Annotated in this window: 220 protein-coding genes, 1 tRNA gene, 1 other RNA gene and 1 riboswitch (2 of these 223 running past the window's edge); of the genes, 128 read left to right on the top strand and 94 right to left on the bottom strand. The window is 54.3% G+C overall.

The window, feature by feature from the left end:
• From aaeB to A6U95_RS12890, 3 genes are all read left to right on the top strand, one after another.
• Positions 1-1438: the 3' portion of a p-hydroxybenzoic acid efflux pump subunit AaeB gene (aaeB, locus tag A6U95_RS12900; protein WP_065684757.1), read on the top strand. It extends 530 nt beyond the left edge of the window; the window shows 1438 of its 1968 coding nt (coding positions 531-1968); the start codon falls outside the window, past its left edge; the stop codon is at positions 1436-1438.
• Positions 1439-1645: 207 nt separating this feature from the next.
• Entirely contained in the window at positions 1646-2095 is a 450-nt protein-coding gene (locus A6U95_RS12895) for a ribonuclease (RefSeq protein WP_021806977.1), read from the top strand.
• Between the two features lie 4 nt (positions 2096-2099).
• Positions 2100-2399, top strand: coding sequence for a barstar family protein (locus A6U95_RS12890; protein WP_065684756.1), 300 nt, complete (start codon positions 2100-2102; stop codon positions 2397-2399).
• A gap of 33 nt (positions 2400-2432) precedes the next feature.
• Here the strand turns inward: A6U95_RS12890 and yjgA are convergent, their stop codons facing one another.
• A complete protein-coding gene (gene yjgA / locus A6U95_RS12885; protein ID WP_021180727.1) occupies positions 2433-2981 on the bottom strand; it encodes a ribosome biogenesis factor YjgA in 549 nt (182 codons plus the stop codon).
• A gap of 201 nt (positions 2982-3182) precedes the next feature.
• On the opposite strand from yjgA, the gene pmbA reads away from it, so the two are divergent.
• Both pmbA and cybC read left to right on the top strand, forming a co-directional pair.
• Positions 3183-4523, top strand: a complete 1341-nt coding sequence (gene pmbA, locus A6U95_RS12880; protein ID WP_065684755.1) for a metalloprotease PmbA — start codon at positions 3183-3185, stop codon at positions 4521-4523.
• Positions 4524-4807: 284 nt separating this feature from the next.
• On the top strand, positions 4808-5194 hold the full coding sequence (cybC, locus tag A6U95_RS12875; RefSeq protein WP_065684754.1) for a cytochrome b562: 387 nt from the start codon (positions 4808-4810) through the stop codon (positions 5192-5194).
• A gap of 42 nt (positions 5195-5236) precedes the next feature.
• Here the strand turns inward: cybC and A6U95_RS12870 are convergent, their stop codons facing one another.
• Complete coding sequence (locus tag A6U95_RS12870; RefSeq protein WP_065684753.1) at positions 5237-6001, bottom strand: helix-turn-helix transcriptional regulator; 765 nt, start codon at positions 5999-6001, stop codon at positions 5237-5239.
• Positions 6002-6118: 117 nt separating this feature from the next.
• Here A6U95_RS12870 and A6U95_RS12865 point away from each other — a divergent pair, with 117 nt between their 5' ends.
• The gene (locus tag A6U95_RS12865) at positions 6119-6907 is read left to right on the top strand and encodes a sulfite exporter TauE/SafE family protein (protein WP_065684752.1); all 789 of its coding nucleotides are present in this window, start codon (positions 6119-6121) and stop codon (positions 6905-6907) included.
• A gap of 42 nt (positions 6908-6949) precedes the next feature.
• Here the strand turns inward: A6U95_RS12865 and rnk are convergent, their stop codons facing one another.
• Entirely contained in the window at positions 6950-7360 is a 411-nt protein-coding gene (gene rnk / locus A6U95_RS12860; RefSeq protein ID WP_021180723.1) for a nucleoside diphosphate kinase regulator, read from the bottom strand.
• 421 nt (positions 7361-7781) lie between these two features.
• On the opposite strand from rnk, the gene A6U95_RS12855 reads away from it, so the two are divergent.
• The 10 genes from A6U95_RS12855 (at position 7782) to A6U95_RS12810 (ending at position 16796) form a co-directional block, all read left to right on the top strand.
• The gene (locus A6U95_RS12855) at positions 7782-8129 is read left to right on the top strand and encodes a hypothetical protein (RefSeq protein ID WP_021806973.1); all 348 of its coding nucleotides are present in this window, start codon (positions 7782-7784) and stop codon (positions 8127-8129) included.
• Positions 8130-8166: 37 nt separating this feature from the next.
• A complete protein-coding gene (locus A6U95_RS12850) occupies positions 8167-8532 on the top strand; it encodes a glycine-rich SFCGS family protein (protein ID WP_021180720.1) in 366 nt (121 codons plus the stop codon).
• Positions 8532-8828 carry a DUF4312 family protein gene (locus A6U95_RS12845; RefSeq protein ID WP_024483731.1) on the top strand — a complete coding sequence of 99 codons (297 nt, stop codon included), beginning with the start codon at positions 8532-8534 and terminating at the stop codon, positions 8826-8828. Before A6U95_RS12850 ends, A6U95_RS12845 begins: the two co-directional genes overlap by 1 nt.
• Before the next feature lie 86 nt (positions 8829-8914).
• Positions 8915-9691 carry a DUF4311 domain-containing protein gene (locus A6U95_RS12840; RefSeq protein WP_021180718.1) on the top strand — a complete coding sequence of 259 codons (777 nt, stop codon included), beginning with the start codon at positions 8915-8917 and terminating at the stop codon, positions 9689-9691.
• Between the two features lie 11 nt (positions 9692-9702).
• Positions 9703-10353, top strand: coding sequence for a DUF4310 family protein (locus A6U95_RS12835; protein ID WP_024483730.1), 651 nt, complete (start codon positions 9703-9705; stop codon positions 10351-10353).
• A gap of 54 nt (positions 10354-10407) precedes the next feature.
• On the top strand, positions 10408-11547 hold the full coding sequence (locus tag A6U95_RS12830; RefSeq protein WP_065684751.1) for an amidohydrolase/deacetylase family metallohydrolase: 1140 nt from the start codon (positions 10408-10410) through the stop codon (positions 11545-11547).
• Positions 11531-12649, top strand: a complete 1119-nt coding sequence (locus A6U95_RS12825) for a DgaE family pyridoxal phosphate-dependent ammonia lyase (protein WP_065684750.1) — start codon at positions 11531-11533, stop codon at positions 12647-12649. Before A6U95_RS12830 ends, A6U95_RS12825 begins: the two co-directional genes overlap by 17 nt.
• Positions 12646-13386, top strand: coding sequence for a KDGP aldolase family protein (locus A6U95_RS12820; RefSeq protein WP_024527928.1), 741 nt, complete (start codon positions 12646-12648; stop codon positions 13384-13386). Before A6U95_RS12825 ends, A6U95_RS12820 begins: the two co-directional genes overlap by 4 nt.
• Positions 13387-13599: 213 nt before the next feature.
• Positions 13600-14829 carry a lactonase family protein gene (locus tag A6U95_RS12815; protein WP_065684749.1) on the top strand — a complete coding sequence of 410 codons (1230 nt, stop codon included), beginning with the start codon at positions 13600-13602 and terminating at the stop codon, positions 14827-14829.
• 50 nt (positions 14830-14879) lie between these two features.
• Positions 14880-16796: a PRD domain-containing protein gene (locus A6U95_RS12810; RefSeq protein WP_065684748.1), complete on the top strand. Its 1917-nt coding sequence runs from the start codon at positions 14880-14882 to the stop codon at positions 16794-16796.
• Between the two features lie 168 nt (positions 16797-16964).
• On the opposite strand, the gene A6U95_RS12805 is transcribed toward A6U95_RS12810, so the two are convergent.
• Positions 16965-18092, bottom strand: coding sequence for an iron-containing alcohol dehydrogenase (locus tag A6U95_RS12805; protein ID WP_065684747.1), 1128 nt, complete (start codon positions 18090-18092; stop codon positions 16965-16967).
• 286 nt (positions 18093-18378) lie between these two features.
• Here A6U95_RS12805 and A6U95_RS12800 point away from each other — a divergent pair, with 286 nt between their 5' ends.
• The 4 genes from A6U95_RS12800 to A6U95_RS12785 all read left to right on the top strand — a co-directional run bounded on the left by A6U95_RS12800 (position 18379) and on the right by A6U95_RS12785 (position 22465).
• Positions 18379-19146 carry a LuxR family transcriptional regulator gene (locus A6U95_RS12800; protein ID WP_065684746.1) on the top strand — a complete coding sequence of 256 codons (768 nt, stop codon included), beginning with the start codon at positions 18379-18381 and terminating at the stop codon, positions 19144-19146.
• Positions 19147-19245: 99 nt separating this feature from the next.
• A complete protein-coding gene (locus A6U95_RS12795) occupies positions 19246-20547 on the top strand; it encodes an FAD-binding oxidoreductase (protein WP_065684745.1) in 1302 nt (433 codons plus the stop codon).
• A 38-nt stretch (positions 20548-20585) separates the two neighbouring features.
• Complete coding sequence (locus A6U95_RS12790; protein WP_021180707.1) at positions 20586-20951, top strand: cupin domain-containing protein; 366 nt, start codon at positions 20586-20588, stop codon at positions 20949-20951.
• A 20-nt stretch (positions 20952-20971) separates the two neighbouring features.
• Positions 20972-22465 carry an aldehyde dehydrogenase family protein gene (locus A6U95_RS12785; RefSeq protein ID WP_065684744.1) on the top strand — a complete coding sequence of 498 codons (1494 nt, stop codon included), beginning with the start codon at positions 20972-20974 and terminating at the stop codon, positions 22463-22465.
• Between the two features lie 57 nt (positions 22466-22522).
• Here A6U95_RS12785 and npr read toward each other — a convergent pair whose 3' ends face one another.
• From npr to A6U95_RS12730, 11 genes are all read right to left on the bottom strand, one after another.
• Positions 22523-22795, bottom strand: a complete 273-nt coding sequence (npr, locus tag A6U95_RS12780) for a PTS phosphocarrier protein NPr (RefSeq protein ID WP_021180705.1) — start codon at positions 22793-22795, stop codon at positions 22523-22525.
• Positions 22792-23649: an RNase adapter RapZ gene (rapZ, locus tag A6U95_RS12775; RefSeq protein ID WP_021180704.1), complete on the bottom strand. Its 858-nt coding sequence runs from the start codon at positions 23647-23649 to the stop codon at positions 22792-22794. The genes npr and rapZ overlap by 4 nt, the downstream gene beginning before the upstream one ends.
• Before the next feature lie 129 nt (positions 23650-23778).
• On the bottom strand, positions 23779-24240 hold the full coding sequence (ptsN, locus tag A6U95_RS12770; RefSeq protein WP_024483720.1) for a PTS IIA-like nitrogen regulatory protein PtsN: 462 nt from the start codon (positions 24238-24240) through the stop codon (positions 23779-23781).
• Positions 24241-24458: 218 nt separating this feature from the next.
• Positions 24459-24746, bottom strand: a complete 288-nt coding sequence (hpf, locus tag A6U95_RS12765) for a ribosome hibernation promoting factor (protein ID WP_024483719.1) — start codon at positions 24744-24746, stop codon at positions 24459-24461.
• Between the two features lie 23 nt (positions 24747-24769).
• Positions 24770-26206, bottom strand: a complete 1437-nt coding sequence (gene rpoN / locus A6U95_RS12760; protein ID WP_021180701.1) for an RNA polymerase factor sigma-54 — start codon at positions 26204-26206, stop codon at positions 24770-24772.
• Between the two features lie 50 nt (positions 26207-26256).
• Positions 26257-26982: an LPS export ABC transporter ATP-binding protein gene (gene lptB / locus A6U95_RS12755; RefSeq protein ID WP_021806959.1), complete on the bottom strand. Its 726-nt coding sequence runs from the start codon at positions 26980-26982 to the stop codon at positions 26257-26259.
• 6 nt (positions 26983-26988) lie between these two features.
• A complete protein-coding gene (gene lptA / locus A6U95_RS12750; protein ID WP_024483715.1) occupies positions 26989-27528 on the bottom strand; it encodes a lipopolysaccharide ABC transporter substrate-binding protein LptA in 540 nt (179 codons plus the stop codon).
• Positions 27497-28075 (bottom strand): LPS export ABC transporter periplasmic protein LptC, encoded by a 579-nt coding sequence (gene lptC, locus A6U95_RS12745; RefSeq protein WP_021806958.1) that lies wholly within the window; start codon positions 28073-28075, stop codon positions 27497-27499. The genes lptA and lptC overlap by 32 nt, the downstream gene beginning before the upstream one ends.
• Positions 28072-28626 (bottom strand): 3-deoxy-manno-octulosonate-8-phosphatase KdsC, encoded by a 555-nt coding sequence (kdsC, locus tag A6U95_RS12740; protein ID WP_024483713.1) that lies wholly within the window; start codon positions 28624-28626, stop codon positions 28072-28074. The genes lptC and kdsC overlap by 4 nt, the downstream gene beginning before the upstream one ends.
• A 17-nt stretch (positions 28627-28643) precedes the next feature.
• The gene (gene kdsD / locus A6U95_RS12735; protein WP_065684743.1) at positions 28644-29630 is read right to left on the bottom strand and encodes an arabinose-5-phosphate isomerase KdsD; all 987 of its coding nucleotides are present in this window, start codon (positions 29628-29630) and stop codon (positions 28644-28646) included.
• Between the two features lie 15 nt (positions 29631-29645).
• Positions 29646-30623 carry a calcium/sodium antiporter gene (locus A6U95_RS12730; RefSeq protein ID WP_065684742.1) on the bottom strand — a complete coding sequence of 326 codons (978 nt, stop codon included), beginning with the start codon at positions 30621-30623 and terminating at the stop codon, positions 29646-29648.
• Between the two features lie 377 nt (positions 30624-31000).
• Here A6U95_RS12730 and mlaF point away from each other — a divergent pair, with 377 nt between their 5' ends.
• The 7 genes from mlaF to murA all read left to right on the top strand — a co-directional run bounded on the left by mlaF (position 31001) and on the right by murA (position 35825).
• The gene (mlaF, locus tag A6U95_RS12725; protein ID WP_024530621.1) at positions 31001-31816 is read left to right on the top strand and encodes a phospholipid ABC transporter ATP-binding protein MlaF; all 816 of its coding nucleotides are present in this window, start codon (positions 31001-31003) and stop codon (positions 31814-31816) included.
• A 4-nt stretch (positions 31817-31820) separates the two neighbouring features.
• The gene (gene mlaE, locus A6U95_RS12720) at positions 31821-32603 is read left to right on the top strand and encodes a lipid asymmetry maintenance ABC transporter permease subunit MlaE (protein ID WP_021806955.1); all 783 of its coding nucleotides are present in this window, start codon (positions 31821-31823) and stop codon (positions 32601-32603) included.
• A gap of 4 nt (positions 32604-32607) precedes the next feature.
• Positions 32608-33156 carry an outer membrane lipid asymmetry maintenance protein MlaD gene (gene mlaD / locus A6U95_RS12715; protein ID WP_024483710.1) on the top strand — a complete coding sequence of 183 codons (549 nt, stop codon included), beginning with the start codon at positions 32608-32610 and terminating at the stop codon, positions 33154-33156.
• A gap of 14 nt (positions 33157-33170) precedes the next feature.
• Positions 33171-33800 (top strand): phospholipid-binding protein MlaC, encoded by a 630-nt coding sequence (gene mlaC / locus A6U95_RS12710; RefSeq protein WP_065684741.1) that lies wholly within the window; start codon positions 33171-33173, stop codon positions 33798-33800.
• Positions 33800-34102 (top strand): lipid asymmetry maintenance protein MlaB, encoded by a 303-nt coding sequence (gene mlaB / locus A6U95_RS12705; protein ID WP_024530624.1) that lies wholly within the window; start codon positions 33800-33802, stop codon positions 34100-34102. Before mlaC ends, mlaB begins: the two co-directional genes overlap by 1 nt.
• A gap of 155 nt (positions 34103-34257) precedes the next feature.
• Positions 34258-34512, top strand: coding sequence for a BolA family iron metabolism protein IbaG (gene ibaG / locus A6U95_RS12700; protein WP_021180689.1), 255 nt, complete (start codon positions 34258-34260; stop codon positions 34510-34512).
• Between the two features lie 53 nt (positions 34513-34565).
• Positions 34566-35825 (top strand): UDP-N-acetylglucosamine 1-carboxyvinyltransferase, encoded by a 1260-nt coding sequence (murA, locus tag A6U95_RS12695; protein ID WP_021180688.1) that lies wholly within the window; start codon positions 34566-34568, stop codon positions 35823-35825.
• Positions 35826-35881: 56 nt separating this feature from the next.
• On the opposite strand, the gene degS is transcribed toward murA, so the two are convergent.
• The 3 genes from degS to zapG all read right to left on the bottom strand — a co-directional run bounded on the left by degS (position 35882) and on the right by zapG (position 39001).
• The gene (degS, locus tag A6U95_RS12690; protein WP_065684740.1) at positions 35882-36940 is read right to left on the bottom strand and encodes an outer membrane-stress sensor serine endopeptidase DegS; all 1059 of its coding nucleotides are present in this window, start codon (positions 36938-36940) and stop codon (positions 35882-35884) included.
• Between the two features lie 89 nt (positions 36941-37029).
• Positions 37030-38403: a serine endoprotease DegQ gene (degQ, locus tag A6U95_RS12685; RefSeq protein ID WP_065684739.1), complete on the bottom strand. Its 1374-nt coding sequence runs from the start codon at positions 38401-38403 to the stop codon at positions 37030-37032.
• 199 nt (positions 38404-38602) lie between these two features.
• The gene (gene zapG / locus A6U95_RS12680; protein WP_021180680.1) at positions 38603-39001 is read right to left on the bottom strand and encodes a Z-ring associated protein ZapG; all 399 of its coding nucleotides are present in this window, start codon (positions 38999-39001) and stop codon (positions 38603-38605) included.
• A gap of 231 nt (positions 39002-39232) precedes the next feature.
• Here zapG and zapE point away from each other — a divergent pair, with 231 nt between their 5' ends.
• From zapE to sspB, 5 genes are all read left to right on the top strand, one after another.
• A complete protein-coding gene (zapE, locus tag A6U95_RS12675; protein ID WP_065684738.1) occupies positions 39233-40363 on the top strand; it encodes a cell division protein ZapE in 1131 nt (376 codons plus the stop codon).
• Positions 40364-40658: 295 nt separating this feature from the next.
• Positions 40659-41087 (top strand): 50S ribosomal protein L13, encoded by a 429-nt coding sequence (rplM, locus tag A6U95_RS12670; RefSeq protein ID WP_021180678.1) that lies wholly within the window; start codon positions 40659-40661, stop codon positions 41085-41087.
• Between the two features lie 15 nt (positions 41088-41102).
• Positions 41103-41495 carry a 30S ribosomal protein S9 gene (rpsI, locus tag A6U95_RS12665; RefSeq protein WP_024483695.1) on the top strand — a complete coding sequence of 131 codons (393 nt, stop codon included), beginning with the start codon at positions 41103-41105 and terminating at the stop codon, positions 41493-41495.
• 388 nt (positions 41496-41883) lie between these two features.
• A complete protein-coding gene (sspA, locus tag A6U95_RS12660) occupies positions 41884-42525 on the top strand; it encodes a stringent starvation protein SspA (protein WP_024483694.1) in 642 nt (213 codons plus the stop codon).
• A gap of 5 nt (positions 42526-42530) precedes the next feature.
• A complete protein-coding gene (gene sspB, locus A6U95_RS12655) occupies positions 42531-43034 on the top strand; it encodes a ClpXP protease specificity-enhancing factor (protein WP_065684737.1) in 504 nt (167 codons plus the stop codon).
• A gap of 135 nt (positions 43035-43169) precedes the next feature.
• Here sspB and A6U95_RS12650 read toward each other — a convergent pair whose 3' ends face one another.
• Together A6U95_RS12650 and gltB are read right to left on the bottom strand one after the other, a co-directional pair.
• The gene (locus tag A6U95_RS12650; protein WP_065684736.1) at positions 43170-44588 is read right to left on the bottom strand and encodes a glutamate synthase small subunit; all 1419 of its coding nucleotides are present in this window, start codon (positions 44586-44588) and stop codon (positions 43170-43172) included.
• An 11-nt stretch (positions 44589-44599) separates the two neighbouring features.
• Entirely contained in the window at positions 44600-49060 is a 4461-nt protein-coding gene (gene gltB / locus A6U95_RS12645; protein ID WP_024530632.1) for a glutamate synthase large subunit, read from the bottom strand.
• A gap of 695 nt (positions 49061-49755) precedes the next feature.
• Here gltB and A6U95_RS12640 point away from each other — a divergent pair.
• The 4 genes from A6U95_RS12640 (at position 49756) to mtgA (ending at position 54755) form a co-directional block, all read left to right on the top strand.
• The gene (locus A6U95_RS12640; RefSeq protein ID WP_024530633.1) at positions 49756-50682 is read left to right on the top strand and encodes a TIGR01212 family radical SAM protein; all 927 of its coding nucleotides are present in this window, start codon (positions 49756-49758) and stop codon (positions 50680-50682) included.
• Positions 50683-50796: 114 nt separating this feature from the next.
• The gene (gene arcB, locus A6U95_RS12635; protein WP_065684735.1) at positions 50797-53136 is read left to right on the top strand and encodes an aerobic respiration two-component sensor histidine kinase ArcB; all 2340 of its coding nucleotides are present in this window, start codon (positions 50797-50799) and stop codon (positions 53134-53136) included.
• 237 nt (positions 53137-53373) lie between these two features.
• Positions 53374-54027 carry an isoprenoid biosynthesis glyoxalase ElbB gene (gene elbB, locus A6U95_RS12630; protein ID WP_065684734.1) on the top strand — a complete coding sequence of 218 codons (654 nt, stop codon included), beginning with the start codon at positions 53374-53376 and terminating at the stop codon, positions 54025-54027.
• Positions 54024-54755 carry a monofunctional biosynthetic peptidoglycan transglycosylase gene (gene mtgA / locus A6U95_RS12625; RefSeq protein WP_065684733.1) on the top strand — a complete coding sequence of 244 codons (732 nt, stop codon included), beginning with the start codon at positions 54024-54026 and terminating at the stop codon, positions 54753-54755. The genes elbB and mtgA overlap by 4 nt, the downstream gene beginning before the upstream one ends.
• A 206-nt stretch (positions 54756-54961) precedes the next feature.
• On the opposite strand, the gene dolP is transcribed toward mtgA, so the two are convergent.
• Genes dolP through A6U95_RS12605 form a run of 4 tightly spaced genes read right to left on the bottom strand, consistent with a single transcriptional unit; the run spans position 54962 to position 58552 of the window.
• Positions 54962-55537 carry a division/outer membrane stress-associated lipid-binding lipoprotein gene (gene dolP / locus A6U95_RS12620; protein WP_021180667.1) on the bottom strand — a complete coding sequence of 192 codons (576 nt, stop codon included), beginning with the start codon at positions 55535-55537 and terminating at the stop codon, positions 54962-54964.
• A gap of 10 nt (positions 55538-55547) precedes the next feature.
• Positions 55548-56138, bottom strand: a complete 591-nt coding sequence (gene diaA / locus A6U95_RS12615) for a DnaA initiator-associating protein DiaA (protein ID WP_025120033.1) — start codon at positions 56136-56138, stop codon at positions 55548-55550.
• A gap of 51 nt (positions 56139-56189) precedes the next feature.
• A complete protein-coding gene (locus A6U95_RS12610) occupies positions 56190-56543 on the bottom strand; it encodes a YraN family protein (protein WP_024528160.1) in 354 nt (117 codons plus the stop codon).
• The gene (locus A6U95_RS12605; RefSeq protein ID WP_065684732.1) at positions 56540-58552 is read right to left on the bottom strand and encodes a penicillin-binding protein activator; all 2013 of its coding nucleotides are present in this window, start codon (positions 58550-58552) and stop codon (positions 56540-56542) included. Before A6U95_RS12605 ends, A6U95_RS12610 begins: the two co-directional genes overlap by 4 nt.
• Positions 58553-58614: 62 nt before the next feature.
• Between A6U95_RS12605 and rsmI the strand changes: the two genes are divergently transcribed.
• Both rsmI and rnpB read left to right on the top strand, forming a co-directional pair.
• Positions 58615-59478: a 16S rRNA (cytidine(1402)-2'-O)-methyltransferase gene (rsmI, locus tag A6U95_RS12600; protein WP_021180663.1), complete on the top strand. Its 864-nt coding sequence runs from the start codon at positions 58615-58617 to the stop codon at positions 59476-59478.
• Positions 59479-59519: 41 nt separating this feature from the next.
• Positions 59520-59898, top strand: an RNA gene (gene rnpB / locus A6U95_RS12595) — RNase P RNA component class A.
• Positions 59899-60005: 107 nt separating this feature from the next.
• Here the strand turns inward: rnpB and A6U95_RS12590 are convergent.
• The 11 genes from A6U95_RS12590 to A6U95_RS12545 all read right to left on the bottom strand — a co-directional run bounded on the left by A6U95_RS12590 (position 60006) and on the right by A6U95_RS12545 (position 71100).
• On the bottom strand, positions 60006-61160 hold the full coding sequence (locus A6U95_RS12590) for a hypothetical protein (RefSeq protein WP_065684731.1): 1155 nt from the start codon (positions 61158-61160) through the stop codon (positions 60006-60008).
• A 1-nt stretch (position 61161) separates the two neighbouring features.
• Complete coding sequence (locus A6U95_RS12585; protein WP_065684819.1) at positions 61162-63747, bottom strand: fimbria/pilus outer membrane usher protein; 2586 nt, start codon at positions 63745-63747, stop codon at positions 61162-61164.
• Between the two features lie 104 nt (positions 63748-63851).
• On the bottom strand, positions 63852-64580 hold the full coding sequence (locus A6U95_RS12580; protein WP_241810652.1) for a molecular chaperone: 729 nt from the start codon (positions 64578-64580) through the stop codon (positions 63852-63854).
• Between the two features lie 65 nt (positions 64581-64645).
• Positions 64646-65362: a molecular chaperone gene (locus A6U95_RS12575; protein ID WP_065684729.1), complete on the bottom strand. Its 717-nt coding sequence runs from the start codon at positions 65360-65362 to the stop codon at positions 64646-64648.
• Between the two features lie 9 nt (positions 65363-65371).
• Entirely contained in the window at positions 65372-65899 is a 528-nt protein-coding gene (locus tag A6U95_RS12570; protein WP_065684728.1) for a fimbrial protein, read from the bottom strand.
• Positions 65874-66590, bottom strand: a complete 717-nt coding sequence (locus A6U95_RS12565; protein ID WP_065684727.1) for a molecular chaperone — start codon at positions 66588-66590, stop codon at positions 65874-65876. Before A6U95_RS12565 ends, A6U95_RS12570 begins: the two co-directional genes overlap by 26 nt.
• A gap of 58 nt (positions 66591-66648) precedes the next feature.
• Positions 66649-67200 (bottom strand): hypothetical protein, encoded by a 552-nt coding sequence (locus A6U95_RS12560; RefSeq protein ID WP_065684726.1) that lies wholly within the window; start codon positions 67198-67200, stop codon positions 66649-66651.
• A gap of 410 nt (positions 67201-67610) precedes the next feature.
• Positions 67611-68126: a hypothetical protein gene (locus tag A6U95_RS12555; protein ID WP_065684725.1), complete on the bottom strand. Its 516-nt coding sequence runs from the start codon at positions 68124-68126 to the stop codon at positions 67611-67613.
• A gap of 435 nt (positions 68127-68561) precedes the next feature.
• Positions 68562-69038, bottom strand: a complete 477-nt coding sequence (locus tag A6U95_RS12550) for a hypothetical protein (RefSeq protein ID WP_241810651.1) — start codon at positions 69036-69038, stop codon at positions 68562-68564.
• Positions 69022-69831, bottom strand: coding sequence for a winged helix-turn-helix domain-containing protein (locus A6U95_RS29745; RefSeq protein WP_074423344.1), 810 nt, complete (start codon positions 69829-69831; stop codon positions 69022-69024). The genes A6U95_RS12550 and A6U95_RS29745 overlap by 17 nt, the downstream gene beginning before the upstream one ends.
• A 567-nt stretch (positions 69832-70398) precedes the next feature.
• Positions 70399-71100 (bottom strand): pirin family protein, encoded by a 702-nt coding sequence (locus tag A6U95_RS12545; RefSeq protein WP_065684724.1) that lies wholly within the window; start codon positions 71098-71100, stop codon positions 70399-70401.
• A gap of 107 nt (positions 71101-71207) precedes the next feature.
• On the opposite strand from A6U95_RS12545, the gene A6U95_RS12540 reads away from it, so the two are divergent.
• A complete protein-coding gene (locus tag A6U95_RS12540) occupies positions 71208-72113 on the top strand; it encodes a LysR family transcriptional regulator (protein ID WP_021180661.1) in 906 nt (301 codons plus the stop codon).
• 215 nt (positions 72114-72328) lie between these two features.
• On the opposite strand, the gene A6U95_RS12535 is transcribed toward A6U95_RS12540, so the two are convergent.
• The 11 genes from A6U95_RS12535 to A6U95_RS12485 form a co-directional block, all read right to left on the bottom strand.
• Positions 72329-73315 (bottom strand): glutathione S-transferase family protein, encoded by a 987-nt coding sequence (locus A6U95_RS12535; protein ID WP_065684723.1) that lies wholly within the window; start codon positions 73313-73315, stop codon positions 72329-72331.
• Positions 73316-73432: 117 nt separating this feature from the next.
• The gene (locus tag A6U95_RS12530; protein ID WP_024528174.1) at positions 73433-73828 is read right to left on the bottom strand and encodes a DoxX family protein; all 396 of its coding nucleotides are present in this window, start codon (positions 73826-73828) and stop codon (positions 73433-73435) included.
• A 278-nt stretch (positions 73829-74106) separates the two neighbouring features.
• A complete protein-coding gene (locus tag A6U95_RS12525) occupies positions 74107-74394 on the bottom strand; it encodes a YqjK-like family protein (RefSeq protein ID WP_065684722.1) in 288 nt (95 codons plus the stop codon).
• Entirely contained in the window at positions 74372-74791 is a 420-nt protein-coding gene (locus A6U95_RS12520) for a phage holin family protein (RefSeq protein ID WP_024528176.1), read from the bottom strand. The genes A6U95_RS12525 and A6U95_RS12520 overlap by 23 nt, the downstream gene beginning before the upstream one ends.
• 2 nt (positions 74792-74793) lie before the next feature.
• Positions 74794-75099 (bottom strand): YqjD family protein, encoded by a 306-nt coding sequence (locus A6U95_RS12515; protein WP_021180656.1) that lies wholly within the window; start codon positions 75097-75099, stop codon positions 74794-74796.
• A 164-nt stretch (positions 75100-75263) separates the two neighbouring features.
• Positions 75264-75635: a DUF1090 domain-containing protein gene (locus tag A6U95_RS12510; protein ID WP_024483094.1), complete on the bottom strand. Its 372-nt coding sequence runs from the start codon at positions 75633-75635 to the stop codon at positions 75264-75266.
• Between the two features lie 213 nt (positions 75636-75848).
• The gene (gene mzrA / locus A6U95_RS12505; RefSeq protein ID WP_074423343.1) at positions 75849-76223 is read right to left on the bottom strand and encodes an EnvZ/OmpR regulon moderator MzrA; all 375 of its coding nucleotides are present in this window, start codon (positions 76221-76223) and stop codon (positions 75849-75851) included.
• The gene (locus A6U95_RS12500) at positions 76220-76894 is read right to left on the bottom strand and encodes a DedA family protein (RefSeq protein ID WP_021180653.1); all 675 of its coding nucleotides are present in this window, start codon (positions 76892-76894) and stop codon (positions 76220-76222) included. Before A6U95_RS12500 ends, mzrA begins: the two co-directional genes overlap by 4 nt.
• A 199-nt stretch (positions 76895-77093) precedes the next feature.
• Positions 77094-77558: a hypothetical protein gene (locus A6U95_RS12495; RefSeq protein WP_241810650.1), complete on the bottom strand. Its 465-nt coding sequence runs from the start codon at positions 77556-77558 to the stop codon at positions 77094-77096.
• A 172-nt stretch (positions 77559-77730) separates the two neighbouring features.
• Positions 77731-78507: a transcriptional regulator ExuR gene (gene exuR / locus A6U95_RS12490; RefSeq protein WP_024528180.1), complete on the bottom strand. Its 777-nt coding sequence runs from the start codon at positions 78505-78507 to the stop codon at positions 77731-77733.
• A gap of 117 nt (positions 78508-78624) precedes the next feature.
• Entirely contained in the window at positions 78625-79923 is a 1299-nt protein-coding gene (locus A6U95_RS12485; RefSeq protein ID WP_024528181.1) for an MFS transporter, read from the bottom strand.
• Positions 79924-80319: 396 nt separating this feature from the next.
• On the opposite strand from A6U95_RS12485, the gene uxaC reads away from it, so the two are divergent.
• The 3 genes from uxaC to A6U95_RS12470 all read left to right on the top strand — a co-directional run bounded on the left by uxaC (position 80320) and on the right by A6U95_RS12470 (position 83883).
• The gene (gene uxaC / locus A6U95_RS12480; RefSeq protein ID WP_065684721.1) at positions 80320-81732 is read left to right on the top strand and encodes a glucuronate isomerase; all 1413 of its coding nucleotides are present in this window, start codon (positions 80320-80322) and stop codon (positions 81730-81732) included.
• Between the two features lie 20 nt (positions 81733-81752).
• A complete protein-coding gene (locus A6U95_RS12475) occupies positions 81753-83243 on the top strand; it encodes an altronate dehydratase family protein (protein WP_059198971.1) in 1491 nt (496 codons plus the stop codon).
• A gap of 76 nt (positions 83244-83319) precedes the next feature.
• Positions 83320-83883, top strand: coding sequence for a YgjV family protein (locus A6U95_RS12470; protein ID WP_065684720.1), 564 nt, complete (start codon positions 83320-83322; stop codon positions 83881-83883).
• Positions 83884-83974: 91 nt separating this feature from the next.
• Here the strand turns inward: A6U95_RS12470 and sstT are convergent, their stop codons facing one another.
• The 4 genes from sstT to A6U95_RS12450 all read right to left on the bottom strand — a co-directional run bounded on the left by sstT (position 83975) and on the right by A6U95_RS12450 (position 87819).
• The gene (gene sstT, locus A6U95_RS12465; protein ID WP_065684719.1) at positions 83975-85210 is read right to left on the bottom strand and encodes a serine/threonine transporter SstT; all 1236 of its coding nucleotides are present in this window, start codon (positions 85208-85210) and stop codon (positions 83975-83977) included.
• A 293-nt stretch (positions 85211-85503) separates the two neighbouring features.
• On the bottom strand, positions 85504-86241 hold the full coding sequence (locus tag A6U95_RS12460) for a glutamine amidotransferase (RefSeq protein WP_065684718.1): 738 nt from the start codon (positions 86239-86241) through the stop codon (positions 85504-85506).
• A gap of 1 nt (position 86242) precedes the next feature.
• Positions 86243-87223 (bottom strand): Gfo/Idh/MocA family oxidoreductase, encoded by a 981-nt coding sequence (locus tag A6U95_RS12455; protein WP_065684717.1) that lies wholly within the window; start codon positions 87221-87223, stop codon positions 86243-86245.
• Positions 87224-87312: 89 nt separating this feature from the next.
• The gene (locus A6U95_RS12450; protein WP_024528187.1) at positions 87313-87819 is read right to left on the bottom strand and encodes a M48 family metallopeptidase; all 507 of its coding nucleotides are present in this window, start codon (positions 87817-87819) and stop codon (positions 87313-87315) included.
• A gap of 149 nt (positions 87820-87968) precedes the next feature.
• On the opposite strand from A6U95_RS12450, the gene rlmG reads away from it, so the two are divergent.
• Positions 87969-89108: a 23S rRNA (guanine(1835)-N(2))-methyltransferase RlmG gene (gene rlmG / locus A6U95_RS12445; protein WP_024483083.1), complete on the top strand. Its 1140-nt coding sequence runs from the start codon at positions 87969-87971 to the stop codon at positions 89106-89108.
• Between the two features lie 39 nt (positions 89109-89147).
• Here rlmG and A6U95_RS12440 read toward each other — a convergent pair whose 3' ends face one another.
• Positions 89148-91169 carry an NADPH-dependent 2,4-dienoyl-CoA reductase gene (locus A6U95_RS12440; RefSeq protein WP_065684716.1) on the bottom strand — a complete coding sequence of 674 codons (2022 nt, stop codon included), beginning with the start codon at positions 91167-91169 and terminating at the stop codon, positions 89148-89150.
• A gap of 286 nt (positions 91170-91455) precedes the next feature.
• On the opposite strand from A6U95_RS12440, the gene A6U95_RS12435 reads away from it, so the two are divergent.
• The 3 genes from A6U95_RS12435 (at position 91456) to A6U95_RS12425 (ending at position 96500) form a co-directional block, all read left to right on the top strand.
• Positions 91456-93075: an ABC-F family ATP-binding cassette domain-containing protein gene (locus A6U95_RS12435; RefSeq protein WP_065684715.1), complete on the top strand. Its 1620-nt coding sequence runs from the start codon at positions 91456-91458 to the stop codon at positions 93073-93075.
• A gap of 74 nt (positions 93076-93149) precedes the next feature.
• Complete coding sequence (locus A6U95_RS12430) at positions 93150-94856, top strand: amidohydrolase (protein WP_065684816.1); 1707 nt, start codon at positions 93150-93152, stop codon at positions 94854-94856.
• A 303-nt stretch (positions 94857-95159) separates the two neighbouring features.
• Entirely contained in the window at positions 95160-96500 is a 1341-nt protein-coding gene (locus A6U95_RS12425) for an APC family permease (RefSeq protein WP_024483079.1), read from the top strand.
• Positions 96501-96511: 11 nt separating this feature from the next.
• Here the strand turns inward: A6U95_RS12425 and A6U95_RS12420 are convergent, their stop codons facing one another.
• Entirely contained in the window at positions 96512-98002 is a 1491-nt protein-coding gene (locus A6U95_RS12420; RefSeq protein WP_065684714.1) for a PLP-dependent aminotransferase family protein, read from the bottom strand.
• Positions 98003-98122: 120 nt separating this feature from the next.
• Between A6U95_RS12420 and A6U95_RS12415 the strand changes: the two genes are divergently transcribed.
• Positions 98123-99388: a 4-aminobutyrate--2-oxoglutarate transaminase gene (locus A6U95_RS12415; protein ID WP_024528194.1), complete on the top strand. Its 1266-nt coding sequence runs from the start codon at positions 98123-98125 to the stop codon at positions 99386-99388.
• Between the two features lie 12 nt (positions 99389-99400).
• A complete protein-coding gene (locus A6U95_RS12410; RefSeq protein ID WP_021180637.1) occupies positions 99401-100855 on the top strand; it encodes an NAD-dependent succinate-semialdehyde dehydrogenase in 1455 nt (484 codons plus the stop codon).
• A gap of 110 nt (positions 100856-100965) precedes the next feature.
• On the opposite strand, the gene yfcF is transcribed toward A6U95_RS12410, so the two are convergent.
• Entirely contained in the window at positions 100966-101601 is a 636-nt protein-coding gene (yfcF, locus tag A6U95_RS12405; RefSeq protein WP_065684713.1) for a glutathione transferase, read from the bottom strand.
• A 119-nt stretch (positions 101602-101720) separates the two neighbouring features.
• Positions 101721-102374 carry a Qnr family pentapeptide repeat protein gene (locus A6U95_RS12400; protein ID WP_065684712.1) on the bottom strand — a complete coding sequence of 218 codons (654 nt, stop codon included), beginning with the start codon at positions 102372-102374 and terminating at the stop codon, positions 101721-101723.
• 197 nt (positions 102375-102571) lie between these two features.
• Here A6U95_RS12400 and A6U95_RS12395 point away from each other — a divergent pair, with 197 nt between their 5' ends.
• From A6U95_RS12395 to A6U95_RS12295, 21 genes are all read left to right on the top strand, one after another.
• The gene (locus A6U95_RS12395; protein WP_275505123.1) at positions 102572-103210 is read left to right on the top strand and encodes a thermostable hemolysin; all 639 of its coding nucleotides are present in this window, start codon (positions 102572-102574) and stop codon (positions 103208-103210) included.
• Entirely contained in the window at positions 103207-104646 is a 1440-nt protein-coding gene (locus A6U95_RS12390; RefSeq protein ID WP_065684710.1) for an AMP-dependent synthetase/ligase, read from the top strand. The genes A6U95_RS12395 and A6U95_RS12390 overlap by 4 nt, the downstream gene beginning before the upstream one ends.
• Positions 104643-105299 (top strand): iron-containing redox enzyme family protein, encoded by a 657-nt coding sequence (locus A6U95_RS12385; RefSeq protein ID WP_021180630.1) that lies wholly within the window; start codon positions 104643-104645, stop codon positions 105297-105299. The genes A6U95_RS12390 and A6U95_RS12385 overlap by 4 nt, the downstream gene beginning before the upstream one ends.
• A complete protein-coding gene (locus tag A6U95_RS12380) occupies positions 105296-106105 on the top strand; it encodes an SDR family oxidoreductase (protein WP_065684709.1) in 810 nt (269 codons plus the stop codon). Before A6U95_RS12385 ends, A6U95_RS12380 begins: the two co-directional genes overlap by 4 nt.
• Positions 106102-106713 (top strand): hypothetical protein, encoded by a 612-nt coding sequence (locus A6U95_RS12375; RefSeq protein WP_241810649.1) that lies wholly within the window; start codon positions 106102-106104, stop codon positions 106711-106713. The genes A6U95_RS12380 and A6U95_RS12375 overlap by 4 nt, the downstream gene beginning before the upstream one ends.
• A 27-nt stretch (positions 106714-106740) precedes the next feature.
• Entirely contained in the window at positions 106741-107430 is a 690-nt protein-coding gene (locus tag A6U95_RS12370) for a VIT family protein (RefSeq protein ID WP_065684708.1), read from the top strand.
• A gap of 427 nt (positions 107431-107857) precedes the next feature.
• Complete coding sequence (locus A6U95_RS12365) at positions 107858-108940, top strand: type I restriction endonuclease (protein ID WP_065684707.1); 1083 nt, start codon at positions 107858-107860, stop codon at positions 108938-108940.
• A gap of 238 nt (positions 108941-109178) precedes the next feature.
• Entirely contained in the window at positions 109179-110636 is a 1458-nt protein-coding gene (locus A6U95_RS12360) for an EmmdR/YeeO family multidrug/toxin efflux MATE transporter (RefSeq protein ID WP_065684706.1), read from the top strand.
• Positions 110637-110739: 103 nt separating this feature from the next.
• Positions 110740-113511, top strand: coding sequence for a DUF2339 domain-containing protein (locus A6U95_RS12355; protein WP_065684705.1), 2772 nt, complete (start codon positions 110740-110742; stop codon positions 113509-113511).
• Positions 113508-114881, top strand: coding sequence for a DUF3999 family protein (locus tag A6U95_RS12350; RefSeq protein WP_065684704.1), 1374 nt, complete (start codon positions 113508-113510; stop codon positions 114879-114881). Before A6U95_RS12355 ends, A6U95_RS12350 begins: the two co-directional genes overlap by 4 nt.
• A gap of 362 nt (positions 114882-115243) precedes the next feature.
• Positions 115244-116071: a helix-turn-helix domain-containing protein gene (locus A6U95_RS12345; protein ID WP_065684703.1), complete on the top strand. Its 828-nt coding sequence runs from the start codon at positions 115244-115246 to the stop codon at positions 116069-116071.
• Positions 116055-116507, top strand: coding sequence for a hypothetical protein (locus A6U95_RS12340; RefSeq protein ID WP_065684702.1), 453 nt, complete (start codon positions 116055-116057; stop codon positions 116505-116507). Before A6U95_RS12345 ends, A6U95_RS12340 begins: the two co-directional genes overlap by 17 nt.
• Before the next feature lie 550 nt (positions 116508-117057).
• Positions 117058-117447 carry a hypothetical protein gene (locus A6U95_RS12335; protein ID WP_065684701.1) on the top strand — a complete coding sequence of 130 codons (390 nt, stop codon included), beginning with the start codon at positions 117058-117060 and terminating at the stop codon, positions 117445-117447.
• Between the two features lie 685 nt (positions 117448-118132).
• Entirely contained in the window at positions 118133-118684 is a 552-nt protein-coding gene (locus tag A6U95_RS12330; protein WP_065684700.1) for a fimbrial protein, read from the top strand.
• A gap of 63 nt (positions 118685-118747) precedes the next feature.
• A complete protein-coding gene (locus tag A6U95_RS12325) occupies positions 118748-119461 on the top strand; it encodes a molecular chaperone (protein WP_024528218.1) in 714 nt (237 codons plus the stop codon).
• Positions 119436-120005, top strand: coding sequence for a type 1 fimbrial protein (locus A6U95_RS12320; protein WP_065684699.1), 570 nt, complete (start codon positions 119436-119438; stop codon positions 120003-120005). Before A6U95_RS12325 ends, A6U95_RS12320 begins: the two co-directional genes overlap by 26 nt.
• Positions 120006-120012: 7 nt before the next feature.
• Positions 120013-120720: a molecular chaperone gene (locus tag A6U95_RS12315; protein WP_065684698.1), complete on the top strand. Its 708-nt coding sequence runs from the start codon at positions 120013-120015 to the stop codon at positions 120718-120720.
• 8 nt (positions 120721-120728) lie between these two features.
• Entirely contained in the window at positions 120729-121478 is a 750-nt protein-coding gene (locus A6U95_RS12310; protein WP_065684697.1) for a molecular chaperone, read from the top strand.
• Between the two features lie 49 nt (positions 121479-121527).
• Positions 121528-124119 carry a fimbria/pilus outer membrane usher protein gene (locus tag A6U95_RS12305; protein ID WP_065684696.1) on the top strand — a complete coding sequence of 864 codons (2592 nt, stop codon included), beginning with the start codon at positions 121528-121530 and terminating at the stop codon, positions 124117-124119.
• A gap of 46 nt (positions 124120-124165) precedes the next feature.
• Complete coding sequence (locus tag A6U95_RS12300; RefSeq protein ID WP_241810648.1) at positions 124166-125269, top strand: hypothetical protein; 1104 nt, start codon at positions 124166-124168, stop codon at positions 125267-125269.
• A gap of 55 nt (positions 125270-125324) precedes the next feature.
• On the top strand, positions 125325-126428 hold the full coding sequence (locus A6U95_RS12295) for a hypothetical protein (RefSeq protein ID WP_241810647.1): 1104 nt from the start codon (positions 125325-125327) through the stop codon (positions 126426-126428).
• Between the two features lie 109 nt (positions 126429-126537).
• Here A6U95_RS12295 and A6U95_RS12290 read toward each other — a convergent pair.
• Positions 126538-126614: transfer RNA gene (locus tag A6U95_RS12290), tRNA-Ile, on the bottom strand.
• Between the two features lie 148 nt (positions 126615-126762).
• Between A6U95_RS12290 and mug the strand changes: the two genes are divergently transcribed.
• A complete protein-coding gene (mug, locus tag A6U95_RS12285; RefSeq protein ID WP_024528265.1) occupies positions 126763-127251 on the top strand; it encodes a G/U mismatch-specific DNA glycosylase in 489 nt (162 codons plus the stop codon).
• Positions 127252-127300: 49 nt separating this feature from the next.
• On the opposite strand, the gene rpoD is transcribed toward mug, so the two are convergent.
• The 3 genes from rpoD to rpsU all read right to left on the bottom strand — a co-directional run bounded on the left by rpoD (position 127301) and on the right by rpsU (position 131398).
• Positions 127301-129139, bottom strand: a complete 1839-nt coding sequence (gene rpoD / locus A6U95_RS12280; protein ID WP_024528266.1) for an RNA polymerase sigma factor RpoD — start codon at positions 129137-129139, stop codon at positions 127301-127303.
• A gap of 157 nt (positions 129140-129296) precedes the next feature.
• Entirely contained in the window at positions 129297-131045 is a 1749-nt protein-coding gene (dnaG, locus tag A6U95_RS12275) for a DNA primase (protein ID WP_065684695.1), read from the bottom strand.
• Positions 131046-131182: 137 nt separating this feature from the next.
• Complete coding sequence (rpsU, locus tag A6U95_RS12270; protein ID WP_001144069.1) at positions 131183-131398, bottom strand: 30S ribosomal protein S21; 216 nt, start codon at positions 131396-131398, stop codon at positions 131183-131185.
• A 324-nt stretch (positions 131399-131722) separates the two neighbouring features.
• On the opposite strand from rpsU, the gene tsaD reads away from it, so the two are divergent.
• Positions 131723-132736, top strand: a complete 1014-nt coding sequence (gene tsaD / locus A6U95_RS12265) for a tRNA (adenosine(37)-N6)-threonylcarbamoyltransferase complex transferase subunit TsaD (RefSeq protein ID WP_065684694.1) — start codon at positions 131723-131725, stop codon at positions 132734-132736.
• Positions 132737-132767: 31 nt separating this feature from the next.
• On the opposite strand, the gene plsY is transcribed toward tsaD, so the two are convergent.
• The gene (gene plsY / locus A6U95_RS12260; protein ID WP_021179487.1) at positions 132768-133406 is read right to left on the bottom strand and encodes a glycerol-3-phosphate 1-O-acyltransferase PlsY; all 639 of its coding nucleotides are present in this window, start codon (positions 133404-133406) and stop codon (positions 132768-132770) included.
• Positions 133407-133513: 107 nt separating this feature from the next.
• Here plsY and folB point away from each other — a divergent pair, with 107 nt between their 5' ends.
• Positions 133514-133873 carry a bifunctional dihydroneopterin aldolase/7,8-dihydroneopterin epimerase gene (gene folB / locus A6U95_RS12255; protein ID WP_024483059.1) on the top strand — a complete coding sequence of 120 codons (360 nt, stop codon included), beginning with the start codon at positions 133514-133516 and terminating at the stop codon, positions 133871-133873.
• A 140-nt stretch (positions 133874-134013) separates the two neighbouring features.
• Positions 134014-134841, top strand: a complete 828-nt coding sequence (gene bacA / locus A6U95_RS12250) for an undecaprenyl-diphosphate phosphatase (RefSeq protein ID WP_065684693.1) — start codon at positions 134014-134016, stop codon at positions 134839-134841.
• A gap of 105 nt (positions 134842-134946) precedes the next feature.
• On the opposite strand, the gene A6U95_RS12245 is transcribed toward bacA, so the two are convergent.
• Entirely contained in the window at positions 134947-135261 is a 315-nt protein-coding gene (locus tag A6U95_RS12245; RefSeq protein ID WP_021179490.1) for a CcdB family protein, read from the bottom strand.
• Between the two features lie 2 nt (positions 135262-135263).
• The gene (locus A6U95_RS12240) at positions 135264-135500 is read right to left on the bottom strand and encodes a type II toxin-antitoxin system CcdA family antitoxin (protein ID WP_065684692.1); all 237 of its coding nucleotides are present in this window, start codon (positions 135498-135500) and stop codon (positions 135264-135266) included.
• A 314-nt stretch (positions 135501-135814) separates the two neighbouring features.
• Here A6U95_RS12240 and lldP point away from each other — a divergent pair, with 314 nt between their 5' ends.
• Genes lldP through lldD form a run of 3 tightly spaced genes read left to right on the top strand, consistent with a single transcriptional unit; the run spans position 135815 to position 139405 of the window.
• On the top strand, positions 135815-137470 hold the full coding sequence (gene lldP / locus A6U95_RS12235) for an L-lactate permease (RefSeq protein ID WP_065684691.1): 1656 nt from the start codon (positions 135815-135817) through the stop codon (positions 137468-137470).
• On the top strand, positions 137467-138249 hold the full coding sequence (lldR, locus tag A6U95_RS12230; RefSeq protein ID WP_065684690.1) for a transcriptional regulator LldR: 783 nt from the start codon (positions 137467-137469) through the stop codon (positions 138247-138249). The genes lldP and lldR overlap by 4 nt, the downstream gene beginning before the upstream one ends.
• A 16-nt stretch (positions 138250-138265) precedes the next feature.
• Positions 138266-139405 (top strand): FMN-dependent L-lactate dehydrogenase LldD, encoded by a 1140-nt coding sequence (lldD, locus tag A6U95_RS12225; RefSeq protein ID WP_065684689.1) that lies wholly within the window; start codon positions 138266-138268, stop codon positions 139403-139405.
• Positions 139406-139433: 28 nt separating this feature from the next.
• Here the strand turns inward: lldD and A6U95_RS12220 are convergent, their stop codons facing one another.
• Positions 139434-140669 (bottom strand): multifunctional CCA addition/repair protein, encoded by a 1236-nt coding sequence (locus tag A6U95_RS12220; RefSeq protein WP_065684688.1) that lies wholly within the window; start codon positions 140667-140669, stop codon positions 139434-139436.
• Between the two features lie 108 nt (positions 140670-140777).
• On the bottom strand, positions 140778-141395 hold the full coding sequence (locus A6U95_RS12215) for a TIGR04211 family SH3 domain-containing protein (RefSeq protein WP_021179496.1): 618 nt from the start codon (positions 141393-141395) through the stop codon (positions 140778-140780).
• Positions 141396-141673: 278 nt separating this feature from the next.
• Between A6U95_RS12215 and A6U95_RS12210 the strand changes: the two genes are divergently transcribed.
• From A6U95_RS12210 to yjeH, 4 genes are all read left to right on the top strand, one after another.
• On the top strand, positions 141674-142981 hold the full coding sequence (locus A6U95_RS12210; protein ID WP_024528274.1) for an inorganic triphosphatase: 1308 nt from the start codon (positions 141674-141676) through the stop codon (positions 142979-142981).
• Between the two features lie 47 nt (positions 142982-143028).
• The gene (gene glnE, locus A6U95_RS12205) at positions 143029-145866 is read left to right on the top strand and encodes a bifunctional [glutamate--ammonia ligase]-adenylyl-L-tyrosine phosphorylase/[glutamate--ammonia-ligase] adenylyltransferase (RefSeq protein WP_065684687.1); all 2838 of its coding nucleotides are present in this window, start codon (positions 143029-143031) and stop codon (positions 145864-145866) included.
• 81 nt (positions 145867-145947) lie between these two features.
• Positions 145948-147378, top strand: coding sequence for a bifunctional D-glycero-beta-D-manno-heptose-7-phosphate kinase/D-glycero-beta-D-manno-heptose 1-phosphate adenylyltransferase HldE (gene hldE / locus A6U95_RS12200; protein WP_024528276.1), 1431 nt, complete (start codon positions 145948-145950; stop codon positions 147376-147378).
• Positions 147379-147478: 100 nt separating this feature from the next.
• Entirely contained in the window at positions 147479-148732 is a 1254-nt protein-coding gene (gene yjeH, locus A6U95_RS12195; RefSeq protein WP_065684686.1) for an L-methionine/branched-chain amino acid transporter, read from the top strand.
• A 28-nt stretch (positions 148733-148760) separates the two neighbouring features.
• Here the strand turns inward: yjeH and A6U95_RS12190 are convergent, their stop codons facing one another.
• The gene (locus tag A6U95_RS12190; RefSeq protein ID WP_065684685.1) at positions 148761-149036 is read right to left on the bottom strand and encodes an accessory factor UbiK family protein; all 276 of its coding nucleotides are present in this window, start codon (positions 149034-149036) and stop codon (positions 148761-148763) included.
• 147 nt (positions 149037-149183) lie between these two features.
• A riboswitch (FMN riboswitch) is annotated at positions 149184-149345 on the top strand.
• A 111-nt stretch (positions 149346-149456) separates the two neighbouring features.
• Between A6U95_RS12190 and ribB the strand changes: the two genes are divergently transcribed.
• Positions 149457-150110 (top strand): 3,4-dihydroxy-2-butanone-4-phosphate synthase, encoded by a 654-nt coding sequence (gene ribB / locus A6U95_RS12185; RefSeq protein WP_021179502.1) that lies wholly within the window; start codon positions 149457-149459, stop codon positions 150108-150110.
• A gap of 58 nt (positions 150111-150168) precedes the next feature.
• Here ribB and zupT read toward each other — a convergent pair whose 3' ends face one another.
• Positions 150169-150936 (bottom strand): zinc transporter ZupT, encoded by a 768-nt coding sequence (zupT, locus tag A6U95_RS12180; protein ID WP_065684684.1) that lies wholly within the window; start codon positions 150934-150936, stop codon positions 150169-150171.
• A 207-nt stretch (positions 150937-151143) separates the two neighbouring features.
• On the opposite strand from zupT, the gene ygiD reads away from it, so the two are divergent.
• Positions 151144-151926: a 4,5-DOPA dioxygenase extradiol gene (ygiD, locus tag A6U95_RS12175; RefSeq protein WP_024528280.1), complete on the top strand. Its 783-nt coding sequence runs from the start codon at positions 151144-151146 to the stop codon at positions 151924-151926.
• 28 nt (positions 151927-151954) lie between these two features.
• On the opposite strand, the gene A6U95_RS12170 is transcribed toward ygiD, so the two are convergent.
• Positions 151955-152965: a LacI family DNA-binding transcriptional regulator gene (locus tag A6U95_RS12170; protein WP_065684683.1), complete on the bottom strand. Its 1011-nt coding sequence runs from the start codon at positions 152963-152965 to the stop codon at positions 151955-151957.
• 216 nt (positions 152966-153181) lie between these two features.
• Between A6U95_RS12170 and A6U95_RS12165 the strand changes: the two genes are divergently transcribed.
• The 5 genes from A6U95_RS12165 to A6U95_RS12145 are packed head-to-tail and all read left to right on the top strand — an operon-like array spanning position 153182 to position 157529.
• The gene (locus A6U95_RS12165) at positions 153182-154948 is read left to right on the top strand and encodes a class I mannose-6-phosphate isomerase (protein WP_065684682.1); all 1767 of its coding nucleotides are present in this window, start codon (positions 153182-153184) and stop codon (positions 154946-154948) included.
• Between the two features lie 4 nt (positions 154949-154952).
• Complete coding sequence (locus tag A6U95_RS12160) at positions 154953-155381, top strand: PTS fructose transporter subunit IIA (protein ID WP_065684681.1); 429 nt, start codon at positions 154953-154955, stop codon at positions 155379-155381.
• 9 nt (positions 155382-155390) lie between these two features.
• Positions 155391-155891 (top strand): PTS sugar transporter subunit IIB, encoded by a 501-nt coding sequence (locus A6U95_RS12155; RefSeq protein ID WP_065684680.1) that lies wholly within the window; start codon positions 155391-155393, stop codon positions 155889-155891.
• A gap of 16 nt (positions 155892-155907) precedes the next feature.
• A complete protein-coding gene (locus A6U95_RS12150) occupies positions 155908-156708 on the top strand; it encodes a PTS sugar transporter subunit IIC (RefSeq protein ID WP_024483041.1) in 801 nt (266 codons plus the stop codon).
• Entirely contained in the window at positions 156708-157529 is an 822-nt protein-coding gene (locus A6U95_RS12145; protein ID WP_024483040.1) for a PTS system mannose/fructose/sorbose family transporter subunit IID, read from the top strand. The genes A6U95_RS12150 and A6U95_RS12145 overlap by 1 nt, the downstream gene beginning before the upstream one ends.
• Before the next feature lie 44 nt (positions 157530-157573).
• On the opposite strand, the gene A6U95_RS12140 is transcribed toward A6U95_RS12145, so the two are convergent.
• From A6U95_RS12140 to A6U95_RS12125, 4 genes are all read right to left on the bottom strand, one after another.
• Positions 157574-158356: a glucose-6-phosphate isomerase family protein gene (locus A6U95_RS12140; protein ID WP_065684679.1), complete on the bottom strand. Its 783-nt coding sequence runs from the start codon at positions 158354-158356 to the stop codon at positions 157574-157576.
• Positions 158349-158912 (bottom strand): glucose-6-phosphate isomerase family protein, encoded by a 564-nt coding sequence (locus A6U95_RS12135; RefSeq protein WP_065684678.1) that lies wholly within the window; start codon positions 158910-158912, stop codon positions 158349-158351. Before A6U95_RS12135 ends, A6U95_RS12140 begins: the two co-directional genes overlap by 8 nt.
• Positions 158913-159069: 157 nt before the next feature.
• Complete coding sequence (locus A6U95_RS12130) at positions 159070-160230, bottom strand: glutathionylspermidine synthase family protein (protein ID WP_024483037.1); 1161 nt, start codon at positions 160228-160230, stop codon at positions 159070-159072.
• Positions 160231-160233: 3 nt separating this feature from the next.
• Positions 160234-160893, bottom strand: coding sequence for a DUF1190 family protein (locus tag A6U95_RS12125; protein WP_024483036.1), 660 nt, complete (start codon positions 160891-160893; stop codon positions 160234-160236).
• A gap of 339 nt (positions 160894-161232) precedes the next feature.
• Here A6U95_RS12125 and A6U95_RS12120 point away from each other — a divergent pair, with 339 nt between their 5' ends.
• The 4 genes from A6U95_RS12120 to dhaM are packed head-to-tail and all read left to right on the top strand — an operon-like array spanning position 161233 to position 165526.
• Positions 161233-162333 (top strand): glycerol dehydrogenase, encoded by a 1101-nt coding sequence (locus A6U95_RS12120; RefSeq protein WP_065684677.1) that lies wholly within the window; start codon positions 161233-161235, stop codon positions 162331-162333.
• A gap of 50 nt (positions 162334-162383) precedes the next feature.
• Positions 162384-163451 (top strand): dihydroxyacetone kinase subunit DhaK, encoded by a 1068-nt coding sequence (gene dhaK / locus A6U95_RS12115; protein ID WP_065684676.1) that lies wholly within the window; start codon positions 162384-162386, stop codon positions 163449-163451.
• A 9-nt stretch (positions 163452-163460) separates the two neighbouring features.
• A complete protein-coding gene (dhaL, locus tag A6U95_RS12110; protein ID WP_065684675.1) occupies positions 163461-164099 on the top strand; it encodes a dihydroxyacetone kinase subunit DhaL in 639 nt (212 codons plus the stop codon).
• On the top strand, positions 164096-165526 hold the full coding sequence (dhaM, locus tag A6U95_RS12105) for a dihydroxyacetone kinase phosphoryl donor subunit DhaM (RefSeq protein ID WP_065684674.1): 1431 nt from the start codon (positions 164096-164098) through the stop codon (positions 165524-165526). The genes dhaL and dhaM overlap by 4 nt, the downstream gene beginning before the upstream one ends.
• Here dhaM and dhaR read toward each other — a convergent pair.
• Together dhaR and tolC are read right to left on the bottom strand one after the other, a co-directional pair.
• On the bottom strand, positions 165523-167472 hold the full coding sequence (gene dhaR / locus A6U95_RS12100; RefSeq protein ID WP_065684673.1) for a dihydroxyacetone kinase operon transcriptional regulator DhaR: 1950 nt from the start codon (positions 167470-167472) through the stop codon (positions 165523-165525). The genes dhaM and dhaR overlap by 4 nt on opposite strands.
• Positions 167473-167633: 161 nt before the next feature.
• Entirely contained in the window at positions 167634-169052 is a 1419-nt protein-coding gene (gene tolC / locus A6U95_RS12095; protein ID WP_065684672.1) for an outer membrane channel protein TolC, read from the bottom strand.
• Positions 169053-169335: 283 nt separating this feature from the next.
• Here tolC and nudF point away from each other — a divergent pair, with 283 nt between their 5' ends.
• The 6 genes from nudF (at position 169336) to A6U95_RS12065 (ending at position 174798) form a co-directional block, all read left to right on the top strand.
• Complete coding sequence (gene nudF / locus A6U95_RS12090) at positions 169336-169968, top strand: ADP-ribose diphosphatase (RefSeq protein ID WP_065684671.1); 633 nt, start codon at positions 169336-169338, stop codon at positions 169966-169968.
• The gene (locus A6U95_RS12085; protein ID WP_021179514.1) at positions 169969-170394 is read left to right on the top strand and encodes a DUF1249 family protein; all 426 of its coding nucleotides are present in this window, start codon (positions 169969-169971) and stop codon (positions 170392-170394) included.
• 27 nt (positions 170395-170421) lie between these two features.
• Positions 170422-171249 carry a 3',5'-cyclic-AMP phosphodiesterase gene (gene cpdA, locus A6U95_RS12080; RefSeq protein ID WP_065684670.1) on the top strand — a complete coding sequence of 276 codons (828 nt, stop codon included), beginning with the start codon at positions 170422-170424 and terminating at the stop codon, positions 171247-171249.
• Entirely contained in the window at positions 171249-171824 is a 576-nt protein-coding gene (gene yqiA / locus A6U95_RS12075; RefSeq protein WP_065684669.1) for an esterase YqiA, read from the top strand. The genes cpdA and yqiA overlap by 1 nt, the downstream gene beginning before the upstream one ends.
• Before the next feature lie 89 nt (positions 171825-171913).
• Entirely contained in the window at positions 171914-173809 is a 1896-nt protein-coding gene (gene parE, locus A6U95_RS12070; RefSeq protein ID WP_021179517.1) for a DNA topoisomerase IV subunit B, read from the top strand.
• Positions 173810-173901: 92 nt separating this feature from the next.
• Positions 173902-174798: a LysR family transcriptional regulator gene (locus tag A6U95_RS12065; protein WP_065684668.1), complete on the top strand. Its 897-nt coding sequence runs from the start codon at positions 173902-173904 to the stop codon at positions 174796-174798.
• A 1-nt stretch (position 174799) separates the two neighbouring features.
• Here A6U95_RS12065 and A6U95_RS12060 read toward each other — a convergent pair whose 3' ends face one another.
• Both A6U95_RS12060 and A6U95_RS12055 read right to left on the bottom strand, forming a co-directional pair.
• Positions 174800-175105 carry a putative quinol monooxygenase gene (locus A6U95_RS12060; RefSeq protein ID WP_065684667.1) on the bottom strand — a complete coding sequence of 102 codons (306 nt, stop codon included), beginning with the start codon at positions 175103-175105 and terminating at the stop codon, positions 174800-174802.
• A gap of 45 nt (positions 175106-175150) precedes the next feature.
• A complete protein-coding gene (locus tag A6U95_RS12055; RefSeq protein WP_065684666.1) occupies positions 175151-175732 on the bottom strand; it encodes an NAD(P)H-dependent oxidoreductase in 582 nt (193 codons plus the stop codon).
• 142 nt (positions 175733-175874) lie between these two features.
• On the opposite strand from A6U95_RS12055, the gene A6U95_RS31700 reads away from it, so the two are divergent.
• From A6U95_RS31700 to ftsP, 4 genes are all read left to right on the top strand, one after another.
• Positions 175875-175997 (top strand): hypothetical protein, encoded by a 123-nt coding sequence (locus A6U95_RS31700; RefSeq protein WP_255518681.1) that lies wholly within the window; start codon positions 175875-175877, stop codon positions 175995-175997.
• A gap of 13 nt (positions 175998-176010) precedes the next feature.
• Positions 176011-178284 carry a DNA topoisomerase IV subunit A gene (gene parC / locus A6U95_RS12050; protein ID WP_065684665.1) on the top strand — a complete coding sequence of 758 codons (2274 nt, stop codon included), beginning with the start codon at positions 176011-176013 and terminating at the stop codon, positions 178282-178284.
• Positions 178285-178585: 301 nt separating this feature from the next.
• Positions 178586-179317, top strand: coding sequence for a 1-acylglycerol-3-phosphate O-acyltransferase (locus tag A6U95_RS12045; RefSeq protein ID WP_065684664.1), 732 nt, complete (start codon positions 178586-178588; stop codon positions 179315-179317).
• A gap of 98 nt (positions 179318-179415) precedes the next feature.
• Positions 179416-180831, top strand: a complete 1416-nt coding sequence (gene ftsP, locus A6U95_RS12040) for a cell division protein FtsP (protein ID WP_065684663.1) — start codon at positions 179416-179418, stop codon at positions 180829-180831.
• Here ftsP and A6U95_RS12035 read toward each other — a convergent pair.
• Positions 180828-181742 (bottom strand): LysR family transcriptional regulator, encoded by a 915-nt coding sequence (locus A6U95_RS12035; RefSeq protein WP_024529144.1) that lies wholly within the window; start codon positions 181740-181742, stop codon positions 180828-180830. The two genes, ftsP and A6U95_RS12035, sit on opposite strands and share 4 nt — an antisense overlap.
• A gap of 133 nt (positions 181743-181875) precedes the next feature.
• Between A6U95_RS12035 and xapA the strand changes: the two genes are divergently transcribed.
• Both xapA and A6U95_RS12025 read left to right on the top strand, forming a co-directional pair.
• Positions 181876-182697 (top strand): xanthosine phosphorylase, encoded by an 822-nt coding sequence (gene xapA, locus A6U95_RS12030; protein WP_065684662.1) that lies wholly within the window; start codon positions 181876-181878, stop codon positions 182695-182697.
• A gap of 74 nt (positions 182698-182771) precedes the next feature.
• Positions 182772-184031, top strand: a complete 1260-nt coding sequence (locus A6U95_RS12025; RefSeq protein ID WP_065684661.1) for a nucleoside permease — start codon at positions 182772-182774, stop codon at positions 184029-184031.
• Between the two features lie 36 nt (positions 184032-184067).
• Here A6U95_RS12025 and A6U95_RS12020 read toward each other — a convergent pair whose 3' ends face one another.
• Genes A6U95_RS12020 through A6U95_RS12010 form a run of 3 tightly spaced genes read right to left on the bottom strand, consistent with a single transcriptional unit; the run spans position 184068 to position 187416 of the window.
• Positions 184068-184997, bottom strand: a complete 930-nt coding sequence (locus A6U95_RS12020; RefSeq protein WP_065684660.1) for a PfkB family carbohydrate kinase — start codon at positions 184995-184997, stop codon at positions 184068-184070.
• Positions 184994-186391: a cytosine permease gene (locus tag A6U95_RS12015; protein WP_065684659.1), complete on the bottom strand. Its 1398-nt coding sequence runs from the start codon at positions 186389-186391 to the stop codon at positions 184994-184996. The genes A6U95_RS12020 and A6U95_RS12015 overlap by 4 nt, the downstream gene beginning before the upstream one ends.
• 8 nt (positions 186392-186399) lie before the next feature.
• A complete protein-coding gene (locus A6U95_RS12010) occupies positions 186400-187416 on the bottom strand; it encodes an ADP-ribosylglycohydrolase family protein (RefSeq protein WP_065684658.1) in 1017 nt (338 codons plus the stop codon).
• 216 nt (positions 187417-187632) lie between these two features.
• On the opposite strand from A6U95_RS12010, the gene A6U95_RS12005 reads away from it, so the two are divergent.
• Together A6U95_RS12005 and A6U95_RS12000 are read left to right on the top strand one after the other, a co-directional pair.
• Positions 187633-188367 (top strand): GntR family transcriptional regulator, encoded by a 735-nt coding sequence (locus tag A6U95_RS12005; RefSeq protein WP_065684657.1) that lies wholly within the window; start codon positions 187633-187635, stop codon positions 188365-188367.
• Between the two features lie 87 nt (positions 188368-188454).
• Positions 188455-190620: a YgiQ family radical SAM protein gene (locus tag A6U95_RS12000; protein WP_065684656.1), complete on the top strand. Its 2166-nt coding sequence runs from the start codon at positions 188455-188457 to the stop codon at positions 190618-190620.
• A gap of 104 nt (positions 190621-190724) precedes the next feature.
• Here the strand turns inward: A6U95_RS12000 and A6U95_RS11995 are convergent, their stop codons facing one another.
• The 4 genes from A6U95_RS11995 to yqhD form a co-directional block, all read right to left on the bottom strand.
• Positions 190725-191330 carry a transglycosylase SLT domain-containing protein gene (locus A6U95_RS11995; protein WP_021806846.1) on the bottom strand — a complete coding sequence of 202 codons (606 nt, stop codon included), beginning with the start codon at positions 191328-191330 and terminating at the stop codon, positions 190725-190727.
• A gap of 139 nt (positions 191331-191469) precedes the next feature.
• Positions 191470-192285 carry a 2,5-didehydrogluconate reductase DkgA gene (gene dkgA, locus A6U95_RS11990; protein WP_024529134.1) on the bottom strand — a complete coding sequence of 272 codons (816 nt, stop codon included), beginning with the start codon at positions 192283-192285 and terminating at the stop codon, positions 191470-191472.
• An 87-nt stretch (positions 192286-192372) separates the two neighbouring features.
• On the bottom strand, positions 192373-193419 hold the full coding sequence (locus A6U95_RS11985) for an NAD(P)-dependent alcohol dehydrogenase (RefSeq protein ID WP_065684655.1): 1047 nt from the start codon (positions 193417-193419) through the stop codon (positions 192373-192375).
• Positions 193420-193575: 156 nt separating this feature from the next.
• A complete protein-coding gene (gene yqhD, locus A6U95_RS11980) occupies positions 193576-194739 on the bottom strand; it encodes an alcohol dehydrogenase (protein WP_065684654.1) in 1164 nt (387 codons plus the stop codon).
• Between the two features lie 191 nt (positions 194740-194930).
• Between yqhD and A6U95_RS11975 the strand changes: the two genes are divergently transcribed.
• Positions 194931-195845, top strand: a complete 915-nt coding sequence (locus tag A6U95_RS11975; RefSeq protein WP_065684812.1) for an AraC family transcriptional regulator — start codon at positions 194931-194933, stop codon at positions 195843-195845.
• Here the strand turns inward: A6U95_RS11975 and A6U95_RS11970 are convergent.
• A complete protein-coding gene (locus A6U95_RS11970) occupies positions 195842-196864 on the bottom strand; it encodes an NAD(P)-dependent alcohol dehydrogenase (RefSeq protein ID WP_065684653.1) in 1023 nt (340 codons plus the stop codon). The genes A6U95_RS11975 and A6U95_RS11970 overlap by 4 nt on opposite strands.
• 105 nt (positions 196865-196969) lie before the next feature.
• Between A6U95_RS11970 and A6U95_RS11965 the strand changes: the two genes are divergently transcribed.
• Positions 196970-197875: a LysR family transcriptional regulator gene (locus A6U95_RS11965; RefSeq protein ID WP_065684652.1), complete on the top strand. Its 906-nt coding sequence runs from the start codon at positions 196970-196972 to the stop codon at positions 197873-197875.
• Positions 197876-197889: 14 nt separating this feature from the next.
• Here the strand turns inward: A6U95_RS11965 and A6U95_RS11960 are convergent, their stop codons facing one another.
• Positions 197890-198546 (bottom strand): DedA family protein, encoded by a 657-nt coding sequence (locus A6U95_RS11960; protein ID WP_021806837.1) that lies wholly within the window; start codon positions 198544-198546, stop codon positions 197890-197892.
• A 590-nt stretch (positions 198547-199136) separates the two neighbouring features.
• Between A6U95_RS11960 and exbB the strand changes: the two genes are divergently transcribed.
• Together exbB and exbD are read left to right on the top strand one after the other, a co-directional pair.
• Positions 199137-200129 carry a tol-pal system-associated acyl-CoA thioesterase gene (exbB, locus tag A6U95_RS11955; protein ID WP_074423341.1) on the top strand — a complete coding sequence of 331 codons (993 nt, stop codon included), beginning with the start codon at positions 199137-199139 and terminating at the stop codon, positions 200127-200129.
• Positions 200130-200132: 3 nt separating this feature from the next.
• Positions 200133-200555, top strand: coding sequence for a TonB system transport protein ExbD (gene exbD / locus A6U95_RS11950; RefSeq protein WP_021179543.1), 423 nt, complete (start codon positions 200133-200135; stop codon positions 200553-200555).
• 207 nt (positions 200556-200762) lie between these two features.
• Here exbD and A6U95_RS11945 read toward each other — a convergent pair whose 3' ends face one another.
• The 4 genes from A6U95_RS11945 to A6U95_RS11930 all read right to left on the bottom strand — a co-directional run bounded on the left by A6U95_RS11945 (position 200763) and on the right by A6U95_RS11930 (position 206083).
• The gene (locus A6U95_RS11945; RefSeq protein WP_065684651.1) at positions 200763-201581 is read right to left on the bottom strand and encodes a shikimate 5-dehydrogenase; all 819 of its coding nucleotides are present in this window, start codon (positions 201579-201581) and stop codon (positions 200763-200765) included.
• Between the two features lie 119 nt (positions 201582-201700).
• On the bottom strand, positions 201701-203227 hold the full coding sequence (gene abgT / locus A6U95_RS11940) for a p-aminobenzoyl-glutamate transporter (protein ID WP_065684650.1): 1527 nt from the start codon (positions 203225-203227) through the stop codon (positions 201701-201703).
• A 91-nt stretch (positions 203228-203318) separates the two neighbouring features.
• Positions 203319-204770 (bottom strand): M20 family metallopeptidase, encoded by a 1452-nt coding sequence (locus A6U95_RS11935; RefSeq protein WP_065684649.1) that lies wholly within the window; start codon positions 204768-204770, stop codon positions 203319-203321.
• A complete protein-coding gene (locus tag A6U95_RS11930; RefSeq protein ID WP_065684648.1) occupies positions 204767-206083 on the bottom strand; it encodes a M20 family metallo-hydrolase in 1317 nt (438 codons plus the stop codon). The genes A6U95_RS11935 and A6U95_RS11930 overlap by 4 nt, the downstream gene beginning before the upstream one ends.
• Before the next feature lie 260 nt (positions 206084-206343).
• Here A6U95_RS11930 and A6U95_RS11925 point away from each other — a divergent pair, with 260 nt between their 5' ends.
• Positions 206344-207240, top strand: a complete 897-nt coding sequence (locus tag A6U95_RS11925) for a LysR family transcriptional regulator (protein ID WP_024482999.1) — start codon at positions 206344-206346, stop codon at positions 207238-207240.
• A gap of 19 nt (positions 207241-207259) precedes the next feature.
• Here A6U95_RS11925 and A6U95_RS11920 read toward each other — a convergent pair whose 3' ends face one another.
• The 3 genes from A6U95_RS11920 to A6U95_RS30665 form a co-directional block, all read right to left on the bottom strand.
• Positions 207260-207736 carry a hypothetical protein gene (locus A6U95_RS11920; protein WP_065684647.1) on the bottom strand — a complete coding sequence of 159 codons (477 nt, stop codon included), beginning with the start codon at positions 207734-207736 and terminating at the stop codon, positions 207260-207262.
• Between the two features lie 4 nt (positions 207737-207740).
• Positions 207741-208556 carry a winged helix-turn-helix domain-containing protein gene (locus A6U95_RS11915; RefSeq protein ID WP_065684646.1) on the bottom strand — a complete coding sequence of 272 codons (816 nt, stop codon included), beginning with the start codon at positions 208554-208556 and terminating at the stop codon, positions 207741-207743.
• A gap of 216 nt (positions 208557-208772) precedes the next feature.
• Positions 208773-209051 carry a hypothetical protein gene (locus tag A6U95_RS30665; RefSeq protein WP_139102366.1) on the bottom strand — a complete coding sequence of 93 codons (279 nt, stop codon included), beginning with the start codon at positions 209049-209051 and terminating at the stop codon, positions 208773-208775.
• Between the two features lie 262 nt (positions 209052-209313).
• Here A6U95_RS30665 and A6U95_RS11910 point away from each other — a divergent pair, with 262 nt between their 5' ends.
• The 10 genes from A6U95_RS11910 to A6U95_RS11865 all read left to right on the top strand — a co-directional run bounded on the left by A6U95_RS11910 (position 209314) and on the right by A6U95_RS11865 (position 218497).
• Entirely contained in the window at positions 209314-209895 is a 582-nt protein-coding gene (locus A6U95_RS11910; protein WP_065684645.1) for a LuxR C-terminal-related transcriptional regulator, read from the top strand.
• Positions 209896-210017: 122 nt separating this feature from the next.
• On the top strand, positions 210018-212195 hold the full coding sequence (locus A6U95_RS11905) for a hypothetical protein (RefSeq protein ID WP_065684644.1): 2178 nt from the start codon (positions 210018-210020) through the stop codon (positions 212193-212195).
• On the top strand, positions 212165-212911 hold the full coding sequence (locus A6U95_RS11900; protein ID WP_065684643.1) for a DUF3142 domain-containing protein: 747 nt from the start codon (positions 212165-212167) through the stop codon (positions 212909-212911). The genes A6U95_RS11905 and A6U95_RS11900 overlap by 31 nt, the downstream gene beginning before the upstream one ends.
• Positions 212912-213044: 133 nt before the next feature.
• Complete coding sequence (locus tag A6U95_RS11895; protein ID WP_065684642.1) at positions 213045-213299, top strand: type II toxin-antitoxin system Phd/YefM family antitoxin; 255 nt, start codon at positions 213045-213047, stop codon at positions 213297-213299.
• Entirely contained in the window at positions 213299-213604 is a 306-nt protein-coding gene (locus A6U95_RS11890; protein ID WP_065684641.1) for a type II toxin-antitoxin system RelE/ParE family toxin, read from the top strand. The genes A6U95_RS11895 and A6U95_RS11890 overlap by 1 nt, the downstream gene beginning before the upstream one ends.
• A 397-nt stretch (positions 213605-214001) precedes the next feature.
• Positions 214002-215048, top strand: coding sequence for a LacI family DNA-binding transcriptional regulator (locus tag A6U95_RS11885; protein WP_065684640.1), 1047 nt, complete (start codon positions 214002-214004; stop codon positions 215046-215048).
• A 123-nt stretch (positions 215049-215171) separates the two neighbouring features.
• A complete protein-coding gene (locus A6U95_RS11880) occupies positions 215172-216479 on the top strand; it encodes an MFS transporter (RefSeq protein WP_065684639.1) in 1308 nt (435 codons plus the stop codon).
• Positions 216480-216514: 35 nt separating this feature from the next.
• Positions 216515-217279 carry an SDR family NAD(P)-dependent oxidoreductase gene (locus A6U95_RS11875; protein WP_065684638.1) on the top strand — a complete coding sequence of 255 codons (765 nt, stop codon included), beginning with the start codon at positions 216515-216517 and terminating at the stop codon, positions 217277-217279.
• A gap of 89 nt (positions 217280-217368) precedes the next feature.
• Positions 217369-217794 carry an RbsD/FucU domain-containing protein gene (locus A6U95_RS11870; protein ID WP_065684637.1) on the top strand — a complete coding sequence of 142 codons (426 nt, stop codon included), beginning with the start codon at positions 217369-217371 and terminating at the stop codon, positions 217792-217794.
• 130 nt (positions 217795-217924) lie between these two features.
• Positions 217925-218497: a type 1 glutamine amidotransferase family protein gene (locus tag A6U95_RS11865; RefSeq protein ID WP_065684636.1), complete on the top strand. Its 573-nt coding sequence runs from the start codon at positions 217925-217927 to the stop codon at positions 218495-218497.
• 32 nt (positions 218498-218529) lie between these two features.
• On the opposite strand, the gene A6U95_RS11860 is transcribed toward A6U95_RS11865, so the two are convergent.
• Both A6U95_RS11860 and A6U95_RS11855 read right to left on the bottom strand, forming a co-directional pair.
• Positions 218530-219309 (bottom strand): helix-turn-helix transcriptional regulator, encoded by a 780-nt coding sequence (locus tag A6U95_RS11860; RefSeq protein ID WP_065684635.1) that lies wholly within the window; start codon positions 219307-219309, stop codon positions 218530-218532.
• Positions 219310-219425: 116 nt separating this feature from the next.
• A complete protein-coding gene (locus A6U95_RS11855; protein WP_083196365.1) occupies positions 219426-219746 on the bottom strand; it encodes a FaeA/PapI family transcriptional regulator in 321 nt (106 codons plus the stop codon).
• A 762-nt stretch (positions 219747-220508) separates the two neighbouring features.
• On the opposite strand from A6U95_RS11855, the gene A6U95_RS11850 reads away from it, so the two are divergent.
• From A6U95_RS11850 to A6U95_RS11815, 8 genes are all read left to right on the top strand, one after another.
• Positions 220509-221045: a fimbrial protein gene (locus A6U95_RS11850; RefSeq protein ID WP_024482986.1), complete on the top strand. Its 537-nt coding sequence runs from the start codon at positions 220509-220511 to the stop codon at positions 221043-221045.
• A 69-nt stretch (positions 221046-221114) separates the two neighbouring features.
• Positions 221115-221651, top strand: a complete 537-nt coding sequence (locus A6U95_RS11845; RefSeq protein ID WP_065684634.1) for a fimbrial protein — start codon at positions 221115-221117, stop codon at positions 221649-221651.
• A 125-nt stretch (positions 221652-221776) separates the two neighbouring features.
• Complete coding sequence (locus tag A6U95_RS11840) at positions 221777-224350, top strand: outer membrane usher protein (RefSeq protein ID WP_065684633.1); 2574 nt, start codon at positions 221777-221779, stop codon at positions 224348-224350.
• 8 nt (positions 224351-224358) lie between these two features.
• Positions 224359-225108, top strand: coding sequence for a fimbria/pilus periplasmic chaperone (locus A6U95_RS11835; RefSeq protein WP_024482983.1), 750 nt, complete (start codon positions 224359-224361; stop codon positions 225106-225108).
• 64 nt (positions 225109-225172) lie between these two features.
• Positions 225173-225709 (top strand): fimbrial protein, encoded by a 537-nt coding sequence (locus A6U95_RS11830; RefSeq protein WP_230326799.1) that lies wholly within the window; start codon positions 225173-225175, stop codon positions 225707-225709.
• 13 nt (positions 225710-225722) lie between these two features.
• The gene (locus tag A6U95_RS11825; RefSeq protein ID WP_024529106.1) at positions 225723-226211 is read left to right on the top strand and encodes a fimbrial protein; all 489 of its coding nucleotides are present in this window, start codon (positions 225723-225725) and stop codon (positions 226209-226211) included.
• A 15-nt stretch (positions 226212-226226) separates the two neighbouring features.
• Positions 226227-226757: a fimbrial protein gene (locus A6U95_RS11820; protein WP_024529105.1), complete on the top strand. Its 531-nt coding sequence runs from the start codon at positions 226227-226229 to the stop codon at positions 226755-226757.
• A 79-nt stretch (positions 226758-226836) separates the two neighbouring features.
• Positions 226837-227664, top strand: a complete 828-nt coding sequence (locus tag A6U95_RS11815; RefSeq protein ID WP_065684632.1) for a hypothetical protein — start codon at positions 226837-226839, stop codon at positions 227662-227664.
• Between the two features lie 64 nt (positions 227665-227728).
• On the opposite strand, the gene A6U95_RS11810 is transcribed toward A6U95_RS11815, so the two are convergent.
• Positions 227729-227887 carry the 3' portion of a dTDP-glucose pyrophosphorylase gene (locus tag A6U95_RS11810; RefSeq protein ID WP_065684809.1) on the bottom strand. It continues 246 nt past the right edge of the window, so only the last 159 of its 405 coding nucleotides appear in the window; its start codon lies off the right edge, out of view; the stop codon is at positions 227729-227731.

Below are 227887 nucleotides of genomic sequence, written 5' to 3'. Positions count from 1 at the left end.
CGATCGCGCGGTAGATCAACTTATAGTGGGGCAGTACAAGCTGATGCAGATGTGTATCAGCGATGCAGAGAAAGAGGAGATCGACCGCGCCTGGAGCGATCTGGTTAAAAGCACCACCGCCATTAATGGGATGCGCAGTCACTTGATGTTGGAGTCGTCACGCTGGCAGCGGGTCAACAGCCGCTTGCATGCGCTGCATACGCTTTCGCTGACGTTGATCACCCAGGCCTGTGAAACCTACCTGATTTTGCTCAATCATCCGGATGTGGTGAAGGAAAATATCCGCGAGCTGCTGATGGTCCCGGCGGAAACCGCGCAGGAAGTTCGCAAGCGCCTGAAGCTGGTGCGTCAGGTGCTGTCAACCAACCGTAGTGATGAACATCTGCCAACGGTCACCGGCTGGGTGGGGGCGGCAACGCGCTATCTGCTGGTGGCAAAAGGCGTGCATACCAACAGCGGCATCAACGCGGTAGAAAACGAGATACTGGCCGGGGAAGTGGTGGTGAAGAGGCCGTCGGCGGAAGGCCACCATGCGATGATCAACGGGCTGCGAGCCTGGGCGGCGACCTCAATAGGCTGCCTGTTCTGGCTGTGGACCGGCTGGACATCCGGCAGCGGCTGTATGGTGATGATCGCCGTCGTGACCGCATTGGCGATGCGTACGCCAAATCCAAAAATGATGGCGCTCGACTTCCTGCTGGGCGTGCTGGTGGCGTTGCCGCTCGGTGCGCTGTTTTATATGTTTATTCTGCCAGAGACCCAGCAAAGCATGTTCTTGTTGTGTCTGAGCCTGGGCATCATGTCCTTTGTCATCGGTATCGAAGTGCAGAAACGCCGTTTGGGCTCGTTGGGCACCTTGGCGAGTACCATTAACATCATCGTGTTGAGCAACCCGATGAGTTTCCATGTCTCCTCGTTTATCGACAGCGCCATCGGCCAGATTATCGGCTGCTTTGTGGCGATGATCGTGTTGTTCCTGATCCGTGATACCTCACGTGAACGTACCGGCCGCACGTTGATGAATCAGTTGGTCAGCAGCGCCGTTTCGGCGTTGACCACCAAGGCGGCGCGCCGTAAGGAAAACCACCTGCCCGCGCTCTATCAGCGCCTGAACCAGCTGCTGATGATGTTCCCGAACGACATTGCCAAATACCGGCTGGCGCTCAACCTGATTATTGCCCACCAGCGGATGCAGATGACCGAGATCCCGGAGCGGGAAGAGCTTTCGGTGTTCCACAAGCAGATCCGCAGCACCGCCGACCACGTGGTCACCGCCAAGAACGATGTGAAGCGGGCTTACTACTACGATCGGTTACTCAAAGAGATGAATGAATATCAACAAAAGCTGGTGGATAACCTCGCTCCGCTTAGCGTCACCGGGCCGGTAAAACGCCTGGCCGATATGCTACATCTCTACCGTCACGCGCTGATTGATTGATATCTTCGGCTTCCCGTCAAGGTCTATACTGAGCATGTTTACGTTCCCCGGTACGGGGGGCTAAAATGCACGCAGGAAGGCCTCACTAACCATAATAATTCCGTATCAATTGCGGTTTTTGCTCGGGCGTCAGGCCTTTTGGATGCGAAATGGTTACATCTTGGTCATCTTTGATTCATTAATTTTTGCTATATATGCAGGGACGGTATGAATAAACGTACGCTTATTGCAATGTTGATTGCTTTGCTGGTGGCGGGGTTCAGTGCGCTGCAGGGGGATGGCGATCGGGCTCTGACCAACGATTCGACCCCGGCGGCAGAGAGCATTGAACAACTGACGCAGCAGCAGCGGGTAGTCAGCTATGTGCAACAGCACCAGCGCCTGCCTGATTACTACATCACCAAAAAACAGGCTCGTGAGCAGGGTTGGGATGCGCGTGACGGTAATCTGTGCAAGGTATTGCCGGGCAAAGCTATCGGCGGCGATCGTTTTTCCAACCGTGAAGGGCAGTTACCGACCGCCAACAACCGGGTATGGCGCGAAGCGGATATCAACTACCAATGCGGCCGACGCGGTGCCGATCGGCTGTTGTATTCCAGTGACGGTCTGATTTATGTCACGCGCGATCATTATAAGAACTTCATGCGGATGGAGTGAGCCGATGGGAAAAATAGAGTTCGATTTTAACCAGATCGCGGACTTGCCAGCGTTCTATCGCCACTTTGCCGAGCGGTTTGCATTGGGTGAAGGATTTGGCGCCAACCTGGACGCGCTGTGGGACGTGGTGACCGGCGACATCAGCCTGCCGGTCGAGATTGAATTTCTCAATCTCAACGCCCGCAGCAAACGCCGCTTTGGTGCCATTATTCTGTTGTTTGAAGAAGCGGAGGAGGAGCTGGAGGGCAACCTGCGGTTCAATATCCGTGAAACGAGCAGCACAGCGATGCATCAGCGGGGATGAACGGGGTCCATCCCGCAGCGATGCCGCTGACGATCACTGTTGTGCCTCGGCCAGCTCTCGCAAGTACTGGAAGATTTGGCGGAATGATTTTGGCGGCTTGTTAGCGGCCTGCTCTTTCTGCGCGTTACGTATCAGGGCGCGCAACTGTTGGCGATCGGCCTGAGGATACAGATCCAGCACGGACGGGATCGCGTCATCACCTTCTGCTACCAGGCGATCGCGCAGCGCTTCCAGCTTGTGGAACAGCGAAACCTGTTGGTTATGGCGGTTCTTCAGCTTGTCGAGCGCGGTCTGGATTGGTTCGACATCGCGAGCACGCAGCATTTTGCCGATCAGTTGGATCTGGCGGCGGCGGCCTTCTTTCTTGATCTTCTGCGCCAGTTCGATGGCGGCACGCAGATCTTCATCCAGCGGGATGCGTTCCAAGGCGTTTTTACCCAGTTCAACCAGTTCGGTTCCCAGATCTTTCAGCGCTTCGGCATCACGTTTAATTTCACTTTTACTGACCCAGATAATCTCGTCATCGTCCTCGTTTTCGTTCTCCGGGACTTCGTCGAGCCAGTCTTCAGGCTGTTTGTTCATGGTAGGCTCCGTTAAAAAGAGGCTAATCCTAACAGGTTGCCGGCTTTATGCGAAATTCCACGCGGTTCCTGTTAGACTCAAAAGTACATCGGGCTGTGGCCAGCGGGCGCAGCCTGAAATTATTTTGGCGCGTTATTGCGCGCAAAACCATGCCGACACGGCACTTTTCTCAACGATTTTCTGATTAAGTATGGCCGATTGATGAAAGTAGTCACCCAAGTTGCAGAGCAGCGCAAAGCGCTGGAACAAGCCGTTTCACAGGCACTGGAGCTGGCACGCGCCGGTTCCGATGCGGCAGAAGTTGCCGTGAGCAAAACCACCGGTATCAGCGTCAGCACCCGCTTCGGCGAAGTGGAGAACGTCGAATTCAACAGCGACGGCGCATTAGGCATTACCGTCTATTACCAAAACCGTAAAGGCAGTGCCTCTTCCACCGATCTTAATCCGGATGCCATTGCTCGCACCGTGCAGGCGGCGCTGGATATCGCTCGTTACACTTCACCAGATCCCCATGCTGGCCCGGCGGAAAAAGATCTGCTGGCGTTTGACGCGCCGGATCTGGACCTGTTCCACCCCACCGAGCTGGATGCCGAGCGCGGTATCGAGCTGGCAGCTCGTGCCGAGCAGGCTTCGCTGGCGGCCGATAAGCGGATTACCAATACCGAAGGCGGCAGCTTCAACAGCCATTACGGTATCAAGGTCTTCGGCAACAGCCACGGTATGCTGCAAAGTTATTGCTCCAGCCGCCACTCGCTCTCCAGCTGTGTGATCGCCGAACATGATGGCGATATGGAGCGGGATTACGCCTACACCATTGGCCGGGCGATGGATGATATGGCCAGCCCTGAGTGGGTCGGCCAGGAATGTGCCCGCCGCACGCTGGCACGTCTTTCCCCACGCAAGCTGTCAACCATGAAAGCGCCGGTGCTGTTTGCCTCAGAAGTGGCAACCGGTCTGTTTGGCCACCTGGTCGGGGCTATCAGCGGCAGCAGCGTCTATCGCAAATCTACCTTCCTACTGGATTCGTTGGGTAAACAGATCCTGCCGGAGTGGATGACCATTGAAGAACATCCGCACTTGCTGAAAGGGCTGGCGTCCACGCCATTCGACAGTGAAGGCGTACGTACCCAACGCCGCGACATCGTCAAAGACGGCGTGCTGGAAACCTGGCTGCTGACCAGCTACGCGGCGCGTAAACTGGGGCTGCATAGCACCGGCCACGCGGGCGGGATCCATAACTGGCGCATTGCCGGTCAGGGCGATGACTTTGCCGGCATGCTCAAACAGTTGGGCACCGGTCTGGTGGTCACCGAACTGATGGGGCAGGGCGTCAGCGGTATTACCGGCGATTACTCACGCGGGGCTTCTGGCTTCTGGGTAGAAAACGGTGAGATCCAGTATCCAGTCAGCGAGATCACCATTGCTGGCAATCTGAAGGATATGCTGCGCAATATCGTCAGCATCGGCAGCGATATCGAACTGCGCAGCAATATCCAGTGCGGTTCCGTGCTGCTGCCGGAAATGAAGATCGCAGGGCAGTAATACCCCTCACCCCAACCCTCTCCCACAGGGAGAGGGAGCTGTCCAGAGTTCGTGGTTGGTCCGTACTGCTTCGGAAAGTCGGGAGTAAGAACAAAGAAAGCAAGGTATTACGCAGAGCAATCAATGAACTCGATTGGTTCCCTCTCCCTTTGGTAGAGGGTGAGGGCTGATATGCTCCTCACAACTCCCCGCTTCAACCTTCCTTACAAATATCAGGTATCGGTTTTACCGTTCCATGCCTATGTTTATAACGGGTTAACTAAAACAATAACTGGAAGGTGAGCATGAAGAAGACATTGAAAGTGTTGGCAGCACTGACGCTGCTAGGAGCCAGTTCATGGGTGATGGCAGCCGAACTGGCCGATGACATGGATACCTTGGCCGCCAATTACAAAATTGTATTGAAAACCGACTCCACCGATACCTTCAAGCAGAGCCTGCAGAATATGCGTGCTGCGGCTATGGATGCCCAGAAGGGCACACCGCCGAAGCTGGAAAGTAAAGCGCCAGACAGCCCGGAGATGAAAGAGTTTCGTCAAGGGCTGGCGACGCTGATCGGGCAGATCGATCAGTCAATGGCGCTGGCGAATCAGGGCAAGCTGGAGGACGCGCGTAAAGTGGCTGAGGGCTTCAAGCAAACCCGCGATGCCAATCATAAGAAATTCCGCTAAACGTCAGTAATGCTTGGTGACCGCCGATGGCGGTCATTGCTATCACCCCAGATAAAAAGACGGCGCCAGCCCTAATACCCGACGGAACATCGCCGAAAAGGCCGCACTACTCTCATAACCCAACTCGATTGCCACCTGGGTAACGCTGTTGCCCGCCGCCAGGCGTGCCAGCGCCAATACCACACAGGCTCGTTGACGCCACTGCGAAAACGACATCCCGGTCTGCTTGCGGAAAAAACGGCTAAAGGTGCGTAGGCTCATATACAGGCTGGCTGCCCAAAGCCCTGGTGGCGCGTGGGCGTCTGGCTGGCGTAAAAAGGCCTCGCACAGAGTGCTGAGCCGGGGATCTTCCGGCAGGGGAATATGCAGCGGTAATGCCTGCATCTGGGCAATCTCATGCAGCAGCAGCGCCACCAAAGCCCCATCCCGTCCTTCCTGCTGATACACCAGCGGCATATCAACGGCAGCCATCAGCAACTGACGCATCAGCGGGGTTACGCTCACCACTTGGCACACCTCGGCGATGGGCGCGATCAGCGCGTCCGGCTCGATATACAGGCTGCGAGTGCTCACTCCCATCATCCTGACTTCATGTGCGACCTGCGGCGGGATCCAGACGGCGCGCTGCGGTGGCACCACCCAATTTCCCTGCCGGGTAAATACCTGCATCACGCCGGTGGCACCATACAGTAGCTGCGCGCGCCGGTGGCTATGCAAGGGCAGCAGATAGTCCGGTGGATAGTCGGTGCCAATGGCAATTACCGATCTTGGCGTGTGGTCGAGGGAATCAATGGCGATATTGCGCATAGCCTGCCTTATCATTTTGGCCGAAACGCTATGATAGTTGACCGATGATAGTGTGCAAGCCATAAGGAGGCCGCCTATCCTGCTAGCTGACCAACGACATTGAGGAGTTGCAGGGTGATGGCTGATATTTTACTGGTGCTGTTTACCGGCTTTTTGACCGGCATGACCACCATTCTGTTTGGTTTTGGCGGTGGTTTTGTGGTGGTGCCCTTCGTCTATCATGTGGTTTCCGCCTCCGGTAATCATGCCGATCAGGCGATGCATGTTGCCGTGGCCACCTCGGCGGCGGTCATGATTTTAAACGCCAGCTATGCCAGCGTTACCCAGTGGCGCAGTGGCAATATCCTGCGTGAAACCATCACTCCGCTGATCTTTTATATCGGCATGGGGGCGGTCATCGGTGCCTTTGCCGCGATGCAGCTTGCAGACTCCGCCATTCGCGGGCTGTTTATTCTCTATATGATGGCGACCATTGCCGATTGTCTGCTGCGCAAAGGGTTCCTGACCAAACCCGCCAAGACGGCGTTATCCAAGACGACGGTGTGGGTCGGTGGGCCATTAATTGGCGTGATTGCCGCTATGCTGGGGGTTGGGGGCAGCGTGATGACTGTTCCACTGTTACGCCGTCAGGGTTATGACATGAAGCACTGCGTTAGTGCGGCCAATCCGCTATCGATCCCGGTCGCGGTGGTGGCGACGGTTTTGTATAGCTATCTCGGCATGGGGAAGGTGAGCGGACCGCATTATTTCGGCTATGTGAATCTGTTGATTTTGGGGTTACTGCTGGTGGCGGGTATCGCGGGGATCGTGTTTGCCAAACGGGTGTTGCCCTTCGTAGATGACAGGCTACACGCCAGAATTTACGTGTTGCTACTGGTGGTGGTGCTGATCGCGATTTGCCTGTAAAGAGGCAAACAGGGCGGCTGAATGGCCGCCCGGAAACCTGACTTAGCGGTGATACTCGCCCGCAGCCTCAGGTTGATACAGCAATTCCAGCACTTCAATGCGGGCTTCTTCGCCGTTTGGCAATTGCCAATTGATCTGTTTACCCACGTGCATTCCCAGCAGTGCTGCACCCAGGGGTGCCATCACCGACAGCTGTTCAGCGCTGTCTTTGAGAGAGGCAGGGTAAACCAGCGTGCGCACATGTTCTTCTGAAGTATGCAGATCGCGAAAACGTACGCGGCTGTTCATGGTGACGACGTGTGCAGGGATCTGCGATGCCGGCACAATGTCAGCGCGATCCAGTTCAGCGTTCAGCGCGGCGGCGACGTCAGTATTGGCAAAGGCTGGCTGTGCCAGTAGCGCATCCAGGCGTTCCGCATCCAGCTCATTAATGGTAATGGTTGGTTTGGTCATTCCACTCTCCAGTCCAATCAAAGGGCGCCCTTTCTGCGCCATAAATTCGGAAAACAACACAAAAGCAACACCCCCGCACCTTTGGGAGCGGGGGTGTGAAAAATGTCGGTTTGTCCTACTGATAGTAGGCTGTTAGGGCCGGAAAAGAAAGAGATCTCGATCACGAAGTTTTTTGCGCCGCGATGCTAACTGGCAACTCTGCGTTGCAAACTCTTTTTGCAATCTCATTTACTTAGCGTAAAAACCCTCGATTTTGCGAAATGGATCCCCTGGCGTCACTTAATTTCCAGTTCGAACTGGAAAAAAACGCGCTACACAAGCAATGCCCCAAGGGTTAGGGTAAAGACATCAAAGAAAGCGGGTAAAGGTAAAGCGCTTTACCGTTAACGGATAAATAGCTGGATCCAGAGGTGACTGCAAAGTGAATGACGGAACTGCTTCGGTAAGTAACAGGGAACAGACTGACATCAGTGAGGCCGCAGCGATTACCACTCAACTGCTGGCCGATATTACCGCCATGTTGGGTGAAGAGAATATTTACACCAATGCGGTGCAACAACAAATGTTGGAATCCCATATCCGCGCGATGGTGTTGCGCTCAATAACGGGTGAACCCTTGCCGGAAGTTGATAAATCACTGTTTGATGAAATTTCTGCCGGCTCAATGCAACTGGCAGAGCGAGTGGTAAATAAGTTTGCCACGCTACCGATTGAAGAGGCGTATCTGCTTTCGGTTCATTTTGAAGTGGCTAAAGATAACGACCAATAACGTTTAATTATTTAACATTATTCAGGAGAAAAACCCCATGGGACAAATTACCGTAGTGATCGGCGATCGGCTGGGTAAAGGCCAGAAAGTAGGCCAAGGCGTTGAAAATGCAGGTGCCAAGGTGATTGTGATCCCTGGCATGGCGGCGGATATGAAGTTGGGTGACGTGATGAAAGCAGAAAATGCGCAACTGGGCATTTCTTTCTGCGGCAGCGGCGGCGCTGGGGCGATCACCGCACAAACCAAATATGGTTATAAATCCAGATATGGTATGCGTTCTATCGAAGAAGGCGTGACGGCAATTAACGAAGGCTGCAATGTATTAGGCTTTGGCTTTATGGATAAAGAAGAATTAGGCCAGCGGCTAGTGGAAGCGTATGTCAAAAAATACGGCAATCCGTAATGAAAGAGACTTATACCACCTCGGTTAACGTGGAGGGCAAAGGCGATAGTAAAGCTAAAGCCTTTGCCGGTGCATTAGCGAATGTACAGGGCGTGATTTTAAAATCCACCAATAATGTTCTGCTGCGTATCGAACCGCAGGATGTCAAAATATTAAAGGCGGAAGAGAGAACCACCAAAGAAAAATTTCTTTTCTTCTTCCTGGCGCGTGAAAGAAAAAGCTATGCCGTTTCATTAGAAATAACCGTGAACGTGACGATCATCAATACCGAAAAGGTGGTCTTCACCCAGAAATAAAAACGTTATATCCGTCGTGTTTCAAGCTATAGCCGCTAGGGCTGCGTCTTGGGATCCACTGGGCATGACATAAGAAGGATATTCTGATGTTTTTAATCATCTTATTTAAGTCGATTATTATCGGCGGGCTGGTTGGCGTCGGTGTAGGGGCCGGTGCCGCACGTATGTTCCACGCACCGACGACGCAGGGTATGGGAGCGTTCCGTACCTTGGGTGAGCTGAACTCCTGCGAAGGCGATCCGGCTTCTCATTTCTCATTTGGTCTGGGCTTCTTCTTCAACGCCTGGGCGTCTTCTGTGGCGGCGGGGGCCTTCACGCAGGACGTTGACCATCGCATCATTCCTAACTGGGGCGCAGCAGCCCTGATGATCAAAAACCGCAACGTTGCGGAAACCATGCACGATCCAAAAAAGATGGCCATCGCGTGCGGGATCATCGGCATTTTGGTCGTGGCCTTCCTTAACACCACCGCTTCGGCAGTGCCTGCGGCCTTGCAGGTTACGGCCATCAAAGTCTTGGTTCCAGCGGCCAACCTGCTGGTGAACACCGTCATGCCGGTGATCTTCTGGCTGGCGGCGATTGAAGCGGGCAAACGTTCTGGCTTCTGGGGCACCATCTTCGGTGGTCTGGCACAGCTGATTATGGGTAACGCCGTACCGGGTCTGGTGCTGGGTATCCTGATTGGCAAGGGCGTTGAGGAAAGCGGCTGGAACAAAGTCACCAAAATCATGATGGTGGCGATTGTGCTGCTGTTCGTGCTGAGCGGCTTCTTCCGCGGCTTTGATATGAAAGTTCTCGAATCCTTCAGCCTGGGCGTGCCTGGCTGGCTGGATGCCATTCATAACACCCTGAGCGGAAAATAAGGAGCTGAATGATGGAAGCACAAGCAGACAAAGGCTTCTGGTATGCCGACTGGTCGTTCCCGATTTTTGTTGGCCTGCTCTCGTCCGGCGTGTTCGCCGGGACACACATGTATTACCTGTATGGCATAGGCGCGTTTAACGAAGTGGCTTTCGTTTCCATGCTGCGTGCCGGGATGGACACCGGGGTTTACGGTGCGGTGGCGGCGTTCGGTGCCAGCTTCCTGTTTGCCCGTATTATCGAAGGTTCTCTGGTAGGGATCCTGGATATTGGCGGGGCGATCCAGACCGGGGTTGGCCTTGGTGTTCCTGCGCTGTTGCTGGGGGCGGGGATTGTTTTCCCGGTAGCCAACTTTGCCGCCTCGCTGGTGACTGGCCTGGTCATTGGCCTGGCGATTGGTTACCTGATTATCCTGGCGCGTAAATTTACCATCAATCAGAGCAACTCCACCTACGGGGCGGACGTGATGATGGGGGCCGGTAACTCTTCCGGGCGTTTCCTTGGGCCGTTGATCATCCTGTCTGCCATGGCCGCTTCGATCCCGATCGGCCTGGGTTCCCTGCTGGGTGCGCTGCTGTTCTATATCTGGGGCAAGCCGATCACCGGCGGCGCGATCCTGGGGGCCATGATCTTGGGGGCATTCTTCCCGGTAGCCATTTCTTAATCAAGTCCCAAGCCCTGGGTCAACTGCCCAGGGTTTGGCAAGGAGTAGCGAAGCATGTATGACCTAATCATCCGGCGCGCCAGGCTGGTGGACGACACCCTGGCCGATGTGGCTATTGAGGCGGGAAAGATTGCCGTCGTCGGGCAGTTGGCGGCCGATGCCAGCGCCCACAAACAACTGGATCTGGCGGGAAACTACCGCCTGAGCGCTGGCTGGATCGACTCTCACGTACACTGTTATCCCTCTTCACCGATTTATCATGATGACCCGGACCTGGTGGGTGTGAGCAGCGGCGTCACCTCGGTGGTGGATGCTGGCAGCACCGGCACTGACGATATCGATGAATTCTATGCCCTGACGCGCAGCGCCAAAACCAACGTCTTTGCCTTCCTCAATATCTCGCGTATCGGTCTGCTAAGGCAGAATGAACTGGCTGATATGGCGGATATCAATAAGCAGCAGGTCAAGCAGGCCATCGACGGCAAGCCGGGATTTGTCATTGGTATCAAGGCGCGTATGAGCAGCAGCGTCGTGGGCCAGAACGGCACCAAACCGTTGGTGTTGGCCAAAGAGATCCAGCAGGAAAACCAGCAACTGCCGCTGATGGTGCATATTGGCAACAACCCGCCGGATTTGGACGAGATCGCCGATCTGCTGACCCAGGGCGACATCATCACTCACTGCTACAACGGTAAACCGAACCGCATTCTGACCCCGGCAGGTACGCTGCGCGAGTCGATCCAACGCGCGTTAAAACGTGGCGTGTTACTTGATGTAGGCCACGGCTCGGCCAGCTTCAGCTTTGAGGTTGCCCGCCAGGCCATTGCGCTGGGGATCTTCCCGCACACCATCAGTTCCGATATCTACTGCCGTAACCGTCTGGCTGGCCCCGTGCACAGCCTGGCGACGGTAATGTCCAAATTCTTTACCGTTGGGCTTTCTCTGGCGCAGGTCATTGGCTGCGTGACGGAAAATGCCGCTGCGGCGTTGCGCCTGACCACCAAGGGGCAGCTGAAACCCGGCTTTGATGCCGACCTGACCATTTTTGATCTCCGCCAGGGGCCGCAGGTGTTTGCCGACTCCGAAGGGGAGTCCGTGAATGGCGAACAACTGTTGGTGCCACTGGCTGCTGTGGTGGCCGGGGAAGTCCTATTAACCGATCAAGGAAAAGCCGCTCATGTCTTCAGTCTATGAAAAATATAACTTAAAGCAGGTGATCAATACTTCCGGCCGCATGACCATTCTCGGCGTTTCTACGCCACGCCAGGAGGTGATTGACGCTGTGGATTACGGCCTGAATCATTACTTTGAAATCAAGGATCTGGTCAACAAGACCGGCGCCTATATTGCTGGCCTGCTGAATGTGGAAGACGCGGTGATTGTTTCCTGCGCTTCTGCCGGTATTGCCCAGTCGGTGGCGGCGGTGATCGTCAAAGATAACGCCAACCTGTTGGTCAACCTGCATTCCGCTACGGTGAACGAGCCGCGCGAGATCGTGTTGCCGCGTGGCCATAACGTCAACTTTGGTGCGCCGGTGGATACCATGGTCGCCCTCGGCGGCGGTAAGGTGGTGGAAGCAGGTTATGCCAACGAATGTTCCCCTGAACAGATTGAAGCCTGCATCACCCCGCAGACCGCTGCCATCCTGTACGTCAAGTCTCACCACTGCGTGCAGAAAAGCATTCTCTCCGTCGAACAGGCGGCCGTGGTGGCGCGTAAGCATAACCTGCCGCTGATCGTCGATGCCGCTGCCGAAGAAGATCTGATGTGTTACTACCAGATGGGGGCCGATCTGGTGATCTACAGCGGTGCCAAGGCTATTGAAGGGCCAACCAGCGGGCTGGTGATCGGCAAGAAGCAATACGTAGAGTGGGTGAAGCAGCAGTCAGGCGGTATTGGCCGGGCGATGAAAGTGGGCAAAGAGGGCATCCTCGGCCTGACGCAGGCTATCGAAAGCTACCTGACGTCGGAGAAAACCACCGGTGCGCAAATGGTAGAGCGCATGACGCCGTTTATCAGCCAACTGAATACCCTGAATGGCATCAGCGCCAAAACCGTCTGGGACAGCGCAGGGCGCGATATTGCCCGCGTTGAAATCACTTTTGATGAAGCGGCGTTGGGGATGTCGACTGTGGAAATCGTCCAGCGGCTGAAAACCGGTGATATCGCCATCTATTTCCGTGGCTACAAGGCCAACGAAGGCAAGATTGAGGTGGATGTCCGCAGCGTGAACGAGCAGCAGCTGATGACCGTCTTTACCTGTATTAAAAATCTGTTTACGGAGAACCAAGCATGAAGCTGAAGCCTAATTACTATAAAGACCGCGTTTGCCTCAACGTGCTGGCTGGCTCAAAAGCCAACGCGCAGGACATCTATAATGCGGCGCAGGGGCACGTGCTGGTGGGCGTTCTATCCAAAAACTATCCAGACGTTGAGAGTGCCGTGGCGGATATGTCGCGTTATGCACGCCTGATCGAGAACGCGCTTTCCGTAGGCCTGGGGGCTGGCGATCCCAAGCAGTCGAATATGGTCAGCCTGATCTCCGAGCAAGTCCAACCGCAGCATGTGAACCAGGTGTTTACCGGCGTCGGTGCCAGCCGTGCATTGCTGAAGCAAAACCAAACCGTGGTGAACGGCCTGGTTTCTCCGACCGGCCGTGTGGGCTGGGTGAAGATTTCCACCGGGCCGCTGAGCGCTCATGCAGCGGATGGCATCGTGCCAGTAGAGACTGCCATTGCGTTGTTGAAAGATATGGGCGGCAGTTCGATTAAGTATTTCCCGATGGGCGGCCTGAAGCATCAGGACGAATATGAATACGTGGCAAAAGCCTGTGCCGAGCATGACTTTATGCTGGAACCGACCGGGGGCATCGATCTGGAAAACTTCGAGCCGATCCTGGAGATTGCGTTGAAAGCCGGTGTGAAGCAGGTGATCCCGCATATCTACAGCTCCATCATTGATTCCACCAGTGGCGATACTCGCCCGCAAGATGTCAAAACTCTGCTGGAAATCACCAAGCGGCTGGTGGGGTAAACCCGCGGCCCCTCACCCCAACCCTCTCCCACAGGGAGAGGGAGCTGGTACGGAGTTGGGGTTAGGTGTGGTGTAAAGCAGTGGCATGTTCGATTTGATGTGGCGGTTGGATACTGGAGTTAAGTTGTGGCACGTTCGGTCCCCTCTCCCTTCGGGAGAGGGTTAGGGTGAGGGGCATCTTTTTGTCCCTATCTATCGGTCAAAAGGATAACTATGCGAAACTGGCAGGCTTCGAAATTACGAATCGCTCCGCTGTGGAGCGCGCTGTCCCTGGCGTTGTTGGCTATCGCCAGCCCGGCGTTACATGCTGAGGATGCAATGAAACCCACGTCGTCTCATTTTGCCTATATTGGTACCTATAACCCGAACGGTGAGGGAGTTTATCGCATGCAGGTGGATGCGAAAACCGGGGCGCTGAGTGCCAAGACGCTGGTCAGCAGCCTGCCTAATCCGGCCCAGTTGGTCACCGATGCCAAAGGAAAGACGCTATACGTTGCCAGCGAGGTGGCAGATTTTAATGGCACCCAGCACGGGGGCATTGTCGCCTATCGCATCAACCCACAGGACGGCAGCCTGACGCCGCTTAATCAGGTGGATTCACAAGGTGCGGGGCCGGTTTACCTTTCTCTGACGCCGGATGGCCGTCATTTGCTGGTGGCTAACTATGTCAGCGGCAGCGTTGCGGCGTTCCCGATCGACAACGAAGGCAAGTTGGGTCCAGCCAGTTCTGTGCAACAAGATATTGGCCCTGCGGGCGCTGCCAAACCCGCCGCCGCGGTGGAAGGCAGCTTTGCCATCAGCGATCACAATGGCCCGCATGCGCATATGATCGCCAGCGATCCGAGCGGCAAGTTTGTGTTCTCTACCGATCTGGGGCTGGATCGTATCTACCAGTGGCGTTTCGATGCCGCCAGCGGCAAGCTGACGCCGAACGATCCGCCGTGGATCGCCGCCTCTTCCGCCGGAGCCGGCCCGCGCCACTTCATATTTCATCCAAATGGTAAAATTGTCCTACTAATCAATGAGGAAGCATCTACACTAACCAGCTACCGCTTTGATAGCCAAAAGGGGACGCTGAAACAGTTACATGCAGTTTCAACGCTGCCTGCCGATTATAAGGGGACCAGCTTTGCCGCTGGCATTGCCTTGGCTGCGGATGGTAAAAATCTGTATGTCGCCAATCGCCTGCACAACAGCATTGCGCAGTTCAGCGTAAGCGGTGAGGGTGAGCTGAAACCGGTGGCAGAGACTTGGACGCGAGGTGATTATCCGCGCACCATCACCCTGGATCCGAGTGGCCGTTATCTGTATGCCATGAATCAGCGTAGCGATAACGTAACCCGCTTTAGCGTAGACCAGCTCAGCGGTAAGCTCAGTTTTGTTGAAGGCTACACCCCGGTGGGCAGCCCTTCACAAATAGTGTTCTTGCCAGCTGCGAAGTAACCAGTTGCCCGCCTGACCCCTTAGGCGGGCACGTTCATAACGGAAAGAGAATGGTGAGATTTCCCTACCCACGTTTGGCATCGCTGTTCGATGCCTTGCAGTCCGAAACGTTGCCGCAGGACGAGCTGGCAAAGCGTTTTGCCGTGTCTACCCGCACGGTACGCGCCGATATCACCGCGCTGAACGATATTCTGGAAAGTTATGGTGCGCAGTTTGTCCACAGCCGCGGGGCAGGATATCGCCTGCAGGTTGATGATGAGGCCCGGTTTAGCGCACTCCAGCATCGGGAACGTAAACAGCACGCCACGCCGCGCAGCGCGCAGGAGCGGGTGCATTATCTGTTGATTCGCTTTTTGACCTCAGCCTTCTCGATGAAGCTGGAAGATCTGGCCGATGAATGGTTTGTCAGCCGGGGTACGCTGCAAAACGACATGGCTGAGGTGAGGGAGCGTCTGGCGCATTACCAGTTAACCATCGAGACCAAGCCGCGCTACGGTATGAAGCTGTTTGGTGCGGAAATGGCGATCCGCTCCTGCCTGACCGATCTGTTGTTTCAACTGCATCTGGCGGATGCGGAAAACCCATTGCTGAACAATGACATCCTCCATCAGCCGCAGGTACTGACCTTTGCCGGACTGCTGCACCCATTGCTGTCGCAATATGCCATTCGTCTGACCGATGAGGGCGAGCAATACCTGATCTTCTACTGTGCCGTGGCGCTGCGGCGCATCATGGACGGCTATCCGCTACAGGATTTTGACGTGGAAGACGGTGATGATGCAGTGCGCAAAGCGTCAACCTGGCTGGCGAGTGAATTGAGCAAGGCCACGGGCAAAGAGATTGCGGCGGCGGAAGAGGCCTATTTGCGGGTCAACATCGCTGCCAGAAGAGTGCAGGAAGTACAGCCGACCAAAATCAACGCCGATGACGAAGAGGCGCTGGTGGATTACATCCTGTCCTACATCAACTCGCACTATAACTACAACCTGCAGAACGACAAGCAGCTGCGGGCCGATCTGCTCACCCATATCAAAACCATGATCACTCGGGTGAAATACCAGATCAATATCCCGAACCCGCTGTTGGCCAATATCAAGCAGCATTATCCGATGGCCTATGATGTGACGCTGGCGGCGGTATCGAGCTGGGGTAAACACACGCCTTATACCCTGAGCGAGAACGAAATCGGCTACCTGGTGCTGCATATTGGCGTCGGCCTGGAGCGGCACTACAACATTGGCTATGAGCGCCATCCGCAGGTGATGCTGGTGTGCGATACCGGTAACTCTACGGTGCGGATGATCCAGGCCCAGATTGCGCGCAAATATCCGCAACTGGTGGTGACGCGCATCGTTTCGCTGCGTGATTACGAAATTCTCGCCAGTATCGACGAAGATTTCATCATTTCCAATGCGCGCATCAGCGAGAAGAACAAGCCGATTGTGGTGATGTCGCCGTTCCCAACGGAGTATCAGCTAGAGCAGTTGGGCAAGCTGGTGCTGGTCGATCGTACCAAGCCGTATATGTTGGAAAAATTCTTTGATGCCAGCCACTTTATGATCGTCAACGAGCCGTTAACGCAGGAGCAGCTGTTTAGCAAAGTTTGCGCTCAGTTGGAGCAGGAAGGCTATGTGGGCAGTGATTTCTACCCTTCGGTCGTTGAGCGGGAGGACATCGTTTCTACCCTGCTGGGGGAGGGGATTGCTCTGCCGCACTCTCTGGGGCTGTTGGCGAAAAAGACCGTTGTGGTCACTCTGCTGGCACCACAGGGCATTCCGTGGGGAGAAGGTGGGGTGGCACACGTCATTTTCTTGCTGGCAATCAGCAAAAACGATTATGAGGAAGCGATGGCGATCTACGATCTGTTCGTCACCTTTGTGCGCGAACGTTCGATGACCCGCCTGCTGGGCAGTGACAATTTCGACAGTTTCAAAGCGGTAGCGTTGGACTGCCTGAGCCGCATTTAACGGCTTCCCCCTCTGAAGGCAGAGGGGGAGCACCGCATTAATCGTCTTTCTTCTTGCCGAATATCTTCATCAGCGCGCCGACGATCAGCCCCAGGGCGATGCCGCCTAAAATCCAGTCAACCAAACTCATTGTTGTGCTCCTGCGATCCTATAGTTCTGATTATATTATCATTCAATCAAGAACGCCCCATCGATCATTACTCTCCGTTGCTCGGTAGTGTAGCTGAGCCAGGAATTCTTGCTGTTGGACTTCTCCAGTACGATGGCCAGTTCCGCCTTGCTAAGGGATAGCTCGTCCTGCCAGAACGGGGCGATGGCGTGGCGGGTGATAAAGTCGATCAAAAAGCGCGCCGGGCTGTCCTGCTCTTCAGGGAATAGCCGCAGGGCCAGTTCGGTCATTAATGCACGTTGTTGCGGCTGCTCGCTTTCCCCCAGCAATTCAAGAAACGGCAGCAGCAGGCGGCCGCACACCTGGCCGTGGTGGTAATCACGCAATGCCCCTATCTCACCCGCGATGCCGTGGATCACACCTAAGCCAGCCATACTCAACGTCAGGCCACCCAGATAGGAAGCCTGCATAATCGCTTCGCGGGCTTCATCGCTCTGTTTCAGCACCGGCCAGGCGCAAAGGAAGTGATGGATACCGCTCAACGACATCTCGCGCGACAGGCTGCTGGCGGTCTTGGAAAGGTAGGCTTCAAACAGATGGGTGAAGGCATCGATAGCGCAATAGGCCAGTACGTGGTCTGGCGCTCCCTTCAGCAGGTCAGGATCGAGGATCGCCACCTGCGGCACAAAGTTATTATGCCGCAATGAGGCTTTCACCTTGGTGACCTGAGTATCGGTGATCACTGCGTTTTGCGTTACCTCGCTGCCGGTGCCTGCGGTGGTAGGAATGGCGATCAACGGCAGCGTTGCGCCACTGATTTTGCTGTCACCCACTTTTTCCATGTAACGCAGGGTTGGCAGCGGGTGTTCGATCAGGGCAGCGAACGCCTTGGCGGCATCCAGCACGCTACCTCCACCGATGGCGACCACTCTTTGCACTTGGCCTCGCCAGCGTGCCACCCATTGGTCGATTTCTTGCGGGGAGGCCTCATGGGCGACAATTTCTCTGCCCACCAGCAACGGCGTCAGCGCCGGGGCCAGTTCAGCATAGAGGGGACCGTTAAGAAACGATCGGCAGGTGAACAGCAGCGTAGTGTGCGACTCGGCCTGGAGCAGTGGGATCAGTTGTTGGATGCTGCCCTTGCCAAACCAGGCCTGCCGGTTGGCGATCATCAGACTAGTGGTCATGCTCTCTCCTTGGCGCATTTGGGCATCGAAACCACAGCATAATTCAGCCTGGCTAGGCGAACCAACGCTTTTCCGTCGCTTAACGCGAAATTGTTAAGATATTAATCAACTCGAATTGTGTGGTTAATCGTTGCAGGGGCCTAACTTGTGATTTGATTAACATGTAAACAGTAATACCCTTGCATTCTGGCCAATTGAATGCTTTTTATAGCTTATTGGCCCAATGTCGGTCGCTGATACGTTGCGGAAAGTTGATTGTTAATTTGTTAATGATTTCGGGGGCGAAATGAATATTCAGGTCGAAAGATTATCGGCGGTGATCGACGCAGTAGCGAGCCGCCAATTCTATGCCAGCCTCCTGGTTTATCTGGAGGGCTTCTTCGCCTTTGATAATGCCATCGTCTACGCCTTCGAATATGGTCAGGCACCGCGCTGTCTGATGAAAACCGAGAAAGAAAACAGCGATGCGGTAAACCAGATTTACCAGCAGGGTGCTTACCTTGAAGATCCCTTTTACCAGGCGCTGAACGGCGGCGGCCATGGCGATGTGTTTACGCTGCGGCAACTGGCTCCCTGTGGTTTTTACCAAACGGATTACTACCGTAACTTTTACCGTAAAACCGGCTGGCACGACGAGGCAGGCGTATTGCTGCAACTGACGCCGGAACGCGGACTAGGCATCTTTTTCGGCTCGGCCCGGCAAACGGTCGGCGTGCGTTATCCCCAACTGGCTGACCTGCGTGGCGCGTTGACGCTGGTAAAAAGCGTGGCGCGGCTGCATGGGGAAGTGGTGGTTGCAGCTAATGTGCCCACTCCCTCCGCCCCACTGGTAGATAGCGCAGCCCAGGCGCGCTATGCGTTAAGCCCGCGTGAGCGTGAGATCGTCGATCTGATCCTGAGCGGCAACGGATCGCAGCAGATCGCCGAACGGCTGTTTATCAGCCTGGGCACGGTAAAAAATCATCGTAAGAATATTTACGGCAAGCTGAATATTGGTTCTCAGGCCGAGTTGTTCAGTCTGTTCTTGAGTACCCCCCTGCGCCGTACGGCATAATGTTAAAAAAGTGTTGCGAATATCCCTAAAGGGACATAGCCGCCTGCCCACGCTCTGCTGATAATCCAGGCTAAGGCAATGGGTAAAGGGAGTGCAGCAATGAATAATCAAATCGAATCGTTAACCTACTACGCGGCGACCAAGAAATACGATCTGCGCTTCCCCACGCTGGAAGAGGATCTGGATGTTGACGTGGTGATCATCGGCGGTGGCTTTTCCGGCATTAATACGGCGCTGGAACTGGCGGAAAAAGGCATCACCAATATTGCTATTCTGGAGGGCCGCCACCTGGGCTACGGCGGGACGGGCCGCAACGGTGGCCAGGTGATGGCCGGGATCGGCCACGATCTGGAGAAGATCAAACGTCACGTTGGTCCGGCAGGGTTAGAAACCATCTTCAAGATCAGCAACCTTGGTGCCGGGATTATCCGCGAGCGGATTAAAAAGTACGCCATCGACGCCGATTTCTGCTTTGGTTATGGCTACCTCGGCAGCAACGCCAGGCAAGAAAAGACCCTGCGTACCTGGCTCAAAGAGTTCAAAGCAGTCTCACCGGATGAAGAGATCGAACTCTATACCGGCTCCGAAGTGAAGCAGGTGGTGGGATCTGATGCTTATACCTGTGCGTTGAAACACATGGGGGGTGGCCACGTTCATTCGCTCAACCTGCTGTTAGGGGAGGCCCAGGCGCTAAGTGGTTACGGGGTGAAAATCTTCGAAAACAGCAACGTGCTGAATGTGGAATATGGCCCGCGCATTACCGTGCGTACCGCCATGGGATCGGTACGCGCCAACAAGATGCTGTGGGCATGCAACGGCTTCCTCAACGGCATGGATCCCTTTATCTACAAAAAGACCATCAATACCTACGCCTTCCAGTTAGCGACAGAACCACTGTCTGACGAGCTGATCCACCAGATCAGCCCAATCCGTGGGGCTTACAGCGATATCCGGCCGGTGATCGACTATTACCGCGTCACCAACGAGAACCGCCTGCTGTTCGGCAGCGCTACCCGGCTGGTCGAATATATTCCTTCAGACCTGAAGGCCTGGAACCGCAACCTGATGCTGAAGGTTTTCCCGTATCTGAAGGACGTGAAGATCGACCTGGCCTGGGGAGGGCCGCTGTGTTGCAGCGCCAATCTGTTCCCGCAGATCGGCACCCTGCCGCAGCACGATAACGTGTTTTACGTGCAAGGCTATTCCGGCTTTGGGGTGACGCCGAGCCATATCGTTTGCAAGGTGTTGGCGGAAGGAATGAGTGAGGGATCCGATCGTTATGACCTGATGAGTTCGATCCCGCACGTGGATATTTTTGGCAAAGACAAGCTGCGCCGTGTGATGACCACCGCGGGCAAGGTTTGGCACCAGACTTCCGGCTACTGGAAGGGGCGTCGTTAGTTCTGACCCCCTTATTACTGATCTAAAAGGAAAAAACCATGAAACCATTACTGCTTAAGCAAGCGCTCCCAGAACTACAACAGATTGGCAGCGTCAGCAACCTGGGGGCCACAGTGGTCGCCGGTGAACCTAACGTCGGCGTGGCGATGATTTTTGGCGCCCCAACGGACAACCTGAATTGCGGTGTCTTCAGCTGCACCCGTGGCACCTTCGTGATGGAATACCCGTTTGCGGAACATGCCACGGTATGGGAAGGCACGGCAACGCTGACCAATGAGAACACCGGCGAGTCGGTACAGTATCAGGCCGGGGATTCCTGGTTTGTTGAGAAGGGCACCCCAGTACGCTGGGAAATCACCTCCGATCGTTTTGTGAAGCATTATCTGGCGATTGTCGAAGGCTAACCCGCAAGGAGGGCGATACGATGACGGATATTACACTGTTGCCACAGGTCACGGCATTTCTGGACCGCCAGCAGGGCCATTACATTCATGGGCAATCCGTAGCCGGGGTAGGCGTAGAAAGGTTTGCGGTGGTTAACCCGGCAACCGGGCTGGCTATCGCGCAGGTGAATGAAGGCAGCCAGGCTGAAGTCGATGCGGCGATGCAGGCGGCCTTTGACGCTTTCCACGGTAGCTGGGCACAGGTTTCGCCCTTAGAGCGTGGTAACTGCCTGACGCGCCTGGCCGATCTGTTGCAAACCCATCGAGAGGAACTGGCGCAGCTGGAAAGCCTGTGTTCCGGCAAAACCATTCAGCTGTCTCGCGGGCTGGAAATCGATATGGCCTCGCAGTTCCTGCGTTATTTTGCCGGCTGGTCGAGCAAAATCAGCGGGGAAACGCTGAACGTTTCATTGCCTTCCTTCCAGGGTGAGCAATACAGCGCATTTACCCGGCGTGAGCCGTTGGGCGTGGTGGTCGGCATCATTCCGTGGAACTTCTCGATCATGATCGCCATCTGGAAGCTGGCTGCGGCGCTCACCTGCGGCTGTACGGTGGTGCTCAAGCCGAGTGAATACACGCCGCTAACCATGCTGCGGGTGGCTGAGCTGGCAACGCAAGCGGGCATCCCGGCTGGCGCACTCAACGTGATCAACGGTTCGGGCGCTCGTCTTGGCCCTATGCTTATCGCCCATCCACGCTGTGCCAAAGTGACCTTCACCGGCTCGGTGCCTACCGGGATCGCGGTGGGGAAAGCGGCGATGGAGCAAGGGGTTGTGCGTACCACGCTGGAACTGGGGGGTAAGAATGCCGCCGCGTTTCTGGCGGACGTCTCGGTCGACAAGATGGTCGACGGCATTATCGAGGCGGGTTACCTGAATCAGGGCCAGATCTGTGCCGCAGCGGAACGTTTCTACCTGCCTGCCAGCCATATCGACGAGGTATTGGCAAAGCTGACGCAGCGTTTGGCGGCCATGAAGGTAGGCTCACCGCTGGATGAGAGCACGGAAGTGGGGCCATTGGCCAACGAGGCACATTACCGCAAGGTACTGGCGCTGTTTGACAAGGCACGGGCTGATGGCAGCCAGATCGTCTGCGGCGGTCAGGCGTTGGCAGGTCCAGGCTTCTTTGTTGCACCGACGGCGATCCGCGCTAACGGGCCACATGATGCCTTAATGCGCGAGGAGACCTTTGGCCCGGTGGGCACTTTCCTGGCCTATGAGGACGAAGAGCAGATGCTCGCCATGATCAACGATTCGCCTTATGGCCTGGCCGCCAGCCTGTGGACTAACGATCTCAGCAAGGCGATGCGCATGATCCCGCGGATTGAAGTGGGCACCTTGTGGATCAACATGCACACCTTCCTCGATCCGGCGTTGCCGTTCGGTGGGGTGAAATCGTCGGGGATGGGTAGAGAGTTCGGCAGTGCGTTTATCGAACATTATACCGAGTTGAAATCGGTGATGATGAGATATTGACAGCTGGACGGGCGCAGCTTGCAGCGCCCTACAATAGTGAGGTTATTTGTCGGGGGATCAGTCTTCGTCGAAGCCTGAGTTGAACAGCTCAATCACTGCTGCCAGTGCCTGCTCTTCCTGCGGCCCGGTGGCTTCAATTTCGATCTGGCGGCCCTGGGCGGAATCCAGCATCAGCAGCGCAATTACGCTGCTGGCTTCCGCTTCGGTGCCGCTGTCATTACGCAGCAGCACTTCGGCGTCAAAACTCTGCACCAGTTCAAACAGTTTCATCGCCGGGCGTGCATGCATGCCCAGCTTGTTCTTGATCTCAACCGTCTGCTTGACCGTCATTGTTGTTTACGCTTTTCCAGTGTGCGGTGACGTGATTGCACGTTCTTGCCGCGTGAACGGAAATAATCTGCCAACTGTTCAGCCACGTACACCGAACGGTGCTTACCGCCGGTACAGCCTATGGCGACGGTCAGATAGCTGCGGTTGTTGGTCTCCAGCATCGGCAGCCACTGTTCCAGATAGCTACGAGTCTGGTAGATGAAGTTGTGCACTTCGGTGTGGCGATCGAGGAACGAGGCCACGGGCTTATCCAGGCCGGTCATCGGGCGCAGTTTAGGGTCCCAGTGCGGGTTGGGCAGGAAACGGACGTCGAACACGTAATCGGCATCAATAGGAATGCCGTGCTTGAAACCGAAGGATTCGAACACCATTGTCAGTTCGCGTTCGCGCTTGCCCAGCAGACGGGTACGCAGCATTTCTGCCAGTTCGTGCACCGACATTTCCGAGGTATCGATGATCAGATCGGCACGGGAACGCAGCGGTTCCAGCAGATCGCTTTCTTCATCGATCGCACTTTCCAGCGACAGGTTCTTGGCAGACAGAGGATGCAGGCGACGGGTGTCGCTGTAGCGGCGGATCAGAGTGTTGCGATCGGCATCAAGGAACAGCAGCTGCGGCGTGAAGCTCTCCGGCAGTTGGGTCATTGCATATTCAAACACTTCCGGCGATTCCGGCATGTTACGGACGTCGATGCTTACCGCAGCGGAGCTATTACGTTCGGCCAGCGTCTGGGCCAGCTGTGGCAACAACACCACGGGCAGGTTATCAACGCAGTAAAAACCCATGTCTTCCAACGCCCGCAAGGCGACGGATTTCCCCGAACCGGAACGGCCGCTGACAATCATCAGCACCATGTGGTAACTCCCCTGGCATCTCAATGGCGCTCATCGCCACCGTTAGGATCTATTATCCGGGCCACGGCCCGGATATATCGTAAGTAAAACAGTAGCGTTTTCATGGCGGAAAGTCACGCCAGCCGCTGGTTACTCGGTGATGATCTGATACAGCTCTTCGTCGCTCAGCGCTGCGCGCAGGCGGCGGCACACGGTTTTGTCGGCCAGCCGTTTAGCGACCAGCGACAGCGTATGCAAGTGAGTTTTACATTGATCGGCCGGTACCAGCAAGGCGAACAGCAGATCGACCGGTTGATTATCAATGGCATCAAAAGCGATAGGTTGCTCAAGGCGGATAAACACGCCAACGGCCCGCAAAGTGTCCTCTTCCAGTTTGCCGTGTGGGATCGCGATACCGTTGCCGATACCGGTACTGCCCATACGTTCCCGGGTGAGTACTGCGTCAAACACCACCTGCGAAGGTAGGTTAAGCTGCTTGGCCGCCAGCTCGCTGATAATTTCCAAAGCCCGTTTCTTGCTGGTGCAGTGTACCGAGCTTCTGGTGCACTCGATGTTTAACACCGAGCTTAATTGCATTATTTCGTTGTTCATCTCATCTTCACTTAAAACCGCGTCCTGTCGCTTTATTGCAAGCCTGCTTTACCATTGGAAAGTAGGCTTGCGCTGATAACCTTCATGAAACGGTTTTTCGCCTGTTTAACCCTGATGGCTTATCGGCGCATACCCATACAGGTGCTGCGCCGAGGGTTGCCGTGTAGCCAATGCGACTACGATATGGGCCATTACGCATTGCATAACGGCTCAGAATGTCAGTGTTGCTTTAGTTTGTCTTTATGTTTGTTCAATTGACGCGCCAGTTTGTCGATCAGGCAGTCAATTGCGGCATACATATCTTCTTTTTCCGAGGTGGCGTGCAACTCGCCCCCATTCACATGCACCGTTGCTTCCGCAATCTGCTGCACTTTTTCCACACTGAGTACGACATATACCTGGTTAATGCGGTCAAAATACTGCTCGAGTTTGGCAAACTTGGTGTTGACGAACTCACGCATTGGTTCGGTGATTTCGACGTGGTGTCCGGTAATGTTGAGCTGCATAATGTCTTCCTTCTCTATAGAGGTCAAACCAACTGTTTACGCTGGTTGGACGGCGGGATGGACAAAGACTCTCGGTACTTGGCAACGGTGCGCCGCGCCACCATGATCCCCTGATCGGAAAGCATCGTGGTCAGCTTGCTGTCGCTAAGCGGTTTGGCAGGGTTTTCCGCCGCGATCAATTTCTTCACTAATGCCCGGATCGCCGTAGAGGAGGCTTCGCCACCGCTGTCGGTATTCACATGGCTTGAGAAGAAATACTTCAATTCGAAAATACCACGCGGGCTGTGCAGGAACTTCTGCGTCGTCACGCGTGAGATTGTCGATTCATGCATTTCCACGGCCTGGGCGATATCCGCCAGCACCATGGGCTTCATAAATTCTGCACCCTGTTCAAAGAACGCCTCCTGCTGTTCGACAATACAGCGGGTCACCTTGAGCAGCGTGTCGTTCCGGCTTTCCAGGCTCTTGATCAGCCACTTCGCTTCTTGCAAATTGCTGCGGATATACTGGCCGTCGGCATCGTTGCGCACCGTGTTGCCCAGTGCCGCATATTGCTGATTGATTTTCAGCCGTGGGATGCTGTCTGCATTAAGCTCCACCACCCACTTATCTTGCACCTTGCGTACCAACACGTCCGGGATCACATACTCGGATTCACCGGTATTGATCGACTGCCCAGGGCGCGGATCGAGTGAGTGGATCAACACCATCGCTTCTTTCAGTGTATCTTCTTTTAAGCGAGTTGTTCGCATCAGGCTGCGAAAGTCGTGGTTAGCCAGCAAATCCAGATGCTCGCTGACGATCAGGCGGGCTTCCGCCAGATAGGGCGTGTCTTTGGCGTACTGGGAAAGTTGGATCAACAGGCAGTCACGCAGATCGCGAGCAGCGACGCCGACTGGATCAAAACGCTGTACGCGCTTCAATACCGCTTCGACCTCGTCCATCGTCACATTATCGTCACCCATACTCTCCAGAATGTCTTCCAGCGGTACGGTGAGATAGCCGGTGTCATCGACGGCGTCGACGATCGAGGTGGCGATGGCGGCATCGGTGTCAGAGAACGGCGTCAGATCCACTTGCCACATCAGATAGTCCTGCAGCGTTTGCGTGGTTTCGCCCTGATAGACAGGAAGTTCGTCATCGCCATAGTCGGTACCGGTGCCAGAAGGGGTACCGGCGGTATAGATCTCATCCCAGGTGGCATCCAGAGGCAGCTCTTCGGGCATGTCCTTCTGTTCCAACGCTTCGCGGGTGTCTAGCCCTTCGGTCTCGACGCTTTCTTTGGTGTCGATCTCTTCGTGCTGGTCTTCTGTCTGTTCAAGCAGCGGGTTGCTCTCTAGTGCCAGTTGGATCTCCTGCTGGAGCTCAAGCGTGGACAGCTGCAACAGGCGGATTGCCTGCTGAAGTTGGGGGGTCATGGCCAGTTGCTGGCTGAGCCTGAGTTGCAAACCTTGCTTCATAATCTTCTGCTACTTCCGTTAACGGCGGCCTGTTGGCCTGCCGCTGGAACCTACAGGCGGAACTCTTCGCCCAGATAAACGCGTTTGACCTGCTCATCGGCCAGGATGGCGTCCGGCGTGCCGTGGGCAATCAGCTTACCCTGGCTGACGATATAGGCACGTTCGCACACGTCCAGCGTCTCGCGCACGTTATGATCGGTGATCAGCACGCCAAGGCCGCTGTCACGCAGGTGTTCGATGATTTTCTTGATATCGATAACGGAAATCGGGTCAACCCCGGCGAAAGGTTCATCCAGCAGGATAAATTTCGGGTTGGCGGCCAACGCACGGGCAATCTCCACGCGGCGGCGTTCACCACCGGAAAGCGATTGGCCCAGGTTGTCACGCAGGTGGGAGATATGAAACTCTTCCAGCAGCTCGATAGCCCGATCGTTGCGCTGCTCACTGGTGAGATCGTTGCGGATCTCCAGCACCGCCATCAGGTTGTCGTAAACACTCAGGCGGCGGAAGATAGAGGCTTCCTGCGGCAGGTAACCGATACCGCGGCGTGCGCGGGCGTGCAGCGGCAGGATACTGATATCTTCGTCATCGATCACGATGCGCCCGGCGTCGCGCTGAACGATGCCGACCACCATGTAGAAAGTGGTGGTCTTACCGGCACCGTTTGGCCCCAGCAGGCCGACGATCTCGCCAGATTTCACTTTCAGGCTCACGTCTTCAACGACTTTGCGGCCTTTGTAGGCTTTCGCCAGGTTTTCTGCGATGAGTGTTGCCATAAGTAATTAGTTACTCTTCTTTTGACCGTTTTTGTCTTGCAACTGTGATGGCACCAGAACCGTGGTCACGCGTTTGCCTTTATCGCTGAACGCCTGCATCTGCTGCTGTGGCACCAGATAGGTAATACGGTCACCTTTCACGTTGCTATCGAGCTGTTCCAAATAGGCGTTGCCGGTGAGGGTGATCAGCTGCGTCGCGACGTCGTAACGCACTTTCTGCGCATGGCCTTTCACCGGCTTGCCGTTGTCCTGCATCTGGTAGAAGGTTACCGGATTGCCGAACGCTTCAATATAGGTTTTGTTCTGATCGCCACCCGGGCGCGTGACCACGACCTTGTCGGCCTTGATCTCGATGGTGCCCTGCTTGATCACCACGTTGTCGGTAAAGGTGCTGACGTTGCTCTGCATATCCAGCGACTGTTTCAGCGAGTCGATACTTACCGGTTGGTCAGAGTCGGATTTCAACGCCAATGCGGGGGAGCTGGCGGTCAAAACGAGGCTGACGATCAACAGATTACGGAGTTGGCTTTTGGTTCTGAATTTCATAGTTGGTCTTGACCTTATCAATCAGCTCAGCGGTTTTGTTCCGCAGATTACCACGCATTTTCATGCCGTTAGAGGTGAAATTCGTGCCGAACAGGGTCACTTCATCATCAGAAGAAACGTCCTGGGTGACCAGATTAATCTGGGCATTATCGGTTTTAATTTTTTCCAGCTGTGAGGTGGTTGTCAAACTGTTCACCTCCACGTGGCCGTACAGATACAGCATGCGGTTTTTGGTCAGCTTGGCGCGATCGGCGCGTATTGACCAGGTGGCCACGGCATGCTCATCAAACAGCGTCATCACCGGCTGGGTGAACCAGCTTAACTCATCGGCGGTGTAATATTTAACCTCTTCTGCCACCAGCTTGTAGCTTAGCTGCCCGGCCGGATTGTATACCACTGTTACGGTATGCTGGCTCTGATAGGTCGGGTCTTGGTTGTTGACCGGTACCGAATTGTCGTCATCGCTGAAATCGGCCATGTTCCAGCCAATCAGCGCCAGCGCGATCACGGTCAGCAAGAGGGTGATCCAAAGTTTGGTTTTACTCATATTGACAGCCCTTTGGCGTCCTCCAGCTTGTTTTGTGCCAGCAGGATCAGGTCGCACAGCTCGCGTACCGCACCACGGCCACCGTTGATACGGGTGACATAATGGGCGCGAGGTAACAATAATGGATGCGCATCGGCCACCGCGACGGCCAGACCGACTTCGGCCATGACCGGCCAGTCGATCAGATCGTCGCCGATGTAGGCAATTTCATCTGGCATCAGGGACAGTTTATCCAACAGTTCACGGAAGGCCAAAAGCTTATCGGACTGCCCTTGATACAGATGGGTGATATCCAACGTTTTTGCCCGGTCTTCCAGCAGTTTGGCCGAACGCCCGGTGATGATGGCCACCTCGATACCCGAGGTTTTCAGGCAGCGGATGCCGTAGCCGTCACGGACGTTGAAGGCTTTCAGCTCTTCACCGTTATTGCCCATGTAGATCAGGCCGTCTGACAGCACGCCGTCGACATCACAAATCAACAGACGGATTTTCCCGGCGCGGGCCATGACTTCTTCAGCTACCGGCCCGTAACAGGTTTCAACCAGACTCATGCAGTTGGTTCCTTTCATTAAACGACGCCAGCGCGCAGCATGTCATGCATATGTACCACACCCAGCAATTGGTCGCCATCGGCAACCAGCACGGCGGTGATATGGCGTTGCTGCATCAGATTGAGCGCATCGACCGCCAGCAGGTTCGGGCGCACCCGGATACCGCCCAGCGTCATGACGTCGGTGATGTTGGCATTATTCAGATCGATGCCCATATCGAACACCCGGCGTAAGTCACCGTCGGTAAAAATACCGGCGATTTTCATCAGATCGTCGCAGATTACCGTCATGCCCAGGTTTTTACGGGTGATCTCCAGTAGCGCGTCGCGCAGCGAGGCTTCGGGGCTGACGTGCGGAATTTCGTCGCCGCTGTGCATGATATCACTCACGCGCAGCAGCAGGCGGCGGCCCAGTGCACCACCAGGGTGAGACAGGGCGAAATCTTCCGGGGTAAAGCCGCGGGCCTTCAGCAGCGCTACGGCTAACGCATCGCCCATGACCAAGGTGGCGGTGGTGCTGGTGGTAGGGGCCAGGCCCAGTGGGCAAGCTTCCTGCGGTACCTTGATGCACAGATGCACTTCTGCCGCCTTGCCCATCGAACTTTCCGGGTTGTTGGTCATGCAAATCAGTGGGATCTGCTGGCGTTTCAACACCGGGATCAGCGCCAGAATTTCGTTCGACTCACCGGAGTTGGAAATCGCCAGCACGATGTCCTGTGCCGACACCATGCCCAGATCGCCGTGGCTGGCCTCCGCCGGATGCACGAAGAACGCTGGGGTTCCGGTACTGGCCAGCGTAGCGGCAATTTTGCAGCCGATATGGCCGGACTTACCCATACCCATGACCACGACTTTACCGCAGCATCCGGCTATCGCTTCACATGCCCGGGTAAAATCTGCATTGATGTACTGATCGAGCTGGGCCAGGCCATCACGCTCAATCTGAAGCACTTCTTTGCCGGCCTGCTGAAAGTCAAAGCCCGGTTGCAACTGGTTAGATGACATACTCATTCTCAACGGTTAGCCGAACGTACTGAAAGGGTTAAAGAACAGCACTGCAAGATACGCAATAAAGCCACATAATAACAGAGCTCCTGCCAGATGACCGATACGATGTTTGCGGCCAATACACAGCGCGGCAAGCAGGATACCGGCCGCCAGCATCACCCAGTAATCGCGCTGGAAGGCTGCGGGATCGATACTGCCCGGTGATAGCAGGGCAGGGACGCCCAGCACGATCACCGTGTTAAAAATCGTCGAGCCGATGATATTCCCTACCGCCATATCATCTTCGCCTTTTAGTGCTCCGGCGATCGAGGTGGCCAATTCGGGCAGGCTGGTACCGATGGCGATAATCGTCAGGCCAACCACCAGTTCACTCAGGCCAAAGTAGTGAGCAATCACCGAAGCATTATCGATGATCATCCTTGATGACAGCGGCAGAATAATGAAGGCCAGCACCAGCCAGAGAATGGCTACGGTGTTGCTGCTGTCCTGTGGCAGTTCGGCGAGTTGCTCCACCGTCAGGCTGTCGTTGCCTTCACGTTGCGCCAGCCTGGCGATTTTCAGCATCAGCAGAATAAAACCGGTGGCGGCCAACAGCAGCAGTACGCCATCGAACCGGCTCAGGGTGTTATCCATCAGCACGTAGCCGCACAACAGGATAACCCCCAGCATCAGTGGCAGTTCACGCCGTAACACTTCGGAGCGAACCGACAGCGGATGGATCAGGGCCGCCATCCCCAGGATCAGTAAAATATTGGTGATGTTGGAGCCAATCACGTTACCCACCGCCAGGTTGGTCTGCCCATTGAGGGCGGCGGTGACCGACACGATCAATTCTGGCAACGAAGTGCCTATACCGACTATCGTCATGCCGATAATCAACGGGGGAACCCCCAGCGAGCGGCTAATCACCGCCGCACCATAAACTAATCTATCTGCCCCATACACCAGTAAAAATAAACCAACGATCAACAGTACTATTGCGAGAAACATTCAGGGTCCTATATTGGGTATACCCGTCGTCTTTCAAGCTGCGGCTTGAAATCCATAGGGTATGATAATCCCGTTTCGTTGGTTAAAGACCATCATCGGCCAGCTTGCACACCCCTCGTTGCACATAACAACGAATTTTCCCGGCTATACCCGTCGTCTTTCAAGCTGCAACTTGAAATCCAAGGGTATAAAAATCGAACAATTTTGTTTTTTTGCGTTATTTCCTAATTTTGACCGTCTGGAGCCTAAAAGTAAAACCTATGGCATCATTGGTAGCGCATTGAGGGTAAGTTTCGGTAAAAATAGGACGTATCGCCCCTATTGCTTTACCATCACGGATGATTTGGCAAAAAATAGCCTGTACAGGATCAATAAACATGCACCAGAAGGCAGATAATCTGGTCGAAGTGCGCGGCATGAGCTTCTCTCGCGGCGATCGGCTGATATTCGAAGACATCAACCTGACGGTTCCCCGTGGCAAAGTGACGGCCATCATGGGGCCGTCCGGCATTGGTAAAACCACGCTGTTACGCCTGATTGGTGGCCAGTTGACCCCGGACTGCGGTGAGATCTGGTTTGATGGGGACAACATCCCGGCGCTGTCGCGCCATCAGTTGTATGAGTCACGCAAGAAGATGAGCATGCTGTTTCAGTCGGGAGCGCTGTTCACCGATCTGACGGTATTTGAGAACGTGGCCTACCCGTTGCGTGAGCACAGCCGCCTGCCAGAGCCAATCCTGCGTAGCACGGTGCTGATGAAGCTGGAAGCCGTAGGGCTACGCGGCGCGGCAGATCTAATGCCGAACGAGCTTTCCGGCGGGATGGCCCGGCGAGCTGCCCTGGCGCGTGCCATCGCGCTGGATCCGACATTGATCATGTTCGACGAACCCTTCGTTGGCCAGGATCCGATCACCATGGGCGTGCTGGTCAAGCTGATCGATGAGCTGAATAACGCGCTCGGGATCACCTGCATCGTGGTATCCCATGATGTGCCAGAAGTCTTGAGTATCGCGGATTACGCCTATATTGTGGCGGATCACCATGTGATTGCCGAAGGCTCGGCAGCGCAATTACAGAACAATCCTGATGCGCGAGTGCGTCAGTTTCTGGATGGTATTGCCGATGGGCCGGTACCATTCCGTTACCCGGCCGGTGATTATCAGACAGAGCTTTTAGGGGAAGGGAGTAAATAACCTCATGTTTTTAAAGGCGTTAGCGTCGTTAGGACGCCGTGGCATCAACACCAGTGCAGCCTTTGGACGCGCCGGGCTGATGCTGTTCCACGCGCTGATCGGGCGCCCGGAGCCGCGTAAACAATGGCCGCTGCTGCTCAAACAGCTCCACAGCGTGGGCGTTCAGTCTCTGCTGATCATCATGGTTTCCGGCTTGTTTATCGGCATGGTGTTGGGGCTGCAAGGTTACATTGTTCTCACCACCTACAGTGCCGAGGCGAGCCTGGGTATGATGGTGGCGTTATCATTGCTGCGTGAGCTGGGGCCGGTAGTGACCGCTCTGCTGTTCGCTGGCCGTGCCGGGTCGGCGCTGACGGCCGAAATCGGTCTGATGAAGGCCACCGAGCAGTTGTCCAGCCTGGAAATGATGGCGATCGATCCGCTGCGGCGTATTGTTGCCCCACGTTTCTGGGCAGGTCTTATCAGCATGCCGTTGCTGACGATTATTTTTGTGGCCATCGGCATCTGGGGCGGTGCGATTGTCGGCGTGGACTGGAAAGGTATCGACAGCGGTTTCTTCTGGTCAGCGATGCAAGGGGCCGTTGAATGGCGTCAGGATTTACTTAACTGCCTGATCAAGAGCGTGGTGTTTGCCATAACCGTTAGCTGGATTGCGATCTTCAATGGTTACGATGCCGTACCGACCTCTGAAGGGATTAGTCAGGCAACGACAAGGACCGTGGTACATTCGTCACTGGCGGTGTTGGGATTGGATTTCGTGCTGACTGCACTGATGTTTGGGAATTGATTTGATGCAAACGAAGAAGAGTGAAATCTGGGTTGGGGCGTTTATGCTGATTGCGCTGTGCGCCATCATCTTCCTCTGCCTCCAGGTGGCCAATATTAAATCGATCGGTAATGAACCGACTTACCGTATCTACGCCACCTTCGATAATATCGGTGGTTTGAAAGCGCGTTCACCCGTGAAGATTGGTGGGGTGATGATTGGCCGGGTTGCGGCTATCTCGCTCGACCCGAAGACCTACACGCCACGAGTGGCGCTGGATATCCAGCAACAATACAACCAGATCCCGGACACCAGCTCGCTGGCGATCCGCACCTCTGGCCTGCTGGGTGAACAGTATTTGGCGCTGAACGTCGGTTTTGAAGATCCCGAGATGGGCACGACTATCCTTAAGGATGGAGGGACCATTCAGGACACCAAATCAGCCATGGTGCTGGAAGACTTGATCGGCCAGTTCTTGTACAAGAGCGGTGGCCAGGATAGCCCGAATTCACCGGATGGCACCGCTGCTGCTCCGGCACCGGATGCCGCTGCGCATTCCGCTACAACTCATTAATCGAGGAAACCTGCATGTTTAAACGTTTTTTAATGGTTGCCCTGCTGGTAGTTGCTCCGCTAGCTAATGCGGTCGATCAGACTAACCCATACAGCCTGATGCAAGACGCTGCGCAGAAAACCTTCACCCGCCTGAAAAGCGAGCAGCCAAAAATCAAGCAGGATCCCAACTACCTGCGCACCATCGTGCATGAAGAGCTGATGCCGTTCGTGCAGGTGAAATATGCCGGTGCGTTGGTACTGGGCCGTTACTACAAAGACGCTACGCCAGCCCAGCGTGAAGCTTATTTCAACGCCTTCCAGGCCTATCTGGAGCAGGCGTATGGTCAGGCGTTAGCCATGTACCAGGGCCAGACCTATCAGATCGAACCGGAACAGCCCCTGGGCAATGCCGATATCATCGCGATCCGCGTGACCATCATCGATAAAGGTGGCCGTCCGCCGGTGCGTCTGGATTTCCAATGGCGCAAGAATAGCAAAACCGGTTACTGGCAGGCATATGACATGATTGCCGAAGGCGTCAGCATGATCACCACCAAGCAGAATGAGTGGGCATCGACTCTGCGCCTCAAAGGCGTAGACGGCTTGACCCAGCAGCTGCAAGCGGCCGCCAAACAGCCGATCACCCTGGATCAGAAAAACTGATGGCCGCAGCGCTGAGCTGGGTATCACAACAGCAAACGCTGGTACTGAGCGGCGAGCTGGATCGTGAGACGTTATTGCCGCTGTGGCAGCAACGTGAGACGCTGTTGGCAGATAAAACCGTGATTGATGTGGCTCAACTGCAGCGCGTGGACTCTTCCGGTCTGGCCCTGCTGCTGCATTTACGTGAGCAACGGAGCCAGCAGGGAATTGAGATAAAAATTTCCGGCATCACCGATCGGCTGCAAACGCTGATCACGCTCTACAATTTGTCAGCAATAATGCCTGTCGAAACCGCTAGTTAGCCACATTTATGGCTGTTCGACCGGGAAAAATCAGTTAAAGGCCCCTGTTGCTCAGGGGCTTTTTCTTTGGTTTAAGAAAGCGGCGGATTCCACTAAGATAGACGCCAAGAAGTCGCCCCGGGTGACTATGATCCTTCGATGCAGAATTGGATACTATGGAAAATAGCGAAATTAAAGACGTGCTGATGAAGGCGTTGGCACTGGAAGAAGCGCATGTGACCGGCGATGGCAGCCATTTTCAGGTGATCGCCGTGGGTGAACTGTTCGCCACCATGAGCCGCGTCAAGAAACAGCAAGCCGTTTATGCGCCGCTGATGGAATACATCGCGGACAACCGCATTCATGCTTTGTCGATCAAGGCATATACCCCAGAAGAGTGGCAGCGGGATCGCAAACTCAACGGATTTTAAGGCTGTTTGCCCAGCGGGCAGGCAGCTCAGAACAGATAACAGAGAGTAGTTAAATGGATAAATTTCGTGTGCATGGCCGGACCCGTCTTAGCGGTGAAGTGACCATTTCCGGGGCGAAAAACGCCGCCCTGCCGATCCTGTTTGCCGCCTTGCTGGCGGAAGAGCCTGTCGAACTGCAAAACGTCCCGAAGCTGAAGGACATTGACACCACCATCAAACTGCTCAGCCAGTTGGGTACCAAGATCGAGCGCAATGGCTCGGTCTATGTTGATGCCAGCGGCGTGAACGAGTTTTGTGCTCCCTACGATCTGGTGAAAACCATGCGTGCCTCCATTTGGGCATTGGGGCCACTGGTAGCGCGCTTTGGCCGTGGCCAGGTATCGCTGCCAGGTGGTTGTGCCATCGGCGCACGTCCGGTTGATCTGCACATTACTGGCTTGGAGCAGCTGGGTGCTGAAATCAAACTGGAAGAGGGCTACGTCAAGGCCTCTGTGGAAGGGCGCCTGAAGGGGGCACATATCGTGATGGATAAGGTCAGCGTAGGTGCGACCGTCACCATCATGAGTGCTGCAACCCTGGCGACCGGTACCACCATCATCGAGAACGCGGCACGTGAGCCGGAAATCGTCGATACCGCCAACTTCCTCAACACGCTGGGTGCCAAAATCAGCGGCGCGGGCACGGACAGGATCACCATCGAAGGCGTTGAGCGCCTGGGTGGCGGGGTTTACCGTGTGCTGCCAGACCGTATCGAAACCGGTACCTTCCTGGTTGCCGCTGCCGTTTCCGGTGGTAAGGTGCTGTGCCGCAATACCCGTCCAGATACTCTGGATGCGGTGTTGGCCAAACTGCGTGAAGCCGGGGCCGATATCGAAGTGGGTGAAGACTGGATCAGCCTGGACATGCATGGCAAACGCCCGAAAGCGGTAACCCTGCGCACGGCTCCACACCCTGGTTTCCCAACCGATATGCAGGCGCAGTTCAGCCTGTTGAACCTGGTAGCGGAAGGGACCGGTGTGATCACCGAGACGATCTTCGAAAACCGCTTTATGCACGTGCCTGAGCTGATCCGTATGGGCGCACACGCTGAAATCGAGAGCAACACCGTGATTTGCCACGGCGTAGAGCAGCTTTCTGGTGCACAGGTGATGGCGACCGATCTGCGGGCCTCTGCCAGCCTGGTATTGGCGGGTTGTATTGCCGAAGGCGTAACGGTGGTGGATCGTATTTATCACATCGACCGTGGCTACGAGCGCATTGAAGACAAACTGCGTGCGCTGGGTGCCAATATCGAACGTGTGAAAGGCGAGTAATCGACAGTTTTATCCTTTTTGTGCGAATAAAGCCCGGCTTGCCGGGCTTTTTGCTGTCAGTTATTATCTTCCGGGAACTCACCCACCGCCATATGCAGCGTAATACGTTGCCCATCGCGCAACACCACCACCGGGATCTCCGTCCCAGGGCGGATCTCCGCCACCTGGTCCATCGTCTCCAATACCGACACCGCCGGTTTGTTATCGACGTTAATGATGATGTCATTAATACGGAACCCGGCATTGGCGGCTGGGCCGTTAGGGGTAATTTCTGTCACGATGATCCCCTGCAGGCGATCAATGCCGGTCGCCGAGGTGCGCACCGGGATAATCTCTTTGCCCTGAATACCAAAGTAGCCGCGGATCACCCGGCCATCACGGATCAGCTTATCCATGATCTTGGTCGCCAACTCTACCGGGATAGCAAAGCCTAGCCCCTCTGGCGTTTCGCCATCGGTGATCTTGTCATAGGTCAGCGTGTTGATGCCCATCAGCTCACCCAGGGAGTTAACCAGCGCACCGCCGGAGTTACCCCGGTTGATTGAAGCATCGGTTTGCAGGAAGGTTTGTCGCCCGGTAGTGCTCAGGCTGATACGCCCGGTGGCGCTGATAATGCCCTGGGTAACGGTTTGCCCAAGGTTGTAAGGGTTACCGATCGCCAGCGCCACATCACCGATGCGAGCGGGGCGTGCGGTATTGATTGGGATCACTGGCAAGTTGCCCGGATCGATTTTAAGTACGGCCAGGTCGGTCAGGCTATCGGAGCCGACCAATAACGCCTCATAGCGGCGACCATCTTGCAGTACGGCGGTGATCTGCTGGGCGTCTTTGATTACGTGGCGGTTGGTAATGATGTAGCCGCGATCGTTCATGATCACACCGGAACCCAGGGAGAGCACGTTGGTCGCGCCGCTGATGTTGCGGTTGTAGATGTTGACGACGGCAGGGGCAGCCCGGCGCACGCCGGTGTTATAGCTGGCCGGCGTTTGATCGCTGGTATTCTCAGATTTGCTGGCGAATATGTTATTGGCGGAACGCAATACGGGCAGGGCGGCCAGCAGTATACCGGCAACGACCAAACCAATAACAATAGAACGCAAGAGCTTAGCAAACATAGAGTTTTAGTTAGTGTTGGGGAAGATGAACGGAGGATAGCACGACTTAACCGGGCGCAGTATGCTGGCGCGCCCGGTTTCGCAACAAATTAACGCAGCAACAGATAAATGTTTTCGTCGCCACGTACGATGTTCAACGCCATCACCGCCGGTTTAGCCTCAAGCAGTTTACGCAGTGCGTTGATGTTTTCAACGCGCTGACGGTTGACGCCGATGATCACATCCCCTTTCTGCAGGCCAAACTGCGCCGCCGGAGTGCCTTTATCCACCTTGTCGATCTTCACGCCTTTATCACCGTTTGGCAGCGCACCGTTGGTGAGAGAGGCACCTTGCAGCGCAGGCGACAGCGTTTCGGCATTGGTTGATACGCTTTCGCTGTTATCCAGGGTGACGGCAACCTCCATGGGTTTGCCTTCACGCAGCAGGCCTATTTTAACGGTAGTGCCCGGTGCGGTGGTGCCCACTTTGGCACGCAGCTCGGCAAAGCTGCTGATCGGCTTGCCATCCAGGGAGACCAGAATGTCACCGGCTTTGATCCCGGCTTTGGCTGCGGCGGATTTTGGCATTACTTCACTGATAAAGGCCCCGCGTTGGGCATCCGTATTGAATGCTTTCGCCATATCGGCGGTCATTTCACTGCCTTTGATGCCCAGCAGGCCGCGCTTCACTTCGCCAAACTCAATCAGCTGCTTGCTCAGGTTCTGTGCCATGTTACTTGGAATGGCGAAGCCGATACCGATGTTGCCGCCGCCCGGTGCCAGGATCGCGGTGTTGATACCGATCAGCTCACCATTCAGGTTCACCAGCGCGCCGCCGGAGTTACCACGGTTGATGGAGGCATCGGTCTGGATGAAGTTTTCCAGCCCTTCCAGGCTCAGGCCGCTTCTGCCCAGTGCGGAGATGATGCCGGAGGTCGCCGTCTGACCAAGGCCGAACGGGTTACCGACGGCTACGGCGAAGTCGCCGACGCGCAGCTTGTCGGAGTCAGCGATTTTTACCGCCGTCAGGTTTTTGACATCGCTGACCTGCAGCAGGGCAATGTCAGACTGTTCGTCGCGGCCAATCAGCTTGGCGTCATATTCGCGGCCATCATTGAGCTGCACGCTGATCTTGTCGGCGTTGTTGATGACGTGGTTGTTGGTGAGGATGTAACCCTTCGCCGCGTCGATAATCACACCGGAACCCAGCCCTTCAAACGGGCGAGTGCTTTCTTTCGGTGTAGGCATGTTAGGGCCAAAGAAGAATTTAAACTGTTCTGGCAGCTGTGGCTGGCGCTGTACCTGAGTGCCTTCTACACGCACGCTAACGACGGCGGGCAGCACTTTTTCCAGCATCGGCGCCAGGCTTGGCAGCGACTCACCAGCAACGGCGGCAGGCATGGCTGCGTTAGCTGCAGGGACGGAGGCAAATGTCAGGCTAATGCTCATTGCTAATGCACTAAGAATTAAAGATCTTTTCTTCATTGGTTATAGCTCTCTCAAAATCTGCCGGTGAAATTTTTGACGATACTGCCATAGCAATACCATTTGTGTAGTGTAGGACAATGAATTTACGCGAAAAGTTCACTTAATCGTCAAGAGTAAGCATAGTCAGGGCGGGGAATTAGGGACGAACAAAGTGAACAACCCGTGGGGTCACCCCACGGGTCAGTATAACGGGGAATCAATTACCGCGTGGTGCGCCGCGCAGCAGGCCGGAGGCCCCTTCAGAATAGTCACGTGGCATTTCCACTGGCGCCTGATCGTTATCCGCTTCCGCTTCGGTCAGACGATAGCGGAACGGGTTGTCCTGCATCGGCAGATCCGGCAGCAGGTTATTGGAGCTTTTCGCCATATGTTGATACAGCTGGCGATAGTCGCGCGCCATGTTATCCAGCAGTTCGGCACTGCGGGCAAAATGGCCAACCAGCTCCTGACGGTACTCTTCAAGCTCGGTTTTGCTTTTATCCAGTTCGTTTTGCAGCACCTGTTGCTGACGTAATTTACTGTTACCAAAACGCATCGCTACCGCACCGATCACGATACCGACCACCAAACCAATCAGCGCATACTCCCAGGTCATGATGACTCCTATTTTGACTTCGTTGTTCCGCAGGGATTTTTTCACTTAATAATATCCACTATAACCGTTAACCTTGTCCGAGTGGAATCCTGATAAGCCAATACCTGCAGTTTGCAGGGGTTTTCTTGGGGTACAACGCCGATAAATGTGGCGATCAGGGTGCGAAGCGGCTGCCATCCGCCGCGAAAATCGGATAAATAAATTCTCAGCGTTGTTAGGGATTGCGAATACATGCAGGCACAGTCACCGTTATCACGCTACCAGCAGGCGCTGGATGCGGGGGAATATCAGGCCGATGCGGTTCAGCGCCAGGCCGTCACGCAGTTGGATCAGATCTATCAGGCGTTGCAGCAGCTCCCGGCTCCTGCCGCCGCTAATGCTGGCAAGCGCCGTAACCTGCTTAGCCGTTGGTTAGGTAAGAGTGAGGAAACCACCGCGCAGCGGCCGGTACAGGGGCTGTATATGTGGGGCGGCGTTGGCCGGGGTAAAACCTGGCTGATGGACCTGTTTTTCCACAGCCTGCCCGGCGATCGCAAACTGCGGCTGCACTTTCACCGCTTTATGCTGCGGGTGCACGAAGAGCTGACGGAGTTGCAAGGGCAGGAAAACCCGCTGGAGATCGTCGCGGACGGCTTCAAGGCGCAAACGGACGTGCTGTGTTTTGACGAGTTCTTTGTCTCCGACATCACCGACGCCATGCTGCTGGCAACGCTGTTGCAGGCGCTGTTCGCTCGCGGCATTACGCTGGTGGCTACCTCTAACATTATTCCAGACAACCTGTACCGTAACGGGCTGCAACGCGCACGCTTCCTACCGGCGATCGATTTGATCAACGAGTATTGCGACGTGATGAACGTGGATGCGGGCATCGATTACCGGTTACGTACTCTGACGCAGGCCCATCTGTATCTGACCCCGCTCAATCAGCAAACGCAGGACACGATGGATCACATTTTCCTCAAGCTGGCGGGCCACGCCGGGGAAGAAGCTCCGGTGCTGCAAATCAATCACCGGCCAATGCCTACCTTGCGTGCTGTGGAAGGGGTATTGGCGATCGATTTTCATACCTTGTGTGAAGAGCCGCGTAGCCAACTGGATTACATCGCATTGTCACGCCTCTATCACAGCGTAATGCTGTATAATGTGCGCATTATGGGGCCGCTGAAGGAAAACACTGCCCGCCGCTTCCTGGCGCTGGTGGACGAATTCTACGAGCGCCACGTCAAACTGGTGATCGCTGCCGAAGCTTCGATGTTCGAGATCTACCAGGGTGAACAGCTGAAGTTCGAGTTTCAGCGTTGCCTGTCCCGCCTGCAAGAGATGCAGAGCGAGGAGTATCTGAAGCTGCCTCATCTGCCGTAAACGGCGCCGGGCCTGGCTTTCAGGCCCAGTTTCATCCCCGGTTATCGTCGCCAAATCGGTCCCCTGCGTTAAATCCGTTTTCCCGGTAAAAACAGGTCGACCTTTGTGAGCGACTTCTCTATAATCTTGCGACCCCACGTTACAACAAAGTTTTTTTCCCAAAACTTTGTATAGTGCCGGCAATGGCTATTCGAAGGGGTAGGTTTGCTGGACTTGTATGGTCGTGTGAGCCTCAACTGTTTTCGAGCGTTGGGTGAACACCTACGTGTAACTAAATTATTGGGTAAGCTTTCTAATGAAAACTTTTACAGCTAAACCAGAAACCGTAAAACGTGACTGGTATGTTGTTGATGCAGACGGTAAAACTTTAGGCCGTCTCGCTACTGAACTGGCTCGTCGTCTGCGCGGCAAGCATAAAGCGGAATACACCCCGCACGTTGATACCGGTGACTACATCATCGTTCTGAACGCAGAAAAAGTTGCTGTAACCGGCAACAAGCGTACAGACAAGGTGTATTACCACCACACCGGCCACATCGGTGGTATCAAGCAAGCGACCTTTGAAGAGATGATTGCCCGCCGTCCTGAGCGCGTGATTGAAATCGCGGTTAAAGGCATGCTGCCAAAGGGTCCGTTGGGTCGTGCAATGTTCCGTAAACTGAAAGTTTACGCGGGCACCGAGCACACTCACGCGGCACAGCAACCGCAAGTTCTTGACATCTAATCGGGATTATAGGCAATGGCTGAAAATCAATACTACGGCACTGGTCGCCGCAAAAGCTCCGCCGCTCGCGTTTTTATCAAGCCGGGCAGTGGTAACATCGTTATTAACCAGCGCAGCCTGGAACAGTACTTCGGTCGCGAAACTGCCCGCATGGTAGTTCGTCAACCGCTGGAACTGATCGACATGGTTGGCAAATTCGATTTGTACATCACCGTTAAAGGTGGTGGCATCTCTGGTCAAGCTGGCGCTATCCGTCACGGTATCACCCGTGCACTGATGGAGTACGACGAGACTCTGCGTGGTGAATTGCGTAAAGCTGGCTTCGTCACTCGTGACGCGCGTAAAGTTGAGCGTAAGAAAGTCGGTCTGCGTAAAGCACGTCGCCGTCCGCAGTTCTCCAAGCGTTAATTTTTTCTGCTTCGGCAGGACGATTTACGCGAAAAACCCGCCTCTTTGGCGGGTTTTTTTATGCCTGCAATTAGATTAAAATTCATTAAAATCAGTGAGCTAGGTGATAAATCAACGCATAGCCACCACAAAACAGTCAAAATCTGGTAAACTATCATCCACTTTTGCGCCTGTTCGCCGTGCAGTGCTGTCAGTCTACCTCCGGGGCCGTTTTCCAGACCTAAGGTTTATCTGTGAGCTGCTGGCTTGCGGTCACGATTATTCAGGATAGCAGCCTGAGATACCCAATCAATTTCACGTCGCAGCCAGGCGGCAACAACGCAATGGCTCGTGGAGTGATGGGTATTTTGGCTATTCGCCGCATTTTCTAGATAACTTGGAGGTTTTCATGGCTGTCGCTGCCAACAAACGTTCGGTAATGACGCTGTTCTCTGGCCCGACCGACATCTTTAGCCATCAAGTACGTATCGTACTGGCGGAAAAAGGCGTCAGCGTCGAGATCGAGCAGGTAGAACCCGATAATCTGCCGCAGGATCTGATCGACCTCAACCCATACCAAACGGTACCGACGTTGGTCGATCGCGAGCTGACGCTGTATGAATCCCGTATCATCATGGAATACCTTGATGAGCGTTTCCCTCACCCGCCGTTGATGCCGGTGTATCCGGTGGCACGTGGTGAAAGCCGTCTGATGATGCTGCGTATCGAGAGAAACTGGTACACGCTGATGTACAAAATCGAGCAGAGCAACGGCCAGGAAGCTGAATCAGCACGCCGTCAACTGCGCGAAGAGCTGCTGGCGATTGCGCCAATCTTCGGCCAGACCCCGTATTTCATGAGCGAAGAGTTCAGCCTGGTAGACTGCTACCTGGCCCCGCTGCTGTGGCGTTTGCCGCAACTGGGTATCGAACTGAGCGGTGCCGGCTCCAAAGAGCTGAAAGGCTACATGACCCGCGTCTTCGAGCGTGATGCATTCCTGGCCTCTCTGACCGAAGCCGAGCGCGAAATGCGCCTGCAGACTCGGGGCTAAGCATCATGGATATGTCTCAGATGACCCCGCGCCGTCCTTATCTTTTGCGGGCATTCTATGACTGGCTGTTGGATAACCAACTGACTCCGCATCTGGTCGTAGACGTAATGCGCCCAGACGTGCAGGTTCCGATGGAATTTGCACGCGATGGTCAGATTGTGCTGAACATTGCTCCGCGTGCCGTAGGCAACCTGCAACTGGGTGACGACGAAGTGACCTTCAACGCGCGCTTTGGTGGCGTACCTCGTCAGGTGCTGGTGCCAATGGCGGCCGTGCTGGCGATTTATGCGCGGGAGAACGGGGCTGGTACCCTGTTTGAACCGGAAGCCAAGTATGAAGATGAAGGGGCTTTCGAAGGGCTGGAAGAGGTGTCTAGCCCAACGGGTAGCCTGATGTCAGTGGTTGATAGCGATCCTCAGGATAGCTTGGAAGACGATAACGGCCCTGATGATGAACCGCCTCAGCCGCCACGCGGTGGTGGCCGTCCGGCGTTGCGTGTCGTGAAGTAAGCTACGGCAGGCAGGGAAAAAGGTGCAACTCAGGTTGCGCCTTTTTTATTGCCTGTAGATCGGCAAGTTGGGTATCCGGAAGGTAAAAGCAAAGGGCCGGCATGCCGACCCTTTGGGAGAACGTAGAGGTGTAAATCACACTTCCAGATAACACATGATGCCTTCGGCAGCTTTGCGCCCCTCGGCAATCGCGGTAACCACCAGATCGGAACCGCGAACCGCATCACCACCGGCGAAGATCTTCGGGTTGCTGGTCTGGAAAGCATTATCGACCGATTCCGGTGCCACGATGCGGCCCTGCTTGTCCAACTGCACGTCGTGCGCAGCCAACCAGTCCATCTGGTGCGGGCGGAAGCCAAAGGCCATCACCACCGCATCGGCGTCGATCACGTGCTCAGAACCTGGCACCTGTTCGGCAACCTGGCGGCCATTGGCATCCGGGGCACCCAACTGAGTACGCACCATCTTGACGCCAGCGACGCGTCCCGCGCTGTTAAGCTCAATGCTCAACGGCTGCAGGTTGAACTGGAACTCGACCCCTTCCTCACGCGCATTCTTCACTTCGCGTTTGGAACCCGGCATGTTCGCTTCATCCCGGCGATAGGCACAGATGACCTGAGTCGCGCCCTGACGAATAGAGGTGCGAACGCAGTCCATGGCGGTGTCACCACCACCCAGCACCACCACACGCTTGCCTTCCATGCTGACATACGGCTCGTGCTGTTCTGGCTGGTAACCCATCAGCTGCTTGGTGTTGGCGATCAGGAACGGCAGCGCATCGTACACGCCCGGTGCCTCTTCGTTTTCCAATCCACCACGCATCGATTGGTAGGTACCTACGCCGAGGAACACCGCATCGTATTCGCTCAGCAGCGCATCCATGGTGATATCTTTACCGACTTCGGTATTGAGCTGGAACTCGATACCCATCTCGCTGAAGATGCCGCGGCGTTTTACCATCACCTCTTTTTCCAGCTTAAAGGCCGGAATGCCGAAGGTCAGCAGGCCGCCGATTTCCGGATGACGATCGTAAACCACCGCTTTGACGCCGTTACGGGTCAACACGTCGGCACAGGCCAGGCCCGCCGGGCCAGCGCCAATAACGGCCACCCGCTTACCGGTTGGGTGCACGTGGGACATATCCGGCTTCCAGCCCATCTCGATGGCTTTATCGCTGATGTAACGCTCGATATTGCCAATGGTCACCGCGCCAAACTCATCGTTCAGGGTACAGGAACCTTCGCACAGGCGATCTTGCGGGCAAACGCGACCACATACTTCCGGCAGGCTGTTGGTCTGGTGTGCCAGATCCGCCGCCTCCATGATGCGGCCTTCATTCGCCAGCTTCAGCCAGTTCGGAATATAGTTGTGAACCGGGCATTTCCATTCGCAATAGGGGTTGCCGCAGGACAGGCAACGGTCGGCCTGTGATTTCGCCTGGGTTTCCGAAAAGGGTTCATAGATCTCTACAAACTCAATTTTGCGGATCTTCAGCGGTTTCTTTGGCGGATCAACGCGCTGCAGGTCGATAAATTGATAAACGTTCTGACTCATTCAATGACCCCTTACTGCGCCTGAACCCGCAGCTCGGCTGCGGAACGACTACGGTGACCCAACAATGCTTTGACATCACTGGACTTCGGTTTGACCAGCGCAAACTTCGGCGCCCATACCGGCCAGTTAGCCAAGATCTCTTCTGCCCGTGATGAACCGGTCAACTGCACGTGTTCGGTGATCAAACCGCGCAGGTGCTCTTCATGGATCGCCAGTTGATCGACGTCCAGCACTTCCACCAGTTCCGGGTTGACGCGTTTGCGGAACTCGCCGTCTTCGTCCAGTACATAGGCGAAGCCGCCGGTCATGCCCGCACCAAAGTTGATGCCGGTCTTGCCCAATACGCAGACGATGCCACCGGTCATGTATTCACAGCCGTTATCGCCAATGCCTTCGACCACGGTAATTGCCCCGGAGTTACGCACGGCGAAACGCTCACCGGCACGGCCTGCGGCGAACAGCTTGCCGCCGGTTGCGCCGTACAGGCAGGTGTTGCCGATGATGCTGGCCTCGTGGCTGCGGAAGGCAGAGCCCACCGGAGGGCGCACGGCGATACGGCCACCGGCCATGCCTTTACCGACGTAGTCGTTGGCATCGCCGGTCAGGGTCAGCTCAACGCCGCCGGCATTCCACACGCCGAAGCTCTGGCCTGCGGTACCGGAGAAATGTGCCTTGATCGGATCGGCAGCCATCCCTTGGTCGCCATGCAGCGTGGCAATAGCCCCTGACAAGGTCGCGCCGACGGAACGATCGGTGTTACGGATATCGAAATAGAAGGTCTTGCTGTGCTTGGCCTCGATATGCGGTTGTGCCTGTGCCATCAGCTCCTTGTTCAGCACGCCCTGATCGAACGGCGGGTTGCTGCTTTCGGTGCAGTGCAGGGCTTTGCCCGCGTGTGGCGTGGCGGTTTTCAGCAACGGCGACAGATCCAGCTTGTTCTGCTTGGCGGAGATCCCGTCGAGCTCGGTCAGGAACTCGGTGCGACCAATCAGATCGACCAGTTGGCTGACGCCCAGCGTAGCCATGATCTCGCGGGTTTCCCGCGCGATGAACTGGAAGTAGTTGGTCACGCGTTCTGGCAGGCCGTGATAGTGATCGCGGCGCAGTTTTTCATCTTGAGTTGCCACGCCGGTCGCGCAGTTGTTCAAGTGGCAGATACGCAGGTATTTACAGCCCAGTGCGACCATCGGGCCGGTGCCGAAGCCAAAGCTCTCTGCACCCAGAATGGCAGCCTTAACAATGTCGACGCCGGTTTTCAGGCCACCATCCACCTGTAGGCGGATTTTGTGGCGCAGGCCGTTGGCTACCAGCGCCTGCTGGGTTTCCACCAGGCCAAGCTCCCACGGACAGCCAGCGTACTTAACCGATGACAGCGGGCTTGCGCCGGTACCACCGTCGTAACCGGCAATGGTGATCAGATCGGCATAGGCTTTCGCTACGCCGGTGGCAATGGTGCCCACGCCCGGCTCGGAAACCAGCTTCACCGAAATCATCGCCTTCGGGTTCACCTGTTTCAGATCGAAAATCAGCTGTGCCAAATCTTCAATCGAATAGATATCGTGATGCGGCGGAGGCGAGATCAGGGTAACACCCGGCACCGAATAACGCAGTTTGGCGATATACGGCGTGACCTTATCACCAGGCAACTGACCACCTTCACCCGGCTTGGCACCTTGGGCGACCTTTATCTGGATCACGTCGGCGTTTACCAGATAGGCTGGTGTCACACCGAAGCGGCCAGAGGCCACCTGCTTGATACGGGAAACCTTGTTGGTGCCGTAGCGCGCCGGATCTTCACCGCCTTCACCGGAGTTGGAGAAACCGCCCAGGCTGTTCATGGCAATCGCCAGCGACTCATGGGCTTCCGGGCTGAGTGCCCCGATGGACATGGCGGCGGTATCGAAACGTTTGAACAGCGATTCGGCCGGTTCAACCTGATCGACCGGGATCGGCGCGCCTTTCGGGGTGATCGCCAGCAGATCGCGCAGTGTGGCAATCGGGCGCTCGTTCACCAGCTTGGCATAAGCCTGGTAATCGCTGTATTCACCGCTGTGCACCGCTTTTTGCAGCGAGTTCACCACGTCTGGGTTATACGCATGGTATTCGCCATTGTGGACGAACTTCAGCAGGCCACCTTGATCCAGCGGCTTGCGTTTCAGCCAGGCGCGTTTGGACAGGTTTTGCAGATCTTGCTGGAAGTCGCTGAAGCTGGCACCGCCGATGCGGCTGACCACGCCCTGGAAACAGAGATCGGACAGGTCACGGTGCAGGCCGACGGCTTCAAACAGTTTGGAACAGCGGTAAGAGGCGATAGTCGAGATGCCCATTTTGGACATGATCTTGTACAGCCCTTTATTGATGCCGTTGCGGTAGTTGAGCATCACGTCGCGGTATTTCTTGTCGATCGCCTGGCTATCGACCAGCTTGGCCAGCGTTTCGTAGGCCAGATACGGGTAGACAGCGGTGGCACCGAAGCCCAGCAACACGGCGAAGTGGTGCGGGTCGCGGGCGCTGGCGGTTTCAACGATGATGTTGGCATCGCAGCGCAGGTTCTTGTCCACCAGACGGGTCTGGATCGCCCCCACCGCCATTGGCGCGGGTACCGGCAGACGCTGGTTGCTGATGGCACGGTCGGACAGTACCAGCAACACTGCGCCGTCACGGACTTTACGTTCCGCTTCATCGCACAGGGCATGGATGGTCTGCTCCAGATCCTGCTCCGCCGGATCGAAGGTCAGATCGAGGGTGTCGGCACGATAATATTCGCCTTCCAGCGTAGTGAGCTGCTTGAAGTCTGAATACAGCAGGATTGGCGATTTGAAGCTCAGGCGGTGGGCCTGGCCTTCGGCTTCGCAGAATACGTTCATCTCGCGGCCGATGCTGGTAGCCAGAGACATCACGTGGGCTTCACGCAGCGGATCGATCGGCGGGTTGGTGACCTGAGCGAACTGCTGGCGGAAATAGTCATAAATGATGCGCGGACGGCTGGAAAGCACGGCGAACGGGGTGTCATCACCCATCGAACCGGTAGCTTCCTGGCCGATCTCGCCCAGTACCCGGATCACCTGGTCCAGCTCTTCGCTGCTGTAGCCGAACTGCTTTTGGTAGGTTTCCAGCGTGGCGTCATCCAGCTCGCGGCTGCCCACCTGATCTTCCGGCAGGTCTTCGAACGGCACCAGACGTTTGACGTTCTTCTCCATCCACTCTTTATACGGGTGACGGCTTTTCAGATCGTTGTCGGTTTCGGCGGAGTGCAGGATCTTGCCGCTGCGGGTGTCGATCACCATCAGCTCGCCTGGCCCGACGCGGCCTTTTTCAATGACCTCATCCGGCTGGTAATCCCAGATTCCAACTTCCGAGGCACAGGTGATCAGCTTGTCTTTGGTGATGACGTAGCGCGCCGGACGCAGACCGTTACGGTCAAGGTTACAGGCGGCGTAGCGGCCGTCAGACATCACGATGCCCGCCGGGCCGTCCCACGGCTCCATGTGCATCGAGTTGAAGTCAAAGAAGGCGCGCAGATCGGTGTCCATATCCGGGTTGTTCTGCCAGGCCGGTGGCACCAGCAAACGCATGGCACGGATCAGATCCATACCGCCTGCCAGTAACAGCTCCAGCATGTTATCCAGCGAACTGGAGTCGGAGCCGGTTTCGTTAACGAAAGGCGCGGCGGCTTGCAAATCCGGGATCAGTGGGGTCTGGAACTTGTAGGTACGGGCACGTGCCCACTGGCGGTTACCGGTGATGGTGTTGATCTCACCGTTGTGCGCCAGATAGCGGAACGGCTGTGCCAAAGGCCAGCGCGGCACGGTATTGGTTGAGAAGCGCTGGTGGAACAGGCAGATGGCCGATTCCAGCCGCAGATCGGCCAGATCCAGATAGAAGCGTGGCAGATCGGCTGGCATGCACAGACCTTTGTAGATCGTCACCAGGTTGGAGAAACTGCACACATAGAAGCTGTCGTCCTGGACGCGCTTCTCGATACGGCGACGGGCCACAAACAGGCGGCGTTCCATATCGCGTGGACGCCAGCCCGCAGGGGCGTTCACGAAAATCTGTTCAATACGCGGCAGGGAAGAGAGGGCGATTTCACCCAGAACGTCCGGGTTGGTAGGAACTTCGCGCCAGCCGACGATCGACAGCGTTTCGTTCTGCAGCTCTTCTTCAACAATGCGGCGGCTGGCACGGGCTTCCTCTTCGTTCTGGCTGAGGAACATCATGCCAACGGCGTAGTTCTTGGCTAAACGCCAGCCGCGCTCTTCCGCCACCATGCGGAAAAAGCGATCGGGCTTTTGCAATAACAGGCCGCAACCGTCGCCAGTCTTGCCGTCAGCAAGAATTGCACCACGGTGTTGCATACGGGCCAGTGCGTGAATAGCGGTCCTCACCACTTTGTGGCTAGGTTCGCCTTCTATGTGGGCGATCAGGCCGAAACCACAGTTGTCCCTCTCATGGGATTTATCGTACAGCATATCAGTGAACCTCCCCAGGCTCTGTGTGACTCTTACAACCCACTGCGAAGGGCCTGCTCAATTTCAGGCAGAAGTCCAATCAGCAAGGTTAATATCGCCAATCTGCTTTTCCGCCCTCCATCAATGGCCTCTCGTGACGGTTCTCACAAGTGGTAAATGACTTGTTTTAAGAGGGAGTCTTAAATTACTGCATAATTATGACGAGACGTTTGCCCGTCCAGAAAGCTTCCAGCGGACCTCCAACTTAGCGAGAAAGAATACGCAGGTCAAATATGGGCTTAACAAGGTTTTTGATGGCTTGCATGAGGTTTATGATGATGAAAAATAAGTTTTTTCAGACCTTTTTGGCGCGATGGAAAGGCAGGGGAAGTGCCGCAAAAATGTGAGCTGTCTCACTATAGTGCAATGCCTGAATCTCTGCACCATGCTAGTGCTGGCGGCAATGCCAGAATTTTATTCTGGTAAATTTACATTTATTGTTGTTTATAACTATTTTTCATCGCTTTGTCATAAAGCTGTTAACAGTGCGCTGAGGATTAGAAACTTTCATCGAGATAAAAATGATTTTATTTGCACTAATAATGAATAGTTATGCCTACGGCGGCCTTTGGGGAAAAGCGTTGATCCCTGTCATCGCGGGAAAAGCCGTTTCTTATTAGCATAACGGCCTTCAAACACAGAGAGACACCAAGATTATGCAGTTGCCGCAATTAGTCAATATGTTTGGTAGCGATCTTCAGCGCCGTTATGGGGAGAAGATCCACAAACTCACGCTGCACGGTGGGTTTAGCTGCCCAAACCGCGACGGCACGCTGGGGCGCGGCGGCTGTACTTTCTGCAACGTGGCCTCTTTTGCCGATGAGCAGATGCAGCAGCAAAGCATTGCGGAGCAACTGGCCATTCAGGCGCAGAAAGTTAACCGGGCCAAGCGCTATCTGGCCTATTTCCAGGCCTATACCAGCACCTATGCCGAAGTCGAACTGTTGGCCAACATGTACCGACAGGCGCTGACGCAGGCTGAGATGGTGGGTATCTGTGTCGGCACCCGGCCAGACTGCGTGCCAGAGGCGGCGCTCGATCTGCTGGCAGGCTACCGTGAGCAGGGCTTCGAGGTGTGGCTGGAACTGGGGCTGCAAACGGCGCACGATAAAACGCTAAAGCGCATCAACCGTGGCCACAATTTCTCCTGTTACCAGCAGACCAGCCGCCTGGCGCGGGAACGCGGCCTGAAGGTATGCAGCCACCTGATCGTTGGCTTGCCCGGAGAGACTCATCAACACCATTTGGCCACGCTGCAAGCGGTGGCTGAGAGTGGGGTAGACGGCATCAAGCTGCACCCGCTGCATATCGTCACCGGTAGCACCATGGCACGAGCCTGGCAGGCGGGGCGTTTGCCTGAGCTGTCGCTGGAGGATTACGCATTCAGCGCCGGGGAAATGATCCGCCATACGCCGAAGGAGATTATCTACCACCGCATCTCGGCCAGCGCCCGTCGGCCCACCCTGTTGGCACCATTATGGTGCGAAAACCGTTGGAACGGCATGCAGGCCGTCGGCGGCTATCTTCAGCGGCATGGTGGCCAGGGTTCGGCTTTGGCCGCAGACCAGCAATACCTGCCTTAAAACCCCGTTCTCAGGTTACGAATTGCAACCATTCCCACAGTTCACAGTAAGGTTTCTTATCTTAACCGCATTTTACGGTATGATTTGAGAGATTATGTCTGTTGGGAATGGCTCATGAAGCAAATCCGGGTGTTAGCCCAGTACTATGTTGATTTGATGGTAAAACTGGGGCTGGTGCGCTTTTCACTGTTGCTGGCTTCAGCGCTGGTGATACTGGCGATGGTGGTGCAAATGGCGGTCACCATGCTGCTGCGTGGTGAAGTGGAAAGCATCGACGTGGTGCGCTCCATTTTCTTCGGCCTGCTGATCACGCCGTGGGCGGTTTACTTCCTTTCGGTGGTGGTGGAGCAACTGGAGGAGTCGCGTCAGCGCCTGGCTCGGCTGGTGGATAAGCTTGAGGAGATGCGCAATCGCGATCTCGCGCTGAACCAGCAGATGCAAGAGAACATCAGCCAGCTCAATCAGGAAATTGCCGACCGTATCAAGGCGGAGCAAGATCGCCAACAGGTGATGGATAAGCTGACCGAAGAGATGGAGCAGCGCGAACAGGCACAGGTAGAATTGGGCCAACAGTCGGCATTGCTACGCTCTTTCCTCGATGCTTCCCCCGATCTGGTTTACTACCGCAACGAAGAAAAAGAGTTTTCCGGCTGCAACCGGGCGATGGAGCTGCTGACCGGCAAGAGCGAAAAACAGCTGATCGGCCTGACCCCCTTTGATGTCTACAGCAAAGAGATCGCCGAAAAAGTCATCGAAACCGATGAGAAAGTTTTCCGCCACAACGTCTCCCTGACCTATGAACAATGGCTGGTGTACCCAGACGGTCGCAAGGCCTGTTTTGAACTGCGCAAGGTGCCGTTTTACGACCGCGTGGGCAAACGTCATGGGCTGATGGGCTTTGGCCGCGATATAACCGAGCGTAAGCGCTACCAGGACGCGCTGGAGAATGCCAGCAGGGAGAAGACCACCTTTATCTCAACGATCAGCCATGAGCTTCGTACGCCGCTTAATGGCATCGTCGGCCTGAGCCGTATTCTGCTCGATACCGAGCTGAACGATGAGCAATTGAAGTATTTGAAAACCATCCACGTCAGCGCCATCACCCTGGGTAATATTTTCAACGACATCATTGAGATGGATAAACTCGAGCGGCGTAAGGTCCAGTTGGACAATCAGCCGGTCGACTTTACCGGCTTCCTGGCGGATCTGGAGAACCTCTCCGGCCTGCTGGTGCAGCCGAAAGGGCTGCAGTTCGTGATGGAACCCGAGTTACCGCTACCGGAGAAAATCATTACGGACGGCACGCGCCTGCGGCAGATCCTGTGGAACCTGATCGGCAACGCGGTGAAATTCACCCAGCAAGGCCAGATCGTGGTGCGCGTCAGGCGCGAAGAGCAGGAACAGATCGTGTTTGAAGTTGAAGACTCAGGCATGGGGATCCCGCAGGATGAGCAAGACAAGATTTTCGCCATGTATTATCAGGTCAAAGACCAGAACGGCGGGCGTCCGGCGACCGGCACCGGGATCGGTCTGGCGGTCTCCAAACGGCTGGCGCAGAGTATGGGCGGGGATATCACGGTAAACAGCGTGCAAGGGCACGGTTCTTGCTTCACCTTGACCATCAAGGCGCCTGCGGTAGAGGAAGTGGTCAATGAGGTCCAGACGGTGGAAGAAATGCCGCTACCTGCGTTGCATATCCTGCTGGTGGAAGATATCGAACTGAACGTGATCGTGGCCCGTTCGGTGTTGGAAAAGCTGGGCAACAGCGTTGCGGTGGCCATGAACGGCCGCGATGCGTTAGCCATGTTCGACCCGGACGAGTTCGATCTGGCCCTGTTGGATATCCAACTGCCGGACATGAGCGGGCTGGATATCGCCCGTGAGCTGCGCGAGCGTTATGCGGGCCGCTCGCTGCCGCCGTTGATTGCGTTGACAGCTAATGTCCTGAAAGACAAGAAAGAGTATCTTGAAGCGGGCATGGACGATGTGCTGAGCAAGCCGTTGTCGGTACCGGCCTTGACCAAGATGATCAAACATTACTGGGATCATCAACCCCAACATACCACAAAGAAAACGGAGCAAAAGTCGATGCAGATTAATGAATCGTTATTGGATACTGCAATGCTGGAACAGTACATGGATTTGGTGGGGCCGCAGCTGATCCATCAGAGCCTGGCGATGTTTGAACAGGTGATGCCGGGGTATCTGGCGGTGCTGGATTCCAACATGACCGCGAAGGATGAGAAAGGGATCACCGAAGAAGGGCACAAAATCAAGGGTGCCGCTGGCTCCGTCGGGCTAAAACATCTGCAACAGCTGGCCCAGCAGATCCAGACGCCAACGTTACCAGCCTGGCAAGACAACGTACAGGAGTGGGTCGATGAGCTTAAGCAGGAATGGCGCAATGATGTGGCGGTGCTGCGAGCTTGGGTAGAGAACGCTGAAAAAAAATGACCCCAGCCGAGGCCGGGGTGCGCGAATATTGCGCCAACACCAGGGAAATCATTAACCTGCGTATTGGTTTTTAGCGTTCTGGTAGAGCAGGTGGTACAAAATTCGTATACATCATACAGCGAACAACATAGCAAATGTAAGCGCTCTTGTTAGAAGAATCATTAAAATATGTGATGTAGTTAGTATTTGTCGCCTCTGGGCCTGCCTTTGCCGGCGGTCCTGGCTGGGAGAATGTCGATGAAACAGGTCGCTGTAGTGCTGAGTGGTTGTGGTGTTTATGACGGGGTAGAAATCCATGAGGCGGTGCTCACCTTGCTGGCTCTGGATCGTGCCGGTGCGCAGGCGGTCTGCTTTGCACCCGATAAGGCACAACTGCATGTTATTAATCATTTATCCGGCGAAGAAATGCCAGAGAGCCGCAACGTTTTGCTGGAGTCGGCACGCATCGCTCGTGGCAAAATTCAGGCGCTTTCGCTGGCCGATGCCGAGCAGTTGGATGCCCTGATTGTGCCCGGTGGATTTGGTGCGGCGAAGAATTTGAGCAGCTTTGCCACGCAAGGGGCGGAATGTTCAGTAGATCCCGATCTGTCTAAGCTTATTCTGGAAATGCATAAGAGAAACAAACCAATGGGTCTTATGTGCATTGCTCCAACGCTGTTGCCGAAAGTTCTCGATCAACCGTTACGATTGACCATTGGTAACGATCCCGATCTGGGGGAAGTGATTGATGCCATGGGCGGTGAGCCGGTGATCTGCCCGGTAGATGACATCGTGGTTGATATTGAAAACAAGGTTGTCACGACCCCGGCCTACATGTTGGCCCAGTCGATCGGCGAGGCGGCGCAGGGGATTGATAAGCTGGTGTCACGAGTGCTGGATCTGGTGGAATGATAAGGTTTTCTCGTAAATCGTGGATTGTTCGCCTGTGGTTTTGGTTTAAGCGAGGCGTTCTTGCGGTTATTGGCCTGTGGCTGGCGGGGATCATTCTGTTCGCTTTTCTGCCGGTGCCGTTTTCTGCGGTGATGGTGGAGCGGCAGCTCGGTGCCTGGCTGAGCGGGGATTTCGGCTATGTGGCGCATTCCGACTGGGTAGCGATGGACGATATTGCCCCCTCGATGGCGCTGGCAGTGATGGCGGCAGAAGATCAGAAATTCCCCGACCACTGGGGGTTTGATGTTGCGGCCATTGAAAAGGCCATCAGCCACAACGAAAAGCGGCCAACGCGCATCCGCGGTGCTTCTACCCTTTCTCAGCAAACGGCAAAGAACCTGTTTTTGTGGGACGGGCGTAGCTGGGTGCGCAAAGGGTTGGAAGTTGGGTTAACGGCGGGTATTGAGCTGGTTTGGACCAAGCGGCGAATTTTGACGGTGTACCTGAATATCGTCGAGTTTGGTGACGGCATCTTCGGCGTGGAAGCGGCGGCTCAGCACTTTTTCCACAAGCCGGCAAGCCGCCTGACGGCGTCTGAAGCTGCCCTGCTGGCGGCAGTGCTGCCTAATCCGCATCGTTTCAAGGCCGGTGCCCCTTCGGGGTACGTGGTTCAACGCCAACAGTGGATTATGCGCCAGATGCGCCAGTTGGGTGGGGAAGGATTTCTTAAGGCCAACGATCTGAAATAATGCCCCCTCACCCCAACCCTCTCCCACAGGGAGAGGGAGCTGAACGGAGCGCGTACTTGCCCCGTGCGGCTTCGGAAAGTCGGGCGTAAGAAGAAAGATAGGTCATTACTCAGAAGAGGCAACGAACTCGATCGGTCCCCTCTCCCTGTGGGAGAGGGTTAGGGTGAGGGCAGCGGACAACGCCGATCTCACCCCGACTCACGAGATTATTTAACGTAGGTAAACGCTGTTGTCACGTGCTTCACGCCGCTAACCTGGCTGGCAATCTGCGCCGCAGACTGGCCTTCCTGCTGTGTCACCAAACCTAACAAGAACACTTCGCCGTTTTCGGTCGTGACCTTCACGTTCGAGGATTTGACGGTATCGCTGGTCAGGATTTGTGAACGCACCTTGGTGGTGATCCAGGTATCGGAAGAGGCGGTGCCCAGGCTGACCGGTGTGCCCTGGCGGATCTCGTTATACACTTCAGCGGCACCATCGACGCCAAGTGCGATCTGCTTCGCCCGGCTGGCGAGCTCGGTGGTAGGAGCCTGGCCGGTCAGCAGCACTTTGCCCTGATAGGCGGTAGCTACGACACGGGCTTCTTTCTTCAGTTGCTGATCTTTGCTGATGGCATTTTCGACCCGGGCTTCCAATGTGCCGTCATCGACCTGTGTGCCTACGGTGCGTGGATCGGTCGCCGTTTTGGTGGCAACCGCGGCGCTGCCAACGACAACGCCCGCGACGCAACCCTGCAGCAGTAGGGCGCTGAACAGCACTGCAAATGTGGCTCTTAGCTTCATCTCGGTTCCTCTAATCGTCCTGGTGGGGGAACAATGTGTTATCAATCAGGTCGCATAGGCAATTGACGGTAAGCATATGCATCTCCTGAATGCGTGCACTGCGGTGAGAGGGGATACGTATCTCCACGTCCTGCTGGCCAAGTAAACCCGCCAGCTCTCCGCCATCGTAGCCGGTAAGCGCAACAATGGTCATATCACGCGTTACCGCAGCTTCGACCGCTTTTACAATATCACGGCTATTGCCGCGGGTGGAAATCGCCAGCAGCACGTCACCGGCGTGGCCGAGTGCCCGCACCTGTTTGGCATACATTTCATCATGCAGACGATCGTTGCCGATGGCGGTCAGCACCACGTTATCGGCGTTTAGCGCGATCGCGGGCAGGCTAGGGCGTTCGGTTTCAAAGCGGTTGATCATGCAGGCGGCAAAATGCTGAGCGTTAGCCGCCGAGGTGCCGTTGCCACAGCACAGGATCTTGTTGCCGTTCAATAACGATTGAACCAGGGTCATCGCGGCACGGGATATCGCGTCAGGTAGGGCTTCCGCCGCCGCAATCTGGGTTTGGATACTCTCGGTAAAACAGACTTTGATTCTATCCAGCACGTTGTTTTAATCCACTAGGTCAAAGGGCCGGCATACACCGGTCAACAGGGTTTAATCCGCATTGAAGGCATTGGGTATCCATTCTAACTGGCTACCGGTAATGGCTAAAACATCAAAACGGCAAGATGATGTGTCAAAACTGGCTCCTCGCCCTGCCAGCCAAACGGCGGCGGCATGCAGCAATCGCCGTTGCTTGCGGTAAGTCACGCTGGCCGCTGCGTCACCAAAGGCGGCGTTGCGGCGGTAGCGGACTTCGACGAACACCCAGGTTTGACCATCACGCATGATGAGATCGAGCTCACCCCCACGTACCGCCACGTTGGCAGCGGTGAAGGTAAGCCCGGCGCGCTCCAGGTATTGGCGGGCCTGGATCTCATAGCCCGCTCCCTTGGCGCGTTGACTCAGGAGACCGGAACGACCGAGCCCTGGCGGTATTGCAGCCAAGTCAGTTTCCTGGTGATCACACAGTTAGGTGAAGATGTCAGCACACCCGTGGTGCCTGAAACCTGGAATCCTGGCAACTGGCGCATTTGAGCAAAGTGGTTGGCCAATGTCCAGGCATCCATCCCCATGGCGTAGAGACGCACCAGGGAGTAGTCGTTACGGAATTTGGCGGTGGCTTGCTGCTGCAACTGTGGATTGGCCCCTGCCAGCAGAGGAATATCACTGAATTGCAGGCCTTCCATTTCCAGGCGGAAGTCCGGGCCAGCGCCGGCCTGATAGCTGCGCGAGCTGGCAAACATGGCTGGTTTGCTACGAGAGCTGGTGGTCATGTCGATCATCGGCTTGATCAGCGTCAACTGGTCTTGCGTGGCGACGATATACACCGAGTCTACGCCGCCGCCTGTGGAGGCCGGGATATCGCTTGGTGGCGCTGGAATAGTCAGGCCAGCGATAGTCACCGACTGCTGCGCTGGAGCCTGTGAGGCCACCGGGGTGCCGCTCATGCGGATCCCACCGCTGTTGACCATCTGACGTAGCTCACCGGCAGAACCAATCCCTTGCTGCAGCACGGTCTGGCCACCGAGTTTCTGCCACTCTTCGGTGAAGGCTTTGGCAATGCGATCGCCAAACGCGCCGCGTGGCAGCAGCAGTAACGGCTGGCGTTTTTGCTGTTCCCAGATATGGCGGGCGGCGTCGCGGGCTTCATCCTCCGGTGACAGGGCGAAGTAACAGATATTCGGGCTGTCCTTTGGCTGCTCAGGCTGGTTGAGTGCCAGCACGTTCAACGTCGTTGAGGTGCTGGCGAGTTGATCAACTTCGGCCTTCAACAGCGGGCCCACGATCAGGGTTGCGCCATCCTGCTGGGCTTGAGCCAACAGCGCTGGCAGAGGCTGGCTGGTGGTGTCGTAGACCTTCACCTGCCCGCCGGTTGCCGGGGCTGGAGTGACGGGTACCGGAGCAGGGGTAGCAGGTTGTACTGCGGCTACCTGAGTTGCATCCGCCGCCGGGGCTGAAGTACTTACGGCACCGTTGGCATTGTCTGGCGTAGCTGCCACAGTCTGGTCTGGATTAACGGTTGGTTGCGGTGCCTGAACCGGCGCGGCGAGCGTTATGCCACTTTGCGCTGCGTTAAAGCCCTGTTGGATCGCATCGGCAAACACCTTGGCCTGGCCGTTCAGCGGCAGCAGCAGGGCGATATGCGAAGTTGAAGCCTGGGTGAAATTCAGCACCTGATTCAACTGCGTTGGCAGGCTTTTCGCCGCCGGATTCTGCGGATAGCGGTTCTGCCAGTCTTTGATCCCGGCCTTCAGCAGATCGGGATCCTGACGGTTGTCCTGATAGACTCGTAACAGATCCAGCCAACCTTGCAGCACGTTTTCGTTGGCGTTAATCACCAGGCTGTTCATGTCGGCCGGTTTCAGGCCAAGCAGCGTTTGCCAGGTTTTATCCAGGTTATCCTGATGAGCCTGGCCGCTTAGTAACGGCTCCTGGGCAATATAGGCGCGGATCAGCGGCAGTGAGGCTTGGCCCTGATTTGCCGCGATCTGCGCCTGATACAGGCGAACCAGCTGATTTGGTGACAGCGCGCTGCTGTCGATGTTATTCAGCGCATCGCGTGCTGCGCTCAAATTCTTGTTGGCCACCTGCAGTTCTGCGCTCAATAGCTGGTGCTCAAGCTGTTGTGTAGCCGTCAGGTTTTGCGGCAAGGTGCTCAGTTGCTCGTTGGCCTGCGGCAGCTTGCCTTCGCGAGTTAATGCGCGAATCGCAAGTAATTGCCAGTCAGCCTTGTTATCATCGCTGCTTTGCTGCAACTGCTGCAGATAGTAATCAGAGTTGGCACTGGCTTCGTCCTGGATATTTGAGGGCGGAGTTTGTGGAACCTGACTTGGACAACCAGCTAACAGCAAGGCTGCCAGTACAACAGGTACTAATCGCCCTGCTTTGGTACGAAGGAATGTTGAGGAAAGCATACTGTATCCAGTGATGTTTTTTTCAAGATGCTCAATATTAAATCGGCAATCCGGATGAAACAATGAATCAACACCAACAATCAGCTATTTCTGCCTCGACACTGTACGTGGTGCCCACCCCCATCGGCAACCTGGGGGATATGACTCATCGGGCCATAGAGGTACTGAAAAGCGTCGATCTGATTGCGGCGGAAGATACGCGCCATACCGGGTTGCTGCTGCAACACTTTGCTATTAGCGCGCGGTTGTTTGCGCTGCACGACCATAACGAACAGCAGAAGGCGGACCAACTGCTGGCAAAATTGCAGGAAGGCCAAAGCATAGCACTGGTGAGTGACGCAGGCACGCCACTGATTAACGATCCGGGTTACCACTTGGTGCGCCGTTGCCGTGAAGCGGGGATCCGCGTCGTGCCGCTGCCGGGCGCCTGTGCTGCCACCACCGCGTTGTGTGCCGCCGGTGTGGCTTCCGATCGTTTCTGCTATGAAGGCTTCCTGCCAGCCAAAACCAAAGGCCGTAAGGATACCCTGCTGGCGCTGGCAGAGGAACCGCGAACGCTGATTTTCTACGAATCTACCCACCGTTTGCTGGAAAGTTTGCAGGACATGGTTACCGTGTGGGGGCCGCAGCGTTATGTGGTGCTGGCGCGTGAACTGACCAAAACCTGGGAATCGATTCACGGTGCCCCAGTGGGGGAACTGCTGGCCTGGGTGCTGGAAGATGAGATGCGCCGCCGCGGGGAGATGGTGCTGATTGTGGAAGGCCACAAGGCACAGGAAGACGATTTGCCGCTTGAAGCGCTGCGTACCCTGGCTCTGCTGCAAAAAGAGTTGCCGTTGAAAAAGGCGGCAGCGTTAACCGCAGAGATCCACGGCGTGAAGAAAAATGCGCTGTATAAACATGCGCTGGAGCAGCAGGAACAGTAAAGCGGTTGACCTACAGGCGCTGCAACGCTACTATCCGCGCCGGAGTTGACCAGACAGTCGCCGCTTCATTGCCGTCCTCTTCAGGGGAGACAGATGGAGGGGAGGAAAGTCCGGGCTCCATAGGGCAGGGTGCCAGGTAACGCCTGGGAGGCGCAAGCCTACGACTAGTGCAACAGAGAGCAAACCGCCGATGGCCCGCGCAAGCGGGATCAGGTAAGGGTGAAAGGGTGCGGTAAGAGCGCACCGCGCGGCTGGCAACAGTCCGTGGCACGGTAAACTCCACCCGGAGCAAGGCCAAATAGGGGTTCACATGGTACGGCCCGTACTGAACCCGGGTAGGCTGCTTGAGCCAGTGAGCGATTGCTGGCCTAGAGGAATGACTGTCCACGACAGAACCCGGCTTACCGGTCAACTCCACTCCTCTTTAAAAACAGTGGGTTGGTGTGTCCCAAGCGTATTTCATGTCACAGTGATAGACACCTGGGATACACCAACCGTTGTTCACTTCATTAAAACAGATTTGCCCTTCAATTAAAGACAACATCGACAGTTGCTGAGGCGCTGACGTTGCCAACCGGTAATGTACTGCCCCCGGAACAAAGCCGCCAGGTGAGTTCATTTGGAAAGCTCACGTTGCCTGCACCTGTACCTATTGAACCTAATCTTATAGGATCACTATTAAACTTCAGCCCTCCTGTCGAATTGCAGGCTCCATTGTCAACGCCGGCTATTCCCGTTATTTCACCCGTGATATAACCACCTCCCTCATTGAGGGGCAACCGAGCGGCTTCGCCGTCGAAAAAACCTGAGTTGGACTGAAATTTCACGTTAATATTCGCTGAAGGATTAACGCTACTTTGTGTGCAACCCACCTCCAGATTGTCGTTCACTCGTCCTAATTCAGTCCTGATAGTCGAATTATGTTCAACCTCGCCAAAGTCGATCGAATTGTTAATATTAATCGAACATTGGCGTGTGGACACTTTAATCTGAAAGCTCGCAAAATAGGCATACGCATTGTTCGACGGTGCTATGACTCTGGACTTAAAAGACATAATAGGAACAGTGTATATTCCATCTTGTTGAGTCCCGTCGGTGATAATGATCCAATCGCCTGTCACTGAGCCCGAACGCTCGCTACCTACCTGGAAAAAATTGCTCACAGGAGATGACCTAGGTGTCAAACACCAGGCTGAATCTGTAACCTGTGCAGCCAGAAAGTTTGCTCCGTTTCCACTGATTATCCCCTTCGTTTCTGGTTCACCAAGACTTCCACTCATGGTTTCTTGTACTCCATTATCTAACTTATAACTGATAGTGAAGGTTGTCCGCGGAACCACAAAAACCCCTTGAGCAATTTTCAATGCTTGTATTCCGTTAATATCAGTCATTTGGGTATTATTGTAACAATTCACCGAATTAGATATGCCGATAAAAGCGTAAGTTGGATCGAGATCAGTAAGGAATTGGCTGAACGGTGGTGTGGTAAACTCAGCACTAATAGCTGGACCAAACCATTGTCGACTACCACTGCCAATATCAATTGTGACTGCCTGCGATGGCATAATAGCGCCCAACGACAGCAGACAAAACCCTACTTGTAACCACGTAAAACCAGTGGCGTTTATTTTATCTGTCACTGTGTTTAACCCTCTATAAAGTGAATGCTCGGTGCTTAACATGTTAAACACCACAACGTAATGGCAAATGACGGATAGGATTAGCCGCCGACGGGGCTGGCGTGTTCGTCAAATTAAACGCTACATTGCATTGCTGGCCAGTATCCTTACCCCATTTAACCTGTAGACGACCACTTTCCGGCAGCCCGCTGAGGTAGACCTGCCCGGCATCGCCAACAATACTGGTATGTGGCTCTTCACTCGCGCTCCCTTCAACGGCAACCACGGCGCCGAAAGGTACTAATCCACTACTGTGACTCAAGGTGATCACTGCCTGATAACCGATGCGCGTGGCAAAGTTAGCCTTAACTACCGCGCCTTTAGTCGGATAGACATTTTGGCTTGAGTGGGTCATATCAACGCTCTCTGGGAGGGTTGATGGGTCCAGGCTAATATTATTGCGCTGATAGTTTGAGAGATAAGGCACTACCGCATAACCACGGCTGTCCACCCGATTATTACCGCTCATCACCTTACTTCCCCCGGCGCCTGGCGCACTCACTAAGGCAACGGTATCACCCAGAGGTTGACTCAATGTAACCCCTTCGGCATGTGCCACCACCCCGCCGCTGGCATTCATATTCACTGCGCTATAGCCACTACCATAGCTATATCCCATATTCGCGATGCCCTTGCTGCCACGATAACCGGTATTCACCGATCCCATGTCACTGCTGCCGTCGTTAGACCAGCCTTGTGTCACGCCGTAAGAAAGGCGGTCATCCATGGCGGTCCCATTGATACCTGCCTGATGCTGAACGCTGCCTTGATTGTTATTGGTCATCTGATAACTGGCAAAGCTGCGGTCAGCCAGTGATGAGCCACTGAACAAGCTTAAGGGTACTTGAACGTTCATCGATAACTGTCTGTTCTCCGGCCAGCTGTTGTCACCTTTAATGCGATCAATGCTGTAATTCACACCGTAAGACACCCCTCGGTAGCTATTGGTATAACCCGCAGTCAGGTTGTTGTTGACCTTGCCGTTGTCCCAAAAGTTATCCCGCATCCCAGAGAGATAGAGCGACCCTAAATCACCCATATTCTGCGATAACCGCAGTTGGTAACTATTACGCTTACGGTCTTGTGACCAGGGAAGTTGATCGTCACGTAGTTGGTAGCCATTGTTGTTAACATCGGAAAAACTGTAATAGTCACGGGTCGAGTAACGCATCGTCGCGACATCTATGGATGTGCCGGTACTGGCAATATTCTTGGCATAGCGCAACCGATAGGATTCTCCCCGCTGCCGGTCATCCATGTCCTTGAGTTTTGCGTTCGAGTGAGTCACATCCGCAGACAGAGCCCCAAAACTCCCTAACGACAGCCCGCTCCCCACTACGCCTGAGAAGTAATCATCTGCGACCAGCCCGCCGCCATACAGAGTGAGGTTATAGGGCAGGCCATAAACCAGAGTGCCTAGCCCGAAGGTTGATTCCTGCGAGCCAACCGTAGTGCTGCCATTATATTTGCCACCGGTCAGCTCATACTTGAAGGCACCTGGGCGTAACATTACCGGTAGTGTTGAATAGGCAACCGTCTGGGTGCGAACCGAGCCATCAGCTTCGGTTATCGTTACCGTCAAATCACCAGAAGAACCACTTTGCCCCAGGTCCGTGAGCGTAAATGGACCTGGTGCAACATAGGTTTGATAAAATATGTTGCCATTCTGGCTTACTGTTACCCTGGCATTACTCTGCGCAATACCGGAGATAACCGGTGCAAAGCCTCGCAGGTTATTGGGCAACATCTCCTCGGTTGAATTCAGTTTGACGCCACGAAACGGAACACTGTCAAAAATATCCCCTCCGCTGCTGCTTTCACCGGCCAATATTTCCGAGTGCCAAGGCTGGATATCCCGCTGTAGGTAGGTATTGATAAACTGGGTGTCTTGCGTACTTTCACCCGCACGATTATCACCATTGGTCGTGTTCCGGCTATGGATAATAAGGCTGCGTAAACGCCAGGCATCAAAGTTCAACCCCGCGCGTAAATTGGCAAAGAAGTTTGTTTGCTCTGATGTTCCCAGATCGGATTGGGAAGAACGTCGGCTACGGCTGCCGTTCAAATTATAATTAAGCAAAAATGCCGGAATACCTTGATTCCACAATGAGGGATCCACCTGATTGCTACTATTCGGCTGCATGGCAACTTGGGGGATACTGAGATCCAGCCGCAACTTGGCCAGTGAAAATTGCACCTGCGCATGAGGGATCAAGGCAGGCAAATCCTCCACTGGTTGATCCAATGGCAAATTTGAGAAAGTCGCCAGTGCAGTAGTGTTCACACCTAACTCATTCAATAGCTCTGGCGTGAGGGATGGCTCAACCTTGCCCCCTGCGCCTTTTTTGAAAGTGATATTTTGTTCGCCGCGCTCAGTTTGGTTAACAAATATCGTCACCAGATAGTCCCCTTCGGGCACCTGACCGGTAGTTTCAAATTGAGTCAGATCTACTTTTGCCGACTGTTCTTGATCAAGCATTAGCAGCCCGGCATCAAAATAATCCCTGCCCCAAGCAGGCAAGACAGACGTAAATAATATTGCACCTGTGAATATAGGTGATATTTTTACCCTTCCAACGTATAGTTTCATGATATTCAGCTCAACCTGGTGTTTATGTTTTGCCAATACGCTGCATTGGAATTAAAAACATAGGATTTACCAGCAGTTAAAGTAGTTCATCGATAAACGGGCTCTTAATGCGGAGATAAGCCAGTCAGTGATTTTTGTTGCGCTAGTGGCGTATCCCATGCTGTCTCATCGAGCAATTGCCACTCAACTGGCCCCTTGGTTCCCGCAGGCAAGTTATAACGTTGCTGCCCTTTGGGTGGGACCATCAGGCGCATAGCCGCCTTATCGAACAAGTGGTTACCGACTTTTAACCGGGAAAATGTCAACCAAAACGGCGTAGGATTCTCAGCAACCAGCGTATTACCCTCCAGATGGAAGCGTAATTGTGGGGCTGCACCGGCTACCCCACTGTCCGGCAGACCGGATGGGCGATAAAAGAGTTTGAGATTGCTGACGACAGCTAACGTTAATTGGCCACCGTTTTTCGACGTATTCTCAGGTTTTGACGGTATCGCCTTAGTGGCAATATAAAAGACGGACTCCCTATCCTGCGGTAACTCCCCTCCCGTGCGGCGAATACGCAAGGTTAAATCACTATTAGGCTCTAGCCGTTGTAGTGGCGGGGTGACAATAAAAGGCATAGAGGTAGCGACTTTACCCTGCGGTACAACACCGCCAGTTTGCGGATCCATAGCACGGATCCAAGATTGCATTAAAAAAGGCTGATCGCTTTTGTTATAGACGGTTAATGCAACCCCTTGGCTGGCTTTCTCCGGGTAAATAACCCGCATCACATAAAATGAAATACCTTTGGATTCAGCCTGATTGGCGCTCACCGATAAACTGTTCAGCATCAGTAAGCCTCCTGTCATTATTAATGATAGGCGAGTAAAGAAACTTTTCATTTATTCCCCATAAATTATGGTGGTGAATATTCGCATTTCGGCGAAAGTATCCCGTAATCGGTAATCATTCGCCAGTCAGCCATAGCCAACGGTGAAGTCACTGGATAAATTTGATTGCCATGAGGAGCAATCATTGCCGGGTGCTGTTTGAAACTGACTGCGCTTTGATTAATATTCAATTGGCCCAGCGTTAAAAAATAGGGTGTGGGGTTATCAACACGCACACCATTAGCGACTTGGGTAAACTGTAATTTGCAGTAAGCCTCTTCCGGGGGCATAGTCAATCCCGCAGGGCGATAGAACAGCTTAATAGAAAAACGAATTCCCATTGATAGCTGAGCCTGCTCTGTAAACTCGGAGGTTTTAGCTGGGATAGCCAGAACAGATAAATAAAACACCGACTCATGTTGCTGTGATAATTGCCCTTCATTTTGGCGCATAATACGTAGTGAGTTGCGGCTATTAGGCTCTAGGCGAAATAATGGCGGCGTCACGATAAATGGAGCAGCCTGTTGATTATCTTGGCCCAACTGTACCAGAGACTGAATTAAATACGTTTTATCTCCGCTATTCTTAATCTGGACGGTACGCGCCCGATCGGTTTCATTAAATATGACCCGCGTTTGTCCAAGGCTTATTCCGCCATCAGCAGCAAAAACGATATTTCCCCAGAGGCTAAGGAGTAAGCCGCTGATAATTTTCAGGTCTCGGAAACAAAGGGCTTGGGTCATAATGAGCTCTTAATCGTAAAGAAAATTAAAGGTCACTCGAGCAACGAGTTTACCGGCTGTGGGATGACACCCCCCAGAGTCAATACAAGCGACCCCTGCGGAAAACGCCATGGTGGCACCTGCGGCTGGCGGAACTATCCCCTGAAATTGCAGTTTGTCACCATCGCGAACGGCATTCGTCTGTTGAGTTAGCAATACACCAACCCCTTGGGCCTCTGAGTCAGGATCACGAAATAGCCATTTACCGTTATTGTTATCACCATTCCCAGTGACTTGGATTACCGGTTTTTGGTGGTTGGCTCCCGTCCCGCTACAATTTTGTACTGCCAGAGAGAAAGTATCGGATGCAGCAACGGCTCCCGATGACAACGAATTTGCCTGGATGCTTCCCAACTGCAAAATCTCTTTATCTAGCTTGATTTCGCAAGTTCCAGGAACAATGGTTGCGCGGAAATCCGCTGTTTCAGCCGCTTGTCCCTGTATAGTGACAACACAGATGAGAAGGCTCGCGTTACGGCACCATTTTAGTAAAGGCATCGATACCTCCAAGGTCGTTAATTACCCGCCAGTCGACCTCCCCTTGTTTGACTTTGGTCGCAAAGATGTGGCTACTGAAAGGGGCAATCATATTGGCTCCAGGGCTTGCCAAAGACAGCGCCTCTCCGCCAAAACGGATGCCGGCAAAGTTAATAAAATAGGGTGAGGCGTTATAAACCTGTAATCCCTCTTTCACTAAGGTAATTTGTAGGTTCTTATGCGCATCGGTGACGGACGGGGTTAACCCTGAAGGGCGATAAAACAGCTTGATAACATTCGCCACGCCCAGTTTTACTTCACCACCCACTTTCTGCTGTTGGTCATCTTCTGTTCCAGCAGTGCTACTTGGTATCGCCCGTGCATTAATATAGAAAACCGACTCACGGTCACTAGGTAAAACCCCACCATTAGCAGAAATCCGAATCTGGTTGCTACTATTGGGTTCCAGGCGAAACAGTGGAGGGCTCACCAGAAAAGGTGCAGCTCCTTTCCCATCAATAGCAGCACTGACGGTGGCATGCACTAAATAAGGAGAGTCCGATTGCGTATTGCGCAAAGTGAGTGACACACTTGGCGCTCCCTCTGGGTAAATGAGTCGAGTGTTACTAATACCAAATCCGCCGGCTTGTACGGTTTGATTCGCCGCCATACCAACAAATAGCAAAGACAGTGTGCGAAATAAAAATCTCATGGTTCAAACTCCTCTTGCCTGATGGCAGGGAGTTATCGTCACCTGCCATCAGAAATGGTTAGTTATAAATAAAGCTAAATGTGATAGGTACACTAATATTTTCATTTGCGATGGCTGAGATATTATTTGTTGCCAACGCGACGCTTAAAGGAATCGACTTTTCAAAGTCGCCAATTACTGGCGTGCTACCCGCAGTTCCGACAGGAATGTGGTCTCCACTTTGCAAGATGGTGCCATTATGTTTGACCATGACCCCGATATTGGATCTATTATTGGTGTTAAAGATATTGTTGTCGCCACCACTTAATGTCGAACCCGCAATGCGCAAACTCGCGGTATCACCCTCCGCTAACGGCTCCTCACAATTCGAAATTCTCACATCAAAACTTTGTGCGGTCGTATCAATAAAACTATTGGCGACGGTGAAAACATCTTTTCTATGGTTACCCAGGTTCAATCGATCGGTCACGGAAACATCACAGGTCGCAGTGACGATGTTAGCTTCTATCGTGATCATGGCATTACTCGAAGAACCAGCTGCAAGGGCCGTTCCAGTTGAGGCTAATAGTAACAAAGCGGCTGGTGACAAAGTTAAAAGTGTTGTACGCATGGTTTTATTTCTCCAGTAACTCGTTGATTAAGGATTTTGAGTGTGCCCTAGAGGGAGCGATAAACTTAATGATTTAGTCTCATTAAGGTTTAGTTAAGACTCTTCAGGTTTTTCTTTAACGAAATCTTGTTTTAACAAATTGATTTAAAAGGATTTATCATCATTAATAAGTGTGTTATTTAAAAAGAGAAATGTAGAATTTTAGCCTGAAAATGTTTGAAGCATGTCCTCTAAGTTCTCCTGCGGAGGCTAGTTTTTGAAGCCAGTTGCTTGCACATAATCGTCTTATCCAAAAGCGTGGGAATAAAGTTGATAGTTGTCTAAGTATGAATGGAGAAAATATGAGGAAAAGTGACCAGCAATGAAACTCTCAATGTGCAGATAGATATCTATTACTAAAAGTATTATTTCTACTCATCTTTTAAAAAATTAGAGCAGTATACATAGGGCATTGTTTTGGTTGAGATGTAATAACTTCCATTACGATTCTTAGCGAAGAAAAAAACCATAGGGTAATCATCAACTAAATAAAATCGAGATAACATCAGGTCTAAAAACAAGGATTCGTCCACATCATTGGTTTCAGTCACCCAGTTTTTCTTTGATGTTAATAAAAAATCATCATTAATCGTAGTCACATCAAAAAATGTTCTTCGGCTTACCGTGCCTATTCTTTCATTGTTTTTATAAACAATGCCATCAATATAGACAATGCCATTTTTATCATTTATTGAAAACTCGAGCGTCAGTTCTGTCATTAACCCCAGTTCTTCTCTATGAATGGCCATGTTCGCATTGCAAATAATAATATCACTTTTATCAACCCTAAATTTCAATAGTAAAAATAAAGCTGAAGAGACAAAAGCAATAGAGAGTATTATTTTTAATATAAAGTAAAATTTATTTGCAAAGGCGGTGTCTTTCATTAAATAAAAACCTTATTGTTTTAAGCTTATTGCCCAGACTTTACTTAAAAATAGTTGTTTCTTGTTTTCATCAATATGCGAGCTGATAAATTAGAGTAGCAAGTAAAGCATAAGTTAAAAAATAGTATAAATTATAGAGTCTTAATAAAAGAGTAGTTAATGAATTCATGGAGAGAGGCCCATGCCAAAGCGGCGATCAAGTTCTATATCTGGTTGTAATTAAAGATAATTATATGATTTTAGTATAGGTAAGTCACAACTCATACGGAGTTCGGATGGGGGGGGATTTTAACGTAGGGTTATCTAATTAAGATTTGATTAATATTCAGATAACCTTAGAGGAAAACTATGGCATAGAATCGAATAAAACAGTTAAATTCTCTCTGTTTTAAATAGGAACGTCTATGCCACCGCTTAAGTAGAACTCTCAATAAACTAATCCTTATTGCAAAGAAAACTCGCCACATCATTAGATTCAATAATATAATTATTATTGTTAACTCGATAAATGGAAATTAAGATATTACTACCAACCTGAGACATAAAACTAGGTAGCATTTTCTCAAGATCTGTTCGGCTCACTTCATCTGAAAGACTAATCTCAATTGCAGTAAAAGTCAAAACCGTTTTGCTATCAATATCGGAGATGTCAAATAATATCTTACGGGTTAATTGATAAGGGGTGTTATTATTAGTAACAACGCCATTGATAATCATATAACCATTTTTACTATAAAAATTAATCTCAACATTAGACTTAATGTTGAAATCTTTACTATACGTATAATGAACGCCGTGGCAATTAAGTTTTTTATTGTTGTCGTCCACTAAAAAATAAGCATAAGCGATAGCTGAAACAATCATGATGACAGCGATGAGAATCGGGAGTGTATATTTAGTGTTTAATTTCATTTAAACCACCATGATTGACGAATATTTCAGTTTTACAATTATTTTTCTTGCTATAATTGACTTCATGCTCACAAGAAATGACTGATATTGTAGGGTGCCTTGATGTGTAGTTTAAGTAAATATAAGGGTACGTTTTACACTCTAATGATTGTGTACTTAGAAAAGCGTTGATTTTCTCTTGACTTCCCAAGTTATGTAATTCAGTGCTGGTAAATATACTGCATTCATCAAATTTTGATAAAAATGTGAAGTTTTTAGGATAATCCATTATTCTTTTAGGAATGCTTTTGTTAATAAAATAAATAACAATCCCAAATAAAATAAACATAGAGGTGACCAGTAACACAATATTATGTTTTTTATATTTACTTTGGGTTGTTAAGTTTTCATCTTGGCGATGAGGGGCAATATTTTCACTAATAACGTCATTAACTTCATCTTCAGGGTCAATATCGACTTCGCACTCTGCAACTTTGGCGACCGTAAAGATAAATCCTTTGCCTCTTACCGTCGTGATCGTGTCCCCAGATAACCCTATATCTTGTAATGCTTTTCGCAGTAATGAAATATTTTGATACAAGGTATTTGGTGTGACATTGACACCATTATCACCCCAAGCAATTGAATACAAATCACTTTGAGATATTATCAAACCAACACGATTGACAAATGCCTCGAGTAATTGTGCTGTTGGTACGTTGATTTTAATGCGAGCACCACTCAACGAAGATGAGAGGGTAGCACTTTCAGGGTGAAATGAAATATTATCATTTATAGTATAACATTTACTCATGCCAATTGTGTCCAATGATACGTATCAAAACTTTATTATAGATAGTCATCAATAATAAGCAATACCATCTGTGTGTGATGAACACGAGTGCGTCACATGTTGTAGGCACGGCTTTTGTGCAATCACATCACCTCTATATCGATTTTCTCAATTTGAAGGGTAAGTCATCGGGTTCAATAAGGGCTTTGATACCTTGAGTCTCAAAACTATAAGGTGTGTTTTCAAAGTGGAAAGTGACGGGTTGATAGCAGGATATTTGAGAAAGACTGGTATGCATGATGCCACCAGTCTGGGATCGCCTGGCGGTACTATTGATTTATGCGTAATACAGAAGAAAGCCAAACCGACGGTAGCAACATTATCTTTTGATGTTTAGTCGGGTAATTTTTATGGCATTGAATATTAATAAATCTATAGAAATTATGGCATGCGGTCAGAGATACACATGAGCTATTAACCCCATGTGTATGCTGCGGGAGTCAGCTGTTGGGTTTGACTAGTGGGTTTACGGGCCATACAGATAACCCGCGTGACGAGAGTCGCGCGGGGTTTTTCTTTATCTATATCCTACACTGGCAAATCAATCAGCAGTGCACGTAGCGGCGCTTCGGCCTGGATGGTGAGGCGGTTTTCCTCGCGGATAAACGCACCATCTCCACAGGTCAGGCGCTGGCTCTGGTGATGGTCGCCATTGACCTCAACGGTACCGTAGATCGATTGCAGGTAGGCACGTGGCCCATGCAGAGTAAGCGTCTGCTGTGCTCCCGCCGGTAAGTTCAAATGATGTATCCAGACCTGTTGGCGCAGTTGCAGGCTGCCTTGGGCACCATCCGGTGAGGCCAGTAGCGTATAGGGCTGATCTGGCAGGCTCAAACGCTGCACACGCTCGTTACTGCGCTCCGGACAGGCATCTAGCCACAGTTGCATCCGGGTCAGTGGCGTGCTGCTGCTGACGTTCTGTTCGCTATAGCTAAGCCCCGGTTGCGTAGCCAGCAATAACGCCTCTCCTGCCGCTGCGCGTACGGTATTGCCGTCGCTGTCCCGGTATTCGGCTTCACCCTGCAGGATCAGATTCAGTATATCTACGTTGGGATAGGTGCGTGGCTGGAAGGCGGCACCCGGTGCTAATACCTCTTGATTCAGTACCCGCAGCGACGCATAGCCCATCAGTTTGGGATCGAAGTAGTGGCCAAAGGAAAAGGTATAACGAGCCTGCAGCCAACCAAAGTCAGCTTGCCCGCATTGTTGTGCTGTTCTGCATGTGATCATGGCAATCGGCTCTCTAAATTCATTCTCTTGATGGTAAGCATCTGGACGGCGGATTGTTAGCCAGTTAATCTGGTCGGTATATTCAAATTTCCTGATAGAGAGTTTCGATGGCCAGAGATCGGGCGTTAACGCTTGAAGCGCTTAGGGTTATGGATGCGATCGACCGCCGTGGCAGCTTTGCCGCCGCTGCCGATGAGCTGGGGCGAGTGCCTTCGGCGCTCAGCTACACCATGCAAAAATTGGAAGAAGAACTGGATGTGGTGCTGTTTGACCGCTCCGGACATCGCACCAAATTTACCAATGTTGGGCGTATGCTGCTTGAGCGTGGCCGCGTACTGCTCGAGGCGGCAGACAAGCTGACGACCGATGCAGAGGCATTGGCACGAGGGTGGGAAACCCATCTCACCATCGTCAGCGAAGCGCTATCCCCTGCCTATAAGCTGTTCCCCTTGGTCGATAAGCTGGCGTTGAAGGCCAATACCCAGGTTTCGATCTTTACAGAAGTGTTGGCCGGGGCATGGGAGCGGTTGGAGCAAGGGCGGGCCGATATCGTTATTGCGCCGGATATGCACTTTCGCGCCTCTTCTGAAATCAACACCCGCAAGCTGTATAAGGTGATGAGCGTGTACGTTGCCGCACCGGAACATCCGATCCATCTTGAGCCGGAGCCGCTGTCGGAGCTGACTCGGGTGAAATACCGTGGTATTGCAGTGGCAGATACTGCGCGGGAGCGGCCAGTCTTGACGGTACAATTGCTGGATAAACAGCAGCGCCTGACGGTGAGCACCATCGAAGATAAGCGCCGCGCCTTGCTGGCTGGGCTGGGGGTTGCCACGATGCCTTATCAGATGGTGGAGAAGGATATCGAGCAGGGGCGCTTGCGCGTGGTAGGGCCGGAATATAGCCGTGAAGCGGACATTATCATGGCCTGGCGGCGCGACAGCATGGGCGAGGCTAAATCCTGGTTCCTGCGTGAGATCCCGCGCCTGTTTGCACGCGAGGAGAACCAGTAACTTCTACGCATTTTCGCATTGTGTCCCCTCACCCTAACCCTCTCCCACAGGGAGAGGGGACCGATCGAGCTACAAGTAAACTCCGTTACTCGTCTTTTACCCATTAGATCTTGCACCTGAACAAGGCGCCATTGCAGCACCCTCTCCTATTTGGGGAGAGGGCGGGGGTGAGGGGGGCAGCGATTGCCGGGCTTCAGACTCACAGCAATCTGCAATTAGCCAAAACGCACATCGCGCCCGTGGGGTTCATCCAGATCCTGCGCGGGGCCGATCGAAATGATCCCGTGCGGGTTGATGGTGGCATGGCTGCGATAATAGTGGTTGCGGATATGCGCCATATCGACCGTTTCGGCAATCCCTGGCATCTGGTAGATATCGCGCAGGAAGCCGTAAAGGTTGAGATAGTCGCTTATGCGGCGTTGGTCGCATTTGAAATGAGTGACGTAGACCGGATCGAAACGGATCAGCGTGGTCCACAGGCGGAGATCGGCCTCGGTGAGTCGATCACCGGTTAGATAACGCTGTTGGCCGAGGATCTGCTCAAGCCGCTCCAATGAGGCGAACACGCCGTTCACCGCTTCGTCATAGGCTTCCTGGCTGGTAGCAAAACCGGCCTTGTACACCCCGTTGTTCACCGAATCGTAAATCCAGCCGTTGAGCGAATCGATCTCCTCACGCAGTGCTGCCGGGTAGTAATCTCCAGCCCGTGCGCCGACGGCGTCGAAAGCGCTGTTGAACATGCGAATGATATCGGCAGACTCATTGCTGACGATGGTCTGTTGCTGTTTATCCCACAGCACTGGCACGGTAACGCGGCCACTGTACTTCGGATCGGCCCGTAGATAGAGCTGGTAAAGAAAATCGGAGTGATACAGAGCATCGCCGGTTGCTGCCGGGAAATCCTGGCCGAAGGTCCAGCCGTTTTCCAACATCAGCGGATGCACCACGGAAACCGGGATGATTTGCTCCAGCCCCTTCAATTTGCGCATCAGCAGGGTACGGTGTGCCCAAGGGCAAGCCAGGGAAACATACAGATGGTAGCGATCTTGCTCGGCCTTGAAACCTGCTTTGCCATGCTCTCCCGCAGCGCCATCTGGGGTGACCCAATTGCGAAACTGAGAGGTTGAACGCTTGAAACGGCCCCCGGTGGATTTGGTGTCATACCAGGTGTCTTGCCAAACGCCATCAACGAGTTGTCCCATGAGGTCCTCCAAAATATCCGAGAGTGAAAGTCAAAAGGCCCGGCATGAAGAGCCGAGCCTTTATACCCGTCGTCTTTCAAGCTGTAGCTTGAAATCCGTAGTGTATGCTTTATAAGCTTACCACTTTTTGTTCAAAATGCGGTCAATGCTGAAGCCGCCAGGGCCTGCAACCGCCAGTACGATGAAGCCACCGGCAATGGTCAGGTTTTTCATAAACATCAGCTGGTTCACGCCTTCAGCAAAGTTGGTGTGGAACAGCAGCGCGGTCAGGATGGTGAAACCGGCAGTGAACAGCGCCACGGTACGGGTCAGGAAGCCGAACAGAATTGCCAGGCCACCGCCGAACTCCAGCAGGATGGTCAGTGGCAGCAAGAAGCCAGGTACGCCCATCGACTGCATGTATTGTTGGGTGCCAGCATAGGCATCACCCATTTTGCCGTAACCTGCAACGATAAACAGGATTGGCATCAGAATACGAGCAACCAGCAAACCTGCATCTTCTAATTTCTTCATCATTAACTCCAAAAAGTGTTGTTGCTTGCCAATCTTGGCATTGGTACCGCCAGGGGGGCTTTAGCCGCCATGTCCGGTTGATGGAGTGAATGTTAGACGGGAATGCTGCGGGTTGTTAGCAAGTAAAACTGTCGTAATTTTTCAAAAAATCTGAATATTAAAAACTCTATAAAAGTAGTTATAAATCATTCAATTAACGATTAATAAGATGTGTTTGGATAAAATCCATGCAAATAAAAGGGATTACCAACGGGATAATTGAACTTGTTACAGCGCGGTTATTTTTTGGGAAGGGCGTTACGGATCAGACGAACGGTGCCCCAGACGCTGAGCGCCCGCCGTGACCAGCGGATCAACTTGCTAGGATGGCGTATGCCGTACAGCGCGATCACGCTGGAACCGATAGCCATATATTTACGCAGCCCATACAAGGTCTGCCAACTGCGATCGAAGGATTCGGTTTTTTGTAGCCACTGGCTTTTGTTGGCGGCCAGATCCAGGCGTTGCTGCTGGATCTGCCGGATGAGTTGCTCTTTTCTGCGTTCACGGTACTGGCGGTGATTCATGTTTCTCCTCCAGTTCAGCACGATCGAGTTCCAGTTGCTGACGTGTTGCCCCTAACAGTGTCGAACGGCGAGCCTTGGACAGGGTCCAGACGATGCCCACAACGGCCAGGAACAGCAGAACGGCGGTAGTCGTACCCAACGCCATCAGGCGATAAGCGGGGTCGATGGCCCAGAAGATGAGGATTAACAGGCTCATCAGGCCGAAGGCGGTAAACAGAAGGGTAAGCCCCGCCATCATCAGCAACTGAATGAGGTTGGCTTTCTCCTCTTCCAGCTCGATAACGGCCAGACGCACCCGGGTTTCCACCATGCCGACCATAATGGTGACAATCCGTTGGGCGATATCCAGGACCCCTTTACCGGGGCCCTGTGCGCGCGTTTGCGGCTGCTCTGCCATAATCAGCGGCGCGCGAGCAGAACGCCTAACACCACGCCAACCGCGGCGCCGATACCGATACCGGTCCACGGGTTTTCACGCACGTAATCATCGGCCTGGCCAGCCATCTGCTTGGTTTGGTGAGCCAGTTTGTCACCGGCATCGCTCAGACGGGCACGGGTTTCTTTCAGTGCGCCTTCTGCTTTGGAGCGCAGTTTGTCCAGTTCAGCTTTAGGTTTATCGGTGGAAGAGTTCAGCACTTCTTCCAGCGTATCGGCCAGGGACTTCAGTTCAGCGCGTAAATTTTCTGCATGTGAATCATGTGCCATTTCGATAACTCCTTAACATTAACTTCGACAGACTTTTAACATAGCGGATTTATTCACTTAAGCAAAGGGCTTATCCCCGGTGGATATCACTAACCAATGTCATTAACGGTTGGTAAAATCCCGCCAGATGGGGCTCTTAGCGATAAATCCGCTAATATAAAAAATTATTCGGCCTGCGCGGCTTTCAGCTCTGCCTGGGCTTCTGCCAGCTTTCTCTGCTTGTTGGCGATTTTATCTGCCTTGCCGGTTTCCTGAGCCTCTTTCAGCTCCTGCTCACGCTCGGCCACTTTCTCCTGCTTATCAGCAATCTTCTTCTGGCGATCGGCTTGTAAACCGGCCTCGGTGCAGTGGGTCTGTACTTCGCTCAGGGCTTTCTGCAGGCCTGCCACGCGGTGGCTGTTGCCGTGCTTAGTGGCATAATCGATCTGGGTCTGGATCTCCTGGGCTTTGCTGGCACAAGTCTCAACCGCTGCCTGTGAAAGCGCAGAAAAAGTGAACAGGGGGATGGCCAGTAACAATGTGTGGCGTAATTTCATGATTTCAATTCCTTAATGCTGGGAGATAACAAGGATGCTCCCGGTTTCCTGCTGCCCAAGGGGCAGTGCGACAGGTGGCCTACGCGGCTGACCCATGCAGACAATCAGCATAGTCACAAATTGCGTAGAACCCCAAATGTAGGGGCGCTGCATGCTGCGCCCGATTAGCCGGATGTAACGACAGCTAAGATAATCCCTTAAATGGGAAAGGGATTATCCCAGATTAAGTGGCGCGCGTGCAAATTTACGCACCCAGCGGCCGGGGAGAGGAGACTCGTTCAGGGCAATGGTATAACCGGGGGGCAGGATGTTTTCCAGGGCTTCACGGGCCAGCAGTTGCTGCTCAGGGGAGTCCAGGCGGATCACCAGGCCATCGCCCTCCGGTGTAATGCTTTTGATGCGGATACCGCGTTCATCCAGGCGCTGATAGACGTAAAAACCATCTGGCAACGATAAGCCCTGCTGAACCACGTGAATACGCAGCTCGTTTTCCGTACGTAAAATGTATGGCGCCAGCACGGCGGCCAATGCCAGCAATAGCAATGAAAGCATCAGCGCGTATTGCCAGCGTGGGCGTTGGGTTCTCACGCGTCTTTCCCTGCACGGTCGGCGCGCTTTTTGCGCCACAGCACCACTAGCGAACCGACCAGCCCGGCGACCAGTAGCACCAGTGGCAGCATCATCAGGCCGAACATCAACTGGTCTTCATACTTGCGGAACATCGGGGTTTTCCCGAGGGCAAAACCGACCGATACCAGGATCAGAACCCACAGCAGGCCGCTCATCCAGTTAAAGAACTGGAAGCGTGCGTTGCTCAAACCGGACAACCCGGCAATGGTAGGCAACAGCGTACGGACGAAAGCCAGGAAACGGCCAACCAGCAGGGCCGACAGGCCATGACGGTGGAACAACTGGTGGGCACGCTGATGGTAATGGGCCGGTAGATGAGCTAGCCAGCCCTGTACCGTAGGCGTATTGCCTAGCCATCGGCCTTGTATGTAGCTAACCCAGCACCCCAGGCTGGCTGCGGTGGTCAGGATAAGAATGGTCACCGGGAAATTCATGGTGCCTTTGGCGACCAGGACGCCGACCAGGATCAGCAGGCTATCACCCGGTAGGAAGGCGGCGGGCAGCAGGCCATTTTCCAGAAATAAGATCATAAACAGCAAGACGTACAGCGTCCAGACCAACGAGGGGTTGGCCAGCGTTTCAAAGTCTTGCTGCCATAAGGCATCCAACAGTTGCTTAATGATATCCATCCGGTGTTCCTAAAAACGTCATTGTTATTTTCGTTCAGCGGCTGGGGGCGGTAAGCTCGCGGAGGGCCTTGGCTGCTGAAGATGATGAACGGTGTTGCTTTATTCTTTGGTTCTATACCCGTCGTCTTTCAAGTTGCAGCGTTGTTATCTGCACTTGCTGTAACTTGAAATCCATAGGGTAAAACGGGGCGACACCGGATCATGAGTGATACGTTAGCGAGCCACGGTAAAGTATATTGCTCTCTTTCCAACCCCCGAGCCTGCTTTGTTGCTGCGGGAAGTTCAGCGTCCAATTGACCTGCCGCAACCGGTTAGGGGCTGGGTTATCTGCCTGCGGTTGTGGCCACAGGCGGTAGCCCAGATCCGTTGCTAAAGTATAGGCCGGAACCGATTGGGACGGGGCCTGCAACGAGCTGGGATAGGAATGCATCCGGGGCAAAGACAGCAGTAGTTTGCTGAGGGGCTTGCGGCGGAGTTCACTGTGCGGACGGTAATCCTGATCGTAGGGGGAAACCACATGCTCATCAAATAATGCCTGAGCACTTAACGCGGAGGCTAAGGCTGCGGTTTGTGCTGCATAGAGCTTTGGGCCGGAGACCGAACCGGTCCAGCAGGAAAGAGCAATAAGCATGGCAAACAACCAGCGCATGTATTCGCGTTCCACCCCAAAGTCCGTCGATAAAAAAGTGGGCTAACTCTACCAAAATAGCACGATTGGCAACAGGGAAATCTACGTGGTCGCTGGGGAAATATCGCGCAGTGGGCGGCTGTACCGGGATCGATTCAGCCGTTTTTACAATACCTGACATTCGGTGCGATTTCTTGACGCCAAAACCCTATTTGGTGGTGCTGGCCATGTTATCCAAATGGATCACCGGATTCTCGGCAAACAGGTAGCGATCGGCGTTGTATTCGAAATCGTCGGTGGTGGCATTGAACAGCATCTGCTTGGTGTTTTCCAGATGTTGCCACATGGCCAGTTTGGCACCGTGAGGATCTTTACGTATTAGCGCTTTAAGGATCTCATCGTGATCGTCGCACCAACTGGCAATGGAACGCTCATCGATATGTTCGTGCAGTTTGATCCAGTAAGGGTTGCTGACACGCTGAGCCCACATTTTTTCCACTATGGTGGCCATGGCGGTATTCTGAGTCGCCAGCGCCACCTGAACGTGGAATTTGAGATCCCACTGCGAATCGCGGAAGCGATCCTCTTTGCGCGCCTGCTCCTGGATCTCCATCAGTTGGACGATATCCTGCTTGGTCACCTGGGTGGCGGCGAACTCGGCGATGTTACTTTCGATCAACTGGCGTGCCTGTAGCAGTTCAAAAGGCCCAGAGGTAGCGAATTCGAGGCTTTCACCCGGTACTACCAGGTGCTTCTGCTGGTTGGAGATCACATGGATGCCCGAGCCTTTGCGCACTTCGACGTAACCTTCCACCTCCAGCATGATGATCGCCTCACGCACCACGGTGCGGCTAACGTTCATCTCTTCTGCAATATAACGCTCGGCTGGCAGTTTCTCACCGACCGGGTAGACCCCGCCCTCAATGCGCCGTTTTAGCTCGGCGGCCAATTGCTGATAAAGGCGTCTGGTTTCAGTGAATTCCATAGTGAATACTCGGTGGTAGAAGGGCGTGATGCCATAGGACCTGTTATACCACTTATCCGTTGTAGCTGCTAGCGAGTCAGATGCGAAAAGCCCGGCACAAAGGCCGGGCTGTGGGGGTTAGCTGCTGGCATCTGCCGTTTGTAATCGCTCCTGTTCCAGCTCGGAAACCGGCTTGTTTTGCAGCACGGTCCAGATCACGATGGCGGCCAGGATATCGAACACCGACAGGGCAGCGAACAGCGGGCTGAAGCCCATGGTGTCAGCCAATGCGCCGACCACCAGAGCGAACATGGTACTCGCCGTCCAGGCGGCCATCCCAGTCAGCCCATTGGCGGTAGCGACTTCGTTGCGGCCAAAGACGTCCGACGACAGGGTAATCAGCGCACCGGACAGTGCCTGGTGGGCAAAGCCCCCGATGCACAGTAAAGCAATGGCGACATAAGGGCTGGTGAACAAGCCGATCATGCCTGGGCCGATCATCAACACTGCGCCCAGGGTGACCACCAGTTTGCGTGAGACGATCAGGTTGACGCCGAAATGCTTTTGGAAGAATGGCGGCAGATAGCCACCCAGGATGCAGCCGAAATCGGCGAACAGCATCGGCATCCAGGCGAACATGGCAATTTCTTTCAGGTTAAAGCCGTAAGCCTTGAACATAAACAGCGGGATCCAGGCGTTGAAGGTTCCCCAGGCGGGTTCTGCCAGGAAACGCGGCAGCGCTATACCCCAGAACTGGCGGTTACGCAGGATCTGCCAGGCGGACATCTTCTTGGCGTTGCTGGTCTGGTGGTGCGCTTCCTGCCCATCCAGAATGTAGCTGCGTTCTTCGGTACTGAGTTTCTTCTGGTCTTTCGGGTGCTTATAGAAGATCAGCCAGCAGATGGCCCAGATCAGGCTCAAGACACCGGTAATGATAAACGCCATTTCCCAGCTGTGCGCCACAATCGCCCAGACCACCAACGGAGGAGCGAGCATCGCGCCCACCGAGGAACCGACGTTAAAGTAACCCACCGCGATGGAACGCTCTTTGGCTGGGAACCATTCGCTACTGGCTTTCAGCCCGGCAGGGATCATCGCTGCTTCGGCCATACCGACCGCACCACGGGCCATCGCCAGACCGACCCAGCTGTTGGCCAGCGCGGTGCCCATACAGAAGATGGCCCACAGGATGGCAAACATCGCATAGCCGATTTTAGTGCCGAGCACGTCAAGGATATAACCTGCAACGGGCTGCATCAGGGTATAGCAGGCTGAATAGGCGGCAACAATATAGGAATACTGTTGGGTCGTGATCCCCAGTGAACCTTCCAGCGAGGGGGCTGCGACGGACATCGCATTGCGGGTCAGATAACCGAGCACGGTACCGATAGTCACCAGGCCGATCATATACCAGCGTAAGCCTTTAATTTTACGCATCCCAAATCTCTCCCAGTCTAAAAATTTCGGCCACCGGCAAGCCTGTGGCGGTCATGGTGGTGATTCCCTTTCATCTGGTTGCCGGTATTCCGCTTACCGACGCCGTCCTGCGCATTGCCATTGAACCGTGGTTATAAACCAGTAGCAGGGTGGCGAGAAGATAACTTGTCATACAGATTTAAAAGTTGAGTGATATCACAAAAACCATTATTTTTTTAAGTGATAATGCTTGTCATCATAAGGCATTGGTTTAATGAGAGTCGTCTGGATAGGCGCTTGGAGGCCGTAATGATGGGTTAACCAAGGTAAAATTTCGCTAGACTCTACGATAAATTGGTGTGATAACTTTGCAAAAGTTGACAGCAAGGCTAGCCAGGAAAACGGTGAGGAACCCATATGGCCACGTTTTTGAGCGATGATTTCTTGTTAGACAGTGAATTTGCCCGCCGCCTGTATCACGACTATGCAGCGGATCAGCCTATTTTCGACTATCACTGCCATTTGCCACCGCAACAGATTGCCGAAAATACTCGTTTTAAGAACATGTACGATATCTGGCTGAAGGGCGATCACTATAAGTGGCGCGCGATGCGCACCAACGGCGTGGCTGAACGCCTGTGTACCGGCGATGCCTCTGACCGTGAAAAATTTGATGCCTGGGCGGCAACGGTGCCGCATACCATCGGCAACCCGCTGTATCACTGGACGCACCTGGAACTGCGCCGTCCGTTTGGCATCACCGGCAAGCTGCTCTCCCCGACTACCGCAGATGAAATCTGGCAGCGCGGCAATGAACTGCTGTCGCAGGAGGCTTTCAGCGCTCGCGGCATCATGAAACAGATGAAGGTGAAAATGGTGGGCACCACCGACGATCCGATCGACGATCTGCGCCACCATCAAACCATCGCCGCCGACAGCAGCTTCGATATCAAAGTATTACCAAGCTGGCGCCCAGATAAGGCCTTCAATATTGAAGCCGCTGGGTTTAATGACTATATGCAACAGCTGGAAGCCGCCGCAGATACTTCCATCAACCGCTTCAGCGATTTGTGCGATGCGCTGAAAAAACGCCTGGATCACTTTGCCGCTCACGGTTGTAAGGTTTCCGATCACGCGTTAGACGTGGTGATGTACGGCGAGGCCGATGAGGCCACGTTAGACAAGATCCTGGCCCAGCGCCTGCGCGGGGAGCTGCCAACTCCACAGCAGGTTGCCCAGTTCAAGACCGGCGTCCTGCTGTTCCTGGCTGCTGAATACCAGCGCCGCGAATGGGTGCAGCAATACCACATCGGTGCACTGCGTAATAACAATAGCCGGATGTTCACGACTATCGGCCCAGACATTGGCTTCGATTCTATTAACGATCAGCCGGTAGCCGAATGCTTGTCTCGCCTGCTGGATGCTCAGGCCAGGCAGGGTGCGCTGCCGAAGACCATTCTTTACTGCCTGAACCCACGGGATAACGAAGTGATCGGCACCATGGTCGGCAACTTCCAGGGCGAAGGTACGCCGGGCAAGATCCAATTTGGTTCAGGCTGGTGGTTTAACGATCAGAAAGACGGTATGCAGCGCCAGATGACGCAGTTGGCACAGCTTGGGTTACTTAGCCGTTTTGTGGGCATGTTGACCGACAGCCGCAGCTTCCTTTCCTACACGCGTCACGAATACTTCCGTCGCATCCTGTGCCAGATGATTGGCCGCTGGGTGGAAGATGGCGAAGCACCGGCGGATATTGCGTTGCTGGGTGAGATGGTGAAAAACATCTGCTTCGACAATGCCAAACACTATTTTGCTATCGAATTAGCGTAGTTACAGCTCGAGGTTGGTTTATGCAAAGCATCATAAAGATCCATGCAAAAGATAATGTGGCGGTCGCACTGTGTGATTTGGCAGCTGGTGACCAGCCTGTCTGGGAAGGGCAGGCGATCGCACTGGCGCAGGACGTTGCTCGGGGGCACAAGTTTGCCCTTGAACCGATCGCTGCCGGTGAGATGATCGTCAAGTACGGCTTGCCGATCGGCTATGCGCTGGTGGCCATCGCAGCGGGCGAACATATCCATTCGCAAAATGCCAAAACCAACCTGAGCGATCTCGACAGCTATCAGTATCAACCGGATTTCCAGACCTTACCGGCGCAGGCGGCAGATCGTGAGGTACAGATTTACCGCCGCAGCAACGGTGAGGTAGGGATCCGCAACGAACTGTGGATCATCCCAACCGTGGGCTGTGTGAACGGCATCGCTCGTCAGATCCTGCAACGTTTTCTGAAGGAAACCGGGGAAGCAGAGGGGATCGACGGCGTGCATCTTTTCAGCCACCCTTTCGGCTGCTCACAGCTCGGCCAGGATCATGAAAATACCCGCACCATGCTGCAAAATATGGTGCGTCACCCCAATGCCGGTGCGGTTCTGGTGATTGGCCTGGGCTGTGAGAACAACCAGGTGGATGCTTTCCGCAGCACCTTGGGTGAGTTTGATGAACAGCGCGTGCGTTTTATGGTCTGCCAGCAACAGGATGATGAAGTTGCCGACGGATTGGCACATTTGCATGAATTATACCAGATTATGCGCGACGATCGCCGCCAGCCGGGCAAGCTCAGCGAGCTGAAGTTTGGCCTGGAATGTGGGGGATCGGACGGTTTATCGGGGATCACAGCCAACCCGTTATTGGGCTGCTTCTCGGATTATGTGATTGCCAACGGCGGCACCACGGTGCTGACCGAAGTGCCAGAAATGTTTGGTGCCGAGCGCATTCTGATGAGCCGCTGCCGCGATGAAGACACCTTTGAAAAAACCGTCAGCATGGTCAACGACTTCAAACAGTATTTTATTGCCCACGACCAACCGATTTACGAGAACCCTTCACCGGGCAACAAGGCTGGAGGCATCACCACGTTAGAAGAGAAATCTCTGGGTTGCACCCAAAAAGCCGGGCAGAGCCAGGTGGTGGACGTGTTGAAATACGGTGAGCGTCTGCGTCTGCCGGGGCTGAACCTGCTGAGTGCGCCGGGCAATGATGCGGTCGCTACCAGCGCGCTGGCGGGAGCCGGGTGCCATATGGTGCTGTTCAGCACCGGGCGGGGGACACCTTACGGTGGCTTTGTGCCAACGGTGAAGCTGGCGACCAACTCGGAGCTGGCGGCGAAGAAACCGCACTGGATCGATTTTGACGCAGGCCGCCTGATCCACGGCTTGCCGATGGCGCAGATGCTGGAGCAGTTTGTCGATCTGATCGTGGACATTGCCGATGGCGCTCCGGCGCGTAATGAAGTGAATGATTTCCGCGAGTTGGCGATCTTTAAAAGCGGTGTCACGTTGTAAAGCCTAGCCAGCGGGAGTAGCATAAAACGGCGTTTTGTTTTAAACGCCTTGCTACTTCCGCCCCAGGATCTCCCTAATGACGTTTTATTGGTTTGCGCAGTCCGTTGGCGTGCTGGCTTTTTTGGTAGGCATCACCAGCTTCTTTAATCGCGATGACCAGCGTTTCAAACTGCAGCTGTCGGGCTACAGCCTGATTATCGGCATCCACTTTATCCTGATGGGGGCGAATGCTGCAGGGAGTAGCGCTCTGCTTAGCGCCTGCCGCAACCTGGTCTCGATGAAGACTCGCAGCCTATGGGTGATGTGGATCTTCATCTGCCTCACGCTCATCATCGGTTTATCCCGCTTTCACCACTGGATCGAAATACTCCCGATCTGCGGTACAACCGTCAGCACCTGGGCGTTGTTCCGCACCCGCGGTTTGACCACCCGCTGCGTAATGTGGTGCTCAACGGCCTGCTGGGTTACCCACAACATCTGGCTTGGCTCGATCGGAGGCTCGCTGATTGAAGGCAGTTTCCTGCTGATGAACGGTTTCAACATTATCCGTTTCCGCCGCCTGCAACTGCGTGGCATCGATCCTTTTGCGGTCGAAAAAAAGGCGCCCGTTTCAGAGGGGCGCCAGCCAGTTAAGCAATAAAGTGCAGGTTGCTGAGATTTCCTCCATTCTTCCAACAGAGCAGAGACTCTCAGCTCCCTCTCCCTGTGGGAGAGGGTTGGGGTGAGGGGACTTAACGAACTTTCAGCGGATCTTCATTGGCCAGACGCTGGTCTTCCGCCTGACAGGCTGCTGCGGTAAACAGCACGTCGGTGGAGGAGTTGAGCGCGGTTTCAGCCGAGTCCTGCAGTACGCCGATGATAAAGCCGACGGCAACGACCTGCATCGCAATTTCGTTAGGAATACCGAACATGTTACAAGCCAGCGGGATCAGCAACAGTGAACCACCGGCCACGCCGGAAGCCCCACAGGCGCAGATCGCAGCAACCACGCTCAGCAGCAGTGCAGTCGGCACATCGACAGGAATGCCCAGCGTATTAACCGCCGCCAGCGTCAGCACGGTGATGGTGATTGCGGCACCAGCCATGTTGATGGTCGCCCCTAACGGGATAGAAACCGAATAAGTATCTTCGTTCAGATTCAGCTTTCTGCTCAGTTCCATATTCACCGGAATGTTGGCTGCGGAACTGCGGGTAAAGAAGGCGGTAACGCCGCTTTCGCGCAGGCAGGTGAACACCAATGGATAAGGATTACGGCGGATCTTCCAGTAAACGATCAGCGGGTTCAGCACCAACGCCACCAGCAGCATGCAGCCGATCAGCACGAACAGCAGTTGGGCATAGCCCCACAGTGCGCTAAAGCCGGTATCGGCTAGGGTCGACGCCACCAGGCCAAAGATACCCAGCGGCGCAAAGCGGATCACCGCACGAACCACCATGGTCACGGCATGGGACATGTCGGTAATTAGCGATTTGGTGGTATCAGAGGCATGACGCAGTGCCAGCCCCAACCCCACGGCCCAGGCCAGGATGCCGATATAGTTGGCGTTGATCAGTGCATGGAATGGATTCGCCACCACGCTCATCAGCAAGCCTTTGAGCACTTCAACGATGCCACCCGGCGGATTGATATCGGTGGTGCCCACGGCCAGCGCCAGCGTGGAAGGGAAAATAAAGCTGATCACCACGGCGGTAAGCGCGGCGGCAAAGGTACCCAGCAGGTAGAGGAACAGGATGGGGCGGATATTGGTTTTTTGGCCCTGCTTATGGTTGGCAATGGAGGCCATGACCAACACCAGTACCAGCAGCGGTGCCACCGCCTTCAGCGCGCCAACGAACAACGAGCCGAGCAGGCCAACGGCTGCTGCAGCGGCTGGCGAAACCAGTGCCACCACAATGCCCGCTACCAGGCCGATCAATATTTGTTTAACCAGGCTGCCCTGAGTGATGCGTAGTAATAGTTTATTCATGATGCGCTTGCGTTTCCGCTCCCTGAGAATGTGATGTACAGATTGCTGCGCCTCGGCTGAAACGTGGCCGGGCAACTTATCGTCATATCTGTAACTAAGTATGTTTGCTATGCCAGTATTCAGTAAACGGGGGATCTTGAAAAGGGGAGATGATGAAATTACCTGCATGGATCAATGATTGATAACATGCTGTTTACATTTGTGTGATCGTCATAACATTTGGCGTTTATGGCTATTTGCCAAATAATTGCGGGGCGTCTAGCGCCCCGGATAACAGATTATGGTGGCCAACCTCAACCGACCCCGGCCAATGGCTGCTGGGCCCCAAGGCTGGCGACAAAGTCTTGCAGTAACAGCTGGCTGAATGGCGTATCGCTAACCTGTTGTTGTTTAAGTTGATAAATTTTCTGCTTGGCCGGTTCCAACTCGCTGAGCCAGCTCAGGTAGCGCTGCATGATCGCCCCGTTAAATTCCGGGTGGAACTGGGTGGTCAGGGCGTTATCGCCGTAACGCAGGATTTGGCAGGCGTCCTGTTGCGAGCGGGCAAGTACTTCAGCCCCTGGCGGCGGCGTTAATACGCTTTGCGCATGGATCAGGTTCACGTTGAAGCGCGCAGGCAGGGGAGCCAGACGCTCATCTGAGCGGGCAGCGGGTAATAACTCGATCTCGAGAGTGCCAACCTCCATGCCCTGCGGGTGGTAGCCCACCTCACCGCCCAGCGCATAAGCCAAAAGCTGGTGGCCATAGCACACGCCAAAGATCGGCAGATTGATTTGCATTGCCTGGCGTAACCATTCTGCTGCGCGTTCGCTCCAGGGAAGCCGTTCGGTCACCATAGCTGCTGAGCCGGTGATCACCACTCCGCAGTAATCTTCTGGGGGCAACGGTGTCTCACCGGCTAGGACGTGCACGATATGCACGCGATCTGCATCGATATTCCCTTGTTTTAGGAACATTTGCTCAAAATTGGCCTGCTCCTGCTGGATCATCTGCGGTGCATCACCGGTTTGCATCAACAACAGCGGTTTCATTTTATTCTCCGTCAGCGGGGAACACTACGCCGGTCTGACGGCGGATCTCCGTCAGCAGGCTGGCGACGATCAGGGAATTTTCCAGGCCCTCATGCTCGACCTGCCGTTTTTCTACCAGTTCGGCAAACACTTGCGCTTCATACAGCATGGTATTGATGTGTTGCGGCTGGGTCAGTACCTGGCTATTTTCACCGCGAGGCGTCAGCACCACGCCTTGGGCTTCGGAGATTTTTTCGATCACCAGCGTGCCCTCTTCGCCCTGGATCTCACTCGGAATGTCCGAGTTGCTGACCTTGGAATGGCTGATCACCACGTCAAAGTCACCGTAGTTCAGGCACACGCTGCCGTGGGCATCTACCCCGGTATCAAGCAATGTTGCACTAGCCAATACCGACTTCGGTGCACCAAACAGCGCCACGGTGCTGGCCACGCAGTAATAGCCAATGTCCATGATCGAGCCGTTGGAAAAGTGCGGGTTGAAGGTGTTCGGGTTTTCACCGGCCAGGTAACGGGGATAGCGGGAGGAGTATTGGCAATAGTTGATAAATGCCTTACGCAGTTTGCCAATCTTCGGCAATGCCTGTTGCAGGATAAGAAAATTGGGCAAGTGGGCGCTTTTGAACGCTTCAAACAGTACCACCTGATGTTCCCGTGCGCAGGCCACCAACTGTTCCACTTCGCGCAGATTTGACGCCAGCGGCTTCTCGCAAATCACATGCTTTTTATGGCTCAGGAATAGCAGAGATTGTTGGCAGTGCAGAGAGTTGGGGCTGGCAATATACACCGCATCAATCACGTCGGATTGCGCCAGCGCTTCCAGCGAGTCAAAGAAGTGTTCGACCGAATAGTTGGCGCCAAAGGCCTGCGCCTGTTCGAGCTTACGCGAATAGATGGCGGTCAGCCTCATCTTGCCGCTTTCGTGAGCCGCATCGATAAAACGTTCGGTGATCCAGTTGGTGCCGACAACAGCAAAGCGAATCATGGGTGACTCCAGTTTCCACAGGAAGATAGCTCAAGGAACCAGATTATCACGCCGCAGAGAATAGGCGAATATTTGCTTAAAAAGGCTTATTACTCATAGAGTTCGCCGAATAATGAGAGATGGGTCAGATACAGACGGGTATCAAACTCCAACTGGTGATAGCTGGGTTCCATATGGCAGCACAGGCTGTAAAACGCCTTGTTGTGGTCTTTCTCTTTCAGATGCGCCAACTCGTGGACTACGATCATGCGCAGGAAAGGTTCTGGGGCGTTTTTAAACACCGTCGCCACGCGGATCTCGGCTTTGGCTTTCAGTTTGCCACCCTGCACCCGGGAAATGGCGGTATGCAGCCCCAAGGCGTGCTTCATCACCTGGATTTTGCTGTCGTAGGCTACCTTGCTCAGCGGTTGAGCATTACGCAGATACTGATTTTTCAGATCGACGGTAAACTGATAAAGCGACTTGTCGGTGGTGCAGCCATGCACCTGCGGATAGCGTTGCAACAAAACCTCGCCCAGCCGCTGTTGCTTGATGAGTTGTTGCACCTGCATTTGCAGATGATCGGGGTAGCCTTGCAGGTAGCTCAGTTCGGACATGTTATTCAGTATTCAGTGGTAAACCGGGGCGAGCATTGTATGACGTTTTCTTGCTCAAATCCCCTAATGGGCAATTAATCCCAAAAAACATTTTACTGCCGAGCGTTTTTAGGGGATAAACAGCCCAAATTTATCATTCAGGAGGGGCAATGAGCCAACTCGATCTGGGAACACAGCAACTTGAGCTGGAGCGTTATCCCCAACAGGAAGAAGCCACCCAGCTGCAGGCGTGGGAAGCGGCGGACGAATATCTGCTGCAACAGTTGGAAAATGTCGACATCGGTGAACGCCCGGTACTGATTTTCAACGACAACTTTGGCACGCTGGCCTGTGCCCTGCATGGCTATAAGCCTTACAGCATCAGCGATTCTTACATGAGCCAGTTGGCGACGCGCCATAACCTCAAGCTAAATGAGCTCGATGTTGAGCAGGTCACCTTGCAAGACAGCCTGGCCGAACTGCCTGCCAACCCGGCGGTGGTGTTGATCCGCATCCCGAAAGCGCTGGCGCTTCTGGAGCAGCAATTACGTGCCCTGCGTGATGTGGTGGCACCCGATACGCTGATCGTGGCCGGTGCCAAAGCGCGTGACGTGCATACCTCGACCATGCAAGTGTTTGAGCGGGTGCTTGGCCCAACCCGCACCAGCCTGGCCTGGAAAAAGGCCCGTCTGATTTATTGCCAGGTAGCTGACATCGTGCCACCGGCAGCGCCAGAAACCACCGACTGGCTGCTCGACGGCACGGACTGGCTGATCCACAACCACGCCAACGTGTTCTCACGCGGTAGCCTGGATATTGGCGCACGCCTGTTCCTGGAAAATCTGCCGAAGGATTTGCAGGGTCATATTGTCGATCTCGGCTGTGGCAACGGCATTATCGGGATGCGTGCCTTGGTGCAGAACCCGCAAGCGCAGATGACCTTCGTCGATGAGTCTTACATGGCGGTGGCTTCCAGTGAACTGAACGTGGCGCACAACCTGCCGCAAGAGATGGATCGCTGTCAGTTTGAGGTGAACAACTCGCTGGCGGGCATTGAGCGTGAAAGCCTGCAGGCAGTACTGTGCAACCCACCGTTCCACCAGCAGCATGCGATCACCGATCACACCGCCTGGCAGATGTTCTGCGACGCCAAGCGCTGCCTGCAAGTGGGGGGGGAGCTGTGGATCGTGGGCAACCGCCATCTGGATTACTACCAGAAGCTGAGGCGTTTGTTCGGCAACTGCACCACCGTGGCCTCCAACCAGAAGTTCTTGATCCTCAAAGCGGTCAAGTCTGGCGCGCGTTATTAATGTAGGGGCGCAGCATGCTGCGCCCGTTAAATCAATGGATTACAGTGCCATGGCCAGCCGCGTGCCCTGATCGATAGCGCGGCGGGCATCCAGCTCGGCAGCCACGTCGGCACCGCCAATCAGATGCACCGTTTTCCCCATCTCCAGCAGCGGCTGCTGCAATTCGCGGCGCGGTTCCTGCCCGGCACAAATCACCACCGTATCTACCGGCAAGCAGCTTTCCTGCTCGGCACGCAATATATGCAGACCTTCGTCGTCAATACGTTGATAGTTCACGCTATTGAGCATTTTCACGCCACGTACCGCCAGGCTGGTGCGATGGATCCACCCGGTGGTTTTACCCAGGCCTTCACCTACCTTGCTGGTTTTGCGTTGCAATAGGAATATCTGGCGTGGCGAGGATGGCACTTCCGGCCCTTGGGCACTCAGCCCCCCGCGCTGCTCTAGTTGTGAATCGATCCCCCATTCGCGGTTAAACGCTGCCAGATCCAGGCTACTGGAGGTGCCATGCTGGCTGAGGTATTCGGCGACGTCGAAGCCAATTCCCCCAGCCCCAATGATGGCGACCCGTTGCCCAACCGGCTTTTTATCGCGTAAAACATCGAGATAGTTCATCACCTTGGCGTGTTCGATGCCCGCAATGGCTGGCATACGCGGTACGATGCCGCAGGCGAGGATCACCTCATCGAAATCCGCCAGATCCTGCGCTTGCACCTGCTGCCCCAGCTTCAGTTGCACTTCATTGAGCGCCAACTGACGGCGGAAATAGCGCAACGTTTGGTGAAACTCCTCCTTGCCGGGGATTTGCTTGGCGATATTGAACTGGCCACCGATCTGCTCGGCGGCATCAAACAGGGTTACCTGATGCCCGCGGCTGGCGGCGGTGGTGGCAAACGCTAACCCGGCTGGCCCGGCACCCACCACGGCCAGTTTTTTAGGCGTTGCGGTAGCGATCAATGGCATTTCAGTTTCGCGGCAGGCGCGAGGGTTGACCAGGCAGGAAGTGAGTTTGTGATCGAAAATCTGATCCAGGCAGGCCTGATTGCAGCCGATGCAGGTGTTGATTTCGTCTGCACGGCCTTCAGCGGCTTTCTGCACGAACGCCGCATCTGCCAGGAACGGGCGTGCCATGGACACCATGTCGGCACAGCCATCGGCCAAAACCTGCTCCGCCACCGCCGGATCGTTGATGCGGTTGGTGGTGATCAGCGGGATCTTCACTTTGCCCATCAGCTTGCGCGTCACCCAACTGAACCCGGCGCGCGGCACCATGGTGGCGATGGTGGGAATACGCGCTTCGTGCCAGCCAATACCGGTGTTGATCAACGTTGCGCCAGCCTGTTCTATTGCTACGGCAAGCTGTTCGATCTCCTGCCAACTGGAACCATCCTCCACCAGATCGAGCATCGACAGGCGGTAGATCAGAATAAATTCCGGCCCGGTCGCTTCGCGCACGGCCCGCACAATCTCGACGGCGAAACGCATGCGGTTGCTGAAGCTGCCGCCCCATTGGTCGGTGCGCTGGTTGGTGCGCGAGACCAGGAACTGGTTAATCAGGTAGCCCTCAGACCCCATGACTTCCACGCCGTCATAGCCAGCCTGCTGTGCCAATGCTGCGCAGTTGGCGAAGTCGGCAATGGTTTGTTCAACTTCTTGGGTAGTCAGCGCCGCTGGGCTGAATGGGTTAATCGGCGCTTGCAGTGCGGAAGGGGCGACTGGCTGTGGCTGATAGCTGTAGCGCCCGGTATGCAGGATTTGCAGGGCAATCTTGCCCCCAGCCTGATGGACAGCCTCGGTCACGATCCGGTGATGGGCAACCTGCTGCGGCTGGTTCAGGACCGATGCTCCGCGATACACCACGCCTTTCTGATTGGGAGCTATACCGCCGGTCACGATCAGGGCGACACCGGCAGCGGCCCGCTCGGCATAGAATGCCGCCATACGCTCGGGGCCATTAGGCAGTTCTTCCAGGCCGGTGTGCATCGATCCCATCAGCACCCGATTTTTCAGGGTGGTGAAGCCGAGATCCAGCGGCGCAAGCAGGTTGGGGTAAGCACTCATTGCAGTCTCCAATCGGGTTTATCGTTATAGTTATAGACGACCCTCAAGTGGTCGGATGAGATAAATTTAGCCGTTGTCGGCGTACTTGGGAAACGCGGATGTGCTGAATGTGATAGACCTCATGTTTGCAATCGGTATAAAAGATCGGCTAACATCGGCTCGCCTTATCCCTTTTCTCTCTGCGGAGCCATTACCGAAAATGAACAACCACACCTGCTGATATCTGGCCCTATACCGAGCACGCTCGTGCCGTATGGGGAGGTTTTGATTTCATTCAGGAGTGCTTATGGCTCATTTTGCGCAGTCCCCTTATTTCGTTTTACATCAATTAACCTGTCAGTTTGCCAATGGCGAAACGCTGTTTGGCCCGCTTAATCTGGCCGTTGAACAGCTGCATTGTGGCCTGGTGGGGCGTAACGGCGTGGGAAAAACTCGCCTGCTACGTCTGATTGCCGGGCTGGATCAACCCGCGTCAGGTCATATTGAGACGCAGGCAACCTTTGCCTATGTGGCGCAGCAGCCGCACTTCACCGAACAGACGACCTTGGCAACGTTGCTGGGCTACGGTGAGGTGTTTGCCGCCCAGGCCCGTCTTGAGCAAGGTTGCCCACGGCTGGACGATATCGATCGTCTTGAGGGCCAGTGGGATCTGGCGGATCGCTTGAGCACGGCTTTTGCGGCGGCGGGATTGTCTGATTTTGATCCGCAACGGCCAGCCAGCGAACTGAGTGGTGGCGAACGTATGCGTGCGGCTTTGTGTGGCGCGATAATGTCGGGGGCTGATTTCCTGCTGCTGGACGAACCGACCAATCACCTCGATAGCACGGGCCGTGAATGGCTGTATCAGCAATTGGGACAGTGGCGCGGCGGTCTGTTGATTGCCAGCCACGATCGGCAACTGTTGTCACGGATGCAGCGGATTGTCGAACTGACTCCCGAGGCATTACGTAGCTACGGTGGCAATTATCACGAATACCATCGGCTGCGGGAGCAAGAGCAACAGGCGGCGCGTGCCCAACTGGAACATGCCGCGTTGGAAAGACGGCGCGTCCGCGCTCGCCAGCAAAAAGAACACGACAATTACCAGCGTCACTCCGCCCGTACGCTGAGAACCGTGGACTCGCTGAATATCGCCTCTTTTGAGAAAGCTGCCCTCAAGGGGGCTGCCCGCGACACGATGGGTACCTTGCGTAAACAGCATCAGGGGCAAAAGAGCACGCTGGATGAAGCGGTGCGCGAGGCGAGGGAACGGGTTGAAGAAGATAACCCGGTGATGCTGACCTTACCGGGCAGCGCGGTAGCCGCAGGTAAGCAGGTGCTGGTCCTGGAGCAGTTACAGCTGCCGTTCGTCACCTTGCCACCGCTCGACTGGCGGATGGATGGCCCGATGCGCGTGGCCATCACCGGCCCGAACGGCTGTGGCAAATCCACGCTGCTGAAGGTGATCCTGGGGCAACTGGCTGCCAGCGCTGGCCATTGCCATTGCTCGGTATCGCTGGCCTACCTCGATCAAAACCTGTCCCAGCTCGATCTGACGCGCTCGGTGGTCGATCATCTAGGTTTACAGGATACCCCGCTAGCCGAAGGAGTGTTGCGTAGCCAACTGGCGCAACTGCAACTGAATGCCGACCGGGTTACGCTGCCGTTGGCGGCATTGAGTGGTGGAGAGCGGTTGAAAGCGGCGCTGGCCTGTGTGCTGTGGCGGCGTGAGCCTGCGCAACTCCTGCTACTGGATGAACCGACCAACCATTTGGATCTGGCCTCATCGCAGGCAATTGAAGCGGCCTTGGCGGAGTTTCCTGGTGCGATGCTGGTGGTGTCGCACGATGAGGACTTCTTACAGGCGCTGCGATTGACCCATCGTTTGTTTTGGTCGACAGCGGGTTGGTGCTTTCAAGCAATGTAACCCCGCCTGAGGGGCCAAGCTGGGGAGTTTTTGGTATACTTAAGGTCATTTTGTGAGGTTTCGAGACAATGACTATGACTCCAGTGGCAACAGCAGCCGAGGTAATTTATTACAACGGCACTATCTTCACCGCAGATGCGGAAAATCGTGTTTGTAGTGCGTTGGCGATAGGGCAGGGATACATTCTTGCGGTAGGGACTGATGATCAGGTGCTTGCGCTGGCGACCCCCACCACCGAACGCATCGATCTGCACGGCAAAATGATGATGCCGGGCCTGATCGACAGCCATATGCACCCATTCTGGGGTGGCAAACAGCTCAAGGGGTGCAGCCTGCACTATGCGGCGCTGACGGTAGAGCAGACCTTGCAGCATATACAGGACCATTTGGATAAATATCCGGCTGGCGATGACGAATGGCTGACGGTGCGTGCCTGGCAGCGTCAGGCGATGATCCCGGTTGGCGCGGACATGAGCCGTGCGCTGCTGGACTCTCTGAACACCCGCCGCCCGGTAGCGTTGTTCGCTAACGATTGCCACACGCTGGCGGCTAACAGCCGTGCGCTGGAGATGTTGGGCATTGATGAAAATACGCCAGTGCCGCCAGATGGCAAGATCGCCCGCGATGCCGATGGTCAACTGACCGGGATCCTGGAAGATGCTCCGGCCATGCGCGCCTTTGACAGCATTCCTTCCGGCACGGCGGAACAGAACGTGCAGGTGGCGGCTCATGTACAGCAGGTACTGCATGAGCAGGGCGTAACCACGGTGATGGACACCCGCGTGTTTGCGGAACAACTGGAGGCTTTCGCCGTATTGCGCGATCGCGGTGAGCTGACCTTACGCGTGCTGGGAGCTAAAGAAGTTACGCCAGACAGCGTACAAGGGCCGGAAGACGCTGCCCGTGCGGTGCAAGAGGTTGTCGCCTTTGCCGAACAGTGGAGTAGCCAGCCTTGGACGCCGCAGGCCGGGATCTCTGTTGGCCATCTCAAGCTGTTCGTCGACGGCGTGTTGCAGCCACCGACTATGACGGCGGCGCTGCTAGAGCCTTATCGTGAACATCATGGGGAAGCCAAGGGTGAGCGTTATGGCGATCTCTACTTCACCACGCCGGTGCTGAACGCGCTGATCGTCGAGTGTGGCCGCGTTGGCCTGCATCCGCATACCCATACGGTAGGCGATGGCGCAATCGAGCAGGTGCTGGATGCGGTTGAGCTAATGCGTGCTGCCTGCCCGGGCAAGGATATCCGCCCAGGGTTGGCTCATAACGAATTGGTTGCGCCGCATCAGTATGCGCGCTTCGCCTCTTTGGCGGCAACGGCGGTACTTTCGTTCCAGTGGGCCGGTTTACCGGGCGTGTTGATCGATGAAGAGCGCGAGATGCTGGGTGAAGCCCGTTTCCCTCACCTGGAGCCCGCGGCACGCTTCCTGGATGCCGGTGCGCGGCTGGCCTATGGCAGCGACTGGCCAATCGATCGCCTGGATGAGTGGTATAACCTGCAGGTGGGGATGACCCGCCGCGCCTGGGATAGCGAAGGTAATCCCGCCGGGCCACGCCTGGACAACGATCGCGATCTGACCCTGATCGAGACGCTGCGCGCAGCCACCATCGATGCGGCCTACATGATCGCCAAAGAGCAGTACATTGGCTCGCTGGAAGTTGGCAAATTTGCCGATGCGATCGTCCTGCACCATAATCTGTTTGAGCAACCGGCAGAGAAACTGTACCAAACCCGCATCGAGCGGACGTTGGTTGGCGGGAAGATCAGCTATCAATCCTGATAGCAATGTGAATTAAGCGGTCATTTTACCTGGAGGCGTTGCATGCAGCGCCTCTACAAATTCGGCAACATTGCCATGAAGGGTAATTTTTACCGCTTTTCCTCATCCTGCAAACAATAAATCAACGGGTTATGCCCCAGTTCTTTACCTATTGCTACCCGGTTTTCTGAAAGCGGATTGTTAGCTTCCCCGGCAGCCTAACTTGTGCCAGAATCCGTCCCCTTGTTTTTACCGCAGCGAATCAAATAGCCTATTGGGATTGGCCCTGAATAGCGCTGAGCTGCGCCAGGAGATGATACGGTAATGCCGCAAAACATTCGGTTGCAACGAGTTCTTAAAACCCCCGCCCTGGTTGCGTTTGGCCTTGCCTATATGGTGCCACTGGGCGTGTTTACCACCTACGGTCAGGTTACCGTGTTAAGCCAGGGCCACTTACCCGTCGCTTATCTGGTTACCATCGTGACCATCCTGTTTACCGCCCTGAGCTATTGCCGGATGACCAACGCCATGCCGCTGGCAGGTTCGGCCTATTCCTACGTACAGCGCAGTTTTGGTGGTAAAACCGGTTTCCTGGTAGGTTGGGCGCAGATCCTCGATTATCTGTTCCTGCCGATGCTTAACTATCTGGTTTTAGGTATCTTCTTGCACGAGGCATTCCCATCGATCCCTGCTTACGTGTTTATTCTTGGCTCCATTGCCAGCGTCAGCGCGCTGAATATTCTGGGCGTGCGCCTGCTTAGCTCGGTGAATTTCACGCTGATTGCCTTGCAGATGGTGTTCATCGTGCTGTTTATCGTGCTGGCATTTAGCGAGGCTGACCTCAGCCCGGCGTCATTGATGAAGCCGCTGCTGGTGGATGCCGGTGACTTCTCTGGCCTGATCGCCGGTGCTGCGGTGTTGTGCCTGGCCTTCCTGGGTTTTGATGCCATTGCCACCATGGCCGAAGAGGCCGCCGACGCCAAACGCACTCTGCCGCGCGCGATCCTGATTACTGTGATCTGTGCCGGTGGCATCTTTGTTGCCGTTTCCTACGCCGCGCATCTGGCCTATCCTGACTGGCAATCGCTGATCCCGCATCAGGACACCGCCAGCCTGATTATCTCGGAACACGTGGGCGGCAAGTGGATGTACAACTTCTTTATGGCCACTTACCTCACTGGGGTGTATGCCTCTTCCATGTCTGCACAAACCGGTGTCTCACGTATTTTCTACGCCATGGGGCGTGAAGGCGTGTTGCCGCGCAAAGTGTTCTACCATCTGCACCCTCGTTTCCGCACTCCGTGGCGCGCGATTGTGTTTGTCGCCATCATCTCGTTGCTGGCGCTGTGGATGGATTTGAGCATGGTGGTGTCGATGATCAGCTTTGGCGCACTGGGGGCATTCACCTTCGTTAACCTCAGCGTGATCAAACATTTCCTGATTAACCAAAAACGCCGTGGGCTGAACGCGATGTTCAAATACGGCCTGCTGCCGCTGATTGGCTTCGGTATGTCAGTGTGGTTGTGGGTCAACCTGGATCCCGAAGCGCTGAAAGTGGGCTTCACCTGGCTGTTTGCCGGCTTTATTTATCTTCTGTGGTTGACCAAGGGGATGCGTCAGGATCCCCCATCCACCCAGGATGATATCGGCGATCTGCTGGATTGATAGATTACCCCTCACCCCAACCCAGAGGGTTGGGGTGAGGGGCTTATACACTCCAACAACACGTCAAACGCCGCCGCCATTTGTTCTTCTGGCACACAAGCAAAGCCCATCAGCAGCCCGCGTCGCGCGTTTGGCAGCATGTAATACCGTGACAACGCTCTTACCAGCACCCCGCGTTCATTGGCCGCCGCAGCGATGGCGACATCGTCTGCATCATCTGGCAGGTTGAGCACCAGATGCAGCCCAGCGTTGCTGTTGAACTCGCTCAACGCCTGCTTACCCAGATGCTGTTCAATCAACGCGGTGAGGAACCCACGCCGCTTGGCATACAGCAACCGCATGCGGCGGATATGTGCCGTATAGTGGCCTTCTTGAATAAACTGCGCCAGCGCCGCCTGAATGATCAAATGACCGCCACGATAAAGCTCGGCGTGAGCCGTTTTTAACTCGTCCATCAATGGCTTGGGGAGCACCACATAGCCCAGCCGCAGGGCCGGATAGAGCGTTTTGCTGAAGGTGCCGATGTAGATCACCGGCGCATCGGCTTCCAACCCCTGCAAGGCCGGGATAGGTTGGCCAGAGAAGCGAAATTCACTGTCATAATCATCTTCCACGATCCAGCCGCCAGCCGCACGGGCCAAAGCTAGCAGCCGTTGCCGACGAGCCAGGCTCATGACCGAGCCCAACGGGTATTGGTGCGAAGGGGTGACAAAAATCAGCCGTGGCAAGGCCGCCGGTTGTTCTGGTGGCACCATCCCGGCCTCGTCCACCGCCCAGGGGCAGATATTGACGCCGTTCATGCGCAGGATATTGCGGATCCCCCAATAGCCAGGTTCCTCGATCCAGGCGTCATCTCCAGGATTACACAGCATGCGGGTGACCAGATCGATCGCCTGATGAATGCCTTCGGTGATCAGAATTTGTTCCGGCGAGCAGCGCACCGAACGCGACACCCGTAGATAGTCCACCAACGCATGCCGCAGCTCCGGGCTGCCGCCCTGGTTGCTGTAGGTTAAGCGCTGTGAGGTCGGGCGGCGGCTGATGCGTGCCTGGAGTTTGCTGAAGATGTGATGCGGGAAAGCATTCACGTCGGGGACGCCGGGAATAAACGCTCCCCACTGTTTCGGGCTAGCGCTGGCGTGTTGCAGTAGCGTGATGCCACGTTGTGACAGCTCGGCACGCCGTTGCTCACCGTCAACGGCAATCGGCTGGCTGGCGGTGGATAAACAGCTGTCGGGTACCGTTTCTGCGACGAAGGTTCCACTTCCCTGGCGCGAAAACACATATCCTTCCGCCAGTAATTGTTCATAAACGGTTAAAACCGTATTACGTGAGAGGCCCAGCTCTTTTGCCAGATCGCGTGACGCCAGCAGGCGGCTGGAAGGGGGCAGGCTGCCGTCCAGAATACTGGTACGAATGGCATTGTATAACCGCTTGTGCAGTTTATCATCGGGCTGCTCGCCGAGGCGTTGCAGCAGCAGGTCACCACTCAATGAGCGCAATTGGATCCCTCAATTAATCGTAACTGGCACTCGATTATAGGGCCACATCAGGTGTAAATAAACGCAATGTTTCACGTTTGTGAACAAAACCGATAACTGGTCCCGCCCGGAGAGAACAGCATGAAAAACGCAGAACTGAATCAACGTCGTCTGGCCGCTACCCCAAGAGGGATTGGCGTGATGTGTGGTTTTTACGCCGAGCGTGCAGAAAATGCCACCCTGTGGGATGTGGAAGGCAATGAGGTGATCGACTTTGCCTCGGGCATTGCGGTGCTCAATACCGGCCACCGTCATCCCAAGGTGATCGCCGCCATTGAAAAGCAGCTTCAGGCGTTTACCCATACGGCATACCAGATCGTGCCTTATGAAAGCTATATTTCGCTGGCAGAGCGCATCAACCAACGTGCTCCGATCGAAGGCACCTGTAAAACCGCCTTCTTCACCACTGGCGCAGAAGCGGTAGAGAACGCGGTGAAGATCGCTCGTGCTTACACCGGGCGCCCAGGCCTGATCACCTTCGGCGGTGGATTCCATGGCCGTACCTATATGACCATGGCGCTGACGGGTAAAGTGGCCCCTTACAAGTTGGGCTTTGGCCCATTCCCTGGCTCCGTTTTCCACGGCCAGTATCCGAATGCGCTATATGGTGTCAGCACCGAAGATGCCATGAATAGCCTGGAACGCATCTTTAAGGCCGATATCGATCCTAAGCAGGTTGCCGCGATCGTACTGGAGCCGGTACAGGGGGAAGGTGGCTTTAACGTGGCTCCGGCAGAATTCATGCAGGCGCTGCGTACGCTGTGTGACCAACACGGTATCCTGCTGATCGCCGATGAGGTGCAGACCGGCTTTGCCCGTACCGGCAAGCTGTTTGCAATGGACCACTATGCGGTGAAACCGGACCTGATCACCATGGCGAAGAGCCTGGCTGGCGGTATGCCGTTGTCTGCCGTGGCGGGCCGTGCTGAAGTGATGGATGCCCCGGCCCCTGGTGGCCTTGGTGGTACCTACGCCGGTAACCCATTAGCCGTTGCTGCCGCGCTGGCGGTATTGGACGTGATTGAAGAAGAACAACTGTGCCAACGCTCCCAGCGTTTGGGGCAACATTTGGTGGAAGTGCTGCAACAGGCACGTAGCCACTGCCCGGCGATTGTGGATATTCGCGCGCTGGGTTCCATGGTGGCAGTAGAGTTCAACGACCCGGCAACCGGTAAACCGTCGCCGGAGTTTACCCGTCAGGTACAGCAAAAAGCCCAGGAAGCAGGACTGTTGCTACTCAGCTGTGGGGTGAACGGTAACGTGATCCGTTTCCTGTACCCGCTGACCATTCCTGATGCCCAGTTTAACCAGGCGCTGGCAATCCTTTCCCGCGCGCTGGCCCAATAAGGAGCAATATTCATGAAACTGCAAAACCCCGATCTGCTGCGTAGCCAATGCCTGATTAACGGCGAGTGGTGTGATGCGCGCAGTGGCAAACGTGAAGCCGTGATCAACCCGGCCAACGGAGTGGAGCTGACAACGGTGCCTCTGGTGAGCGCAGAGGAAACCCAGCAGGCAATTAACGCCGCGCAGCAGGCACAAATCGGCTGGAAGCAACAGACCGCCAAGCAGCGTTCCGTATTGTTGCTGGCCTGGGCCGATAAAATCATGGCGGCTCAGGAAGATCTGGCGCAGCTGATGACCGCTGAGCAGGGTAAATCGCTGGCGGAAGCGCGTGGCGAAGTGGCCTATGCTGCCTCGTTTATTACCTGGTTCGCTGAGGAAGCCAAGCGTGTAGACGGCGCCGTATTACAGGCACCACAGGCTTCGCAACGTCTGGTTGTGGTGAAACAACCTATCGGTGTCTGCGCGGCGATCACGCCGTGGAACTTCCCGGCAGCGATGATCACTCGTAAGGCGGCTCCTGCGCTGGCCGCAGGCTGCACCATGATCGTCAAACCGGCTGAGCAAACGCCGCTGACCGCATTGGCATTGGCGAAACTGGCGCAGGATGCCGGTATTCCCGCAGGCGTATTGCAAGTAGTAACCGGCGAAGCGGCTCAGGTGGGTAAAGTGCTGTGTGACAGCCCGGTAGTACGCAAGCTGAGCTTTACCGGATCGACCGAGGTTGGGCGCATCCTGATGGCGCAATGTGCGCCAACCATTAAAAAGCTTTCGTTAGAACTGGGCGGCAACGCACCAGTGATTGTGTTTGACGATGCGAATCTGGACGCGGCCGTTGCCGGGATCATGGCCTCCAAATTCCGCAACAGCGGGCAGACCTGCGTTTGTGCCAACCGTATTTACGTGCAGGACGGCATCTACGATCGCCTGGTGGATAAGCTGGTGGCCGCGGTTGAACAACTGAAAGTCGGTGATGGCACACAGGAAGGGACAACGCAGGGGCCGCTGATCGATGAGGCTGCGATAGAAAAAGTGCAGAGCCACATTGATGATGCGCTGATCAAAGGGGCACAGATCGCGACCGGCGGGCAGCCGCATGCGTTGGGCCGTACCTTCTTCCAGCCGACGGTGGTTACCGGTGTGACCCAGCAGATGCGCTTTGCCAAAGAAGAAACCTTTGGCCCGGTTGCACCGCTGTTCCGTTTCCATGACGAAGCAGAAGCTATCGCGATGGCCAACGATACCGAATTTGGTCTGGCTGCTTACCTGTTTACGCAAAACGCCGCCCGTCAATGGCGGGTGCCGGAGGCGCTGGAATACGGCATGGTGGGCATCAATACCGGTTTGATCTCCAACGAGGTAGCGCCTTTCGGCGGTATCAAACAATCTGGGCTGGGGCGCGAAGGCTCCCGCTACGGCATCGAAGAGTATCTGGAACTGAAATACCTGTGTATTGACGTGAGCTGTTAACCCTCAAGACTTGAACGCTCCCCGGTGGCTTACGCTGGGGAGCGTTTCCTCCGAGCAAGAAGTGATGTTTCTCACCGTTGAGAACGGCGGCGTCGTGGCCGCCGGTTTTTTTAGCTCCGCATTTTCTCTGGTAATGCCAACCACGCCTGCACCGATGGGCGCTGCCACTGTTTTTGTGCATAGTGGCGCAGCGGTTCCGGTACCTGATCGCCATGTATCACTAGCCGGTTGAGCATCAGAGCCAGGTCGGTATCGGCGATACACCATTCGTGGAACAGATGATCCTGGCCGTGGCTCAGCAACTTTTGCGCCGCAGTCAGCAGTTTGTTGGCTGCCCGTTGGGCATCCGCACTCAATGGGGCAAATTTACCCGCGCTGAAAATTACCTCGGTTGGGCGTTCGGCCCGCAACGGCAACAGATCGCTACGCAACCAGGCCTGGATCTCACGGGCTTTGGCGCGCTGTTTGATGTCACGCGGGTAGAGCGGATGAGCTGGGTGGAGTTCTTCCAAATATTCCTCAATGGCGGAAGACTCGGAAAGCTGGAAGCTACCCATCACCAACGTCGGCACCCGCAGCGTTAATGACAGGCTGCCGTAGGCCTGGCTTTGCTGTTCCCCCAGTGAAAGATCCACCGGCTTGACGGTAAACGGCATGCCTTTCTCCGTGAGCGCCACAAAGGTCGACATGGCATAGGGGCTGAAAAAGTCGCTATCGGTGTAGAGAACAGTGGCCGATGGGTTCATACGGATCCTTGAGGATGGGAAAGGTATTTGGAATCATTGGCGAAGGATGCAATAAAATCAAGGCGATGGCCGATGATTAATCGTAATGGCGTATTAGGCACCGTGATGGCGGCTGGTAATCAGGAGTCACTGACCAGGATTATCCCCAGCCGATCGATTAACCCAACGACCTGCTGGCTATCCAGCTGTACTCCCTCCAGATCAACCTGGCGGATATCCATCTCCCCTAGCTCTGCGCCGGTCAGATTGCAGTGGTTGAAGGTGGCGGCCCGCCAGTCAAACTGGTTGAACTCCCCGCCGGACAGATCGGAGCCAATAAAGCTGGCACCCAACACGTTAGCGCCACTCCAGCGGTTTTCCCACAGCTCACATTTCTCCAGCACCACCTTGGAGAAGTTGCTGTAGTTCAGATTGCTTTTGATGATAAAGGCGCTGCAAAAATAGCTGCGCTGCGAAATCATGTTCATAAAGCTGGCGCCACGGAAATCAGCCCCCTGTGCCTTGCATTCGCGGATCTCCAGGCCGAGGGCCTGGGTATTTCTGAAATCGGCCAGTGAGAGATCGCAGCTTTTAAAGCTGGCATCTTTCAACACCGCGCGGCTGAAGTTACACCCGAGCTGGGTCTCTTCGTCATAGAAAACGCAGCCGATAAACTGGGTATCAGTCAGATCGGTGCCGGAGAAATCGCAGTTCAGAAACTTGCCGTTGGTGATGATCTCACCACGGAATTGATCACGGGAAATTTTGGCAGAATGCAGCAGTAAGGGTTGCATGTTGTTACCTGTTTTTTTATACAGTTTATGGTGATACTACCTGAGGTTAACGGTGAAGGGAAATAGTGTATAAAGCAGTCAGCTTGCTTGATGGCGTTGGGTTTTAAATAGGGGTCTGTGCTCTCTCCGCCTTAACTCTTTCTTAAGCTTGCATCGCTACACTGCTCATTATCAGTCAGAGGGGCGCGATTATGAGTATGCATATCCAGGCACCGTACCAGCTGTCGTTTGCTGAGGACCATGAGCACAGGGCCTTATTACAGGCTTATATACAGCATGAATATGGTCGGCAGTTTAATGCGCTCATTCCTCACTTCCTGCCTTATCTGTTAGGCATGTACCGCGCTGATGGCGTTCTGGTTGGTGCCTGTGGTCTGAACCGTGCTGACAACTCGGCGCTGTACCTTGAGCGTTATCTGGATGCGCCGATTGAAGAGGTGGCTGTCGCGCAGACGGGAATAATCTTGCCACGTAACCGTCTGGTTGAAATAGGAAATTTTGCCTGTTCTGAATCCGGAAATGCCCGGATCATGTTTGCGGCGATTTGCCGGCTACTCTACGAAAACCAATTCGAATACGTGGCATTTACCGGGACCAAAAAGTTGAGAAATATCTTCCACCGGTTGCACCTGACCCCTCTGGAACTGGCCCCTGCATTGCCGGATCGAATGGGTGAGGATGCCCAGGCCTGGGGAGAATATTATCAGGGACAGCCCTGTGTCATGGTTGGCGATCTTAAACAAGGCCGCCAAATTCTGAGTGAAACCAGCTTATTGCTTTCATTGTTTGGCCCCATGCCGGATATCTTTCCCGTGCAAATGAGCGTGCTGCTATGATCCTTTTTGAGCGAATTGAACACATTGCGGTCATAGATGGCTCTCGCCCTGCGTTATGTGATAGTCAGCAGAGCATCAGCTACGCTGATTTATTGCGGCAAACCACCTCTCTGGCCGAGCGACTCAGTAATGAGAAAATATCGCGGCTGGCCCTGTTTTTGAATAACGGCCTGGAGTGGGCCATGATCGATCTGGCTTGCTTGTTAGCCAATATTGTCATTATACCGGTGCCCCTTTTTTTCAGTGCCGAACAACAAGACTGGTTGTTGGAAAGTAGCGGTGCCGATGCCTTGATTGGGCCTGCCCGGCAAGGGTGGATAACGGCCCCCTTCCTTGATTACCCTTTGCAACGTCGGCAGCCACTATCTGTTGCTGAATTACCCGCTAATACGGCCAAAATCACCTATACATCAGGGACAACCGGGCATCCCAAAGGGGTATGTTTGAGTCAGGAGCACTTGATGCAGGTCAGTCTGGCGCTTGCCGAGCGGGTTGCTGCGGCAAACATACAGCAGCATCTGACATTGCTGCCACTGTCGACCTTGCTTGAAAACATTACCGGGCTGTATGTTCCGTTGCTCAGTGGCGTATGTAGCCGTATCCCCTCGCTGGCGGAAGTGGGGTTGACAGGCTCTAGCCAGTTTTCCGCTCAGATCCTTGCCCAAGCCATTACACAATGGCGGCCGCACAGTCTGGTATTGGTACCTGAATTGCTGCGTCTATTCGTCATGTTGTGCACCCACAACCCAGGGTTGGCGGAGAGCCTGCGTTTTGTTGCCGTCGGCGGGGGTAAGGTTGCTGCGGATTTAGTGGTTAAATCGCATCAGTTGGGTTTGCCGGTTTTTGAAGGGTATGGCTTATCAGAATGCGGCTCGGTTGTTGCCCTCAATGCGCCAGGGCGTGCATTGCCTGGCTCGGTGGGTGAACCGTTACCGCACTGCCGGATAACCATCGCACCGGATGGGGAGATCTTGATTTCTGGCGCGACAATGCTGGGATACCTGGGGGAACCTGCTGCAAGATCCCCGGTGGCAACTGGCGATCTCGGCCATTTTGATGCCCAAGGCTTCCTTCATATCACCGGCCGCAAAAAGAATATTCAGATCACCGCCTTTGGCCGAAATTTTTCACCGGAATGGATCGAGGCAGAGGCTCAGCTTTTTCCAGCAATATCCCGCATGGTCATCTTTGGTGATGGTTTACCCGTAAATGTTGCGCTGATCCAAGTGACAGCCGGTTATGAAAGTAGCCTTGCCGAGCAGCTATCACAACTTAATGGGAGGTTACCTGACTATGCACGGATCCATCATTATTTTTTGGCACAGTTAACGGTTGAAAACGGTTTATTAACCACCAATGGGCGCCCGAAAAGACAGCAGATTTTGTCCACCTATCACACACGTATTCATCAGTTAATCGCGGGAGATATCACATGAGTTTTTATCAATTGTTACAGCGAGAGACGGCGGTGGACAGAGAGAAGCTCCTTTCCGCCCCGGTCATAGAAGCTTGCCGCTGCGGAAATATTAATGCCGAAATGTATATCGCCTTTTTGACACAGGCTTTTTATCATGTCAGCCATACCGTGCCTTTATTGATGACAGCTGGCGGCCGGATGAACTCAGAATATGAATGGGTTCGCGGAGCCATTGCCGAATATATTGATGAAGAGTATGGCCATCAGGAATGGATATTAAATGATATCAGGACGTGTGGCGGGGATGCCGAAGCGGTCCGTCATGGCCAGCCGGTATTGGCAATCGAGTTGATGATTGCGTTCCTCTACGACCACGTCTCTCGCCTCAACCCTATGGGTATTTTCGGTATGGTGCATGTCCTTGAGGGCACTAGCGTCGCCATTGCCACCACCGTTGCCGAACAGCTTAAACAGGGACTGGGATTACCAGAGAAAGCCATGAGTTACCTCAGCTCGCATGGGGAACTGGACAAAGAACATCTGGCCTTTTTTGCATCATTAATGGACCAGGTGGAAAAGAGCGAAGATCGTGCCGCGATTATCCATACTGCCAAAGTGGTCTACCAACTTTATGGCGACATGCTGCGTGGCCTGATGGAGCCAGCACAATGAGGCTCAACAACAGCCGTATTTTGCTTACCGGTGCCAGCGGTGGTATTGGCCAGGCACTGGCTCATGCCTTGGCAAAGCAGGGGGCTTGTCTGATATTACATGGGCGTAATGAAACGGCGCTCACCGCGTTGCTTAACACATTGCCCCACCCGGAAAAACATCAGGTTTGGATCGCCGATCTTGGCGATTTCACGCAATTGACACAGCAAGTTGAGCTGCTTTGCCAACAACAGCGTATTGATATCCTGATCAACAATGCCGGGGCCAATCATTTTGCCTGGCTTGAGGATCAAAGCGAACAACAAATAATGCAGCAGTTAGCCGTAAATATTCAGGCTCCAATATTATTGACTCGGGCTTTACTGCCTTATATAGACCGGCCCGGCATCATTATGAATATCGGTTCCAGCTTTGGCAGCATTGGTTATGCCGGATATAGCGTGTATTGCGCGAGCAAGTTCGCGCTGCGCGGTTTTAGTGAAGCACTCGGCAGAGAACTTGCCGGTTCATCCATTAACGTGCTCTATTTTGCCCCCCGGGCGACCCAAACCACGCTTAACTCTGCGGCTGTTAATGCCATGAATGCTGAGTTAGGCACCAAAAGTGACAGTGCTGAATGGGTTGCTGATGAGGTGATTGTTGCGTTAGACAAACAGATTAAACGACGATGGTTGGGTTGGCCAGAGCGGTTCTTTGTCAAACTTAATGCACTGTTCCCAGCAGTGGTCGATAAAGCGCTGGCTAAACAGCGGCATATTATTGCCCGCCATGCCAATGCTGCCCTTGAGAAGAAGGACTCGCGATGAAAAAGTTATTGTTGGTGTTGACGCTCTTTGGTAGTACAACCGCTGTTGCCCAGAGTGATTTGGCCGATATTCAGAACCAATGGGCAGTTTGCCAGTATCAGGTTGCGGCGAAACAGAAAGAAAGCTGTCTGGAACAACTCAGCGCCGTTGCGGATAAAGCCAGTGCAGCTAACGGGTCACGCGCAGACCTGTTGATCTGGTCTGCGATCGTCAAGAGTAGTTGGGCCGGTGAGAAAGGGGGGCTGGGTGCTTTGGAACTGGCCAAAGAGGCGAAAATGAAGTTGGAACTGGCAATAAAGTTGGATGCCAAGGCGCTGGATGGCTCAGCCTATACCAGTCTTGGCGCCCTCTATTATCAGGTTCCTGGCTGGCCCATTGGCTTTGGTGATGACAAGCAGGCTGAACTGTTGTTGAAACAGGCTTTACAGATTAATCCAACGGGTATCGATCCCAACTATTTCTACGCTGACTTTCTGATAGATCAAGGGCATAAGGCACAGGGCAAACTCTATTTACAGAAAGCACTGGCGGCCCCTGCCCGCCCAGGCAGAGAATTAGCCGATAAAGGCCGCCATCAGGACATTCAACAACGACTCGATAAACTTTGATACTACGGGTCCATAAAGGGAAACAAAATGCACCGGGAACGACACAGCATGGAAAAAATAGGCTGGCTGCGGGCCGCTGTTCTCGGTGCTAATGACGGGATAGTGTCTACCGCCAGTCTGCTGTTGGGCGTAGCGTCGGCTAACGTAACTCAGCAAAGTTTGCTCTTGACTGGAGTGGCTGGCTTGGTAGCTGGTGCGATGTCGATGGCAACCGGTGAGTATGTTTCAGTGTCTTCCCAGGCTGATACTGAAAAGGCCGCGCTGGCTGAAGAGCAAGCTGAGCTGAATAGCGATTTTCAGGGTGAACACCGGGAGTTAACCTCGATTTATGTCCATCGAGGGCTTGATTTGGCTCTGGCTAAACAAGTGGCAGAAAAACTGATGCACCATGATGCGCTAGGCGCCCATGCGCGTGATGAGCTGGGGATCTCAGAAATCACCACCGCGCGTCCTTTACAGGCCGCGTGGGCTTCAGCATTGAGTTTTGCTGCCGGGGCAATATTACCGCTATGTGTAGCGGCCATCGCGACAACTGAATGGACCATCCCCGCCATTGCCTGCTCAGCATTGGTCTCACTGGCGGTGCTTGGGGGCGTTTCGGCCAAAGTGGGCGGTGCACCCATAGGCCCTGGAGTGATGCGCATTACCTTCTGGAGCGCATTGGCCATGGGGGTGTCATCGGGGATCGGGGCGTTATTTGGTTTGGTTACGGGGTAAGGGGTAAACCAATAGCGCGATATTTTGCTCTGCGTCGCAGTCACTCAAAAGTACGGCCTTTCTCAAAGGGATAATTCCTGTGGATAGTGTTAGGTATAAAAGGGAGCTGTATGTTCCGATAAAGCCAAGGTCAAATAGAGTTTCATTTAATTTTGATTAAATATAATATCATTTATTTATTATTATCATTAAAATAGTACCTGCCATTTATTATTTTAAGTTTAATTGATTTGTCTGATAACTTACAAAGCAGTTTTTAGTGGAATTTATGCATTACTCACAATCTAATTGATTTAATTGCTTTAGTATCTTTTTGAAATTAAGTGATCGCTGTCTTATTCTGAAAATAAAAAAGGACAACAGCGGTTTTTTTATATAAATTAGATAACGTGAAGAAACTATAACTATTTGACACGGAGGGTTTTTTATGGAGCTTTTAGACGAGCTACAAAGTCTTTCAGCTAAGATCAAACAACAGGCTGTAGTTATTCAAACTGAAGAGGCTACAAAAAGCGCTTTCGTGATGCCATTCATTAATAAAGTGCTTGGTTATGATGTTTTTGACCCAACGGAGGTTACTCCGGAGTTTATCTGTGATGTTGGGATAAAAAAAGGTGAGAAAATAGACTACGCCATTTTGAAAAACAATGAGATTCAGATACTTGTTGAATGTAAAAAGATTGGTGAGCCGCTAAACGTTAACCATGCTTCGCAATTGTTTAGGTATTTCCATGTAACCAATGCGAGGATATCCATTTTAACTAACGGGCAAATATATAAATTTTTCACCGATCTTGATGCTCCTAACAAAATGGATGAAAAGCCATTTCTTGAGCTAGACTTGTTGGATATTGATGAAAATGTGGTACCTGAGATAGCCAAACTAACCAAGTCAACATTTGATGTAGAGTCAATAGTAAATGCGGCTGGTGAGTTGAAGTATGTAAGTCAAATCAAGAAAATAATTTCAACTCAGTTTAACAATCCTGAGGAAGATTTTGTAAAATTCTTTGCGTCCAGAGTCTATGATGGAATTTTAACACTAAAAGTACGTGAACTCTTTACCTCTTTGACTAAAAAAGCGTCCAGTCAGTGGTTAAATGATCAGGTAAATGAACGTCTTAAGTCTGCAATCAGTGGGGCTCAGCAGCAGCCTTTAGCAATTGAACCTAAAGACGAGATTGTTGAGCAAGCGTTAGTAGCTGTTGAAGATGATGATGGTATTGTAACCACTGAAATTGAGATTGAGGGTTTTCATATCGTTAAATCTATAATTCGTACTGTTGTTGAGCCAAGTCGAATTACTTATCGCGATACTAAAAGTTATTTCGGTATATTACTTGATGATAACAATAGAAAGCCTATTTGTAGACTTCATTTTAATCGGAGTCAGCTGTATGTCGGTTTGTTTGATTCTGATAAAAAAGAAACTCGTTATCCAATAGAATTATTGGATGATATCTACCAACATGCTGAACAACTTAAAATTACGGCGGAAGGTTATAATTAATTAGTGAAGAGTGGCTATGTTCATCATGGCCACTGATTAATATTTTTTTTGGGATGGGTAATTAGTTAATTTATTATTTTTAGCAAGCATGAAAAATCATTTTTATTCATTTATTTGGATTTGGCCTAATCAACACATTGTCACGGTTTCATACCGATAGCGAAAAAATGCCTTGCAGAATAAGCGCCGATAAACCATCATTTGAAACGATGTTTCACTTCCTTGATACAGGCCAACCTTGAACTTACACAGGCTACTGCCCCAGCGCGTTGCCAAGACGCATTGGTATGCCAAGCGAAAAAGCTATCGGGTGCTCTTTTGGCGCGAAATCACGCCACTGGCGGTACCGATCTTTCTGGAAAACACCTGCGTACTGCTGATGGGGGTGCTCAGCACCTTCCTGGTGAGCTGGCTCGGTAAAGAGTCGATGGCAGGCGTTGGCCTGGCAGACAGCTTCAACATGGTCATCATGGCCTTTTTCGCTGCGGTGGATCTGGGCACCACGGTGGTGGTGGCCTTTAGTCTTGGCACTCGCGATCGTAAACGGGCACGGGCGGCGGCACGCCAGTCGCTGGTATTAATGACCGTACTGGCGGTGCTGCTGGCGGTTGGGATCCATTTGGCCGGGCAACAGATCATTAACGTGATCGCCGGTGAAGCCACGCCCGAAGTCAAAGCGCTGGCGCTTTCTTATCTGCAAACCACCGTCTGGAGTTATCCGGCAGCCGCCATCGCCCTGATTGGTAGCGGCGCCCTGCGTGGGGCTGGCAATACCAAGATCCCACTGCTGATCAATGGCGGCATGAATATCCTCAATATTCTCATCAGCAGTACGCTGATTTATGGGGTATTTAGCTGGCAAGGCCTGGGTTTTGTTGGCGCGGGGCTGGGGCTGACCATTGCCCGCTATATCGGCGCGATCGCCATTATTGCCGTTCTGGCGGTGGGCTTTAATCCGGCGCTGCGTATTACGCTCAAAAGCTATTTTACGCCACTCAACAGCAGCATACTGCGTGAGGTGCTAGGGATTGGTATTCCCGCCAGTATCGAATCGGTGCTGTTCAACGCTGGCAAGCTGCTGACACAAATGTTTGTGGCGGGGATGGGGACCAACGTCATCGCCGGTAACTTTATCGCTTTCTCTATCGCGGCCCTGATTAACCTGCCGGGGAATGCCTTGGGATCTGCTTCGACCATTATCGTCGGTAGGCGTCTGGGGAAAGGGCAAATTGCTCAGGCTGAGCGGCAGATGAAGCACGTCTTTTGGCTGGCGACGATTGGCCTGACGGTGATTGCCTGGGGAACCGCCCCCTTTGCCGGGCTGTTTGCCTCATTTTATACCCAGGAAGACGATGTTAAAGAGGTGGTCAAAATCCTGATTTGGCTCAACGCCGCGTTTATGCCGATTTGGGCCGCGTCCTGGGTGTTACCCGCCGGGTTGAAGGGCGCACGTGATGTCCGGTTTGCCATGTGGGTGACGATGTTGGGCATGTGGGGCTGTCGAGTGGTCGCTGGCTATATCCTGGGCATCGTGCTTGGTATGGGCGTGGTGGGTGTCTGGCTGGGGATGTTCTTGGACTGGGCCGTGCGTGGAGTCTTCTTCTATTGGCGTATGGTCAGCGGGCGCTGGTTATGGAAATATCCACGCCTGAGAAAAAACCAGCCAGAGTCAGCCGAAGAACAGCCACCAAGCTAACGGTATTTTATTAGCCTGAGCCGGGTTGGCGGTATCAATCCATTGTCGGCGGTAATGTTTTGGTGTAAGACTGATGCCACGATAAATGATCTAAAGGTGCACCATGGATGGATTGATATTTATCGCTGGCTTGGCGTTGTTCCTGTGCCTGGTGGTATTACCCATTTCTGTGGTGGTATCGCTTGGCCGTGGCAACCGTAACCAGCGGGAAATTGCTCAACTGACACTGACCATCACCCAGTTGCAAAAACAGGTGGATGACCTTCGGTTCGAGGAAACCGGGAGATCTCGGCCAACGCCAACGCCCGTTTCTCAGGCGCAACCTGTGGCTGTGAAGACAAGGCATGACTTTGCGGCGCATGCGGCACAACAGTCTACCGTTAAACCCGCAGCTGACATGGCCGCTCCCCCTCCGGTTATATCGCCATGGGAGTCTGCAGTTCCAAAACCAGCCGCACCAGTAACAACCATCCCTCACCCACCTATTGCTGATAAACCCGCCATTGATAAGCCACAGCAACCGAAAAACGACCTGCTCAGCGGGCTGGTGGGCTGGTTTATGCAAGGTAACCCGCTGGCGAAGCTGGGTGTCTTGCTGCTGTTCTTCGGTTTGGCCTACCTGATGAAATACACCGTTGAACGCGACATGTTGCCTATTGAGTTCAGGTTAATGGGCGCGGCGGTGGCGAGCGGCGTTTTACTGTGGTTTGGCTGGCGTCTGCGTGTTAAACAGACGATGTATGCCCTGATCCTGCAAGGGGGCGCGGTTGGCGCGCTCTATATCACCGTATTTGGTGCCTTCCGGCTTTATCAGCTGTTGCCACATATGCTGGCATTTGGCTTGATGCTGGTGATCTGCGCCGCCAGCGTGGGCTTGGCCGTATTGCAGCGCGCCCTCAGCCTGGCGATGCTTGCCAGCATTGGTGGCTACCTTTCACCGTTGTTGCTGTCCACCGGTGGCGGCAGTTATATCGCGCTATTCTCCTATTACCTGCTGCTTTCGTTGGGCATTTTGGCGATCAGCGTCTGGCAACCGTGGCGGCCACTTAACCTGCTGGGCTTTGTTTTTTCCTTTGGCGTTGCCGGGCTGTGGGGGATCAACAACTACCTGCCGGAATACTACCTGGGTTGCCAGCTGTTCCTGATTGCCAATATCGTGATTTTTGGCGTGCTATGCCTCGCTTTGACTCTGCGTGCTCAGTTGCCTGGCGAGAAGATTATCGATGGCGCGCTACTGTTTGGCCCACCGTTAATCGGTTTTGGCATGCAGTATCTGATTGTTCGCCACTGGGAGTTTGGCCCGGCGTTCTCGGCGCTGGGCTTCGGTTTGGCTTACCTGTTACTGGCCTGGGCAGCATTGAAGCGCTACCCATCCCTGGGCCGTATGTTGGCAGTCTCCGGTTTGGCGCTGGGCGGGGTGTTCACTACGCTGGCGATCCCATTGGCACTGTCTGCTGAGTGGACATCCATGGCTTGGGCGCTGGAAGGGCTGGGCATTCTGTGGCTTGGTCGTGAGCAAAAGCAAATCCGCATGAGCCTCAGCGGTTCTGGTCTGTTGGTGCTGGCCTTGGCTTCTGCCCTGGTCGCTCTTGGCGCTGGAATGACGACGCTCTCCTTTACGCTTGTGTTCGCCGTACTGGCATTAACTTGGCTCGCGGTGGCATTCCTCTGGCGCGATCTGGAGAGCGACGCCGCATTCAGACAGGTTGTCAGCCGTTCCTTCCTGGCTGGCGGCATCCTGCTCTGGCTGGTTTGCCTGCTCGGTTTTGCTGGCCGATTGCCGCTCAACTATGGTTATGGAGCCTTCCTGACGATGGCCTTGTTGACGCTATCCGTAGTGCTGTGGCGTTGGGCAGCACAAAGGCTGGCCTGGCTCGAACTGCGTTATAGCATTTGGCTGCTGTGGCCGGGCATGTTGGCCATGTTGATGTTCCAATTGATTGACCTGGATTCCTTGTTGGCCTTCGGCTGGCCGAATCTGGTCTGGCTGCTGGCCTTGCCTGTGGCGTACTGGTTGCTGAAGCGCGAAGCGGGTACCTTGCCGTTACTGCGCCTGCAACAGGGATTACATCTGTCGCTGTTCTGGATGGTGGTATTTGCGTTGGGCTATGAAGTCTTTTGGCGCACGATGCGCTTGCCATGGGGCATGGATGAGTGGCGGCTGGGGCTGCAAATGGGCTTCATCTCCCTGATCATTTTGGCAACTCATGGTGCACTGCGCAAAGGTTGCTGGCCGTTTGCCGAACATCGTCAGCTATATGGCGCAATTGCGCTGGCCCCATTGGCGGCGTTGGCTCTGCTGCTGTTGCTGGTAGGCAACGTGTTTGATGGGGTCAGTCTAGGCTGGCATTATTTGCCGCTGTTGAACCCGTTAGAAGAGGGCGCTGGTTTTGCACTCTTGGCGCTGGTGACTCTGGGGCTGTTTGTCCGGCGGGAATACCCGCAATTCGCCGTATTGCTGAAACAGGCGCTGCCGCTGTTTACTATCGCGGTGCTGTTCTGGTGGGGCAATGGGGCGGTCCTGCGCGCGCTGGCCTATTACGCCGATATTGCCTGGCGGGCTGATACGCTCTGGGGCTCGCGCTTGGTACAGACCACCTTCGCTTTGCTGTGGATGCTGATAGCGCAGATCGTCATGGTGTGGTCAACCCGCTGTGGACAACGTGAGGTCTGGTTTGGCGGTGCGGCGTTGCTCGGTATCGTCATTGTTAAATTGATGCTGGTGGATAGCGCCCGGGGTGGTGGATTGGCTCGTGCCATCGCGTTTATCGGCGTGGCGATACTGGTGTTGATCGTGGGATATTTTTCCCCATTGCCACCCAAAGCGGTGCGCGGTAAGGAACCCAATGTGGCAAGCGAACGAGGGAATGTATGAAAGTAAAATTGAATAACGGGTTGCTGCTGGGGTCACTTTGTCTGGCTGGTGTAGCCAATGCGCAGTCGGTGGCTGAAAAACCGCAGGATTTCGCCTATGGCATCTCGCTAGCCACTGAAGGCAGCGCGCCGTTTTTCCGTATTGAACTGCCTGAGGCAGTGTATACCGAGAGCGTTTGGCCAGATCTGCGCGATGTGCGGGTGTTCAACAATCAGGGGCAGGCCGTCCCCTTTGCGCTGGCCGCGAACGTCACCACTCAGGAGAATAGCCAGACTTTCCCTCTGCGCCTGTTCCCAATGAATGGCAAAAGGGTTACCAATCAGGAACAGCAGGTGATTTCGTTAAAATCCGCAGGTGGTGTTGAAGTGACCTTGCCAGTGGATAGTGACAAGCCAATGGGGAACACCTATCTGCTGGAGATCCCGCAGCATGAGGGTAACTATCCCCGCCTGACCCAGCTGAAACTGGCCTGGGAGCGTCTGCCCGAGAATTGGCAGACCCGCGTTAGCCTGTTTTATAGCAGCGATTTAAAAGACTGGTCGAGCAGCGCTGAGGATGTGCCCTTGATGGATCTGGTCTCCGGCAGCGATCGGTTGCTATTGGATACCATCGATCTCGATGACTATGCCAGACCTCGTTATTTGCTCTTGGTGTTCAACGATGCCAAAACGGCCCCTGATTTGAAGATCCAGTCAGTACAGGGGATTGCGGCCTCCAGACACACCGAACAGCAAAGGATCGGCCTGACCTTTAACCAAAAAGCCATTTCGGCCAGTGAGGCTGAATATAGCTGGCCGAATCCTCAGCCCTTGAACAATATCAGCATTCGACCGACGCAAGGGAATACGGTGCTGCCACTAGAGATCGATTACCGCAGCGCAGCCAGTGACAATTGGCACCCTCTGACCAAGCAGGTGGTGTTCTCGGTGAATGGCCGCACCGCAGAGGCAATCCCGCTGAACGGCTTACTAGTGCAGGGTATTCGTTTGAAAGGCATCAACCAGCAATGGGGCGATTCGCTGCCAGAGGTTAAGGCGGAGCGCGATAGCCAAACCTTGATATTCAATGCCCAGGGAACCACACCATTCCTGCTGGCGTGGGGAAATAAAGCGGCCCAGCCTCAGGCGATCCCTTTAGATAGCCTGATCCCGGCAGAGCTGCGTAAAGCGATAGATGCCGATGCATTGCCAGAAGCTGGGTTGCAATCTCAAGTGACCCTGGGCGGCACCGAACGCTTGAGCGCGGTGGATGCCGCAGAAGAGGCCAGCATGTGGAAGAAAGGCTTGCTCTGGCTCCTGCTGGTTCTAGGTGCGGGTGGTTTGGTGTTGCTGGCCTTGAAGCTGTGGAAAGAGGTTCAGCAGAAGCCGTAATAGGGCAGGTGATTGTTGATTGATGGGATGAAAGACAAGGGGTGACGCAGTTTGCGTTGCCCCTTGTGCATTAGGGCGCGCCGCTGTTTGGATTGCTGGTCTTTTCCTCATTTGGCTATAACTCATACCTTGCCCAGGATCTAGCGTAAGCAGTAATTTTGCTATTTATTACAGTTATATAGATTTTAAATCTAACCTATGGGCGTTGCGTTATAATGGTATAAACTCAGAGGATCGCCCTTTTTGTCACGTGGCTGTTGCTTTTTTAATGCAACGGACTCGGAGCTGGGCACCGGATCGGTTTCACATCCCTCGTGAGGGAATAAATCTAATGCAGCAAAGTTGACTTCCATAGAGGTGGTATGAAGTACATCATTAATGGCGTTGTAAAATACAACCCCTCTGACGACACGCTGCATTGCCTTGATAACAGTGTGGATATAATCACCTTGGCTCGCTCAACCAGTGAGCTTTTTTTGTTGTTGCTCAACCATAATGGTACCCCGCTAAGCCGGGAGTCTATTTTAAATGAGCTATGGGAAAAGAGAGGGTTGAGCGCTTCCAGCAACAACTTGAACAACTATGTCTCGATGTTAAGAAAGGCGCTGCTACAATGCGGTTGCCCTGATTTAATTACCACTATTCCCAAATACGGTTTTCTATTTGAGGCTGAGGTTGTAACGGTTGTCGAAAATGACAGTACACCCGAGGAAAAACAGCCGATAGAAAACAACCATCTGGAAGTCCCGGAAGTACTTGCTAACCATCAGGTACCGCAAAAACGTAGCCACCGCCCTCGTTTTTTTATGTCAAGAAAAACGAAAGTCATGGCTATCATACTGTCTTTATTAGTGATTTATTTTTCACCTGGGATTTATAACAACTTTAGATTGCAGTCGGTAAGAACCGAGGTGTTTCGCCTCGATCAATGCCATTTTTACATTACAGATGATAAAACTCGCAGAATGGACAATGCCAGCATCATTAGCTCGATTAAAGTTATTGCTAAAAATGAGAAGCTGGACTGTAAACGTCAGGCCAATGTTTATTACTTTGCTGATAAAAAACTGGATGCATCAGGGCATGTGATCATGAGTGATTTATTAAGCTATTGTCCATTTAACAGTAACGCGCCTTGCGATAACTACTATTTATCTAAACATGAAAACGAAGATGAAAATGAAAGTTAAGTTATCTCTGCTCTTGCTATTGCTGGCGACTGCTGTTTTTATGGGCTACTGGGGTTGGAAGGATCTAGCTCTGGATAATGGCTTTGAATGCCGTGGCCGGGTACATGCCAAGCTGATTGCCAACGCCTGCAATAAAAGCAGTGTGGTGGATGTTTTCTTATCCATGCACGGTAACGGAGAGGGATATCTGCTGGTTGCTGGTACCCACTCGTGCCCAAAGACGACCTTGAAAACAATCAATGGTGTCGTTGATTTTACCTACACGAGAGAAGGGAGTTATTACTCCATGCATATGGGTAAACGCAGTCCTGAGATGATTGAGCTTTTTGAAGTGCTTAATCACGACGATATCAAAATTAAGGTTACCGAAGTGAATAATGACGATTACATCATCTCTTTACCGTTCGAAACGCTGATGATGTGTACGGAAGATTAAGTCGTTCCCTGCCGGATTATCTGCCTGATTTTTCGCCTCACTCCAACACTCTTCCCAACGGGTAGGGCAGCCTATGATGCGTCAGTATAGAAGCACTGATTGCCCTTTCGCTGCGTGGTAATCCCCTGCACACCGCAGCATCATGCCAATGGGTATGCAAGCAGTAACATAACCAACACTCCCAGAGTTAAGCCCTCCTCAAACCTACCTATCTATTGATTGGTTACCACCGAACGTTGAGTAGGTACACCATTAATTAGATTTAAAATCTATTAAAATAATTAAATCAGAATTAAAATCTATTGTTATTTGGTTTATTGAAATATATCACCAAAAAAAACATCTCAGTGTTAGGGTAACTCCGGTCAAAACGATGAGGTCTCACCTCGTCATCAATAGGAAGCAGGAGAGCCCCAAACGTAATAGCACAGGTTAATAGTGAAAAATAAATACGGTCCACAGCTTACCGTCATCACAACCAACTTTCGATAATCGCGCATGAGGACTTCTGCTTGCTCGTAAACGCCTGCGCGCTATTAAAGGTGAGAATATGTCATACACAATAAATTCAGATTTATCTTTTGAAAATGAAATGCTTGAACTCAATGGAAGGCAATTGATTTTTAAATCTTTGAACCAAGAGATTTTATTAAGCAAGCAGCAATCAAGCCTGATTTTTTGCTTGCTTAATGAGATTAATGAGAAAGAAGAAATTATCCGCTATGTTTGGGGCGACGAAGATAACAAAAAACGTGAGAACAACTTTAACCAACTTATTTTCCAATTGAGAGCACGCTTTGCTAGCTACGATTTGCCATCAGATCTTCTAATCGCACTACCACGCTATGGGCTCTGTTTAAATAAAAAATGGCTTGAGATCTCAAGTTTTCATCGCCAACGAATGGCCTATATCGTTAATGACCATGCCGCTTATCTTTAAACACCAATCCCATTCTCACTCCTCTTCAAGTTACGGCAGCTAAATATTCAAGCCGTAACTTGAAGGCTCAAATATTTCATTATTTCCTCTTCGTTCGCTAACGGAAAACCAGCCGGTACGCTATGCCATGGCCTGGATAACAAACTGGCGGCCTTTCTGCTGTCTAAAATTCAATTATCCCCTATAGGATTATGCTTGTAACCCTAGATAGCCTCTGGATTTTTCTTTCCTTACCCATATAGCCCGCTAAAAGAATTATAAAAATTGACGACTTTTAACATTAAAATTAGATATAGATATGAATTCAGAATAAAACACCAATTTAAACATATTTTGCAATATTTAATAGCGATGATAATCTTGTTGGTGTTACTATCATGCTATCTGATTCAGGTGAGAGTGCGCGACAGTGTTGAAGCCATAATAATCACGCTCAGATTAACCTTGGTTGAAATGGTTTTATTTCATGGTATCAAAATCATGCCATGGAAATACTTCCCGTATTCTTTCCGAATAACGCAGAGAACTATCGAATTAGCAAACCCTGATGGCAGTATCAATACCATCAAGGTTTGGTTAATACACCTGTCATTATTTTCAGGTGATTTCACACGTAGCCATGATGGTTACGTTACATATCGGGCAACCGAAAGCAGTCTTTCATCCTATAAAGGAATATAACACCATGCGGAAAAGCATTTTCTCTCTGACTCCAGCAGCGCTGGTATTACTGGCCATTACAGGTAACGTTCAAGCAGCATCCAACGCCCAACTAACGGTTACCGGCAACGTCGTCGCCGCTACCTGTGACGTTTCGCTGTCTACCAACAATCTGGACCTGGGTAACTTCTCCCCTGCGCAGTTTACCGGCGTAGCCACCCCAATCCCAGCTAGCCAGAAAACCTTCACCGTTGGTCTGAGTAATTGTGAAACCCCGGTTGCAGCGGCAGACCAGGCGAGCCTGGTTATTTCCGGCCAAACGCTGGCGGGTAACCCAAACCTGTTCAACACCACGGGTACCAACACCGGCATTATGCTCAATGAAGTCTCTGCCCCAACGGCTTACTTCACCAATGGTCAGAAATTGTCGGTAGCCACTGCAGGTGAGACTCCAGCAGCCGGTGACTTTAACGCTAAAACCCTGAGCCTGCAGGCTGGCCTGGCGTCAACCAGCATCGATAAAACCGACATTGGCTCCGTCAGTGCGCCAATTCTGTTCAGCTTTGCCTATAACTAAGCACGTCTCATAACGGGTAGCCTCGGCTGCCCGTTATTTCCCCCGCCAGGAGTTCATCATTCAATGCGCCAACACCTCTTTCTTACCGTGATGCTGGCATTGCTGTCTTGCTCACAGGCCGTGCTGGCCGCTGGGTTTGGCATCAACGCCACCCGTCTTATTTTTCCACAAGATGCGGGGAATATCTCCGTCTCGGTGCGTAATACCCAGCCAGCGCTAGCTTATCTGGTACAAGCCTCACTTAGCCGGACGCCGAACAGCCGTGAACCGACACCTTTTACGGTGACACCACCGCTGTTCCGCCTCGAACCCAACAGCGTCAACCAGATCCGTATCACGGGTGATGGTTCCGCTTTGGCCAAAGATCGCGAATCGGTATTTTATTTTCATGCCACGGCGATCCCCGCCAGTAAAACTCCGGTGGCCAATCAGCCAACCACGGGCGTACAGGGTGCCGCGCAATTCGGCGTGGGTAATATTATCAAACTGTTTTACCGCCCTGCCGGGTTACCTTCCACCTCTACCGTAGCACAAAAGAATTTACAGTTTGCCTTGGTGAATAATGGCCTGCGGGTAAGCAACCCATCACCTTACTTCGTCAGCCTGGCTGGCCTGACCTTCGCTGGTCAGCCGTTCAAATTAGAGACCCCCGAAGCGTTGATGCTTGCCCCGTTCGGTACGCACACCTATCCCACATCGGTAAAGCGTGGTGCCATTGAGTGGCTGACGATTAACGATCAGGGAGGCGTAGATGCGTTCAAACACTCGCTACCGTAAAACCCCCGTGCTGTGTGCTTCATTGTGTCTGTGGGCCGGGTTGGCTGGTAATACGGCTCAGGCCGTGATGCTAAACTTTTCCGCTTCGATTGTGCAGGGGACCTGTTCACTGAGCCTGGATAAAAGCGTGCTCTCATTGGGTGAGGTTTCCCAATCGCGCTTGCGCAGTGGAACCTTGATGAATCTGCAACCCGTTACCCTCAAGGCCAGCAACTGTATCGGTGGTACAGGCGGCACCCAGCAGCCGGTGATCTCAGTCAGCGGTGTTGGCCAAACTCAAGACGGTAAATGGCTGTTTCGCAGCGATGAGTCTGATGCCGGTGGTGCGGGCGTGATGTTGGTGCAAAGTGCCACGCCACCAGGTTACGGCGATATTGAGGTAAAAACCGGCGATGCTTTTCCGCTGGCGGCCATAGGCCAAGCCCCCGTCGATAAAGAATTACCGTTCTATGCTGGCATTAGCTGTGGCGGCAGTAGCGGCTGCGCAACCCTTAAACCCGGTGCGTTCACTGCGCATATCGTATTTAAATTTGCCTACCGCTGAGGTTGTTATGTCGTTGTTGTGTCCTTTATTTACCGTGCTGTTATTGCTCTGGCCGGTATGCTCGGCGTTCGCTGCGGCCAACGGCGGCGTCAGCCTGAACCAAACCCGGGTGATCTTTGCTGCCGGGGACAAGGCACAAACCCTAACGGTAAAAAATACCGGTTCACAAAACTATCTTATTCAGAGCCGTATCCAACGCGATCTTCAAGGCCAGGGCGCTGCCCCCTTTATCGTCACCCCTCCTTTATTCCCGCTGGGGCCAAAGAGTAAGCAACTGCTGCGTATTTTAAAGCAGGGTGAGGCATTACCTACCGATCGGGAGTCGCTGTTCTATCTCTCGGTGTTGGCTATCCCGGCGCACACGGAGCCTGCATCTGGCGATGCCCGCTTATCCATGGGCTTTGAGTTTACGATCAAACTGCTATATCGCCCCCAAGGCTTAAAGATTGCCACACAAGATGCACGTTGCCAGCTGCAATTCAGCCGCACGCCAAACGGGATCCGGGCTGAAAACCCGACTCCCTATTTCCTGACGTTTGGATCGTTAGCCTTCGACCATGATGCGCTCGATTTGAATACGCTGCCCTCAATGATCGCTCCAATGAGTGCCGAGACCTTTCCGGCCTCCAGACCGGTAGCTCGGGTGCACTGGCAGGCCCTTACCGATGCTGGTGATTTGTCGCCATCTTGTCAGCAAACCCTATTATCGCAATGAGAGCCCCAATGAAACTCGTGATAACCCCCTTGATGTGGCTGCTGTGCAGTTTGCTCAGCACTATTGTCAATGCCGCGCAAGTTGAACCAAAAGGGATCTCCTTTTATGTCCTGCGCGTGATTTACCCCGAAAGCGCCAGCAAAGGGGTCACACTGACGGCTTATAACAAAAGTGCCTCTCCCTATCTGATGCAGTCATGGGTGCGCCCGGTGGATCAGCGTACCGGTGATGTTGAGCTCAGCCACGGTGGCCAAACGAAGGTACCTTTTATCGTCACCCCGCCGCTGGAACGCCTGGAGGCCAACGGTGAATTGACGCTGCGTATCCGTCGCAATGGCGACCCTCTGCCCAGCGATCGGGAATCGGTATTTTTCATCTCAATGAAAGCTATCCCCGCCAGTACCAAAACGGACTCCGCGCAGCGATTTGGCCAGATGGCGATCACCGTGGTCAGCAACATGAAGCTGTTTTATCGCCCGGAAGGGCTGGCTAAACGGGCCGTTGCAGATGTCGCCTCCCAACTCCGTTTCCGTCGTGTGGGCAACGAACTCATCGCTGGAAATCCAACGCCTTACTGGCTCACCTTTTCACGCTTGAAAGTCGGCACTACCGCATTGGATAAATCCACTCTACGCCTGATGGTGCCCCCCAAAGGGCAACAGCGTTATCCCTTGCCCGTAGCGGCCAAGGGTAACGTGGAGTGGCAACTCATTGATGAAGATGGCTGGGATACCTTAATCAACCAGCAGACCTTATAGCCTTTTTTTTGAGGGTAATGGATTGCTCCACACTATGGAAAGACAAGCCATGAACAAATTTCTTGATTTTGCCAAGCATGCTCCTACCCTGCTGGGGGCCCTGTTACTGGCAGAAACCTTCCCTGCGTGGGCTCGCGATTACTTCGATCCGGGCCTGCTATCATTGGGGGGGAGCTTCCCGGCAACTACCGATCTCAGCGTGTATGAAACCGCAGGCCACACTCCCGAAGGAAATTATCTGGTCAATCTATGGGTGAATCAGGTTGACCACGGCCAACAGACGGTGTCGTTTAAAAAAAATGCACAAGGAAAAGTTCAACCAGAACTGACACCGGACTATCTCAACACATTGGGAGTCAATACTAGCGCATTACCGGCTTTTATCGGGCTGGCCAAGGATACACCGATTAACGATCTGGCCGAGGTTGTTCCGGATTCCCAGATTCGTTTTGATTTAGCGCTGCTACGCCTGGATCTCAGCATTCCCCAGATAGCCATGCAGCAAAATGCCCGGGGATCGGTGGATCCTGCACTGTGGGATAACGGCGCACAGTCATTACTGATGAATTACAGCCTGAGCGGTAGCCGTAGTTGGCAACATGCTCAGGCTGGAGTCGAGAAAAGCGAGCAGAGCAATCTGTTTGCCGATCTGCGTAGTGGGCTAAATTGGCAGGCATGGCGTTTACGCAGTAATTTGACCTATACGCGTAATGAGAACAGCAACGCAACGCATTCATCAAGCAGCCAACAATTCCAATTTTCAAATACCTATCTGCAACGAGATATCGCGGCGCTGCGTTCGGAGGCCTTGGCGGGTGAAAGTAGCACCGGTAACGAGGTGTTTGACAGCATCCCATTTCGCGGTGTGCGATTAAATTCCAACGAAGAGATGTTGCCCAACAGCCTGCGCGGTTTTGCACCGCTGATCTCTGGTATTGCCCAAAGTAACGCTCGGATCACGGTGAGCCAGAACGGCAACGTGGTGTATCAGGCCTATGTCGCCCCAGGGCCGTTCCGCATCAACGATCTGTTCCAGGCCAGCCAGGGCGGGGATCTGACCGTCACCATTACCGAGGCAGACGGCAGTGTGCGCACCCAGACCCTGGCCTATTCCGCGTTGCCGGTGATGCAGCGCCCTGGCGCGCTCAAGTATGAGTTCACCACAGGTCGTTATAATGGGCAAATAACCAACAGTAACCAGCAAGCCGACTTTGCCCTGGGGACCCTGATGGTCGGCTTGCCGCATAACATCACGCTGTACGGTGGCGGGTTAATGGCAAAAGACTATCTCTCCTTCGTGGCCGGTACTGGGTTCTCTCTGGGTAAGTTTGGCGCACTTTCGGCTGACGTCACCACCTCCAGCGCCAAACTGCGCGGGCAGGACAACCAACAGCAAGGGGCCTCTTACCGGCTACGCTATGCCAAAAGCCTGGTGGATACCGGAACTTCACTGGATCTCACTGCCTACCGCTACTCCACCCGCAATTACTCTAGCTTCGCCGATTTTAACAGTCAGGGCTATCAACTTAATGACGATCAAGCCCCTTGGACGTTAGAGCGCCAGCGCTCCAATTTTCAGATTCAGATCAGCCAACAGCTGGGGACCTATGGTGCGCTGTACCTTTCCGCCTCACGCAATGACTTTTGGGGCAACGATCGTGTCAATAACACGCTTTCTGCTGGTTATAACGCCAGTTTTAAGGGGGTCAGCTATGGATTGGCCTACAGTATCGATCGGATCAAAGGCGACGGCAGTTGGCCAGAGAATCGCCAGCTTTCGTTGAATGTGCAACTCCCTCTGGCACTATTCAGCCCTACGCCAGCATTAAGCCGTAGCTACGCCAACTATCAGATGAGCCACAACAGTCAGGGCAAGGTTCAACAGCAGGCCGGGATCAGCGGCAATGCGCTGAATGACCGCCTTTCTTACAACCTGATGCAGGGCTGGTCGAACTCTGATAACAGCAGTAACAGCAGCACCCTGAATACCGGTTACCAAGGCAGTAAGGGGATGGCAAATCTGGGCTACAGCTACAACAGCCGCTACCGTTCACTTAACCTCAGCGGCAATGGCAGCCTGGTGGTGCACCCACAGGGCGTTACGCTAGGCCAGATGCTCGGCAACGCAGTCGCCGTAGTTAGCGCACCCGGTGCCGGTGGGGTAGAGGTGATGAATGGTGGCATCCGTACCGACAGCCGTGGCTACGCGTTGGTGCCCTATCTTTCAACCTACCAGCACAACAGCATCAGCCTGAACCCTACCACCCTGCCGGATGACGTGGATATGACGCACTCAAGCGTCAACGTTTACCCCACCAAAGGGGCGGTGGTGATGGCCAATTTCGCCACACGTATTGGCTACCAAGCCCTGGTCACGTTGCAGCTCAAAGAGAGTGTCATCCCTTTCGGCACCGTAGTCACGGTTGGGGCTGGTAACAGTAAGGAAACCCATACCGGCATTGTTGGCGATGCAGGCCAGGTTTACCTCAGCGGGCTGCCAGAAAAAGGCACGTTGACGGCCAAATGGGGCAAAGGTGTCAACCAGCAATGCCAGGCAGCGTTCAACTTGACGAAAACCCCGGCCCCTACGGCCAGTAATCCGGTACGACAATTGACACTGCACTGCACACCGGCTCGGTAAACATCATGGCTAATGGCATTAATACCATGACAGGAGAAACATCAAGATGATTAAAATAACTCAAACCCTATTCCGGTTTGCGTACCGGCTCCGCCCAGGGCTTTACCTGTTGACCTTGTTATCACCCCCGGTAATAGCGGAAACCATCACCATTGGCAAAGGTAGTGGAATAGTCTGGGAAGGAATGCCGTTTAACGTCACGTTGAGTGGCCCTCTAAAATACAGCGGGCTGATGACTAAATATCCATTAATGTCTATAACCGATACCCAGAGTTATGGCCTGCCAGCGAGTGCTGTGAAAATGATAGGTGGCTACAAGGCTTACCCAATCGCGCCAGGAGTAGGGGTAGTGCCAAAAGCGATAGGGACAGCAAGCTATTACACCAGTAATATGGTACCCGTTACCTATTCCGCAACCTTGGGTTTACCAGAGAGCCGTGGAACTGGTGCGAACAGCCATCTTACCCCCCCAGTAGATCGCGATTGGGCGATTTCCCCATCGAGCACTAGCATAGGCAATTTTTATAGCCCAACGGCTCCACGCACCGTTAATATTAGTGGTTCCTGGTTGATGGTCACAGACGGTAGCCAAAAAGCCACGGAGGTGACCGTGAAACCTATGTATGCAGCAAGCTTTTCCCCATACAGCACAGGAAGCGGTTTCGCCATTATCCTGCCTGAAAATCTAGAGTTACGTATCTCCAATCTGGAATGTACGGTTAACACCCCCACCCAGATTAATTTTGGCCCGGTGGCGCACGATCCTACCGCTGGTGCTGAACTGGCTTCACTCTCTTATCCGATAACTACCCAGTGTAATCAGGAGTCTGACCGGGTTAACGCGAATATCAATCTGCAATTTCGTGCCATCAGCGGTCTTTATCAAAACGCGCCAACCAAGCTTTCCCTGACCGCTGACGGGGGCTATATCACTGGGGAGATCGATAATGGCGTAACCGGCAGCGGCAGGTGCACGATAGCTAGTGGTGTGCCGTTTGATAATCAGGCGATCAGGATCGGCAGCATCACCAATGCACAAGCGAACCTGACTCTGGCTAACCAGGTTACCTGGCGTCTGTGTTCCGGTGGCTCAAAACTGCCAATGGGTAACGTCGATGCTGCCGCAGAAATGTTGGTGACGTTTAACTGACGAGTTTTCTAAAAGAAAGTGGCTGGTTATATTTGATAACAAGGAAAACAACAAGATGATTAAAATACTCCAAACCCTATACCGGCATGCATCCCAGTATCGTGTAGTGTTTTATCTGTTTGCCTTGTTATCACCCCCGGTAATAGCAGAAACCATCACCATTGGCAAAGGCAGTGGAATAGTCTGGGAAGGAATGCCGTTTAACGTTACGTTGAGTGGCCCTATAAATTACATCAAGCATCTACCTGAACTTCCATTACTTTCTATAACTAACTCTCAGTATTATGGCCTGCAAGCGAGTGCTGTGAAAATGATAGGTGGCTACAAGGCTTACCCAATCGCGCCAGGAGTAGGGTTAGTGCCAAGAGCGATAGGGACAGCAAACTATTACACCAGTAATATGGTACCCGTTACCTATTCCGCAACCTTAGGTTTACCCGAAAGCCGGGGAACCGGTGAGAATAGCCATCTTCTCCCCGCAAGAGGTTACGATTGGGCGGTTCCCGCATCGAGAGATCCTATAGAAAATTTTTATAGTCCATCGGCTCCACGCACCGCTACTATTAGTGGTTCCTGGGTGATAGTCACCGACGGTAGCCAAAAAGCCACGGAAATAACCCTGAAACCTATGTATGCAGCAAGCCTTTCTGGATCTTCCTCAGGAGATAAATCTGCCGCTATTCTGCCAGCTAATATACAGTTACGTATCTCCAATCTGGAATGTACGGTTAACACGCCTACTCAGATTAATTTTGGCCCGGTGGCTCACGATCCTACCGCAGGTGCTGAACTGGCCTCACTCTCTTATCCGTTAGCTACCCAGTGTAATCAGGAGTCCGACCGGATTAACGCCAATATCAACCTGCAATTCCGCGCCATCAGTGGCCTTTATCAAAACGCGCCGACCAAGCTCTCCCTGACTGCAGGTGGAGGTTATATCACTGGAGAGATTGATAATGGTGTAACCGGTAGCGGCATTTGCACGGTAGCTAGCGGTGTGCCGTTTGATAATCAGGCGATCAGGATCGGCAGCATCACCAACACACAATCAAGCCTGACGATGGCTAATCAGGTTACCTGGCGTCTGTGCTCCGGCGGCTCAAACCTGCCAATGGGTAACGTCGATGCTGCCGCAGAAATGTTGGTGACGTTTAACTGACCAATTTAATGCAGGAAGGTGGCAGGCTGTTTCCGGGATTACCATAAGCTGATACAAAAAAGCCACCTCGTGAGAAGTGGCTTAATCTTATGATTTTAAAGCTAAAATTTGGTGGCCCCTACTGGACTTGAACCAGTGACCAAGCGATTATGAGTCGCCTGCTCTAACCAACTGAGCTAAGGGGCCAGGCGGCGTGATTATACGGTAATCATGGGATACAGGTCTACACCCATAAAACCATATGATGTTTTTATGCACAGTTCTAGCCTGTTGTAATTGCAGGCAGATTTTGCGATAACCGCTGTTAATTCCTTTTAACGGACTGGTGATACTCATGGAACTCTTGGCGCCAAACCTACAGGTGGTGTTCTGCGGCATCAATCCTGGCCTTTCCTCTGCCCATCAGGGCTATCCCTTTGCCAACGGCAGTAACCGCTTCTGGAAGGTGATCCATCAGGCGGGTTTCACCGATCGCCAGTTGGCACCGGAACAGTGGCTACAACTGCAAGATAATGGCTGCGGGATCACCGCTCTGGTCGCGCGCCCAACGGTTGCTGCCAGCGAACTGTCACGTGATGAGCTGCGCGGTGGTGGAGAGGTGCTCAAAGAAAAAATTCTGCGTTACCAACCGCGTGCTTTGGCGATCCTGGGGAAACAGGCGTTCAGCAGTGCGTTTGGCGTGCGTAATGCAGCCTGGGGGCGTCAGGAGATGATGCTGGGTGAAACCGAGGTGTGGGTACTGCCTAATCCCAGCGGATTGAACCGTGCCACGCTGGAGCAGCTTACCGAGAGTTACCGCGAGCTATTCCTGGCGCTGAAATAAGGCATAAAAAAACCCCGGCGAGCCGGGGTTCTTACGAGGTCGTTAGATCTTAGTCATCCAGGAAGCTACGCAGCACTTCTGAACGGCTTGGGTGGCGCAGTTTACGCAACGCTTTGGCTTCGATCTGACGAATACGCTCACGGGTAACGTCGAACTGTTTGCCCACTTCTTCCAGCGTGTGGTCAGTGTTCATATCGATACCGAAACGCATACGCAGCACCTTCGCTTCACGTGCGGTCAGGCCAGCCAGGACGTCGTGCGTGGCAGAACGCAGGCTTTCAGAAGTGGCAGAATCCAGTGGCAGCTCGAGGGTGGTATCCTCGATGAAATCGCCCAGATGTGAATCTTCATCATCACCAATCGGCGTTTCCATGGAGATCGGCTCTTTGGCGATCTTCAGCACCTTACGGATTTTGTCTTCTGGCATCAGCATACGCTCGGCCAGCTCTTCCGGCGTTGGTTCACGGCCCATCTCTTGCAGCATCTGGCGCGAAATACGGTTGAGCTTGTTGATAGTCTCAATCATATGCACCGGAATACGGATGGTACGTGCCTGGTCGGCGATAGAGCGGGTGATAGCCTGACGGATCCACCAGGTGGCGTAAGTTGAGAACTTGTAGCCACGACGGTATTCAAACTTGTCTACCGCTTTCATCAAGCCGATGTTGCCTTCCTGGATCAGATCCAGGAACTGCAGGCCACGGTTGGTGTATTTCTTGGCGATCGAGATAACCAGACGCAAGTTGGCTTCAACCATCTCTTTCTTCGCGCGGCGGGCTTTCGCTTCACCAATCGACATACGACGGTTGATGTCTTTCACCTGCTCGATGGTCAGGCCGGTTTCTTCTTCGATCTGACGCAGTTTTTGCAGGCTGCGCTGAACATCTTCATTAACGTCTTTCAGCTTCTCTGACCATGGTTTACCCATTGCCAGTGCCGCTGCGAACCAGGTGTCACTGGTTTCGTTGCCGGCGAACAGGGTGACGAAGTTTTTCTTCGGCATTTTGCACTGCTCAACGCACAGCTTCATGATGATACGTTCTTGCGTACGAACGCGATCCATCATGGTACGCATGCTGTTGACTAGGAAGTCGAACTGTTTTGGCACCAGACGGAACTGCTTGAACACTTCAGACAGCTTCAGGATCTCTTCTGCTGCGCTGGCGTGGCTGCGGCCGTTCTTTTTGATAACCAGACGAGTGGCTTCGTACTGATCGCGCAGATCGGTAAACTTCTGGCGCGCCAGTTCAGGGTCGATGCTGTTGTCGTCTTCAGCTTCGTCTTCTTCGTCTTCGTCTTTTTCGTCGTCGTCCTGCTCTTCGGTGGTTAATTCAGAACCGATGTGCGTTGCGGTAGGTGCGATGTCCTCTTCCGCGTTAGGATCGACGAAGCCGGTGATCAGATCGGACAGGCGTGCTTCGCCAGCCTCGACGCGATCGTACTGCTCCAGCAGATAGGTGATGGCTTCAGGGTACTCAGCAACCGAGCACTGCACCTGGTTGATGCCGTCTTCGATACGCTTGGCGATGTCGATTTCGCCTTCACGCGTCAGCAACTCAACGGTACCCATTTCACGCATGTACATGCGCACTGGGTCAGTGGTACGCCCGATTTCAGATTCTACGCTGGACAGCACCTGAGCGGCAGCTTCTTCCGCATCTTCGTCTGTGCTGTTGGTGTTTTCAGCCAGCAGCAGGTCATCGGCGTCCGGTGCTTCTTCCATCACCTGGATGCCCATGTCGTTAATCATCTGGATGATGTCTTCGATCTGATCGGAGTCGACGATATCTTCCGGCAGATGGTCATTGACCTCAGCATAGGTCAGATAGCCTTGCTCCTTACCACGTTGGACAAGAAGTTTAAGCTGTGACTGCGGGTTTTGCTCCATAAGACGGTATCCACACTTCAGAGTATTTGGGTTGGTGTCGGTCGGCGAAACCGCCAACAATAGCATTTGGGGCGTTTTTGTTGTTGCCGCGGCCCACTGTGGCGGCATATTGCAGGGCTCTGCCCTCGCATTTATCGGCACTTAAGCCGTTTGGTATTCAGTCTTTCTTCGCCAATGCCAGCTGTAATGACCAGAGTTCCTTGCGTTCGTCTGCATTCAGGCCATGCGTTCTGTCACGTGCGATCAAATCTTCCTGACGTTTTTCCAGCACCGAGTCATAGAGATTCGTCAGAGTATCTAAAAAGTGTTGCTCAACTTGTTCCTCAACGATCATATGGTTCCATGTCGCCAAGGTTTCAAGCTGCTGGCTCAATTTGTTATCTCGGTACAGCTCCAGCAACTGGCCGGTAGTCAGGCCCGGCTGGGCTAAACAGGTCTGCACCAGTTCAACAAATAGCGGTAAACCCGCCTGTTTAGTCTGCTCGAGCCCTTCCAAGGAAGGGATAAGTGTAGCCAAACGCGGATTTTGCACCAGTAATCCTATCAGTATACGCATGGTTGTGCGTTTTAGCTGGGGCGCCTGATAAGTATTCGCATTTTCCGCCTGTTTGGGCATCAGCTTGTCGAGCTGGCTATCGTCCAGCAGGCCCAGTTTGCTGCCTAGCTGTTGGCGCAGGTAGAGACGCAGTGTCTCGCCTGGCACCTGAGTGATCAGCGGTAGAGCCAAGGTACTCAGTTTGGCACGGCCATCCGGGCTGCTCAGGTCGACCTGCGGCATCAACGTTTCAAACAGGAAAGTGGAAAGCGGCTGCGCCAGCTCCATTCGCTGTTCGAAGGCGTCTTTGCCTTCTTTACGGACCAGGGTGTCCGGGTCTTCGCCGTCTGGCAAAAACATAAACCGTAACTGACGCCCGTCGTTCAGATAGGGCAGTGCGGTTTCCAACGCGCGCCAGGCGGCTTCACGGCCAGCCCTGTCGCCGTCGTAACAGCAGACAACGTTATCGGTGGCGCGGAACAGCAGCTGAATATGTTCAGCCGTTGTCGAGGTTCCGAGTGAGGCAACGGCATAATCAATGCCATATTGCGCTAACGCCACCACGTCCATATAGCCTTCGACCACCAGCAAACGTTGCGGGTTGGCATGGCTCTGCTGTGCTTCATACAGGCCGTACAACTGACGGCCCTTGTGGAATACTTCGGTTTCCGGCGAGTTCAGGTACTTGGGCATACCGTCGCCCAGTACGCGCCCGCCAAAAGCGATTACCCGCCCGCGTTTGTCGCGGATGGGGAACATCACCCGTTCGCGGAAGCGATCGTAAGTGCGCCCTTGATCGTTAGTCACCAACATTCCGGCATCGTTCAGTGCTGCCCGGCTGTCGGTATCACGCCCGAAACGCTTTAACGCATTATCCCAACCGGCAGGTGCAAAGCCGATGGCAAAATGGCGGATAACGTCGTCACTTAATCCGCGCTGTTGCAGGTAGTTACGCGCCTGCGTCCCGTTGGATTGATGCAGTGACTGTTGATAGAACGTGCTGAGCTGTTCCATCAGTTGATATAGGCTTTGACGCTGATGGCGTTCGATTGGCGTCGGTCCGGTGCCTGCCTCGTAAGGCACTTCCAGCCCGTGCATGGTGGCCAGTTCCTCAATGGTTTCGACAAACTCGAGTCTGTCGTAATTCATCAGGAAGTCGACGGCGTTACCGTGCGCTCCACAACCAAAACAGTGATAAAACTGTTTGTCGCCATTAACGGTGAATGAAGGCGTTTTTTCGTGGTGGAACGGACAGCACGCGTGATAGTTCTTGCCCTGCTTTTTAAGCTTTACCCGGGCGTCGATCAGATCGACGATGTCGGTACGAGCCAGCAAGTCATTGATAAATACACGCGGAATTCGTCCAGCCATAAGCCCCTGTTACGATTGCCTATAAACGAGAACAAGCCGCGCATTCCTTTCGGAAAGCACGGCCTTCGTATGCAACTACTCGGTCTGCGTGTTCTTGAAAAAGAAAAAAATCACGCGGTGGGGTTACCCCCGAAGGATTAATACAGACGAGTGCGGCGTGCGTTTTCGCGAGCCAGTTTCTTCGCGTGGCGTTTTACTGCAGAAGCTTTAGCGCGTTTACGTTCGGTAGTCGGTTTTTCATAGAACTCACGACGACGAACTTCAGCTAAAACACCTGCTTTTTCGCAGGAACGCTTGAAACGACGCAGTGCAACGTCAAATGGCTCGTTTTCACGTACTTTAATTACCGGCATGTGCCTCTCACCTCAATAGAATTCGGTTTGCTGCTGGCCAAGCGCCAGCCTTTTCAAAATGGTGCGGAATTTTACTTCAATGGATGCTGCTTTGTAAAGCACCATAGCAAATTGAAACACGCCGCGTTCCGGCAAACTCGCGCAATTATGCATCGGCCGCCGATTATAGACTAATCAGAAAAAATTGCTCGTTTTTAATCACCCGGCGGGCAACCTTGTGAATCATCGACATAGCGCACCATCGCGCCCAGGGTGCTGCAGGCTGGCGGTAAATGGCGTTGATTGTGATAAACTGGCGGCCGCACGTGAATGATGGGAAATGTAATGCGCGTATTGGGTATAGAAACGTCCTGCGATGAAACCGGTATTGCAGTGTATGACGATCAAGCCGGTTTGTTAGCCAACCAACTCTACAGCCAGGTGAAACTGCATGCCGATTACGGCGGCGTGGTGCCGGAGCTGGCTTCTCGCGATCACGTGCGCAAGACCGTGCCGCTGATCCAGGCTGCTCTGAAAGAGGCGAACCTGAAGCCTGGCGATATCGATGGTGTGGCGTACACCGCCGGGCCGGGTCTGGTGGGGGCCTTGTTGGTCGGGGCAACCATTGGCCGCGCGTTGGCGTTTGCCTGGGGCGTGCCTGCGGTGCCGGTACATCATATGGAAGGCCACTTGCTGGCACCGATGCTGGAAGATAATCCGCCTGCATTTCCGTTTGTGGCGCTGCTGGTGTCTGGTGGCCATACCCAACTGATCAGCGTGACCGGGATCGGTGAATATACCTTGCTGGGGGAGTCGGTCGACGACGCCGCTGGCGAAGCGTTCGACAAAACCGCCAAGCTGTTAGGGCTGGATTATCCCGGCGGGCCGATGCTGTCGAAAATGGCGCAGCAGGGCACGGAAGGGCGTTTTACCTTCCCACGCCCAATGACCGACCGCCCAGGGCTGGATTTCAGTTTCTCCGGTTTGAAAACCTTTGCTGCCAATACTATCCGCTCTAACGGCAACGACGATCAAACTCGTGCCGACATTGCCCGTGCCTTTGAAGATGCGGTGGTGGATACGCTGGCGATCAAATGCAAACGCGCGCTGGAGCAGACCGGGTTTAAACGCCTGGTGATGGCCGGTGGTGTCAGTGCCAACCGCACATTGCGCAGCAAGCTGGCGGAATTGATGAAAAAACGCGGTGGCGAAGTGTTCTATGCCCGCCCGGAATTCTGCACCGACAATGGGGCCATGATCGCTTATGCCGGGATGGTTCGAATGAAAAACGGGGGTAACCCGGAGTTGGGCGTTACCGTACGCCCACGCTGGCCGCTGGCAGAGCTGCCTGCGGTGTAAAAGCCAAGGGCCGGAATCCCCGGCCCTTCAATCATTCTTCTTTGTGCTCTTCCTGCTCTAAAACACCGTCTTTCTTCTTGCGGAACTTACCCCAGATCTTCCCTTCCTGGCCGCGCCACAGGCGCTGGATATTGTCGTGATGGCGCATCAGGATCAGGCAAGAGAGCATCGCCACCGGGAAGGTAAACTGTGGTTTGAACCACCAGACGTAGAATGGCGCAATCAGCGCGCTGACGATCGCCCCGAGCGAAGAGTAGCCGCTCAGCAGCACGGTCAACAGCCAGGTGCCGGTCATCAGGCCAGTGAGATCCCAGCCGATCGGCGCAATGGCACCGAACGCCGTCGCCACGCCTTTGCCCCCACGGAAGTGGAAGAACACCGGGTAGATATGCCCAAGACAGGCGGCGATCGCCGTCAGGCCAAGATACAGCGGTGGAACGTTGAACGCATAGGCCAACCAGACTGGCAGCATCCCTTTTAGAATATCAAACACCAACACCGTAGCCGCTGCCAGGCGGCCACCGATACGCAGGACGTTGGTCGCCCCTGGATTTCCCGATCCATGTTCACGCGGATCCGGTAGCCTGGCGATCCGGCAAACCAGGATCGCGCTGGAAATTGAGCCACACAGATACGCGAAGATAATCATGCCAAGCGCGGTAGCACTCATAACGCGGTTCCGTTTAATAATGGTCGTTTTACTCGCAACATCTATGGATAATACGCATATTCCGTCGGAAGTGGTATCCGGCAAGGCCAAAAACTGAGAATGACGTGATGGATATCGTATTTATTGAAGAGCTTACCGTGATCACCACCATTGGCGTTTATGATTGGGAACAAACCATTCAGCAAAAGCTGGTGTTCGATATCGAAATGGCGTGGGACAACCGCCAGGCGGCCGCCAGCGATGATGTGAATGATTGCCTGAGCTATGCCGATATCAGCGATGCGGTCATCCAGCACGTGCAGCCCAATCGTTTTGCGCTGGTGGAGCGTGTGGCAGAGGAGGTATCCGAAATTTTGCTACGGCGCTTTAAATCTCCCTGGGTCCGTATTAAGGTCAGCAAGCCGGGTGCAGTCGCGCACGCCAGCCGGGTTGGGGTGATCATCGAGCGCGGCCAGCGCCCAGCCTGACAAGTTGTCACCAATATGCAACTAAAGACCGATATGCTGGTCTGTAACTAGAATTGTTTAAGCGGCAAGGTATTGAACATTGCCGCTTTTTTGTGCTTGTACCTTTAATAGCGTTAAATTTGAAATGGGGTAGTGGTCTGATGGCGGACATGCATTCATTGTTTGTGGCATTTGTGCTTGGGGTAGTTGAAGGGCTGACAGAGTTCCTGCCGGTTTCCTCGACAGGGCACATGATTATCGTTGGCGAATTGCTGGGTTTTACCGGCGATAAGGCAAAAACCTTCGAAGTCATTATCCAACTGGGTTCGATCCTGGCGGTGGTGGTGGTGTTCTGGCGCCGTCTGTTTGGCCTGATCGGCATTCACTTTGGTGGCAAACCGGTGCCTCATGAAGGGCACACGGCAGGGCGGCTGAAGCTGGGCCATATCCTGCTGGCGATGATCCCGGCGGTTGTCCTGGGGCTGATCTTCCACGATGTGATCAAATCCCTGTTTGAACCGAGAAACGTGATGTATGCCTTGGTCGTTGGGGGGCTGTTGCTGCTGGCCGCCGAATGGCTGAAACCGAAAAAGCCGCGCGCGGTCGGGTTGGATGATATTACCTATCGGCAGGCATTTATGATCGGCTGTTTCCAGTGTCTGGCGCTGTGGCCTGGTTTTTCCCGTTCCGGCTCCACCATTTCGGGCGGTATGCTGGTTGGCGTGAGCCGCTATGCGGCCTCTGAATTCTCCTTTATTCTGGCGGTGCCGATGATGCTCGGGGCCAGCGGTCTGGATCTGTACAAGAGTTTGCACTTCCTGACGCTCAGTGATCTGCCGATGTTTGCCGTCGGGTTTGCCACTGCGTTTGTGGTAGCGCTAATCGCCATCAAGACCTTCCTGCAGCTTATCAAGCGTATCTCGTTTGTGCCGTTCGCCATCTACCGCTTTATCGTCGCGGCGGCGGTCTACATGGTGTTTATTCATTAATTCTGGCACCAGCTCGAACGTTTTCTCCTCTCCAATAGTGGGCTCTTGGCCCACTATTTTCATATTACTTGTATTGGCGCATTCGATTGGTCGCTACCAGTGGCTTCAAATTCCATCAATGAGAAAATCTATTGCCGCTTTTATCTGCGGGCGGTATTGCGCCGCATTGCAGAACTCAGCACCCAAAGCACGAACAGGAATACTTGCAAGTTCATGAGCCATTACGGCGTATTCTTTGCCGTCCGTCAGCATGATTACCGGATTCATCCGGTCTGGGCGACTGCTGCCCGGATATTTTTCAACAGGCAACAGTGGGATCACAATGCGACGGTTTAACTGGCCGATAATATCGCTCGTTACATCAAGTAGCAGGGGATAAACGACGCTTTTTCCGGGATTGTAGTAGACGGTGAATTGCATCGTTAAAAAGTCCTGTACTCATCGCTAAAGCAGCCGTGTTCATCATGGAAACGATTTAACGCCTCAAGAGCCCCTCTGTTTTCTTCCTGCCATTTTTTCGCTGCGTGATGACGTAGTTCGGCATCTAGGGCGGCAGTCAAAGTGGCACTAAGGTTAATTCCTGCATCACGTGCCCGGTTAAGCAGGCCTCGTTCTACAGTCATTGTGACGCTTTGTGTATTGCGTACTTTTACTGTCATGGTGTGCTCTCCTGTGATGGGTTACGTGTTATCTACACGGCATCATGCACGCATTATAGCAGGCTATAGCGCGAGGGATCCCCAAATAATGGTGCTGCTTAATCTTGCTCATTTAGCCCCCCCTTCTCCCCCCTTTTGGTCCGACCAATGCCGGAAAAATGTGAACCTCTGGCACAGAAACGGCAAAAAACCAAACAGGCACATTGCATGTTTTTAACAATAAGTTAACTATCGGTTATCAATTATATGACTTCGCCCTGTTGGTACGACCCATTAAGCGGAGGAGTATGTGAATAATCGCGGGAGTTATCTACATGGAAGTCTGGCAACAAGTTTATGATCCCATTGGCAATATTTGGCTATCAAGTGCGATCGCGGCACTGCCTATCGCGTTTTTTTTCTTGGCGCTGATTAAACTGAAGCTCAAGGGGCATATTGCAGCAACGTTAACCGTTGGGATAGCTTTGCTGGTGGCGTTATTCCTCTACCGGATGCCCATTGACCGAGCGCTCGCTGCGGTGGTTTATGGTTTTTTCTATGGGCTGTGGCCGATAGCCTGGATCATTATTGCCGCGGTATTTGTCTACCAGATTTCGGTGAAGACCGGGCAGTTTGACATCATTCGCTCTTCCATTCTCTCTATCACCCCCGACCAACGTTTACAGATGCTGATCGTCGGCTTCTGTTTTGGTGCCTTTCTGGAAGGGGCCGCCGGGTTTGGCGCACCGGTAGCCATTACCGCCGCCTTGTTGGTTGGGCTGGGATTCAATCCGTTGTATGCCGCAGGGCTTTGTCTGATCGTCAACACCGCACCGGTGGCTTTCGGTGCTATGGGCATCCCGATTATCGTCGCGGGCCAGGTGACCGGGTTGGACAGCTTTGAAATCGGCCAGATGGTCGGGCGACAATTGCCGTTCCTGACGATTATCGTACTGTTCTGGATCATGGCGATTATGGACGGTTGGCGCGGCATTAAAGAAACCTGGCCTGCGGTGGTTGTGGCGGGGGGAAGCTTTGCCTTGGCGCAGTATCTCAGCTCCAACTTTCTTGGGCCAGAGTTGCCAGACATTATCTCCTCGCTGGTTTCACTGGTATGCCAGACGCTGTTTCTGCGCGTCTGGCAGCCAAAACGCCTGTTCCGCTTTGATAATGCCGAAGGTGCCGTTGTCGACCAAACGCTGGTGCAGCAGCACTATGGTTTAGGGCAGATTATTCGCGCCTGGATGCCGTTTATTTTCCTGACTGCTACGGTCACCTTGTGGAGCATCCCGCCGTTTAAAGCGTTGTTCGCTCAAGGTGGTGCGCTGTACGATTGGGTGCTCTCTATTCCGGTGCCTTTTCTGGATAAGCTGGTCGCCAAAATGCCGCCGGTGGTGGCAAACATCACGCCTTATGCCGCCGTTTTCAAACTTGACTGGTTCTCTGCCACCGGCACCGCCATTATGGTTGCTGCGATCGCCTCGGTGATTTACCTGCGCATGAAGCCCAAAGATGCGCTCACCACACTTGCTGAAACGCTAAAGGCGTTGATGTTACCCATCTATTCCATTGGCATGGTGTTAGCCTTTGCCTTTATTTCCAACTATTCCGGCCTGTCGGCAACTTTGGCGCTGGCATTGGCGCATACCGGCAGCGCGTTCACCTTTTTCTCACCGTTCCTTGGTTGGTTGGGCGTGTTCCTGACCGGCTCAGACACTTCGTCCAACGCGTTGTTTGCCGCTCTGCAGGCCACCACTGCCCAGCAAATTGGCGTTTCGGATGTGCTGTTGGTTGCGGCTAACACCACTGGCGGAGTCACAGGCAAAATGATTTCACCACAGTCTATCGCGATTGCCTGTGCCGCCGTGGGGTTGGTAGGGAAAGAGTCTGACCTGTTCCGCTTTACGGTAAAACACAGCCTGATTTTCACCTGTATGGTGGGGGTTATTACTACGCTTCAGGCTTACTGGCTAACATGGATGATCCCATGACTGTAAATCTTCAACCCACTTATCCACTTCGCTCGGCCGATCGTTTGGTTGAGCGTATCAAGGTAATGATCCGCGAACGCCAACTGGAGATGGGGATGCGCTTGCCCGCCGAGCGCCAGTTGGCCAACGAGTTGGGCGTCTCGCGTTCCTCTTTACGTGAGGCGATTCAAAAGCTGATTGGTGAAAAGGCGCTCATTAGCCGACGTGGCGGCGGAACCTATGTCTGCGACGAGCTTTCCCCCTGGTCGGAGCAATGCATCGTGGAGCCGCTGAGACCCTTGGTTGCCGACGATCCTGACTATCGTTATGACATTCTGGAAGCTCGCCACGCCATTGAGGCCAGCACCGCCTGGCACGCGGCAATGCGCGCCACCGCCGCAGACAAAGAGAAGCTACAGGCTTGCTTTGACGCCATGTTGGCGCTTCAGGAGAGCGATCATCCTGAACTTGCCGCTCAGGCGGATGTGCGCTTCCATTTGGCGATTGCCGAGGCTTCACACAACGTGGTGTTACTGCAAACCATGCGCGGCTTTTTCGATTTGATGCGCTCCTCCGTCATGCATAGCCGCCAGCGTATGTACACCCAGCCGACGATCTTCACCCGGCTGACTGAACAGCACGAGGAACTGCTGCTGGCGATCCTGGCAGGCGATCCTGAACGGGCGGGTAAAGCGGCAAAATCTCACCTGGGATTCGTGCATTCCACCATTAAAAATCTGCATGAAGACGAGGCCAGGCAGGCGCGTATTACCCGCCTTCCTGATGACAATTCACCGTAACAAGGGAGATCGCTTGATGATTATCTCAGCAGCCACGGACTATCGCGCTGCGGCACAACGTAAACTGCCGCCGTTTCTGTTTCACTACATCGATGGCGGCGCTTATGCCGAACACACTTTACGGCGTAACGTGGAAGATCTGGCTCAGGTCGCATTGAGACAGCGTGTTCTTAAGAACATGTCGGCGCTCAGTCTGGAAACCAAACTGTTTAACGAAACTTTGGCCATGCCCGTCGTCCTTGGCCCGGTAGGGTTGTGTGGCATGTATGCCCGCCGTGGTGAGGTGCAGGCCGCGCGCGCCGCAGAGCAACAAGGCATTCCGTTTACGCTTTCCACCGTCTCGGTGTGCCCAATCGAAGAGGTGGCGCCGGCCATCAAGCGGCCCATGTGGTTTCAGCTGTATGTGTTGAAAGATCGTGGATTCATGCGTAATGCCTTGGAGCGGGCGAAAGCCGCGGGCTGTACCACCTTGGTATTCACCGTGGATATGCCGACACCAGGCGCTCGTTACCGCGATGCGCATTCGGCAATGAGTGGCCCCTATGCCGCCCAGCGGCGCTATTGGCAAGCCGTGACCCATCCTGCCTGGGCGTGGGATGTTGGACTGAATGGGCGTCCGCACGATCTGGGGAATATTTCCGCTTACCTCGGAAAGCCCACCGGATTAGCAGATTATATCGGGTGGCTGGGGGCCAACTTTGACCCTTCGATTTCATGGAGTGATTTGGAATGGATCCGTGATTTCTGGCAGGGGCCGATGGTGATAAAGGGCATTCTCGACGCCGACGATGCGCGTGATGCCGTACGCTTTGGTGCCGACGGCATTGTGGTTTCTAACCACGGTGGTCGCCAACTGGATGGGGTGCTCTCTTCTGCTCGTGCGCTGCCAATGATTGCTGATGCGGTGAAGGGCGATATCACCATCCTGGCAGACAGCGGGATACGCAGCGGATTAGATGTGGTGCGCATGATTGCGCTCGGGGCGGATAGCGTATTGCTGGGGCGAGCCTATGTTTATGCCTTGGCAACCGCAGGCCAGGCGGGGGTGGAAAACCTGCTCGCTTTGATCAAAAAAGAGATGTGCGTAGCGATGACGCTCACGGGGGCGAAAAGTATTGCCGAAATCAGCCGTGATTCGTTGGTGCTGGAGGGGTAGGTAGGGGCGCATACTGCGCCCGTTTTACTTAAGGCTGAGGTTCTTGCTGCTTCTTCCACTCCGCCAATGCCTGCTGACGGCGGCGTTTGACCTCGTCACGGATCGCTAGCCCTTGCAGGCCACTTTCCACCACCTCTTTGACCGAAACCGCGTTGGCGACCTGATAGGCCTGGCGCAGGTAATCGCCTTGCGGATAAGGGTTGTTTTCAAAACCGGTGCGTCCACGGGCATCGGCTTCGCTGGTGAGGATCATCTGCTCTAGCCGCTGCGGTTTACGCCACACGTCGATGGCATCAAACAGTTTTAACAGCGTTTCTGGCCGCAGTTTATTGACCGTGTGGATCAGGTCGTGATACTCCGCTACCAGCTTCGCCAGTTCACGTACTGGATTAGGCACTCGCAGCCGTTGGCAAAGCTTTTCAACCAGCCTGACGCCCGCAGGGCCATGGCCATAGTGATGTGGCCAGAGTTCTTGTGGCGTGATGCCTTTACCGAGATCGTGGCATAGCGCTGAGAAGCGGATATCTACCTCTGGGCTGAGCTGGGCGGCAATCGCCAGCGTCATCAGCGTGTGTACGCCGGTATCAATTTCCGGGTGCCATTTCTCTGGGGCTGGCACGCCAAACAGGGCGTCGATTTCCGGGAACAGCACTTTCAACGCTCCGCAGTCGCGTAGCACCTGGAAATACACCTGCGGGCTCTGGCTTTGTAACGCCTTCTCGGTCTCTTTCCACACGCGTTCCGCCGTCAGGGAGGCCAGTTCGCCGCTTTCGGCCATCTGCTGCATCAGCGCGCTGGTTTCAGGGGCGACGGTAAAGCCCAGCGAAGCAAAGCGAGCGGCAAAACGCGCCACGCGTAATACTCGCAGCGGATCTTCGCCAAACGCGTCGGAGACATGGCGCAACAGGCGGGCGTCGAGATCGGCCTTGCCGTTATAGGGGTCAACCAGTACTCCATCATCACCCCGCGCCATGGCGTTGATGGTGAGATCGCGCCGCAGCAGATCCTCTTCCAGCGTCACGTCCGGGGCAGCGTAGCAGGTAAATCCGGTGTAACCCTGGCCGGATTTACGTTCGGTGCGGGCCAGCGCATACTCCTCATGAGTTTGCGGGTTGAGAAATACCGGGAAGTCTTTACCCACCTGCTGATAGCCAAGAGCCAACAGATCGGCAGGCGTTGCGCCGACCACCACCCAGTCGTGATCCACTACCGGTAAGTTGAGCAGGGTGTCACGGACGGCACCGCCGACCAGGTAAATTTTCACGGTTTAACTCCTATCAATAGCTCTTTTGATCAGATTACATCAATTGGGCAGCGGATGCGTCAGGCAATAAAAAAGCGCCCGTAGGCGCTTAAACTGGCGGAACAGTAATCAGTTCATCCAGCGATTATTCTTGCGGCGCGGGATCAGGTGCGGTAACAGCAGACCGAGCAGCAAACCAACGCCGGCAACGCCGCCGCCGTACATAAACCATTGCAGGATAATGGTGCGCTGTTTGTCATCAAGTTGCAGATTCACCGCATTCACCTTCTTCTGAGCCACAACCAGCTGATTTTTCAGATCCTGGTTTTCCTGCTGCAGGCCGCTGATGGTGCTATCGCTGGCGGCCACCTTCTGTTGCATTTCGGCGGTGCGCTGGTTCCAGCTATTATCAATATTGGCCAGTTTGTCGGTCAGGGTTTTCACCTGCTGTTCCAGCTCTGGCACTTGAGTGCGCAGGCTTGGCGTCTGGCTCAACTGATCCAGTGGGATCCAGACGCTGCGTCCTTTGGAATCGCGGATCTGGCCGTAGCTGGTGCTGTCATTGACGCTCAACAGCGTGACTTCTTCACCGGCATTCAAGGTGCCGACGATACGGTATTGGTTACCTGGGCCGCTATGGACATAAGTATTTAATTCATCGGAGATATAGCGTTTATCTTCGGCATGTGCGCCCCAAGTGATGCTAAAACTTAGCACGGCAAGGCAAATCAGGCGTAATTTCTGCATTATGTCATCGTTTCTGCGTGGATTTATGGAACGATAGTAGAGCGTTCAGTCTGACGGCGCAACGCCAAAACCGGAATGGGAACTATCTTACTATGCTAAATCCCGTCAGTTGCGCAGCATTCTATAACGTAACAGGTTTTTTCTGCAGTTGGCAGAGTCAAGTCAGGGGGAATCGCGGTAAGATACTCTCACTGTGCGTCGTCGGGCTGAGTGCGGCCGGCAGACTCGGCCGCCGTGAAGACTCACGCGAATGCCTAACCTATTGGTGTAAAAGAACTATGAGCGTTGAAATAGAACTGAAGTTTATTGTTTCCCCCGCAGCGATTGCCAGCCTGCCGGAGCGGATTGCCGCCTGGCCCAATCAGCATTCTGCGCCACAGAAGCTGACCAATATCTACTATGAAACCGCCGACAACTTCCTGCGCAACCATGATATGGGCCTGCGTATCCGCGGTTTTGACGATAGCTATGAAATGACCATCAAAACCGCCGGTTCGGTGGTGGGTGGGCTGCACCAGCGGCCGGAATATAACGTCGCCATCGCCAAACCCGCGCTGGCGCTGAAAAAATTCCCGGCGGATATCTGGCCAGAGGGCTGCAAATTGGCTCCGCTGCAAAAGGCATTGCAGCCGCTGTTCCGCACCGACTTTGTACGTGAAAAGTGGGTGGTCACTTACGGCGCAAGCGAGATCGAGATTGGCCTCGACCAGGGGGAAGTGCGCGCGGGTGAACTGGCCGAACCGTTATGCGAGCTGGAGCTAGAGCTGAAAAGCGGTGAGACTGCTGATTTGCTGGCATTGGCAGCCGCATTGGCGGAACAGGGTGGTTTACGCCAGGGCAGCCTCAGCAAAGCGGCTCGGGGCTATCATCTGGCGCAGGGCAATGCCGAACGTGAGTTACGCCCATTAAGCGTGTTGAAGCCAGCTCCTAAATCCACGGTAGAACAGGGCATGGTGGCCGCTTTCGAGCTGGCGCTGAGCCATTGGCAGTATCACGAAGAACTGTGGCTGCGTGGCGACAAGCAGGCACGCCGCGCGGTAATGGAAGCGATCGGTCTGATCCGCCAGGCACTGGTGATCTTTGGCGGATTGGTTCCGCGCAAGGCAAGCACCGATCTGCGCGCTCGGTTGACGGCTTTGGAGCCTTTGCTGGTGGATAAAACCACCCAGCCGCAGGAGCTGTGCTACGGCACGGAGTATCTGCAATGTAAGTTGGCACTCACATCGTGGTTGATCACCGGTGCATGGCGGCCGTTTATCGATGCCAAATCGCAGGCTAAGCTGGATGGTTCATTCAAGCGTTTTAGCGACATCATGCTGGGCCGTAGCGCCGCAGAGCTGAAAGAAGCCTTTACACGCACCCTGAATGAAGATGAATATCAAGAGCAACTGCCCCGTCTGACGCGCCAGGTGTTGGCATTTATTCTGCTTTCTGGTGCCTATCCGGATAGCGAAACCGGGCCGTATATCGACAGCTGGCGCGAGCTGCAATCAGCCATTGCCGAACGTCGGCAGGGTTGGTATGAAGCCAGCCGCAAACAGGCATTATCCCATGCGCCATTCTGGTTAAACGGCGCGGTTCGTTAACTCCAGCGGGCCTGCCGGGCTGCAGGCCACAGAACGGGTCATTCACTATGTTGCCACTCTCTGCTGCGTTACAGCTTCAGGCACAGAACATCGTGCAGCGATTTCAGGAAACTCAGGGCGCGGAGTTGATGCTCAGCGCCGCAGAACAAAGCGTTCTGGCGTCGAGTGATTTTGTCAGCGACATGTTGCTCGGCCATCCTGAATGGTTGGTAACGTTACGCCAGCAGCCACCGGTGGCCGATGAGTGGCAGCATTATGCCGCCTGGTTGCAGGATGAGCTTGAAGAGGTGCAGGACGAAGCGCAGCTGATGCGTGTGCTCCGTCTGTTTCGCCGTGAGAGCCTGGTGCGCATTGCCTGGGCGCAGGCTCAGCAGCTATGTACCACGCAAGAAACGCTACAACAGCTGAGTGCCCTGGCAGAAACGCTAATCGTTAGCGCCCGTGACTGGCTCTATCAAACCTGTTGCCGCGAGTGGGGCACGCCTTGCAATGCCGATGGCGTGCCGCAGCCTTTGCTGATCCTGGGGATGGGCAAACTCGGCGGTGGCGAACTGAATTTCTCCTCTGATATCGATCTGATCTTTGCCTATCCGGAAAACGGCCATACGCAGGGTGGGCGGCGTGAGCTGGATAACGCCCAATTCTTTACCCGCCTGGGGCAACGGCTGATCAAAGCGTTGGATCAGCAAACCATCGACGGCTTTGTCTACCGCGTCGATATGCGTCTGCGGCCGTTTGGCGATAGCGGCCCGCTGGTGATGAGCTTTGCCGCGCTGGAAGATTATTACCAGGAGCAGGGGCGCGACTGGGAACGCTACGCGATGGTCAAGGCGCGCCTGATGGGGGGGCATGAAGATGCCTACAGCCAGGAACTGCGCAAGACATTGCGGCCATTCGTGTTCCGTCGCTATATCGATTTCAGCGTGATCCAGTCGCTGCGTAATATGAAGGGCATGATTGCCCGCGAAGTGCGGCGGCGGGGGCTGAAGGACAACATTAAACTGGGTGCCGGTGGCATCCGCGAAATCGAATTTATCACCCAGGTGTTCCAACTGATCCGTGGCGGGCGTGAACCCAGTTTGCAGGGGCGCTCACTGCTGCCGACGTTGCAGGCGGTTGGTGAACTGGGGCTGTTGACTGCACAGCAGGTCGCTGAGCTGAGTAACGGCTACCTGTTCCTGCGGCGGCTGGAGAATCTGTTGCAGGCGATTGCCGACCAGCAAACGCAAACCCTACCGCAGGACGAGTTGGATCAGGCGCGTCTGGCCTGGGGAATGGATCAGCCAGACTGGCCGTCGTTGATGGCGGTGCTGGAAGCGCATATGCGCCAGGTCCGTGCGGTATTTGATGACCTGATCGGCGACGACAGCCCAGACGTAGGCGAAGATCCCAACTACCAGCATTATCACAGCCTGTGGCAGGATGCGCTGGACGAGAACGAGCTGGCACCACTGACGCCCCATCTGGACGAAGAGGCGCGGCGGCAGATGTTGCGTTCCATCGCCGACTTCCGCCACGACGTGGACAAACGCACCATTGGCCCGCGTGGCCGCGACGTGCTGGATCAACTGATGCCACGCTTGCTGGCTGAAGTGTGTTCGCGCGTGGACGCGGCTACGGCTTTGACGCGCCTGACCCAGTTGTTACTGAGCATCGTGACCCGAACTACCTACCTTGAGTTGCTGGTGGAATACCATGCCGCCCTCAGCCACCTGATCCGCCTTTGTGCCGCATCACCGATGGTGGCCAGCCAACTGGCGCGTTATCCGCTGTTGCTCGATGAGCTGTTGGATACTGCCACGTTGTACCAACCGGTGGCCCCTGATGCCTATCGTAGCGAACTGCGCCAATACCGCCTGCGGGTGCCGGAAGACGATGAAGAACAGCAGTTGGAAGCGTTGCGGCAGTTCAAGCAGGCACAGCACCTGCGCATTGCTGCTGCGGATATCGCCGAGGCGTTGCCGGTGATGAAAGTGAGCGATCACTTAACCTATCTGGCCGAGGCGATCATTGATGCGGTGGTGCAGCAGGCGTGGAAAGACATGGTCGCGCGCTACGGCCAACCAACCCATCTGCATGAACGGGAGGGGTTAGGGTTTGCGGTGATCGGCTACGGTAAGCTAGGGGGCTGGGAACTGGGCTATAGCTCGGATCTAGACCTGGTGTTCCTGCTGGATTGTCCACCAGACGTCATGACGGATGGCGATCGTTGCATCGATGGTCGCCAGTTCTATCTGCGTCTGGCACAGCGGGTGATGCATCTGTTCAGCACCCGCACCTCTTCAGGCATTCTCTATGAGGTGGATGCCCGTCTGCGTCCTTCCGGTGCTGCCGGGATGCTGGTCAGTACCGTCGAAGCCTTTGCCGACTATCAGCGTAACGAAGCCTGGACCTGGGAGCATCAGGCTCTGGTGCGGGCGCGCATCGTGTATGGCGATCCGGCGCTGCACCAGCAGTTTGATGCGATCCGCCGCGAAATTTTGTGCAAACCGCGTGAAGTGAACAAGCTGCAGCAGGAGGTGCGTGAAATGCGTGAGAAAATGCGCAACCATCTGGGCAGTAAACAGCGCGATCTGTTTGATATCAAAGCGGACGAAGGCGGGATCACCGATATCGAATTTATTGCCCAATACCTGGTCTTAGGTTATGCCGCGGGCGAACCGCGCCTGACGCGTTGGTCGGATAACGTGCGTATCTTTGAGCTGATGGCCAATTACGACATCATGCCGGAAGACGAGGCCCAGGCGTTGACCCAGGCCTATGTCACCATGCGTGATGAGATCCACCATTTGGCGTTGCAGGAGCACTCCAGCAAAGTCAGCAGTGAGCTGTTTGCTGCCGAGCGTGAGCAGGTGCGTGTCAGTTGGAGTAAATGGCTGGGCTGAGGGGGCAGTTTTTACGGGTATTGCAGGCTATTATGCTAATATCTGCCGAATTTATTTTTATGACTTGTTTGGAGTTATCGGATGAAAGTTACACTACCTGATTTTCGCCGCGCCGGAGTGTTGGTGGTTGGTGACGTCATGTTGGATCGCTATTGGTATGGGCCGACCAGCCGTATTTCGCCGGAAGCACCAGTGCCGGTGGTCAAGGTTGAAACCATCGAAGAGCGTCCCGGTGGTGCAGCTAACGTCGCGATGAACATCGCCTCGTTGGGTGCCAATTCACGCCTGGTGGGCCTGACGGGGATCGACGACGCGGCGCGTGCGCTGAGCGCCAAGCTCAACGAGGTTAACGTGCGTTGTGACTTTGTCTCGGTGCCGACGCACCCGACCATCACCAAGCTGCGCGTACTTTCCCGTAACCAACAGCTGATCCGCCTGGACTTCGAGGAAGGTTTTTCCAACGTCGATCCGCAGCCGATCATGGAGCGTATCCAGCAGGCATTGCCGCAGATTGGCGCACTGGTACTGTCGGATTACGCCAAGGGCGCTTTGAGCAAGGTGCAGGGCATGATCGCACTGGCACGTGCTGCGAAGGTTCCGGTACTGATCGACCCGAAAGGCACCGATTTTGAACGTTACCGTGGCGCCACGCTGCTGACCCCAAACCTGTCCGAATTTGAAGCCGTGGTCGGTCATTGTCAGAGCGAAGAAGAGCTGGTGACGCGTGGGATGAAACTGGTGGCGGACTTTGAACTGTCCGCATTGCTGATCACCCGTTCCGAGCAGGGGATGACCTTGCTGCAGCCGGGCCGTGAGCCGTTGCATCTGCCAACTCAGGCGCAGGAAGTGTTCGACGTGACCGGTGCCGGTGATACGGTGATCGGTGTACTGGCTGCCGCTCTGGCTGCGGGTAATACGCTGGAAGAGTCCTGCTTCCTGGCTAACGCCGCCGCCGGTGTGGTGGTGGGTAAGTTGGGTACCTCGACCGTCTCGCCAGTCGAACTGGAAAACGCCATTCGTGGCCGCGCCGAAACCGGCTTTGGCGTAATGACCGAGGCCGAGTTGAAAAAAGCGGTAGCGCAGGCGCGCCAACGCGGCGAGAAAGTGGTGATGACCAACGGCATCTTCGACATTCTGCACGCTGGCCATGTCTCATACCTGGCAAATGCGCGCAAATTGGGCGATCGCCTGATCGTGGCGGTGAACAGCGATGCGTCAACCAAGCGCCTGAAAGGGGAAACCCGCCCGGTTAACCTGCTGGAAAACCGTATGGTGGTATTGGGCGCGCTGGGTGCCGTGGACTGGGTAGTGCCGTTTGAAGAAGATACGCCGCAACGCCTGATCGCCGAAGTGCTGCCAGATTTGCTGGTGAAGGGCGGCGACTACCAGCCGCATGAGATTGCTGGCAGTGCTGAAGTCTGGGCCAACGGTGGCGATGTGCGGGTACTGAACTTTGAAGATGGGTTATCCACCACCAATATCATCAAGGCTATCAAGGATGGTCGTGGTTAACTTTATCTATATATCTATACCCTATGGATTTCAAACTGTGGGTAAGCGCAGGTAACAACGCTGCAGCTTGAAAGACGACGGGTAAACAGGGTGGTTTGCAGTGAGTGGACTTAAGCAGGAGCTGAGTTTAGCGCAGGGCGTTGGGTTATTGTCCACTTCACTGCTGGGTACCGGGGTCTTTGCCGTTCCGGCATTGGCGGCGCAGGTGGCGGGCGGCGACAGCCTGTGGGCCTGGCCAATACTGATTGTGCTGGTATTCCCGATCGCCATCGCTTTTGCGGCGTTGGGCCGCCATTTCCCCAGCGCCGGTGGCGCCGCGCATTTTGTCGGCCTGGCCTTTGGGCCACGCATGGCAAAGGTAACCGCTTGGCTGTTCCTGTCTGTGATCCCCGTTGGCTTGCCCGCCGCATTACAAATCGCCGCAGGGTTCTGGCAGGCTACTTTGGGTTGGGATGCCAACGGCCTGTTGCTGGTGCAAATTGTCACGCTGGTGGTGATTTGGCTGCTTGGCACACGCAGCGCCGGTTCCAGTGCTAATATTCAGACCTTGATTGCCCTTCTGGTGATAGCTCTGGTGGGGGCTATCTGGTGGCAAGGCGGGATTACTCCATCCCAAATCCCATGGCCTGCGGTCAGAGATATTTCTCCTCCTAATATGTTCCACGCGTTGGCGGTGATGTTCTGGTGCTTTGTCGGGCTGGAGGCTTTTGCTCATCTGGCGACCGAGTTTCGCCATCCAGAGCGGGACTTTCCGCGTGCGTTAATGCTTGGGCTGTTGGTGGCGGGGGCGGTCTATTGGGGATGTACCGTAGCGGTGTTGCACTTCCATGCTTACGGTGAACATCAGGCGGCGGCCGCTTCGTTGCCGGGGATCGTGGTGCAACTGTTTGGCGAACATGCGCTGTGGATTGCCTGCATCATCGGCTATCTGGCCTGTTTTGCCAGCGTGAATATCTACACCCAGAGCTTTGCCCGCCTGGTCTGGTCTCAGGCCCAGGAAAAGCCTGCTAGCGGTTTAGCCAAACTCTCCGCGGGCCAGGTGCCGGTCAATGCACTGAGCGCGGTGGTCGGTTGCTGCCTGTTGTTCACTTTACTGATCTATACCCTGAAGCTGCCGTTGGATACGCTGCTGGTATACGCCAATGGCATTTTCGTGCTGATTTATCTGCTGTGTATGTTGGCGGGTTGGCGGATCTTGCAGGGGCGTTCGCGGTTGATGGCGATCGTTGGCTCCGCGTTGTGCTTGTTATTGCTGGTGATTATCGGCTGGAAAAGTCTGTATGCGTTGGCGATGTTGGTGCTGATCTGGTTGGTGCTGCCGCGTAAAACGCAGGCGGCGGTCTCCAAGCGATAAGGGCGCATGGTGCGCCCCTTAGAACAACTTATTCGTCTGCTGGCTTGGCTACCGGCGCGGTATTCAGCTTGCCTTCCAGTTCGGTCAGACGCTGTTCCAGCAATGCCAGCTTTTCACGGGTGCGCAACAGTACCTGGGTCTGCACGTCAAATTCTTCGCGTTTAACCAGATCCAGACGGGTCAACTGCGCTTGCAGTACCTGACGGATTTTTTTCTCAACGTCTTCCCCGAATTCACGTACGCCTTTAGGCATCGACTCTTGGACCTGGCGTGCGATCTGTTCAATTTTTTTCGGGTCAATCATGGCGTTTCCCTTTCTGATATTTGGTGGCTGACGCTTAGTGTAATGCGAGTTGCTCGCCGGATAAACTATTACCGTGTTTGCTGCGCGATCCCTCATTACGCGACCGGATGGCTTGAAACACTAAAGCGATGGGGTTATAGTCGAGATGCTTATTCTCAGGGCGGGGTGCAAGTCCCCACCGGCGGTAAATCACCATTCACGGTGAAAGCCCGCGAGCGCTCAACCTATCTCTCAGGAGTGGGTTAGAGGTCAGCAGATCCGGTGTAATTCCGGGGCCGACGGTTATAGTCCGGATGGGAGAGAGTAACGACACCTGTCGGGCGTATGCCCCGCTTGCGTTATTTTTTTGGCTATTGGCATAGCCACTCCTCAAGATCGCCCTGGTTCTGGTAATCCATAATTTTAATGAGGTTTTTTACCATGAATCAGACTCTACTTTCAGATTTCGGCACGCCGGAAGAACGCGTTGAACGCGCTCTTGATGCACTGCGCAACGGGCGCGGTGTGATGGTGCTTGATGATGAAAACCGTGAAAACGAAGGTGACATGATCTTCGCCGCAGAAACCATGACCGTTGAACAGATGGCGCTGACCATTCGCCACGGTAGCGGCATTGTTTGCCTGTGTATCACCGAAGATCGCCGCCAGCAGCTCGAGCTGCCGATGATGGTCACCAACAACTCCAGTCAGTTCCAGACCGCCTTTACCGTGACGATTGAAGCGGCGCAGGGCGTGACCACTGGCGTATCGGCTAGCGATCGCCTGACGACTATCCGTGCAGCCATTGCAGACGGTGCCAAGCCAAGCGATTTGAACCGCCCAGGCCATGTGTTCCCGCTGCGTGCTCAGCCTGGTGGCGTATTGAACCGCCGCGGCCACACTGAAGCGACCATCGATCTGGTCTCAATGGCCGGTTTCAAACCCGCTGGCGTACTGTGCGAGTTGACTAACGATGACGGCAGCATGGCGCATGCGCCAGAAGTGATCACCTTTGCCAAGCAGCATGACATGGTGGTGCTGACTATCGAAGATCTGGTGGCTTACCGCCAGTCGCACGAAAAGAAAGCCAGCTGAGTCGCTGACTGATATGAAAAAGCCGCTGATGAAGCGGCTTTTTTGTGCTTAAAATTCTTTAGCCGATGCCGCTGCTTTGCAACAGCGTCAGGCTAAACCCCATCACCGCCATGCCGCACAGCACGCCATAGCTTGGATTATTGTGTGGATCGATCTCTTTGGCCAATGGCATTAATTCATCTACCGACAGCGCCACCATAATCCCGGCCACCGCAGCCATAATCGACGCCATCACCACCGGTGAAACCATCGGGCCGAGCACCAGGAAGGCCATTACGCCACCCAGAATTTCTGCCATTCCGGAGATCCCAGACCACAGTAGCGCTTTGGTTTTAGAGCCGGTTGCCGCATACACCGGCCCGGCGACTGCCAACCCTTCTGGAATATTGTGGATGGCGACCGCGAGCGCAATGCCCATCCCCAGTTCCAGATCGGCGCTGGCGGTGACAAAGGTGGCAATCCCTTCCGGGAAGTTGTGCAGGCTGATGCCGAGCGTCAGCAGCATGGCGGTGCGCTTCAGGTTATGGGGCTTGATGGGCTTTTGCACCAGGTCTTGCGGGTGTTGGTGTGGCAGCATGCGATCCAGCGCAAAGTAGCCTAACAGCCCGAGCATAAACATGCCGTAGCCAAGCATGGGTGACATGCCGACGGTGTGCAGCGCAGCGGGCAGCATTTCCATCAGCGAGATCAACAGCATAATCCCTGCGGCAAAGCCGAGCGCAAACGCCAGCAGGCGGTTGGAGGGCTTCTGGCCAATAATGCCGAGCAGGGCACCGACAAAGGTAGCGCCTCCGGCTAACAAGGTCAGGATCAGCGGTACAGACATGCATTCTCCTTGTATGCTAATAATATTTATCAGTTTCTGATACTAACAGAGCCAAGTCATAAATCGAGTGGATTTGGTTGATGGTTTCAATCGTTCCAGCCATTCAAATTTCTTGAAGATCACCATCAGGGTTATCCGGCTGCCTCGGTAAGGCAAACAGCGTAATGTAGTCAGCAGAACACTTGTCATGCTAACCAAGGATATTTTATGACCACCTCTCGTATGCCTGCACTCTTTCTTGGCCACGGAAGCCCGATGAACGTGCTGGAAGAAAACCGCTATACCCAGGCCTGGCGTGCGTTGGGTGAGCAATTGCCACGGCCAAAGGCGATCGTTGCTGTGTCTGCCCACTGGTACACTCGTGGGACGGCAGTGACGGCGATGGAACATCCAAAAACCATTCACGATTTTGGCGGCTTCCCGCAGGCGCTGTTTGATACACAGTATCCGGCACCGGGTTCACCAGAGCTGGCGGCAGAGCTGCAAAGCCTGTTGGCCCCGGCGCAGGTGATTGCCGATACCAGTGAATGGGGTTTGGATCACGGCAGTTGGGGCGTGCTGATCAAGATGTACCCGCAAGCCGATATCCCGGTGGTGCAGCTGAGCATCGATGGGACTCAACCAGCGGAATACCATTTTGAGCTGGGCCGTAAGCTGGCGGCGCTGCGCGATCGGGGGATAATGATCGTGGCCAGCGGCAACGTGGTGCATAACCTGCGCATGGTGAAATGGCAGGGTGACACCAGCCCGTATCCTTGGGCGGAGTCATTCAACCAGTACGTACGTGATAACCTGGATTATCAGGGCGAACATCACCCGCTGGTGAATTATATGCAGCATGAAGGCGCAGCGTTGTCGAACCCGACGCCAGAGCATTATCTGCCGTTGCTGTATGTATTGGGCGGCTGGGATGGTAAAGAGCCGATCTCGGTACCGATCGATGGGATCGAAATGGCCGCGCTGAGCATGCTTTCGGTGCAGATTGGTTGATGGTCAGGGGGCTATAGCCCCCTATTCACTACACCCCATAACCGCAGGACTCACGGATCACCAGCGAAGGCGGTAGAATGATGCGCTTTGGCGGTTCATCGTTACCCTGAATACGGCTATACAACAGTTCCCCGGCCTTACGGCCAATCTCGCGTGAGGCGACGGACACCGTGGTTAGCCCCGGCTGTACCAGGGAAGCCTCGGTAATATCGTCAAAGCCAATCAGTGCAAAATCGCGGCCTACCTGGCGGCCAAGTTTGCGTAAAGTCTGCATCACCCCTAGCGCCACGATGTCCTGATAGCATAATGCGGCGGTGAGCTCTGGGTATGTCGTAAACAGTTGCTCTGCGGTTTTAGCACCGGAGCTTTGGCTAGCCTCACTGCAAACAATCCATTCCCCTCTGACCTGAATGCCCTTTTCCAACAGCTTGCTGGTATAGCCACCCAGGCGTTGCGCGCGCGAGGTGGAACTGACTGAGCCACCAATAAAGGCGATATGCCGATGGCCCAGATCCAGCAGGTGCTGCGTGGCTAACTGAGTGCCCAAAAAGTTATCGGTACCGACAAAGTCAAAATGAGCGTCCGCAACCGGGCGAACCACCATAATGGCCGGGATCTTGCGGCGTTTGAGCGTTTCAAAGAACAGCGGCGGCGTTTGTCGTGCGGAGCATAGCACCATGCCACTGGCATTGTTCTGCAAAAGCGAGTCGACAAATTTTTGCTGTCTGGGGGCAGACTCTTCGCTGTTAGCCAAAAACAGCATGAGCTGGTGGCGCTCCATCTCCTGGCTCAGCCCGGCGGTCATTTCCGCATAAAACGGGTTGGTGATGTCGTGTAGCAGTAGGCCGACCTGATTACTGCTGCGATTGCGCAGGTTAGCCGCAGTCTGGTTATAGACATAACCTAGCTCATCGATGGCGCTCAGTACGCGCTTGCGGGTTTCATCCGAGATGCGACCACGATTGCGCAATACCATGGAAACCGTGGCGGTGGAGACTTTTGCTTTGGCGGCGACGTCGGCCAGCGTGATGGTGCTCATTTCATATCCTGTTTGCAGGCGGGATCTCACATTAAGGTATAACGATTAACCTTTTGTTGGCAAATGATGAAAATTATTTGTGATATATATCGCAATAACTTGGGCTTTAGTCCGCTTTATCGCCGTTTTTTGAGGTTAATCCCGTTAACCACGCTGTTTAAGATTGGGTTAATCGATTAATCTTTGGTTATGTTTTCAGAGCATAGGCAACAGATCATGTCCGAGCAACATCGTAAAGCAAACTATGACAAATACCCGGAACTGGTGGTGCAGGGGTTTGACCGCGCTGCCTGGCAAGGTTGGCCAGCCGTGGTGCAGGCCATCAGTAGCCATATCGCTGCGCAAGGATTGGCTAAAACCATACTGGTTGTGGATTGCTACCACGGCGTGGATCTGGCGGAGCTCAAGTCGCAACTGATCGATCCCTTGTTACCCGCTCTGGTACTGAACGCCGAGCAGGCCAAATATGATGAAAGCCATATCCACGCGATGATTGAACGTAATCTGACGGATGACCGGGTCTTTGGCGTGTTGTCCTGCCACGAAATGCCGGAGTTTTTTGCCGATGAGGCCGTGCAGCAGCAACGTGCGGCAATCGCGGCCGTCGAAAGCGGCTTGGTGGTGGTGTATGGGCCAGGGGCGGCACTCATCGCGGCAGGGGATGTGCTGGTTTATGCCGATCTGGCGCGCTGGGAGATACAACAACGTTTTCGCCGGGGCGAGTTGGGCAACTGGGGCGTTGCCAACCTGAATGAAGACGTACTGCGCCGTTATAAGCGCGCGTTTTTTGTAGAGTGGCGGGTCTTTGATCGTCACAAAACCCCCTTGTTGCAGCGAGCCAACTTTGTGCTGGATACCAATCAGGCTGGTTCACCCAAGCTGGTAGCCGGTACTGCGTTCCACGCCGGGTTGCAACAGGCCACCCGGCAACCGTTTCGCGTAGTCCCATTTTTTGACCCTGGCGTTTGGGGCGGTCAATGGATGAAGCAACAGTTCGATCTCGATCCGGCGGCAGCCAACTATGCATGGTGTTTTGACTGCGTGCCCGAGGAAAACAGCCTGCTAATGCGGTTTGGTGACGTCCGGGTCGAGATCCCCTCACAGGATTTGGTGCTGCTGTATCCTCGCCCTCTGTTGGGGGAACGAGTACATGCCCGCTTCGGCGCTGAATTCCCGATCCGTTTTGATTTCCTGGATACCGTCGGCGGGCAAAACCTCAGCTTCCAGGTTCACCCCATTACCGAATATATCCAGCAGCATTTCGGCATGCATTACACCCAGGATGAAAGTTACTACATTCTGGCGGCGGAGCCGGGAGCCAAGGTTTATCTGGGCGTGAAAACCGGCACCGACCCACAGGCTATGATGGCCGATCTGGCTGCTGCTCAGCGGGGTGAAAAAGCCTTTGATGATGAAAGGTTTGTTAACCAGTTCCCGGCCAATAAACACGATCACTTCCTGATCCCGGCGGGGACGGTACATTGTTCCGGCGATGGGGCAATGGTGCTGGAAATCAGCGCCACGCCTTACATCTTCACCTTCAAACTCTGGGATTGGGGTCGCCTGGGGCTGGATGGGCAGCCGCGACCGGTACATTTGGAGCATGGCGAGCAGGTGATCGACTGGCAGCGTGACACCGCCTGGGTGCAGGAGCACTTAGTAAACCGTATCGAACCAGTTGCCGAAGGGCCGGGCTGGCGGGAAGAGCGCACCGGCCTGCATGAGCGTGAATTTATTGAAACTCGTCGCCATTGGTTCAATGAACCGGTGTTGCACCATACCGAAGGGCGGGTGAACGTGCTGAATCTGATTGAAGGTGAGGAGGCGATCGTCGATAGCCCTGAGGGCCGATTCGCGCCGTTTGTGGTGCATTATGCGGAAACCTTTATCGTCCCGGCGGCGGTGGGATCTTATCGTATCAGCCCTTATGGCAGCAGCCAGGGTAAGACCCTCGCCACCATCAAAGCCTGGGTAAGGGGATAAACCGATGTTGAAAGTGATTGTGATCTCGCATGGCCCGCTGGCTGAGGCTCTGATGACCAGCGCCAGCATGGTTTATGGCGAGTTGCCGCACACCAGTTACGTCAGCCTCTTTGAGACCGGTGGTATTGAGGCTTTCAAGCAGGATTTTGCCACCGAACTGCAGCGGGTCAGCTCCGGTGCTGATGGTGTATTGGTGCTGTGCGATTTGCTGTGTGGCACTCCTTATAACGTGGCCTGTCGGCATGCGTTTGACCCCAATAACGCTGTGCCGATGGCAGTAGTGACTGGAGTGAATTTCCCCATGTTACTGATGAGTGCCGACTTGCTGGAGGGCGTGGATGTGCAGCATGCCGCACAAGAGTTAGTAGCGCAGGGGGGCGAAACCATCGTGGTTGCCCGCTCGGCGCAAGCAGCACAACCGGACGATTTCTGAGGAAAAATCATGGCAATTTCATTTGTACGTATCGACGATCGGGTGATCCACGGCCAGCTGGTTACCCGTTGGGCGAAGGAGCTGCCCTGCGACGGGATTGTGGCGATCGACGATGAGGTAGCGGCAGATCCGTTGCTGTCATCGGTGATGAAAGGAGCGGTACAAGACACCAAGGTGTGGTTATTCACCGTAGCACAGGCGATAGAAAAGCTGCCGAAGGTGATCGCTAGCGACAAGCAATACTTCGTGATCGGTAAATCGCCGGTCACGCTGCGCAGGCTGTTGGAAGCCGGTATCGATTTAAAAAACCGTAACCAGAAGATCAACGTTGGGCCGATGTCGGCACGGGCACAGACCGTAACCATTGGTCCGAACCAGTCGGTCAATCAAGAAGAGAGCGCTGCCTTCGATTTTCTCAGCGAACGTGGCCACGCGATCGAATTCCGTCTGGTACCCGACGCCAGTCATTTCAGCTGGCTAGATGCCAAAAAGAAACTCAAACAGGTCTGACTGACAGGAGTTAACTATGTGGTTTGAAGCGACGCTTATCGGGATACTCTGCTATCTCGGCGCGCTGAGTAGCCCTTGGCTGCTGGGGCTGACCGGAGGCTGGTATATTCTCAGCCGCCCGTTGGTCTCCGGTATGCTGGTGGGGGCGATCCTCGGCGATGTACAGACCGGTATCATCATCGGTGTTGCGGTTCAGGCGGTATATATCGCCATGGTAACACCAGGAGGATCGATGCCGGCCGATCTCAACTTTGTCGCCTTCCCGGCGATTGCGCTGGGGATACTTTCCGGCAAGGGCCCGGAGGTAGCGGTCGCATTGGCAGCGACTATCGGCATCATGGGCACCGTGCTGTTCAACGCCATGATGGTGCTCAACTCCTATTGGAACCACCGAGCGGACGTGGCGGTAGAGCAGGGGGATGAACGGGGGATCTATCTTAACAGCGCCATTTGGCCGCAGGTGACCAACTTCCTGCTGCGCTTTGTGCCGACCTTTATCGCGGTGTTCTTCGGGGCTCGCTACATCAACGCCTTCATGGACAGCCTGCCCGCGCTGGTGCTAACCACCATGAACGTGGTCGGTGGCATTCTGCCTGCGGTGGGGATTGCCATTCTTCTCAAGCAGATCATTAAAAACTACAGCATGCTGATTTACTTCCTGGTGGGGTTTATCTGCATCGTGTTCCTCAAGCTGAATATGGTGGCGCTGGTGATTGTTGGCGCGCTGTTAGCGCTGATCCACTACAACTATAAGCCGGAGCCGCAGGTCGCCAGTGCACAGGCTGGGCCCCAGGCCGACGATGAGGATGAATTCTGATGGAAACGCCAACACCTAAACTGAATAAACAGGATCTGCGCCGCTGTTGGCGCGCCTGGATGATGTATAACCTGTCCTCGATGAGTTTTGAGCGGCTGGAGTCTTATGGTTTTTGCCTGAGCATGATGCCCGCGCTGAAAAAACTGTATCAGGACAAACAGCAGCGCATTGAAGCCATTCGCCGCCATACCTCATTTTATAATACCGAGCCGCAGCTGGGCGCGATCGTCAACGGTATGGTGATCGGGCTGGAAGAGAAACGGGCCAACGGGGAACCGATTGATGGTGAAACCATCAACACCTTGAAAGTGGGCCTGATGGGGCCAGTGGCCGGGATCGGCGATTCCATGTTGCCGGGGATGTTGATCCCCATCCTGTTGAGTATCGGCATGGCACTGGCCGCCGGTGGCAGCGTGATTGGGCCGCTGTTTTACATTATTGCCTTTAGCCTGATCGTTATCCCTGGCTCTTACTGGCTGTTTATGAAGGGTTATAACATGGGGTCCGGCTCGGTGGAGATGCTGGTCAGCAGCAAATCCTCCCGCCTGCGTGAAGCGCTTTCCCTGCTGGGGGTGTTTGTCATGGGCGGCGTGGCCGCCAGCTACGTCAAGCTGGGTACAGGGCTGGAGTTTATCACCAAGGATGGGGTGAACATTCAGCTGCAACACATGCTGGATGGTATTTTCCCTAACCTGATGCCGCTGATCGTGGTGCTGGCTACCTGGTATCTGATGGCTAAGCGCGGGCTTTCACCGGTGAAGGCGATGCTAGGCCTGCTGGTGTTGGCCGCTGCCGGAGTCGCCTGCGGCCTGTTCTCCTGAACCATCATCCATCGGGCGCAGCCAAAGGTTGCGCCCGTCTTCTATCAAGGTTCAAATCTCTGCCATTTTTCCGCTACGCTGCCCGGCTTGGAAATAAACTGGAAGCGTGCCGGGTCCGTCTCAAATTGCGCATAGAGCGGCTTATCGCTCAGACCAAACTCGGCGTAATGCCGTGGCCCGATGGCGTGCAACCTGCCGGATTGATAATGCGGGTTTTGCTGCCAGACGATGTTATCGCCCTGCAATAATGGATACCATGCCAGCCCTTTGTAGGCCCGTACCGCCTCATACTCAAAGCCGTATTCGCGATCGCACCAGGCGGCGAAGGTCAGTGGCTGATGGGGATCGGCGGAAATGGTAGCATGCGCCCAACCCGGCGGCACCAGCACTTTCTCCCCTGGTCCGGCATGGACGGCAAAGCAGCGTCCTGGGTCCCGTTCGACCCGTTCCTGCATATAGATGATCGCTTTGCCCTGCCAGATTTCGTACAGCTCCGGCGGAGACCAGCCGCTGTGCTGGCTGACGCGGTGAATATGCCCTTGGCTGCGTATCGGTTCACGCCCCAGTTGGCCTTTGGCATAGGTTACGATACCAAATAACAACATGCGCTTTTTTAACTCCACCAGATGTTGCTGCTTGGCCACGTCCATAACGATGGCGTATACCTGCTCTGGGCCATCACAGTCGGGGTCGCGAAGCGAAGGGCGGATTTGATCCAACGTGCGGATCTCTGGCAGCGGCCCTATCACCTCATCCCCATAGCCAAAACCCATCGGCTCACGGGTAACGCGCACGTCCAATCCATACGGCAGCATTAAGTCACTCATATTGGGCCTCCGCTTTCCAACCTGCGCCATCGGCGAACACCCGCAGTTTGAAGCCCTTTGGCTGTAAGGCGCTGTAATCATGCCCGGCCACCGTTGGCCAGACCGCTAGTGCCGAGAGCACCTCATCGCCGGTGTTAATCAGACGGTGGGCGGTGAAGGAGGGGATATGGTGGACGCTGCCAGCAAACACTTGCTCAAGGATGCAGTCACCGTCCTGATGTTGTAGCAACAGCAAACCCTTACCCCGTAACCCGAAGTAGAATTCAGCTTGTTCACGGCGCTGATGGAAGTGCCCACGGGTCATAAAGAACTCGTTACCCACCTTACCCGGTTGCAAGTGCGTAGTGCCGACAAACAACTCACCTTCCAGCGATGGGGAAGGCAGCATTTCAACGCTGTAGACGGCAAACTCTGCTGGCATTGCCTGCCAGGCGTGACGATCGGCAAATATCCCTGCCAGGTTGCCCAGGGTGGTGGATTTATGTTGTACATCAGGTGCGGTAAAGCGCCCATCATGCAGGTTTACCTGCGGCGGGATAAGGGAAGTCAGCTTCATATCTGGTAGCTCCGCCCGAGGAGAACAGACCGTTTGAGTATATGAGGTTAATCGATTAATCACCAGAGAGGACCAATAAAAAAGGCGCGAAAATTTCGCGCCTCAGATCGGGCGCATTGTGCGACGCCCCTTCGGTGACTATGTTCGACCCTACGGATTAACCAAGAATAATATGCGGGTAGAAGCGCGACAGATCCTGGGTGATCAACTCGCGATCTTCACGCAGGCCAATACCGCAAGGCTGATCGTTGACCAACCAACTGCCGATCAGCGTATAGCTGCCTTCAAACTGGGGCAATTGATGGAACTGCTGCACAATCATGCCTTCTTCGCCGTATGGCCCATCTACGCGCGCCACTTCCTGACCGTTCTGGACGATCTGGATGTTGGCACCCTCGCGTGAGAACAGCGGCTTGGTGACGTAATGATCCATCTGCGGATGATCGTCCTCGGCAAAGTAGGCTGGCAGCAGGTTTGGATGATCCGGGAACATTTCCCACAACAGTGGCAGCAGAGCCTTGTTGGAGATAATGCTCTTCCAGGCCGGTTCCAGCCAGCGTACGCCAGCATCTTCCAGCTTGGTGGAGAACATCTCGCGCAGCATAAATTCCCACGGATAGAGCTTGAACAGGTTACTGATAACCTGATTTTGCAGATCGGTGAACTGCCCTTTCTCGCCCAGGCCAATCTCTTCCATAAACAGGAATTCGGTCGGCAGGCCTGCTTCCAGCGCGCAGTCTTGCAGATATTGCACCGTACCGCGATCTTCCTCGCTGTCTTGGCAGCAGGCCAGATGCAGCAGGCTAAAGCCGTGGTTGGCTTGCAGATCGGCGAAACGTTCGATCAGTTTTTCTTGCAGGCTGTTGTACTGGTCAGCGGCGGGATCCAGCTTGCCGGCGTTGATCTGATCTTCCAGCCACAGCCATTGGAAGAACGCTGCCTCATACAGTGAGGTTGGCGTATCGGCATTATTTTCCAACAGCTTGGGTGGATTGATGCCGTCATAGGCCAGATCGAGGCGTGAATACAGCGAAGGCTGATTAGTGCGCCAGGAGCTGCGAACGAATTCCCAGGTGTGCTTGGGGATGCAGAATTTGGTCATCAGTTGATCGCTGTTGACCACCTTATCCACCACCTTCAGGCACATTTGGTGCAGTTCGGCGGTGGCATCTTCAATCTCTTCGATCTGCGCCAATGTGAATTGGTAATAGGCATCTTCACACCAGTAGGGTTCGCCGTACATGGTGTGAAAGGCGAAACCAAATTCGGTGGCTTTTTCGCGCCAGTCTGGGCGCTCGCTAATCGCAACGCGTTTCATGTCTTAACCGCCCATGCTGCGTGAGCTGCTGGAGGTGGCGCTGCTGCGTTGCATGCTGGTCTGTTTGGCCACGGACTCACCGAAGCCACCACGGGTAACGGTATTGGTCACCGCGGGTTTGGGTGCCATTGCGGTTTTGGGTACCGTCATGGAACGGCCGCCTGCGGTTGCCGGGCCATAGCTTTTACCGCTGGCGTCAACAAACTTGCCGTTTGCCGGGCTGGCGGCGTTTTTAGAGGAAAACAGCGGCTGTTGAGCGTAGCCCCCGCCACCCATCATGCGGCCCATCATGTAGCCCGCCATCAGCGGCATCCACATGCTACCACTGCTTTGTGATTCTGCGGCCATGCCAGCCTGTGCTGGAGCCTGAGTACATTGCGCTTCACCGAATTCGGCTACGCAGTCTTCACGAGTGGCATATTTAGGTGCGGTTTTTTCCGCTTCTTTCAGCGCGTTGTTATACGCGGTGGTGCACTGCTCGCTCATCGACGGGTTGGAGGTTGAACAATCGTCAGCATTTTTATACAGGGAAACCGTCTCATCCGCCTGTTCGCAGCCGGCCAGCATAAACACTGCGCTGATCGCCAAAGCCACGGGGGCAACACGGTAGCTGCGCCAGGATTTGCGGAAGGTGTCTTTGTTGATGTTTTTGGTCCGTTTCATCGATATTTATCCCATCATGCGGGCTTTATTCGCCCTTGCCCAGTAGTGGTCGATAGGATAGGGGAAAGATGCTCAAAATTAAAGCTGAAACACCCGCAGGATCCACTCTTTACGCACTTATACGTTACGGTGTGCGCCAGTTCGCTTTACTGCGCATAACTGCAGCAAAAGCGTTACATAATGGAACGTTTTGCCCGAAGCTACGTTCCATTATGTAACGTTTTTTTCCTTACTCGCCAAGCGGCCGGCAGGTCGTATAGTCAGCAACAGAACAATACGTCGATATCACCCTCTGAAATCTGAACGTTACTTGGTTAACGTCTCTACAAGGAGTCAGTTATGTTGAGAATCATTCAATCCCCGAGCAAATACATCCAGGGAGCCAATGCGTTGGCCTCCGTTGGCCAATATGCCAAAGCCCTTGCCGATCATTACTTTGTGATCGCCGACGATTTCGTCATGAAACTGGCGGGCGATACTGTGATGGGCAGCCTGCATCAGCACGGGGTGAAGTATCACGCTGGTACGTTTAATGGCGAATGCTGCCGCAAGGAAATCGACCGCCTTGGCCAGGAGCTGAAAAACCACGGCTGCAAAGGGGTGATCGGCATCGGTGGCGGTAAAACGTTGGATACCGCCAAGGCGATTGCCTATTACCAGCATGTGCCAGTGGTTCTGATGCCAACCATTGCTTCGACGGATGCGCCTACCAGCGCGTTGTCGGTGATCTACAGCGAAAGCGGCGAGTTTGAAGAATACCTGATCTACCCCGCCAACCCGAATATGGTGGTGATGGACAGCGCCATTATCGCCAAAGCGCCGGTACGCCTGCTGGTGGCGGGCATGGGTGACGCGCTCTCTACCTATTTTGAAGCTCAGGCCTGTTTCGATGCCCAGGCCACCAGCATGGCGGGCGGCAAGTCAACGCTGGCGGCGCTCAATCTGGCGCGTCTATGTTATGAAACGCTGTTGGCTGAAGGGGTTAAGGCCAAGCTGGCTGCGGAGTCTGGTGTGGTCACCGAAGCGGTGGAGCGCATCATTGAAGCCAACACCTATCTGAGCGGTATTGGTTTTGAAAGCAGCGGCCTGGCGGCGGCGCATGCCATCCACAACGGTTTTACCGTGTTGGAAGAGTGTCATCATCTGTATCACGGGGAAAAAGTGGCGTTCGGCACCCTGTCGCAACTGGTGCTGCAAAACAGCCCAATGGCACAGATAGAAACAGTGCTGAACTTCTGCCAGCAGGTCGGGCTGCCGATCACCCTGGCACAAATGGGCGTCACCGGTGAACTGACAGAAAAAATCGGCAAGGTGGCAGAGGCCAGCTGTGCCAAGGGTGAAACCATCCACAACATGCCGTTTAGCGTGACGCCGGAAAGCGTACTGGCGGCTATTCTGACAGCAGACAAACTGGGCAGCGCCTGGTTGCAACGCGCATAAATCATCGGGCGCGCTCAACGCGCCCGCTGTTCCCTACAGAGGAATTAACCGTGAAAAAGCTAATCAATCAGGTCGATTCAGTACTTAACGAACAGTTACTCGGCATGGCTGCCGCTCACCCGGAGCTGCAGGTGCATCAGGATCCTGTGTTTGTGACCCGCACGGCGGGGCCGATCCCAGGCAAAGTGGCGATCCTGTCTGGCGGTGGTAGTGGCCATGAGCCGATGCACTGCGGCTTCGTGGGTGAGGGAATGCTGGACGGTGCTTGCCCAGGGGAGATTTTCACCTCACCGACGCCGGATAAAATGTACGACTGCGGCCAAGCTATTGACGGCGGCGCCGGGGTGTTGCTGATCATCAAGAACTACACCGGTGACATCCTCAACTTTGAAACGGCGACCGAATTGCTGCATGACAGCGGCGTGCCAGTGGCAACGGTGCTGTTGGATGACGACGTAGCGGTCAAAGATAGCCTGTTCACCGCAGGCCGACGTGGCGTTGCCAATACGGTGCTGATGGAGAAACTGCTCGGCGCGGCAGCGGTACGGGGTGATGATCTGGACGCGCTGGTCACACTGGGGCACAAAATCAACAACCAAGGCCACTCGCTAGGGATTGCTCTGGGCGCTTGCACCGTGCCTGCGGCAGGTAAGCCGTCGTTTACTTTGGCGGATAACGAGATGGAGTTCGGCGTTGGCATCCACGGCGAACCGGGGATCGAACGGCGGACGTTCACCACCCTCGATCAAACGGTAGATGACATGTTCCATACCCTGATCGATCACGGTGATTACCAGCGCTCGATCCGCGTTTGGGATCGTCAGCAGGGAGAATGGCGTGAAGAGAGCCAGAGCAAACGAGCTTTGACGCAGGGGGACCGGGTGATTGCGTTGGTCAATAACCTGGGGGCTACGCCGCTTTCCGAACTGTACGGAGTTTACCACCGTTTGGCGCAGCGTTGTGCTGCGGCCGGGATCGTCATTGAACGCAATCTGGTGGGGTCATACTGCACCGCATTGGATATGCAGGGGGTTTCCATTACCTTGCTGCAAGTGGATGACGAGCTGTTATCGCTGTGGGATGCGCCGGTGAACACGCCAGCGCTACGCTGGGGCTGAGGAGGAAACATGACATTAAGCAAACAGCAGGTCGTTGAGTGGTTGATGCGTTGTGGTGAGGTCTTTACCCGCGAACGCGATTTCTTGACTCAGTTGGATAGCGATATCGGTGATGGCGACCACGGCCTGAATATGAACCGTGGCTTTAGCAAGGTGGTAGAAAAGCTGCCTTCGGTAGCGGACAAGGACATCGGCTTTATTCTCAAAAACACCGGCATGACGCTGCTCTCCAGCGTTGGTGGTGCCAGTGGTCCGCTGTTCGGCACCTTTTTCATCCGTGCGGCTCAGGCAGCCAACGCCAAGCAGAGCCTGGATCTGGCGGAGTTGAAGCAGGTGATCCAGGAAGGCGCGGAAGGCGTAGCGATGCGTGGCAAGGCAGAGCCGGGCGATAAAACCATGTGTGATGTCTGGGGGACGGTCGTTGCAAGCCTGGGCGAGTCGTTACAGCAGCAGCTCAGCGTGACCCAGGCGCTACAACAGGCCGCCGTTCGGGCGGAGCAGGCAGCACAGGCCACTATCGTCATGCAGGCCCGTAAAGGGCGCGCCAGCTATTTGGGCGAACGCAGCATCGGCCATCAGGATCCGGGCGCAACCTCAGTCATGCTGATGATAAAAACGCTGGCCCAGGTGGTCGAGGAGGCAGGATGATCAATATCGTCGTAGTTTCGCATAGTGCACAACTGGCGCAGGGTGTTGAGCAACTCGCCCGCCAGATGATGCGCGGCGAGGGTTGCAAACTGGTGCTGGCGGCGGGGGTCGATGATGAGCTACACCCGATCGGCACCGATGCGGTGAAAGTGATGGAAGCGATCGAATCCGTGGCTGACGGAGAGGGGATCGTGGTGCTGATGGATCTCGGCAGCGCATTATTGAGTGCGGAAACCGCGCTTGAGCTGCTCGACCCAGAGGTGGCGGCCAAGGTGGTACTGTGTGCGGCACCGCTGGTGGAAGGCACGCTGGCCGCGGTCGTAGCGGCTAACGCGGGCGGTAGCCTGGAGCAGGTGCTGGCAGAGGCGCAAGGAGCCTTGCAGGCCAAGCAGGCACAGCTCGGTGAGGAGATACCCGCCAGCAAGCCACTGAATTTACCGCTGAGTCAGGGAAAAAGCCTGAGTTGGACGGTACAGAATCCGCACGGATTGCACGCTCGCCCGGCGGCGCGTCTGGCAGAGGCTCTGGCTCCTTTTGCAGCGGAACTGGTGCTGGAAAAGCATGGCCAATGTGCCAACCCGCGCAGCCTGAATCAGCTGGCTTTGTTGCAGGTTCGCCACGGCGACACTATCCGTCTGATTGCCGATGGTGCACAGGCTGATGAAGCGCTGGCGGCTTTCAAGGCGTTGGCAGAGCAGCATTTTGGCGAAACCGTATCTGAGCAGCAACTGCCTTCGCTGCACGGTATCCCCGTGGAGGAAAGCGTCAGCAGTGGTCCGATATTCCAGGTATCGAGCTTCTGGCCACAAACGGAAGAACGCCAGCTAGGGGCCGATGACGTGCTCAATGAACAGCAGCGCCTGCGTATCGCATTGCAGCAGACGTTAGACGATTTGAACAGGCTGGCCGATCGCACTGGCAACCTGATCGGCAAACCGCAGGCGGCGATCTTTGGGGCGCACAGCATGCTGCTAGACGATCCCGATCTGCAACAGGCTGCCTTTACCCGTATCGCCCAGCAGCAGTGCAGCGCGGAACTGGCGTGGCGGCAGGAGCTGGAGCAGATTGCCGCCGATTATCGGGCGCTGGATGATGAGTATTTGCAGGCGCGGGAACTGGACGTGCGTGACATGCTGCGCCGTACGCTGAGCCATCTGTCACGGCAGCCTATCCCGGCGATCGTGCTCAATGAGCCAGCGATCCTGGTGATGGATGAGCTGATGCCTTCCGACGTCGTGATGCTCGATCGGCGCATGGTTCTCGGGATTTGCCTGAGCGGCGGCAACGCCTTGTCACACACCGCGATCCTGGCCAAAGCGATGGGGATACCGATGGTGGTCGGCATGAGCGAATGTATGAGCAAGACCCGCAGCGGCCAGAAAGCAATGTTGGATGCGGCGCGCGGAACCTTACAGCTCAGCCATTAACCCCGCTGCTTGAACTGGCTGATATCGATATTCAACTGTTTGACTTTACGCCACAAAGTGGTGCGGCTGATGCCCAGCAGTTGCGCCATTTCGTTAAGCTGCCCGTGGCTGACGTTGGCCACGCGGATAATAGCCTGCAACTCCATTTCCGCCAGCGTCATCAGTGGCATAGCCGGTTGAGAGTCGCTTTCCACTAGCGGCTGATGGCTGAGCAAATGAGCGGGTAGGTCGGCCAGTTGAATATGGTGGCCGTGGCAAATCATCGCGGCGCGCTCTATCACCCCTTTCAGTTCCAGATCGTTACCCGGCCACAGGTACAGACCAAGTTGGGTCATAACGTCGTCGTCCACCCGGAAACGACATTGGAAGTGATGCTCCAGGGCGCGCAGATGGTGCTGAACCAGCAAAGGGATGTCACTGAGGCGCTGGCGTAACGGCGGAATTTGGATCTCAAAGGCCTGCAGACTATAAAACAGCTGGCGGCGGAAGCGGTTCTGTTGCACCAACACTGCCAGGTTGGCGGCGCTGGTGGCGATCACCCGCACGTTCACCGGGATCACGCGGCTGGAATTCATACGCATCACCACGCCGGTTTTTAGCACCTGCAACAGGGCGGACTGCATGGCCAGCGGCAGGTATTCGACCTGTTCAAGATGCAGTGTGCCGCCGTTGGCCAGTTCGAACTTACTGAGTTGGCCCGCTTCTTCTTCATTGGCATCACTGCCCAACAGCTCCTTCAACCCTTGCGCCTCGGGCAGCAACTGGCAGTTTAAGGCGATATAAGGCCCGACGGCACGTTCACTGGCATTGTGGATGGCCTGGCTGACCAGTTCTTTCCCCACCCCTTCTTCACCGCAAAGCAAAATCGGGTGATGGCCCTTCGCCGCCTGCTGACCATAGCGGATCAGACGGCGCATTTCCTGGGTGCCTGAAGGCATCTGTTCGAAGGTGTGGCTGACCCGGCCGATCTGGCTGCTGACGTACTGATGCAGCCTTTCCAAGGGATGCAACAAGGCGATAAAGCTACAGTGCTCACCGTCCAGGATCGGTTTGAGGGTGAGTAGCGCGGCGATAAACTGGCCCTGGCTTTCAAAGGTGACTTCCACATGCTGTAACGGCTGGCGTTGGCTGATGGCGCGGTTAAGCAAGGCCGGTAGCGTCAATAACTGTGCCAGCGGCTTGCCCTGGCTCTGCTGTTCATGCAGCTTCAGCATAGCGGCGGCGCGCGGGTTGATATATTGCAGATAACCCCGGTGATCCCAGGCCATGACACCGTCGTCTACGCTATCCAGTAGCCCGTTGAGCTGATTGAGATGGCGGTTCGATTCGGCCAGCAGGCCGTCGGCGTTCAGGGCATTGCCGATCTCCCGGGCGATCGCCAGGATCAGGGAAAGATCGCCTGCATTACAATCGGCCAACTGGCAACCCAAAGCCAACATACCCCGCTGGCGGCCGCTATTGTCATGCACCGGTGCGGCGCAGAATGACCAGCCATGCAGCGCCTGGCGCACGTGTTCATCGCTATGGATCTGTACCGGATGCCCCTCGGATGCGGCCAGAGAAGGGGCATTGGTGCCGATGTCGCCTTCTGCCCAATAAGCACCAGGCGCAAAACCCAGTTCGAGCAGCTGTTCGCCGGTCGTCTTGTCGCCGCATTGCCACAGCGTACAGCCGCTTTCGTCGAGGATCAGCAACACGCAGTGACGCTGCTCCATATATTCCCAGGCATCCTCCAACGCTGCCTGGCCAAGCGTAATGAAATCATCCTTACGCCGGCAGATCGAGTCGAAGGTGGTGCCCAGAGCACGATGTGGGGCTTTCCACACGGCGGGTTGCATCAGGTGGCTGCAGCGTAGCCAGGAGGCATAAATGGCCGGGGAGGGGCGCAGCTGTGGCGGTAACGCGCCTTCGGTGATCAACCGTTGCCAGAGTGAAGCGTTGTCCATCAGATCCCGTTCAGCAGGTAAACCCAAATAGGGAGTTAATCATAACATTAACCCATTTACAGAGGCTGTGAGGCGATGGGCAGATGCGGGATTATTGGATAAAAAAACGGGACGCGGTAAATACCGGGCCCCGTTATTCGGTAGCTCAAAGCCGCCGCAGATTATCTGCTGGCCGTTGGCCGGGTGGTGCTGGAACCGTCAACATAAGCATCTTGTGCCGCGGTGGGTGGCGCTACCACATCTGGCGCGGTGGAGATTGGCTTGCCTAGTGCTCCGTTAAGCATCATCAGATCGTTTTCGTTCAGCGTGCCGAGCGCGGATTTGATGTTCAACTGGTTGATCAGGTAAGAATAACGCGCATTGGAAAGCTGCTGCTTGGCGTTATACAGCGTGGTTGTCGCATCCAACACGTCAACGATGGTACGGGTACCCACTTCGTAACCGGCTTCGGTCGCATCCAGAGAGCTCTGGGCAGAAACCACCGCTTGTTTATAAGCGCTGATGCTGCTGATGGACGCAGAAACGTTGTTGAAGGAGGAACGCACGGTTTGCACCACGCTGCGGTGTGCGCTTTCCAACTGCTCGCTGGCACCGACGAAGTTGTACTGCGCCTGTTCTACCCGCGAGTTGGTTATGCCGCCGTTGTACAGTGGCACGCTAACGCTGATGCCGACCTGGTTCTGGCCATTAATCGAATCTCTGGTATTACCGTTACCGGAATTGGAACCATGATAATTGGAATTAGTGATCCCGCTAGAGGCGTTCAGGTCGACGGTTGGCATATAGCCAGTTTGTGCCGATTTGATCTGCTCTCGGGCCAGATCCTGGTTTAGGCGGGCAGACAGCAGGCTCAGGTTGCGGCTTTCTGCTTCTTTCAACAGGTTGTTGACGGCATCCGGGCGCTTGGTGCTGAACTTGTTGGTATCCAGCGAGGCCAGTTCCGGGTAGAAGGTGCCGGTAATTTGGCGTAACGATTCTACCGCGTTATCCAGATTGTTGCGGGCGGTCACTTCGTTGGCCAGTACGGTATCGTAGTTGGCACGGGCGTTCTGCACGTCGGTAATGGCAACCAGGCCCACGTTAAAACGTTGGGTGGTCTGATCCAGGGTACGGTAGACCGCTTGTTTATTCGCCTGGGTGTAGGACAGGGCATCGATCGCCTGTAGTACGTTGAAATAGGCGGTGGCCGTATCCAGGATTAATTTCTGTGATGACGTCTGGAAAGTGACGTCGGTGATACCGGCGGCCTTTTCCTGCAGCGTCAGCGCGCGCCATTTGGACATATCAAAGATAGTCTGTGTAAGCGCCAGTGAGCCTTGGGTGGTATTGCTGTTGACGCCATTGTTATCACGGAAACCATTACCGTAGGTATAACCGGCAGATAAGCCAAGCTGCGGCAGCAACGGGCTGCGTGCTTCGTTGATTTTTTCAAACGCCGCATCACGGTCGGCAGCGGTTTTACGCAGATCCGGGTTACTTTCCCTGGCCTGTTTGTAAACCTGCAACAGGTTCTCTGCCTGGCTCATGGTGCTGAAGCCTGCGAGGCTCAGACCAATAAGAAGGGGGAGCAGTTTCTTCATTTGCATTCCTTGTTGTGCAGCAATATTGCTATGTTAGCGCTGACGATAGACGAATAGTTGCCAATTCTAGCAGAGTCTGCCGAGCGCTGAGGGTGGCTTAATGTGCCATCTCACAGAACTTTTACCTTGGTGTACGCTACGTTTACTGACACTGGGCTATTTGCATCGGCGCTACCTGATATCATGGTTCACAATCTAACACAAAGCGGGTGAAGATAATCCCGCCGTTTCTGTCATCAAATCCCTTTATTTTGTCTGCATAATTACACAGGAGAATCCGTAGATGAACCGCACGCAACCTTCACCCGTTACTTTCGACAAAAACGATGTAGAAATTATTGCACGGGAGACGCTATACCGTGGTTTTTTTTCACTCGACTTATATCGCTTTCGCCATCGTCTGTTCAACGGTGAGATGAGCGGAGAGGTCACTCGCGAGGTTTTTGAGCGCGGCCATGCGGCGGTGTTGTTACCCTATGATCCCATCAGGGACGAAGTGGTGCTGGTTGAACAACTGCGGATCCCGGCCATCGATAGCTCAGCTTCCCCCTGGCTGCTGGAAATGGTTGCGGGTATGATCGAAACGGGAGAAAGCGTTGAAGACGTATGCCGCCGTGAAGCATTGGAAGAGGCTGGCGTGGTGGTAGGGCGCTGCAAGCCGGTGCTGAGTTATCTGGCCAGCCCTGGTGGCACCAGCGAACGTCTGTCTATTATGGTCGGTGAGGTTGACGCCCTGACGGCCGAAGGGATCCACGGATTGCCCGAAGAGCATGAAGATATCCGTGTCCACGTGGTCAGCCGCGAACAGGCTTACCGCTGGGTTGAAGAAGGCGCGATTGATAATGCCGCATCAGTGATTGCATTGCAGTGGCTGGCGTTGCACCATGAATCGCTTAAAGCAGAATGGGCCAACTAAATGCAAAAGCGCTATACCCCTGACTTCCCCGAAATGATGAGATTGTGTGAAACCAACTTCGCGCAATTGCGGCGTTTGATGCCGCGTAACGACGAAGTCGATGAAACCGTCACTTATCAGGTGAATGGCGCCCACTATCGTCTGACTATTGTTGAATCTACCCGTTACACTACGCTGGTGCAGATCGAGCAGACTGCGCCTGCGGTCAGCTACTGGAGCCTGCCTGCGATGACGGTGCGGCTGTACCATGACGCGATGGTTGCGGAAGTGTGTTCCAGTCAGCAGATCTATCGGTTTAAAGCGCGTTATGATTATCCGAACAAAAAGTTGCATCAACGTGACGAAAAGCATCAAATTAACCAGTTTCTTGCTGATTGGTTGCGCTACTGTTTAGCGCATGGAGCAATGGCGGTTCCGGCTTGTTAGGTCGACGGAGATAACAAAGGACACCATTTGGAAAGCCTGTTTAGACTGCCCGTGGCGAGTGGGGCCAAGGTCAGGATCTTACAAATAACAGATACCCACCTGTTTGCTGGCAAGAGTGAGACCTTGCTCGGCATCAATACCTATGCCAGCTATCACGCGGTGCTGGATGCGGTGATCGCGCAGCAGCGTGAGTGCGACCTGATCGTGGCAACCGGCGATCTGGCGCAGGATCATTCCCAGGCGGCATACCGGCACTTCGCCGATGGCATCACTCGTTTGCCCGCGCCCTGTGTCTGGCTGCCGGGTAACCACGATTTTCAGCCTGCGATGGTAGATGCGCTGGCCGCAGCCGGTATCTCACCTTCAAAGCAGGTGCTGCTGGGGGACAACTGGCAGGTGCTATTGCTGGATAGCCAGGTGTTTGGCGTGCCGCACGGCGAGCTGAGTGAATACCAGCTGGAGTGGATGGAACGTTGTCTGGAGGCTCATCCAGAGCGCTACACGCTGCTGTTACTGCATCACCATCCGTTGCCTTCCGGCTGCACCTGGCTTGATCAACACAGTTTGCGTAACCCGCATACGCTGGCGGCCGTGCTGTGGCGCTATCCGAAAGTGAATACCTTGCTGTGCGGGCATATCCATCAGGAATTGGATCTGGGTTGGCACAGGCGTCGGCTGTTGGCCACGCCGTCCACCTGCGTGCAATTCAAGCCACACTGCACCAATTTTACGATCGACGACGTTTCCCCAGGTTGGCGCTATCTCGACCTGTTGCCGGATGGCCGGGTGGAAACCCAGGTATTCCGGCTGGAAAACGATGACTTCCGCCCCGACATGGATTCGGACGGCTACTGATGCCTTCAACCTTACTTTACCTGCACGGTTTCAACAGCTCGCCGCTTTCGGCCAAGGCCACGGCTTTCAAAGCCTGGCTGGCGGAAAATCATCCCCATATCGACATGCTGGTACCGCAGTTGCCGCCCTACCCGGCGGAGGCGGCGGAAATGCTGGAAGACATGGTGATGGCGCGGGCAGGCCAGACGATGGGCGTCGTAGGCTCCTCGTTGGGCGGTTATTATGCCACCTGGTTATCACAGTGTTTTGCGTTGCCAGCGGTAGTGGTAAACCCTGCGGTGAAGCCGTATGAGCTGCTGATCGACTATCTGGGGAGCAACGAGAACCCCTACACCGGGCAGCAATATGTGTTAGAGTCACGCCACGTTTATGATCTGAAAGTGATGCAGGTCGATCCCTTGGAGTCGCCGGATTTAATCTGGTTGCTACAGCAAACGGGCGACGAAATTCTCGATTACGGTCAGGCAGTGGCTTATTACACCGCCTGCCGGCAAACGGTGGAGTCGGGCGGAAACCACGCTTTCGTCGGTTTCGAGCACTACTTCCCCCAGATTGTGGATTTTTTAGGGCTATGACGCCGCAGCAACTTCAGCTATCACAGATATACTGAACAGGCAGCGGGCGATTTCGGCACCTTCCCTCAACCACGAAAAAATAATCAACGATGACTCAATCCAGCTATAACGCTGATGCCATTGAAGTACTCAGCGGTCTAGAACCAGTGCGCCGTCGTCCCGGTATGTATACCGACACGACGCGTCCGAACCACCTCGGTCAAGAGGTGATAGATAACAGCGTCGATGAAGCGTTGGCGGGCCATGCCAAGCGTATCGACGTGATCCTGCACGCCGATCAGTCACTGGAAGTGATCGACGACGGCCGCGGCATGCCGGTGGATATCCACCCTGAAGAAGGCGTACCGGCGGTTGAGTTGATCATGTGTCGTCTGCACGCGGGCGGTAAATTCTCCAATAAGAACTACCAGTTCTCCGGCGGCCTGCACGGCGTGGGGATTTCGGTGGTTAACGCCCTGTCCAAACGGGTGGAAGTCAACGTCAAGCGCGACGGTAACGTCTATAGCATAGCTTTTGAGAACGGCGACAAGGTGCAGGATTTGGCGGTGACCGGTAGCTGCGGCAAGCGCAACACCGGCACCAGCATTCACTTCTGGCCTGACGAGCAGTTCTTCGACAGCCCGCGCTTCTCGGTTTCCCGCCTGTCGCACCTGCTTAAAGCCAAAGCGGTGCTGTGCCCCGGCGTTGAAATCTACTTTATCGACAAGCTGAACAACACCGAGCAGCGCTGGTGCTACCAGGACGGCCTGACCGACTACCTGATGGAAGCGGTGAACGGCCTGATCACTCTGCCGGAAAAGGCGTTTGTCGGCAATTTTGCCGGTGATACCGAAGCGGTGGACTGGGCGTTGCTGTGGCTACCGGAGGGCGGGGAACTGCTGACGGAGAGCTACGTCAACCTGATCCCCACCATGCAGGGCGGCACGCACGTCAACGGCCTGCGCCAAGGGCTGCTGGATGCGATGCGCGAGTTCTGTGAATTCCGCAATATTCTGCCGCGCGGCGTGAAGCTGTCTGCGGAAGATATTTGGGATCGCTGTGCCTACGTGCTGTCGGTGAAAATGCAGGATCCACAATTCGCGGGCCAAACTAAAGAGCGGCTCTCTTCTCGCCAGTGCGCGGCGTTTGTTTCCGGCGTGGTGAAAGATGCCTTCAGTCTGTGGCTGAATCAGAACGTCCAGGCGGCCGAGCAACTGGCCGAACTGGCGATCTCCAGCGCTCAACGTCGCCTGCGTGCGGCGAAGAAGGTGGTGCGTAAGAAGCTGACCAGTGGGCCTGCGTTACCGGGCAAGCTGGCGGACTGCACCTCGCAGGATCTGAGCATGACCGAACTGTTCCTGGTGGAAGGGGACTCGGCGGGCGGCTCGGCCAAGCAGGCGCGCGATCGCGAATATCAGGCGATCATGCCGCTGAAGGGCAAGATCCTCAACACCTGGGAAGTTTCCTCAGACGAAGTGTTGGCCTCGCAGGAAGTCCATGATATCTCGGTGGCGATCGGCATCGATCCCGACAGCGAAGATCTCAGCCAACTGCGCTACGGCAAAATCTGTATCCTGGCGGATGCGGACTCCGATGGCCTGCACATCGCCACGCTGCTGTGTGCGCTGTTCGTGCGCCACTTCCGTTCGCTGGTAAAGGGTGGCCATGTGCACGTTGCGATGCCACCGCTATACCGTATCGACTTGGGCAAAGAAGTCTATTACGCCCTCGACGAGGAAGAGAAAGCCGGCGTGCTGGAGCAGTTGAAGCGTAAGAAGGGCAAGCCGAACGTACAGCGCTTTAAAGGGCTGGGTGAAATGAACCCGCTGCAACTGCGTGAAACGACGCTCGATCCCAACACTCGCCGTCTGGTGCAGTTGACCATCGATGACGAGAATACCGATCAGACCATGGCCATTATGGACATGCTGTTGGCGAAGAAACGCTCGGAAGACCGCCGCAACTGGCTGCAAGACAAGGGCGATACCGCCGAGCTTTCAGTCTGATGCCTGTGGGGCCGCAACCGCGGCCCCACGTTTTTACATTGTGCCATCCCTGGCGCACTGCGTGCTGCGCCCGATAACCCAGGGCGGAATGCATGAAAATCACCCTCGAAGAACTATTGGCTTATACCTCCGTGGTCGACAGCGGTTCGATTACCGCCGCCGCCGAGCAGCTTGGCCAAACCACCTCAGGCATCAGCCGGGCGCTGAGCCGTCTGGAAAAAAAACTCGATACCACGTTACTGCGCCGCACCACACGTCGTCTGGAATTGACCGAAGAGGGGCAGAGCTTTTTGGCCCATGCGCGGGAAATTATCAATTCGGTGGAACATGCCGAGGAGCAGATGGCGCTACGTCGTCTGAACCCGGCGGGCAGGCTGCGGGTTAACGCTGCCGCGCCCTTTATGGAACATGTGATCGTGCCGCTGGTCGCCGGTTTCCGCCAACGTTTCCCACAGATTGAGCTGGAGCTGAACACTGATAACCTGATTATCGATCTGCTGGAGAAGCGCACCGATATCGCCATTCGTATTGGCGCATTGCGAGACTCCACCATCCACGCGCGATTGTTGGGGGCCAGCCGGTTACGCATCCTTGCCAGCCCGGACTATATTGCCCGCTTTGGGGCACCGCAGAGTGTCGAAGAGCTAAACCACCATAGCCTGCTAGGTTTTACGCAGCCCGAGTCGCTTAATCTGTGGCCGCTGCGCCATCGGCAGGCGGAGCGCTTTGCCATTACCCCAACGCTATCAGCCTCCAGCGGCGAAACGCTGCGGCAACTGGCGCTACGGGGTGAAGGGATTGCCCAATTGGCCGATTTTATGACGCGGGAAGATCAGCGGGAAGGGCGTCTGGTTCAGTTGCTGGCGGCCGAAACGTTGGATGTCCGCCAGCCAATCAATGCGGTGTATTATCGCAATGCCCAGTTGGCCGCACGGATCACCTGTTTTCTGGACTATGTCAGCGCGCATATCACCGATGCACAGATGTGAGTCAGGCGTTATCCAGTACGTAAATGGTCGTGTCCAGCACGCTGTCCTTGATGATTTCACGGTGCTTGAGCATGTGATCCATCTGTAGGTGCTGTTCAAGATGCGCCTGGCTCTGCCACTTCTCCAACATAAAGATGGAATCCGGCGAGCGCTTCTGCCACGGTGCCTGGGTGTCGGCGTCGATCATTGGCTGATAGCCGCCACAGCCTTCTTCCGCCAACACCGCTGGCAACAGCTTCTCAATCGCTTTTAATACGCTTTCACGATGGCCCGGTCTGGTTCTGATTTCTGCAATTACGGTGATCATTACGGCCTCATTGGTTAAGGGTATGATTGATAAAACCCATCACAGTTAAGCAAAGACTTCGCCCAGATGTGCGCGCAAACGTGCGATATCGTTGGCAATATCCGGCTGTTTAATCACATCGTTGCAGATAAAGGTCGGCAGTGCTTCCATCCCCAGGAACTGGTTGGCCTTGTGGAAGTGCAGATAAACGCCGTCTACGCCCACGCCGTGGAAGAATTGGTCAGGGTCGGTAAAGGCTTCCAATGGGGCATTCCAGGTCAGGCTCAGCATGTAGGTCTTGCCTTGGATCAGCCCGCCAGAACCGTATTTTTTGCTGGCATCGGAACGGGTACGACCATCGCTGGCATACAGGCTGCCGTGGCCAGCGGTGAACACTTCGTCGAGATATTTTTTCAGGATCCAGGGCTCACCCATCCACCAGCCTGGCATCTGGTAAATTACCGTATCGGCCCACAGGTATTTCTGCACTTCGGCGTCGATATCATAGCCGTCATCGACTACGGTGACCTGTACATCGTGCTTGGCATCGCGCAGGAAACTTTCTGCAACGTCGCTCAGGGTCTGGTTCAGCTCACCGTTGGAGTGGCCGAATTGCTTCTTGGCGTTAATAATCAGGATATTGCTCATGGGTGCTGGGTTCCTGTCAGAATATAGAATGTGATGGCCGTAAGGCATATCGTTGAAACGGAGTGTAATCCTTCCTGAAGCAGGGAAAAATGCGATCTAGCGCACAACAGTGTTGACTGTGAGTCAATAAAGGCGACCACTGATGGCAGAATTTCGCATAAACCGGGGCGATCGCCAGCATCAATGGCCGATCCACGCAGCATCTGTGACAGCCACCCCGCAGATGGGTTACTATCGCGGGCAGAATCGACCCTTTGTCGTCTGAGGATATCTGAGTAATGAGCGAACTGACTCATGACGGTGTTGAGCGTCTACCGCTGCACACATTCACTGAAAACGCCTATCTGAACTATTCCATGTACGTCATCATGGATCGGGCGCTGCCGTATATCGGCGATGGTTTAAAGCCGGTACAGCGCCGCATTATCTATGCCATGTCGGAGCTGGGGCTTAGCAACAACGCCAAATTCAAAAAATCTGCCCGTACCGTCGGTGACGTGTTGGGTAAGTATCATCCGCATGGTGATAGCGCCTGTTATGAAGCTATGGTGCTGATGGCGCAACCCTTCTCTTACCGCTACCCGCTGGTAGATGGCCAAGGGAACTGGGGGGCACCGGATGACCCTAAATCTTTCGCCGCGATGCGTTATACCGAATCGCGCCTGTCGAAATATGCCGAAGTGCTGCTGGGCGAGCTGGGCCAGGGCACCACGGACTGGGTGCCCAACTTCGACGGCACCATGCAAGAACCGAAGATGCTGCCTGCACGTCTGCCGAACATCCTGCTCAACGGGACGACCGGTATCGCGGTAGGGATGGCAACGGATATTCCACCGCATAACGTGCGTGAAATTGCCGCCGCGGCGGTAGCCCTGATCGACAAGCCTGGCTCATCGCTCGACGATTTGCTGGAGTTTGTGCAGGGGCCGGACTTCCCGACGGAAGCGGAAATTATTACCCCGCGCGAAGAGATCCGCAAAATTTACCAGAATGGCCGTGGCTCGGTACGCATGCGTGCCATCTGGAAGAAAGAAGACGGTAGCGCGGTGATCACCGCCTTGCCGCACCAGGTTTCAGGTGCCAAAGTGCTGGAGCAAATCGCCAGCCAGATGCGCGCCAAAAAGCTGCCGATGGTGGAAGATCTGCGCGATGAATCCGACCACGAGAACCCGACCCGTCTGGTGATTGTGCCGCGCTCGAACCGTATCGATCTGGATCAGGTGATGAACCACCTGTTTGCCACCACCGATCTGGAGCGCAGCTACCGCATCAACATGAACATGATCGGTCTGGACAACCGCCCGCAGGTCAAAGGGCTGGTGGAGATCCTTTCCGAATGGCTGGTCTTCCGCCGCGATACGGTGCGCCGCCGCCTGAATTACCGCCTGGAAAAAGTGCTTAAACGGCTGCACATCCTGGAAGGTTTGCTGGTTGCGTTCCTCAATATCGACGAAGTGATCCACATCATTCGCAGCGAAGATGAGCCGAAGCCGGTGTTGATGCAGCGGTTTGGCATCTCCGATACCCAGGCCGAAGCGATCCTCGAGCTGAAGCTGCGCCATTTGGCCAAGCTGGAAGAAGTGAAGATCCGTGGCGAGCAGGATGAGCTGGCTAAAGAGCGCGATCATCTGCAGGCGCTGCTGGCTTCCGAGCGCAAGTTGAACAACCTGATCAAGAAAGAGATCCAGGCCGATGCGCAGGCTTATGGCGACGATCGTCGTTCACCGTTGACCGAACGTGAAGAAGCCAAGGCCATGAGCGAGCACGATTTTGTGCCTTCAGAGCCGGTGACGATTGTGCTGTCGCAAATGGGCTGGGTGCGTAGCGCCAAGGGCCACGATATCGATCCGAGCGGCCTGAGCTACAAGGCTGGGGATAGCTTCCTTGCCGCCGCGCGTGGCAAGACTAACCAGCCGGTGGTGTTCATCGACTCGACTGGCCGCAGCTATGCGCTCGATCCGCTGACGTTGCCTTCGGCACGTGGCCAGGGTGAACCGTTAACCGGTAAGCTGACGCCACCGCCAGGTGCCACCATCGAGCAGGTGCTGATGGCTGCGGACGATCAGAAACTGCTGATGGCTTCCGATGCTGGCTACGGCTTCGTGTGTACCTTCAACGATCTGGTCGCACGCAACCGCGCCGGTAAGGTGATGATCACCCTGCCGGACAACGCCAAGGCACTGCCACCGATGGAAATCCACGGCAGCGACGATATGCTGCTGTCTATCAGCGCCGCAGGTCGTATGCTGATGTTCCCGGTCGCCGATCTGCCACAGCTGTCGAAGGGCAAGGGCAACAAGATTATCTCGATACCGTCGGCGCAGGCCGCCAGCGGGGAAGATAAACTGGCCTGGCTGTTCGTACTGCCGCCGCAGACCTCGATCACCCTGCACGTGGGCAAACGCAAGCTGAAACTGCGCCCGGAAGATCTGCAGAAATTCCGCGCCGAGCGTGGCCGTAAGGGCACGTTGCTGCCACGTGGCCTGCAGCGTATCGATCGGGTTGAGGTGGATATGCCAGAGCGCGAATCATTGGGTGATAGCGAAGAGTAAAGCGGTGATATACCCTGCTTGGGCGCAATAAACTGCGCCCAAGCGATCGCAGATATTCTTACGTAGGGGCGCTGCATGCTGCGCCCGTTGGTATGCTGTACCCGTTCAGGGCTTTTTTATCCTGATCTATTTTTTAAGTTAGTTAATTTTTCCGGCTATAAATTTATTGTGCCGATCGCTGGCTGGCGGGAAAATAGAGAACTTAGAAGCGCCGCGCGTTCTTCCGCCTGCGCTCCTCATACAAAAAGAAATCTTCCCAGCCGTTCAGCGGCCGGGTTGGCAGTGTGCTAATGAGGTTGTTATGTTATTGATATTACGTGCGATCATTGTCACGGTCTATTGCCTGTTGGTGAGTTTTTTCGGTTCGTTATACTGTTTATTCAGCCCGCGTAACCCCCGCCATGTAGCGACCTTTGGCCATCTATTCGGCCGCTTGTCGACAGTATTCGGCATCCAGGTTGAACTCCGCAAGCCTGCTGGCGCGGACAATAACGGCAAATGTATTTACATTGCCAACCATCAGAACAACTACGACATGGTGACGGTTTCTAATGCGGTACAGCCACGCACCGTGACCGTGGGCAAAAAAAGCCTGGTGTGGATCCCGTTTTTCGGCCAGCTTTACTGGTTGACCGGTAACCTGCTGATTGACCGGGATAACCGCGCTAAAGCCCATGGCACCATTGCTCAGGTGGTGGATGCCTTCAAGAAACAGGACATCTCGATCTGGATGTTCCCGGAAGGAACCCGTAGCCGTGGCCGTGGTTTACTGCCGTTTAAAACCGGTGCGTTCCACGCGGCGATCGCGGCCGGTGTGCCGATTGTGCCGATCTGTGTTTCTTCTACCGACAAGATCAAGCTGAACCGTTGGAACAACGGCCATGTGATTGTGGAGATGCTGGAACCTGTCGATACCAGTAATTACAGTAAAGAACAGGTGCGTGAGCTGGCGGCCCATTGTCGCGAGCTGATGAAGGCGAAGATTGACCAGTTGGATGCGGAAGTCGCCAAGTTAGACGCCGCCAAAAAATAATAGAACGCAGTTAGCTATTTTCATACGGCCTCATGCCGTTTATGCCCCGCTTTAGCGGGGCTTTGCACACGGTTCAGCTTTGTTTTCATGGAGAAGATATGTCACTCAGTCGACGTCAGTTTATTCAGGCATCGGGCTTGGCGCTATGCGCGGGAACCGTGCCGCTGAGGGCCGAAGCGAGCGGGATGCCAACTCCGTTACCGATCCCGCCACTGCTGGAATCACGCCGTGGTCAGCCGCTGTTTTTAACCCTGCAACGTGCCCATTGGGCCTTTATGGACAACCGCAAAGCGTCCGTCTGGGGCGTCAACGGTATGTATCTGGGGCCGACGGTGCGGGTCTACAACGGTGACGACGTCAAACTGATCTACAGCAACCGCCTGCCCGAGCCGGTATCGATGACCATCAGCGGGTTGCAGGTGCCAGGTACCCTGATGGGCGGTGCGCCGCGCATGATGTCGCCCAACGTTGACTGGTCGCCGGTGATCCCTATTCGTCAGGCGGCGGCCACCTGCTGGTATCACGCCAACACGCCGAACCGTATGGCACCACACGTTTACAACGGCCTGGCTGGCCTATGGCTGGTCGAGGATGAAATCAGTAAAAACCTGCCGCTGCCTAACCATTACGGCGTCGATGATTTTCCACTGATTATTCAGGACAAGCGCCTGGATAACTTTGGTACGCCGGAATACGATCCTCCGGCGCAGGGGGGCTTTATTGGCGATACGCTGTTGGTTAACGGCGTGCAGAACCCGTTTATCGAAGTCTCACGTGGCTGGGTTCGCCTGCGCCTGTTGAACGCCTCGAACTCACGGCGCTATTCGTTGCAGTTGAGCGACGGGCGGCCGATCAACGTGATTGCCAGCGATCAGGGATTCCTGCCTGCACCGGTCGCGGTACAGCAACTTTCTCTGGCTCCAGGTGAGCGCCGCGAAGTGCTGATCGACATGTCGCAGGGGGCCGAAGTGACTCTCACCGCCGGTGAAGCGGCAGGGATCATGGATCGTCTGCGTGGCCTGTTTGAACCTTCCAGCATGCTGGTTTCCACCCAGGTACTGACGTTGAAACCGACAGGCCTGTTGCCGCTGGTCACCGACAATCTGCCGATGCGCCTGCTGGCAGATCAACTGCTGGATGGTAACGTCAGCCGCTCGCGTGAATTCCGTCTGGGCGACAAGATGGCCGGGATCAACGGGGCTATCTGGGATATGAACCGCATCGACGTACAAACGATGCAGGGCACCTGGGAGCGTTGGACCATTCATGCCGATACGCCGCAGGCGTTCCACATTCAGGGCGTACAGTTCCTGATTAAGCGCGTCAATGGCGCGCAGCCGATGGCGGAGGATCGCGGCTGGAAGGATACCGTCTGGGTCGACGGCGACGTGGAGCTGCTGGTGTACTTCAACCAGGTTTCCTCGGAGCACTTCCCGTTTCTGTTCTACAGCCAGACGTTGGAAATGGCCGATCGCGGTTCGACCGGCCAGTTTGTGGTTCAGGCTTCCGCTTAAACAGCCCCGGGCGTTCGCAGCATTTTCAGGAACGCCTTCACCACCGGAGTGGCACTTTCGGCGTGGTAGATCGCATACAGATCCGCCGAAGGGGCCGCCTGCAACGGGCAGAACCGTACACCGGGCCATGGTATGCGCCCGTAGCTGTCCGGCAATAACGTAATACCAAAGCCTTCCGCCACCAGCGCCATCAAGGTTTGCGGTTCATTGACCTGATGGACGATGTCCGGCGCAAAGCCATGTTGCAGACACAGGTTGTGCAGATACAGCCCCAGGCTGGCCTCGTTGGGCGGCAGCACGATAAATTTGTCATGCTCCAGGGCTTGCAGTTGGATTTCTTCCCCGGTTGCCAGTGGATGCCCCGTTGGCAGCACCACCGAGATCTTCTCCCGCGCCAATAATTGACAGGCTAGCCCCGGCAGCGCCTGTTGTTTTGCCTCACGCCAGACCCCGATATCGATATGCCGCTTCTGCAATGAGACGATCTGCTGGCTGGGAGTTTGTTCATTCAACGTCCAGGTGACCTTCTCTTCCTGCCCGGTAAAGCGTTTTAGTGCCGGGATCAAACCGCCCCAGACAGAGGTGCCTACCATGCCAATCACCATATGGCCGGCCTCGCCACGGCCCAGTTGCTGCACCTGATTGAGCGCATTGCCCGCCTGATCGAGCAACGTTTCGACGTTATGGAACAGTGTGCGGCCAGCCTGCGTCAGCGCCATGGAGCGGGTGGTGCGTTTGAACAACTCCACCCCCAGCTGGCTTTCCAGCTCTTTGATATGTTTGCTGAGCGGCGGCTGGGACATGTTCAGCCGCTGTGCGGCCTGGGTAAAGTTCATCTCCTCCGCCACCACGCGGAAATAGTGCAGCAGGCGAAAGTTGATCCGGCTAGGGTCGGGTAGTGGCTTTTTCATGGTTTCTCGGGCCTCCCGATGCAGGGTATTTATAGGTAAACAGAATAAATCAGCGGGCAACAATGTATTGGTCGCCACCCGCTGTCGCTCTCTACTATGGGGATTAAATTATCCCCCTACAGAAGAGAATACTATGTTTAATCAAGACGATGCTTTTTCTTGTGCCGACGTGCTGCGGACCAGACTATCCGGCTTTCAACCTCGCGCTGCATTGATTCTGGGATCGGGGCTGGGGGCACTGGCAGATGTAATGACCGACGCCGTGACCATCGACTATACCGAACTTCCGGGTTTCCCGGTGAGCGGCGTAGTGGGCCATGCAGGGCAACTGGTGGCGGGCTGGTTGGAAGGTGTGCCAGTGTTGTGCATGAAAGGGCGCGGACATTTCTATGAGGGCCGTGGCATGCAGGTGATGACCACCGCCGTGCGCACCTTCAAACTGCTGGGCTGTGAATTCCTGCTGGCGACCAATGCTGCTGGTTCACTGCGTAAATCGGTCGCCCCGGGTAGCCTGGTGGCGCTGACCGACCACATCAACTTTATGCCGGAATCCCCGCTGGTGGGTGCTAACGACGAGCGTTTTGGTCCACGCTTCTTCAGCCTGGCTAATGCCTACGATCGAGACCTGCGTGCGCAGCTGGCGGCGGTAGCGGCCAAGGCCGGTATCCCACTGGCAGAAGGGGTGTTTGCCGCCTACACCGGCCCGAACTTTGAAACCCCGGCCGAGATCCGCATGATGCAGACGCTGGGCTGTGACGTGGTGGGGATGTCGATCGTGCCAGAAGTGCTTTCGGCCCGGCACTGCGGCCTGAAAGTGCTGGTGGTTTCGGCGATGACCAACTATGCCGAAGGGTTATCCGATACGCCGCTTTCCCATGAGCAGACGCTGAGCTGCGCTGCGCTGGCGGCAGACGACTTTATGCGCCTGATCCGTGAGTTCTTCAAAACGCTGTAATCCTTATTTCCATCTGACTACCCCGCGGCAAGTCCCTACCTTGCCGCGTAAATCACAACAATAAGGTGATGGTAATGGCAATAAAAACACGATTGAAGGTGATGATCTTTCTCCAGTTCTTTATCTGGGGCGCCTGGTTGGTGACGTTGGGTTCCTACATGATCAACACCCTGCACTTCAGCGGGGCGCAGGTTGGTATGGTGTACAGCTCGAAGGGGATCGCCGCGCTGATCATGCCAAGCCTGGCCGGGATCATTGCCGATCGCTGGATCAAGGCCAACCGTCTGTATGGCCTGTGTCATCTGCTGGGGGCGGTGGCGTTGTACTACGCTGCACAGGTCGATCAGCCGATGGTGATGTTCTGGGTCATGCTGTTCAACGCGATGGTCTATATGCCCACCATGGCGCTTTCCAACGCCATTTCTTACTTCTGCCTGGAAAAGCACGGTTTTGATACGGTCAAGGATTTCCCGCCGGTGCGGGTTTATGGCACCGTGGGCTTTATTCTGGCGATGTGGCTAATCAGCTTTAGCCGTATTGAATTGAGCAATATGCAGCTGTATCTGGCTTCCGCGGTGTCGCTGCTATTGGCAGTCTACTCCCTGACGTTGCCAAATTGCCCGACCAACAAGGTGAAACGCTCGCAAAGCTGGGTCAGCATGTTGGGGCTGGATGCGTTCGTGCTGTTCAAGCAAAAGCGCATGGCGGTGTTCTTCCTGTTTGCGATGTTGCTGGGGGCGGCGCTGCAAATCACCAATACCTTCGGCAACCCGTTCCTGCACGATTTCTCTCTTAACCCGCTTTATCAGGACAGCCTCAGCGTGCGCTATCCTTCGGTGCTGCTCTCCCTGTCGCAAATCTCTGAGGTGTTTTTCATCCTCACCATTCCGTTCTTCCTGCGGAGATATGGCATCAAGCAGGTGATGCTGATCAGCATGGCGGCCTGGACGTTGCGTTTCCTGTTCCTGGCCTACGGTACGCCTGCCGGGTTCGGCTTCCTACTGCTCCTGCTTTCAATGATCGTTTACGGCTGCGCGTTTGATTTCTTCAATATTTCCGGCGCCATCTTTGTGGAGAAAGAAACCGACCACCGCATTCGTGCCAGCGCTCAGGGGCTGTTCATGACCATGGTCAACGGTGCAGGGGCTTACGTTGGAGCCATTGCCAGCGGCGAGGTTGTGGACTTCTTCACCCATAACGGGGTGAAAGATTGGCAGAGTATCTGGCTGGTATTTGCCGCCTATACGCTGGTGCTGGGGGTGATTTTTGCCCTGTCTTTCAACTATCAACATCGGCCGGAAGAGATGAGCGGCGAGCTGCAGAAGGCGCATTGAGGTAAAACACAGGGGCTGAGTTCAGCCCCTGTGATATCAGGCGGGAAAACGCTGTTGCAGTTGTTGCCAGTCTGGAGCTCCGGCGGCACCACGGCTGGCCACCACGCAGGCGGCCACGCGGTTGGCAAGATCGACCGCTTGTACCAACGACAGGCCAGCGGAAAGCCCGGCTAGCAAACCCGCGCAGTGGGCATCCCCCGCGCCGATGGTATCAACGACGTCAACCGGGTAAACGGGCACATGCTGCGGTTCATTGCGGCCATCACAGACCCAGGCGCCGTCACGATCCAACCGGCAGATCAGGGTAATGTTATGCGCTGTGGCATAACGTTGTGCGGCGCTGACGGCGTCACCTTCCCCACACAAGATCGCGACTTCGTCACGATTGAGGGTGAGTAAGGTGTGGCTATCGCTAAGCATGGCGAAAAACTCTTCACCTAATTGATCGACGCGCGGGCCGGGATCCAGCAGCCGCCACTGATCGAACGGCAGGCGGGTAAGCCAGTCTCGCAGTGCTTCACCGGGTTCTCCCACCAGTTCATAGCCGTTGGCATACACCACCGTTTCCGGCGTTAGCGGTAGGGTAGCCAGCTGCGCCTTATTCCAATGGGCTTCACAACCGGTCACGGTAACAAAAGTACGTTCACCGTTGGGTTCCACCAACGCCAGGCACCAACCATTATCCAACTGGCCATGGCGTAGCAGCACCGGCAGATCCAGCTCCTGCATGGCGGCTTCGATGGCTGTTCCCCAGTCTCCGTTGCCAACCGGCATACCGTTAATCACGGGAACATCCAGGCGGCGTAGCGCCCGTGCTACGTTGAAGGCGCAACCGCCAATCTGTCGCTCTTGTGGCTGCGCTTCGATATCTTCACCGCTGGCTGGCAGCTTTGGCAGCGTGAGGACCACATCACCTACGGCACCGCCTACCACCAGAATGGGTTTTACTGCGACAAATTCACTCATTGATGTCCTTTGTTACTTGCCAGATAGAGGCCATAGGCAACCAGGCTGACCAGGAAGGAAACGAACAGCCCCAGGCTTGAATCAGCGAACAGGCCTTTAGCCAATGGGCCATCGATAAAGCCGGTTTTGGTCACTAGCAGCCCGCACAAGGCGCCGAGGAACCAGCAGAATAGTGGCACCTTACGCACGCCGCGGTTCTGGCCGTTCAGGCCGTACAGGGCATTACCGTCGTAACCATGATGACGGCGCACTTTAGCATAATCGAGAATGAAAATGGCTTCCCAGGCGGCAAGGAATACCCCGCAGAACACCAGGAAAGAGATAAATGGCCCCATAAAGTCGCCAGAGATAAACAGTACATAGATGGCGATGCCAAGGATCACCACGGCGTCAATGGAGACGGCCAGCGACTGTTTCACCTTCACGCCTAACGTTAGCAGGTTAAGGCTGGCGGAGTAGAGGCTGAGCACCGCAATAGTGACGATACCGGCGGTCGCGGCCAACAGATAAGGGATGGCCATCCACTTTGGCAGCACCGAGCCGATTAACGCAATCGGGTTGGCGGCGCTGGCCAGATCCGGCAACTGTACCGAAAGCAGAATGCCGGTGAACATCAGCAGGATCAGGGGCAGGCAGGCACCGCCCACCACGGCGGCAAAGATGCTTTTGTCTGAAGATTCCGGGCTTTGATAACGGCTGTAATCGGCCCCGGCAATGGCCCAACTGATACCGGTACCGGCTGCGATCACCGAAACGGCGGGCAGGAAGCCGGTCAACCAACTACCGGAAGGCAGTGACAGCACTTTGCCCCATTCGGTGGTGAAGACGATATACAGCACCACAATCAGCGTCATGGTGCCGAATATCCGGCTGAACCAGCTCTGCATCCAGACTACCGTGTTCTGGCCCAGCAGGCTGACTACGATGGTCAAGCCACCAAACAGCAACAGGCTGAAAGCGGTAAGGGAGTGGCTTTCACCCAGGCCTATGGCCTGGAACAGCGCCGCCAGGGTGAGTGTGCCGGTGATGACGTTCACCGCTTCCCAACCCATCAGGTTGATCCAACTGAAGGTGGTGGGGGCGATGTTGCCCTTCAGGCCAAAAATCACCCGCGATAAGGTCAAAGTAGAGGTACGGCCACGTTTGCCGGCGAAGCTGGTATAACCTACCAAAGCAAAACTGGCTACCCCGACCAATGCGGCCAGGATGGACTGGATAAAGGACAGGCCGAACGCGACAATAATTGCCCCGTACACCACGCCGAGAATGCCGATGTTGGCGGCAGACCATATCCAGAACAGTTCGAGCGGTTTACCGGTCTGCTCGGCATCCGGTACGCGATCGATCCCCGTGCTTTCTACTTTCCATGTCTCACTGCGGTTGATTTCACTCATGGTGCGATTTATTCCTGTTTGCGCAGCCTGAGGAGAGCGGCCGCGTAGGGCTCAAAATCTATTTGATTGGCGCTATTGATCGTGGCAATCCACTCCGCCGGGAAGGCGGCTATGCCGCGTAAGGCTCCGCAGATTGCCGTTGCCATGGCGCCAATGGTATCGGTATCTCCACCCAGATTGGCGGCCAGGATCGCACAACGCTGCGGATCGGTGCCTGCCAGTTCAACCAGTGCCAACGCCATCGGGATTGACTCGATAGTGTCCATCCCGGCACCGACGGTATGGTAAAGCTCCGCCAATGCTTCGCTATCCGGCAGATGGCGCAGGTTAGCGGTGAACTCCAGCGCCCAAACCAGACGGCGACTGAGCGAAGGGCTGAAGGTGGTGATATGTTGCTGTTGCACCTGCTCCACCCGTGCGGGCAGTTCTTGCTTGATGGTGACCCAATCCGCGCCTTCGACAGCCCGGCTAACGGCCCAGGCAATGGCAAAAGCGCCAGCTACGGCGATATCCGACTTGTGGGTCGGGCTGCAAGACAGCCTTACCGCTGTGATAAAGGCTGGCAAATCGCCGCTTGGCAGCAGGCAACCTAACGGAGCTACACGCATGGCCGCTCCATTGGTCACGCCGTTAGCGGCGATCTCTGCCACTGGCGTACCGGCGCGGAACGCCAACAGCGCGGCTTTGGAGCTGGGGCCGAGGATATTTTTCTCAAAGGCCCCGATCCGTTCTGCCCACAGCATGATGTGGTGAGCTATACGTTCCGGTTCGACCCGGCCCTCTGCGGCCAACAGCGCATCTATCAAGGCCACTGCCTGCTGGGTGTCATCCGTGTATTCCCCGGCGATAAAGCCGTTTGCTGCGATATTTTCTGCCGGGCCAGGCAGGAAGCTGGTGATCCAACCAAAATAATCACTAACCTGTTGTAATGGCCACAGTTCTGACGGCATCCCCATCGCATCGCCCACGGCTTGCCCATAGAGCGCTCCGAGTATGGCGTGGTGAGGATTTTTTATATTTTTCATTTATATGGGTGTTCCCTGGTGTTGGTGCTAACCGATGTAAAACATCAGTGTTGCTAATGTTAACTGTAAAATGGATCCAATTAAAGTCCAATGGTTGAAAAATGTGACTCCAATCTAAGTCCAATGCAAGCGCGCATGATGTAATTACCCTGAATGTGACAAATATGGTAAAAACGAGGCGGCTTGAGGAATGCGAACAAATCAGAGGTGGGTCCGATGAATGATTTTATTGCCTTGCTGCGTCAGCAGTTTTCACAGGCAGCGGCGGCACCACGTTACATCCAGCTGGCGAATTCCCTCGAAATTGCCATTAAACAGCGTGTCTTGGGCGTTGGCGATTTTTTACCGCCGGAACGCATGCTGGCTGAAGCATTGGATTTGTCACGGGTCACCGTCAGTAAGGCGATGAGGTTGCTGGAAGAAAAAGCGCTGGTCTCGCGCCAACAGGGCATTGGTACTCGAGTGGCTATGCACATCGGCTATTCCCTCAATCAGGATAATGGCTTTACCGCGCAGGTTTTGCGCAGTGGCAGCAGCGTCAGTAACCAATGGCTGTTGCGTTCCTGCATAAAGGCACCCAGCGAGGTAGCCAAGGCGCTGGAGTTGGCAAGCGACAGTATCGTGGTCAAGTTACGTCGCCTGCGGTTGATGGATGGCAATCCGGTGTCGTTGGAAACCACCTATATCCCGACCCGTTTTCTGCCCGATCCCGAAGAGCTGGAACACTCGCTGTATGCCCTATGGAAGTCGCGAGGCATTGTGCCAGAGGGCAGGCATTTTTTATTGAAGGCGGTTGCCAGCAATGACGAGAACGCCAGCTTGCTGAATGTGCAAAGCGGCACACCGCTGTTACGCATTGTCCAGACCAGCCGCAATGCCCAGGGCGAAGTGCTGGAGTTCAGCGAAACGCTGTGCCGCAGCGATGTGTACGAGTTTGAGGTCAAAAGCTGAGTAATCTGAGAAATAACCATGCTCTTTTGGCGGCGAGTGCGTATAATCGCCGCCCGGCGATAAATTAACCTGCACAAGAGCACCCGAATGAGCACTACCAGCCTGATCCAACCCGAACGTGAATTGTTCTCCTACGAGCCTTATTGGGCCGAATGTTTTGGCCCCGCGCCGTTTTTACCGATGTCGCGTGAGGAGATGGACCAATTAGGCTGGGATAGCTGCGATGTGATTGTGATCAGCGGGGACGCTTACGTCGATCACCCAAGCTTTGGCATGGCGATTGTGGGCCGCATGCTGGAAGCTCAGGGCTTCCGCGTGGGGATCATTGCTCAGCCGGACTGGAGCAACAAAGAAGACTTTATGCGTTTGGGCAAACCGAACCTGTTCTTCGGCGTGACCGCTGGCAATATGGACTCGATGATCAACCGCTATACCGCCGATCGTAAGCTGCGTCATGACGATGCCTATACCGCCGGTAACGTGGGCGGCAAACGCCCGGATCGCGCCACGCTGGTCTATAGCCAACGCTGTAGAGAAGCCTATAAAGATGTGCCCGTCATCCTGGGCGGTATCGAAGCCAGTCTGCGCCGTATTGCCCATTATGATTACTGGTCGGATACCGTGCGCCGCTCGGTCCTGGTGGATTCCAAGGCCGATATGCTGATCTACGGCAACGGCGAACGCCCGCTGGTGGAGTTGGCGCATCGCCTGGCGGCGGGTGAAAAAATTCAGGATATCCACGATATCCGTAACACCGCAGTGATGCGTAAAGGGGCCATGCCGGGCTGGAGCGGGGTGGATTCCACTCGCCTGGACAAGCCGGGCCGTATCGAGCCAATCCCTAATCCTTACGGTGAAGATTTGCCCTGTGCCGACGGCAGCACGCCAGAGCCAGAGGCCAAGCCGGTCACCGTACGTGCCGCCAAGCCCAAGCCGTGGGAAAAAACCTACGTGCTGCTGCCTTCCTTCGAGAAGGTGAAGGCGGACAAGGTGCTGTATGCCCACACTTCGCGCATCCTGCACCATGAAACCAACCCTGGCTGCGCCCGTGCGTTAATGCAAAAACATGGCGACCGCTACGTGTGGATCAACCCACCGGCGATCCCGCTCACCACGCCGGAAATGGACAGCGTGTTTGCCCTGCCGTACCAGCGTGTGCCGCACCCATCTTATGGCGAAGAGCGTATCCCGGCCTACGATATGATCCGCTTCTCGGTGAACATTATGCGTGGTTGCTACGGTGGCTGTTCGTTCTGTTCAATCACCGAGCATGAAGGGCGCATTATCCAGAGCCGTTCGGAAGACTCGATCGTGCGTGAAATCGAAGAGATCCGCGACAAGGTGCCGGGCTTTACCGGAGTGATCTCCGATCTGGGTGGCCCAACGGCCAACATGTATATGTTGCGCTGCACCAACCCGCGTGCCGAGCAAACCTGCCGCCGTGCCTCCTGTGTGTATCCGGAAATCTGTACCTATATGGATACCAACCATGAGCCGACCATCAAACTCTACCGCCGCGCCCGTGAGCTGGAAGGGATCAAGAAGATCCTGATCGCCTCCGGGGTGCGTTACGATCTGGCGGTTGAAGATCCGCGTTATATCAAGGAATTGGCGACCCATCACGTGGGCGGCTATCTGAAGATCGCACCGGAGCATACTGAAACCGGGCCATTGTCCAAGATGATGAAGCCAGGAATGGGCAGCTACGATCGCTTCAAGCAGCTGTTCGATCAGTATTCCAAACAGGCAGGTAAAGAGCAGTATCTGATCCCTTATTTCATCTCCTCGCATCCGGGCACCCGCGATGAGGACATGGTGAATCTGGCGCTGTGGCTGAAGAAAAACCGTTTCCGTCTCGATCAGGTACAGAACTTCTACCCGTCGCCAATGGCGAACTCCACCACCATGTATTACAGCGGCAAGAACCCGTTGGGTAAGGTGGGATATAAGAGCGAAGACGTGTTTATTCCGAAGGGCGATCGCCAGCGCCGCCTGCATAAGGCATTGTTGCGCTATCACGATCCGCTTAACTGGCCGCTGATCCGTACGGCGTTGGAAGAGATGGGAATGAAGCACCTGATTGGTGGCCGTCGCGAATGCCTGGTGCCAGCACCGAGCATCGACGAACAGCGCGAGGCCAAGCGCTTACAGCGGCATACCCGCCCGGCGTTGACCAAGCACACGGACATTACCCGCCAGCGCACACCGTCCAACAAGCTACCGCGCAAGCCTATCCGCAACGGTAAGGCCTGATAGAGCAGGGAGCCCAAGTGGCTCCCTTTCTTTTATCCCCTCTAGGGGATATTCCATACATTATCCCTTTCAGGGAAGACTCTATGGAGCTAGCTATTGCCAGTCTACAAACTGTTATACGCCGCCTCGACCTTCAGCATATAACGCGGTGCCTGCGGTGAGGGGTGGTACTGGCGCACATGCCAGTGAAAGGCCTCGGGTGACAGGTTGTTGATCATTCTGATGGCTTTTTTGCGATCGCTGGAGAAGGTACGTAGCAAGGCTCCTGCGCCGTTGGCATAGGCCACTTCAGTGGCATAGCGGCGGGTCACTGGATCGTCAATCCACTTCAGTTGCTGCTGTTGCAGCGCCCCGATATAGGCCGCGCCCAGATCGATATTGGTTTCGGGATCCAACAGATCGTCATCATCCGGGCAGCCGCGTTTGCCTTTAAAACGGTAGGCATCACAACCGGCGGTATTCGCCTTGAGCTGCATCAGGCCGATGGCGTTGGAAGGGCTGACAGCTTTTGGATTAAAGCCAGATTCTACCTGGATAATGGCGGCGATCAGTTTTTCATCAACATCATACTCGTCGGCCGCGTCTTCGATTTCATCGTCATAGGCGTGAGGATCGTGGCTGGTACGTTGGTGCTTGCTGGAACAGCCGGCCAATACCAACAGCATTAACACCATGGTCAGGCGCGGCAAAGATGAGAAAGAGAAGGTCATGAAACTCCAAGCTGCTGTGATCGGATTGCTGCGCCATATCATAGCGCCAGCGGCCGATAAGATCTTGGGTTAAAAGCCAATTAACGCGAGAGGCTGCCAACAATAAAGCAACGGGGCCGACAGTGCGGCCCCGCCAAGCTTACAGTGAATCGGGATCCGGCCCCAAGCGGTTGCCAATATCCAGCTTGGTGATTTCGCCCAGTTCGTCCTTATCCAGTTTGAAATCAAACACCTCAAAGTTTTCGCGAATGCGTGCTGGCGTAACCGATTTCGGGATCACGATCAGGCCGCTGTCCAGATGCCAGCGCACGACGATCTGTGCAGGCGTCTTGTTGTACTTCTCCGCCAGCTTCTTGATCAGCGGTTGATCGAAGACGCCTTCACCCCCTTGCGCCAACGGACTCCAGGATTCGGTGGCGATATGGTGGGTGGCATTCCAGGCGCGCAGCTGGCGCTGTTGCAGCAGCGGGTGCAGTTCGATCTGGTTGATCACCGGCGCGACGCTGGTTTCATCCAGCAGGCGTTGTAGATGTGGCGTGTGGAAGTTACAGACGCCGATGCTTTTCACCAGCCCTTGCTCACGCAGTTTGATCAAGCCGCGCCAGGCTTCGACATACTGATCCTGTGCCGGTTTCGGCCAGTGGATCAGGTAGAGATCGACGTAATCCAGCTTCAGCTTTTTCAGGCTGGTTTCCAGCGCCGCCTGCGGATTACCCTGATCGTCGTTCCACAGTTTGGTGGTGATAAATAGCTCTTCACGTGGGATCGAGGTAGCTTGCAGCGCGGCACCTACCCCTTCCTCATTTTTATAAATCGCGGCGGTATCGATGGAGCGATAGCCGACTTCCAGCGCCTTGGTGACGGCCTGCGTGGTTTCTTCAATGCTGGCTTGCCATACGCCGAGTCCCAACTGCGGCATCAGATTACCATCGTGGAGTTTGATGATGGGTTGCATGCGCTATCTCCTTATGACTGCTTTCAGGCCAAAGCCTGCTTACATGAATTTTAGTTCGCCACCTCAGCGCTTGCCGAGTTTGCGACCTCAAGCGTGCATATCCAGTACGATACGGTAACGGGCTTTGCCCGCTTCCAGATGCGCGATGGCATCGTTGACCTTGCTCAGTGGGAAATGCTCCACCTGCGGCTCAATGCCATGCCGGGCGCAGAACGCCAGCATGTCAGCAAGGCGTGAAGGAGCCCCGGTAGGTGAAGCGGAAAGTTCAGCCTGTTTGCTGATAAATGAGAACACCTGAACCGGCACCGGGTCGGGGATCGCCCCAACGAAGTGCAGGCGGCCTTTCGGGGCCAAGGTGCCGATGAAGGCGTCCCAATCTAAAGAGGCGCTGGCGGTGACCAGAATAAAGTCGAGTTGATTGGCAATGGCCTGTAATGCGGCACTGTCATTGCTGGCCACTACTCGGTGAGCTCCCAACGAAAGCGCTTCGTCACGTTTGCTGTTGGACGAGGTGAAGGCGGTGACTTCACAGCCCCAGGCATGCATAAAGCGGATCGCCATGTGACCCAGGCCACCAATACCAACCACGCCAACGCGCTGTGTCGGGCGGACATCGTATTGCAATAGTGGGTTGAACACCGTGATCCCACCGCAGAACAGCGGCCCGGCACTGGTCACGTCAACGCCTTCCGGCAATGGGATTGCCCAGGCCCAGTGGCTGCGGATGCGATCGGCAAAACCACCGTGACGACCAATAATGGTAGGTTGTACCTCGTTGCACAGATGCTGATCCCCAGACATACAGGGGTGGCAGTGCATACAGCTGCCGCGATTCCAGCCAACGCCCACCACCTGGCCAACCTTCAGCCCTTTGTTCTGCGCATGGGCACCCAGCTTGGTGATTTTTCCCACCACCTCATGGCCGGGCACGAACGGGTAGTGGGTGATGCCCCATTCATTGTTCAGCATGGAGAGGTCGGAGTGGCAGACGCCACAGTAATCGATAGCAACTTCAATCTCATCGTCGCCTAATGTACCGGCGTCGAAGGTAAAAGGTTCAAGCGGCTGTCCCTTGCCGGGCGCTGCCCAGGCACGAATGCTATTGTCAGAGACGGAGCTGGATTGGTTCGCCATAAAATTCTCCCATGAGTTAACGAGACGATGTTATGCGATGCGATCGAAAGCGCAGATAAGGCGCACAACCGTGCCCGATGATCGGTCGGGCACGGTAAGTAGAAACTAAAGCCTAGCAGGAAACTGTGATGTTGCGATGAAATCGTGCGCCAGCAATTAGCGTGCCGCTTGATAAATGCGTTGGCTGACTTCCAGCGTGATGTCCCCATGCTCGCCCAGTGCGGTCATGCCGTGCTGGTGCAATTTGTCGAGCAGCGCAGGGATGGAGCTACCGTCGAGTTGATAATCAGACAGACGGGTTGGCACGCCCATTTGCTCAAAGAAGGCGCGGGTGGCGGCGATTGCACCGTCGATACGGCTTTCTTCGGAACCCTCACGCAGGCCCCAGACGCGATCGGCGTACTGCAGCAGTTTTTCGCGTTTCTGGGCTTTTTTCTCTACCAGCAAGGCAGGCAGGACGACGGCCAGGGTTTGCGCATGATCCAGGCCGTGCATGGCGGTCAGTTCATGGCCGAGCATATGCGTTGCCCAATCTTGCGGCACACCGGCACCGATCAGGCCGTTCAGCGCCATGGTGGCACTCCACATCACGTTGGCACGTACCGCATAGTTTTCCGGTTCGGCCAGCGCACGTGGGCCATCTTCGAGCAACGTTAACAGCAGGCCTTCGGCAAAGCGATCCTGCACCTTGGCATCGACCGGGTAAGTCAGGTACTGCTCAATGGTGTGGACAAAGGCGTCCACTACGCCGTTGGCGATTTGGCGTGGAGGCAACGAATAGGTCACCACCGGATCGAGCACGGCGAACAGAGGCTGCACCAGCGGGGAGAAGAAGTGCTGTTTGTCGCCGCTGCTTTTACGGGTGATCACCGCGCCGCTGTTGGACTCGGAGCCGGTCGCTGGCAAGGTCAGCACACAGCCCATCGGTACTGCGCTGACGATCTCGCTGCCCACGGTTTTCAGGATATGCCAAGGATCGCGATCGGCCTGGTAGTCGGCCGCCGCCGCGATGAATTTGGTGCCATCAACCACCGAGCCGCCGCCGACCGCCAGCAGAAAGTCGATCTTTTCTGCCCGCACGATTTCTACCGCTTTCATCAGGGTTTCATAAGTCGGGTTAGGCTCGATACCGGAGAACTCCTGCACGTTACGGCCAGCCAGCGCGGCATAGACCTGATCCAGCACGCCGTTGTTCTTCACGCTGCCACCGCCGTAGGTGATCAGGATGCGGGCGTCTGCCGGAATTTGTTTGCCTAATTCGGCAATCTGGCCTTTACCGAACAGGATTTTGGTTGGGGTGTGGAGGATGAAGTTTTGCATTATCGTATTCTCTTTTCGTGTCAGGGAAGCGCCAGCGGCGCAAAATAGCTGGAGTCTATTGTCGGTAACCTGGCCCGATCGCACAATGCACATTCCTGTCGGTGTCTTGCCTATTTCTACACTACACTGTAGAAAAAGCATCTTTATGGTTATTATCCGTGTCGAATTATTCAGGCGATTAGAGGGGCTTGCTGATGGAGAACGTTGAACTACGTAGCCGTATGGCGCGCCAGGCGATGCGCTTTGCCGCCGCCAAAGGCTATAGCCCAACGCCCGTACCTATGGTGAAGGTGTTGTATAGCGATGAGTATTACCCGCGTCAGCCGGTGATGTATGAGCCTGGCATCGTCATCATCTTTCAGGGCCACAAGGTGGGCTACTGTGGCAGCAAGGTGTTTCAGTACGATCCGCGCAATTACCTGTTGATGACGGTATCGCTGCCGTTTGAGTGTGAAACCTTTGCCAGTCCGGAACAGCCGCTGGTGGGGCTGGCGGTCAATATCGACACCCAGATGCTACAGGATCTGCTGATCGATATCGGTGATGACGATTATCTGATGCAGCCTAGGGGGGAAAGCAGCGGCGTTAATCTCTCAGTGCTTAGCGATGAAATGCTGTGCGCCACAGAACGTCTGTTGGACGTGATGGAGAAACCGTTGGATGCGCGGGTGCTGGGGCCACAGATCGTGCGTGAGCTGCTTTATTACGTGCTGCGTGGCAGTTGCGGTGCTTCGTTGCAGGAGCTGGTTAACCGGCATACCCATTTCAGCCAGATCGCCAAGGCGTTGCGGCGGATTGAGAATCAGTATGCCGAGAACATCAACGTCGAACAGTTGGCGTACGAAGTGAACATGAGCGTGTCGGCGTTTCACCATAACTTCAAGGCAGTGACCAATACCTCGCCGCTGCAGTATGTGAAGTCGTATCGTCTGCACAAGGCGCGTTTGCTGATGCTGCATGACGGCCTGAAGGCCAGCACGGCGGCGATCCGCGTGGGCTACGAGAGCGCTTCGCAGTTCAGCCGCGAGTTTAAGCGACTGTTTGGCATTACGCCGAGCGATGAGATCGCCCGGCTGCGGGACAATAGCGCCATCATGCAAGGTTAACGCGTCAGTACTATTTTGCCGAACGGGCCGCGATCGAGGTGATCGAGCGCCGCGGGTAGCTGATCGAAACGGTAACGCTGGTCGATGACAGGCTTGATGCCGTTGGCGTCGACGGCGCGTACCAAATCTTCCAATGCGCGGCGGTGGCCTACACCGATGCCCTGGATCTGCGGCGATTTCAGCAGCAATAGGCTAGCTGGAATGGCAATATCAAAACCCTCCAGTACGCCAATGACCGAGATACGGCCATGTATCGCCACGGCGCGTAGTGAATTGGCCAGATTGCTGCCGCCAATGGTTTCGACAATATGATCGATACCGCGATCCTGCGTCAGTTGATAGATCGACTCCACCCAATCCTCTCGCAGGCGGTGAATGCCGTGATCGGCCCCTAACGCCTTGGCACGTAGCAGCTTACCTTCGCTGCTGGAGGTGACAAAGACCTGTGCTCCGTGGGCTTTGGCAATCTGTAGCGCGAATAAGGCAACGCCACCGGTGCCTTGTACCAATACCGATTCCCCGGCACGCAAATGACCGCGTTCTACCAAGGCAAACCAGGCCGTCAGCCCAGCGCAGGGTAAGGTACTGGCTTCGGCATCGTCTAGCGTGCCGGGAGCTGCGCTCAGCCAGTTTTCATCGACCACCACGTATTCGGCCAGCATCCCTTGATAGGTACCGCCTGCCGTACGGTAAGGTGGAATGCGCGCATCACCATCAGGCTTACCCTCTATCCAGTCCGGGCTAAAGGTAGAGATCACCCGATCGCCAGGGCGAAAACGCGTGCTGCCGCTTCCCACCGCGTCTACCACGCCAGCCATATCCGAGGCTGGGGTAAACGGCAGCGGCAGATCCAACGGCATGGTGCCTTCTATCACCATTTTATCGCGGTAATTCAGCGCCACGGCGTTCACTTTGACCCGAACCTGATGTGGGCCGGGTTGTGGAATGGCGCTCTCGGTTAATTGCAGATGTTCACGCCCTACGGCGTTCATCGTCCAGCGTTGCATGGTTTCGGTCATGAGGTGCTCCTGATGGGTTGAAGATATTCACAGATAATAGCGTTGATTTAAAATCACCAGTGGCGATAAAATTTCACAAGATTGTTTCCTAAAAGGCTACAAGTGATGAGTGACCGATTAAGCGGCATTTCGGTATTGGTCAGCGTGGTGGAGGCGGGCAGTTTTGCGCTGGCGGCCAACAGGTTGCATCTCTCCCGTTCGGCGGTGGGCAAAACTATCGCCCGGTTGGAGCAACGGTTGGGCGTACGCCTGTTTCACCGCACCACCCGCAGCCTGAACCTGACTGACGATGGCGCGCTGTTCTATGAGCGTTGTTTACGGGCGTTGGAAGAGATCCGCGTCGCAGAGAACCTGCTGGAAAGCGGTAAGCGGCAGGTCAGTGGCCGGTTACGGGTCTCGATGCCAGTGCTGATTGGCCGCCTGTGTATCGCGCCGGTGCTTACCGCATTGTCGCGTGAGCATCCAGGATTGGAACTCGATCTGTCATTTAGCGATCGGGTGGTGGATTTGGCTGAGGAAGGATTCGATCTGGCGGTGCGCAATGGTCCATTGCCGAACAGTGCCGGGCTGGTGGCTAGAAGGTTAGGGGATAACCGCATGACCCTATGCGCCTCGCCGGAGTATCTGGCTCGCAGTGGTGTCCCAGAAAGCGTTGAGGAGCTGCCCCAGCACGATGCCATCGCTTATCGCTACGCCTCAATGATACGTAGCTGGTTGATCCCGCAGGCAGACGGAACAACGCGAGAAGTGATGCCAAAACCTCGCTTGCTGATGGACGATCTGCAGGCGATTGCCGACGCGGCGGTGGCCGGGTTTGGCATTGCCTGGCTGCCATGCTGGCTAATCCGTGATGCCTTGCTGGAAGGCCGATTACAGCAGGTATTGGGGGAGGTACCGGGGAAAGACTTTGAAGTGCATGCCGTCTGGCCGCTCACGCCGCATTTACCCTTGAAAGTGCGGCTGGCGGTGGATGCGCTGGTCAGCCACCTGCCTGCGAGGATGGCGCTATAGTCGCGCCACCTGACTCAGGAGGCGCGTTTTTTACGCCAAACGACCAGCATCACGCCTAGCAGCCCAACGACCAACAACACCATCGGCAGGATCATCAGCCCGGCCATCACCTGATCTTCGTGGCGTTTAACCAGCGGGATTTGGCTAAAGGCATAGCCCAGCGTGACTACCGAGCCTACCCACAGCAAGCCGCTGAGCCAGTTAAAGATTTGAAAACGGGCGCTATTGAGGCCCGAAATACCGGCCATGGTAGGCAACAGGGTGCGTACAAACGCCAAAAAACGGCCAATCAGCAGAGCGACCAGTCCGTGGCGGTTAAACAGCATGTGCGCGCGCTGGTGGTATTGCGCCGGTAGCTGTAGCAACCAGCCTTTCACCACCGAAGTATGGCCAAGCCATCGCCCTTGCAGATAGCTGAGCCAACAGCCAAGGCTGGCGGCGACCGTCAGAATAATCAGCGTGGGGATAAAGTTCATCACGCCTTTGGCGATCAAGGCACCTGCCAACAGCAGTAAGCTATCTCCGGGCAGGAAGGAAGCGGGCAACAAACCGTTTTCCAAAAACAAGGTGGTAAAAAGGACGGCATAAACCACCCAAATCACGCTGGGATCGGCAAGTGCAGTAAAGTCTTGCGTCCACAGTGCGTGAACAATCTCTCTTAATACATCCATTCTTTATCCTGGGGTGCCTGGGCTGACTTTCTATAGGCTACCGTGCTGTTATAGCCATGCTCACCGGTAAATTTAGGCCACACACGGCGGTGAGGCCCAAGAGCACAATATAGTGTACCGCTATTAGCTTAAGCGGACATTAAACAGAGCATAGAAAATGTGGCAAAGGCCGTAAAACTCGGAAAAAGTACAGGCAACCGTCGGGATGGCCAAGTAAAAACGCCGTAAAAGCTCGTGCCTTAGTATGTGATTTTATTCTAGCCACTCCTCATCAACCGGCCCTTACGTAGGGGGGGAGGATGCTGCGCCCGCAGACATTTTCCCGCAGTGATTGCGTGATCTATTCACACCGTTTATAGCCTGTTGGGGTAAAAAACAGCCGTTTGAGTGATGATTTTGTTAGCATTATGGGTAGGCAATGTTATGCCAAACGACGCGCAAACCCTGATAGTGACTGGGGTTGTATCATTTTTTGCTCGTCGATGCGTAATTCTTCAAATAATAATGATAACTACTATCAATCCCTGATTGGTTTGATATGATCGCACGCTGAATTCTTCCTTAAATGTTGAAATGGGTGGAGGCACAGCGTGAAAACGGCTGGCAAAATGACAAATCAAAGTGCTCAGGGCGCAGGCCGTGGGCAATGGGGCGCATTGGGGCGCAGTGTGATCGCCTCACTGGTGTTGGTGGTGGGGTTGGCGGGCAACGCTCAGGCGGCTCCGGCCACTGCACCAGCAGTCGCTGAAAGCGTTGCCGCGGCAACGACACCGGCCGCACCAACAACGGTAACCCCAGTGGCGGGTACCCCGGAAAATATCACCCCGGTTAATCCTGAACCGGCCATCCAACCGCCTGAAACGCGTGGTATGGATCTTTCCGTCTGGGGTATGTATCAGCACGCCGATATCGTGGTGAAAATCGTGATGATTGGCCTGGTGTTGGCGTCTATCGTCACCTGGACCATTCTGTTTGCCAAAGGCAGTGAGCTGTTTCGTTCCAAGCGCCGTCTGCGCCGTGAGCAGTTGGCGCTGGCCGACGTGCGTTCGCTGGACGATGCCTCCGAACTGGCGCAAAGCTTCTCGCAAGAGAGCATCAGTGCGGTGCTGCTGCAAGATGCGCAGAACGAACTGGAGCTGTCGGCGGCCTCTAACGACAACAACGGCATTAAAGAGCGTACCGGTTTCCGTCTGGAACGTCGCGTAGCGGCCTATGGGCGTCAGCTGGGGCGCGGCAATGGCTTCCTGGCCACCATCGGCGCCATTTCACCGTTTGTCGGCCTGTTCGGTACCGTATGGGGCATCATGAACAGCTTTATCGGCATTGCCCATTCGCAAACCACCAACCTGGCAGTGGTTGCCCCGGGGATTGCGGAAGCCTTGCTGGCCACCGCGCTCGGTCTGGTTGCAGCTATCCCTGCGGTAGTGATCTACAACATCTTTGCTCGCGTTATTGGCGGCCACCGTGCTCAGGTGGGCGATGTGGCGGCGCAGGTGCTGCTGCTGTTGGGCCGCGATCTGGATCTGGCGGCCTCGGCCGATGCCAAACGTTCGCAGCATGCGCACCAACTGCGGGTGGGGTGAGTTATGGCGATGCGCTTAAATGAAGATCTGGACGACAGCGGCGAACTGCATGAAATCAACGTGACGCCGTTTATCGACGTCATGCTGGTGCTGTTGATCATCTTTATGGTGGCTGCGCCGCTGGCAACGGTAGATATTCGTGTCGATCTGCCCGCTTCTTCCGCTAAACCGCAGCCGCGTCCGGAAAAACCGGTGTTCCTGTCGGTGAAGGCAGACAAGCAGCTGTACGTGGGTGATGAGCCGGTGACGGCGGAACAACTGACGGCGGTGCTGGATCAACGCACGCAGGCGAATAAAGAAACCACCATCTTCTTCCAGGCGGACAAGACCGTAGATTATGAAACGCTGATGAGCGTGATGGATACGCTACGCAAAGCCGGCTACCTGAAAGTGGGGCTGGTGGGAATGGAAGGCGTGGCCAAGTAATCTGAAACTCAGCCATTTCCTCTTCTTCGGGTTGCCTAACTCGAGGAAGAGGGCGCTATTACCTGCTTATCCCCGCGAAATCTGCCCCCTTTCCCCGAATTCCCATGATACTGCTGACAACCCCAATCGACTTAACCCATTGATTATTTCAACGGGTCAGCCTGCAGCGCCCTACGTGGTGAGCCAGTTGATATTTTCTCGGGCTATTTAGCCACGAGCATGTGCCGCAGCGCGGGTGATTTGCTCATCGGAAGGGCGCACGCCGGTGTACAACACAAACTGCTCCAAAGCCTGTAGAGCGATCACTTCGGCACCGGTCACCACCTGCAAACCCTGCTCCCTTGCATAGCGGATCAGCGGGGTTTCTGCTGGCAGTGCAACAACGTCGAAGGCAATCTTGGCAGTCTTGATAGTGGCCGGTTCAAAGGCCAACTGCTCGGCTTCGCTACCGCCCGCCATGCCGATCGGCGTGACGTTAATCACCATCTCAACCTGTAAATCGCCCACTTCTGGCTGCCACTGATAACCATATTGCGCTGCCAGCGCCTGGCCCGCCTGTGGGTTGCGCGCAATGATATGGCCGTTCTTGAACCCGGCATCGCGCAGGGCGGCGGTTACCGCCTTGGCCATACCACCGCTGCCACGCAGAGCAAACGAGGTGGTCGGGGGGATCTGGTATTTCGCCAGCAGTTTGGCGATGGCGATATAGTCGGTGTTATAGGCCCGCAGGAAGCCGTCGTCGTTGACGATGGTATTGACCGATTCAATCGCCGTGGCTGACGCATCCAGTTCATCAAGGAAGGGAATACAGCTCTCCTTGAACGGCATGGAAACCGCACAGCCGCGAATACCCAAAGCGCGCACGCCGCCGACCGCTGCCTGAATATCTTTGGTGGTGAACGCCTTATAGATGAAGTTCAGATCCAGTTCCTGATACAGATAGTTGTGGAAACGGGTGCCGAAATTGCCAGGCCGACCGGCCAGTGACATACACAGCTGCGTATCTTTGTTGATTTCACGACTCATAGCAGGTCCTTAGCGCATTGAAATAAGTGTCCCCACCGGCTAGCAAGCATCCAGCGGGGATAATCGGTTCAGCTTACGCCAAAAAACGGGTTATTGAGCACAAATTTTTCGGCATTGGTTTACCCCATTTTCGGGTAGACCCCAGGCCCGATAGGCAGCCCGAGCAGGTACCACACCACTAGCAGCAGGGTCCAGACGGCGAAGAACACCAACGGATAGGGCATGATCAGCACGTAGTAGGTGCCGAGTTTGGCGCCTTTCAGGTAGCGCTGCAGAAAGCCAAGGAATAGCGGTAGGAATGGCGACATCGGGGCCAGCGGCAGCACGGATGAGTCCGCGATGCGGAAAATCATCTGGGCGAAGGCTGGGTGAAAGCCCAACAGCATAAACATCGGTACGAAGATCGGGGCCAGGATCGACCAGATGGCGGAGCCGCTGGCAATAAACATGCACAGGAAGGCCGACAGGAACATCAGGCCGAGGAACGCCGGTGCGCCGCTCATTCCGGCCGCCTCCAGCAGATCCGTCAGGCCGATGGCCATAAACTTGCCCATGTTGCTCCAGTTGAAGAACGCTACAAACTGCGACAGCGGGAACACCATGACGATAAAGCCTGCCATGTTCTTCATCGGCTCGACCAGCTGGTTGGGGATATCGTCTGGGCGTCGGATGCTCTTGGTGACGACGCCGTAAGTGATGGCGACGGTGAAGAAGAACAGGATGATGATCGGCACAATGCCTTTTATAAAGGGTGAAGGGATCACCGAGCCGGTTTGCGGATCGCGCAGTGGGGCACCCTCTGGCACTACCAGCGCGGCCATCACGGCGATAAACACCAGCGCGGCGATACCACTCATCATCAGACCACGGTTTTGTAATGGGGTGAGCGCTTCAAGTTTGTCATCGGAGGTGCCTTGCCATTTTGGTAGCCGTGGCTCGATAAATTTATCCGTTAGTAACGCGCCGGTAATGGTCAGTACGATCACCGAGGTGGCCATAAAGTACCAGTTATCGATCACGCTGACGTGGATTGCGCCGTCAACCGCTTTGGCCGCTTCGGTACTGATGCCGGAAAGCAGCACATCGGTGGTGACAATCAGCAGGTTGGCGGTAAACCCCGAGCCGACACCGGCGATCGCCGCCAATAGCCCGGCAATGGGGTTACGCCCGACGGCCAGGAAGATCAACGCCCCCAGCGGCGGCATCACCACCAGCGCGGCATCGGAGGAAATATGGCTGAAGAAGGCGATAAACAGCACCATATAGCTGGCGTAGCCAGCGCTGACGTGTGAGGCCATTTTGTACATCAGCGCCTGCAACAGGCCGACCTTTTCCGCCAGACCGGCCCCAATCACCAGCGCCAGGATCGCGCCCAATGGCGCAAATCCGCTGAAGTTGTGAATGATATTGGGGAGGATCCATTGTATTCCCTCCACGCTCAGCAGATTTTTTACCTGGATCATTTCCCCGGTAGCCGGGTTTTTCACCACCAGACCCAACCAGGAAATGAGCGCGGTGGCGAGCATTAACACCACGATTAAATAAACGAATAACAGGAAGGGGTTGGGAATTTTATTACCGATACGTTCTACCCAGTAAAAAATACGCCCGGGGCTTTTATTGGCGGATGATGCTATCTCACTCATGATATTACCCTCTTGTCCGTAATCAGATTTTTATAGTTTTAGGGATCGCGATGGTGATCTGGCTCGGAACGGGAGCCAGAACGGTCGGGATTTACTTCAAAGGCGAAGGTTTCACCCCCGCAGGGATGGGGCATTGGTATGGCTGTTCGGCACGTTGCTGGCGGAACTCCTCGCGGCAAGCGTTTAGCAAGGCGTTATCGCTCAGTAATGCGACGGCGGTAGCGGCCATCACTTTACCTGCCAGGCACATGCCCTTATGGGCTATTGAGGTTCGGCCCTGGGCGACCAACTGCCAGGTATGCAACGGCGTCCCAAGAGCAAAGCAGGGGCTGAAGCACTGGGCCGTTGGCGTGACCCAACTGACGTCGCCGACGTCGGTAGAGCCGTACAGGATTTCTTGTGACTCCACGTAGGGGGCGACCTCGTCCATCAATACCTTATCGCCCAACTGCCTTACCCATTCCTGCCCAGCGACTCCACCGGTACGCGAAATGTTCAGCTTGGCATTACGCAGGTCGTCTTTACTGAGCGTTTGGCGGATCTCCGTGGCAAAACGCCGCTCTTCGTCGCTGTAATCCGGCAAGCCGAAATCGCACACGTACTGATACATCGCCTTTTCCAGGCGGCGATTGGGGACGTAGTTGGAACAGGCTTTTTCAAAGTGCACCGTCATCTGGGTGTCGGTCATCAGCGCTGCACCGTTGGCAACGTTGACCAAGCGTTGGTAGATATCCTGCACCTGATCGAGCTGGGGAGCGCGCACCAGGTACAACACTTCGGCATCGGCCTGCACCACGTTGGGGGAACTGCCGCCGGTATTGGTGACCGCATAATGCAGTCGGGCTTCCTGCACGATATGTTCACGCAGAAAGTTGGCACCGGTGTTCATCAGCGTCACGGCATCCAGCGCGCTGCGGCCGAGATGTGGCGAGTTGGCCGCGTGAGCGGCAATGCCTTTGAAACGGAACGCGGCCTGAATGTTGGCTAGGCTGCTGGTGTTGAACATGCCGCTGAAGCCTTCCGGGTGCCAGGTGAGAGCGGCATCCACATCGGCGAACAGCCCTTCACGCACCATAAAGGTTTTACCAGAGCCGCCTTCTTCTCCTGGGCAGCCGTAAAAGCGTATCGTGCCGGTTAACTGTTGCTGTTCCATCCAGGCTTTAACCGCAAAGACCCCGGCCAGTGCGGCGGTGCCGAGCAGGTTATGCCCACAGCCATGACCATTGCCGTTTTCCACCAGCGGAGACGGGGTGGCACAGCCCGCATGCTGGCTCAGACCGGCCAATGCATCGTATTCACCCAATAAGGCGATCACCGGATGGCCGCTACCGAAGCTGGCAATAAACGCCGTTTCGATACCACCGACGCCGCGTTCAACCTCAAAACCCTCTTGTTCCAAGGCGTTTGCCAGTAGTTCGGCGGAGTGGATTTCGGCAAAGCGGGTTTCCGGATGATCCCAGATCTCATCGCTTAAGGCACTGAAACGGGCCTGATGGCTATCGATGTAATGGTGAATAAAAGAGACCAGTTCCGGCTGTTTCATACTGCGCTCCCAAAAGTCGGTAGGTTCAGTGCCAGGGTGGCCAGCGTTTTTACCGCCACGGTGAGTACCTGCTCGTCAAAATCGAATTTCTCGTTGTGATGCCCGGCGCTGAGTTCGCAACCGAAAATCACATAGGATGCTTGCCCACCGTGAGATTTCACCCGTTCCATCATGTAGGTGGCATCCTCTGAGCCCGCAGCCTGCTCGCGGCGATCAACGACTGAACTAAGTTCGCTGATGCTGAGTGCCTGGCGATGGATGTAATCCACCCAAGGTTGCGTCGGCTGGCTGCTCTGTGCTGCGCCCATCAGGGCGATGTCGTACTCCACCCCCTGCATGGTCGCTGCCCCTTGGATGGCGTTGAGCGCCTGTTGGTAAACAAACTCGTTGATCTCATTGGTAGCGCCGCGTGTCTCTACCTTCATAAGGGCGCTGTCTGCGATGACGTTACGGCCAGTGCCCGCTTGCAACATGCCAACGTTTATACGTGAACTGCCTTCGCTGTGGCGGGGAATGGCATACAGCCCAACGCAAGCCTGAGCCGCCGCCAGCAGCGCATTGCGGCCATCCTCCGGTTTGGCACCGGCATGGGAGGCCACGCCACGGAAAGTGACGTCCAGCTTGGTGGTAGCCATAAAGCTATCGCTGCCGCACACCAGTTCCCCGGCCGGCACGCCAGTGCCGATATGCACGGCGGTAAAGAAATCGACGTCATCGACCACGCCGGCTTCCACCATCGATTTGGCCCCGCGGGTACCTTCCTCGGCCGGTTGGAAGATCAGCTTGATGCGGCCATGCAGCTGTGGCTCCAGGCTCTTGAATATCCGCGCCAACCCCAGGCCGATGGTGGTATGCCCATCGTGCCCGCAGGCGTGCATCATGCCGCTATTGCAGGAGGCGAAACCTTCACGGAATGGCAGATGGTCGGGATGCCGCAGTTCGTTGAGATCGAGCGCGTCCATATCGACACGAAAGGCGATGGTGGGGCCCGGGCGGCCGGTATCCAGCGTGGCGACAATGCCGGTAAACCCGCCGGAAAAGAAGGGTAGCCACTTCGCCAGGGCACCTTGTTTGATGGCTCGCTGCTCCTGCGCCGCCAGGATTTGTGCAGAGGGGAGCCCCATGCGGGCTTCGGCGTTGATCACCTCGTGGCCAAGTTGCAACTGGTAACCTAATCGATCCAACTCTTCCGCCACCAGCGAAGCGGTACGAAATTCAAGCCAGCCGGATTCGGCATGGTGGTGGAAGTCACGGCGCCAGGCTTGCAGTTGCGGATACAGTTCGGTCACCAACGTTGAAAGCGGAGTGTTCATAGCAGTTTTCCATTAGTTATCACGCCTTGAATGAAATTCAGGCAGCAGTGGAGGTCAGGCAATTAAATTAAAATTGAATATTTGCGTAATTAGTTGCTAAAAGCCGTGAATGGCGCTTATTGAGCGCGATACTGCGTTTAAATAAGCGAAATGATGATTGGGTTATTTATTATGTTTTTTTCGAATGTACACAATGGTATCGGGTTAAATAAGATGCCAATATCTTGCTACTGATAAACAACGGTTATCGCAAATCGCCTATGCCAGCCTCGATAAAATTGCACCAGTTACGCGCCTTTGTGGAAGTCAGCCGCCAGGGCAGTATTCGCGCCGCCAGCCGTACCTGTAACCTTTCCCAGCCTGCGTTGACCAAGTCGATTCAGGAGTTGGAGGAGGTGCTCGGCGCCAAGCTGTTTGTCCGCCGCAGCAAAGGGGTGGTATTAACCGACTGCGGTGATAACTTTTTTCAGCATGCCAGTCTGATCCTCGAAGAGCTGCGGGTGGCGCAGGAGGATATTCAGCAGCGGCTGGGGCTAGCGGGCGGCTCGGTCAATATCGGCGTCGGTGGCAGCGTTGCCCGCACGGTAATGCCGAAAGTGATCACCCAGTTTCACCGCGAATATCCCAATGTGAAGGTGCGCATCGTGGAGGGGCAGCTGGTCTCGATGATCCCGGAGCTACGCCAGGGGGAGTTGGATTTTACCATTAATACCTACTACCCCAGCAGCATGGACAATGAGTTGAGCTTTGAGCGGCTGATGGAAAGAGAATACAAGGTGGTGGTACGCAAGGGGCATCCGTGTGAGAACGCCCGCACGCTCAAGGAGCTGCAACATTGCGATTGGACTATGCCAACCCCCAATGGCAGCTACTACCGCCTGCTACATGAACTGTTTGGTGATATGGGGATGGCACCGGCGATCAGCGTCACCTGCGAAACCTTTATGGCCTGTACCAGCCTGGTGGCGCAGAGTGACTTTGTCAGCATTTTGTCGGTTGATGTGATTTCCGATCCGATCCTGGGCCGCCATCTGGTAGCGTTGGAATTGGACGAAGCCTTACCACAAGCTACCTTCTACCTGATCCAACGAAAGGATACGACGCTCACACCGATGGGCGCCTACCTGGCCCGCCTGTTCAGGCAGCATTGCCGGTAGCTGTCTATCCATGGTGCCGCTAGCGGCGAATACAGACGATCAGAGGATTAGTAAACCCTTTGATAATAATGGCATTTTTATCTAAACCCCTGATCTTTGAGTAAAACCCGATGCCCGGGGTTTGCGGTAACACTCTGTTCTGCCAAAGATCTGCTGGCGTATTATCCGTGGGGTGGCTCTCTGTACGGATAAAGACGATTTCGTTCACGTTTTCCAGCTCCGACGGGGCGACGGTAAAGTAGACGGTCCTTCTTAGAATATAGTGATTGCCCTTATTCTTGATTGAGCCAGAAAATTTCAAAATCCCATCATATGCCGACCTAAAAATGACGTCGATATGAGTGTTAACCTCAACTTCGTCAGCTTCATTGATTCTGAGGTGCGCGAATAATTGAGCATCGCAATGGAACGGCTTTCGGGACTGCACCTGATAAATATAAAAAAGGGCTGAACATAAACTAATAACCAACAGCAGGGCTACGACGATTTTTTTCATGTTATTACTCTACTGTTTTGTAATTTAAACAATTTTTATAGCTGGTGGCATCAACTTTACTGCAGGCAGCGAGCAGCCGGACTCTGAAACGGTCGTTATTAGGGTGTGCCTCTGCATAAAAAACATCCAGATCCTCACGTGAACAGTCTATGCCTTCCGCTGCTATCTCCTTGACGATTTTAGCCGTAAAATCTTTATTTGGCTTGTCGTCATTTAAGTTATAGATACTGCATTTTTCATGAGTCACCACGAAGTTCACGCTCTCTTTTTTGTTGTGTCGCAGCATTGTCGTGCCAGTTATCGTGGTCAGTAACAATAAAAGAGCAAGTATGTAGATTATCATCTTGTGTTTTTTTAACGATAAATAGATAGATTGATGCTCTCCTTGCTCGGTCATTGTCGGTGGTAGGGTTTCTGAAGAGATAGTGGACTCTTCAGTGACAGGAATCCCGGTTACCGATGCCTCTTCTGTTATTCCCTGCTCCGATTTTTGTATCGGATGGATTTCCGCATCCATTCTAAAACCGACGCGAGGAACGGTGGAAATGATATCCTTACTCACGCCGAGATTAGTGAAGGCTTTGCGTAACTCACTAATATGGTTATTCAGGCTGGCATTAGACGGCGAAAAACCATAGTCCGCCCAGACGTTTTTTAGCAGGTCATCGCGAGCAAGGTTAACCCTATTGTTGTTAATCAACTCACTGAGTAACCGGGTTGCTGGCTTTGATAATTCAACAGATTGCTGAATGTCATTTTTAACCGTCAATATTCTATTGTCAGGATCAAAGATAATATTAAGGTTTATTATATATTTCATGGCGATAACCGAGCATCCTTGGTGTTAGTGTTGAACTGCGTCCAGTGATAAGAATAGTCTTAATGGTTTAACTGTGCGTAGGAATTTAGTGGTAACCCGCTACCGTAGTCAACCCTGATTTGAACTATTTTTTCAGCAATAATAACTAGTTGAATTCAAGACAGTATTACCTACTCGCTTATCGGTTTTTTTTCACTCAAAACAGCATTAAATATATTAAAATTTATAATTTTTAGTAATTAATTCTAATTTTTGCTTATTAATCAGGTTATTTTGCTTGTTCATTATCTGATCATTAAGATTTATCGCAACGCCAAACCACTGGCGAAAGCGTTTAAAGAGTGTACGTAATGGTGAAATCGGTAAAGTGACTGCTTTCTTCACCGACAACGTCGGTGTTGTCGCAGACCCTTGGATATTGGGGCTAGTCTTGTCATTGAGGATGCTAACGGTCCTATTAAACTGACTGAGCCAACCACCATCCAACAGTTGCAAAAAGGCATAATACCCTGAACTTCAGTGACTATCTGCAGGGTGATGGCGCGTCTGCCACTGTTACCAAAGGCAAATTCAAGGCGGTTGCCAGCTTCACTTTATCTGACCAGTAATCGGCTACGTCATTATAGGTATAACCTATTTTTGGCATGTGGAGGTATCCGCATCCCTTGTTTAGGGGCGACAGCGTCAAGGATGATTTGCCATATAAATGAAACCCATATTATCGCCGTATTTTCTTGCCGATTCATAAGGAACTAAAATGACACCACATATTGTTATCGCTATTCAGGATAGCAACCGTTATTTTGCTCTGGGCATTCAACATATTTTGCAAGACTATTTTCTGGCTAAAGGCTGTACATGGAGTTTTGTGCCAGTTGCGCCTGGGATAGCGATCGACCTGATGGTTTGTGTCAACCCCTTTGGCTGGTCATCGCGGTTTAATTCTCGCCGGGAAAAGCCAGATAACCGGCGGCTTGGGACGATTATCATACGTGATACGGCCGCTGAGAATATAATACGTCAGCATGAGCTCGCACTATTAGGTCGCAAGGAACGGCCTGATGCCGTGGTGCATTTGGTTGAGGAGATGTTTGAGCAGGCAAGTCGGTCGTCTCTGACAGACAATACGGTAAGTCCGTGTCGGCATTTGCATCTGACCCCGCGCGAGCGCGACGTTTTGCAAGGGATCTCAGAGGAATTAACACCTGACGAGATTGCGAGTAAACTTTCGCTTAACGTCAAGACCGTCAGCACCCATAAACTCACGGCGATGCGCAAGCTCGGCTTCAAGCGTAATGGCGAATTATATTACTGGCTGCGGCAAGGTGGCCTGTGGTAGGGGAATAGCCCGCGTATGCCGGTTGGTTTTCGCCGTATTGTTTTTTCTCCATGCTTACGACACTATCTCAGGCAAAATTCACTCGGGATGAGAGTGAGCACTGCAGATAAGTAAGGACATCGATGAAAAAACTCATAGTAGCCGCGGTGGTCTCAACCATCGCTGGTACCAGCCAGTTCGTACAGGCCTCTTCCGATGAAACCGGGTGCCGTTGGAGCGATTATTGCGCAATGGGCGGTGTGCCCTACCTGGCCGCCGATAATGATACCCGCGTCAATCTGCTGATGCTGTCAGCGGGAATGCGCAATTTACCCGTGGCACTGTCGTCGTTGCCGCAGGATATTAGCCGCAGCAGAGGATACACGTTTGGCCTGTTCCCTGGTGAGGCCGCTACTGAAACCGATCAGGTCACCGCACCTGCTCAAACTGCCGTGCTGCAGGATAATCCTCTCAATATGCAGGCGTTAAGCTTAGGCATTAAACCGTCGGGATTAACCGGGGTTTCAACAGAAAATGAGGGGCGTTGGGTTTCCAATAATCCAGACTCATTAAGCCAATTTTTCCAGGCCCTGCTGGCAGACCAGCAGTTAGATCAGGCCGAACGCGACTTACTGGCGTTGCGCCGGGCCAAAATTTATCGGGGTGAAGCGCAGCCGGAGCAATTTTTACCGCTGATGGCAAACTATGCCGCAGGTTCCCATGCCGCGGCGTTCAGAGATTACCTCACCAGTGCGGAACAGTTTTATCAGGGGCAGTTTGCCGATGCGGATACCGGGTTCCAACGGCTTAAAGAATCGGATCAACCATGGGTAGCCGAAACCGCCGCGTATATGCTGTTCCGCGTGGCCTTGAACCAGATCACTGAAAATGCCACGGATCAGTACGGCATGTTCGATCCACAGCGGGCTAATAAAGAGGCGGGGGCCCTGGCATTGCAACGTGCGCAGGCTTATCTGGCCGCTTATCCCAAAGGCGAATATGTGGATTCCGTGCAGGGATTACAGCGCCGGGTGAATTGGTATCTGTCCGACTGGCCGCGTTTGGCACAGCTGTATGAAAGCCAGATAACCGCGGCCTCCGATATCAATACGCTTGGCGCGATGATTGATGAAGGCGACCAAATTCTGCTGAGCCGCAACATTCCTTATGACAGCGCAGAACAGCCTTTTGTCAGCAGTGCCGATGCCCCGTTGTTGACCTTCACCCAAACCATGAAGTGGCTGCGCAAATACAATCTCGATAACCAGTCGATGCCGAAAGTGAGCGATGAGATGCTGCAGGGGTACAAACCAATGTTTGTTGCCGCCAATCAGTTGCCGCTCTGGGAATATATGCATAATGCCTGGCTGTTCTATCAGCAAAAGGATTATGCCGCGGTCACCAAGGCGATCCAGCCTGCGGCACAGCTGGCAGCGAACGATCTCATCGCGTTCAGCCAACAGATCCTCTACGGCGATGCTCTGGTGATGCAGGAAAATTGGCAGGGTGCCGAAGCCCATTGGCGTCATCTGCTTGGCATGAAGCTTGCCCCTTACCAGCAACAGTATCTGCAGCTGATGTTGGCCACCGCCTTGGTGCAGGAAAATAAAACGGCGGCTATTTTTGCCCCGGACAGCCCAATCAATAACCTGCGTTATCGTTCCGTGGTGCTCAAAAGCCTGGCCAATAAAGCGTTGCTGCAACAGCAGGCCGTGGGCGCACCCAATGATGAAGAAAAGACCATTGCTCTGCATACGCTGCTGTTTAAGGATTTGATGGTGGGCGACTATCAGGGGTTTATTGACGACAGCCAGCTGAAAAAAAATATCAAACAAACGCCTGACCCGCAGGTATTTGGTGATGTTGCACTCAGCGTTTTTGATTGGGATGGCAGTCGGACCGAGCCTGGCTATTTCTGTGCTTCTTTAGACGCTAACGTTGTCGTATTGGCGAAGAACAAGACTGATGCGCACGCCATGAACTGCGTGGCCGAGTTCCTGCGTACCACTTTTGCCGATATCAGCACCGAAGCGGAAATGGGGGGCAATGAACAGTTGGATGACCTGGCTGGAGCCGAACTGAGTAAAGATAAAGCGCACGGCAGATTAAAATATTATCAGCAAGTGATCGCCGATCCCAAGGCCGAACCGGAAGATAAAACCTATGCGTTGTACCGGGCAGTGATGTGTTTCTCACCTTCCGGCTACAACAGCTGCGATCGGCAGGAGATCTCACAAAAAACTCGCCAACGTTGGTTTAACCTGTTGAAGAGCCAGTATAAAGGTAACCAATGGGAACAAAAGCTCAAATACTATTGGTGATGCGCTTATTGCTGCTGTGGTTGCCGATCTTTGCAACCGCTGCAGCGGCGGATAACGCAACTGGCCGGTATGTAAATGCGCATGATTACCGCGCATTCTGGCTTTGGTCCGGCGTTTGGGCGCAGCCTGCGTTGCAGCAGGCCGATTTACTCTATCTCCATCAGGGTGAAATCGTGAACGGCCGCCAGGGCGCTCGTTTTCTGAAGTTGGGACTGCCGTTGAGCAAGCTCCAGGCGCCTGCCGTCTGGATCACCGTACGTGTCGCAACCCTGGACATGTCCGACGAGGTATTGGCCTTGGCGGTGCGTCTGCCTGCCCGTTGGGCTGCGGCAGGCAATCGGGTGGTAGGGCTACAGATCGACTTTGACGCGGCAACCTATCAACTGGATAAGTACGCGGAGTTTCTCGACAAACTGCGCGGTCGTTTACCCAAAGAATATGCTTTGGGAGTGACTGGCCTGCTCGATTGGGCAAAGACCGGTAACGTCAGCCAGTTGAATGCGTTGCCAATCGATGAGTTGGTGATCCAAACCTATCAGGGGCGGCGCACGGTCACGGAATATGAACGCTATCTCCCCGCGCTACTTAAGCTACAAATCCCCTTCAAAATCGGTCTGGTGCAGCAGGGCGACTGGAACGCCGAGTGGCAACGGCGGCTGACCACATCGCCTTATTATCGCGGTGAGGTGGTTTTTTTGTTGAATACGAGCCTATAGTTTTTGATTTTATATAAGTATATCAATTGGATAATCATATTATTTGCTTATGCTAGTAGGCAGAACTTAACTGGTCTAAAAATAGGTATGAATCGAACGATTTATACCTATTTGAACGACTGAGGAAATTGCCATGATTAGCTTTACGGCCAACCAGGCCAAAACCCAGTTTGGCGAGATGATAACTAAAGCTCAGCGTGAGCCGATCAGCATCACCAAAAACGGTAAACCTTCCGTAGTGGTTATGTCTGTTGAGGATTACAACGAGTTTGAGGCGTTGAAACTGCAAAGCTTGCGCGCCAAGCTTGCGCAGTCCATTGCTCAGGCAGAGGCTGGCCAGTTGCATGAGGGTGATCAGGTATTTGACGAGTTGATGAAGGATCTCTAATGGTTAACTACAAACTGACTGACGATGCGCGAGAGGATTTGTGCGTAATAAAGGGTTTTTCTCTAAGGCAGTTTGGTTCGTTGACAGCACGGGAATACTTGGCTGGAATGCGTGTCACTATGCAGCATCTGGCTAATATGCCGGGGATGGGCACTAATGAAGTTGAGAGTTTAGGGTTGGATATATGGAGTTTTCCGTATATGAGCCATACGACCTATTATCAACGTGCCGCTGATGGAATTTCTATCATCGGCGTTGTTCACCAGAGTCGCCTACCAACGTTGTTATTAAATCGTCGGATATGAACATAGGATGAAGGAGCTTTCTTTGGCTGTTTTTTTGCGCTCCTGTTTTGCAGACTATTTATGTAGGGGCGTAGCATGCAGTACCCATCCAAACCCCGTTCCAGCCTTTAACCCCCACCACTAAACACTGACTAAACAGCCGGGGATTTTAACCATGTTTAGTAATGCCATGGCGCTGGGCTTGATAGCTTTCACAAAAGCATCACGCAACCGCGGCGCGGCTGGTAAAGTCGCTTGATTGAGTCATATCTCCGCTATAAATTGATCTGCATCGTTTCACTAAAACGATACAGATAATGCCAGGTCGTATATTTAATGTATTGATTATTCTGTTAATTAATGGCGTGTCGTGCATAAGTTAACCGATTAACGTCAGCACCGGAGGGGGAGCGAAAACATGGCCAATATTCGTGATGTCGCACATCTCGCCGGTGTTTCCGTGAGCAGCGTTTCCAACGTGTTAAATGGGCGTAGTAATCAAATGCGCCCGGAAACCCGGCTGCGTATCGAACAGGTGATGCGCGAATTGAACTATCAGCCCAACAGAGTGGCGCAGCAGTTGAAAACTGGGCATGCCCGGATGATCGGTCTACTGGTTCCCTCGATCGTCAACCCCAGCTTTTCTGCCCTGGCTCGCGAGGTTGACCTGGCGGCTAAAGAACACCGCTATCGGGTGTTGTTGGGCAACACCTATCGGCAAGAAGATGAAGAGCGCACCTTTATCGAAGATATGTTCGCCCATGGGGTGCGGGGCATTATCGTTGCGGCGAGTGATATCCGTAAGACCCATTTTGCACAGGCTGCCGAAATGGGAATGATGATCGTCAACTACGATAACCGGATGGCGGGGAGCTTCACCGCTGATGCCCGGTTATTCGACAGCGTCTCAATGGACAACGTAGAGGCCGGGCGGTTGGCGGCTCAACATCTGATCGAACGCGGTTGTCGCAATATCGTCTTTGCCACCGAGGCCAGTCTGACCATGAGCCGCAGCCATAAGATTGAAGGGTTTCTCACCGTGGTGCGTAATCATCGCCTGCCCGCTCAGCAGCGGGTGATAGAAGGCAAAGCCAGCGGAGAGTATGGCGATACCGAGATGGCCGAACTGGGCTTTACCCTAGCCGCTCAGGTACTTGCTCTTTCTCCGCGCCCGGATGGTGTGGTGGCTATCAACGATGCTCTGGGTATCGGCCTGTTGGCGGGGCTGCGGGAAGCGGGAGTGGCGGTGCCTGGTGAGATATCGGTGGTGGGTATCGACAATATTCCGCTCTCGGGGCTGGTGTGGCCAGCGTTGACCTCCGTCATGCCACCGCTTGCCGAGATGGCCCATTTGATGGTGGAGCGCTTATTGCAACGCGTAGGGGATCCTACACTAGTCCCTGAAGAGTTTATTTTCCCGCCGACGTTAGTCAGCCGCCAGTCGGTAATAACCATTACGCCATAACGCGAATAGCGTAACGAGAACGATTAAATAGCATTATTTATTATCAGGTGAATATACCTGTATCCATCAGGCATGCCTGTAGCAGATTATTATTCCGATTAACAACATTGGAAGTATTCTATTATGCAAAAAAGAACGCCTCAGGAAATTGAACGCAGTGCCATTAGAAAAATGACGCTGAATATTGTCCCGTTAATGATCTTATTATACTTTCTGGCTTTTTTAGATCGTAATAATATGGCCTATGCGGCAATGGCATTGGAAGATAGCCTGGGGTTAACCGCCACGGCTTTTGGCTTTGCCTCTGGGATATTCTTTATCGGTTATTTTATGTTTGAAATTCCCAGTAATGCGGGAACCATCAAGTTTGGCCCACGTATCTGGTTTGCCAGGATCCTCATCACCTGGGGGATATTTGCCGTATTGATGGGTTTTGTCCGCACGCCGATGGAGTTGTATATCTGTCGGTTTATGCTGGGTGTCTGTGAGGCGGGTTTTTTCCCCTCGGTCGTCTATTACTTCACGGTGTTTTTCCCGGAGAAGTACCGCACCAAGATCCTCGGCATGTTTATCATCGTACAGCCGTTGTCGAACGCTATCGGCTCACCGATTTCCGGGCTGATCCTTAACGTTGAGCATGGCTGGTTTGGCCTGGAACCCTGGCAGTGGCTGTTTATCCTCGAAGGCGTTCCACCGGTGATTATTGGCCTGTTTATTCCATTTATTATCAAGAACTCGCCGAAGGATGTGGGCTATCTCGATGTGGAAGAGAAAGCCTGGCTAATGGACAACACCACCCGCAGCAAATCGGGTTCCAAGGTCAAGCTGTCTGATTTCGTGCAGGGCATAAAAAATAAAAAGTATCTGTTATACGCCATGTTGAATTTTGGCATGGTGTGCGGGATCTACGGTTTCGGAATGTGGCTGCCCTCCATCATCACAGCCATCTCTGGCGACGATATTTTCCGCGTGAGCCTGATTGCCTTTATTCCCTACGGGTTGGCCGCCTTGCTGGTTTATCCGTGGAGCCTGTGGGCCAGTAAAAGCAAAAAAATCGGCGTGTTTGCCGGCATCAGCATGATTGTCGCCGCCTTTGGCCTGATAGGTGCCGTGGTGTTCTTTAACTACAACGTATTTGTTGCGCTGATGTTCCTGAGCGTTGCTGCGATAGGTATCTATACCTCGGTTCCTTCATTCCTTTCCATGCCCGCCAATATTTCTACTGGGGCGGCGGCGGCGGCCGGACTGGCGGTGGTGAGCTGTATCGGCAATATAGGGGGTTTTGTCGCGCCTTACGTAGTCGGGTTATTAAAGGACGTCACTAACAGTAATACTCCGGGGCTGGCTTTCCTGTCGCTGTGTTTATTGGTTACCGGATTGATCTGCATTTTTTACTGCGCCAAACAGCGTGAAGGCGTTATTCGCTCATAACTGGTTTTATCTACAAATAATCAAGAGGCAATAAAATGGGAAATCTAACGGGTAAGAAAGTGTTTATTACCGGGGCCGAGCAGGGGATTGGCAAAGCTACCGCAGAGCAGTTGATTAACGCCGGGTGTGACATCTACATCCACTACTTCAGCGGCGAAGAGGGGCCAAAGGAACTGGCTGAGTTAGCCCATTCGCGCGGTCAACGTGCCGCCTATGGTTATGCTGATTTAACCGATACCGCAGATACCCAGCGATGCGTCGCTGCCGCCGCCGAGTTTTTGGGGGGGATAGACATACTGATCAATAACGTGGGCGGCATTATCGCCCGTAAATGGCTAGGTGAGATCGACCGTCAATTCTGGCAGACGGTGATAGATGTCAATATGACGACCATGCTGAACGTCACGCAAAGCGCGCTACCTTACTTAAAAAGCGCCAAGGACGGAGCCAGCATCGTCAATTTGGCCTCACTGGCTGGCCGTTCCGGCGGGCATTCTGGTTCACTGGTGTACTCCACTGCCAAAGGGGCGGTATTAACCTGGACCCGCTCCCTGGCAGCGGAACTGGGTGAACATGGCATCAGGGTTAATGCCGTAGCGCCGGGGCTTATTCTTGGCACTCGCTTCCATAACCTGCATACCAGCAAGGAATCTGCCGATGAAACCATCCACGGTATTCCCCTTGGCCGCGCGGGGAGTCCGGAGGACGTCGCTCGGGTGATTAAATTCCTCGCCTCGGAATATGACGGTTTCGTCTCTGGCGCCACCATCGATATTAACGGCGGTATTTACCGTATGTGAGTCAACCCAGCCGCTGATAAACCGCAACCGATTCACTACGTAGGGGCGCTGCATGCTGCGCCCACCTGTCTTCCCTACTGGAAAACACTATGATCAAAGCCGACATTATTCATCCGCAACTGTTGGGCACCCTGGCGCTGTGCGGTCATAAAACCCAGATCCTCATCGCCGATGGTAACTATTCTTTCGTCACCAATTCGTCGAAAGAGGCCACGATTGTCTATCTGAACCTTGCTCCCGGAATGATTGCCAGTAGCGTGATATTAGCAAAGGTGCTCAAGCACATTAATGTGGAACACGCCTCAATGATGGCCTGGCCGCAAGGTTTCACCAACACCATTGCTACCGAATATCAGCAACTGCTGCCTGAGGGTTGCCCCATCGATTATCTCAACCGAGAGGCTTTCTATCATGCGGCAAAATCACAGGAGACATTACTGGTTATCGCCAGCGGTGAGATGCGGCGTTTTGCCAACCTGCTGCTGACCGTGGCACCGGTTTCGCTGGCTGATTGAATGCGGGTTATCTTTGTGGGAGTGGCCTTTGTTGGCTACTGACAGAAACTGTCAACAGTGCAGGTTATTCTTGGTTTTTGTGGGTAGGAAAATCCTGAAAATTGCCCCTAATACTGACAAGGACACTCCGATGATACGTGCTATTACCCTCCTGACTGACAACTTTTCCGATTGGGAAACCGCTTTGATCAATTCGACGGGGCGTGGGTACTACGGTTTTGACTGCCGTTTTGCCACACCTGGCGCAGCCCAGGTCACCTCTTCAGGTGGCATGTTGGTTTCCCCCCATCTGGCAATAGAAGCCATTCAACCTGATGAAGTCGATCTGTTGATTGTCTGCGGGGGCACTATCTGGCAAACCGCACAGGCGCCGGATATCACCGCCTTGGTTGCTGCGGCTTATCAAAGTAACGCTATCGTTGCCGGGATTTGCGATGGCACTCGCGTTTTAGCGCAGGCGGGCGTGCTTGATGCGGTCCGCCATACTTCCAATTCGGCAGAAAACCTGTTGAGCCTGAACTATGGCGGTGCGCAATACTATCAGGATGTGCCCTATGCCATCGCCGATCGGCGCGTTATCACGGCACCGGGTACTGCACCGGTCAGCTTTATGGCCGCAATCATGCGTACTCTGGGTCTGGGGGATGACAACCTCAATGCCTATCTTGCGATGCATGCTGCGGAACACCGCAAGCCAGGCTAGTCCACTGTTATAAATAACCTCCGAGAGCCACCTCACGTGGAGACAGGCTCTCTCTGGCCGAGGGTGTCTGGTTGTTTGTGCGTAGACAAGGCAGTATAAGGGCGGTCTTTTCTCTGCCGTCCCATTAACTGTGCCGGAGAGATGAGACTGGTTTCTGCGGGCACCTTTGGTCGCGGTGGCAAACGTGGCAGATTGATTGACGACCGTTCGTTCAGATAGTGTCCTCCCCCCTGCAGCAGCCATTGATACAGCTCCTGATTGCATCTGAAATTGAGCTTGCGCATGGCGTTCTGCTTATGGGCATTGGCGGTTTTATTGCTGATTTGCAAATAGTTGCCGGTATCCTGCCCATTCATTCCCATGTGTATGCAGCGCAAAACCTCCTCTTCGCGCGACGTCAACGGAGACATACATGTGCAATCGTAGCTGGGCGCTGCTGGCGACGCAAAGGGCGAAAACAGCACGCTATCCAACCGCTCGTATAATGAGGATATTGGCTGGTGCCGGTACAGCGCCCTGGTATGGCATTGTTCGCAATGCACCCTTGGCTTGAGCTGGTTTTTGTTGCGCCCCTGCTCGGTGATAAAGAACACCATCGGATGATTTTTCCGCTGATGTAAGCGGTAATGCCATGGGTAGCTAGTGACCAGATCGCCCAGGAAAATGATGTCGATATCGCTGCCAACCTGTGTTTCCTCAAGCAGACGGATGTCCTGCTGACGGGCCTGAAAATAGGCTTGCAGCCCCAAGCCCAGACCATAGGTAAAATAACGATCAGCATCGATTATCATGATGGACAGAGGTTGTTTCATGGCATGAGTTCCTTTCAACCGGCGTGTCTGCCTTACGTGGAGCACCGCGGCAGACACGGGATAGATAAATGTCAGTAGAAAAAATCAAACACAAGTCAGAAGGGAGATAGACCTATTTAGCCTTCCACCGCAACGGGCTGTGCTTCCTTTTTTTCATGATGCTTAGGTGATGGCGATGGTTCAGCAATATACCAGCGTAAACTGTTATTGAGAGCGCCAGAGGTAACATAAGCTTTTTTGTTTTCCACTAATCGCAGCAGATAGTAACGAGCAAGGTATATTGTTGTCTCGGAGTATTCTGCGATTTCCCGTGTCTTGGGCCATTGAACCTGTGGGGGAACGCCTGTGTGATGAATGTCGCGCTTGCAAAGGGTTTGTAGAGCAATAAAAACATTATTTAGCTGCTTTTCCCTTTCTTTATTGGTGCGATAAGACATGTCACTACCTCCTTTTAATGCGTCTTGATGGGTGCTATTCGAAATGGAATAATCCTATGCTGCTGGCTTTTGTTGCTAACTTTTCTAGGTGATCACAGGGGAATACTGTCAGAATCATAACCCCCATTTCTTCCTTATGAGGCGTCAGTTTACCATTCTAAGCTATCATGGACTATTGTTTCGTGAAAACCAAATTTACGATCAATGAGTTCGCAAATATCGCGTTTTGCAGCATAAAATACTAAGTAATTCGTTTTTGCGACCGTAGTCGTCGCAATAAGAATATTCTTGCATATAAATAAGGTTTTTATGGCGAAATTGCTCTGTTTGGAAAACAACACTTTCAAAAATTAGAGGTATTTGCAATAATTTTTTGGCGACAGGAGATGAGGTTGTCCGATGGAAGGGCCTGAGAATTATCTTATCATAAATACCCAGGTCAATGAAAAAGTTGGTGTGTGGCTGCTTTATGGTTGAAATTCTATCTATTCAGGGCTGTCGTATAAAGTTGTATTTTAATAATTCGCTTTATTCATCGGATGAAGCGCCGGGAGAGCCTTGTCTTTTCTGGTGAGCTGCCCCTTCGCAAATAAAAGGGGAAGGAAAGGGATGCCTTCTTTTATACCAAATGAAAGGATGCTGCCAGGTATATCAATGACCGCCAAATAAAACAGCGTTGTTCTGATAGGCACCGTTTTAATTGTGTCGGGCTAGGTATGTCTGGATTTCTCGTTAAATTAACGTTTTAAGGATAAAGAAAACATGAAACTGACTAACATTGCGCTGGCTACGGTTCTGTCTCTGGGTATGGTCTCTTTGGCAAATGCTGATGCGGGTTCGGGCAAGGTAAATTTCGAAGGTAAAATCATTGATGCACCTTGCTCTATCGCTCCAGAAAGCCTTGATCAAACCAAGAGCTTTGGCCAGGTGGCGAATGTGGCTCTGGTGAACGGCGGTAAATCCAGCGTTCTGAACTTCGATATCAAACTGCAAGGTTGCGATATCTCTAGCAAGAACAAGGTACAGGTCACCTTCGCTGGTCCAAATGGCGGCGCAACTGGCACCACCAACACCTTGCTGGCCATCACTGGCGTAGCAAAAGGTGCAAGCATCGCGATGTTTGATGGTTCTAACCAACCGATCACCCTGGGTACTGCGACTACCGTCCAGAACCTGATCGCTGGTAACAACACTCTGAGCTTCTCTGCCTATCTGCAAGGGCATGCCGGTACCACGTTGGCGGATATCGAGGAAGGTGACTTCACCTCGACCACTAACTTTACCCTGGCTTACAACTAATAGTCGGTGTGACTGCATGCGGTTTCCGCATGCAGTTTTTGCTGTTCTTGTTGATTACGGGAGCCAGGGATGTCGGTGAATAGTTTTACGGCTACCTCGTTGTTTTTACTGGTGGGTGCGATGACTACTGCACTGCCGGTTTGGGGGGGCAGCCAGCTCAGCATGAACGGGGCGATAGTCGCCACCGCCTGTGATATTGACACCACCAGCCGAGACCAGACCGTTGATATGGGCACGCTGCCCTTTGATCGGATTGTTAATGACAGTCAGTCATTGTCGCGGCCATTCAGTATCCGGCTGGTCAACTGCACGCTTAAGCACAGCAACAATAACATTCTGGGCAAGCAGCACTTTCGCGTCACGTTTGACGGCCGCAATGAGGATGGGCACTTCGGTGTTGAGGGGGAGGCACGCGGCGTAGCGCTGGTGCTGAACGATGCGTTGGGGAATGAGGCCGTTCCAGGTAAGGAGTTGCCGCCGCAGACGCCGGTGTTGCAGGGCAAAGAAATGCGGCTGAATTACAGCGCACGCATGGTCGCCAACAACCAGCCGTTGCAGACGGGCACCTATAGCGCTCAAGTGCGCTACCAACTGGAATATCACTGAGCTGCAGGCTGACATGATAACGGATAGTCAGCACGCCTAGACAGATTGACTTCCCCGGCAGGGTATTCCCTTTAATAACAACCATAACGCCCGGGAAAGTTTTAACGCATAAAGGTCAATGGATGATGAGCACCCCACTTGTAGGAGTACAGGTTCCGCGCACCCGCTTGTTGCCGCTGTTGATTGCGCTGGCACTGGTGAATGGCCAGGTTTCTGCCGCAAAACCCATCGAATTCAATACCGACGTGCTCGATGTTCAGGAGCGCGGCAATATCGATTTGGGACGTTTTTCCCGCAGTGGTTACGTGATGCCGGGTGAATACAGCCTGCTGATTAACGTTAACCAGCAAGAACTGCCTGAACAGACGATCCCATTTTATCCCACGGACAAAGATCCAAACGTGACCGAAGCCTGTTTGTCTGCCGCTCTGGTGGAACAAATGGGGCTGAAAGAGGAATTTACCCGCGATCTGGCCTGGTGGCACAACGGGCAATGCCTGGTGATCGGTAGCCTCGAGGGCATGACGGCGCGCCCCGAGCTGGGCAGCAACACACTCTATCTCAGCGTTCCGCAGGCTTACCTGGAATACAGCTCTCCCGATTGGGATCCACCTGCACGCTGGGATAACGGTATTCCCGGGCTGCTGCTGGATTACAACCTCAATGCTCAGAGCCAACGTCAGGATCAAAACGACAGCGTCGAGAAAGGCTATAACCTGAGCGGCAACGGGGTGGTGGGCGCCAATGCGGGAAGCTGGCGGCTGCGTGCCAGTTGGCAGACGCAGATTGACCATCAAACCGGCTCTGGGCAGTCCAGCCAGCGCAACTTTGAGTGGACACAGTATACCGCTTACCGGGCGATTGCGCGGCTCCGGGCCAAATTGACGGTGGGTGAAGACTTCCTCAATTCCGACATTTTCGACAGCTTCCGTTACACCGGGCTAAGCCTGGTGAGTGACGACGCGATGCTGCCGCCGAACCTGCGCGGCTATGCGCCAGAGGTGAGCGGCGTGGCGCGTACCAACGCCCGTGTGGTAGTCAGCCAGCAGGGGCGGGTGTTGTATGAATCCCTGGTGCCTGCTGGCCCGTTCCGTATTCAGGATCTGAGCAACGCGGTATCGGGGCAGATGGACGTGCGGATCGAAGAGCAGGACGGCAGCGTGCAAGCGTTCACTATCAGTACGGCGAGCATTCCTTACCTGACCCGGCCGGGAATGGTGCGCTACAAGCTGGCGAGCGGGCGGCCAACAGACTGGCGGCACCGTACGCAAGGGCCGCTATTTGGAAGCGGTGAATTCTCTTGGGGCGTCAGCAATGGTTGGTCACTGTTCGGTGGTGGCGTGGTGGCCGGTGACGAGTACAACGCGTTGGCGGTGGGGATTGGCCGTGACCTGATGGCGTTTGGTGCTCTGTCGTTTGACGTGACTCAGTCGCGGGCGAATTTGCCGCAAGGCGACACGCTAAGCGGGGGATCCTATCGTCTGCGCTACTCGAAGAACTTTGACCAGATTGGTGGCCAGGTGACCTTTGCCGGCTATCGCTTCTCGGAACGTAACTTTATGTCGATGGGGGAATTCCTGGAGGTACGTAACCTCGGAACCCGCAGCCAGAGCAGCAAAGAGATGTACACGGTGTCCTACAGCCAGCAATTCCGCGATATAGGGCTGACGGCCAACCTGAACTATGACCACCAGACCTATTGGGATCGGGACGCTAACGATCGTTATAGCCTGTCGCTGATGCGCTACATGGATATTGGCCGCTTCAAGAACCTCAGCCTGTCGATGACCGGCTACCGCAACCAGTACAACGGACAGAATGACGACGGGGTGTTCCTGTCACTGTCTCTGCCGTGGGGTAACAGCGGTTCGATGAGCTACAGCGGCACGCTGGATAGCAATGACAACACCCATCGGGTCAGCTACTCAGACCGGGTCGGGGATCGTGGCAGCTATCAGGTGAGCACCGGCTTTACTCGCAAAGGGCCATTGGCCAGTGGTTTCTATAGCCACGAGGCGGATTGGGCGCAGATTAACGCCACCGCCAGTGCTCAATCCGGGAGCTACAGCACGGTGGGGTTGGCATTGCAGGGCGGGGTAACGGCGACGGCGGAAGGTGCAGCGATGCACCGGGTCGCTATTCCGGGCGGAACCCGTTTGCTGGTTGACACCGATGGTGTAGCCAATATCCCGATCCGTAACTACGGAGCCCCAGTGCGCACCAACCGCTACGGCAAAGCCGTGGTGGCTGACATGAACAGCTATTACCGCAATCGGGTGAATATCGATCTGGATAAGCTGCCGGATAACGCTGAAGCGATGAAGTCGGTGGTGCAGGCCACGCTGACGGAAGGCGCGATCGGCTATCGCCGGTTTGACGTGATAGCGGGTGAGAAGGCCATGGCGGTGATCCGTCTGGCAGACGGCACGATGCCGCCGTTCGGGGCGACGGTGCAGAACCTGAAAAAACGCGATGTGGGGATCGTCAGCGACGCCGGCAGCGTATACCTGAGTGGTATTGAGCGCGGTGAAACGATGACGGTTCACTGGGATGAACAGGCACAGTGTGAACTGACATTACCGGCGGTATTGCCAGCGAACGGCATGGCTGAACTCTTGCTGCCTTGCCGGGCGATAACCGCGAAAAAAGACTCCACAGACCTGGCCGCAATACAGAAAAAGGCTGAGACAATACAATGAGATACGAAATGACGAAAACCAATACGGGGATGGCGCTGGTCGCCGCAACCTTACTGTGCGCGCTGACCACGCAGGCCCAGGCGGCGATCGCGCTAGATCGTACCCGGATCATCTTTCCTGGCGGCGATAAGTCGGTCAGCCTGAGCGTCAACAATGACAACCCGCAATTGCCCTATCTGGCGCAGGGCTGGATAGAGGATACCAAGGGCAACAAGGTGACCAGTCCGTTAACGGTACTGCCGCCGGTACAGCGCATCGAACCAGGTGCCAAGAGCCAGGTGAAGGTACAGGCCTTACCGGTATTGAGCCAACTGCCACAGGATCGGGAAACGTTGTTCTACTTCAACCTGCGTGAAATCCCGCCGAAGAGTGACAAGGCTAACACCTTGCAACTGGCGTTGCAGACGCGCATCAAACTGTTCTATCGGCCAAAAGCGCTGGTGAAAACGGTCACCGAGATGGCGACACCGTGGCAGGACCAACTTACGTTGACCAAGCAGGGCGACAAGTATGTGGTGAACAACCCGACGCCGTACTACGTGACGCTGGTGGATGCGGGTAGCAGAAAAGGCGTCAGCGCCACGGGTTTTGAGCCGCTGATGCTGGAGCCGAAAAGCAGTGCTCCTTTAGGTATCAGCGCGTCGGTATTAGGAGGATCGCCAGTGCTGACCTACGTCAACGATTATGGCGGCCGCCCAGTGCTGACGTTCCGTTGCGGCGGATCGGACTGCCAGGTGGAACCGGCGAAGAAGAGTTAATTGAAACCGGTCGTGCCAGGTTACAGGGAGAGGGCGCGGGGTCAGGTCTGCAAGGAGAGAACGTATGCAACAATATTATCCTGTTCCTGGTAAGCATCGCCGGGGGAGCATGAGATCGAGGGCTTCAGGCTATTGTCTTGCCGGGGCGCTATTCAGTGTCGTGCTGACCAGCTTTCCGGTCAGCGCGATGCCAGTGAATATCAGGGGAACCGTTATACTGCCACCGCCCTGTACGATTAATAATAATCAAACCATTCGGGTGGACTTTGGCGATGAGGTGATGACTACCCGGATTGATGGCGTCAACTATAAGCAGACCATTGTCTATAGCCTGAATTGTGACATCCAGAAATCCAACGATCTGAAAATGAGCATTCAGGGCGGCACTGCGGGCTTTGGGACCGGCTTTTTGAGCACCAATAAAAGCGATTTGGGTATCGCTTTGTACTATGGGACGCAACGGTTAAATATCAATACCTGGTTTAACTACACCTATCCCAATCAGCCGGTACTGTATGCGGTGCCGGTCAAGCGTAGCGGGGCCACCTTGACGGGGGGCGAGTTTACCGCCTCCGCAACGTTATTAATTGATTACCAGTAAGGGAGCATAAGACATGCGAATTCTACTGTTATCCCTACTGGCTGCGGGTTTAAGTGGCCTTGTATCTACTGCATTTGCCGCAGGGGGCGATATGAAATTTCGAGGAACGCTGCTCGAGCCACCTCCTTGTAGCATTAACAGCGGCAATAATATCATCGTTGATTTTGGCCTTAAGGTGGGTGTCAAAAAAGTGGATGGCGTTAACTATATGCAGAACATTAATTATGATCTGGTTTGTGAGCCAAATACCCATGGTTGGGCGTTGAAATTGAAGCTTACGGGGAACCCCATTTCTTTTGATAACGCCGCGGTGCAAACCAATATTAATGGGCTGGGGATTAAAATTCTGCGTGACGGTCAACCCTTTGTTCTTGGCAGTGAAATAACCATTACGCCGTCCAGTAGACCCCAGCTTAAAGCCGTGCCGGTGCAGCAGGTCGGCATAGTTCTAACGGAAGGCGCGTTTGAAGCAACGGCAACGCTGCAGGCTGATTATCAATAACAGGGAGGAACTATCATGCGATTTTCGGCACTGTTAATATCCCTGGCTGTAGGGCTTGGCGGTTTATCCAGCGTATCCCAGGCGGTTGATAATGTACGCTTTAGAGGCGCTCTGGTGGCTGACCCTTGCACATTGCGAGTCACGGATGAAAATATCAATATCGATTTTGGCTCGATCGTTGAGAAATATCTTTATATCAACACCCGCACGCTAGGGGTGCCATTGGTATTACATCTTGATGATTGCGATCTTAGCCTGGGGAATATGGTGAAGCTGACCTTTTCCGGTACGGAAAATAGCAGGCTGAACGGTCTGCTGGCGATATCCGGGGCGAGCCAGACCAGCGGTATTGGTATCGGTATTGAAACGCAACAGGGAAATAAGGTCGCGATCAATACCGGCAGCTATAACCAAGGGCTGATCTCGGGCAATAATACCATCAGCCTGCGGACCTATGTGCAGGGTGAACCCGATGCAATTAGCCAAAAAACCATTAACCCTGGCGACTTTACCGCCAGCGCGACGTTTTTATTGGAATACGAGTAGCCCGTAATACGGCTTACCCTGAAATCGACGGCGTGGCTAATGAGTCCGCGGTAGATAAGGGATGATCACAGGGGTATTTATGCAAGCCATTAGAGTGATGCTTTTAGCCGTCATGTTGCTGACGGCCTATAACGCCAATAGCGCGATTTATTCTTATATTACCCGTAGTGAGGGCACGCCCGAGAACGCCAAATATTGGTGGACTATTGAATACTGGGATACCGTTGATGCGACACCAAATCCGTGTTACGGGTGGGGGCAATGTACGGTATTTATTGGCCACCGGCACAGTGATGCTGGAGAGGCTGGCCCTGGTGTTTCTGATGGTATGGAATATCTTGATGGCATCCAGACTTTGCGGACGGTAGGCGATGTGGGCGCGGCTTTTCAGCGTAAGTATTCGCTACCGCGCAGTGGAACCCAGAATCACGTTGGCCCAGCAGTGACGCAGGAATGCGTTGGGATGTACTTTAAAACGACCACCGGGACCACAGATGCAGGTGGCAGCAGAATGATGCCCAGTAGCTTATGCGGGATCGTACCACCGCCGGTGGGTAAATGTGAATTTACCGAAACCAGCATTGAACTGACCCATGGTCAGGTTCAACTTAGGGATATTGAAGGGCATCAGGCGCGGCAGACAGGTTATATCCGTTGCACGCAAACAATGGACGTGATGGTTTACCTTGCAGGGTCGGCCGGAAACGGTATGGTCAATCTCAGAAGCGACGGTAGCCTGCAAACCCGCTTGACCATAGGTGGGGTGAGTGGCTCTACCGGGGTCAGGATCCATGCTTTAGCAGCGACCAAGATGCCGCTGGAGTTTATGTCTACGCTGACTAAAGTGGGTACCGTTGAAGCCGGGGACTTCTTCGGTTCGGCCACCGCAATACTGACTATGCCTTAGTGACTGATATCGGGCGCAGCATGCGGTTGAAGCAACCGCATGCTGCGCCCGTTTAATCCAATCATCAGGTCTTTCGCACCGTAAACTCCAGCGCCACGCCAATGAGCGTCATGTTTTTTACCGACTGAGATTCTGTTACCGGGATGAGGCTTCCCTGAAACTTAACCTTCTTCAGTGGTCCATTGATCACCAATTTGGCCCGCAGGTTGGGTAGGGACTGGGG

This window comes from Serratia sp. 14-2641 (assembly GCF_001692375.1).
In the GTDB taxonomy this organism is placed as follows: Bacteria; Pseudomonadota; Gammaproteobacteria; order Enterobacterales; family Enterobacteriaceae; genus Chania; species Chania fonticola_C.
This window is presented reverse-complemented; position numbering and strand designations above follow the sequence as displayed.

What these genes read in the sequence shown, in the direction of transcription:
- A6U95_RS12895 (WP_021806977.1), top strand. Translation starts at nt 1,646, where the DNA reads ATGAATAAACGTACGCTTATTGCAATGTTGATTGCTTTGCTGGTGGCG.
- A6U95_RS12890 (WP_065684756.1), top strand. Translation starts at nt 2,100, where the DNA reads ATGGGAAAAATAGAGTTCGATTTTAACCAGATCGCGGACTTGCCAGCG.
- yjgA (WP_021180727.1), bottom strand. Translation starts at nt 2,981, where the DNA reads ATGAACAAACAGCCTGAAGACTGGCTCGACGAAGTCCCGGAGAACGAA.
- pmbA (WP_065684755.1), top strand. Translation starts at nt 3,183, where the DNA reads ATGAAAGTAGTCACCCAAGTTGCAGAGCAGCGCAAAGCGCTGGAACAA.
- cybC (WP_065684754.1), top strand. Translation starts at nt 4,808, where the DNA reads ATGAAGAAGACATTGAAAGTGTTGGCAGCACTGACGCTGCTAGGAGCC.
- A6U95_RS12870 (WP_065684753.1), bottom strand. Translation starts at nt 6,001, where the DNA reads ATGCGCAATATCGCCATTGATTCCCTCGACCACACGCCAAGATCGGTA.
- A6U95_RS12865 (WP_065684752.1), top strand. Translation starts at nt 6,119, where the DNA reads ATGGCTGATATTTTACTGGTGCTGTTTACCGGCTTTTTGACCGGCATG.
- rnk (WP_021180723.1), bottom strand. Translation starts at nt 7,360, where the DNA reads ATGACCAAACCAACCATTACCATTAATGAGCTGGATGCGGAACGCCTG.
- A6U95_RS12850 (WP_021180720.1), top strand. Translation starts at nt 8,167, where the DNA reads ATGGGACAAATTACCGTAGTGATCGGCGATCGGCTGGGTAAAGGCCAG.
- A6U95_RS12845 (WP_024483731.1), top strand. Translation starts at nt 8,532, where the DNA reads ATGAAAGAGACTTATACCACCTCGGTTAACGTGGAGGGCAAAGGCGAT.
- A6U95_RS12840 (WP_021180718.1), top strand. Translation starts at nt 8,915, where the DNA reads ATGTTTTTAATCATCTTATTTAAGTCGATTATTATCGGCGGGCTGGTT.
- A6U95_RS12835 (WP_024483730.1), top strand. Translation starts at nt 9,703, where the DNA reads ATGGAAGCACAAGCAGACAAAGGCTTCTGGTATGCCGACTGGTCGTTC.
- A6U95_RS12830 (WP_065684751.1), top strand. Translation starts at nt 10,408, where the DNA reads ATGTATGACCTAATCATCCGGCGCGCCAGGCTGGTGGACGACACCCTG.
- A6U95_RS12825 (WP_065684750.1), top strand. Translation starts at nt 11,531, where the DNA reads ATGTCTTCAGTCTATGAAAAATATAACTTAAAGCAGGTGATCAATACT.
- A6U95_RS12820 (WP_024527928.1), top strand. Translation starts at nt 12,646, where the DNA reads ATGAAGCTGAAGCCTAATTACTATAAAGACCGCGTTTGCCTCAACGTG.
- A6U95_RS12815 (WP_065684749.1), top strand. Translation starts at nt 13,600, where the DNA reads ATGCGAAACTGGCAGGCTTCGAAATTACGAATCGCTCCGCTGTGGAGC.
- A6U95_RS12810 (WP_065684748.1), top strand. Translation starts at nt 14,880, where the DNA reads ATGGTGAGATTTCCCTACCCACGTTTGGCATCGCTGTTCGATGCCTTG.
- A6U95_RS12805 (WP_065684747.1), bottom strand. Translation starts at nt 18,092, where the DNA reads ATGACCACTAGTCTGATGATCGCCAACCGGCAGGCCTGGTTTGGCAAG.
- A6U95_RS12800 (WP_065684746.1), top strand. Translation starts at nt 18,379, where the DNA reads ATGAATATTCAGGTCGAAAGATTATCGGCGGTGATCGACGCAGTAGCG.
- A6U95_RS12795 (WP_065684745.1), top strand. Translation starts at nt 19,246, where the DNA reads ATGAATAATCAAATCGAATCGTTAACCTACTACGCGGCGACCAAGAAA.
- A6U95_RS12790 (WP_021180707.1), top strand. Translation starts at nt 20,586, where the DNA reads ATGAAACCATTACTGCTTAAGCAAGCGCTCCCAGAACTACAACAGATT.
- A6U95_RS12785 (WP_065684744.1), top strand. Translation starts at nt 20,972, where the DNA reads ATGACGGATATTACACTGTTGCCACAGGTCACGGCATTTCTGGACCGC.
- npr (WP_021180705.1), bottom strand. Translation starts at nt 22,795, where the DNA reads ATGACGGTCAAGCAGACGGTTGAGATCAAGAACAAGCTGGGCATGCAT.
- rapZ (WP_021180704.1), bottom strand. Translation starts at nt 23,649, where the DNA reads ATGGTGCTGATGATTGTCAGCGGCCGTTCCGGTTCGGGGAAATCCGTC.
- ptsN (WP_024483720.1), bottom strand. Translation starts at nt 24,240, where the DNA reads ATGAACAACGAAATAATGCAATTAAGCTCGGTGTTAAACATCGAGTGC.
- hpf (WP_024483719.1), bottom strand. Translation starts at nt 24,746, where the DNA reads ATGCAGCTCAACATTACCGGACACCACGTCGAAATCACCGAACCAATG.
- rpoN (WP_021180701.1), bottom strand. Translation starts at nt 26,206, where the DNA reads ATGAAGCAAGGTTTGCAACTCAGGCTCAGCCAGCAACTGGCCATGACC.
- lptB (WP_021806959.1), bottom strand. Translation starts at nt 26,982, where the DNA reads ATGGCAACACTCATCGCAGAAAACCTGGCGAAAGCCTACAAAGGCCGC.
- lptA (WP_024483715.1), bottom strand. Translation starts at nt 27,528, where the DNA reads ATGAAATTCAGAACCAAAAGCCAACTCCGTAATCTGTTGATCGTCAGC.
- lptC (WP_021806958.1), bottom strand. Translation starts at nt 28,075, where the DNA reads ATGAGTAAAACCAAACTTTGGATCACCCTCTTGCTGACCGTGATCGCG.
- kdsC (WP_024483713.1), bottom strand. Translation starts at nt 28,626, where the DNA reads ATGAGTCTGGTTGAAACCTGTTACGGGCCGGTAGCTGAAGAAGTCATG.
- kdsD (WP_065684743.1), bottom strand. Translation starts at nt 29,630, where the DNA reads ATGTCATCTAACCAGTTGCAACCGGGCTTTGACTTTCAGCAGGCCGGC.
- A6U95_RS12730 (WP_065684742.1), bottom strand. Translation starts at nt 30,623, where the DNA reads ATGTTTCTCGCAATAGTACTGTTGATCGTTGGTTTATTTTTACTGGTG.
- mlaF (WP_024530621.1), top strand. Translation starts at nt 31,001, where the DNA reads ATGCACCAGAAGGCAGATAATCTGGTCGAAGTGCGCGGCATGAGCTTC.
- mlaE (WP_021806955.1), top strand. Translation starts at nt 31,821, where the DNA reads ATGTTTTTAAAGGCGTTAGCGTCGTTAGGACGCCGTGGCATCAACACC.
- mlaD (WP_024483710.1), top strand. Translation starts at nt 32,608, where the DNA reads ATGCAAACGAAGAAGAGTGAAATCTGGGTTGGGGCGTTTATGCTGATT.
- mlaC (WP_065684741.1), top strand. Translation starts at nt 33,171, where the DNA reads ATGTTTAAACGTTTTTTAATGGTTGCCCTGCTGGTAGTTGCTCCGCTA.
- mlaB (WP_024530624.1), top strand. Translation starts at nt 33,800, where the DNA reads ATGGCCGCAGCGCTGAGCTGGGTATCACAACAGCAAACGCTGGTACTG.
- ibaG (WP_021180689.1), top strand. Translation starts at nt 34,258, where the DNA reads ATGGAAAATAGCGAAATTAAAGACGTGCTGATGAAGGCGTTGGCACTG.
- murA (WP_021180688.1), top strand. Translation starts at nt 34,566, where the DNA reads ATGGATAAATTTCGTGTGCATGGCCGGACCCGTCTTAGCGGTGAAGTG.
- degS (WP_065684740.1), bottom strand. Translation starts at nt 36,940, where the DNA reads ATGTTTGCTAAGCTCTTGCGTTCTATTGTTATTGGTTTGGTCGTTGCC.
- degQ (WP_065684739.1), bottom strand. Translation starts at nt 38,403, where the DNA reads ATGAAGAAAAGATCTTTAATTCTTAGTGCATTAGCAATGAGCATTAGC.
- zapG (WP_021180680.1), bottom strand. Translation starts at nt 39,001, where the DNA reads ATGACCTGGGAGTATGCGCTGATTGGTTTGGTGGTCGGTATCGTGATC.
- zapE (WP_065684738.1), top strand. Translation starts at nt 39,233, where the DNA reads ATGCAGGCACAGTCACCGTTATCACGCTACCAGCAGGCGCTGGATGCG.
- rplM (WP_021180678.1), top strand. Translation starts at nt 40,659, where the DNA reads ATGAAAACTTTTACAGCTAAACCAGAAACCGTAAAACGTGACTGGTAT.
- rpsI (WP_024483695.1), top strand. Translation starts at nt 41,103, where the DNA reads ATGGCTGAAAATCAATACTACGGCACTGGTCGCCGCAAAAGCTCCGCC.
- sspA (WP_024483694.1), top strand. Translation starts at nt 41,884, where the DNA reads ATGGCTGTCGCTGCCAACAAACGTTCGGTAATGACGCTGTTCTCTGGC.
- sspB (WP_065684737.1), top strand. Translation starts at nt 42,531, where the DNA reads ATGGATATGTCTCAGATGACCCCGCGCCGTCCTTATCTTTTGCGGGCA.
- A6U95_RS12650 (WP_065684736.1), bottom strand. Translation starts at nt 44,588, where the DNA reads ATGAGTCAGAACGTTTATCAATTTATCGACCTGCAGCGCGTTGATCCG.
- gltB (WP_024530632.1), bottom strand. Translation starts at nt 49,060, where the DNA reads ATGCTGTACGATAAATCCCATGAGAGGGACAACTGTGGTTTCGGCCTG.
- A6U95_RS12640 (WP_024530633.1), top strand. Translation starts at nt 49,756, where the DNA reads ATGCAGTTGCCGCAATTAGTCAATATGTTTGGTAGCGATCTTCAGCGC.
- arcB (WP_065684735.1), top strand. Translation starts at nt 50,797, where the DNA reads ATGAAGCAAATCCGGGTGTTAGCCCAGTACTATGTTGATTTGATGGTA.
- elbB (WP_065684734.1), top strand. Translation starts at nt 53,374, where the DNA reads ATGAAACAGGTCGCTGTAGTGCTGAGTGGTTGTGGTGTTTATGACGGG.
- mtgA (WP_065684733.1), top strand. Translation starts at nt 54,024, where the DNA reads ATGATAAGGTTTTCTCGTAAATCGTGGATTGTTCGCCTGTGGTTTTGG.
- dolP (WP_021180667.1), bottom strand. Translation starts at nt 55,537, where the DNA reads ATGAAGCTAAGAGCCACATTTGCAGTGCTGTTCAGCGCCCTACTGCTG.
- A6U95_RS12605 (WP_065684732.1), bottom strand. Translation starts at nt 58,552, where the DNA reads ATGCTTTCCTCAACATTCCTTCGTACCAAAGCAGGGCGATTAGTACCT.
- rsmI (WP_021180663.1), top strand. Translation starts at nt 58,615, where the DNA reads ATGAATCAACACCAACAATCAGCTATTTCTGCCTCGACACTGTACGTG.
- A6U95_RS12590 (WP_065684731.1), bottom strand. Translation starts at nt 61,160, where the DNA reads ATGTTAAGCACCGAGCATTCACTTTATAGAGGGTTAAACACAGTGACA.
- A6U95_RS12585 (WP_065684819.1), bottom strand. Translation starts at nt 63,747, where the DNA reads ATGAAACTATACGTTGGAAGGGTAAAAATATCACCTATATTCACAGGT.
- A6U95_RS12580 (WP_241810652.1), bottom strand. Translation starts at nt 64,580, where the DNA reads ATGCTGAACAGTTTATCGGTGAGCGCCAATCAGGCTGAATCCAAAGGT.
- A6U95_RS12575 (WP_065684729.1), bottom strand. Translation starts at nt 65,362, where the DNA reads ATGACCCAAGCCCTTTGTTTCCGAGACCTGAAAATTATCAGCGGCTTA.
- A6U95_RS12570 (WP_065684728.1), bottom strand. Translation starts at nt 65,899, where the DNA reads ATGCCTTTACTAAAATGGTGCCGTAACGCGAGCCTTCTCATCTGTGTT.
- A6U95_RS12565 (WP_065684727.1), bottom strand. Translation starts at nt 66,590, where the DNA reads ATGAGATTTTTATTTCGCACACTGTCTTTGCTATTTGTTGGTATGGCG.
- A6U95_RS12560 (WP_065684726.1), bottom strand. Translation starts at nt 67,200, where the DNA reads ATGCGTACAACACTTTTAACTTTGTCACCAGCCGCTTTGTTACTATTA.
- A6U95_RS12555 (WP_065684725.1), bottom strand. Translation starts at nt 68,126, where the DNA reads ATGAAAGACACCGCCTTTGCAAATAAATTTTACTTTATATTAAAAATA.
- A6U95_RS12550 (WP_241810651.1), bottom strand. Translation starts at nt 69,038, where the DNA reads ATGAAATTAAACACTAAATATACACTCCCGATTCTCATCGCTGTCATC.
- A6U95_RS29745 (WP_074423344.1), bottom strand. Translation starts at nt 69,831, where the DNA reads ATGAGTAAATGTTATACTATAAATGATAATATTTCATTTCACCCTGAA.
- A6U95_RS12545 (WP_065684724.1), bottom strand. Translation starts at nt 71,100, where the DNA reads ATGATCACATGCAGAACAGCACAACAATGCGGGCAAGCTGACTTTGGT.
- A6U95_RS12540 (WP_021180661.1), top strand. Translation starts at nt 71,208, where the DNA reads ATGGCCAGAGATCGGGCGTTAACGCTTGAAGCGCTTAGGGTTATGGAT.
- A6U95_RS12535 (WP_065684723.1), bottom strand. Translation starts at nt 73,315, where the DNA reads ATGGGACAACTCGTTGATGGCGTTTGGCAAGACACCTGGTATGACACC.
- A6U95_RS12530 (WP_024528174.1), bottom strand. Translation starts at nt 73,828, where the DNA reads ATGAAGAAATTAGAAGATGCAGGTTTGCTGGTTGCTCGTATTCTGATG.
- A6U95_RS12525 (WP_065684722.1), bottom strand. Translation starts at nt 74,394, where the DNA reads ATGAATCACCGCCAGTACCGTGAACGCAGAAAAGAGCAACTCATCCGG.
- A6U95_RS12520 (WP_024528176.1), bottom strand. Translation starts at nt 74,791, where the DNA reads ATGGCAGAGCAGCCGCAAACGCGCGCACAGGGCCCCGGTAAAGGGGTC.
- A6U95_RS12515 (WP_021180656.1), bottom strand. Translation starts at nt 75,099, where the DNA reads ATGGCACATGATTCACATGCAGAAAATTTACGCGCTGAACTGAAGTCC.
- A6U95_RS12510 (WP_024483094.1), bottom strand. Translation starts at nt 75,635, where the DNA reads ATGAAATTACGCCACACATTGTTACTGGCCATCCCCCTGTTCACTTTT.
- A6U95_RS12500 (WP_021180653.1), bottom strand. Translation starts at nt 76,894, where the DNA reads ATGGATATCATTAAGCAACTGTTGGATGCCTTATGGCAGCAAGACTTT.
- exuR (WP_024528180.1), bottom strand. Translation starts at nt 78,507, where the DNA reads ATGGAATTCACTGAAACCAGACGCCTTTATCAGCAATTGGCCGCCGAG.
- A6U95_RS12485 (WP_024528181.1), bottom strand. Translation starts at nt 79,923, where the DNA reads ATGCGTAAAATTAAAGGCTTACGCTGGTATATGATCGGCCTGGTGACT.
- uxaC (WP_065684721.1), top strand. Translation starts at nt 80,320, where the DNA reads ATGGCCACGTTTTTGAGCGATGATTTCTTGTTAGACAGTGAATTTGCC.
- A6U95_RS12475 (WP_059198971.1), top strand. Translation starts at nt 81,753, where the DNA reads ATGCAAAGCATCATAAAGATCCATGCAAAAGATAATGTGGCGGTCGCA.
- A6U95_RS12470 (WP_065684720.1), top strand. Translation starts at nt 83,320, where the DNA reads ATGACGTTTTATTGGTTTGCGCAGTCCGTTGGCGTGCTGGCTTTTTTG.
- sstT (WP_065684719.1), bottom strand. Translation starts at nt 85,210, where the DNA reads ATGAATAAACTATTACTACGCATCACTCAGGGCAGCCTGGTTAAACAA.
- A6U95_RS12460 (WP_065684718.1), bottom strand. Translation starts at nt 86,241, where the DNA reads ATGAAACCGCTGTTGTTGATGCAAACCGGTGATGCACCGCAGATGATC.
- A6U95_RS12455 (WP_065684717.1), bottom strand. Translation starts at nt 87,223, where the DNA reads ATGATTCGCTTTGCTGTTGTCGGCACCAACTGGATCACCGAACGTTTT.
- A6U95_RS12450 (WP_024528187.1), bottom strand. Translation starts at nt 87,819, where the DNA reads ATGTCCGAACTGAGCTACCTGCAAGGCTACCCCGATCATCTGCAAATG.
- rlmG (WP_024483083.1), top strand. Translation starts at nt 87,969, where the DNA reads ATGAGCCAACTCGATCTGGGAACACAGCAACTTGAGCTGGAGCGTTAT.
- A6U95_RS12440 (WP_065684716.1), bottom strand. Translation starts at nt 91,169, where the DNA reads ATGAGTGCTTACCCCAACCTGCTTGCGCCGCTGGATCTCGGCTTCACC.
- A6U95_RS12435 (WP_065684715.1), top strand. Translation starts at nt 91,456, where the DNA reads ATGGCTCATTTTGCGCAGTCCCCTTATTTCGTTTTACATCAATTAACC.
- A6U95_RS12430 (WP_065684816.1), top strand. Translation starts at nt 93,150, where the DNA reads ATGACTCCAGTGGCAACAGCAGCCGAGGTAATTTATTACAACGGCACT.
- A6U95_RS12425 (WP_024483079.1), top strand. Translation starts at nt 95,160, where the DNA reads ATGCCGCAAAACATTCGGTTGCAACGAGTTCTTAAAACCCCCGCCCTG.
- A6U95_RS12415 (WP_024528194.1), top strand. Translation starts at nt 98,123, where the DNA reads ATGAAAAACGCAGAACTGAATCAACGTCGTCTGGCCGCTACCCCAAGA.
- A6U95_RS12410 (WP_021180637.1), top strand. Translation starts at nt 99,401, where the DNA reads ATGAAACTGCAAAACCCCGATCTGCTGCGTAGCCAATGCCTGATTAAC.
- yfcF (WP_065684713.1), bottom strand. Translation starts at nt 101,601, where the DNA reads ATGAACCCATCGGCCACTGTTCTCTACACCGATAGCGACTTTTTCAGC.
- A6U95_RS12400 (WP_065684712.1), bottom strand. Translation starts at nt 102,374, where the DNA reads ATGCAACCCTTACTGCTGCATTCTGCCAAAATTTCCCGTGATCAATTC.
- A6U95_RS12395 (WP_275505123.1), top strand. Translation starts at nt 102,572, where the DNA reads ATGCATATCCAGGCACCGTACCAGCTGTCGTTTGCTGAGGACCATGAG.
- A6U95_RS12390 (WP_065684710.1), top strand. Translation starts at nt 103,207, where the DNA reads ATGATCCTTTTTGAGCGAATTGAACACATTGCGGTCATAGATGGCTCT.
- A6U95_RS12385 (WP_021180630.1), top strand. Translation starts at nt 104,643, where the DNA reads ATGAGTTTTTATCAATTGTTACAGCGAGAGACGGCGGTGGACAGAGAG.
- A6U95_RS12380 (WP_065684709.1), top strand. Translation starts at nt 105,296, where the DNA reads ATGAGGCTCAACAACAGCCGTATTTTGCTTACCGGTGCCAGCGGTGGT.
- A6U95_RS12375 (WP_241810649.1), top strand. Translation starts at nt 106,102, where the DNA reads ATGAAAAAGTTATTGTTGGTGTTGACGCTCTTTGGTAGTACAACCGCT.
- A6U95_RS12370 (WP_065684708.1), top strand. Translation starts at nt 106,741, where the DNA reads ATGCACCGGGAACGACACAGCATGGAAAAAATAGGCTGGCTGCGGGCC.
- A6U95_RS12365 (WP_065684707.1), top strand. Translation starts at nt 107,858, where the DNA reads ATGGAGCTTTTAGACGAGCTACAAAGTCTTTCAGCTAAGATCAAACAA.
- A6U95_RS12355 (WP_065684705.1), top strand. Translation starts at nt 110,740, where the DNA reads ATGGATGGATTGATATTTATCGCTGGCTTGGCGTTGTTCCTGTGCCTG.
- A6U95_RS12350 (WP_065684704.1), top strand. Translation starts at nt 113,508, where the DNA reads ATGAAAGTAAAATTGAATAACGGGTTGCTGCTGGGGTCACTTTGTCTG.
- A6U95_RS12345 (WP_065684703.1), top strand. Translation starts at nt 115,244, where the DNA reads ATGAAGTACATCATTAATGGCGTTGTAAAATACAACCCCTCTGACGAC.
- A6U95_RS12340 (WP_065684702.1), top strand. Translation starts at nt 116,055, where the DNA reads ATGAAAATGAAAGTTAAGTTATCTCTGCTCTTGCTATTGCTGGCGACT.
- A6U95_RS12335 (WP_065684701.1), top strand. Translation starts at nt 117,058, where the DNA reads ATGTCATACACAATAAATTCAGATTTATCTTTTGAAAATGAAATGCTT.
- A6U95_RS12330 (WP_065684700.1), top strand. Translation starts at nt 118,133, where the DNA reads ATGCGGAAAAGCATTTTCTCTCTGACTCCAGCAGCGCTGGTATTACTG.
- A6U95_RS12325 (WP_024528218.1), top strand. Translation starts at nt 118,748, where the DNA reads ATGCGCCAACACCTCTTTCTTACCGTGATGCTGGCATTGCTGTCTTGC.
- A6U95_RS12320 (WP_065684699.1), top strand. Translation starts at nt 119,436, where the DNA reads ATGCGTTCAAACACTCGCTACCGTAAAACCCCCGTGCTGTGTGCTTCA.
- A6U95_RS12315 (WP_065684698.1), top strand. Translation starts at nt 120,013, where the DNA reads ATGTCGTTGTTGTGTCCTTTATTTACCGTGCTGTTATTGCTCTGGCCG.
- A6U95_RS12310 (WP_065684697.1), top strand. Translation starts at nt 120,729, where the DNA reads ATGAAACTCGTGATAACCCCCTTGATGTGGCTGCTGTGCAGTTTGCTC.
- A6U95_RS12305 (WP_065684696.1), top strand. Translation starts at nt 121,528, where the DNA reads ATGAACAAATTTCTTGATTTTGCCAAGCATGCTCCTACCCTGCTGGGG.
- A6U95_RS12300 (WP_241810648.1), top strand. Translation starts at nt 124,166, where the DNA reads ATGATTAAAATAACTCAAACCCTATTCCGGTTTGCGTACCGGCTCCGC.
- A6U95_RS12295 (WP_241810647.1), top strand. Translation starts at nt 125,325, where the DNA reads ATGATTAAAATACTCCAAACCCTATACCGGCATGCATCCCAGTATCGT.
- mug (WP_024528265.1), top strand. Translation starts at nt 126,763, where the DNA reads ATGGAACTCTTGGCGCCAAACCTACAGGTGGTGTTCTGCGGCATCAAT.
- rpoD (WP_024528266.1), bottom strand. Translation starts at nt 129,139, where the DNA reads ATGGAGCAAAACCCGCAGTCACAGCTTAAACTTCTTGTCCAACGTGGT.
- dnaG (WP_065684695.1), bottom strand. Translation starts at nt 131,045, where the DNA reads ATGGCTGGACGAATTCCGCGTGTATTTATCAATGACTTGCTGGCTCGT.
- rpsU (WP_001144069.1), bottom strand. Translation starts at nt 131,398, where the DNA reads ATGCCGGTAATTAAAGTACGTGAAAACGAGCCATTTGACGTTGCACTG.
- tsaD (WP_065684694.1), top strand. Translation starts at nt 131,723, where the DNA reads ATGCGCGTATTGGGTATAGAAACGTCCTGCGATGAAACCGGTATTGCA.
- plsY (WP_021179487.1), bottom strand. Translation starts at nt 133,406, where the DNA reads ATGAGTGCTACCGCGCTTGGCATGATTATCTTCGCGTATCTGTGTGGC.
- folB (WP_024483059.1), top strand. Translation starts at nt 133,514, where the DNA reads ATGGATATCGTATTTATTGAAGAGCTTACCGTGATCACCACCATTGGC.
- bacA (WP_065684693.1), top strand. Translation starts at nt 134,014, where the DNA reads ATGGCGGACATGCATTCATTGTTTGTGGCATTTGTGCTTGGGGTAGTT.
- A6U95_RS12245 (WP_021179490.1), bottom strand. Translation starts at nt 135,261, where the DNA reads ATGCAATTCACCGTCTACTACAATCCCGGAAAAAGCGTCGTTTATCCC.
- A6U95_RS12240 (WP_065684692.1), bottom strand. Translation starts at nt 135,500, where the DNA reads ATGACAGTAAAAGTACGCAATACACAAAGCGTCACAATGACTGTAGAA.
- lldP (WP_065684691.1), top strand. Translation starts at nt 135,815, where the DNA reads ATGGAAGTCTGGCAACAAGTTTATGATCCCATTGGCAATATTTGGCTA.
- lldR (WP_065684690.1), top strand. Translation starts at nt 137,467, where the DNA reads ATGACTGTAAATCTTCAACCCACTTATCCACTTCGCTCGGCCGATCGT.
- lldD (WP_065684689.1), top strand. Translation starts at nt 138,266, where the DNA reads ATGATTATCTCAGCAGCCACGGACTATCGCGCTGCGGCACAACGTAAA.
- A6U95_RS12215 (WP_021179496.1), bottom strand. Translation starts at nt 141,395, where the DNA reads ATGCAGAAATTACGCCTGATTTGCCTTGCCGTGCTAAGTTTTAGCATC.
- A6U95_RS12210 (WP_024528274.1), top strand. Translation starts at nt 141,674, where the DNA reads ATGAGCGTTGAAATAGAACTGAAGTTTATTGTTTCCCCCGCAGCGATT.
- glnE (WP_065684687.1), top strand. Translation starts at nt 143,029, where the DNA reads ATGTTGCCACTCTCTGCTGCGTTACAGCTTCAGGCACAGAACATCGTG.
- hldE (WP_024528276.1), top strand. Translation starts at nt 145,948, where the DNA reads ATGAAAGTTACACTACCTGATTTTCGCCGCGCCGGAGTGTTGGTGGTT.
- A6U95_RS12190 (WP_065684685.1), bottom strand. Translation starts at nt 149,036, where the DNA reads ATGATTGACCCGAAAAAAATTGAACAGATCGCACGCCAGGTCCAAGAG.
- ribB (WP_021179502.1), top strand. Translation starts at nt 149,457, where the DNA reads ATGAATCAGACTCTACTTTCAGATTTCGGCACGCCGGAAGAACGCGTT.
- zupT (WP_065684684.1), bottom strand. Translation starts at nt 150,936, where the DNA reads ATGTCTGTACCGCTGATCCTGACCTTGTTAGCCGGAGGCGCTACCTTT.
- ygiD (WP_024528280.1), top strand. Translation starts at nt 151,144, where the DNA reads ATGACCACCTCTCGTATGCCTGCACTCTTTCTTGGCCACGGAAGCCCG.
- A6U95_RS12170 (WP_065684683.1), bottom strand. Translation starts at nt 152,965, where the DNA reads ATGAGCACCATCACGCTGGCCGACGTCGCCGCCAAAGCAAAAGTCTCC.
- A6U95_RS12165 (WP_065684682.1), top strand. Translation starts at nt 153,182, where the DNA reads ATGTCCGAGCAACATCGTAAAGCAAACTATGACAAATACCCGGAACTG.
- A6U95_RS12160 (WP_065684681.1), top strand. Translation starts at nt 154,953, where the DNA reads ATGTTGAAAGTGATTGTGATCTCGCATGGCCCGCTGGCTGAGGCTCTG.
- A6U95_RS12155 (WP_065684680.1), top strand. Translation starts at nt 155,391, where the DNA reads ATGGCAATTTCATTTGTACGTATCGACGATCGGGTGATCCACGGCCAG.
- A6U95_RS12150 (WP_024483041.1), top strand. Translation starts at nt 155,908, where the DNA reads ATGTGGTTTGAAGCGACGCTTATCGGGATACTCTGCTATCTCGGCGCG.
- A6U95_RS12145 (WP_024483040.1), top strand. Translation starts at nt 156,708, where the DNA reads ATGGAAACGCCAACACCTAAACTGAATAAACAGGATCTGCGCCGCTGT.
- A6U95_RS12140 (WP_065684679.1), bottom strand. Translation starts at nt 158,356, where the DNA reads ATGAGTGACTTAATGCTGCCGTATGGATTGGACGTGCGCGTTACCCGT.
- A6U95_RS12135 (WP_065684678.1), bottom strand. Translation starts at nt 158,912, where the DNA reads ATGAAGCTGACTTCCCTTATCCCGCCGCAGGTAAACCTGCATGATGGG.
- A6U95_RS12130 (WP_024483037.1), bottom strand. Translation starts at nt 160,230, where the DNA reads ATGAAACGCGTTGCGATTAGCGAGCGCCCAGACTGGCGCGAAAAAGCC.
- A6U95_RS12125 (WP_024483036.1), bottom strand. Translation starts at nt 160,893, where the DNA reads ATGAAACGGACCAAAAACATCAACAAAGACACCTTCCGCAAATCCTGG.
- A6U95_RS12120 (WP_065684677.1), top strand. Translation starts at nt 161,233, where the DNA reads ATGTTGAGAATCATTCAATCCCCGAGCAAATACATCCAGGGAGCCAAT.
- dhaL (WP_065684675.1), top strand. Translation starts at nt 163,461, where the DNA reads ATGACATTAAGCAAACAGCAGGTCGTTGAGTGGTTGATGCGTTGTGGT.
- dhaM (WP_065684674.1), top strand. Translation starts at nt 164,096, where the DNA reads ATGATCAATATCGTCGTAGTTTCGCATAGTGCACAACTGGCGCAGGGT.
- dhaR (WP_065684673.1), bottom strand. Translation starts at nt 167,472, where the DNA reads ATGGACAACGCTTCACTCTGGCAACGGTTGATCACCGAAGGCGCGTTA.
- tolC (WP_065684672.1), bottom strand. Translation starts at nt 169,052, where the DNA reads ATGAAGAAACTGCTCCCCCTTCTTATTGGTCTGAGCCTCGCAGGCTTC.
- nudF (WP_065684671.1), top strand. Translation starts at nt 169,336, where the DNA reads ATGAACCGCACGCAACCTTCACCCGTTACTTTCGACAAAAACGATGTA.
- A6U95_RS12085 (WP_021179514.1), top strand. Translation starts at nt 169,969, where the DNA reads ATGCAAAAGCGCTATACCCCTGACTTCCCCGAAATGATGAGATTGTGT.
- yqiA (WP_065684669.1), top strand. Translation starts at nt 171,249, where the DNA reads ATGCCTTCAACCTTACTTTACCTGCACGGTTTCAACAGCTCGCCGCTT.
- parE (WP_021179517.1), top strand. Translation starts at nt 171,914, where the DNA reads ATGACTCAATCCAGCTATAACGCTGATGCCATTGAAGTACTCAGCGGT.
- A6U95_RS12065 (WP_065684668.1), top strand. Translation starts at nt 173,902, where the DNA reads ATGAAAATCACCCTCGAAGAACTATTGGCTTATACCTCCGTGGTCGAC.
- A6U95_RS12060 (WP_065684667.1), bottom strand. Translation starts at nt 175,105, where the DNA reads ATGATCACCGTAATTGCAGAAATCAGAACCAGACCGGGCCATCGTGAA.
- A6U95_RS12055 (WP_065684666.1), bottom strand. Translation starts at nt 175,732, where the DNA reads ATGAGCAATATCCTGATTATTAACGCCAAGAAGCAATTCGGCCACTCC.
- A6U95_RS31700 (WP_255518681.1), top strand. Translation starts at nt 175,875, where the DNA reads ATGGCAGAATTTCGCATAAACCGGGGCGATCGCCAGCATCAATGGCCG.
- parC (WP_065684665.1), top strand. Translation starts at nt 176,011, where the DNA reads ATGAGCGAACTGACTCATGACGGTGTTGAGCGTCTACCGCTGCACACA.
- A6U95_RS12045 (WP_065684664.1), top strand. Translation starts at nt 178,586, where the DNA reads ATGTTATTGATATTACGTGCGATCATTGTCACGGTCTATTGCCTGTTG.
- ftsP (WP_065684663.1), top strand. Translation starts at nt 179,416, where the DNA reads ATGTCACTCAGTCGACGTCAGTTTATTCAGGCATCGGGCTTGGCGCTA.
- A6U95_RS12035 (WP_024529144.1), bottom strand. Translation starts at nt 181,742, where the DNA reads ATGAAAAAGCCACTACCCGACCCTAGCCGGATCAACTTTCGCCTGCTG.
- xapA (WP_065684662.1), top strand. Translation starts at nt 181,876, where the DNA reads ATGTTTAATCAAGACGATGCTTTTTCTTGTGCCGACGTGCTGCGGACC.
- A6U95_RS12025 (WP_065684661.1), top strand. Translation starts at nt 182,772, where the DNA reads ATGGCAATAAAAACACGATTGAAGGTGATGATCTTTCTCCAGTTCTTT.
- A6U95_RS12020 (WP_065684660.1), bottom strand. Translation starts at nt 184,997, where the DNA reads ATGAGTGAATTTGTCGCAGTAAAACCCATTCTGGTGGTAGGCGGTGCC.
- A6U95_RS12015 (WP_065684659.1), bottom strand. Translation starts at nt 186,391, where the DNA reads ATGAGTGAAATCAACCGCAGTGAGACATGGAAAGTAGAAAGCACGGGG.
- A6U95_RS12010 (WP_065684658.1), bottom strand. Translation starts at nt 187,416, where the DNA reads ATGAAAAATATAAAAAATCCTCACCACGCCATACTCGGAGCGCTCTAT.
- A6U95_RS12005 (WP_065684657.1), top strand. Translation starts at nt 187,633, where the DNA reads ATGAATGATTTTATTGCCTTGCTGCGTCAGCAGTTTTCACAGGCAGCG.
- A6U95_RS12000 (WP_065684656.1), top strand. Translation starts at nt 188,455, where the DNA reads ATGAGCACTACCAGCCTGATCCAACCCGAACGTGAATTGTTCTCCTAC.
- A6U95_RS11995 (WP_021806846.1), bottom strand. Translation starts at nt 191,330, where the DNA reads ATGACCTTCTCTTTCTCATCTTTGCCGCGCCTGACCATGGTGTTAATG.
- dkgA (WP_024529134.1), bottom strand. Translation starts at nt 192,285, where the DNA reads ATGCAACCCATCATCAAACTCCACGATGGTAATCTGATGCCGCAGTTG.
- A6U95_RS11985 (WP_065684655.1), bottom strand. Translation starts at nt 193,419, where the DNA reads ATGGCGAACCAATCCAGCTCCGTCTCTGACAATAGCATTCGTGCCTGG.
- yqhD (WP_065684654.1), bottom strand. Translation starts at nt 194,739, where the DNA reads ATGCAAAACTTCATCCTCCACACCCCAACCAAAATCCTGTTCGGTAAA.
- A6U95_RS11970 (WP_065684653.1), bottom strand. Translation starts at nt 196,864, where the DNA reads ATGACCGAAACCATGCAACGCTGGACGATGAACGCCGTAGGGCGTGAA.
- A6U95_RS11965 (WP_065684652.1), top strand. Translation starts at nt 196,970, where the DNA reads ATGAGTGACCGATTAAGCGGCATTTCGGTATTGGTCAGCGTGGTGGAG.
- A6U95_RS11960 (WP_021806837.1), bottom strand. Translation starts at nt 198,546, where the DNA reads ATGGATGTATTAAGAGAGATTGTTCACGCACTGTGGACGCAAGACTTT.
- exbD (WP_021179543.1), top strand. Translation starts at nt 200,133, where the DNA reads ATGGCGATGCGCTTAAATGAAGATCTGGACGACAGCGGCGAACTGCAT.
- A6U95_RS11945 (WP_065684651.1), bottom strand. Translation starts at nt 201,581, where the DNA reads ATGAGTCGTGAAATCAACAAAGATACGCAGCTGTGTATGTCACTGGCC.
- abgT (WP_065684650.1), bottom strand. Translation starts at nt 203,227, where the DNA reads ATGAGTGAGATAGCATCATCCGCCAATAAAAGCCCCGGGCGTATTTTT.
- A6U95_RS11935 (WP_065684649.1), bottom strand. Translation starts at nt 204,770, where the DNA reads ATGAAACAGCCGGAACTGGTCTCTTTTATTCACCATTACATCGATAGC.
- A6U95_RS11930 (WP_065684648.1), bottom strand. Translation starts at nt 206,083, where the DNA reads ATGAACACTCCGCTTTCAACGTTGGTGACCGAACTGTATCCGCAACTG.
- A6U95_RS11925 (WP_024482999.1), top strand. Translation starts at nt 206,344, where the DNA reads ATGCCAGCCTCGATAAAATTGCACCAGTTACGCGCCTTTGTGGAAGTC.
- A6U95_RS11920 (WP_065684647.1), bottom strand. Translation starts at nt 207,736, where the DNA reads ATGAAAAAAATCGTCGTAGCCCTGCTGTTGGTTATTAGTTTATGTTCA.
- A6U95_RS11915 (WP_065684646.1), bottom strand. Translation starts at nt 208,556, where the DNA reads ATGAAATATATAATAAACCTTAATATTATCTTTGATCCTGACAATAGA.
- A6U95_RS11910 (WP_065684645.1), top strand. Translation starts at nt 209,314, where the DNA reads ATGACACCACATATTGTTATCGCTATTCAGGATAGCAACCGTTATTTT.
- A6U95_RS11905 (WP_065684644.1), top strand. Translation starts at nt 210,018, where the DNA reads ATGAAAAAACTCATAGTAGCCGCGGTGGTCTCAACCATCGCTGGTACC.
- A6U95_RS11900 (WP_065684643.1), top strand. Translation starts at nt 212,165, where the DNA reads ATGGGAACAAAAGCTCAAATACTATTGGTGATGCGCTTATTGCTGCTG.
- A6U95_RS11895 (WP_065684642.1), top strand. Translation starts at nt 213,045, where the DNA reads ATGATTAGCTTTACGGCCAACCAGGCCAAAACCCAGTTTGGCGAGATG.
- A6U95_RS11890 (WP_065684641.1), top strand. Translation starts at nt 213,299, where the DNA reads ATGGTTAACTACAAACTGACTGACGATGCGCGAGAGGATTTGTGCGTA.
- A6U95_RS11885 (WP_065684640.1), top strand. Translation starts at nt 214,002, where the DNA reads ATGGCCAATATTCGTGATGTCGCACATCTCGCCGGTGTTTCCGTGAGC.
- A6U95_RS11880 (WP_065684639.1), top strand. Translation starts at nt 215,172, where the DNA reads ATGCAAAAAAGAACGCCTCAGGAAATTGAACGCAGTGCCATTAGAAAA.
- A6U95_RS11875 (WP_065684638.1), top strand. Translation starts at nt 216,515, where the DNA reads ATGGGAAATCTAACGGGTAAGAAAGTGTTTATTACCGGGGCCGAGCAG.
- A6U95_RS11870 (WP_065684637.1), top strand. Translation starts at nt 217,369, where the DNA reads ATGATCAAAGCCGACATTATTCATCCGCAACTGTTGGGCACCCTGGCG.
- A6U95_RS11865 (WP_065684636.1), top strand. Translation starts at nt 217,925, where the DNA reads ATGATACGTGCTATTACCCTCCTGACTGACAACTTTTCCGATTGGGAA.
- A6U95_RS11860 (WP_065684635.1), bottom strand. Translation starts at nt 219,309, where the DNA reads ATGAAACAACCTCTGTCCATCATGATAATCGATGCTGATCGTTATTTT.
- A6U95_RS11855 (WP_083196365.1), bottom strand. Translation starts at nt 219,746, where the DNA reads ATGTCTTATCGCACCAATAAAGAAAGGGAAAAGCAGCTAAATAATGTT.
- A6U95_RS11850 (WP_024482986.1), top strand. Translation starts at nt 220,509, where the DNA reads ATGAAACTGACTAACATTGCGCTGGCTACGGTTCTGTCTCTGGGTATG.
- A6U95_RS11845 (WP_065684634.1), top strand. Translation starts at nt 221,115, where the DNA reads ATGTCGGTGAATAGTTTTACGGCTACCTCGTTGTTTTTACTGGTGGGT.
- A6U95_RS11840 (WP_065684633.1), top strand. Translation starts at nt 221,777, where the DNA reads ATGAGCACCCCACTTGTAGGAGTACAGGTTCCGCGCACCCGCTTGTTG.
- A6U95_RS11835 (WP_024482983.1), top strand. Translation starts at nt 224,359, where the DNA reads ATGACGAAAACCAATACGGGGATGGCGCTGGTCGCCGCAACCTTACTG.
- A6U95_RS11830 (WP_230326799.1), top strand. Translation starts at nt 225,173, where the DNA reads ATGCAACAATATTATCCTGTTCCTGGTAAGCATCGCCGGGGGAGCATG.
- A6U95_RS11825 (WP_024529106.1), top strand. Translation starts at nt 225,723, where the DNA reads ATGCGAATTCTACTGTTATCCCTACTGGCTGCGGGTTTAAGTGGCCTT.
- A6U95_RS11820 (WP_024529105.1), top strand. Translation starts at nt 226,227, where the DNA reads ATGCGATTTTCGGCACTGTTAATATCCCTGGCTGTAGGGCTTGGCGGT.
- A6U95_RS11815 (WP_065684632.1), top strand. Translation starts at nt 226,837, where the DNA reads ATGCAAGCCATTAGAGTGATGCTTTTAGCCGTCATGTTGCTGACGGCC.